We start from the raw sequence: 230,686 nt of genomic DNA, 5'->3' as shown, positions 1-230,686 counted from the left end.
CGACAACGCGTACAGTCTGGGCGCCCACTATGCGTACGGTCCGCTCTCTGTTGCGGCTGCGTACGACCAGATTAATCGTAACAACGGAGCCATGAACACGGCAGGCGCGACGAGCACGACTGATGGGAACTACCTGTCGGTGGGCGGCGACCAGCAAATCATCGGCGTCAGTGCCGCGTACACGTTCCCCAACAAGTCGTCGATCGGCGTCGTATGGAGCCATTCCGCTACCGACGAGCTCGGGAACGGGACCGGCGCCAGCCTGTACGGCAACTCCTACGCCCTCTCGGGCAACTCCTTGAAGTTCGACAACTTCGAGATCAACGGTCGTTATTTCGTGCGGCCCGATTTTTCGCTCGGTGCGGCCTACACGTACACCATGGCTTCGTATTCGGGCGGGACCTCTGGGGCTGTGGGCGGCACGCAGACCGCGACCAAAGGGGCCACGCCGCATTGGAATCAAGTTACGCTTCAGGCCGATTACCTGCTTTCGCGTAGCACCGACATCTACATGTCGGGGGTCTATCAACGCGTCAGCGGTGGCAATGGCATACAGGCATTTAACGCTGGCATCTACAACATGACGCAGGCGTCGGGTCCGACGCAGGTGGTCGCGGCAGTTGGCATGCGCCATCGGTTCTAACGCTTGAGCCAGACCTCAAGAACTTTGACCGCTCGAAAGGCGCCAATAGGTGTCTTTTGAGACTCGGTTGAGCGTCTGCCCGCATGCCGTGACGGTTATCTTCGAGTTTGTCGTTCGCGAACGGCTCAACGATCAACCACGTACTGTCCGGCTTCAGAGATTTGATCACGTGCGCCGCCGCGCCATTCGGGTCGCGCATGTCATGAAGACAGTCGAAGAACGCAACGAAATTATAGCCAGTGCCCGGATATTCCTTGGCCGTCGCGACCTCGAACCGAACGCGATCCGAAACCTGCGCCTCATGCGCCGCTTCGCGCGCTCGCTGGATCGACGATTCATCGTAGTCAAAACCGACGAACGTCGCCTTCGGATAAGCCTGCGCCATGAGTATCGTCGACGCACCGTGACCACATCCCACGACCGCCACCTGTCCACCTGCCTTCCGTTTTGCTTCCACGCCATCAAGGGCGGGAATCCATTCGCTTACGAGATTCACAGTGTAGCCGGGTCTGAAGAACCGCTCCGTGCCCTTGAACAGCGAGGGATAATGCTGGTGCCAGCCCACGCCGAGGCCCATACGGAACGCCGCTTCCAGTTTGGGAAGATCACGGAACATGGCTTCAGCGCAATCGCGGAAACCTGGGATGAACGCCGGACTCGTCTCGACGACAAAACACATTGCCATTTCGTTTTCAAACTGATATTTACCGGCGGCCGCATCGAAACGAATGAAGCCGGACGCTGCCTGCGCGGCCAGCCATTCACGCACGTAATTCCGTGAGGCCAGCGCGCTCGGCAACTTCGGTCGATGTCATCTATCCTTGTTCGGACATCGCCTTGTAAAGACAAAGATGGTCGCCCAATGCGATAAGCGGCGCTGAGGCGACCGCGCCGAATTCACCCACCATTCGTCCCATGTAGTCTTGCACCTTCTGCTCGTTACCTCCTGTTCAGCTTGGAAGAGATTGGCAAGCCCGTGCGAAAGACAGGAGTGGATTAATACATTGAGCTTTCGTGACGCTCGCCGGCCACGCGAAAGTATAGGCGTCACAGTGCATGCTGAAAGACACCAGGCCCGGACCGGCGAATGGCCTCGCCGCGGTGGTGGTAGCCACGATCGATGTTTCGAACGTCGAAATGTTCTGAATGCGCGCCCTCCACGTCAAGGTCGGATTATTCTCATACGACTACTTCCAAAAGGACTGCGTTTGCTGCCACACCGTAGCTAGGCACAGTCAGGACGCCGATGTTCCGATAACTTATCGAAAGTGATGATTCTGCCAACTCAAGTCCGCTCTTCCGATACAGCCATGACTACGGTTGCTCTTATCGCCTTTGCCGGCGTTCAATCCCTTGATATCGCAGGGCCCATGGATGTATTTTTCGAAGCCCATCGGTTCCTCCTGCCCGAGGCGCACTATAAGCTCGAGATGATTGGTGTCGAACAGGGGCCGCTTCGCTGCTCCACCTGAGCTGGTGAGGCATGAGTTCAGCGAGGATTTCAACACGTGGCTTCGTCGGTCTACGAGTCGCGCACGTAGATATGGTTCGATCTGCAGTGGTGCCTTTATTCTCGCACGCGCAGGACTGCTTGACGACAAGAAGGCCACGACTCACTGGAATTACGCAGACTCGTTGCAGCGACTCTGCCCCTCAACGAGGATCGAATCTGACCGCCTTTACGTTCAGGATGGCTTGCTTTATACATCGGCCGGAGTCACTGCGGGAGTAGATCTATCGCTGTACTTGCTGACACAGGAGAAAGGAAGCGAAGTCGCCCTGAATGTAGCGAGGCGTCTTTTTGTGTTTATGCAGCACGCAGGCGGTCAATCACAGTTCAGCCCGTATCTGACGCCGTACGTTGAGGAAAGCTCACCGGTGGCACAAGTACAGCAGTACGTTCTTGCAAACCTGACAAGCGAACTTTCAGTAAGCGTTCTCGCGCAGGTGGCCAACATGAGCGCCAGGAATTTCGCCCGGATATTTACACGCGATGCAAAGACCCCTCCTGCTGAGTTCGTTGAAAGTGCACGAGTGGACGCGGCGCGAGTGCTGCAAGAGAACACCACCACGCCGCTCAAGACAATTGCATACGAGTGCGGCTTTAACGATGCGCATCGTATGCGAAGCGTTTTCCAACGCCGACTTGGCGTCTCGCCGCGGCACTATCGTCTTAGCTTCTCTGCGCCACGGTTTGACCGGCAAGCTGCCTGCTTCGATGTCGAGACATCCGATGAAATTCGACGACATCGAAACATTCAAGTTAATTCGAGGCAAAACTTTCAGTTTGCCGCCGTGTATGGCGATCAGCGACGGCAATTTATAGCCGCGTGACCACGGAATGCTTGTGTCCAGCTGCCCCGATTTCTGGCACACCACCTGGAAGATTGCGACGTTATCGACCAAGAACGCGCGAGCTTTTGACGCGTCCGGGCATGCGTTTCGTGCCACTGAAGGATGAACATCAGCAGGCAACTCTGTGCCTGCATCGGACAAGGCAGCGTTTCGTTGACGAGCGGACCGCGATCTACAACCGAATGCGTGGCATGCTCTCCGAATTCAGCGTGGTGCTGCCGCAGAGCCCGGCGCGGTTTCGAAGAGAGATCCCGGCCCATCTGGATGCCTTGCCCGGTTGGGCGAGACGCTGCCCCCGCGATCTGTTCGAGCATGTCGGCATCATTGAGGACCGCTCGTGGATTACGACGGCGCGATTGGCGAAATCGTGCGCGACGACGAACGCAGCAGGCGACTCATGCAACTGCGCGGCATAGATCCGACCACCGCCAGCGCATTGCTTGCGAGCATTGGCGCCGGACACGACTCTAAAAACGGTCGCCAGGTGGCCGCATGGCTAGGCCTCACGCCGAGTCAGTACAGCAGCGGCGGTAAGGAACGCCTTGGCACCATCACGAAGACGGGGGACGCTTACCTGCGCAATCTGCTGGTACTCGGAGCTCGCTCCGTGATGGCGAGTCTGGGCGACAACCAGGACCATTTCAGCCACTGGGTGAAAAGTCTCATCGAGCGTCGCGGCTACCGACGGACAGCTGTCGCAATCGCCACCAAGAATGCGCGCATGGCCTGGGCGACGCTCTAGTACGAAGACTTCAAACACGAACCGGTGACTGCATGACCGAACATTCTGTCCAATAGGCGGGCCGCCCGGCACACTTGGTCCCAATTGGCCTGCTTATCGCAAGGCGCCCGCCCGACGCAGCGCGTCCGCCGCCTCGACGTTGTCGTGCGTCAGCGCCAGCTGCAGCAGCGACTGACCACGCCCGTCGACATGATTCGGGTCCGCACCATGCTTGACGAGCACCGGAATCAGCTCGAAGCGATTAAACAGTGTGGCGAAACCGAGCGCGGTCTCGCCGGCTCCGTTCGTCTGATCGATCGGGCAATGGGTGTCGGCGAGACGCCGCGCGATGGCGGACTTGCCTTTGAACAGGGAGCCCATCAGCGCCGTATTGCCATGACGATCGCCGAGGCAGGCGTTCGCGCCCGCCGAGAGCAGCAAATCGAGTGCGGCCGGCTGGTCATCGTAGGCCGCGAGGATCACGGCGGTATAGCCGTGACTCTCGGCCGCGTCAATTGGATAGCCCGCATCCAGCAATCCACGCAGAATATCGATGCGTCCGACGCGCGCCGCGTCGAACCAATCGTCGTCGTAGCGGCGCAGAGCCGCCGGATCGGCTTTCGCGTACGCCGGTTTGTCAGGCAAGTGCATGCAGCCGGCCACCGCGGCGAGCGCGGTGCAAGCCGCTACTAGGCGCATCGCGCGCAAAAGGAATATGGATCGCATGGTTGTGATTTCCCGGTGCTCCGCGCACGCCTGCCGTGCGCAAACGGCAGCGGGCGGCACGCGCCGCCCGCACGCCAGATCAGTTCCCGCTCAGCTTCGCAGCAAGCGATTGCACTTGCTGCACGTTCGCATGAACGGCTTGCGCAAGGCGAGTGCCGTAGTCGGCATCGGCCTTGTAGAAGTACGACAGCATCGCGTACTTGTTGTGGTCATTGGTGACCCGACCAAGATCGCCGGCCAGCGCCGTGACAAGATCGCCCTTGTCTTGTGCCGACAAGCTACGGTAGTAATCACCAGCCTGACTGAACAACATCTTTTTGTGGATGGCTTCCTGCTGCGTCGTTCCGTTGAGCTCCGTCCTCGAATACTTATATTGAGGATCCTGGGCGATTTCGTTCCTGGTCGAAGGCTCATAGTTGACTTCGCCTTTGCGGTCACCGATGTTCATCTTGCCATCCTGATTGTTGTTCACAACAGGAACGATCGGCCGGTTGATCGGCAAGTCCATATAGTTCGCGCCGAGGCGGTACATCTGCGTATCGGCGTACGCGAACAGACGGTCCTGCAGCATGCGGTCTTCCGACGCCTCGATACCCGGAACCAGCCGCGAGGGCGCAAACGCCGACTCCTCGGTCGACTCGAAGTAGTTGTCGGGCACACGATTCAATGTCATCGTGCCGACCTTACGCTCTGGCACGCCCTGCCACACCTTCGTGTCATCCAACGCGTCGTAGGCGAATTTGTTCAGGTCCTCTGGCTTCAACACCTGGATGTAGAGATCCCACTTCGGATCGTTGCCGGCCTTCAGCGCCCCGTAAAGGTCATTCGTCATCATGTTCCAGTCGCGGCCGATCGAGGTCGGGATATCCTGCGGCCGAATGCCGTGGACACCCTGTTCGCTCTTCCAGTGGAACTTCACGTAGTGCACTTCGCCCTTCGCATTGATGAACTTGAAGGCGTGGACGCCGAAGCCATCCATGTGGCGATATGAATCCGGCATGCCCGCATCCGTATAGAGCATCGTGAGCATGTTCGTCGCCTCGGGCGAATTCGCGAAGAAGTCGAACGCCAGATTTGGATCGCCCACGCCGGTGACCGCGTTCGGCTTGTTAGCATGGACGAAGTCGGGGAATTTGATGCCGTCCCGGATGAAGAAGACGGGCCAGTTGATGCCGACGATGTCCCAGTTGCCTTGCTGCGTGTAGAACTTCACCGCAAAGCCACGCGGGTCGCGCGCCTGTTCGGGCGATCCACGATAGCCCATCACTGTGGAAAAGCGCACGAACACCGGCGTCTTCGTTCCTGGCGCAAAGACCTTCGCTTTCGTCAGGTCAGAGATATCTGTAGTCGGAACGAATTCACCGAATGCGCCCGTGCCACGCGCGTGAACCACCCGCTCGGGAATGCGCTCGCGATCAAAGCGTTGCAGCTTCTCGATCAGCGCAGAGTCCTGCAAGAGCACCGGACCTTCAGGACCGGCCGTCTGCGAATTCTGGTTGTCGCCCACGGGTGCACCCGTATCGCGCGTCATGGTCGCTGCGTATAGCGGTGAAGCCACAGCCAACGATACGGCGACCGACAACGCCGCTTTTTTTAGCGATGCATAGCTTTTATTGATCACCATTTCAGACTTGCTTTTACGTTGATTCATTTCCACTCCAATTTGTATTCGCCGGGACAGGTCGCCATAGAAACAGCACCTCGTTATCATTACACGTCATTTCCAGAAATGATGCACATTGGAAATAAGCATCTCGTCGATAGGCTGCGTCAGTGAATCGTTCGTATCGGCGCAAATGAACTGTCATAGAGTGGAACACATGGGACTACCGATACTTGCGCGCTGACCACAACAGTCAAATACAGCAAGCGCAAAAACCGCGATGTCGAAACCCGTAAGAGCCGGCGCTATCTGTTGAGTCACCGCGCGCGGTCAACAGCACCGATGAGCCAGTTTGAATGCGCTCAGTGGCATTCCGGCACTGCGGGCATGCAATTGACTCGTTGCGCTCGGACAGACGGCGCATAACTTCAAATGTTCCGCAGGTCGAGCACTCGTAGTCATAGAATGGCATTCTCTATTTCCCATTAATTCGATGCACCGCCTCTAACTTCAGAGTCGGCGCGTTTCCCCAGACACCAAGTCCCACTTCATTTCAGCGCCGCGTGCATATCTAAACGTGACGATATCCACGACGCCCAAGCATTCCCAAGATCCAGTTTTCAGGAGTTGGGGAATGGAGAATTCATAACCTGATCATAGAAATTGCTATGCCTGTAGCCCCGGATGAAATGGGTGCAGATGTCTTCGTTGCAGGTATACACAGTCGATGCTGGCTTGTGCGAGAACCCGTCAAAAAACGCCTTTGCAATCTGTTCTTTGAAGTTAGTTCGAGGATACTGAGCGACAACCTTTTCGCGAACGTTAGCCGGGAAAGTTTCATACCCGACGCCGAGCGAATCGAGCGCCACGCCGTTGTAGAGAAGCTCTACTTCTATGGGCTTGTATGCCGCAATCCCTGGAGTCGTGTGCAAGGAAATTGCATCCCATGCGGTCTGGATACGCATGTTAGGCACCCCATGGTGCTCGAGAAACTGACGCACCGCATTCGCGCTATCAACCTCGAAGCGATCGCTCTCGCTGCTGAATTCTTTGAGGAGGCCCATATCGTGGAAAGCCGCACAAATAAACAGGAGTTCGACGTCAAATTTTTGCCCGGATTGGCGCCCCATCTCCTGAGCCCAGAAAAAGGCGCGATGCGAGTGATTGAACAGCAAAGGGGTGCTGAACTCGCGGAGCAGTCCCGTCGCTTCGCGAGTAAGCTTACTGTCCGGGACTCCGGGCTGTACGTATTGTGTCTGCAGCGAGGGAGTCGGTACGGGCAGGATCACCTTGGGACGTCTGAAGGTTGGTTCGACATCGGGCACCTGTCCGAATGCGCTCTGGCTTAGTTGGCTACCGACAGCCATTGTACCGGCAGCAGTCATAGAACTTCTGATAAAAAGACGACGGTCCATATATCTAACTCAAAAGAAAAAACCTATTCCAACGAAGTGGCGTAATCCAGCTTCACCAAGAGGTGCTTTCGGATTGCGCTCGATTGAATCTTCGCCACGATTGCGCACGCAGTTGCCCGCGTCGATTCAAGTTCACGCTTCCATGTATTGATCGACGGGTGCGAAATCAGATGCTAACGGCATGTGAAGTTAAAGAACAGGCTCGCCAGCGCCAATGACCGTATACAACGCCAATTCGGCAGAAATGAGATGCCGCTATCGTGACCCCGACGGATCATCGAATTCGGACTAGGCAATCGGTACCATTGACAGATTTTATGTGACGTCGCTTCTAAGGCACGTCATCAGGACGGCGCGAACTGCTGGAGCCGAGAATTTTTCACCCACTGAGTTAAGCGCATCAGATAGTTCGGCACGACGAAAGTTGTTATCGCGTCGGCGACGTTAGCATGCAGCGCTTCAAATCTCCCCTCGCGAAGGATCACGGCCCGCGCCTCGTGATCGAGAACGGATGAGACCTCTCCTTGCAGGTCCCCGCCGTCGTGGAAATGCGCCGAGATTGAGGGACGGACGTGTGCGGCTATAGCGATAGTGATCGGCTCCGAACTGGCCCGCGACACACAAACGGCCAAATACGACTGACAAGCTTGGGCTATCACCCGGACATGCCGTTGATCGCGAGTCTCGCTGAGGACGATTCGGCGCGCATCACTAGCGTGTGGCTCTGGAAGGTGCTGCAACGGTTCTTCGCCGAAGCAGCCGACCTCATCGAGGCAGACGGGTCCGGCGATTTTACAAAAACTGTGACAGGCGAGTCCGCACTGGATGCGCCACACGCACGCCACCTATGTACTTGCGCACGGTGCCGACCTGACCATCATGCACGCAACCTCCGTTATGCCGCGGAAGCGGTCAACCGTAGTACTCGTCTGGAAGTAGCATGTCCTCGAAGAACGCGCCGAAGCAGCCCTTTGGATCGCAAATATGAATCTCCAGAATCCATCGCCTCGCCGAAGGATTCGCATCAAAGACTTGACTTGACGGCGGACGCCGCGCGCATACTTGGCCTCTGGTCCGGGCGTTCAACGACTGGGCTTCCGCCGCGTTGTGTCCTGCCATGCACGGAGTCTGTCCGGAACCCTGACTCGTCCCAGAAGAAAGATGTCGGCATTCTCCTCGTGCGCCTGTCGGGCAATGGCCGGATACGTTTCGCGCTACAAGGTCTTTTGCGGCGTCAGGTTCAAATGCGCCTGTATCGCGCCAATTCACGCCACTGGCACGCAGAAAGACCAACTGGATCGCGACGAAGCCTGTCAGGCAGCAGCCAACCCAGAAATATCGACGCCAAACGTTTGCACAATCAGGATGAGATTGAGTACGAGAACTCCTGCGGTTCCGAGAACCGCTGCGGCGCTAACCAGGCGATTGTTTGCAAACGCTCCCATGATGTCGCGCCTGCCTGTAAAGATCGCCAAGGCAATCATCGGCACGGGAAGTGCGAAGCTCAGCACTACCTGACTATAGACCAGTGCTTCGGTGGCATTCACACCTGCGGCGACCACCACGAATGCCGGCACAATCGTCACGATACGACGCAGCCACACCGGAATACGAAAACCGACAAAGCCCTGCATGATCACTTGGCCCGCCATTGTTCCAACAACCGAACTGGAAACGCCGGAAGCAAGCAGCGAAACGAGGAAGACGCCAGCGGCACCGGCGCCGAGCAAGGGCGTCAGCGTGTGATAGGCGGTCTCAATTTCGGCTATGTCAGGATGCCCCACGTGAAATGCGGCGGACGCCATCACGATCATCGCCATATTGACGAGGCCCGCGAGCGTGAGGGCCATGACCACCTCACGATTCGAGAAGCGCAGCAGCTTACGGCGCCCCTCCTCGGTACGGGCTGGCGAGCGGTTCTGCGTCAGGCCGGAGTGCAGATAAATGGCGTGTGGCATGACCGTAGCGCCGAGAATACCCACTGCGGCTGTTAAAGCCTGGCTGGAGTGCAGCGTCGGCATGAAGGTTCCGCGTGCGACCGCGATCCACGACACATGAACCGTAAGAAGTTCAACGAAGTAGCACATTGCGATTGCCGCAACGAGCCCGCCGATGATCAACTCGATCGGACGGAATCCCTGCTTTTCAGCCAGCAATATCACGTAAGTGATCAGCCCTGTTACCACCATGCCACTGGTCAACGATAGATGGAACAATAGCGATAAACCTATTGCCCCTCCCATCAATTCCGCAAGATCCGTTGCCATCGCGGCGATTTCGCTAATGCCCCACATTGCATACACCACTGGCACCGGGAAATAATCCCGACATGTCTCGGCGAGATTCCGATTGGTCACAATTCCGAGTTTGGCCGAAAGCGCCTGGAACAGCATTGCAATGACGTTGGCAGCCAGGACAACCCACAGCAAAGAATAGCCGTGTTGCGCACCCGCCTGAAGGTTTGTGGCAAAGTTGCCGGGATCCATGTAAGCAATCGATGCCACGACCGCTGGACCGGCAAACAACAGTTTGTTGAAACCGCCGACCTTTCGGCCGGCCATCACTTCATTGATGGCGCTTGCCGTCCGATCCGACAGCCTTAGCGGGGCTTCTCCGGTAGCCATTATCAAATCCTCGTGGAAGCTCTAAGCAAATGAAGCGAAGAGGCTACTAATCCGAATCACACTCTAATAACCTCTTCGTTGCTTCTTTGGCGAAGAGGACATGGTTAGCCTGATACTCGGTAGACATTCACTACGTTAGCGCGCATGAGATGGATAAAGCTGTTGTCACGCGTAGCGGCGCAATCGGACGGCGAAATCATGCAGTGCCTGAATTCCACTTTGTTCCGCCCGATGACACCAATCCTCCAATTGCGCAACGAGTTGCTCACGCGAAGCATTGGATCTTTCCCACATAGCCGACAAGTCCTTTCGCAGCTCGAAAAAGGTGCGAAGTTTCTGACTATCGCGAATCAGCTCGGGCAACCGTTCACGCTGTTGTTCATCAAGGACAGCCTCCTCGCGATGAAACCATCTGCTTGCCTTCTTCAGCATTTGATATCGTTCCCGCGAGCCGGATACCTTCAGTATGGACAGTTCTTGACGGTAGGCCTGTTGTAGAGCCTTGCCGAACCGGGCCATCACTTCGTAGCGGTTTGCAAGTACCGCCTGCAAAGAATCGCTATCGAGAACCGATTTACGGTTCGCAAGACGAGGAACAGGAGCGACCTTCTTGATCGTCGCAAGTCGAAGAACTGCTAAAAGGCGGATGTACATCCATCCCATGTCGAACTCGTACCATTTGTTTGAGAGTTTCGCCGAAGTAGCGTATGTATGGTGATTGTTGTGAAGCTCTTCACCACCAATCAGAATGCCCAATGGGAAAATGTTCGTACTTGCGTCAGTCGAGTTAAAGTTCCGGTAGCCCGCCCAGTGTGCGAGTCCATTGACGACGCCTGCGGCCCAAAACGGAATCCACACCATTTGCACAGCCCAAACGCTCACTCCAACGATTCCGAATAGCGCGACATCAACTACCATCATGACGCTGATGCCGAGGATCGGATAGCGCGTGTAGACGTTTCGCTCAAGCCAGTCATCAGGAGCCCCATGGCTAAATCGCCGAATGGTCTCCTCATTCCTGGCTTCAGCACGATACAGTTCGGCTCCTTCCAGCAGAACCTTCAAAATCCCCCGCGTCTGAGGGCTATGAGGGTCTTCTTCAGTCTCACACTTCGCGTGATGCTTCCGATGGATGGCGATCCATTGTCCGGTCAACATACCTGTGGTTGTCCAGAGCCAAAAACGGAAAAAGTGACTGGCAATGGGATGCAATTCAAGTGATCGGTGAGCTTGATGTCTGTGTAGATAAATCGTAACGCTGATGATTGTGATATGGGTCATTACAAGCGTAAAGACAGCAATCCTTAACCACGAATAGGCAAGCGAACCATGGGAGGCGAACGTAAGCAGAGAATTCAACAAGGCAATGACCTTTATGACGAAAACAGGACCAGCCAACACGGCGCGATCTGCAACCACGAAGCGGAATGCGCTTCGTATTCCTGAAGTCTATTCTAATTCTAATTGATACACATTCTCATCGAATGGGACATATTATTTCCTAAAGATAAGAATGAAAATTAACTATCATCGGGTTGATTATTTTTGTTAGTACTTCAATCACAGTGCCGTTCAGTGAAGACGCCTTTGTCAGCTTACAGAACGAAAACATCGAGCAGATGGCGCGAAGGCCCCGCCACCAAGTTCGCCGACTCAATGCGCTTGCAGCCTCCTGCTGAGGATCCAATGAGGATCCAATGAGGATCAAAAAATCCTAGTTCGAGGCGCGCGGCCTCAGACATAAGATCTCGAGTCCACGGCGGATCCCAGACTAGTTCCACATGGACCTGCTTGACTCCTTCAAGTGAGCTGACTTGCTCTTCCACGAGGCCGGGAAACGTCTGCGTCACAGGACACGCCGGCGCAGTCAGAGTCATATCTATCGACACGCCCCTCAAGCCCGTCGGCCAGTAACCTATAAATGAGTCCGAGGTCATAGATGTTCACCGGAAGCGCAGGGTCGAACAACGATCGCAATGCCGCGACAACCCGATCTCTTAGATCTCCACTCTTAGCTTATTCCTGATATTGCATGACTATTTCTATATTCTGTAGAGATAGTTTCATCGACACTATGGAGTGCGGCAAAAAGCGTTCGCCAAGTTGCGTGGCACAATTTGACTCTTGCAGGAAATTCCCGAACACCTGCGAGTACGGTCAATTTTCCCAACTCAGATGGGCACTTCGCGCTTTCGGTCGGACTCGAAGACAGCACGCCGTGGAAATCTCGGGCTAACGCTTTCACTTCGTCGACCGTCTTTCATTTGATGATGTCGGTCATCATGGATGCCGATGCTGTTGTGATCGCACACCCCTCGCCACTGAATCCAACCTCTTTCACCACATCATTTTCCAGTCTTAACTCAAGCTTTACGTGGTCGCCACACAGCGGATTGTGGCCTTCAGCCGAATGGTCGGCTCCGGGAGCCTCATGGTAGTTGCGAGGCCGTCGATAGGCGGATACCTTGCACAGTTTCTCTCTGACCCTCGGGTCGTAGAATTACCGGATTGGCTGTGGGAGCCGATTTTGCATGGGATCGTGCAGCCGCTGCGTAGTCGGGCATCGGCGAAGAAGTATGAATCGGTCTGGCTGGCCGATGGCTCCCCGCTGCGCGTCTACACTGAGCAGCAAGCCTATGCGCTCGAATCATGGTTTCGCGAACGAGGGGAAGATATTCTCGTAGAGTATGCAATGCGCTACGGATCACCCTCCATCACTGACGCGTTTGCCCTGCTCCAGGTAAAGGGCGCGAAGCGGATCGTTCTTATGCCCATGTATCCGCAATTTGCTGCATCAACGACAGCGACGGCATTCGACGACGCTGCCCGGGCACTGACGAGGATTCGCAATCAACCGGAGATCCGGCTCGTCAAGCAATTCTATGACGATCCGAGGTACATCACGTCGCTTAGAAAACAAGTCGAGCAATTTTGGGCGCTTCACGGCCGACCGGACTTTGAGGCAGGTGACCCGCTCGTGCTCAGCTTTCATGGCCTTCCTGCGAGGTCGGCTGAACTTGGCGATCCCTATCACCAACAATGTCTCGAAACAGGCTTGCTTCTGCGTACGGCTCTCGCTCTAAATGAAAAGAACTGCCAGACCACGTTTCAGTCTCAATTTGGCTATCAGGAATGGCTACAGTCTCACACTGACGGCGTATTGGCAGGCCTTGGAACGATCGGGGCTGGCCGTGTTAATGTCTTTTGCCCCGGCTTCACCGCGGATTGCATTGAAACTATCGAAGAAATTGGCATGGAAGGACGGGACATATTCGTTAAGTACGGTGGTCTCGAGTTCCATCAGATCGATTGCGTAATGCATCGCCTAGCTTCATAGATTCCATCGGCGAAATTTGTCTTGAGAATCTTGCTGGATGGCGCCATCTCAGCACTTGAAAGAGAGATCACAAGGATTTTCCGAAAACTGCATGAGCCTAGCTACCTGGCACAGGGTGGGAGTCCGCCGGCATTGCGTCCAGGACCGGCTTGGTGTAACAGCTGCATAGCTCGTCTTGACGAACGGCCGGACGTATCAGGCACCGATCAGACGGGCTTCTCTTTCCATAGGCTGGAGCCGCGCGGCCCAGCGGTCTGTCATATTGCAGGCTCTTGTGACGACCAGTCGCGGTTTGAGCATCTGCAGGGATTCAGCCGGCGGGCTATGAGAAGCCTCTTCCGGTGTACAGCGTGTTCGCGACGATCGACCCCGTGAAGCTGAAAATCCGAATTGCGAGGTCGATTCCGAGAATGTCGATTTCGATGATGAACGCCCACGTTTTCAGGTTGGACATCCATCACAGTCTCCCGGTGGGATGCGTCGGGTCGATCGCAGTAGAAATCGTCAAGATCGCCGGGATACTGCCCAAGAGGAACATCAGCTGGCACGATGTCCGCTGCGAGAAAATAGATCATTACGTGAGCGCCACATTTCGAAATGGCAAATCCCTTTACCAAAGGGGCGCAATCTCTGCACGGTTTGGGAGAGTACCATTTCTTAATCACGCCCACTGCCTCAAGATGGGCAGCCTCCCCGTCGTGCCCATCTTTCCGGTTCTGGCTTGAACCATGCCCGACATGAAACGCTTCATTGCTTCATGGCCCGACCACGCACGCTTGTGGAACCTTAGTGGGTCCCATTCTTGATGAGAAAGGGTCTGCGGTCCTCGCCTTCAATCCAGCGCGGGGGGCGTCCCCTGCCATTCCAGGTCTTTCCAGTCCGAGGATCGCGATACTTCGGCAACAAAGTCGCTCTATTGCAGGTACTTCCAGCATTAGACTTGTTCACTACCACTCCTGCGTATGCAGTTTGCGACGTACAACCAGCGAATGAAAATCACTCACCTGTTGCACGTCCCTTTTTGCCAACTCCCATGTCGATTAATCAGTGCCGAGGTCGAATGCAGATTCTGGATTCGCTCCTGCCGGGTCAACTCGGTCTCCCGCACGGCGACATGGATGATGGCATCTTCGAAACGCCGGCACGCATCCAAATAGTAGAACGCGCCCGGCTCGAAAGCCAAATCGGTAACGAAACAACTCCGCCTGCCCGGTCGACTGGGCCGCGAGCTGACAATCGATACGACCGGGCAAGCATGGCTTGCCCTCTTGACCAGCGTACAGCCCTCAGCCCACCTGGAAAGGCAGAGCGGCTATGCCGACGCTCTTTCCATTGCAGCAATTGCCTTCGCCACACCCGCGCCGTACGCCGGATCCGCCATCGTGCAGTGTTCGATATGCAATTGCTGGACCGGCTTCGATACGCCGTTCAGCGCTCGCGCCGTGTTATCGAACAGCGTCTGCTGCTGCGCCGCCGTCATCTGGCGGAACAACGCCCCTGGCTGCGAGTAATAGTCGTCATCGACGCGATGATTCCAGTGATCCGCCGAGCCCTCAATCGACAAAGGCGGTTCGCGAAAATCGGGTTGCTCCTGCCATTCACCCCGCGTATTCGGCTCATACGGCGTGGCACCGCCCATATTGGCATCGACGCGCAGCAGACCGTCGCGATGGTAGCTATGAACGTACTTCGCTCCCCGCGGTGCATTCACCGGAACCTGATGGTAGTTGACACTCAGGCGATAGCGTTGCGCATCTCCGTACGAGAACAGCCGGCCTTGCAACATCTTGTCGGGCGAAAAGCTGATACCCGGCACCACGTTGGCAGGAGCAAAAGCGGCCTGTTCGACGTCGGCAAAATGATTGGCGGGATTGCGGTTCAACTCGACCACACCGACTTCGATGAGCGGGAAGTCACGCTTCGGCCAGACCTTCGTCAGATCGAACGGGTTGATCGGATAGCTACCCGCTTCCTTCTCCGGCATGACCTGCACGTACAGGGTCCAGCGCGGAAACTCCTGGCGTTCAATCGCTTCGTACAGGTCGCGATGATGCGTCTCGCGATCACGGCCGACGAGCGCTTCCGCTTCTGCGTCCGTGAGGTTTTCGATACCCTGCTGCGAACGGAAATGGAACTTCACCCAGAAGCGCTCGTTTGCGGCATTGATAAAGCTGAAGGTGTGGCTGCCGAATCCGTGCATGTGACGGAACGTCTTCGGAATACCGCGATCGCTCATGACGATCGTAACTTGATGCAACGCTTCCGGGAGTTGCGTCCAGAAGTCCCAGTTGCTCTCCGCGCTGCGCAAGCCGGTGCGCGGATCGCGCTTGATCGCATGGTTCAGGTCGGGGAACTTGAGCGGATCGCGCAGGAAAAACACCGGCGTGTTGTTGCCCACCAGATCCCAGTTGCCTTCTTCAGTGTAAAACTTCAACGCGAAGCCGCGAATGTCCCGCTCGGCGTCCGCCGCGCCGCGTTCACCCGCGACGGTCGAGAAGCGCGCGAACATCTCGGTCTTTTTGCCGATCTCCGAGAAGATCTTCGCGCGGGTGTACTGCGTGATGTCGTGGGTCACGGTGAAGGTGCCGAATGCACCAGAACCTTTCGCGTGCATGCGACGTTCAGGAATCACTTCCCGGTCGAAGTGGGCCAGTTTCTCGAGAAACCATACGTCCTCGAGCAGTGCCGGTCCGCGCGGACCGGCGGTCTTGATGTTCTGGTTGTCGACGACGGGTGCGCCAAAAACGGTAGTCAGCTTTTTCATGAAAGATCCTCTATCTGCGCAATTGGATGACGGTGGTGGTTCAGTTGTCCTGCACTGTCGCAGTGGTGTTGCAACCGCAGGCCGCATCGTGAGCGGCGTTGCTGTCGTCCCATGCGGAACCCAGGATGATTTGACAGAAGTTCAGCCGCCTGTACGACGGATCGCGCAGTTCGAGCACGTCCGCCTTGACGTTGCCGAAGGTAGTCTCTGGCTTCTTGATCGTTCCCTGCGCAAAGGCATCGATGATTCCGTTCTTGAACGTCTTCTCACGCGGATGCGCGGCCACCACCTGAATCCGTTGTTCGTCGCTGAACTCGTGGTAAGCCATGCCGAGCACGTCCATCTCGACTCCGGCGGTGACGAGCGCGACGACCGGCTTCAGATGTTCAGGCACGCCCGGTGTGGTATGCAGCGCAATCGACAACCACACCTGTTCGATGTCGTAGTCGTTCATGCCGTGCTGCGTCATGAAATCACGCGCGGCGTTGGCGCCATCCACTTCGAAACGGTAGCCTTCACTGCTATACGCCGGCATCAGGCCCATGTCGTGGAACATGGCGCCGAGGTACAGTAGTTCCGGGTCGTACTTAAGGCCCTTGCGTTCGCCGCTGAGGGCGCCGAACAGGAAAACCCGCCGCGAGTGGTTGTACAGCAGGTCGGTTTCGGTATCGCGTACCAGCTGGGTGGCCGCGCGTGCAATTGCGCTGTCGGGTATCTTGATGCCTGCAATGGTGGTGCTCATTTCCGGGTCTCTCAGTTGGCAAGTGAGTGGCGCACATGCTTGCTTACAAGCGTCGACAATCGTTATGGAATTGCTAATATCTTTCGCAACGATTGAGCTGGACATCCGCCTGGATACTCGTCCGTGAAAACGTACATTGCGGAGTGCGATACATCTAATCAACGCGTACCTGTCGGCATGTCAACGAGACCCAGTATTGGGCAAACGGCCAGTATGCGTCAACCAGCGCAACGCGCCGAATTCTGCCAAGCGTACCGGATATTCTGCCGTGCTCTTCGATGTAGTGGTGTCTGTTTAGTGGTCGAGCTATTTTGGACTGACGGATAGGTTCTTTCAGACGCAGGCCGGAGAGACCACCATCATCCACGTGGAATTTTTGCCGTCTTTCTTGCCTTCCGCCGCGCTGCTGCTGCGTAGATCAAATCGACGGGGCGGCGCAAACTTGGCTTCCCGGGAGATGCCGTCCCAGAGGTAGCCCGTTGCATGCCCATTGATGATGGCGTCGGGCGGTTGCTGTAGCGGGACCATTTGCTTGACGGGATTCATGGTCAGGATGTGCGGCATGCGCTGGTAATTGTTGACCGCATTTGCGGTCCACGCGGCTCTGGTGCAAATGAAATCGGCGAATCGGTTAGGATATCCGGCGATGAGCAAGCTGAAGAGTCTGGAGGAGTTGTTCGGCGGACGCCATTTTGATCGGGAGATCATCATCCTGTGTGTGTTCGCTGGTACCTGCGCTACAAGCTCAGCCTGCGCGATCTGGTCGAGATGATGGCCGAACGGGGTTTGTCGCTGGCTCACACGACGATCCTGCGCTGGGTGAGGCGTTTTACGCCCGAGTTCGTCAGACGCTGGAACCGCTTTGCTACACCTGCGGGTCGTTCGTGGCGTGTTGACTAGACCTACCTGAAGATTCGTGGCAGATGGGTCTCCCTGTACCGTGCGGTGGATCGGCCCGGCGAGACTGTGGACTTCATGCTCAGGGCGAGGCGCGACGTGGCTGCGGCCAAAGCCTTCTTCGACAAGGCCATCAGGCATCAGGGCCAGTCACCGGAGACCATCACGCTCGACGGCTATGCTGCCTCGCACCGCGCGGTGCGCGAGATGAAAACCGATGGCCTGCTGCCTGAAGACACGAAGGTCCGGTCGTCGAAATATCTGAACAACGTGATCGAGCAGGACCATCGCCACATCAAATCCAGAACGAATGTGATGCTCGGTTTCAAACGGTTCAGGGGCGCCGCGACCACGATTTCAGGCATCGAGCTGACGCATCGAATTCGCAAGGGCCAGTTCGATCTCGCGAAGCTCGGCCTCAAGGATGCCGCTGCGCCCGCCGTATGGAATGCTGTCCTGTCCACTCGATAAGGTATCCTGCCTATAGGAAACTTCTCAACCGGCTTACCCATTTGCACCAGAACCGTATTTTGCCGGCGCCCAAGGGTCGCGGAAATCCAGAAACGGACCGGCGATCGGCTTGACTCCCGCCGCCTTGAGGGCGGCGCGCGCCGCCTCCTTGTCATCGACAACGAGGCCGACATGCCGGCCGTCATCGGCGGGCTGTTTGCGTCCCGCCTGCAACGCGATGAATTGGTCGCCAAGATCGATAAAGGCCATCGTCTTGCGCGGCTGTGTCTGAAAATTCACTGCCAGATTGTTCAACGAATACTTTCCAGTTGCGTAGTGAACGATCGGCCGTCGACGTCGGTCAGCCGCAAAGTGACGCGCGTCTCTGGCGACACGTTGCTGTGAGGAACAGGTGGCAGCATGATCGTTGCGGCCGCACCCATCGGCGCACGAATGCCGTATGGACCTGCGGCAAACTGGTTGTAGGCGAAATCATTGGAGAACGCGCCCTTGGGCAACTTCGACAGAGCGGAAGCATCCCAGCGCTCGATGACCGTCAGGTCCGGGCCCAGCAATTCCGCTTCGACGACGTGCACCGGCGCTTCGGGCGTGCCCGCGTCCAGATACACGTGGAATCTGACCTGACCGTCCGCCAGCAATTTTCCGTCGCGCATCGTCAGGTGGTGAACGGTCGGGCTAACCGGGCCGCCGTGAAAGGGCGTCACCACGGAACCGCGGAAGTAACTGTAGGTGCCAACGTTGTACACCGCGACAAAGGCGAACAACGCCAACGCGAGGGTGCGAAACGCACGATCGCTCTGCGGTAGCGGCAGACTGCCGCCCATCCATTGAAACCAGGCCTTGCCGGAAAGCGCTGGCCTGATCCGAAGCAGCACGTTGTCTATCGAATACGCGCTGCCGCCGGCCAGCAACAAGGTCGTGCCCATTGCAAGATTGCAAGCGGCCATGGTCCACTCATCGATGCAGGTCGCTCCCTGCCAGCCGAACAGTGCCATCAGCACCACAGACAGCAACATGGAAACAAGCGCCCCCAGACGCGTGAGCAGCCCAACCATCAACATAAGGCCGAACACCAGTTCTACCGCGCTGAACACTAGTACGCCCACGTAAAGTACGTAGAAATGCTGGAGCATAAATGCGATCAGATGATCGAGTCCGAACAGTGCACCTGGCATCGCCGTCTGAAACTTGTAGGCCATCCAGTGCGGTGCATGCGGATCCAGTTTGCTCGGCCCATAGATGAAGCGTCGTGAGCCGCCGCCCCAATAGATGAACCCTTGTATGAAGCGTGTGACAGCCAGAGCGACACCGGCCAGGCGCCAGCTCCGAAGTGCGTCGTTACGCTGGGCACCGACAGTCGTCGCGTCTAGTGGGAGGGTTGCCATGTCAATGCATTTCCAGATACTTTGATGGAGACAGCTTACGGCGCGCACGCGCCGACGGGCGTACGGTGCCGACTTTCTACACAGGGTTGCGGGGTCCCTAGGGTGTCGAATCGAGGAACAGCGACATCGGCCGGTGTGCTGCCCCCGGTGCATCCCGCGCGATGTGTGGTCAGAGTGGCATTAGTGCATAACCAGCTTGCTGCAGGGTTGTCACGGTAGTCAGTGCGGACAATGACAGCGTTACTCTGGGGTCAATCCAGTCATACTCGAAGTGGTGTTCTGCCATCGCCTGGCCACACACCGCGATCGTGATACCGTCCTTCCTGAGTTCCGCAATCAACGGCAGATTGGGGTTAGGCACGCCGAACTGTGCACGGTAGTGCGCGTCGTCGAGCACCAGCGACGTGGCCGAGCCAGAAGCGACCGCGACGAATTTAAGCCTGCTCAACGGCACGCCCGACGCCACGTAGAGATTCACCGCGCGCGCCACGTGATCAAGCGCCGGACTCACCTCATTGGGGTTCTTGCCCCCCTGCGTTAACGAGAAGACCACCTTGTAGGTGTGACCCGGCTGCGGCTTGAAAGCACTGTTCGGCAGAAAGTGCATCTTGCCGTAGTCGTGAACGGTCGGCGTCGTCCAGAAGTCGGGTGAATCCATCGTGCCTGCATGGACGGACAATGAAGCGGCAGCGAGCGCTGCGGTAGCTACGAAAGTTTTGACTTTGTACATGGTTGATTGCGATTTCACTACGGGTGCACAAGGGTTGGAATCAGGGGTGGTAAAGCCCCTGTGCGAGGCGCCTGAACAAGCCCGAATCGACGCGCGGACCGGCGAAGATGGTCGTACGCTATCGAACCCGCTTGTCTTCGGCTCTCAATTGATTTAACTGGATTGAGCGCATTCGTCTATGCGGTTTGCGCCAAAATGTGGCCAACGAGAGTCATCCGCCTAGCCCAGCTTTCACCATCATCCCGAGCGCCACGCAGATCAACACGCCTCCGAAACCCACCTGCACGTGCTGCGCGGAGAGACGATGCGAAACCAGCCGCCCGGTCACCATGCCGACGGCCGTCGCCAGGCTGAACCACAGCGTCAGGTCGAGCGGCAATGGCGCGCCGTGCAGGACCGTCACAACGACACCGCCGCTGCCGACCAGCGCGATCACCATCAGCGACGTGGCGACAATGCCATGCATCGACACGTTGGTCAGCTTGCGCAGCATGGGCACGATGATGAAGCCGCCGCCCACCCCGAGCAGTCCCGTCATGAGGCCGGTCAATGCGCCGGTCGCCGCGAGTGCGGCTCCAGTCGTCCACGACCAGATCAGCCGCCCGGTGTTCGGGTTGATGTGGCCGACGCAAAACCGCGAGTCCGCGCTGTCCGGGCGTCCGCGCCGCAAAGCCTGTGATAACAGCCTTCCGGCCACCACCAGCATGACGGTCGCAAACAGCGCCAGGAGCACGCGCTGCGGCAACGCGTGGGCAACGCGCACGCCGAGCGAGGTCAGCGGCACACCCGCTGCGGCCATGAACAGCGCGGCGCGGTAGCGGACGAGCCGCTGCCGGAATGCTTCAAGCGCGCCGATCGCAGCGCTGCCCGCCACGGCAACCAGCGCAACCGGCGTCGCCTGCTGCATCGGCCAGCCCATGCCGGCTACCAACGCCGGAACGGCCAGTATGCCGCCGCCCGCGCCGGTCAGGCCGAGCACCGCGCCGACGATGGCGCCGAGAATAAGTGAAGTTAGCATGTCTGATCCGGGAGGTTGCGAGTAGCCGCTGCGTTAGCCCACGAGTTCAGGCTGCGCCATCCACTCGCGCCCCTTGAGCATCCCGTGCCAGTAAAGCGGCGGCAGGATGCGCTCCTTCAGCAGCCACGCGAGGCGCGACGGACGCTTGCCGTCGATCAGCCAGGTCGGCATGGACGGCGCGACCTTCCCGCCATAGAGGAATTCCGCCAGCACGATCTTGCCGCGTTCGACGGTCAGCGGGCATGATCCATAGCCGTCGTACGCCGCCTCACCCCGGACCTTGCCGAGGGCGGCAAGCACGTTGTGGGCGACGACGGGTGCCTGTTTGCGTGCGGCGGCAGCGGTTTTCGCGTTGGTGGTGTTCGCGACATCCCCGAGCGCGAAGACGTTTGAATGAGTCTTGTGGCGCAACGTAGCAGGGTTGACGTCGACCCAGCCCGCCTTGTCGACCAGCGGGCTGACGCGGATGAAGTCCGGTGCTTTCTGCGGCGGCACCACGTGGATCATGTCGAACTCGCGGGTCACCGATTCCACGCTGCCGTTCTCGAGCGTGCGCGTGAAAGTCGCCCTCTTGCCTGGGCCGTCTATCGCACTCAGGTTGAAGCCGAAGTTCAGCGCGATGTCGTAACGCCTGACGTACTCCATCAATGCCGGGACATAGTCGGCCACGCCGAACAACACCGCGCCGGCGTTGAAGAACTGAACATCGATCTGTTCGAGCCGGCCTGTACGCCGCCAGTGATCCGAGGACAGATACATCGCCTTCTGCGGCGCCCCGGCGCATTTGATCGGCATCGGTGGCTGCGTGAACAGCGCGCGGCCGCCCTTGAGTTCGCTCACGAGCTGCCAGGTGTAGGGAGCAAGATCGTAGCGATAGTTGGACGTCACGCCATTCTGGCCGAGTGCTTCAGACAACCCATCGATGGCATGCCAGTCGAGCTTGAGTCCCGGACAGACGATAAGCTGCCTGTAGCTCACTACCCTGCATCCTTCGAGTACGACCGCGTTGTTTTCTGGCTCGAACGCGGCCACCGCGGCCTTGATCCAGTGCACCTGGCGCGGCAGCACGGCGGCCATGTCGCGGACGGTCTTCTCGGGATCGAACACACCGGCTCCGACCATGGTCCAGCCTGGCTGGTAATAGTGAACGCCGGCCGGGTCGATGATGGCGATGTCGAGGTTGCGGTCGCGCGCGAGCAGGCTCGCGGCGGCCGCCACGCCGGCTGCGCCTGCGCCAACGATCACGATGTCGTGACTGGCCACTGCGACATTGACAGGCACCTTGCCGCCGTTGGCGATGCGCCGCGCCAGCGCGGACAGATCATAACCTGCTGCGCTGGCTGCGGCGACGATGTCTGGCAGCGTCCCGCGGGGCGCTTCGGACAATGCCCACAGCGTCGCGGCACGCATTCCGGTACGGCAATAGGCGAGCACTGGCTTCGGCAGCGCGCGCATCAATTCGCCGAACCGCGCAGCATCGGCGTCGCCGACCTTGCCGGACTCGATGGGCAGGTAATGAGCCTCGATACCCTGGTCGCGGGCCGCCGCCTCGATTTCGCTAAAGTTGGGCTGGTCGGCGCCTTCGCCGTCCGGGCGATTGCAGATGACGGCGCGAAAACCCGCCTGCGCGATCGCACGCACGTCTGATGCGGCAATCTGCTGCGATACCGCCAGTTCGGCCGTCAGTTTCTTGATGTCCATTTACTTTTCCTGTTGCTTCCAAGAATCACGTGCACCGCCTCAGATTGCGTTGAGGGGAATCTTGAGATACAGCACGCCGTTATCTTCCGGATCGGGCAGATGTCCGGCGCGCATGTTGACCTGTACTGACGGCAGCATCAGCACAGGCATGTTAAGTGTCGCGTCGCGCGCGGTGCGCATCGCCACGAAAGCTTCCTCGCCGATACCATTGCGGATATGGACGTTGTGTTCGCGTTCCTCGGCTACCGTGCTGACAAACTGCAAAGGCCGACCGCCGGGCTGGTAGTCGTGGCACATGTACAGCTTCGTGTCCGCCGGCAGGCTCAACACCTTGTTGATTGACCGGTACAGCGTACGGGCGTCGCCGCCGGGAAAGTCGCAGCGCGCGGTACCGTAGTCGGGCATGAACAGGGTGTCGCCGACAAAGGCAGCGGTATGCGCGCCGTCGCTGACCACATAGGTCATGCAGGCGGGCGTATGGCCCGGCGTGTGGATAGCGCGCGCCTGCAACGCTCCAACGGTGAACGTTTCGCCGTCGGAGAGCAGGTGATCGAACTGGCTGCCATCGTGCGCGAATCTCAAACCGGCGTTGAACAGCTTGCCGAACTCGTCTTGCACGCGGGTCACCTGCGCGCCAATCGCAATCTTTCCGCCGAGTCTTTCCTTGAGGTAGGGCGCGGCGGACAGATGGTCGGCGTGCACGTGGGTTTCGAGAAGCCACTGGACCTTCACGCCAAGCTCGTGGACACGAGAGATGAGCTTGTCGGCTGTCGTCGTGGAGGTGCGGCCTGACTTCGGGTCATAGTCGAGGACACTGTCGATCAGTGCACAGTCGCCGGTGCGGACATCCAGCAACAGGTAGCTGACCGTGCAGGTACCGGCGTCGAAGAAACCTTCGACCAGCATGGGGCTCGTGGTATTCAACTTCCTCTCCTCAAACGAATGGATTTTGCGAAACAGGACGGCCAATCAATACAAGAACCGTGCCACGTCGCTCGCAATTGATAAAAATTGGATAACCATTTGATTTGTATCAATGTTTCTATTCCATCGGGCGTCGCCACAGCTCGTGAAGCGGTCATCTGGGGTTGAAGGCTGCCATTTGAGGCAGTCAGGTGGCAGGGATGGCAGCTTTGGCAGCGTCGACGTATAGCGAGGTCTACTGGAGCCGCCGCCATGAAATCCCCTAAGCCGTTCATACCCATCACACCCGTCGTAAAGACCTCCGCCGGCTCGCCTCAAGCGCTGCATGTCGACGCCCTCGTGTCGTACCTGGAGCACGACGCTCAACCCATGATCGTGCTCGATCCCGAGTACCGCATCCTTGCTGCCAATACCGCTTATCAACGTCAGTTCGGCGTCGCCAGCCAGCCTCATGTGGGCCGCAAGTGCTATCAGGTCTCGCATCACTACGACGTGCCGTGCGACCAGGCGGGCGAGCACTGTCCAATGAAGCGGGCGTTTGAGCTCCGCGGCCCCGACCGCGTGCTCCACATTCATCACACACCTCGCGGGCCGGAGCATGTCGATGTCGAATTGCGGCCGATATTCAATTCGCAGCGGGAGGTGGTTGCGTATGTCGAGAGGCTCCCCACGGTACGCGGCGCATCCGCCAGTCCGAGCGCGGAAGGGCTGGTCGGTCGATCAGCGTCGTTCAGCGACATTCGGAAATCCGCACCTTGACGCCTGGCGTATGAAAAAATCCGAATCTTGAGGGCACCCCGTATCTATCGACCCGCATAAGAGCATCCATGCGATGCTCGATATCATTCGGGGCATGGGGCCGTTATACCGAATGTTGGGGATCGCGGCTGTTCATAACACCACCAAACCCAAATGGCGTAACGACGAGTAGCGCCCGTCGCTTGACCACGCCATCCCACAGCCCAATCTCTGGGAGATCATGGTTCGCGAATCGGAATGGCGCACGCTCTCGTCAGTCCTGCGGCCTCGTGCGGATCTTCACTACGCGGATGAGGATGTCTTCGCCATTTGTTCCTAACGGCGGGTTGGGTTCGTCACTTCCCGTATCCACTAGCCCTTCTGCATCCCCCAACCGCTTTTAAAGAAAGGGATGCACACGTCGAATTCGGCTTCGGGCCAATCGTCCAAAGGCACCCACTGCGGCGATCGCGAGCCTTTCCATAGTCGCCCATCGACAAGCCGACGGACGGTTCTTCTCCGACGTGATACCGACCGCAAACCGATCTGGGCACCGCGCAATTCCACTAGTGCTTTCTCCGAGCTACGGTGCTTCAAATTCGCCGGCGATCGCAGCACGCGCATGCGTGGCAGCGTGTCCATCCACTCCCGCGATCCGAAAATGCCGCGTAGGGTCGCGTGAGCGTCCAAGGTGCTCTCAAGGCGTGGGAAAAACACCGTAGCGCGCTCGTACGGGAAGATGAACTCCTGGAACATCAGCGTCGGCACCGCCAAACGGAAGGATCGACCTGCGTGCGCGACGGTCCTTCGAAGATCAGCTAGCCGCAACGCACCAGCAATGGAATCAAATACCTGTCAAGTTCTGGCGACGGTCCGTCAAACTCCGTATCGTCGTTGCAGCACATCCTTATCCAGCTAGGCTTTGCCGTTCAAAAGGTGCCGATCAGGTCGGTCCGATCGGCAGCTGCACGACATCCCGGTTGTGAACCTTTTCGAATACGGGCGCTTCCTGCATCCCTCCTTCGGCACCGATCTCGCCGTCATGAGCGTTCGGTGCGAAGCTGAGTTCGACCAGACGTTGGCGCCCGGCTTTCGCGTCGTCGACGCAGACTGCGGCATGGCCGTACCCGTCGTCATGCGTATAGGGTTCGGCGCGGGAGCGTCGATGCGTCGGCAAGATCCGTCTCGTCGTCGCCACCTGCGGATGCTAAAGTCCTCGCAGCCGCCGGCTTTCAACGAAAAGAAGGGGACCGTCATGGCAAACAGAACCTCCCTGCTCCAGCGCGCGGCAGCCGCCGCTGCTTTCTTTGTGCTGATCGCGAGCCATGTGGCCCGCGCCGAAGATAGCGTCGCGCCGGTTCATCCGGCCGCTCGCGATATTGCCCAGGAAGAGCGCAACCGCGCGCTAGTCGTGAACTTCTACGATGCGGTGTTCAACCGGCACGATCTCAGGACTGCTAGCACCGTACTCGCACCGGATTACATTCAGCACAATCCGCATATTTTCACCGGGTCCGCGCCGTTCATCAGCTTCTTTACCGAATACTTCAAGCATGCCCCCGATGCCCGTTCGACCATCGTGCGCAGTGCGACCGACGGCGATCTCGTCTTTCTGCATGTTCACTCGACCGGCAACCCGCAAGACCGCGGCAACGCCATCGTGGATATCTTCCGCGTCAAGCACGGCAAGATCGCTGAGCACTGGGATGTGGTTCAACCCGTGCCCGAGCAGTCAGCCAACGACAACACGATGTTCTAGTTGCTCCGGCGAAACACGCTGTCTGCCGCGGGTCTCGCCTCGCGACAGACAACGGCTCATGCTTACATCCGACTATGTTTCCCCAGTAATGGTGAGCGAGCATCCATGCAAAGAGCACGGCAATGAAGATCCAGTATTTCCTTGTGGCGGCCGCCGTCGGCATGATGACCGGCCCGGCATTCGACCGGCCACAGACGTCTGCGGAGATCACAAAAGAAACAGACAAGACCACCGTGACAGGAACGGCAACGGTCATTGCCACGGTCGTCGCCACGATGGACCCTCACGACCATGCTCATGCTCATGCTCATGCTCTTTGTGCAGTGCCAGTACTTCAGGGTTCCTAATATTCTCTACGTTCAAGAACGGTAGCATGCTCGGCCACTCAAGGGCCGTCACGGCCGAGAAGTCGGCGACGGCCAACAGTCTACGATCTTCAATGGCTCTTGTGGATCCGATAGCGGCCGGTCTTGACTTTCGGTAGGCTGACCGGGTTGGGTGCGGCCACAAAGGGGCATCGAATCTACAGTCGCCTCGACGCTCAAGCATCGCGTGTGCACCCGCAAACCGCCATTCGGCTCACGAATCCACCCGAAGCCTCGCAAAACGAACGCGGCCACCGCCGCACTCAAATTTTGAGTCGCGAGACCTTGGTTCCCGAGAGTGACACATCTCCCATCAGACCGGCATTGGTCAGCACGATCGCATTGACTGGTGCGGTTGCCGTTGTCGTATCGATCGCGCCGTTCGCACCGATCTTCAAGAGCGCGACTGACCCTTCTCCACCGACCGACCAGCCTTTGGAACGGCGAAAGCTGTTGAGCGCATCACGGGTCATGAACAGGAAGATAACGGCCTTCGATTGAGCCCCTGCCTGCATGCCAAATGACCCGGATACCGTGCTGTAGTAATCAACGGATCTCCCGCCTACGCGCAATGCGCCTTCGCCGTACTCGCCACCGGCGACGAAGCCAACCTTGATCACCGATGGGAACACGAGCACACCGTTCGCCTTGCCGACCAATTCCCGGGAACCCCTGACGTTCGCGTACAGCTTCGACAGGGTCCCATGGACCTTTGCATCGATCGCCCGCTGCTTCGAATCGTTGGACTCGTTGGCAATGGCATCGCTTACCGACCCCAGGGAGATGCATCTGCCCGGCGTCCGCATAGCTGAAGCGGCCGACCTTGAGATCAATGATGACCAGGCATCTCAACCGTCGATGGAAAAACACCAGATCGACCCTGAACCATGTGTCGTCGATTCTCAGGCGACGCTGCCGGCCGACGAAAGCGAAGTCGTCGCCAAGCTCCAGCAGGAAATCCGCCAGATGCTGGATCAGCGCTTCCTCAAGGTCCGACTCCGAGTACTCGTCCTTGATGTCGAGAAACTCGAGTACGAACGGGTCGCGAATTGCCTCCTCTGGCGTAAGAAGATCACCCGGCTGGACATCAGCGGCTTTCCTGAGCAGGGCCGCCTTGTTGCGCGACAGCGCCAGCCGCTCGTAAAGCTGGCTACCGATCTGGCGGTCAAGCTGGCGCACCGACCAGCCTTCGCGCAACGCCTCTGTTTCATAGCAAGACCTGAACTCGCGAGCCGCGCATCGCGCAGAGGACCGCACCAGACCCACTCCGGCCAGTCAGTCCCCTCCGAAGCAGCCGTTCAACGTTTGACATGAGTCGCGTACGTCCGCTGGTTCGCGACTCGCCGCTCGATGAAGAAGAAAAGAGATTGCCACTCCGCTTTTCCGAATAGTACGGACCTGGGCCCGTTGAATGCATGTCGGGCGGCAAGAGAGTCAGACGTCCCGCATTGTGACGAGCCCGGAGGATTTGCAAAAGGCATGTCTGATCGGCAGCCGGCCGAGTCCGGTCAGACGCCCCTCAGCGACGAATTTCGGTAGTCGGCACCTACCGCACCATCGCCCCCCGAGAAGTCACCGCGCTCGCGGGGCCACGCTTGCCACTCCGAACCGCCAGTTGGCACTTGAACGCTCATCCACCTCATGGACCGGCTGACAGCGCTGCCCGGGCTGGTGTCTAGCGCCGTTTGCCTGTACTGGAAACGCGAACAGCTCAACCTTTTCCGCGCCACGCCGTTATACGGTTCGAACGCAGCGTTGAGTTGGACAGACGCGACACTTGCTGGAGCGGCGAGTGGACAAGGACAGTTTCCTGCGAAACGCCACTCGCCGAACAGGCGAACGGCGCCGGGCACGCTTCGAAGACGCCCCCCTTCCCGATCGAAGAATCTTCCAGCCCATAGCGCGCGTACCAGCACGGCAAGGAAGGCAACCACAGAAACCATCAGTCGGTCCCCCTGTAAAGCCCACCAGGTTGTCAACGCTGTGAGCACGAGTCAAACCGCAATCCCCAATTCAGGTGCCACAGGAGGGCACGCTTCACGATCATGAAACGAATCTATGCCACGTTCCTCGCCGCACTGCTGATCGCTATGATTGCGCCGGAGTGCCAGGGACAGTACACCACCGACTGGGTGGCGAATACATCTGGGACCAACGTTACCCGCGTGGGTAGCGTTGCGCGCTCCATGTGGATAGCGCCCGAGGGTGTCATCTACACGGCTTCCATGTGGGACGAAAACGAGGGTGGTATCGCGATATACCAGAACGGCCAAAGCCTGGGGTCCTTAGGAGGTCACGGCGAGTTTCAGGGCAGCGCCATTACGGGAAATGCAACTTCAATCTTCGCTGCCTTGCAATTCAATGCCACATACGGCAGCGGCACGGTGGGGCGGTACGACCGAACCAGCCATACTCGCAATCTTCTCATCTCGGTCAGCGCGACAACGACTGAGCCGCGGGCTGATGTAATCACAGGACTCGCGACGTCGGGCTCGCTCCTGTATGCAAGCGACTTTCCTGGAAATCGCGTCCGCGTCTACACCACGGACGGCGTCTGGCGGCAGGATATCGCCGTCTCAGGCCCTGGCGCACTCGCAGTGGACAGCGCAGGCAACATCTGGGTTGCGCAGAAAAGTACGGGCGCGATCCTCGAGTTCAATCCGGCCGGCGTGCTCGTGAACACGATCCAGATGTCCGTCGCCTCTCGACCGTCCTCGCTGTATTTCGATTCGTCGACCGGATGTCTCATGATCGGCGACGAGGGCCCCGACATGAACATCAAGTCCTATAACATTTTGGGCATTCCATTTCTGGTCAGTACATTTGGCGTTCAGGGGGGATATCTCGACACCACGACCGGAATCAAAGGACAGGTTGGAGACAAGCGCTTCACCCGCGTCACTGGTATCGGCAAGGACACCGCAGGCAACCTCTATGTGCTCAACAACCCGTGGGGCGGAAGCTGGGATCTCGGCCGCGACGGCGGCACCGACATTCACTCCTACGACAGTTTTGGCCACCTGCAATGGAAGCTTCAGTCTCTCAACTTCGAGGGGGTCGCCGCTCCGGACCCGGGTACTGACGGCACGTACTTCTATGGCGGCACCAACATCTACAGCGGCACTGCGGGGGGAACCTTCGTAGCGAACACTGTCGATCCGATCGACTATCCATCCGATCCACGCATCAACATCAACGATCGCTCACGGGATGAGCACTTCGGTCAACTTGCCAATGTCGGCGCCAACCGGATCCTCGTGGCGTCGGGCCAGAATCCCGATACCTTCTACTTCTTCCACTTCAATGCGGCGAATGGTTACATCGCCATACCGGACGCCACGCTTCCAGGTACGGCGTTCAAGACGACAGCACCGGTCAGGGACGGATTCTGCCTTGACAGCAAAGGGGAAGTCTGGGCCGGTTTGGACAAGACGAATGCCATCTGGCACTATCCGCTGACCGGTTTCGATGCCAACGGTCAGCCGAGTTGGGGAGCAGGAATTGCCACGCCCATTCCGGGCACGATCATGCCATTGACGCGGATCATCTACCTGCCGGAAAGCGACACGATGATCCTGGCACAGGGAATCGTCGGGAGCACGGACTGGACGTCGATCGGAACGCGGATCGAGGTGTATCACGGCTGGCTCGCAGGCAACACGACCGCTCCCAATCCGGTGATCAACCTCACCAGCGCCAATCCCAAGTCGATCACGGCGGCCGGCAACTATCTCTTCGTCGGATATGTACACACCGTGCCCAACATCGATGCCTTCAATCTGACCACAGGCAGCCTGGACACCACGTTGATCAACAGCAATCCCAACACCGTGTACGTCGGCAATGACGTGGATTCGATGTACGGCCTTAGATCGTATCGTCGGTCGACCGGGGAGTACGTGATCACGAAGGATAACTACAATGGGACCAGCGTCATCATTTATCGCTGGACACCCTGATCAACAGTGCTCGTCGCGGCTACGCCTCGAGCACCTCCCGTCATGTCGACTCATTGACGTTGTTTCTTTCCACAGGCAGCGTTCGACCGGAAAAATTACGCCGGTCATACCTACTGCGCACATCAACTGCCGGAATTGGACTGACGATCATCCATAGTTGTCACCATTGTCCCAGAGGTGATGAGCGAGGCGGTTGTCCAGTTCGAGGAAGCAAAGCGGCGATAAGAAATTTAAAGCCTGAACTGCACCCCAAAAGTTGGACACCGATCCAACCTTTTGGGGTGTTTTTCATGACGAAGTACAGTGAGCAGTTAAAGCTGAAGCTGGTGAAGCAGTACGTGGCCGGTTCGGCTGGTGTCGAGGTACTTGCAAAGCGGTATGGAGTGAGTCGCTCGGTTTTACAGCTGTGGATTTCGGCCTACGAGCAACATGGACGGGACGGACTGCGCAAGAAATTCAGTCACTATGACGCGCAGTTCAGGATGTCGGTACTCATGCACATGTGGCAGAAGGATTTGCCATACCGGCAGGTGGCTGCGGTGTTCGACATCCGCAGTCCGGGCTGCATAGCGCAATGGGAACGCCGGTATCATGAAGGCGGTATCGACGCACTGGCGCCTCGTCCACGATGGCGCCGCAAAACCATGACCCAGCCAGTTCCTGAAAAGCCGACCGAAGACAGTGCGCCAGATAAGCGCACGCGTGAGCAGTTGCTCAAGGAAAACGAGTACCTGCGCGCGGAGGTGGCCTATCTAAAAAAGCTCGATGCCCTGCTTCAGGCAAAGAAGCAGGGCGTGCAGAAGAAAAAGCGCAAATAGTGCAGGAGCTCCGGCAGCACCACCCGATGCCCGCTTTGCTGAAGGCAGCGGGTCTGGCGCGCAGCACGTTCTATTACCAGTTGAGCGTGCCGGATGCCGGTGAGCGGCACAAGGACCTCAAAACCCGCATCAAGACTGTGTATGAACGCCACAAGGGCCGTTATGGCTACCGGCGCATCACGGCGGCGATCCGGCAGGCAGGCCCGAGCGTGAACCACAAGACGGTGCAACGTCTGATGGGAGAACTGAAACTGAAATCGCTGGTGCGCGCGAAGAAATACCGCTCATGGCGCGGCGAAGTCGGCCGTATTGCGCCGAACCTGTTAAACCGCGAGTTCAGCGCACAGCAGCCCAATCAGAAGTGGGTGACGGACGTGACGGAGTTCAACGTGCTGGGTCAGAAGCTGTATCTCTCGCCGATCATGGATCTGTATAACGGCGAGATCGTGGCTTATCAGATGAACACCCGACCGGTCTTCGATCTGGTCAGCAGCATGCTAAAAAAAGCGCTGGCAAAGCTTGGTCCCCAGGAGACCCCGCTGCTGCATTCAGACCAGGGCTGGCAGTACCAGATGCCTGCTTACCGGAGGCTGCTGGATCAACACGGCCTGACGCAGAGCATGTCGCGCAAGGCAAACTGCTACGACAATGCGGCAATGGAAAGCTTCTTTGGCACGCTCAAGGCGGAGTTCTTCCGGCTGAGCAGGTTTGAAAGTATCGACGAGTTGAAGGCTGGCATCAGACAATACATTCACTACTACAACCACAAACGCATCAAGCTCAAACTGAACGGGCTGAGTCCTGTGATGTACAGAACCCAGCCCGCTCAAACCTGAACTCAAACTGTCCAACTTTGCGGGGTCAGTTCAGCCCGGCCTGATCCGCTGGGCTTTTTCGTATCTACCGCCTGGCCATCCTTAACACTTCGTCGCCCCTGATCGTCTTATGCTTAACGGCTAACGAATCGGGGATCCCATGGCTTATCCATACGACTTGATCTGGTTTTGTCGCGATAAGAATCGAGGGACGAACGGGATGATAGTGCAAGCGTTTCAGTACCTTGGCCAACGCCCGGTCCAGCGTCTTCATCGATTCTCCCATCGGCGACTTTGTATCGCCGGAATTCTACCGTCCATCTCTTATTGCGACACATCCTTGGCGCTTATGTCAGCACCTGGCCGCCATCGACCACCAAGGTCTGGCCGGTGATCCAGCCCGCGTGCGAGCTGGCGAGAAACAGCACCGCGCTCGCGACCTCCGCGGGTGTCCCGAGCCGGCCGAACGGAACCGAACGCTGGATCCGCTCATACAACTCGGGATCGGAAGTCTTGCGCTGCTCCCACGCTCCACCGGGAAACTCGATCGAACCTGGCGCAACCGAGTTGACACGAATCCGATCCGGCGCGAGTGTCAATGCATGGGAAGCCGTGTAGTGCACGACCGCTGCCTTGATCGCCGCGTAAGACTGGGTGCGTGCCGACGGACGCAGCGCCGAGATGGACGTCACGTTGACGATCGCAGCGTTGGCCGACTGTCGCAGGAATGGAAGCGCGGCATGACCCGCGCGCACTGTTGCCATGAGGTCGACCTGGATGCCGGCCTCCCATCCGGCTTCGGTATCCCCGCCCCCGAAACCGGACGCGTTGTTGATCAAAATGTCGATACCGCCGAGCGCATTGCCGGCGCTCGCAATGTAAGCGGTGATCGCCTCGCCGTCAGCGAGATCGCAAGCTGCGGTATGGACCGGACGGTCATAGACGGACAACTCGGCCTCGACCGCTTTCAATCCTTCCAGGTTGCGCGCACAGACGGACACGGCGGCGCCTGCCTGCGCGAACCCGAGCGCGATGCTGCGGCCGATACCGCGCGAGCCCCCGGCGACGACGACGCGTTTACCGTTGAAATCGAAACTCATGTTTTTGCCTCCGGGACCGTCAGACCAGCACGTGACCACCGTCGACAACGATGACCTGCCCCGTGCTAAAGCCCTGCTGCATCAGGTAAAGATACGTTTGCGCGACGTCGCTCGCCTCCCCGACCCGCTGTACCGGCATCTTCCCGGCGATATGGTCGTACAGACCTTCGCGATCGGCTTCGCTCATGTTGTCCCACAGCGCGGTACGCAAGACGCCAGGCGCCACGGCATTCACACGCAGCGGCGCAAGCTCGACGGCCAGTGTCCGTGTGAGCGACTCGATGGCCCCGAGGATACTGGACGGGATCGTCCACGCAGGCAAGGGACGCGACGAAGCCACTCCGCTCGTCAGGGTGATGGAGCCGCCCGCACGAATGAGGGGAGCCGCATATTTGACGGCCTTGAGCGCACCCCAATAGCGTACCTCGAAGGCCCGCTGCGCGGCTTCGATGCTAAGCTCAGCGAGGGTTTGCAGCAACAATGATTCCCCGGCCGTGTAGACGAGGTGGTCTAGCGCACCGATGCGTGCGAAAAACGCGCGCACTTGCTCCTCGTCGGTAAAGTCGAGTGACTCGCCGCGCGTGCCTTGAGGCAGGCGCTCAAGCGCGGCCGCGACGCGCTCCGGCCTGCTCGAGGCGATGATCACTTCGGCTCCGGCATGCGCCGCGGCTTCGGCTACGGCAAAGCCAATTCCTGACGTGCCCCCGGCCACCACGACCCGGCTTTGTTGAAGAGTAATGCTGGTAGATTGATTGTTAACCATGCTTGAAGTTTCCGTGAGAGAGCGGTCCACGCGGTGGCGCCCAACGTAACGCAGCATGTGCTGCCGAACCACAGATCGATGCGCTACCGCGGTGGCGTCCGAGTGTACGAGATTTGCGGCAATCGCGTTGAAGGCGCCACGCGGAGAGTACATGTCTCGAGATCATCGCATTCGGTGGACCAGGATGACGTGAGCCTTGTCACCGCGACCGCGAAAGTCCACCGGCGCGCTTAGTCGTGTTGAGCTGGAGACTCGTCGAGGTGTCCAACGAGCCAATCACTCGGGCGATGGAACATGCTCAATCATCGAGTAGCGCATCGAGTATCGTCACGTCGAGCGGCTGTGCGACCAGCGGCGTCAGTTCGCGAACCAGTTCCTTGAAGTGCTCGGTGCGCTCGTGCTCGGCGAGCGCTGCGCGGCTTGCCCAGCGCTCGAAGAAGACGAAACGCTCGGCGCGATCGAGGTCGCGGTGCGGCGTATAGAGCAGGCAGCCCGTCTCGGCACGACTCGGCGCCACACAGCGCAATAGCGCCTGCTCGATCGCGTCAGCAGTACCCGGTTTACCTTGAACGACTGCGACTACACGAATTTCCGATGACATGCGGTGTTCTCCTTGGCAAAGGGGGACGAGTGTAGCGCCATATCGGCAACCATGCCCGATGTGCGAGCCTGTCACGAGGGTGGCACCCACGTCGGCTGCGTCGCGCAACAACGCGTTCTTTACAATCGAGTGTCAGCCTGCAGACCGGGGGGTTGTGACTTGCGTTTGAATCTGCCGTACTTTGTGGCCAACCCGGAGCGGGTGATAACCCACTGATCGCCCAAACTGAATCAACGCACTGAGAGCGGGTGACGCATGATGCGATTCGTTGAAGGCGATGACCGCACGCAGGTCGCACTGCTGCGCGAATGCGTCGCAACCGCTCCCGCAGCGTATCGATCACCATCGCGGGCAGCGCGTCGACCAGTTCTCCAGGAGCCCGCGCCGCATCGCTCCTGCAGTGCCGCCCAACGCGCTCGCCGAAGCCGCGCAACGCGTGGCAACCGGCGACATGCGACATGTGGTCGCTGCTGCCGGGTATCCGCGGGCAGTCGCTCCGCACTCGCTTTCCCCTGCCAGGTAGCTTGTGGGCCACAGAGACAGGCATCCCGACTCGCCCTCCGGGTTGCGCCATTGAGACGACCGGTCATACAATCCTCGGCATGAGCACTCGCCGTACAGAAAACTTTCCCGATAAACTGCTTGAAGCAGGGGTCACGCTATTCGCCGAAAAGGGCTTTCACGGCACTGGCGTGAAAGATATCGTCGAACGCGCCGGCGTACCCAAAGGTTCGTTCTACAACTACTTCGACAGCAAGGAAGCATTCGGTGCAGCGATCCTGCGCCACTATGCGGACTTACAGGCGGCCGAATGGCAGCAGTATTCGCGCGAAGCGGATTCACCCGACCCGCTGCTGGCGCTTCGCACGATCTATGAGCGGATCGTCGCTGACTACGAGGCATGCGACGACCGCTACGGATGCTTGCTGGGCAACTTCGCCGGTGAAATCGCGCAGTCGAGCGAGCTTTGCCGGACGACCGCGCGCCAGACAGTCGACGAATGGCGCGTAGGCTTTGCGGAGTACCTTCGCCGCGGCCAGAAATACGGCTCGGTGCGCGACGATCTGTCCGCAGATGCGCTGGCGGACTTCTTCTGGAACGCGTGGGAAGGCAGCCTGTTGCGCATGAAACTGGAAGACTCGATCGAACCGCTGAAAGCCTGCGTGCACCTGATGTTCGATCTGTTCTTCAGATCCGCCCGCTAAGGTCTCAAACCTCTTGATCGCCCTTGTGTCTCGACCTGTCGCATTCTTTCATCAAGTTTAAGACGACCGGTCATCTAAATTACAGGACAGACATTCCATGCAAAACTTTACGTTTCAAAACCCCACGAAGATTATTTTCGGCGAAGGCCAGATTGCCGCGCTCGACGCGAATGTGCCGCGCAACGCGCGCGTGCTGATCACGTGTGGCGGCGGCAGCATCAAGAGCAACGGTGTGCTCGCGCAAGTGCAGGCGGCGCTCGGCGAGCGTGCCTCGTTCGTATTCGAAGGTATCGAACCCAATCCTACCTACGAAACCTTGATGCAAGCCGTTACTGTCGCACGCGAGCGGAACATCGACTTCTTGCTGGCGGTGGGCGGCGGCTCGGTGATCGACGGGACGAAGTTCATCGCGGCGGCGATGAAGTTTGACGGCGAGCCGTGGGACATTCTGGCCAAGCAGGCCCCGGTGCGCGATGCGGTGCCGTTCGGCAGCGTGCTGACACTGCCAGCGACCGGTTCGGAAATGAACAATGGCAGCGTCATCAGCTACCGCGCGAAGGGCGACAAGCTGTTCTTCACGAGCGATGCGACCTATCCGCTCTTCTCGGTGCTCGATCCGACGACGACCTATTCGTTGCCGCAGCGGCAGATTGCCAACGGTGTGGTCGATGCGTTCGTTCATATCGTCGAGCAATACCTGACCTACCCGGTCGATGCAAAAGTGCAGGACCGTTTCGCCGAAGGCCTGCTGATCACGCTGACCGAAGTCGGCCCGCAAGCGCTTGCCGAGCCGCACAACTACGCGGTGCGCGCCAACCTGATGTGGACGGCGACGCTGGCGCTGAACGGGCTCATCGGCGCGGGCGTGCCGCAGGACTGGGCGACCCACATGCTCGGCCACGAGATCACCGCGTTGCACGGACTCGACCACGCGCAAACGCTCGCCATCGTGCTGCCGGCGATGCTGACAGTGCGCAAGGAACAGAAGCGCGGGAAGTTGCTGCAATACGCCGAGCGCGTCTGGAACATCACCGAGGGCAGCGAGGACGAACGCATCAACGCGGCGATCACGGCAACCCGCGTGTTCTTCGAGAGAATGACCGTCGGAACCCGCCTGCGCGACTACCAGATCGGCGGCGCTTCCATCGAAACGCTGATCGCGAAACTGACGGAGCACGGGATGACGGCACTTGGCGAGCACGGCGACGTCACGCCGGAAGTCAGCCGCAAGGTCTATCAGGTGGCCGTTTAAGCCAGAACCGGAGACAGTTCTACGATGAAGCTAACTCAATTCCTCCTGCTCGCATGCGCCGCCTTCGCCTCGGTTTCCGGCGCGGCGCTTGCGGACGACGGTACGCTCGCGCCGCGCCAGGCGCCCGCGAAGACCATTCCGGTGCCGACGGAAGTCAGCCCCCAATTGCAAAAGCTGATCGCGGCGCCACTGAACCCCGCCTGGAATGTCTTGTGGACGACGGGCGAGCAATGGAGAACGGCTGCCGACGCACAGGCCGCGAAGGTCATGCAAACGCTCCCGGCCATGCGCGAGCGTCTGGACGTGACGGTGCAGGCATCGACGATCAACGGCGTGAGGGTGCACATCGTGACGCCCAACCATATTCCGCCCGAACATCGCGACAAGGTGCTGGTTCATATCCATGGCGGCTGCTATGAGCTTTACCCTGGCGAGTCGGGCACGGGCGAGGCCATCATCATGGCGGGTCTTGGACACTACAAGGTCATTTCGGTCGACTACCGCATGCCGCCCGAGGCTTATTTCCCTGCGGCGCTCGACGACGTCGAGACTGTGTATAAGTCGGTGCTCCAGACGAACGACCCAAAGAATGTGGGCGTTTTCGGGACCTCGGCCGGCGGCGCGCTCGTGCTCGAACTGATGCTGCGCGCGAAGCAGGAAGGGCTGAAAATGCCGGGTGCGATCGCTCCCGGTACGCCGATGTCCGACCTGACGAAGACTGGCGACTCGTTCTACACGAACGAAAAGGTCGACAACGTCCTGGTGTCGCCCAATGGGTTCTGCCATGCCGCGGCAGAGGTCTACGCGCATGGTCATGATCTGAAGGACCCGCTGCTCTCACCCGTCTACGGAGACATGCATGGCTTTCCGCCGGCGATTCTGACCACGGGAACACGCGACTTGCTGCTCAGTAACACGGTCCGTGTGCACCAGAAGCTTCAGCAGTCAGGCGTCGATGCACAACTCGAGGTCTTCGACGGAATGTCGCACGCTCAGTACCAGATGGATGATCGCGTGCCCGAGGACAAAGCGGCATTCGCAGAAATCACTCAATTCTTCGACAAGCACCTCGGCCATTGATCATTGAGACGAGGCCCCGTTCTGGTTGATGCGACTGAAACCGCTGCGCAAACGCATGCCCTTCTGCGAGCACGGGCCGGTTTCGATATCAACCAGATCGCCGCCGAATATCACGCACTTCGTGCAAGCGTGCTTCGCTTGTGGATGGACGATGGCCAACCCGAAGCGCCTCATATGGAGGACGTCATTCGCTTCAACGAAGCGATCGATCAGGCACTCGCCGAATCGGTCGCACTTTTTCAGCGCGCAGGTCGTAACCTCCTGCTTGGCATGCTGGGGCACGACATGCGCAACCCTTTCCAGGCGATTCAGGTGACTGCATCGTATCTGGAATCGCTAACTGGCCGCTTGCAGCGGCGAAACGCTTTCTCCAGTACCGGCAACAGCTTGAGCGCCCAACGATCGACGGTCGAATGATCGACCGCGATCCCACGTTCGGCCATCTTGTTCAAGTCTTACGCTTCGCTGAGTTCGAAGTCCCGATGCGTAATTGCAGATTCAACCGGCGCAGGATGCGCATATCTTTTTCGCTACGCCGTTCCGGGCTTCTATGGCCGTGATGCTGTTTGCAAGCGCCTTGGCCAGAACGCTTCTGCCGACGGTCGCGAGCACGAGCGCAAGCACCCGTCCTTTCATGTTCTTGCCTTCGCGCACCACGACCGCGTCAAGCATGGTGAGACCGTCGGGCAGACGCGTGAAAGTGTAGATATGGCCGGACTGCCCTCCCCACACGTTGGAGTCGGTCGTCGTCATGACAACACGACAGGGATCGGACCAGTCGTAGTGCAGGCGTTCCCAGATGCCACTCGAGCCCTCCGTGACGTCGGCCATAGAGATACCACACTGATGTACTTTCATATACGCTTCGGCGCTATTGCTGAAGAGTTTCGAGCGGCCGGCCCCGAAGTCGGTGAGCCCGGCGACAAACTGTTCGGGCGTCGAAGAAGTCTTGTACTGAAAGCGGATCGTCGACATGGTGAGTTCCTTCGTTAAGGCCTTGTGTGTGCGTACGGTTGAACCAATGCGCCTAAGCAGACCGCGCATGCGCTGACGATGCGAGTGGCGTCGTGGCGGCGTCATTCGCATCGTCGACGTTAGCGCAACGTCCTGAAGCTCAAACGAATTTCTTCCGTGAAGGCTTGCGGCTGTTCCCAGGCCGCAAAATGCCCGCCTTTCGGAAGCCGGTTGTAGTGAATCAGTTTCGGATACGCCTTCTCCGCCCAACTCTGCGGCGCCGCGTAGATCTCATCGGGAAAAACACTCACGGCGACAGGAATACCAACGTGCTTCGGCGCAAAGAAGTTGAGCTTGTTTTCCCAATAGAGCCGTGCAGATGAAACGCCCGTGTTCGTCCACCAATAGAGCGTGACATTGTCGAGCACGTCGTCTCGCGTCAAGCCCTCGGTCTGACCGTCGAACACGCGCGCGATCATCGCCTGACTCGCGGCGTCGTGATCGAGCATCCAAGCAGCGAGCCCGATCGGCGAATCCTCGATTCCGTAAAGCGTCTGCGGACGGTTTGCCATTTCCTGCGCATAGCCAAGACCGTGTTTGTAGAAGTTGTCGAGTTGATCGAACGCATGCTTTTCATCGGGAGAGAGACCAGCCGGCGGTGGGTTGCCGTATTTGAGCGCATCGGCAATGTCGTCCGGTACGGTGGCGGGCATGTTGGTGTGAATGCCAAGCAGTCCTGGCGGCGCGATGATCGCCATCTGCTCCGTGACCGCATTGCCCCAGTCGCCGCCTTGAGCTACGTACCGTGTGTATCCGAGGCGTTGCATCAGGACGATCCACGCGCGTGCGATGCGTGCGGGATCCCAACCCGTTTCGGTCGGTTTGCCTGAAAAACCGTATCCCGGCAGCGACGGAATCACGATATCGAAAGCATCCGATGCATTCGCACCGTGCGCCGTTGGATTGGACAGCGGACCAATGATTTTCAACTGCTCGACGATCGATCCAGGCCATCCGTGCGTGACGATGATTGGCAACGCGTTCTGATGTTTCGAACGAACGTGTATGAAGTGGATGTCGAGCCCGTCAATTTCTGTGACGAACTGCGGTAACGCGTTCAGCCTCGCTTCGACCTTGCGCCAGTCATAGTGTGTCGACCAATACTGCGCAAGCTTTTGCATCGTCGCAAGCTGTACGCCTTGCGACGAATCGGTGACCGTCTCCCGTTCCGGCCATCGCGTCGATTTGATTCGTCTGCGTAAATCGACAAGTTGCGACTCCGGCACATGCACACGCAGTGCGCGAATTGCGGTCTTGTCGTCGCCTGCGGGTTGCGCGACATCCGTGACAGATTGACCTGTTTCCGCGAAAGCAAGCTGGCTCAATGAAGCCGAAGCAACCGACGCCGCCGCCGCACCAAGAAAACGCCGACGTGACGGCGTATGAGGATCGATATCGTTTAACACGCAAATTTCCTATAAACATTTAATATAACTAAACATATGACGGCGTTGCGTTCTAGGCGCCCGCCCGTAGCGTAGATATATTCGCCCGTTGAAAGACTCAAGCATTGCGAGCCGACGTTTAACGGGGCTTGCGTGACGAGCTACTGTCTCGCCGATACTATGGCCGGCGCTCAATACAATCAAATAATTGTCATGGATACATTAAAGCTGGTCTGCGCCGCAGCAACGGTCTGCGTAAAAACCGACCGGCAAGCGGCGACGCCTCAGTGGCCCTGAATCAAGCTCGCGTTCAACCCGAACAACCGCCACTCGGAAAGCGCGCACGTCTCGAACACGCCTTCGGTGTGGTACGGGTCCTTCCGTACCAGCGCCAACGCTTCGTCTTTTGACTGTGCCCGATAAATGAACAGCGCGCCCGCGTCGTCTGCGAAAGGACCCGCCATGATCAGCTCGCCGTTCGCCGTGATCGTCCGTGCATACGACCGGTGCGCTGGCCCTACGCGCTCGATGCGCGCGCGGTCGGAAACGTACTTCGCGTAATTAACATAGGTTCGCGCGGGGTGCACTCCCGAATCCAATGGCATAGCGCCAGATGCACGCGGTTCTTTGAGCGCGATACGCTGATCCGTCGCGACGAGCGCGGCAGCGAGCGACTCAACATTGCTGCTCCGCACGGTCCATCCCGACAGGCGATAGTCCGCAATCGCACTATTCAGCACGAACGGATCTCTTTGCGCCAACGTTTCGGCTTCCTCTTTCGACGCAACCTCATAAACCAGCAGCACACCGCGGGGCCGGCCGTCGTCGCCGAGCAACGGACCTCCCATCACCAGCCTGTCGTGCTCGCGAAGCGCATCCGCATAAGCCTGATGTTCGGCTCGGGACGCGTCCACCCTGCGGCGGTCCTGGACGTACGTGGCGTAGTTCACGACTTTCATCGAGCCTGCTCGCCCCGCTATAACCTCGGAAAGCGTGGGAAGTGGAGCCCCTTGCACGGCTGCGCCTCTGGAGGACGAGGATGCTGCCAGGGTCACCGGCATGTCGGCAAGCGCGAGGCTTGCGACGCCTGCGGCGGCGGATACGAGAAAACGTCGGCGTGACAGATCTTGTGACATGATATTGATCCGTAGGTCGATTTACGCCGTCTCCGATGCTTTCAACAGCACCGCCTTCACCGCCTTCAATATTTCATCGGACAACGAAGGATCGCTCTTGGCGACAGCACGGGCGACAGCCATCGCCCCGATTTCCGCTGCGACGATGGTCATCGCCAAGCGGCGCCGTTCGTCTCCGGGGATCGCTTCGTCCAGCACCGTCTCGAATGCGCTCGCCTTGTCCTGAAACCCTTTGGCAAACCGCGCGCTGATGCCCTTTCCATGCCGCCCGATTTCGCTCGCCGATGCTGTCATCGGGCAACCAACGCCGGGCTGGTCGCGTCTTAACGGCGAAAGCAGATAGTCGAGATATCCCGAGACGCTGTGCTTGCGCCGCGCCGCCTTTCCCCGGAACGCTTCGCGACTCAGCGCCAGGCCCTGCGAAAAAGCTTCCGTCGCCAGATCGTCCTTCGAGCGGAAATGCGCATACAGCGCCCCATGTGTCAGCCCGGCTTCGCGCGCGATTTCCGCGACACCCACGCCATCGATACCTCGTTCTCGAAACAGCCGGCTAGCCGTGGCCAGCAGCGCTTCGCGGTTTTCGTCCGATTGCTCGCGTTTCACATACACCACGATGATCTCCAGGAATGAGGACAGCAAATAAAGCTCAACGCTGCGCGAACGCTAGCAGCGGTTTGGCGTCGTGTGCAACGCTCTCGGCGGCCGCGAAGGCTTCGAGTGCGTGATCGACGTGGTAACAACGCGCTGCCGGCGGCTTCAAAGTACCCTCGGCCATGCAATCGAGAAGGTAGCGCAGCGCCTGGCCGCCTTCACTCACGCCCTTGCGTGCGAGCCACGAAAAGATGAGCCAGCCGCGCACCTCCGTACTCGAATAGATCAGCGCGGGGGCGAAAATCGGCATCTCGAAGGCCGCCGGGTCGCTCTGCCGGTGCGACGACAAGGCTCCATAGACCAGCAGGCGTCCATTCGGAGCAAGCTGGCGGGCGAGTGTAGCGCCCGTGCGGCCGGCGACGCAGTCGATCGCGTTCACGATGCCAGTACCGCCAGTGGCCTTCATTAGCTGCTCGGGCCAGTTTTCGTCGGCGGTGCATAGCACGACGTCACCGCCAAGCTCCTGAATCTCGGCGACCTGCTCTGCGCGACGCACGAGGTTGATGGTGCGGAATCCCTGCGCCTTCGCGATCTGCAGCACGAAACGACCGACCGTCGAGCCTGCCGCGCTCTGGACGAGCCAGTCACCGCGTCTGAGCTGATGCTCGCTCATCGTCATCGCCCATGCCGTCATTGGGTTGATGAGAGCCTGCGCGGCGTCTTCGTCGGAAATCGCCGCCGGCACAGGTATCGCCCGCTCAGCCGGACTGATGACCTGCTCTCTCCAGGTTCCGGGCACGTTCAGCAAAACGACGCGCTCTCCAATCCGCGTGCGTGGCACGTCGCTGCCCACGGCGTCGATGATCCCGACGCCCTCGGACCCGGGAGAAGCAGGCAGTTCGGGCTGACGCTGACGCGCGAAACGTCCCCGGATAACGTGCAGGTCGGACGGGTGCACGGGCGCCAGCAGCATCCTCACGCGGACTTCGGCTGGACCGGGCGTGGGCTCGGGCAAATCACGCCAGTGAACGACCTCCGACGGCTCGCCGTTGCGTTCGATGATCAGGGCCTTCATGTGCTTTCTCCTTCGCTCGAAGTGCGATGTGAGTCATGCCGCCGCGGGCGCGCCGCGATGCCGAGGCTACGGACTTACGCATAATTTCCAAACTTGATTATGATCACAATCAAACTTGCACGCAAGCCCCACGGCTTACCCCCTGGCGCAAGCGCGTGGCATCCTTGTCCGGATCCGCCGGCAACTCGCCGCGTTTGCGCATGAACTTCACCGGTCCGACCTCGTCGCACTGTTCAGCCACCCGGCCAGTGAACGTACCGAACGGGGCGCCGCCGTGCTGCACGCGATCACCCTGCCGACGGGACCTTCCGCGCGCCGCTCGGCGCCCGCACACTCGACGCGAACAACGACTACGAGGCCGTGCACGCGCGGCTCTCGCTGCATGAGGCGCCAACGACACAGCGCGCTTACCGCAAGGAGGCAGAGCGCCTGATGCTCTTGGCGATCGTCGAACGCGGCCGCGCGCTGTCGTCGCTGACAAGGCGACCGTGAGGACGTGCTCCAGCCGCACTTCGATTGACTGGTGAGGATTTTCGGGAGCACATGATCGAGGCGACCTGCCCGGGGCGCGTGGCGAACGTCATACCGTCGTCGCCAGCGGTATCAGCGTGTAACGGCAATGCGCGCAGTCCATGAACGCGCGGCCGCACTACCGTGCTCATCGAACGGCGCGCCTGGAAAGTGCCGCCTCCGCTGCAAAGCATGCAGTTGATTGGCACGGCTGCTACGTCGCGAATTGACGGTTAGTTGCGTAGTTGAAATAGGGTTAGCAACAACGTTGATCGTTAGCGCAGGTGTTGCATCAAGCGATCGTGATTAGCGCAGCCGCAGGTCGGGCTGTCCGAGATGCCCGAACCGTGGCCCAACCTATTCGCTCGAGGGGGAGCCGAGAACAGCCTTTAAAGGTCACGTGCACGAAGACTGCCGCAGGGCCTTCGCCTAGCTTCGGGGTGTTACTTTTCCCGAGCATCGAACTGGTGGAGGCTCAGTTTCAGCGAAACCAAATGCGGCGATTCCTACGGCCGTGAGGGAGGCCAACCTTGACCTTCCCAGTAACCGCGAAAGAGATTCCCTTTTTTGCTCTGTCTTGCTGAGTTCAGCAAAGATACACTCGCTCCACGTTTTCACCAATTGAGCCGCTGAGTTCGCCGCTCTGTCTTCACATACAAGTCAATTTGCGAAACTCGCAACTTCCGCTATAGAAGCGGTTTCTTCGCGTACCGTGTCGTCCGGAAAATTATTAACACTCTTCGCCTGGCCGAGTGAATATACAAAGTCAATATGTTAAGTAGTAGTACTACTAATGGAGGAGATATGAGAAAGGTATTTTGTGGACTTATCGCATTGACAGCGACCGCATACGCGAGCGCGCAGAGCAGCAACGTCACTCTGTACGGCATCGTAGATAACGGTCTTCAATACGAGACTGGATTACCTAAAGGCAATGTTTTTGGGGCGCAGAGCGGAGGATGGGCCCAGTCCCGTTTTGGTCTTAAAGGAGCCGAGGACCTGGGAGGCGGTACTGATGCGATCTTCCAGCTCGAGTCCCGCCTGAATACGCAAAACGGTACATTTTCGAACGGCAGCTTCTTCGAGGGCCAGGCCACGGTGGGTCTGCGTAATGAAACCTGGGGTCAGGTGAAGTTAGGCAATATGGGGTCAGCCGAAATCAGCCAGTATTCGGGGGATGTCGACCCCCAGGAGACCAAGAAGTACGCAATCGGGACGCTGGTGCGAGGCCGGATTTTCGCTCAAGCGGCCAACGGCATCGAATATCTATCTCCTAAAATTGCTGGCTTTACGCTGCAAGGCCAGTATGACCTGACAAACTCGACCACGTGGAACGCAGGCAACCCCGGCAGTGCGCCTGGTCAGTTGGGTTCGTCGAGCGGTCTAGGCAGTGCTCAGGGGCGTACTGATGGCATCAAACTGTCGTATCAGGTGGGCAGCCTTTATTGGCAGGCGACTTATGACGAGGTCCGCGACCCGAATGGACAGTTCAGCAACGTCTATCTTGCCTCCCGGTCAATTCTCACGGGCGCCACTTACGCAATCGGTCCTGTTCTGGTCGTACTCGGCTACCAGCATCTGAGCGCACCGGACGCATCAAATGCCGGGTATTTCGGCACGGCTACGGCTCCCGGACTTCCTGCCGGTACATCATTGCCGACCACTGTGAATCATGAATGGCTTGGTGCAATCTGGCAGACGACCTTAGCGCTCGCCGTAACAGGTGCCGTGTATCACGCAAACGCCAATCATGGCAACGGCAACGGGACACTGTACACGTTAGGCGCAAACTATTCATTGTCGAAGCGAACGCTCCTTTACACTGAACTAGCCTACCTTCACAACAGTTCAACCTCGAATCTCGGTTTGGACAGTGGGCTCTACGGACCTAACATCAATAACGACCCGGTCAATGGCAGTCCGACGAGTACCAATCCAAACTACGGAAGAAGTCAGTTCGGGGTTATTACCGGTATAGCCACCCGCTTTTGAAAGGACCAACGAAAGAGAGGTTCGAAGCTGCGCCGGTGGACCGAACCTCGGTTGATGTGCATGCAGAATCTTGCGCCGACTTTCGGCGTCAACACGGTCATCAACGAAACCGGCTCGCAATATGCTCCGGGATATTCTCCGGCGTGACCACGACAACTGACGACGATGGCGATACGGCCGACGCCGGCAAGAGTTTATGAAAATGCATGACGTTTTGGCATGCCGAGCGCATGTCCTGGCGAAGCTCATGATGTAGAATTGCGTGTATCTTTCCTTCTCGCAGAAGTCGGACATTATCCCTGTCCAAGTCATGTCCGATAAAGCGGACGGGGGACTGCTGCTTCGCTTCGATTGCCCTGATGATGGCATTGTTTCCGCCTCCCATAGAGTAAACCGCATCGATTTTATTGTGCGGTCTTATGACGTCAAGGACCCGCTCTTCAGTTAGTGAGTCAAGACCGTGCCCACCGCTGGCATCAATCACTGCGAGCTGCGGTTGACGAGCCCTCAATGCGCGCCGAAAGCTTATTTCACGTTCCTCCTCGCCGCGAAAGCGTTCGTCGCTCATCGTTATCAAAACGTTTCCCGGCCGCGTGCCCAGCCACTGTGTGATGAGATACGCCGCAGTGGCCCCGGCGACCCGATTGTCCAGCCCGGCATATGCAACGCGTCCTGACAATGGGATATCCGTGAATGTTGTGATGACAGGAATACCGTTCCGTTGCAACTCGCCTATCGCTTCTGCAATTTCGGGAACGTCGCGCGCCTTCAAAAACACTCCATGACTGCCCCGTCGCCCAATCGAATGAAGTGCCTCTAGGACTTCATGCGTCGTCATCGTCTCTCGCATGTGAAATCGCGGACGAAAGACGGCAGGATGTAGCGCGGGCAGCTCTGCTTCAAGCGCGCTCTTTATCTCGTCGGCAAACCGGGCCGGCGCTTCCACAACCACGTCAACAATTAACTTTCGCCCAGTGGTTGCCAGTTGTAGTTCCTGTTTCTCGAGCTCCCTGATGGCCTGCTCAACGCGCCTGCGGGTATGTTCCCTCACGTTGGCGCGACTATTTAATACCCGGTCGACCGTGGCGACGCCGAGCCCCGCCTGAAGCGCTATCTCTTTGATGAGAAAGCGATGAGCCATATCGCACCTCGACACTGATAGATTTTTGATGGATTAATGATACTCCAGAGGTGCCTACTACGACTATGCTTCGGAAGCAATGGAGGGAGACACAAAATCCGCGACAGGAAAAGCCGATCACGGCGATGCTACGGGCAGATTTGTCCAACAGTCAGGCATGAGAGACCGGGGTATCTGCATCGGTAGAGAGAATTCGCATCCTTGCATGCCATCGCTTATCCAGGGGTATTCCCTGCCACTGATAGATTTTTGATAGATGCCTGTTCTTGACTTGCTGAAGTCGCGGCTTTCTATTCGGAAGTGGCGAGGGTGTTCTGAAGTGCGTTTGTTGACAAGCTCCGCCTTGCCGACACCGAGAAAATGACCAAGGGTGGTGCATCGGGATGGACCAGTTCAAGGAACTACAGCTGTTCGTCGAAGTTGCCGAAACGAGAAGTATCAGCCGCGCTGCGGAAGTCACTGACCTATCTATTTCCGCGGCGAGTCGCTATCTGATTTCGCTGGAGAGTCGACTCGGCGTGCAGTTGGTGCGCAGGACAACACGGAACCTCTATCTCACCAACGCTGGCGCCGAGTTTCACCGGCGTTGCAAATCCATACTGGCGGATCTCGGTGAGGCTGAGTCGGTAGTCAAGGAAGCAACCGTGCGGCCAAGCGGCGTGCTTCGAGTGACGGCATCGCTTTCATTTTGCATGTTGCATATCGCACCCATGCTTCCAGAATTTACTGCGCGCTATCCAGAAATCACAGTCGATGTAATCGCAGCCAATCGCTACTACGACATCATCGAGAATGGCATCGATGTCGCCGTTCGCACGAAAGTTTTCGAGGCGGATAGCAACATCACGATACGACGACTTGCTTCAACGCGCCGAATCCTGGCCGCAGCTCCTTCATACATTGAAGCTAATGGCTCACCACGTTTTCCCGCCGAGTTGGGAAGGCACAGACTGCTGAACTACGGACTCGCCGACAATCCGCGCGAGCTTGCTTTTCAGCGATGTGGCGAATCGGTCGTCGTCAAGCTCAAGCCGCTACTTGAATCCAATGACGGCCAGATACTCAGAGTCGCCGCATTGGACGGCATGGGCATTCTCGTGCAGCCGAAGTACATCGTATATGACGACCTCAAGGCCGGACGCCTCATCCCGGTGTTGAACGACTGGGACCTGCCCAGACTCACGATGAACATTGCATTCCAGACCCGCACGCATATGCCTGTGAAGGTCCGTCTGTTCATCGATGCGCTCATCGAACGCTTCCAGCAGAACGAATACGAGCGGCACTGGACAGCGTAATCGGATAAGCGACCACAGCAGAACTCCGCCCGAGTTGAGTTTCCCACCAATCGCGAAAGACATTCCCTTTTCAGCTCTGTTTTGCCGGCTTCGACGAATATAGACTTGGTTCCAAGCTGTACGAAAACATTGACGGAGACGCCCCATGCAGCAACCAGCCACATCTGTTTCGCAATCGAAATTGCCCTATTTCGATGAAGCCTACTCTACGGACGTGGTAAACGCCCGTATGGGTGAGCAGATCGACGCGCGACTGCGGCAGGTCATGACAGTTCTGGTCAAGCATCTGCACGCAGCGGTCAAGGAAATCGAACCGACCCACGAAGAGTGGTTCACCGCCATCCGCTTCCTGACCGAGACAGGTCAAATGTGTACCGACTGGCGCCAAGAGTACATCCTCCTGTCTGACGTCCTCGGGGTTTCGATGCTGGTTGACGCAATCAACCACCGTCGTCCGAGCGGCGCCACGCCGAACACAATTCTCGGTCCCTTCTATGTCGCCAATGCACCCGAATATTCGAACGGCAAGAACATCTGCCTGGATGGAAAGGGCGAGCCCATGGTGGTCGAGGGGCGCGTGACAGACATCGAGGGGAATCCGATTCCGAACGCGAAGCTTGAGGTGTGGCAGACCAACGATGACGGCTTCTATGACGTACAGCAGAAAGGAATTCAACCTGACTCGAATCTGCGCGGCGTCTTCACGTCGGATGCCGAAGGCCGCTATTGGTTCAAGTCCGTGAAACCGCGCCACTATCCGATCCCCTCGGATGGTCCGGTCGGAAAACTCCTCGGTGCAATGGGTCGGCACCCCAACCGGGCTGCGCACCTGCACTTTATCGTGACTGCCCCGACGTTCGACCCGGTCATCACTCACATTTTTACGCCAGACTGCCCGTATCTGCCCGAAGACGCGGTCTTCGGCGTCAAGCGTGAACTCATCGCTGAATTCAACAAGATTGACGACCCGGAAGCGGCGAAGCGCGTCGGATTTTCATCGCCGTTTTGGTCTGTGTCGTGGGACTTTACTCTCGCGACGTCCAGCATGCCCATGCCGGCTGCATTGTAATCGCCCGGGCGCGCGAGAGCGTGCCGTCGAAAAAATTGACGACCTCACGAGACACAGGAGTACTACATATGAACGCAAAGAAAGAATTGCTGGCTGCATACTGGACCCTCGCTGGCGACGTCTATCCGTGTGCATCAAACGAAATCAGCCCTTTCCCGCTGCGAGACCGTTGTGAAGCAGCTATGCGTGCGGGCTGGAGCGGAGTTGGCCTCATTCTCGACGACCTCGAACACAGCGTCGAGAAGTACGGCGTCTCTGGCGTCAAGAGCATTCTGGAAGACACGGGCATGAAGTACTTTGAGCTCGAAATCCTCATGGACTGGTACTTCGATGGCGAAGAGCGTGCTACGTCGGACCGTTGCCGTCATCGCTTCATCGAGCTGGGCGGCGAGCTCGGAATGCGTAATCTAAAAATCGGTGCGAGCCCCTTCGATAAAAATCCGCCCGACTTCGCTCGCATGACCGACGAATTCGCGAAACTTTGCCAAGATGTGGCGACGGTTGGTGCAACGGTTGCAATCGAGTTCATGCCCTTCTCTCCCATTCGGAACGTCGAAGAGGCGTTGATCGTTGCGCAAGGCGCAAATCAGCCAAACGGTGGTCTGATGGTTGACCACTGGCACGTTGCCCGCGCCAAAACACCTTACAGCGAGGTCGCAAAGATCCCGGCGCGCTTCATCAAGGGTGTCGAGATGGACGACGTTGGAGCACAGGTGAAAGGTTCGTTGTTCGACGACTCGACCTTCAATCGCCAGCTTTGCGGTGATGGCGTGGGCGACTGCGTTGCCTTCGTCGATGCTCTTGAACAGGCGGGTTGCACGCTGCCGTACTACGGTGTCGAACTGATCTCTGAAGTGCATCGGAAATTCCCGCTCGACGAGATGGCAAAGCGCGCGTACGACACGACATTTGCACAGTTTTCGGCCAACCCCACAACCGCCGCCTAAAACTTCCAACCCTAAACGACAAAGCATTCCTGGAGACTCACATGATTCGAATCGCCGTACTTGGTGCAGGCCGCATTGGTCGCATTCACGCAAGCAACGTCGCCGCCAACCCGAACGCAAAACTGGTCGTAGTGGCGGACCCGGTTGAAAGCGCGGCACAGTCGCTGGCGACCAAGCTCGGCTGCGAAGCCTCGACGGACCCGGCTGGGGTGCTGGAGCGCAAGGACATCGACGCCGTGGTCATTGGCACGCCCACGGATACGCACATCACGTTCATGCTCGAAGCTGTCAAGCGCGGCAAGGCTGTGCTCTGCGAGAAACCCATCGATCTCGACATGGACAAATCGCTCGCCGCAGCGAACGCAGTTGAGCGCCAGGGCGGCCGCGTGATGCTCGCCTTCAATCGACGTTTCGACCCGACGTCACAGGCTTTCCGCAAAGCCATTGACGCGGGTGACGTTGGAGAAGTGCGTCAGGTCATCATCTCGAGTCGTGACCCAGGGATGCCTCCCCGCGACTACGTCGAGCACTCGGGCGGCATCTTCCGCGACATGGTGATCCACGATCTGGACATGGCTCGTTGGCTGCTGGGCGAGGAACCGGTCGAAGTGATGGCCATCGCCAGCCGCCTCGTCGATGAGTCATTGGAAAAGTTGACCGACTTCGACACGGTGATGGTTCAGCTACGCACTGCTTCGGGCAAACAATGCCATATCAACTGCTGTCGCGAAGCTGTCTACGGCTACGACCAGCGCATGGAAGTATCCGGTTCAAAGGGCATGCTGCTGCAAGAGAATCTTCGCCCTTCGACGATTCGTCGCTGGTCCAAGGATGTCACAGACGCGCGTGAACCGCTCCTCAACTTTTTCCTCGAGCGCTACGTTGAAGCGTACAAGGCTGAACTTGAAGCCTTCGTCGATGCACTGAACACAAAGTCCCCGCTGCCGACATCCGTGCAGGATGGGCTGAAGGCGCTGCGCCTGGCTGATGCGGCTCTCGAGTCCGCGCTGACGGGCAAAGCAGTCAAGGTGTAACCAGGAATCCGGAGGAGATAAGTCATGACGCGAAAGATTAGTCCCAATGAAACACTCGGCGTGGCATGCCTTGGCATCACTCACCCGCACACGTCCGGGCGGGTCAAGGCCATCCAGCGTCGCACCGACGCGAGAATGCTCGGTGCGTGGGATAAGAGCCCACTGCTTACGCCGTTCGTCGACGCGCTGGGTCTCGAAGCACGTTCCAAGGAAGACATCCTGGCCGACGAGAATGTTCATGTCGTGCTCGTCCATTCCAAGAGCGAGAAGATGGCCGATTTGACCATCGAGGCGCTTGAGACCGGCAAGGCTGTGTTGTGCGAAAAGCCGGCTGGCCGTAGTTCGACCGATGCGAAGCGCATCGTCGAGGCTGTGGAACGTACAGGCGGCCTCGTGCAGGTCGGCTACTGCTGGCGCTTCGCTCCTTCGGTTGATGCCATGCAGGCCGCGCTGAAGACTGGGCGTCTCGGGAAGGTTGTCCAGGTGCGCGCTCACGGCGGTTGTTCGCACGACGAAGCGGGCACCCCGCACATGACCCAGCCCGGCGACATCGGTGGCGCTGTCTTCGTGATCGGCTGCCACCTGATCGACCGTATTCTTCTGCACTTCGGTTTGCCGCGTTCTGTGAACGCCCGAATCACGAAGTTCCCGAACTTTCACGGAGACGAGTCGCGCGAGGACGCAGCGGGTGCGGTTCTGAATTACGAAGACAAGATTGTGACCGTCGACTTCATGTCTTGGGACGTTCTGCCGTGGACCGAGAGTTGGGACATCACGGCTTACGGAACAGAAGGCATCATGTCGTCCCGCTCGCTACCCGCGAGCTACAAGATCTATGACGCGGGCAAAGGCGAACATCCGGAGGGGTGGACCGAGTGGCAGGAAACCAGCTTCCCGGAGATCTGGGCGACCAAGAAGACCGAGTACTCGCCTGACATCGCTGAAATCGGCAATCCAGTGTACTTCGACCGCGAGTCGAACGCATTCGTCGGCGCATTGCGCAACGGCACGCCTTCGGTTGTGCCGGCCACGCAGGCGTACAACATCAGCCGTGTCATCGAGGCTATGTTCGCATCTTCCAAAGAAGCGGGTACAGAGGTCTTTATCGGTTAAGGATTTGAATGGCTGACGCCATGAGGCGTCGGCCGAGGATTCCGCACCTCATAAGCCGAAAACGCAAATACGCATTCCTAATCAGGAGACAAAGTCATGAAAGTTCTGAAGAGTGTTGTGGTAATTCTGCTGGCATCCGCCGCTTTCGCAGCAACGTCGAGTGCCGCCTTCGCACAGGACAAAGGCGTCGTCGGCATCTCACTGCCTGACAAGACCGAATCCCGCTGGATCACCGACGGAAAAAGCATGGTCGACGCGCTGAAGGCAAAGGGCTACTCGTCCGACCTCCAGTATGCAAACTACGACGTGCCGACCCAGGTGAACCAGGTCGAAAACATGCTCGCGAAGGGCGTCAAGGCGCTGGTCATTGCGCCCATCGACGGCAAGACGTTCTCTGACGCTTTGGCACTCGCCCATAAGAAGGGCATTAAGGTCATCTCGTATGACCGTCTTATCAGCCAGACGAAAGATGTCGACTACTACGCCACGTTCGACAACTACGGCGTAGGAGTCCTGCAAGCGCAAAGCATTGTCAGCGCCTGGCAGAAAGCAGGCAGCAAAACGCCGTTCAACATCGAGGTGTTCGGCGGGTCAAGCGATGACAACAACGCTCACATGGTCTACGCGGGTGGTATGTCGGTTCTTAAGCCGTACATCGACAGCGGGAAGTTCGTGATTCGGAGCAAGCAGGTTACCTTCGAAAAAGTCGCGACGCGTAACTGGGATGGAGCGACCGCCCAGGCCCGGATGGACAATTTGTTGAGCGCCTTCTATGGCAAGGACCATCTCGATGCGGTCTGGGCGCCGAACGACGCGCTGGCGATTGGCATCATCTCGTCTCTCAAAGGTGTGGGATACGGTTCCGGTCAGCAAGCAATGCCCATCATCACGGGACAGGACGCTGATGTTCAAAACGTGAAGAACATCGTTCGCGGTGACCAGACGTCGACGGTTTTCAAGGACACACGCAAGCTCGCCGGGGTCGCGGCCGACATGGTTGACGACGCGCTGACCGGCAAGCAGGTGCCTGTCAACGACACGAAGGGCTACAACAACGGTGCGAAGGTTGTTCCGACCTATCTCGTGAAACCTGTTCTGGTCGACAAGGCCAACTACCAGTCGGAACTGGTCACGAGCGGCTACTACACACAGGCTCAAATCAAGTAAGCCATCTGCCAGTCAGCGTGGCGGGGCTCCCGGTCGAACCCCGCCCACGCAGGTACGCCCCGTGCGTGACCAATCGGAGAAATTTGACCATGGATACCATTCTGGAGATGCGCGGAATTCAGAAAAGCTTTGGCCCCGTCAAAGCTCTGAATAACGTGAATATGAGGGTACGTCAGGGCGAGATTCACGCCATTTGTGGAGAAAATGGCGCAGGAAAATCGACCTTGATGAAAATACTCAGTGGCGTCTATCCGCACGGCTCGTACGGTGGCGAGGTCCTTTACGATGGGCAGCAGCGAGCCTTCGCCGATATTTCCGATAGCGAAGCGGTTGGAATCATCATCATCCACCAGGAGCTAGCTCTCGTACCCATGCTGTCGATTACCGAGAACATCTTTCTCGGCAACGAACAGTCGAAGCGTGGCGTCATCGATTGGCAAGTGTCGCGTGCCAAGGCCAGGAAACTGCTAGCGAAGGTTGGCCTCACCGACTCTCCCGACGCGGCGGTCGCCACGCTCGGGATTGGCAAACAGCAGCTCGTGGAGATTGCGAAGGCGCTTTCGAAAGAAGTTCGTCTTCTCATTCTTGACGAACCCACCGCCAGCCTGAACGAGAAAGACAGCGACACACTGCTCACGCTGCTGCTCGAGTTGAAGTCGAACGGCGTAACGTCAATCATCATCTCGCACAAGCTGAACGAAATCTCGCGTGTTGCGGACGGAATCACTGTGATTCGCGATGGCTCGACGGTCGATGTTCTCGACTGCAGCACTGAGACTGTGAGCGAAGACCGCATCATCAAAGCGATGGTGGGTCGGGAAATGTCTGACCGCTATCCGCCCCGTACGCCGAACATCGGCGACGTGATTTTCGAAATCAAGGATTGGCGTGTCCAGCATCCAACACAGCGTGACCGTGCCGTCCTCAAGGGCGTAAATCTGAAGGCGCGCAAGGGTGAAATCGTTGGTATCGCCGGCCTGATGGGTTCCGGGCGCACCGAGCTCGCCATGAGTGTCTTCGGTCGCACATATGGTCAGGGCATCTCCGGCCAAGTGCTAATGCACGGGAAACAGGTTGACACGGCATCGGTACAGAAGGCCATCAAAGCGGGCATCGCCTACGTCACCGAGGACCGAAAAGGCAATGGCCTGCTGCTCGACGACAACATCAAGCGAAACATTACGCTGGCCAACCTCTCAGGTGTGTCGAAGCTCGGTATCGTCGATGAACACGAGGAGATTACAGTTGCGACCGAGTTTCTCAAGAAGCTGCGAATCCGCGCGCAAGGCGTGACGCATGTAGTCGGAAATCTGTCAGGTGGGAATCAGCAAAAAGTCGTGATCAGCAAGTGGCTGTTTTCTGAACCCGAGGTGTTGATTCTCGACGAGCCGACGCGAGGCATCGACGTAGGAGCGAAGTACGAGATTTACAACATCATCAATCAGGCGGTTGCGGCGGGCAAATGTGTGGTCATGATTTCTTCGGAAATGCCTGAGCTGCTTGGAATGTGCGACCGCATCTATGTCATGAATGAAGGCCGGTTCGTCGGCGAGTTAACCGCAGAAGAAGCCTCGCAGGAAAGCATCATGCGGGCGATTATGCGAAATGGAGACATTCAAAATGCGTAAGGCACTCTCTCCGGTAGCCGCCGAAGGCGCCGAGGTCAAGAAAAGCGAAGTGTTCGGAATGGTCAAGCGTATCGGCAGCGAATATGGACTGCTCCTGTCGCTCGTAATCATCATGGCGTTTTTCCAGGTCGCGACGAAGGGCGTGTTGATGCAGCCACTCAACCTGACCAACCTGGTGCTGCAGAACAGCTATATCGTCATTATGGCGCTCGGTATGCTAATGGTGATTGTTTCAGGCCACATCGACCTGTCTGTCGGCTCGACGGCGGGGCTCGTGGGCGCGCTGGCAGCCGTATTGATGGTGCAGTATGAAGTCAACTACGTCTGGGCAACCATCATCTGTATCGCGGCCGGCGCGCTGATCGGCGCCGTGCAAGGATACTGGATTGCGTTCTGGCGGATGCCGTCGTTCATCGTTACGTTGGCTGGCATGCTGGTTTTCCGCGGCATGACGAACCTTGTGCTCCAGGGACAGTCGATCGGCCCCTTCCCTGAGGGGTTTGGTACGGTGAGCTCGGGGTTCATTCCGGATGTCTTCCACGGACAGGCGCTTCACATAACCTCCATCCTTCTCGGTGTTTTCGTCGGTGCGCTGTTCTTCGTGATTGAGCTTCGGCATCGTGCCGGTGCGGCAAAACATGGCGTCGAAAGCGGCTCGTTCATGATGTTCGTCGTCAAGAATGTGGTGCTTACGGCACTCATCGTCGGCTTCTGCTACCTGCTCGCATCCTATCGCGGCTTGCCAACGGTGCTGGTCATCATGGGTGTGCTGATTGGCGTGTACACGTTCCTGATGAATCGCACAACCATTGGACGCCGCATTTACGCAGTTGGCGGAAACGCGAAGGCCGCACGTCTGTCGGGTGTCAGCGTCCCGGCAGTGAGCTTCATGACGTTCGTCAACATGGGTGTCCTCGCCGCGCTCGCGGGTCTGATTTTCGCCGCACGGCTGAATAGCGGCACGCCGAAAGCAGGAACTGGATTCGAACTCGACGTCATCGCAGCCTGTTTCATTGGCGGTGCGTCCGCATCCGGCGGTGTCGGAAAGGTCGTTGGTGCTGTGGTGGGCGCCTTCATCATGGGCGTGATGAACAACGGCATGTCCATCATGGGTATCGGCGTGGACTATCAGCAGGTCATTAAGGGCATCGTTCTGCTCGCCGCTGTGTTCGTCGACGTCTACAACAAGAACAAGGCGTAACTCGCGCATGTGGCATCCGGCTTTGGAACTCAGCAAAGCCACACGGGTGGTGGTGGCCTTTGCCGACATGGATACTCGGGTCATGAGATTGGATCTCGAACATTTGACCTGGTCACAAGCAACATCAAAGGAAACAATATGGTCAAGCACATCGTGATGTGGAATGTTCGTGGCGATACGCCCGAGCAAAAGAAGGAATCTGCGATGCTCGTCAAGTCCGCGTTTGAGAGTCTGAGCGGAAAAATTCCCGGGCTTACCCGGCTCGAGGTAGGACTCGATGTAAGTGCGGTCGACTATGCTTGCGACGTCGTGTTGTACACGGAGTTTGAGACCCAGGCGTTGCTCGACGCATACGCGTCGCACCCAGAGCATCTGCGGGTCAAGGAAGTCGTCGGCGACATTCGTATCGCTCGTCATCAGGTCGATTACATCTAGGCGAGTAACACCGTTTGACGACACAGGAAACTACTTACATGTACGAGTTCACCTATACCACGCAGGCGGCGAGAGTTGTATTCGGTGCCGGAAGCATGAAACTGATTCAACAGGAAGTCGAGGCGTTGGGCGCACGGCGGGCATTAGTTCTTTGTACGCCGGAGCAGAAGGCCCAGGCGGAAGCTGTCTCGTCTTTGCTCGGTCCTTCCAGCGCCGGAGTCTTCGACGGCGCCCAGATGCACGTACCCATCGAGAATGCCCGCCGCGCGCGCGAGCACGCGAAGGAAGTGGGTGCGGACTGCGCGGTGGCAATAGGTGGCGGGTCTACGATTGGCCTCGGAAAAGCAATCGCGCTGGAATCGTCGTTGCCGATCATCGCAATACCGACGACCTATGCCGGGTCAGAGATGACGCCTATCTATGGGATTACCGAAAACGGCCTGAAGAGAACGGGTCGTGACGCGAAGGTCATTCCGAAGACGGTTCTGTACGACCCGGAGCTGACCACTGGTCTGCCGGTCAAGCTTTCGATTGTAAGTGGCCTGAACGCAATTGCCCACGCCGCAGAAGGGTTATACGCGAAAGACGGGAATCCTGTGATGTCGCTGATGGCGGAAGAAGGTATTCGCTCTCTTGCGAACGGTCTGCGGGGCGTGAAGAGGAACAGCAAGGACAAGGCGGCTCGTTGTGAGTGTCTCTATGGGGCCTGGTTGTGTGGGATGGTGTTAGGCAGCGTCGGCATGGCCCTGCATCACAAGCTTTGCCATACTTTGGGTGGAACGTTCAATCTGCCTCATGCCGAGACGCACGCAATCGTGCTGCCGCATGCGCTTGCGTATAACAGCATTGTCGCCGTTGAGGCCATGGAGCGTATTGCGAGGGCCTTGAACGTCGACTCCGCTCCTGATGGGCTCTATCGTTTAAACGAAGAACTCGGTGTGCCTCAGGGCCTTCGGGAGATTGGGCTGCGTGAAACCGACCTTGATCATGCGTGTGAGGTCACTCTGTCGAATCCGTACTGGAACCCTCGACCGATTGAAGGTGCGCCGCTTCGAGCATTGCTTCAGCGCGCCTGGGAGGGCACCAGTCCCGTCGCATAACCGTTGACAAATGCTATTCGCAGCTGTGTCCAATCCCACCGAGGGAACACAGCCCGCTCTGTTCAAATGCGGGCTCTTTTGTATCAACTTCGGCCTCCCCATGACTGCGCCTATGCTGGTGATGTTCTATCTTGCAGAAACCGGCAAGCCGGAAGTCATTGCCACTGCGCCAATCTTCCCTAACACGCCGACGAGTTTCGAGTCGCGCGTTTCATCTATGCCCGACGCAAACACGCACGCTGTCGGTTTTTGGACAGACTGCCTGCTGCTCGACGGAAGCCAATTAAACTGAGAGCCGAGAAGTGCGTGGCGGATTGCGCCTCGCATTAGTCTGCATGTCCTATCGGCGCCGCCCTATAACAAACCAAGCTACACAAGCTCACTGCGAACGCAGACGACCTGGAGCGAATTCGAGGAGAAAACGCCATGCTGCCGATTGGATCCCTGGCCGACGCTGCGGCCGAGCTTGCTGCCACCTTCCGAGGGCAGCTCCTGAAACCCATAGACGCCGGCTATGAGGATGCGAGAAGGGTCCACAACGGCCTGGTCGATAAGCGGCCCGCCTTGATCGCCAGGTGCCACGGCGTGGCCGACGTTGTCGGGGCCCTCGATCTCACCCGCAGGCTCGGCCTCGAGGTCGCAATTCGCGGCGGCGGCCACAACGTGGCGGGACGGGCGACGATTGATGGTGGCGTGATGGTCGATCTTTCGCCGATGAAGGGCATCCACGTCGATCGGGAGAGCAGAACAGTCTGGGCGCAAGGCGGCGTCACTTGGGGCGAGCTCAATCGCGAGACGCAGTTGCATGGCCTGGCCGTCACCGGGGGCGTGGTCTCGAGCACGGGCATTGCCGGACTTACCCTCGGCGGCGGGGTGGGCTGGCTGATGGGCAAATACGGCCTGGCACTCGATAATCTGCGGGCGGTGGAGCTCGTCACGGCTGACGGCAAGGTCTTGCAGGCGAGCAAGCACCAGGAGCCCGAGCTTTTCTGGGCTCTTCGCGGCGGCGGCGGAAACTTCGGGGTCGCCACGAGCTTAGAGTATGAACTCCACCCGGTTGGGCCGACCATTACGGGCGGCCCGATAGTCCACCCGATCGAACGCTCCCGCGCCCTGCTCGAATTCTTCCGCGACAGCACACGGTCGCTACCTGATGAGCACACACTGTTCGCATCGCTGACGCATGCGCCGGACGGGTCCGGCACAGAGGTGGCCGCCCTGGTCACCTGCCACTGCGGGCCGTTGGAAGACGCCGAAAGGGCCATGCGGCCGCTGAAGCAATTCGCGCTTCCCATCCTGGATGCCGTTGGGCCGATCCCCTACTCCCAGCTCAACAGCATGCTCGACGCCAAGTACCCGAAAGGCGCTCTCAACTACTGGAAGTCCAACTTCCTCACAGAGCTGAGCGACGCTGCGATTGACACCATGATTAGCTGCTTCGCGCGGTGCCCGACGACAATGGGCCAACTGCTCCTCGAACATTTCCACGGCGCGGTCACCCGGGTCAATGCTACCGATACGGCCTTCCCGCATCGCAGTGAAGGCTACAACTTCCTCGTGCTCGCTCAATGGATGCAGCCGGCGGAGACCGGCGCATGCGTCGCTTGGGCTCGCGAAACCTACGAAGAGATGCGACCTTTCTTTGCCGCCGGTCGCTATGTCAACTACCTGGACGACGACGAGACGGGCGAACCAATTGCAGCTGCATACGGTCCCAATTACCGACGGCTTCAGCAGATCAAGGCCAAATACGATCCGACGAACTTCTTCCGCATGAACCAGAACATCCGGCCGCTGGCCTGACGGGACCCAATTTCGGTCATCTACTGACAGGCGCGCAGCGGAGCGGCAAGAATCGGCCCGAAAGCATCCATTGATCGACACATGACGCTGTCTCTCGAAGTCGAAGCGCGACGAATGGCCGGTCTGGGTCGTTGAGCGGTTTCCGCCGCTTCGATAGGTGAAAGTCGGCATGCGGCGATCACCCGCTGCCTGCTCCCCTCACTGATGCACCTTCCGTTCAAACGCGCTTGCCCTGATAAGACGAGGGTTATCACGGCAGTTCAATAAGCACCCAGTGAAAACACCTTGCTGTGCGCGAGCCGAATCTATACGACGATCCCCTCAGGTTTCCATCGAGGAGGCCGCAAGCCTTTTGTTCACTCAATGCGCCGCAGCTGCTGCGTCGCTGGCGCCGGCCGACTTTCGCGGCTTCGTAATCCAGATCAACGGAATGATGATAATCATCACTATTGCCGAGCCGTAGAAAACATCGTTTAGCCCCATCACTGCGGCCTGCGTCTGCACTGTATGGTCGAACAGTGCATAGGATGCACCTTTTCCAAGACCGAGCAGCGAATGGTACATATCGAGTTGCTGGTTAAACATCGGGTTGGTCGGACTCGCTTGCTGCGTCAAAATTTCATGGTGAAAGATCGTGCGGTTGTTCCAGACCACGTTCGCTATCGAAGTGCCGATCCCACCGAAGAACATTCGCCCGAAGGTTGACAGCCCTGCCGCCGCTGGCACTTTTTCGGGTGGTTGCCCAGACAGGATGATCACCGTCAGCGGCGCAAAGAACAGTGCCATCGGAATGCCTTGCAGCAGGGTCGGCAGGATGATGTAGCCCTCGCTGATGTCCGTATAGAAGAACGAACGCATGTAGTAGACGATCGCAAAGCCGATGAACGCAAAGGTGCCGATAATGCGCGCATCGGATCGTGGCAGGATCTTGCCCATGATCGGCGCGCCGATCACCGCGAAAATGCCGAGCGGCGCCGTCGCGAGGCCGGCATCGACAGCACGATAGCCGAGATACTCCTGCATCCACTGCGGCAGCAGCACGAGTGTGCCGAAGAAGATCGCATACGCAACGGCAATCGAAACGGTGCCGCCCAGGAAGTTGCGCTGTTTGAATAGCGTGAGGTCGACAATTGGATTCTTGTCCGTCAACTCCCACACGATAAACAGCGCGAGACCCACCACCGCAACAATCGTGAGAATGACGATAGTGCTCGACGAGAACCAGTCGAGATCCTTGCCTTTATCCAGCATTACCTGCAACGCCGCTACCCATATGACCAGCAATAACAGCCCCACTTTGTCAACGGGGATTTTCTTCGACGGCGTATCGCGATGCCGATACAGCATCCACACCATCGCCGCCGCGAACAGGCCCACAGGGATGTTGATGTAGAAGATCCACGACCAGCTATAACTATCTGTGACCCAGCCGCCGAGTGCCGGTCCCACGATTGGTCCCGTCACGACGATCATCGAGAACAGCGAAAGCGCCAGCGATGATTTGTTCTTCGGCCACGAACTCAGCAGCAATGCTTGAGACATCGGAATCAGCGGGCCCGCTACCGCGCCTTGAAGGATCCGGGCGAAAAGCAGTATCGGCAGTGAAGGCGCGATGCCGCACAGCCATGACGCAATCACGAACAGCAGGATCGAGCCGACAAAAAGCCGCACCTGTCCAAGGCGCTGCGTGAGCCAGCCGGTCAATGGTATCGATACCGAGTTCGCTGCGGCGAACACGGTGATAACCCAGGTGCCCTCATCCACGGAGACGCCGAGATTGCCAGAAATGGTTGGAATCGCAACATTCGCGATCGACGAGTCGAGCACGGTCATGAAGCCGGCCAGGCCGACGACGAACGAGCCTATGGCAAGCTGCGCGCCCGTCAGCGGAGGATGATTCGTTTGTTTGGTGGTCATGGTGATCCAGACATGGTGATTGGCCTTCGAATACGGCGGAAGCGGGCATCGCATGCACGGTCGGGTGCAGGCGCGTCACTCGTTCGCTGCGATGATGTGGACAATCGCATCGTTCGCCTCGTCGCCGTACTTCGCGAACACGTCGGTCTTGTAGTTCGAACGGGGGTCGACGGTTGTCAGCGATGCTGCGTTGCTATCCTTCACGTCCACATTGACGTTCATCGACAGCCCCACGCGCAGCGGATTCTTTTCCAGTTCTCCGGGTGGAATTTCGATCCGCACAGGCAACCGCTGCACGACCTTGATCCAGTTACCCGTGGCATTCTGCGCAGGCAACAATGCCAACGCGGAACCCGTGCCCGGCGTAAAGCCAACGACCTTGCCGTGATACACGACCGACGAGCCATAGACGTCGGCCGTCAGTTCGACGGGTTGGCCCACGCGAATGTGCCGCAACTGCCATTCCTTGAAGTTCGCATCGACCCACACCTGGTTGAGCGGCACCACCGACATCAGCGGCGTCCCCGTGGCAACGCGCTGCCCGACCTGCACGCTGCGCTGTGCGACGTAACCCGTCACGGGCGCGGGCAACGTGGTGCGTGCATACGCGAGGTACGCATCGCGCACGTGAGCGGCGCTGGCCTGCACGTCGGGATGGTCTTTTATCGATGTATTGGCCGTCAGCGCGCGGTTCGCGCCGAGTTGCTGTTTCGCGGCGTCGAGGGCGGCCTGGGCCGACTTGACCGCGTCGCGTGCATGCGAGATTTCTTCATCCGAGACTGCGCCCGTCATGCCCGTGGCAAGCCGACGGCGCAGATCGTCCTGCGCCTTCGACAGATCCGATTGCCGTTCGGCGATATCCGCACGGTATTTGTCGTCGTTGACATAGAGGCCATGCACGCGGCGCACGGTCTGGCCCAGATTCGCTTCGGCCCGTTGCAGCGCGATGTGTGCATCGGCGGGATCGATCTGAACGACGGGCTCGCCTTCCTTCACGATCTGCGTGTTGTCCGCGTTGACGCCGATCACCGTTCCACCAATCTGCGGTGTGATCTGTACGACGTTGCCGTTCACGTAGGCATCGTCTGTTTCGACATGAAAGCGTGCAACGGTGTAGTAATACGCGCCGTACGCCGCGCCCGATGCCGCCAGCGTCGCGGCCAGCAACGCGAGCAGCAGCTTGCGTCTTCCAGCTTTTTTCGGCGGCTCGTTGACCGGTTGGGATTGAGGTGCATTCATCATTGAACTCCAGCGAGATTGGTTTGACGCCATCCTTCGTTCGAAGACAGCGGCTCGATGTATTAGTCGGTTGTCTTGACGTTCGAAGGTGCGGGAATGGGCGTATCGGTGTTCGATGCGAGGCCAGCTTGCGTCGCATCGAAGCCGCCGCCCATTGCCTTGATCAAACCTATTTGCTGATCACGGCGCGCCATCTGCAGATTGATCACGGACTGTTCGGCGGCGAGACGGTTGTCGTCTGCGTTCAGGACCTGCAACTGTTGGTTCAAACCGGATTTGTAGCGAACCAGCGCTAGTTGATAGGCCTTGGTCTGCGCGTCGAGTGCCTGTTGCGAATTGACCAATTGACGTTCGGTCGACTGGATCTGCGAGACTTGCGTGGCCACGTCCGACAGCGCGTTGATCAGCGTGTGGTTGTAGCTGGCCACGTCATAGTCGAAGTCCGCGTAGCGTTCCTTCAGTTGCGAGCGCAGCGCGCCGGCATCGAATATCGGCAAATGGATCGCCGGACCTGCCTGAATCTGGCGGCTCGATGCCGTTAGAAACCGTCCCCACCCGAATGCGTCGAGGCCCGCCGACAGCGAGAGATTGACATCCGGATAGAACTCGGCCTTTGCTTCCTTCACGTCGTGCATGTCCGCATCGACTTGCCAGTAGGCCGCGACGATGTCCGGCCGGCGCGAGATGAGATCTGCCGGCAGGTTATCGGGCAAGATAACAGCGGGACCCGCACCGAAGGAAGGATTCGCGATGGCGAGTCCGCGGTCCGGTCCCTCCCCGAGCAATGCGCCCAACTGGTAGCGAACCGTGGTGATCTGCCCGTCAAGATCGCTGACACTTGCGCGGCTGGTCGACGTTTCGCCGTACGCCGTCTGCTTTTCGACGTTCGTATCGAGACCGGCACTGACGCGCCCGTCCGTAATCCGCCCGATATCTTCGCGATTGCGCACTTCGCGGCTCTCGACATCGCGCAACGCGTAAAGCAGCGCGAGGTGGTTGTACGTGCTTGCGACCGACGCTGCAAGCGTGATGCGCACTTCCTCGGCTTCCGCCTCGGCGACCTTTTCCTGCGACACAGCCTTGCGAAGCCGATCGCGGTTCTTGCCCCACAGATCGAGATCCCACGACGCGCTCGCCAGAAGATTGTTTTCGCTCTGAGTGGAACCCGCATAGGGCGGCGGAACGATTGCATTGGCGGAATAGTGTTCGCGTGTCCACGAATAACTGCCGCTCACGTTCGGATAAAGCAGCGATTTCGCGCTGCCGACGTATGACGTCGCTTTCTCGATGCGGGCGCGCGCCTGATCGATGGTCGGGTTGTTCTTCAGCGCCTCGTCGATCAGCGTCGGCAGTTGCGGGTCGCCGAACTGCTGTGACCAGCCGAGCGAGGGCCATTGCCCGCCCTCGTCCGGCAAGCTCTGCTTCGTTTCGTAGCTCGCGGGCGACTGGATCTGCTTGTCGCTCTTGATACCGGCGTAGTTGACGCATCCCGCCAGGCTGAAGGCAGCCGCTGCGGCGGCCAGCAGCACCGCTGATTTGCCGGCGAGCGCCCCACCCCGCCTTTCATTTGAGCTGCGGTCCAAGGTCTTCATGTTCATTTTCGTGATCATGCTGAGACATCCGTTAAGAAAGTGCATATGCACATACTAGTGTCCGCGAGGGTGCTCATCAATGCGTGGGAATGCATCAGTTTGTTGCGTTGCCGTTATCAGGCGTTCGGCACGTCGCGGGTGATGCGAAACAGTTCATTCCTCAAATGCATGGCTTGCTGGCGGCCGAATACGACTTCGAAATCCGCTTGGGCCGCGCACCAGTGAGCAGTCGCTTGTTCGAGCCGTTCGTAGCCCTTTGCGGTGAGAATCAGGCGCAGACGCCGGCTGAGACGCTCCTCTGCGGGCGCCACCACCAGGCCATCGCGCAGCAGCGGCTTGAGGACGCGCACGATGGTTGTCCGGTCCATCACCAGTGCGTCGGCCAGTTGAACCATCGTTGCTTTGGGATTGCGATTCAGTATGCTCAGGATGCTGAACTGGCTCGGCGTGATACCGACCTTGGAAAGATGACGTTCATACAGCTTCGAGATGTGCCGCGCTGCCTGACGCACTGCAAAACAATCATCGGTTTCTGATGAAATCGGGTTCATTTCTTCTGGATAGTTTGCGAACACTCCACTTTTATGGTTTGGTGTCCATATCAATTAACATATGCTTGCCACCTCAATGGTGGAAACCTTGTTTCAGTTGCGATCCGATTTGAGCGAATGACGCCGCAACCGTGCAGCATTCTCGCCGCTGCGAAGGCCGGTGCCGAACGATTTCGTCGCCCAACTCGGTGCGCCCATCCACCCCGTTATCGTCCATCCAAGGGCGAGGTTGAGGAGAAGGACCCGCGCAGCTTCCTGCTTCATCCTGCGACGGGCAATCATGGAGGGCGTGAAATACATGGCCACACTGATCGAGACGACTATCAAAGACATGAATACGTGCATGTAACACCTGTTCTGATTGAGCTCTACTCGAAGAAGCACCAGTAGTGCATACACACAGAATAGCCAAAGCGCGCGTAGGAGGCGATGCCCGTTATGTTATTAGTCTGTTGCTTTCAGGCGCATCAACATGGTGGCGATGTCTGCCTCGTCAGGGCGCAACCGTTCGGTCGAAGAAGGCGGTGGCGTGATCGATAAACGCGCGCACTTTGGCGGGCAGAAGTGTCCGGTTGCTATATGCGAGGCGGATCTCGATGCCGTTGTCGATGAGTTCGAAATCAGCGAGCAGATGCACGAGCCTGCCGGAAGCCAGATCGCTCTCGATGAGTGTGATGGGCACGATTCCGATGCCGAAACCTCGCAACACCATTTCCCGGTTGAATGCGGGACTGTTCGATGACACATCGAACTGAAGAGGTATCGTCAGATCTTCATTTTCGATGTGAAAGCTGATACTGGGGCGTCGAAGCGACGCAGACATAGTCACGAAAAGATGATTGGTCAGTTCCGACGGGTGTCTCGGCGTAGACGTCCGCTGCAGATATTGCGGCGCCGCGACGATGACGACACGAATGCGCTCAAGTAGCCGCACCACGGCCGTCTCGCTGGTCAACATATTCGGCACGACAACGCCGAGATCGTATCCGTCGGCAACGAGGTCGATGGGGCGTTCGGTTAGCGTCACGTCCAGGGTGACTTTTGGGTGAGCCAGCTTGAATTCGGCAATCAAAGGAACGAGGCGCTCCATTGTCGCAGTCGTGTGGGCGACGAGGCGCAGTACGCCACCCGCCTCGCGCGTCCGGTTGCCGACATCCGCTTCGAGTGCGTCAAGCTCGTCGAGAATGCGCACGCAGCCTTCATAAAAACGCTCTGCGGCCTCAGTAAGCGACACCTGCCGCGTTGTCCGATGTAGTAGCCGGCATCCCACGCGCTCCTCCAAGCCCGATATGGCGCGCGATACCGCCGGCCGGGCCAGCCCATGAATATCTGCTGCCCGCGCGAAGCTCTTCAGTTCAACCACCGACCGGAAAATGCGCAAGCTTTCAACGTAGTCCATTTCGAAACCTCGCTGACGTGGCAGAAGTAATCGGCTCTCCGGTCGGGATATGCGCGACACGAACGGCGAACGGCGACCGTACCATCGTCGGGCAAAGTAACTTGTATGACGTCCTTGATGCATTGCATCAATTCGCTGAGAGGATCCGCCAATCTGGCCGGCTCCCCATGCCCAGCACTACTTGAATGCGCCCGGCGTCATCGCAATCGCAATCGGCGGCTGGTACAACAAGCGAATCGTACATGCAAAACGGGCGCTTTCGCGCACCGCCCGGGACGCAATGCGGCGTGACCTGAAGGCGCGGGGTCTGCCCGTCCGGCGCGCCCGCGGGATGCGCCCCCTTCATTTTCAAATTTAAGCTGAGGTTTTTCTCCGGAGACCATCAGCTCTCAGCGATGGGACTACCTATGAAAGGAGATGACCTCTTGCAGCAAGTCCCCGGCCAAAGTCGACGGTCAGTCGCTGCGCGGCGACTGAAGCTCACTCGTCGGACGTTCGCAAATCCGTGCCGGCGAATGTCGCCTCTATCTCTTGACGAATGAGTCTTCCAGACCCTCTACGGACATCGACAGTGCTCTGAGCGAACGGCTGCTTTCGGTAGCAAGCTCGACATTAAAGGTTCCGTGGCGTTTTTACCTTGCGTCATTTAGTCAGCGAATCGTGCAGTCTGACCAGATCCAGCGGCTGGACGCGGATGATCCCACGCCGTGGACTATCAATATCCGCGATAAGAGCCAGCGATAGCGCGACCGTCACGGGCAAGATCGTGATAAGCAGGCCTCTGCGCAGCTTCCCCTTGGTGCCGTAGCCCTGCACGACGCAAGCCAGCAGCGCGATGAGGATCATGAGAAACCAGGCGCCGAGCGGGATGTGATTAATCCGTGCGGCCTCGGAATAATCCTGCGAGTTCAGAACGTCGTTCATCCCTGCAACGACAAGTGCGCCAATAGGCGTGGGCTTGTCCTGCGCCACCTGCGTCGCGAGCCGCCACAACTCAGTTTGAAGATCCGCCGTATCGCGGTGAATGCGCTCGAGTTCCTGTCGGTCTCGCGTACGGAAATCGGCCAGTCTGAGTTCCGTGTAGCGGACTAATTCGGCCTTCATTTTCGCGCCGATCGCGGCATCGGCCAGATCAGCTCGCGCGTATTCCGTTCCTATCGCATTGGCTTCGCCCTCCTCCAGGTTCTTGCGCTGGTCATAGCGGCCCACGGCCATCGAAACGCTGAAGCCGACGAGTAGCGCCAGCAACGTGAGCGTGGCGGTCTGGACGATGTTGAAATCCTCGCGGGCGTCTTCCGGGAGTACGGCAACGCGGCGCAGCACATAGGCACCGAACGCTACCGCTCCGATGAAAAGCACAAGAAGCGTCACAAATAGAACAGCCGGATGAGAGACGAACGCTGCCATGCCATGTCTCCACTCAACGGTTGTCATTTCGACCGCACTGGAAGCGGGCCAAAGAACATTTTTTTGAACTTGTCGCGGCCAATGACCCGCACCCGTTCCGCGATCACGCAGTACATCAGAATCAGCGTAACGAGCAGGATCTGGACGGCCCAGAACCGTGGCCAGTTCATGTCAGCCCATAGCTGGTGGTTCGCGGCCACCAAACCGGGTGCCTCCTTCCAGTACTCGTAGATACGCTCCAGATAGTGGACGACAAGTGCGACTACTGCGTACATCAGTGTCTTCCATGCCACATTCCATACAAGCGGTTTATCGGGGAAGCGGTTGATGAAAGGTAACATGTCGGCGATCAGTACAGACTTGCCGAGCACGAGCGATGCAATCAGCACCGACGCGGAAACCGTCGGCGAAACGCCAGTGCCGCGGATCATCAGCGCGCGGATAAGAGCGACGATATGCAGAATGATGAAAAAATAGATGGTAGTCCTGCTGAAAGATTTGCGAGTTGCATGCTGTTCCCCTAAGTTCGTTCTGACCTCGAACGGGGCGGTATAGCTTTCAGGTTGAAAAAGCCTCGAACCAGAGTGACCCGGATTTCGTCCACTCTCCTGAGCGTCGCGAGGACTCGATAACACTGTCCTGGAACCCGAACGAATAGAAGCGGATCAACCGTTTTGCTGCGCTCGACAAGCCCGCTAACAAATGCGCGAAATAAGCTTATCGACGACGCACCTGTTCGGGTATTGGACCTTGGTCCTATACCCGGTAACGTGCCACACCGACCCACCTACAGGCGTTTTCCGACTGAAAGCGCGCGAAGGACGTCGCGCAGCAGCATGCTGAATCGGTGCTAGACTGGACTGGAGCCGGCATGCGGGATTTGATGTAGCCGGAAACACCAGTTTTGCGAGGCTTGGCTTGATCGCACAGCTCGCGCGTCGATCAAATGAATCCAAAGGGGGCACAAAATGTCCGAGATCCAGACTTTGGTGGAGAGACAGGCGGCGGGCCGTCATGCACGGCTGCGCGCAAAGCGCTCGCTACACTCAGCGATCGGCGATAGCGGGCGGGACCCCATCCAACTGCTTCGGGAGAACAGCGCGGGCCGCGTTGAAGCACTGATCCCGCTGCGCTATGGTCGCATGTCTGTTTCGCCATTCACGTTCTTTCGTGGCAGCGCAATCCTGCAAGCTCACGATCTTTCCGGCACGGCTCATTCCGGAATCACCTTTCCGGTTTGCGGCGACGCGCACCTGATGAACTTCGGCGGATTCGCGACGCCCGAGCGGCAACTGATCTTCGATCTGAACGATTTCGACGAAGTCGCAACCGGGCCATGGGAGTGGGACGTGAAACGGCTCGCCGCAAGCTTTGCCATTGCTGGCGAGCATATGGGCATCAGCCGGGGATCGATCGAGGATATCGTCTCGACGGCCGTGCACGAGTATCGCGACCGGATGAACAGCTATGCCAGTTGCAGCGCCCTCGAACTCTGGCATGAGATCGTCACGTTCGAACGAATGATCGAAGCTGCAGCGACCTCCGAAGGGCGCCGGCTGATCAACCGGGCAATGGAAAAGGCCGCCGGCCGCACGCATGACAGTATGCTGGCCAAGATGGCGGTGCTGCACGACGGCCGCTGGACCATTCAGGATGCGCCACCCGCGCTGTTCCACCCAACTGGCCCCAACTCGCTACTCGGCAAGAACCGGAAGTGGTCGGACACGGATGAGTGGAAGGGGAAACTCACCCACGCCTTTGACGGCTACCTTCAAACGCTTTCATCAGAACGACGTGAACTGCTCGGGCAGTTCGAGCTTCATGACATTGCGTTCAAGGTAGTCGGCGTGGGGAGCGTTGGCACCTTCTGCCTTGTCATGCTGTTCGTCGACAGTCTTGGCAAACCGCTCTTCCTCCAGGTCAAGGAAGCGCGTCCATCGGTCATTTCACGTTACTTCAAAGGCAACGGACCAGCTCACCAGGGTGAGCGCGTAGTGTCAGGGCAGCGCCTGCTGCAGGCCGCAAGCGACTCGTTTCTCGGCTGGACGACGGGTCCGGCAGGGCGCCAGTTCTACTTTCGCCAGTTGCGCGACATGAAGATCTCTGCCGAAGTCGAGCGCATGAGCAGCACGATCCTTCAGGGCTACGCACGCATCTGCGGATGGGGGTTGGCGCGTGCCCATGCGAAGGCAAGCGGTAAAGCCGTGGAGATCGCCGCCTATCTGGGCAACGGAAACCGCTTCGCGGACGCACTTACCCAGTACGCGCTTGCCTATGCGGTACAGAACCACAAAGACTACGACGCGTTCATTCGGGCCTGCCGGTCAGGCAAGCTCGAAGCAAGGAGTGACGAGGACATGGCGGCAGATTTCCGCGTTTGATGCGTTCGGACATGTTCCGCTGAGGGCTATCACCTCAGCCTGACCCGGGAGAGACTTGATGAACAATTCAGTCCGGCTGCTGGTCGCACTGAGTTGTCTGATCCTGTCTTCGGAAGTAACAGGACCAGCGTCCGTTACCGCTCAAACGATCGCGTCATCAAGCAGAGCCGAGTCGACGACCGCTACTGCCGCAACGCGAGTACCTGATCCGGCTGCTCGCCGGGACTCTGCCAATCAGGACATATCAGCCGCGCTGCGCGTTACCCCAACGGTCTCCGTTATGAACGGCCCGCTGCGGGTCGCCATTGCTTTAGTCGCACCCTTCGTGTTGCCGCACAACGCCATTCCGGAAGGATTCAGTGTCGATCTATGGAACGAGCTTGCACGCCGCATGCAGGTTGAATTCACGTGGGTCAAAGTTCCGTCACAGGCTCAATTGCTGCCCACCTTGCAACGTGGCGATGCCGACGTCGCGATAGCAGCGATCACCATAACCTCCAGACGGGAGAAGGCGGTGGACTTTTCGCTGCCGTATTTTGACTCCGGCTTGCAGATCATGGTGCACGCGCAGAACAACAGCACATTCATGAACACATTCTGGTCGGTTCCCTGGCTGGCCATTGTTCAGCTCCTGGTCATAGCGGTCGCTATTATTTATGTTCTTGCCAATGTGATCTGGCTGATTGAGCGAAGGCACGATCCCCACTTTCAGAAACCCTATTTCCGCGCGATCGGTGAAGGATTATGGATAACCATGCTGATCATTGCAACGGGTGAGCATGGCGAACGCGACGCACCGAATGTATGACCTGCTCTCACATATCGCACGGTGGGAGTAAGCGAACGTACCCAGCCGTCCGAGGAAATGTTCCAGCAATTTCTAGCGCGCCAGCGTGAAACCCCGAGACGGGTGTAGGGGTGCATTTGTCCTCGGCGCCGTCCCGGCGGCGATGAATGCTTGTTCTTCATTTGGACCGGTCGGGACCCGCATGCTGCCCGGCCACGCTATCTGCAGGCGGCCGACGCACCGGGCTTGAAGATCGCGAGGGTCGATCACACTCGCGACCCAGGATCCATAGCAGGTTGGCCGTCCACACACTGTACCTCCCCGGGTTGCGGATATCGCATCTTCTCCAAGGACATCCGAGTCGCAGGGGCATAAAACGTCGTGCAAATTTATCGAGCCGCCAAGCTCATTACGCTGGCGCAAACGATTGCGCAGCATTGCAAAAATCCACCACTCGGAAGATGCGGACTTGTAGGAGCGCAATACACCACAACCAATCAAAAAGGTTCGAGCTGCACCATGAAAGGGGAATCGAAATCATCATCGGCGGCGGCGCCGATCCCGCACAAGTCCGCGCGGCGCTGCTCGGCGGATTCGCCGACTCGACGATCCTTCGCCAGCACGCGGCAAGCATGATCGCGCGAGACTTTGTGCCGGGCGGTCCGGCCAAGTATCAGATCAAGGATACGAAGACCGCGCTCGGTTTTGCGCAGAGCTTGGGGCTGGAGTTGCCGGTGCTGGGGCTCGTCGATGGCCTCTTCACCGACATGGTCGAACATGGCGACGGCGAGCTGGACCACAGCGCACTGATTCTGGAACTGCGCAGGCGCAACGGCTTGCCGGTGTCATGACGCTGTGACGAACGGATCTTTTGATTCAACACGTGCCATGCGTCGTTCCACGCTATCTTCCCGGACGTTGGATAACCGCAATTGGCGATGAAGCAACCCCGTCAACAAGCGGCTGGGACACACGTCGCAGATGGCGCAGGCGATCCAGGCACAGCGCGATGACCGGCGTGCGTCGGGCTCACCGTCGCGGACCCATCAGGGCGAAGCGCCGCGGCCGAAGGAGCGCAAGGTCGGCACCCGCACGGCAGCGCGAGTTGACCGTGAGCAGTTGAATGAAGCGATTCTGGCAACTGCCGGAATGCGCGTTGGCTCGGTGTTCAAAACCCCTTCCAGATAGAGACTTCTGACAGCGGGTAGCCCCCCGCCGGGTGAAATTCACTCTTTCAGTTCACGACGATGACAATGAAAATTGGATAACCTAAATTCGCGTTCAGATTGTTACCGGTACCGCCCGACAGTGCTACTCGCGTGAATTGAACGGGCGAGATGGTCAATAAGTATGACCGTTGAAAGGCATCCAGTTCGATCAATAAAAATTGCAGGATGCCTTATCACGTGAATCCAGAAAGATCCCCTGCGCCCGGTGGTCGGAACGAAGCTCACGCCATATTGATGCATCCGCGAAGTGGCATGCGAGGCGACGACTTTACAAGACAGTGGCACATTCACATCGGAACAGATTATGAAATTAAAGCCTCTCTCACTCGCCGCCCTCGTTGTGGTTTCATCCGCAGCGCACGCCCAAAGCAGTGTCACCTTGTACGGCACGATCGACACGGCGGTCGCCTACTTTAGCAACCAGAAGGGAACGCACGGTTCGGGTGGAACGTTTCAGATGGCATCGGGTACGCTTACAGGCGATAACTGGGGTTTGAAAGGTAACGAAGACCTCGGTGGCGGCCTGTCCGCTATCTTCAATCTGCAAGCTGGATTTAACGTGAACAACGGCGAAGCCGGCCAGGGCGGGCGTATGTTCGGTCGTACCGCAATGGTTGGTCTTGCTGACAAGAGTTTCGGCACCGTCACCATGGGCCGCCAATACGACCCGCTTGTTGACCTGATCCAACCGCTGACAGAGGACGATACATACGGCTCGGCCTTTGCAACACCCGGCGACATGGATAACTACGACAACAGTTCCCGTGTCAACAACTCGATCAAATACACCAGCCCGACTTATGCCGGCCTGCAGGTGTCAGCCATGTATGCCTTCGGCGGCGAAGCCGGCGAAACTAGCGGCGGACAGACCTACGCGATTGCGGCGGCCTACAACCATGGCCCCTTCAATTTCGCTGCCGGTTATCTTCGCGCGAACAACGATGGTCCGCCCTCGACCTACGATGGCTTCACTTCGACCGGTCTCGACTCAATGGCCATCAACGGCGCGTTTATTTCTGCGACCACGCTGCAAATCATCCGCGCCGCCGGTACCTATGCAATCGGTCCGGTTACGTTGGGCGCTGCCTATAGCAACGTTGACTACGGCAACTACGCGGCTGCCCCAGGCTCGAACAACGGCACCAGGTTCAACACGGCGCAGGCGTTCGTTAACTACCGGCTGAACGCTGCCGTCGAACTCGGGGTCGGCTACAACTACACGAAGGGCAGCGGCAACAACGTCGACGCCAGCTACAACCAGGTCAGTCTTGGCGCGGACTACTCGTTGTCCAAGCGCACTGACCTGTATGCTCTGGCGGCCTATCAAAAGGCCTCGGGCAACACAATTGACGCGGAAACCGGTCAGGTGGTGGCCGCAACGGCGTCCGTTGCCGACTTTGGCAATGATGCCAGCACCAACAATCAGACAATGGTAATGCTTGGCATTCGCCACAACTTCTGATTCGTCTAACTGAGTCGTATCGACGAGCGACTCCCTTGCGGCCGCAGCACAAAGGGCCTTGGGGGAGTTGCAACTCTCAAGAAAACCACACCAGCGCGAGAATGCAGGTCGACCCGACCCATGCCTGATCGTCACGTGGCTCACAAAGGAAGCACTTCAGCCGGGCCGGTCGCGTCGGAACATTGATCGAGGAAACACCTGGAGAAGCCGGCCCAATGCCGGCGTGGATCTAGAAGGCGCTCTTTATAACGCCCCCGTCGGCCCGCAACGCAGCTCCCGTCGTGGCCGACGAAAGCGGACTGGCGATATAGGCTACGAGCGACGCGATTTCCTGCGGCGAACCAAATCGCTTGATGAGCGAAGTGGGACGGACCTTCTCGAAGAACTCCTTTTCGAACGCTTCAAACGATTTGCCATCAGCCTTTGCAAGGGTCTCGACGAATTCACCCACTCCCCGCGATTTCGTTGGCCCAGGCAGCACGCTATTGACTGTGATGCCCGTGCCGGCAACGGCTTCGGCGAGCCCGCGCGAGACCGCCAACTGCGCGGTTTTGGTCATCCCGTAGTGGATCATTTCAGCTGGAATCTGCACCCCGCTTTCGCTCGAAATGAAAATGATGCGCCCCCAGTTGGCCTGCCTCATCGCAGGCAAAAACAGGCGAGCGAGGCGTACCCCACTCAAGACATTGACGTCGAAGAACCGTTGCCAGTCCGCGTCGGGGATCTCTTCAAACGGCTTGGGCTCGAAGATGCCCAGGTTGTTGACCAGAATTTCCACGTCCGGATAGCGTCGCGCGAGTTCTTCTGCTGAAGCGGCCGCACTGAGATCGCCCGCAAAACCCTGCACGTCGCTGCCCGTCTCCGCTTTCAGCTGCGCGACCACGTCGTCCACAGATGACTGGGAGCGGCCGTTCACGATCACACGAGCGCCCTCCTGCGCCAACGTGCTGGCGATGGCCAGACCGATGCCGGCTGTGCTGCCGCTCACCAGTGCGAGTTTGCCTGTCAGATTCAGGTCCATGAGTGATTTCCTTTCAATGGATGAAGTAAAAATGGCGACATCGGGTTGAACGTCGGATGTCGCCAGCAGGTTCACGTCCGCGTGATCGATGCGCCACCATCGACCAGTGAGGCGGTGCCGGTCACGAAGGACGAATCGTCCGACGCGAGATACAGCACCGAACGCGCCAGTTCTTCTGGCTTTGCGACGCGCTTGAGCGCATGCAGCCCGGTCACGAACGCCTGCGATTCGCTGCTGTCGTTCATGCCGCGGTACATCTCCGTGTCCACAGCGCCCGGCAACACGGCGTTGACGCGCACGCCTTGCGCGCCGTACTCCGCAGCGAGTGCCTGCGTCAAACCAATCAGTCCGGCCTTGCTCGCCGCGTAGGCCGCAGTGCCGGGAAACGCGAACGAGTAACCGACGAACGTCGACGTGAAGATGATCGATCCACCACCTTGCTTCAGCATTTCGGGAATCTGGTGTTTCGCACCCAGGAAGGCACTCGTCAGATTGGTCGCCAGCGCGGTGTTCCAGCCTGCTTCTGAAATCCCGGTGCTCGGGCCCATCTCGCCCAGCGTACCGGCGTTGTTATAGGCAATGTCCAGACGGCCGAAGCGGCTCACTGCGAGTGCGACCAGCGCCTTCGCGAAGTCCTCCGATTGCACGTCGCCGGCCAGATACGCGGCTTCGCCGCCGTCGCTGACTATCTCCGCAGCGAGCGTTTTAAGTTCCGCCACGCGGCGCGCCGCAATGACCACCTTGGCGCCTTCTTTCGCGAAGAGCTTTGCCGTAGCGCGGCCAATTCCTGCACTGGCACCCGTCACGATGGCGACTTTTCCCGTCAAGCGTTGCATGTTCCATCTCCTGATTCATTGGTCGGCCCAGTGCCCTATGCCTTGGCCCGTGAAAACAATATAGGCTTCAGTCCTGATGGCGGAAAGGCCTAAAACATGGTCCCATTACTCAGTTTTTGTGAATGATAGGACGGTTGCATGGACCGCCTGCGCGCCTTCGAGGTTTTCGTGACGGTGGTGAGCCGTGGTGGCTTCGCGCGCGCAGCGGATGCGCTCGGCACGTCGCCCGCCAACGTGACCCGCTATGTGAATGAACTGGAAGCGCACCTGGGCACGCGTCTGCTGAATCGCACGTCACGCACGCTGTCTCTGACCGAGGGCGGCGAGACACTTTACGCCCGCTGCAAGTCCATCCTCGACGATGTCACCGAGACAGAGGGGCTTGTGTCATCCGCGTCGGTCGAACCACGCGGACGCCTGCGCATCAATGCGCCCGTGAACCTGATCGGGCATCGCTGCATCGGGTACACCTATGCGGCTACCGGCGATGAGTGGCATCTGATTCACGGTGGCGGCAAGACTCACACGGTGAAGGTCGACTGTCACATGCATACGAATAACGGCGATACGGCGCGCGCAGCAGCGCTCGCCGGGCAAGGCGTGATCTGGCAACCCACTTTCCTGATCGGCAGCGATCTACGTGCCGGCATGCTCGTTCACGTGCTGCCTGAGTACCACCTGCCTGAGATCGACATACTCGCCATGTACCCGAGCCGTCGACACCTGAGCGCCCGAGTGCGTGTAATGATCGATTTCCTGGTCGATGCGTTCGGCGGAGCGCCCCCATGGGATCGGGATGACGGAAATTGGACAGGTGTCACGCAGGGGACGAGTTGAAGGTGCGTCCAGAACATGCGCCATTGCCCACGATCCGGATTGTGTCTGGAAAGGCCAATGAACCTCCGAACACGGAATCCGCGAGAATGTCCGCTGCCTCGGTCATGCGGACGCTCAAATGTCCAGGCGAGCGTGTAGGCGAACGACGCTTCCTGGCCGCGTGCTGCCAGATGCAGTCGGCATACGCCCAACTCTGCAACAGGTGATTGCGTTCGCTCAGGCCACCCGAAGCGCCGTCCAGTCTGATCGCCGGCCGGATGTCTCAAGCGTCAACGATAGCCGTTATTTCGATAGCAAATGGAGGCCGACATGCCCGTGCAACGGGGAAATTCGGTATAGTTCGAAAGCGTGGGCATTTCGGTTGCCCCTTTCTGAAGGATGTCAATATGATTCCAATCGGTGTAGCAGCCACAGTACTCAGCGGCGTGAGCAGCGCCATCGGTTCCGGGCTGTCGAAGCTGACAGGCCAAAGCTCCACGAGTGAATCGAGCCAGCCCAGTTTTGCAGCACATCTGAAGGCGGCAACGTCACAGAGCAGTCCTGGCAAAAGCGTCCATCACCGTCACGCGCATGGCGCAGTAAGCGCATTGGCGAATTGGTCGCCATCGTCATCGCAATCCACCACCGGTTCCGGTACGACAGCGGTCGGCTCGGTTATCAATATCAGCGCCTGAAATACCGCCGCATACGGGTCGACCAACCCTAAACGAACCCGGTCCGACGTTGGTCACGCGGTACTGCGCAACGCCGGTTCATTCGCATTGGGCAGCAGTCACCCACTGGGGGCGGTCGCACTTTTCCGAAACGGTCATTCAAGTTGCTCTTTGACCACTCGCCTCGTTTGGCCATCAGTGACCTCCAGCAAGGCCAATCGGCCCTTACTGGCAACGCGCGAGATTCCACGCGATCTCTTGCACTACCGGGATGCTCGGGGCGCTTCGCAACAGCAAATCGGGAGGGCACCACGGATAAGGGAGCACGCGTGCCCATTCAAACATCGAGTCACTCAGTTCACTCGGTAGATTTCTCATCTCTTCGATCGTGATTTTAAGCCTTGAGATCATCCCAGAGTCATCTCGACAAAGCCATTCGTAGTTCCCGAAGCCTACGCGCACTGCACCCGAAAGCTTCTCCGTCATGCAAACGAGCCAATTGCAACGAAATGCGGTCGCGCCGTCAGGCGGAGTTTCCATGCAAAAGGTATAGATATTTTCATAGCGCTGAGCGAACTGACTTACCAAAACGGCCGATATGCCAGCCAGGCCTTTCATCGTCGTCGGAAATGTTATCTCGTCGGTTTTGACATCCATCAGGAGTTCCGAGTCAGCAGCGAATGCACGGGACATCAGATGCGGGCGGTTGCCATCCTTGGCAAGAATATAAGTCTCGATCAATTGGCGTAACGGCGTCATTTCGGGATCCCTGAAGCTAAGGTTTATCTCGCGACGAGTCTACGCGATGGTTTTTTGTGCGGCCAGTGATGACCCTATGTTGTGGAGGGAATGACCGCCTAGTACTGACAGCAATTGCTTAGCTAAGCGACTCTTCTCTTTGGCAATCGGTTGGCATCCTCGCTGTAATTTTTTTGATCACCGCGGTTTTCGGACAATCGGCCATCGATTGAAATAATCGAATTTTGTGCCTGCTGGACGCACACTGACGCAGTCCAGAGGTCGGATCTGGCAACGCGACCCAAACACCATAATGCAACCTCGACATCGATCTTTTCGCGCCCTATCGACAATTTAGGGGGCGATATCGAGTAGGCGTTGCAGAAGTTCGTGAGGCCCCGCCTGGCCTCGCGATGCAGTTTGTTGGAGAGTAATAGAACTCCCAGAACCAATATCGATCTGATAAAGATTCTGGGAGTTTCGGAGCGGTCGCCAATGAGCACGCCTGATTTCTTTCGTAGCCGTCTGGACGCGATGATTGACCTACGTCACCCGCTTGCCGTGTTGGCAATGAAGCCCAAGTAGGCATGGGGCGCGGCGGCCGCCGGAATAGCGCAGCGGGCTGCGCTCACTCAACCGGGGTGAGCCGCGACAAAGTTTTTGTACGTCGCGGTCTTTTGCGGAAAGACGAATAATCCAAAATTGGGCGCATCGCCGTCCGCTTGATAGAACGAAACGTGCTCGATGTTGTACTGGACGCGGTTGTTGTACATATCGGTCATCCACTGCTGCATGTAGGCCGATCCTGCCGCGTCGCTAGCCTCGGGGTTTGAGTTCCATTCGGTGATCATGATCGGCTTGCCATACGCCGTGGCAATGTACGCGATCAGGTTGCCGAAGCTCGTGGCGCCATCACCGCCAATGTTGAACATGCTTCCGTAGGATTGGTAGTTATGCCATGTGGTGATATCCCACCGCACAGGAGGATACCCGGTGCTGCCGTCGCTTTCGGTGCCGTTCCAAAGCATGTCGCTCGCGGCTATCTGCACTTCCGTGAAATTCACACCACAACGGAGCAGTGGATTGACCGAATGTACCCCGTCGATCATTCCACGAATAAGACCGCGCATCGCGGCCCAGTTTGCACCGTGCGTGTAGTCTCCGCGCTGATTGCCCGCCACCCCGCCGCCGCCAGGGCATATCTCCGGCTGCGAGATCATTTCATTTCCGCACTCGAAAACCGTTACGCCAGCCGGCGCAAGTGCATTGGCGGCGGCGGCGCCTAGACCGAAACCAGTCGAATAATTCTGCGCTTCGGACTGACCAAAATTGGTTTCAGGCGTGATACACGCCAACACCTTGAAAGTTGGGTCGATCGCTGCGATGCCAGTCGCGATGCTTGCAATCCGGCTAAGCACGCCAGGACTGGTGTCCTGTGTATCCAGTCGGATAACCTTGGCCCCAATCTGCTGAAGGTGAGAAGCCATCTGCTGGGGCGTCCACGTGTAATTCGGATGCATATTGATCCCGTAGAACGGCAAAGTTCCGGGCTGCGTTTGCGGCTGAGTCTGCGGCTGCGATGACGGGGAGGAGTGACGCCTTGTGCGAGCTTGGGCCACAGAAAGCCCCGCCGCCGCTGCAATAGCGGTGACAAATTGACGACGTTTCATTTATTGCCCTATGTAACCAACCGGCAGCGTCACACCCGCCGTGGCGACGGTAGCGTTGGCGCTAACGATGTATATGGATGATTCAGTGAGAGACAGGGTGATATGCCCGTTCGCGTACGGCGTCGCGACGCTGTTACCCATCATGTCGACGACTTGCACCGTGCTGGTGCCGGCGGTATCAACCGCTAGGCTGTAGCTGGTTGCGACCGTGGTCGAGAACGATGACGGGCCGACCCAAGACGATTGCTTGTGGAACCACAACGCAGATCCACGGTTCGCCGATACACGTTTCGCCCGAGCCACGGGACGTGCTCCATATAAGCGTTGCTGCCGACAAATATCCAGTTGTACATAGTATTCGACACGGTCATTCCTTCTGTGTGAGGCACTTTAGTACTGAAGACGGTCAGGCTGACAGCGCTGCGGACGACACTGGCAGCTGGCCAACATCGCGGTTTGCACTCGAAAGGGAAGGGCGGCGATCTGCTACAGAGGGTGTCCGCACTGCTGTCAGATGTACGTCAATCGCGATGACTGAAGTCTAGGCCGCGCAGGGGCGGAGAATCCATCGTACGGTGGGATATGGCGATACCTCGATAGCTTTACGGGCTTATACGGCTGTATAACTCCGTTCACGACGAGATCTGGCTGAGACTGCAGAACCGACGCCTACCACCTTTGTGACCGCGTCGCCTTCCCATGCGTAACCCCGATGCCGACCTGGCAGCGCGTTAGCGTTCGAGACGATCCACGCTGCGTCGAACGTGTCCGTGTCGATGGGTAGACTAACGTATAGCTATCCTTACTTTAGTTGCACACGGGTCGACCTTTGGTTCACTTGCGTCAGCCCTTCATCGAGCCCACACTCGTCATCATAGGAGCGGCTGTGCGCGACCGGATATCAGGTGGCGGAGACGCCGGCCGAATTCGAGCGCGTGATTGTCGACACCACGGTGCGAGAGAAGGCGATTGCGTATCCGATCGACAGCCGTCTGCTTGAGGTGGCGCGGGCCATCAAGCACGACCACGGTGTGCGTCGCTGCTGGCTCAAAGGGCAAACCGGCGACTCGCTGCATGCCGTGCTGCGCGCCACGGGCTACAACATGCGGTGGCTGTTGCGTGCGATTGTTCGCCTGGGTCTGGGGCCCATCTTTTTTGTCCTCGCCTTGGCTCCATTCGATCGTCAATGTCCTGCCGCATCCGCTGCTTGCGCACCGGGAACGCTTCCGGCGGCCTAACCTTTCCTGCTCCGACAAAATGCCCGATCGGCCTCGTGCGTCAAGCAACTGAATTTTGCAGGGCCGATTATCGAACGTCCCATTCTGGCCGATCAGTGCCGAACGCAGATGTCGCTGGTCGACCTCTGCGGCCACTCACCACCGACTCGCCGACTGGCCGTTCTTCGAGCCATTGCAGACGATCGCAGACTTCAGCCACACTCCCTGCGTAACCTGAAAACGTGGGTTCCGATGTGCAATCCACGCGTAAACGGAACAAACGCCGCACCATAACCACCATTGGTGCCAAGCGGACTCTCGATTCTAGGTAAGGCCGACACAGTGGAGAAAGATCGCGGCGAAATCACCGTGAAACGTCCTTTGGAGTCTCTCGTCGACAACAACGCTCGGCGCTTAGCGTCTAACAAATGACTCCGACAACCCGAGCTTTGCACTAGACTTCTATGGAAAACAGAAACTCATTTCGGTCGCGTTCGAGATCCGAATGGTAAGGTCGCAACCAAGCGGTTCCGTCGGAAGACATGATGATTAACACACGTTTCACAGAGCACTTTGGCATCAAGCATCCGATTATCTGTGCGCCAATGGCGTTCATCACTGGCGGGACGCTCGCGGCGGCTGTATGTCGCGCCGGAGGTCTGGGGATCGTTGGCGGAGGTTATGCTGGGACGCAGGGTTGGGACCTTGATTTGGATACCGAACTTTCTCGTGCGAAATTAGGTAAATTCGGCGTTGGATTTATCACCTGGGCTCTGGCGCGCGTGCCGGAGATGCTGACGAAAGCGTTACAACACTCACCATCATGCGTGTTCCTCTCATTTGGCGATCCTCGACCGTTTGCAGCAGAGATCCGCGACGCGGGCGCCGCGTTGATCTGCCAGGTGCAGTTCTTGTCGCAGATCGACGTGGCCCTGGAAGCTGGCGCCGCAGCGATCGTAGTACAGGGCACCGAGGCAGGGGGGCACGGAGGAAACCGTTCAACGTTTCCGTTTGTGCCGGAAGCTGCCGACTACTTGAAGCAACGCTCGCCTGAGACTTTGCTGGTTGCCGCCGGAGGCATAGTGGACGGGAGAGGACTGGCAGCAGCCCTGATGCTTGGTGCAGACGCGGTGGTGGTCGGGACGCGTCTGTGGGCATCGGCCGAAGCGCTCACCCCAAAGGCACATACTGACAAGGCCATCGGGGTGACCGGCGATTCGACCATCCGGACGAACGTGCTCGATGCGCTGCGAGGGTTTCCGTGGCCGAAAGAATACTCACTTCGCTTCCTGAAGAACAAGCTGGCCGACGAATGGGCTAACCGGGAAGCCGAGGCATTCTGCGTCTTTGGTACGCTGTCTGAGAGATACGCCCAGGCACGTGCGCAGAACGACCTGGATACGGTCGCAGTCATCTGCGGAGAGGCTGTGGGTCTGGTAAAAGACCGCCCGGATGCTGAATCAATCGTGCAATCGATGGCGGCACAGGCGGCCGATCTCCTCCGTAAAGGCAGCAGGCTCGAGTTCACCTCGCCGTCGTGATAATGGGCGAACCAACCTTGCTACCGGCTGACCGGCCGGCCCGCTTATCGATGCTTTGAGCAAGCAATTTCCGGCGTCCGAAAGCGGCCAGTCCTGGCGGTCCGCAGTGGTCGCGCCCGGTCGCACGGCAATCTGTGAATGCCTGAGCCAACGGCCGCAGATGGCGAGAACACGGTCCGACTGAGTGGGCAAGGTTGTGCGCCGTAGATCGTTCCGCCTCCGGCGCATGTCGGACCCTCAGCGGCCAGTCACGCTGCGCCCTCTCACTGGCAGAAAACTGACTGGTCCGTACGTTCAAGTGGCATTTTCGGGAACGACTATTCGACTTAGCCGCCGCTTGCCGGTCGCCACACCGGTGGCGACTTAAGCCAACAAGGTGCTGGCACCTCCGTCGTCATGGCGTTTCGCGTCCGCGGTCCGCGTGGGAGTCCGTCGTTTTGCGAGGAGAAAAGTTGAGCACACTTGGTGAGGAACTGGAAGCCTACTACCTCATCGATCGTCAACAAGAAAACGGTCGTAATGCCCTCAGAAAGAATGCTCACGCTCACAACAAGCCGTCGATTTGAGGCGCAACGGTCGATATCGGGGCAGCGCAGATAAAGTCACCGGAAGCGAATTCAAAGAGGCCCCTCGTTGGCGGGGCCTTGAGCTGCGAAATCACCGTGTTTCTGTTAGTACGTCACAGAAGCCCCACTGCCAGTAAAACTGTGCTGGGTAGGAGCGTCATTTGCATAGTCGGCAACGGCCTGGATGATGTTCACGATCTGTTGCGGCAACCTGCCGCCGCTGACGGCGGTCATTGCAGTGCGATCCATCTCAACGGCTACGGGGAGGTCTTTGATTGCCAGCGTGTTCATTTCGATTCTCCAAGGGGAAATCAGTCAGGAATGTCAGAGCTTGTTTTGAGGGTGTCGCCACTCCTCGATAAGGATCAAAGCAAAGTGCGCGCCAAACGGTGGCGCTGCCGTAAGCGATCGCACAACTAGCTGAAAATATTGGATTTAAATGGCGACGAGTGCGAACTGGTAGACAGACGTGCGCGCTGCGGTCGGTGGCTCGGATCCAACTGTCCGTCTGGCGCTGTGGGTTAGATCGCGACACATGCGGTCCGCCTACGTATCCCATGTTTGTACGATGTCCTCAAGGCCTAGCATCCGACCGAAGCCCGACGACAATGAATCTGTCGCGGACAGTCTCGCTTTCCTACTGGACTACTATGGCACCGAGCTGCTGTGGCCTACGATGGCGGATTTGCGCTCAGGCTCCTTCGTACCGGCGCTTTTGAAATCACTTTCCTTGACGAGAACCTGCCCGACATAAAAGGCAGCGCTGTCGCATGGTCGCAGAGGGAAACGCCATTCGCTCCGCGGCCTTCCTCGTTTCAATGACGGAAGACGCTGTCAGTCAGGGAGACATTGCCCGGCTCTTCGATGTCTCTTTGCAGAAGCGTTCTCCTGCGAGGCACTGATGCAGGTCATCGAAGACGCTCGCTGCAGCAGCAATGCGAATACTCGCCAAGCCGCCTAGACCAACTGTTGTCAACGGAAGCGCACACAATCCATAGTCGGAGGTTCAACGGCACGCATCTCTTCCGGGTCACGGAGCAAAGCGAGCGGCAGCTTTCAGCGCATTCCACGGCATGCTGCATTGCATGACGAACGTAACGAATTTGGTTGCGCGACCGGGTCTATCCCTTGCTGCCTGAGGTGTGTGCCAGAGATGTCTATCCGTAAAAGAACACGTGTACATTCCGAGCGGACGCGGCCGCATGAAAGGAGGAATTATGAGCCTCGATGGAAGGATCGCGATGGTGACCGGCGCGGCGACTGGCATCGGCGCTGCCCTATCGGAAGCGCTGAGTGCAAACGGTGCGCGTGTCATTGGCGTGGACATCACATGGGACGGCGCTGAGAAGACGGCCGGCGTCGAACAGGCTCAGTGCGATGTCGCCGACGCGGCGAGCGTCAGGACCTGCGTCGCCGACATCGAGGCACGCCATGGACCGGTCGACATCCTCGTCAACAACGCGGCGCTTGCTTCCGAACTGGCCCCGACCCCCTTCGAACAAATTTCGCCGGAGGAGTGGATGCGGGTAATGGCCGTCAACACGTTGGCGCCGTTTCTGTGCAGTCAGGCGGTCGTTCCGCGTATGCGAGAGAGAAAATGGGGCCGAGTAATCAATCTCACGTCCGCGACAATCTTTATCGGCATGCCGCCCATGCTGCACTACGTCGCCAGCAAGGGCGCGATCGCGATTATGACCCGGGGCCTTGCGCGTGAACTCGGACGCGATGGGATCACCGTCAACGCCATCGCGCCCGGTCTCACCATCACCAAAGGTATTCAGAGCAACGAAGCCTATTCCGACGAACTGATCGCGCAGGCCCTCGCCGCACAAAGCATCCCCATCCGCGAGCAGCCCGAAGATCTGGTTGGCGCCTGCCTTTACCTGGTCAGCGATGGCGCGAAGATGATGACAGGCCAGATTCTCACCGTGGACGGCGGCACGGCATTCCATTAGGTAAGCGAAAAGACTGAATGACCAACATCACGAGCTCGCTAGTGCGCGTGGGCATATCGTCCTTTGCTCGACAAACGACTTGATGACAGGCAACGCGCGCTGTTCAAAGAGCTTGCAGGCGCAGCTGGCCAAACGCGCGACTGGGACATTCTGACCGCCCTGCCTTGCGAAGTCGCAGGTCCCGCCGAGGCTCCACTTGATGGTCTGCGAGTTGCACGCAACGCTGCGTCGGAGAGGCTCACTGAATTCTGTTACGGCGAATCGCTTGGGCGGGTGGATGACATGGCCGGCGCCCGCCACGTTCGCTTTCCTTCAGACTAAATCATGGCTTCGGCGACCTGTGGGGACAACCCGATCGCGATATCGACGAGTCGCTTGGCAGTCGACCAAGACGGTATGGGGTCAGAATTTCTGACCGTGCCCGGGCACGTGCGTTGCAACCGCCACTCATACAGCGGCGACATGCCGAAGTGCAATCATGGAGGACACAATCATGCGACAAACCGTTTTAGGCGTGTTCGATAGTTACGACGAAGCGCGGTCGGCACAGCAAACCTTGAGCGAGGCCGGCGTCGCGCAAGCCGATATTGCCCTCTACACAATGTCAAACAGTGCGCCCGTCGAGAGCGGACCACGTATCTATTCACCGGGCGGCGGCGACCCACATCGTAACAAGCCGGTATTCGACCAGCTCGAGCAATTGTTTGCACGGCTCTTCAAGATTGGCGAGTATCCACCGGAGACGGAGGATTACAGGGAATTCATCCGCCGTGGTGGAACGATTGTCAGCGCCGACGTTTCGGAAATGCAGGCCGACCTGGCCCGCGATCTCATGCGCCGCGCGGGCGCGGCCGACATCAGAGAGCGCGCCGAAGGGTGGCGTGCCGGTTCCCGGGAGACAAGAATTTCAGAGCATGCCCTGAATCTGGGTGGCTCAACGGATGACGATTACTCAAAGCAATACGAGCCGTCGACCGGGCAACAATTCGACACATCGTCGCGACACGTGCCGCTTACGGACGCGGCCTATCCGACGGAAGACCGCGCCGTTGCGCGTGATGCGTCGTCGGTTCCGGCCGCGTCGAGGACATTTACCAACGACGACTCCGCTGCCGAAGCGCGTGTGATGCACGGCACTGCCTTTTCGTCCGGTCGGCCGGAAATGGTCGGTGGAATGCAGCAGGTAACAACACGTACAGAGGGGCTCGGATCGAGAGTACCTGTGGACGAGTTGCCGACGCAACCAGGCGCGCCCGTCACCGTACTCTCGGGTGCGCCTCATGATGCGGATGCCGCTCTAAAAACCGCCGCACCGTACACGCCCGACGGCAGCACGAGTGGGGCAAACACCAGGCCAACATCGGAGAAGGGCCTTACGGAAAATCCCGCTATTGCTGCCCCTCCCGACGACGCCTACGGCGACAATGAATTCCGCGAGGATTACGACACCAACTACGCGAATACTGGCGCCTCGTATGACGAGTATCGACGCGCCTACACGCACGGTGCCACGCTCGGACAGGATGAGCGGCACCGCGGCCGCGATTGGCAAGCAGTCGAATCGAGTGCGCGCGAGAACTGGGAGTCGCGCTATCCGGAGAGCGGGTGGGAGCGGTTCAAGGCGGCCGTACGGCACGGTTGGGACCGCGTTACAGGCGGCTGACACCGTTTGGCGGGCTTGGCACCCGCTGATCGGTTTCATGAGCGGCGTCATCATGGCGCCGCGCGGCTGTTGGGCACGACAATTGCTGTCGCCTCAAGACCCCACGAAGCGAATCAAGGACAGCAATGGACCACCATTACGTCGAAAATGAACTTTCGTATCTTGAGCGAATGCTGCCGCGCGTCGCGAACGGCCCCCTCCCGATGTCCTATTGGAGGGAACGCATAGAATCGTTGAGACCGCCGGCCGAAATCCGCAGCTTGGGCCTGCGTCTAATCGCGCTGAAGAAAAGAATGCGCGAAGTTGAAGCAATTGCGCGTACCTGAGTCGAATTCGCTCTTCATCGAGGCCGCTTCGGGCGACCGCAGACAGGATTTCGCTGAGTCAGGCAACCAGTACCTCGTGAACGGAACGCTGAAAGGCGCCCCCGTTCATCGGGCCACCGCCTGCCACGTGGATAGCATCCGCGATCATCGCGGCGCCCATCCCATGCCGAGGGGTCAGCATCGTTGCGTAGGCTTCCATGAATCGCTGTGCGGATCGTACGCCTCGGTCTGGCCGAAGACGCGTCGGGTGCCCTCACCGCCCATGCAGAAGAATCTGCCGCGCCACACCGCACCTCCATGTCCCGATCGCGGCGTGGGCATCGGCACACGCTCCTCCCAGCTATCCGTTTTCGCGTCGTAGCCGACATGCATGCCGGTGTTGAAATCGAAGGTATCCATGCGACCGCCTGCTACCAGGATCGTATCGGATAACAGCACCGCCGCCGCGTGATCACGCGGACCGGGGACGGCCGCCAGTGTATGCCAGGTGTCCGTCCGCGGATCGTACGCTTCGTGCCAACTTCGTGCCAATCCACGGAATTGTATCTCGACCGCCTATTGCGTGAATCAACCCGTTCGCCGCGACGACGGAAATGGCACCGCGCGAGCCCCGCGACAGAGGATGGATGGCATGCCAGCGATCGTCGGAGACGACATGGGCCTAACAGTCCGGCGTTGCGATGCGATTCTGTTCGATGAACCCGCCCATTGCATAGATCACCCCGTCCTGCGCGCCGACGCCGATTTAAAAATGCCTACTGCACGGCGTGCTTCACCGGCTTGCCGAAAGGTTTGGTCAGTCATGCTGACTATAGTTCGGGTCGCAACGTAGTCCGGCTGACAGGATCGACCTTTGCTCTATCGAGGACAGACCGGCCAATTCTCTCCAGGCAGCCGACGTTCCCGTCCCGGCCGCTACCCGCCGGCCTCGTGATCCCCACCACCGGGCAATGGACGCTTTGCCTTAGAAAGCCGGTCGGCACGGTAACAAGTCCGGCACGAAAAGTGCTCGGCAGAAAAGAAATGGGGCGGCAAATAGGCGCGTCCAGCATGACGACCGGGCCGTAACCATGAAAACAACCGAAGACAGGCAAATCGACCCCGAACTCGTTGTCGAAGATGAAGCTGAGCGGTCGTGGATGAAGCGACTCGGCCCCGGGCTCATAACCGGTGCGGCAGACGACGATCCAAGTGGAATTGCAACCTACACGCAAGCGGGCGCCCAGTTCGGGTTCGGACTTCTCTGGACAATGCTTCTCACCTACCCGCTCATGGTGGCAATCCAGTCAGTGAGCGCGCGTCTGGGACGGGTTACCGGGCGGGGCCTGGCGACAAACCTCCGTCGCCATTATCCCGCACCGATCCTCTATGCCGCCGTCCTTCTGCTGCTCATTGCAAACACGATCAATATCGCGGCCGACCTCGCGGCCATGGGTGCCGCTGCAAGGCTCGTGGTCGGCGGCCCCGTCCAGCTTTACGTTGTACTTTTCGGCACGACGTCTCTTTTATTGCAGGTGTTTATTACCTATGAGCGGTACGCGCGTTTCCTGAAATGGTTGACCCTTGCGCTTTTCGCCTATGTGGCGATGGTGTTTGTCATTCCGGTCGACTGGAAGGCAGTTGGCCTCGCCATCGTAGTACCACCCATCAAATTCTCGGGCGAATACCTGACGACTGTTGTCGCGGTTCTTGGGACGACGATCAGCCCATACCTGTTTTTCTGGCAGGCCTCGCAGGAGGTCGAAGAGATTCGATCGCAGCCTTCCCAGCAACCGCTCCTGCGTGCGCCGATGCAGGCAAGCGCTCAACTAAAGCGGATCAACATCGATACATGGGTCGGCATGGCAATGTCGAACCTCGTTGCGTTTTTCATCATGCTTTCCGCTGCGGCAACACTACACGCGCACCATGTCGAGGTGAAAACTACAGCCGATGCGGCCAGTGCGCTTAAGCCAATCGCCGGAGAAATGGCGTTTGCCCTGTTCAGTCTTGGAATCGTCGGGACGGGCCTGCTTGCATTGCCTGTTCTCGCGGGCTCAGCTGCCTACGCGGCGGCGGGTGCAATGAAATGGCGCAACAGTCTTGCGCTCCAGGTCAATCTGGCGAAGCAGTTCTATGCCGTGATTGCAGTGGCGACGCTCGGTGGCGTCGCCCTGACATTTGCCCACTTTGATCCAATCAAGGCGCTGTACTGGAGTGCTGTCATCAACGGGATCGCAGCCGTGCCCATCATGGCGCTTGTAATGTTGATGGCAGCGAGCCGCGAAGTGATGGGGAAGTTCGCCTTGAAAGGCCTTCTGTTGTGGATTGGATGGCTGGCAACGGCAGTGATGGGGCTGGCAGCAGTCGGCATGTTCTGGCCGACCTGAGGCAAAGGAGCCAGGTAGCCCCGTTGAGGTTCGGTAGAAAGCCAGGCTCCAGTCATGGTCGGCAACGCAGCGTGATTGCGTCCTGTAGTCGCATGCTACCGTCGGCCGCTGTTCTGACTTACGTTGCCCGAGAGACCTCGACAACAACCGTCCCTTGTACATGTCCTTTATCGAGTCTCGCGAGCGCGTCGGCCGTCGCATCGAACAGGTAGGTTTCCGCAACGACCACCCGTACCGCGCGCGCGTCGATCAGCGACGCGATCTCTGACAGTTGAGTGCCATCAGGCCGAGCGGTGTAACGCGCGGCGCGTGCGCCATGTGCGGCCGCCTCGGTCTGGGACGGCTCAGTGAGCGTCGAAATCAATGCGCCGCCCGCCGCCGCGACAGCCCAGGATCGGCGCTGCGTGTCACCGCCTATGAGATCGAAAACCAGATCCATGGAGGGCGCCGACGCTTCGAATCGTTGTGTGTGATAGTCGATCGCGTGGTCGGCGCCGAGCGCGCGGACGAATCCGACTGCGTCGCCGGACGCGGTGGCGAATACTTCGGCACCCTTTTCTTTAGCGAACTGCACGGCAAAATGTCCGACGCCGCCGGCGCCAGCATGAATCAGCACGCGTTCACCGGCTTGCAAGCCACCGTGATCGAAAAGTCCCTGCCGTGCGGTCAGTGCCGCCAGCGGCACGGCACCCGCCGCCACGGCGTCCATCTTCGCGGGCGGACGCGCGAGGTGGCATCGGCGTGGTGGGTGTTTTCGTAACCGAAGACCCGAAAGCCGAAGACAAGCTCGCGCAGAAAGGCCAACTCGCACTCGACTTCGGGCAGCTATGGATGAAAGGCCCGCACATCGCTACAGGGCAGGCCAACGCCAAGGCGTATAACTGGTATCGCTATCACCGGCTCTTCGGCAGCTTCCTGCGCCACCGGCTGCACGCCGGACAGCAGGAACGCGAGCGGCAATTGCACGCTGCGGCAGCGCGCTGGTACATCGACGCCGATCGTCCCGTCCCTGCAATCGACCATCTGCTGGACGCAGGGCAGCCTGACGAAGCACTCGTGCAGATCGCGCTGCATACGGGTGCCCTGCTGGCGACCGGGCGCATCAGAATGTTGATGCGCTGGCTCGACAGAATTCCCGATGACGCGCTTGCGTCCCACCCACGAACGGGCCTGACTTACGCCTGGGTGTTATTGCTCAACCGGCGCTATGCCGACGCGCTGAAGACGGTGCAGCGCATTCTGGCGAACCATGAGAGCACAACCGATCGCGACAACCTCGCCGTCGAGGCGGAAGCAGTCCGTTGCGTGCTGCTCGCGTTGACCGACCAGATCCACGAATGCCGCGAGACCGGATTGGCAATCCTCGACAGGTTGCCACCCGACGCCATCTTCGCGTACTGCAGCCTCGCCAACTCGCTCGTGTTCAGCCTGGTGAGCACCCATCGCTATGACGAGGCGCGCGCGGTGCTATCCCGCGCATTGCAGCGCACGCAGGATCATCCATTCCTCCTGATGCGTGCCGTCACCGAGACGCTCGAGGCCATCATCGATCTGGTGCAGGGGCGCCTTGGCACCGCGCTTGCCCGGCTCGAAACCGCCTCGGGGCGAAACTGGAGCGATTTGTACGGCGGCTTGTCCGGCGGTAAGACGAGCCTGGACATCTCACTTGCGCTCGTGCTTTACGAAACCAATTCGCTCGACGAAGCCGATCGCCTGGTGACCGGCGCGCTGCCCTACGCAAAAGGCAACAGTCCTCCGGATGCGCTGATTGTTTCGCATCTGGTCAGCGCGCGCATCGCTCATGTACGCGGCGACACCGAGCTCTGGCAGCGACGGCTCGTGGAACTGGAACAGCTTGGGCGTGATATCGGTTTGCCGCGGCTGAGGTGTTCCGCATGGCTGGAACGCGCCCGGGTCGCGACGCTGGAAGGCCGTTTCGACGCTGCCGCGCAGGCTTTACGCTCGGCGGTACTGCATGGGGAATGGGACAACCCCGATGTGTCTTTCCACGCCACCGACATCGACCTGCCTTTCATCGCGCAATGCCGGTTCGATATCGCGCGCGGCGAACATGCGCGGGCGGCGCAGGCGTTGCTCACGGCGATGGAACAGGCCACCGTCCGGCTGCGCCACCGGCGCATACTGAAACTGCGCGTGCTGCACGCTATGGCGCTTGCCGGCCTGGGGGAGAAAGAACAGTCGTACGCAGAACTGACGGAGGCATTGCACACGGCAAGCCAGGAGGGTTTCGTGCGCATGTTTATCGACGAAGGCGAGAAGCTTGGCGATCTGATCGGGCTGTGGGCCGCGCATTATCAAGGGCGGTTCGCTTCGCTTGGGATCGTGCCTGGCTTTGTCGAACGGTTGCTGGCGCAGTTCACCCCTAAACCGCTCGATATTGAAGAGCTAGCGATCGCGCAAGCGGCTGGCATGCGCGACACGGCCAACGCGCTGACCGCGCGTGAACTCGACGTGCTGCGCATGCTGTCGGCGGGACACCGCAACCGCATCATTGCGGAAAAGCTGTTCGTTTCCGAACTGACGATCAAATCGCACCTGCGCAAAATCAACGTCAAGCTTGGCGCGCAAAACCGGACCCAGGCCGTTGCGATAGGCCGCTCGCGTGGGTTGATCCAGTAACCGCGAAGCACGCCGGCTTACGACGCGGCATTAGCGTACGAGGCGTAAGCGGGCGTAACAACGAGGTGAGGTTTGGGCCGCCCCGCGCTGTCGCTATCTTAACGGCGCGCGGCTTGCTAGGGATGCGGTCCCATTCTTAGTGCGGCCGCCAGTCGCCATGTTCGCGTGCGCCGCTCCGGCCGGTAATCCGAGTGCCTGCCAATGGCCCACAGTCCCACCGTTGCGGCCACTTGAGAAACGGCGGAGAGTTGCCAGCCTCGCAAGCCGTGCACATAGAGCGGAAGCGTCGCCGACAGGTCGACAACCTGCATCGAACGCCTGCGGCAGGTAGAACCTCGCGAAGCTCCACTGCGTGCCCTCGGGATAGGCGGTCTGGTCGTAACCGTTCAAACAGGTGGCGACATCTTCGGCATTGCCGAATGCCATCGAAGGCGAGTTCTTCGACCATCAGGCGCGCGACGATCTGCGTCGTGCCGGCGATCTGCAGCGCGCTCTTCCGGGCGAGCAACTCCTGCTGACCAACGAGGAACGTGAACAGCTGATCTGCTGGCGGTCGAGTGCATCGTGTACGCGCAGCCGTTTCCGGATCCGCAGCGATAGCCGCATGCGTTTTCGCGGGGTTGGTGCCCGCGTTCGAATCATGATCGCCGACAGCTTCCGGCAGGTTTGAGAAGAACGGTCCTTCTGCGTGCCGCAGTGTGAGCCGCGCGGTCAACCTGGAAGGAAAGGGCTTGAGGGAACGTCTGCGCTGCATTTCATTTGACTGGTCCGAATGGACTCGCGAACGAATCTGTTGGTGGTGTGGCAACAAAGCCCGCGTTGATGGCGTTTTCCGGCACAACCGCAATCTCAAAGATCCATACGAACGGCGGTCCTTGTTTCGGATCACTTGAATTACTAAGCAAGGTCCGTTGCCCGGTCTGCGGGTCAATCCGGAAGAGCAAGGTTGGGTCAGCGGCCCTATTCGCCGGGTCACCGGCGCCGACGATTATTCCTCCCGTCCCCGCCTGCGCCAAGGCGATGCCGGAAAGGCGCCACCCCAGCGGTCCTTGCGCAGCATTGTCGAAATCGCTGAGGACAGTACGGTTCCCGGTATTGGGATCAATTCGCAGCAGTAGATTTTTGGGGACGGGCGCGATTGCCGACCCGTGCGAATTGACCAGGATCTGCCCGGAGGTCTCGATGGCAATGCCGGTTGAAGGTACCAGGCCGGTGGCACCCTGCGCCGGGTTGGTGAAATCGCTGAGCAGCGATCGTTGACCCCTAAGCGGATCGACCCGGTACATGTCCCCTACGTCCCGGCTGGGGCCGACGGGGATGAACCACGTGACGCTTGCGACGATCGCCCCGGTTTTCTCCAGCGCAAGGTCGGTAAAGTACGCGACACAACAGTTGAACACGTCGCCCTGAGCGGGGTTCGTGAGATCGCTGACCACAACGCGGGTGCCCGTCCGTGTATCTATGCGAACAATTGACCTCGGAGCACCACCGAATTGCGGTTGCGCCCAATTTGTCATGAGTCGTCCGGACGCATCCACTGTCGAGCCGAACACGTCTCCGCGAAATGCCCCGGTAGTGAAGTCGCTCACGAGGGTCCGGTTACCGGTACGCGGATCAACCGCGTAAATGCCGGTAGTCGCAGCGGTGACGTATATCTTCCCCCGTCCTATGGCGACACCCGCGAGAAGCGATCGGTCCACAGGCCCTTGTGACGGATCCAGAAAGTCACTGATGACAGTGCGGGCGCCGGTCTTGGGATCTACAAGAAACAGCTTGCTCGCACGAGCGTCGACAACCAGGATGTCGCCTCCATGGATAGTAGCTGCCTGGGCGACTTCGCCCGTCAGCAGAAGGGCGCACAGCACGCCGAGCCAAGCGCGAAGGAAGCGCTGACAAGAGACGCGACTTGCTGTTTTCCGACTTGAACCGGCAATGCAGTGGCTTAGGACCGAGGTCCACCTCGTCGAGTTTGCCATCACTATTCTCCTTTTGAAGCGTTTCGCGTGGAAGCCCAGGAGGTCGAACAACGTAAGGCGCACCTCTAGCGTATGAAACTGGCGGTCAATTGCAAAGTTGTGTCTGCTGCTGCACTGTCGGTGCCATAGCGGAAGACGTGTTCGCGCTGCGGCCCGCGACCAGGATCGAAAGGGCAGGTTACCGCGGATTCGACGCTGCGCCGGCAGTGCTATCTGAAGAGGCCGCCGCGCATTCGATGTCGCTTCCCGAAACGAGGGCGCTTCACACTCCGTCACCCTTTGGGTATAGAGATTGCTAGCAGACGATGACTCCTGTCAGACATCTACGTCGTCTAACTGATTGATGGAAACTCGCCAAGCCGGTTTGGTACGGTTCAAGCATGGGCGCATGGTTCGCGGCGTCCACTGACCGTTTCTCATCTTCTCCTGAACTGCGTGTCAATCGCTTCACCATCAGAACGCAGAGCCGTTTATGAACACACTGGCGAGTCAATCGGGCTTCTTCAGTCCACTCGGATTCTCAGGCCCCCCGCGCGTCACCCCCTGATTAACAGCCGGCGCGCTCGCACCGCGGTTATCCGGCGCCGTCTCGCGTCGTCCGGAGGCCGCGGACGCAGAGTGAGGCGCGTGGATTGCGCCAGGCATGCGTGATCGATCGCCACCCGGAGACGTCTGCGCGACGCTGGCGCCTCGCATCCCCGCCCCGGCGCGGGCCGTCCCTACACCACTCACCCCAGCCTCGCGGGCCGCGTCTGAGTTCTGCGCGGATCCGGTCGCTGCATAAGTCGACATCAGTGCCGCAGTTGCGAAGCATTTGAAGAGACCTTTCATTTTCGTCTCCATCCTTAGGTGCACGCCCCCGTCGGTGCGCGTGCGCGATAACCTGACGAGTTGCTGCTCACACACCGAAGGCTTCTAACATGAAGGTGGACGGAACTCCCGAAATCCAACTGAAGGGATCTGACGATCACCGAGGATAAAAGGCAGGCATCTCGACCAGAGACAACGCCTACTCACGTATTACGCCCTCCAGGGATTTGATGAAATTTGAATTACGGTACGTGTGTGTGCGTGCGGCGCAACAAAGATGCCCACTTGAGCACGCCTTCACCAGAAGATCGCCTCGCATTTTGAATCCGCGCCATGACGTGGCCTGCGCGAGACGGTCCACGTTATGCGCTTTTCGGCGGCAGTGCTTTCATGTTAGATCCACTGAACGACGGGACCAGCACTTTGTTACTTCCAACAAGATCGCAAGGAAAAGCTGACTTTGGAGAGCGCCGGCCTTACAAGTGCGTCAACGAATTACCCGGTTGGGCCCAACTTTTGCGCAGGATCTTTCACGCCGTCCCGCGGCCGAACCAGCGTTTGCGGCGAGGCGTGACTCGCGACATTCATGCCGACGCATTTTCCCCGTGCGGCCTGATCGCACTCACTTGAGGAGCAGACAATGGAAACGACGAAAGCAGAAGGAACGCTACGGGAGGTTGCTGGCGACGTGCAGCAAGCCGCCGGGGACCTGCTGGGCAATGCCGGTGCGCAAGTGAGCGGAACAGCGAAAGAGTTGAGTGGCAAAGCGCAGCAACTCTATGCCGATTTTGCGGATGTCGTGCGCGAGTCTACTGTGGCACGGCCGTTCGCAGCGCTGGCAATTGCCGCCGGCGTGGGCTTCATCCTTGGGGCTTTGCGCGCGCCCAATCGCTCCGGGCCCGACTACGACCGAAGCGACTCGAGAGATCGGGAATAAGGCTACTCGGGTTTGCCTTCGACGAGACCTGAAAGGTGTAGGCGACAAGCACCTGACAGGCCGCCACGGCGTTTCCGCAACAAGCCAGCCCCGAGGAGTACCGCGATGTCTATGCGTTCGAAAGTCACGAAGTGGCGAAACGTCGGCAGATTCTGCGTTGAACGAGCCACCGATTATGGCGAACTCATCGGCGTCGAACTTGAGGAGACCCGGAAACGTCTCGTCCGCGAGTTGAGCGCACTTGTTGCCCTGGCCGTCGCTGGCCTGTTCACACTTTCGTTTGTGTGCATTGCGATCATTGCGACGGCGTGGCGGACGCCTTACTTCCTTCCAGTGGTGTGGGGCGTCGCCGCGATGTGGCTGGTTGTTTCCATCGTCTCTCTACTCTTCGTCCGCTCCCAGAAACCGGGACGTTCGCTTCATGTTCTGCAGGGAGAACTCCGGACCGATCTCGACACGTTGAAGGAGGCGCTGAAATGACCCGCGCACCGACCAATAGGGGCGCCGAGACCGCCATTCTGCTGCGCATGGCGGAATCACGCACAGCGTTGCTAGCGGCGAATAGCACTCCGCCATCGGTCCCGGCCGCACATGGCCAGACAAAGTCCTCTGCTGCCAGCCTGATCGCTTCGCTGGCCAAGGCACCGCGCGTCACGCTGCTGTTGGCGTTGTGCGTCGGCACTATCGTCCTCGGGCCTCGCCGGACTATCGGAATAGTCAGCCGTTCGGGGATCACCGCGTGGCTAGGTGGCACCATCCGGAAAGTCATGCTCAGGTCCGTGTGAGTTGCATGCAAGGGACCGGGCGGTCAGGACGGTTAAGTCAGGTCGGAACTTTCGAACCGCAGCTGTGCCCGGCTTCATGCCAACGTTTCAAATTTCGCGACCGGGGCCTGACGAGGAAGGGCTCGACAAACGCTTCGTCGACGTCGATCTTGTCTCTACCGGGCAACCCCTCCTGTGCGGCCGGAAAAAGCAGGTTCGACGGAGGAAGGTAAATCGAGTCCATTCAGACTATGGCGTGCCGAACCGCCGACCGAATCGTCGAATTGGAGTCGCGCGGCGGACAGTAAATATCGTCGCGCGGTTGCGCAGGCCCTTACCGGGAATGCCCGTTGCTCGGCCGTTGTGCTCATGCGGGCCTCCCAGGCGACGCCCTGACCTCCGACTGACCGACGCAGGGAGTCCGGGCATCGCAGGAGTTGAGCTTCGTGACGGGTGAAGTGTACGGCGTGGCTGGCGGAAATCACCTGGCGTGATGAGCAGGAGAATGGCGGGCGCCTGGTCGGTATCTCCGACAGTAACCGGGACAGGCGGCGGCTCCTGGCCGATCCCGCGACATCACTGGACCGCCGTGGACCCAGTGCAAGGAGAACCATGTCTCTCGTCGGCGAACCGGAACGAAGCGCGGAGGCGCGCGACGAACTGCCCGCGCATTCGTGGGCTGCACATGTCGGCCCGGGACTTGTGTCGACCGCGACGGACAACGACCCGAGCGGCGTCGTGACATATTCGCTGGCGGGCGCGCAATTCGGATACGACATGCTCTGGACGTGCGCGCTCTCATATCCGTCGATGGTAGCGTTCCAGCTCGTCGCCGCGAGAATCGCCGCGCAGACGGGCAAGGGCCTGACGGTGAACATGCGTGAGCATTATTCCCGGCTACTGTTCTACCTCGCCGTCATGCGTTTTCTGGTCGCCAATATTTTCAACATCGCGGCCGATGTCGTCGCGATGGGCGTCGGCGCACAACTCCTATGGCGCGGGTCGATACCGTTGTTCGCCGCCGCGTTCGGCATCCTGTCGATGGCGCTCCAGTGGTTCGTGCCTTATGCGCGTTATGCGCGGATTCTGAAATGGCTTGCGGCGTGTCTATTTGCGTACGTCGGTGTGACCGTCATAAGCAATACGCCATGGCAGACGCTCGCTCTGCGCGCTGTCGTGCCGCGGATCACATGGAGCGTGGACTATTTCACGATGCTGCTCGCGGTGCTCGGTACGACGATCAGTCCATATCTGCTCTTTTCTCAGGCCGAACAGCAGATCGAAGAACAGCGCCCACAATCGCAATCACAACCACAAACGGGCGACCCCGCCCGCGATACGCACAGCCCGCATCTGAAAATAATGCGCCGCGACACGTTAATCAGAACGGTCCTCTCGAACGCGGTGGGTTTGTTCATCATGGCAGCGGCTGCGGCGACTTTGCATTCGACCGGACACGGTCTGAACAACTCCTACGATGCGGCGAACATACTGCGGCCGCTTGTCGGCGGGTACGCATCACATGTGCTGGGGATTGCGTTCATCGGTACTGCCCTGCTCGCGTTGCCTCCGCTCGCCGGGTCGGCCGCCAACGCGGCAGTGAGCGCGCGCGACCGGCGCGTCGGTAGGCAGCGCAACCGGCCCGTTGCGCGAGCGCTGCTCGTCGTGATGGCGCTCGGTGTGTCGATCGGCGTTGCGCTTACGCTCGTGCACGTCGAGCCGATAAGCGCGCTCTACTGGAGCGCCGTGCTCAATGGTTCGACAGCTACGCCCGTCATGGTAATGCTCGTGCTGCTGAGCATGAAGCGTTCGGCGGTAGGCGATCTTAGCGCGCATTGGACCTTGCGTGCGCTGTGCTGGCTCGCGACGATATTCGCGGGTGCGGCGCTGGTTGCACGGTTTGCGTGCGAGTGGCTTTCGTGAGCGATGCGGCCCTATCATCCTTCATCGCACCGGAGGAAAAGCGCCTACTGGTCGCACGCCCTTGCCCGGTGTCGCTACCGCTGCTTAAGCTCTATCCTGCCCCAGAAATTTTGCGCTCTCTTCTTCGGCTGCTCATGCGCCTCGCCGGCCGACGTTCAGCACAACGTGCCGTGTAGCAAATTAAGCGATCGCCACACAAAAACGTGAACACAGAGGGACTCGCATCTCGCTCCGTTGGCGTTTTTTCCTCTGACAAATGTGCAAGGCGTCAGTGTCGGAATTTCACGACACATTATTTCTTTTGCTTCGGTAACCGAAGGATATGGAGTTAACTTCAAGTTCCCACCAACAATGATTCTGCCGGGAGAAGTGAATGAAACGAATTGCACTGTCGACCTTCTCGCTTGCACTGCTCGGCGCTGCAGGCGCAGCACATGCACAGAGCAGCGTGACGTTGTATGGCCTGATCGATGAATCGATCCAGTATGTGTACCATGCGGACTCGGCGAACAACCACCTGTTTCAAACGTACGCCGGCAACCTGCAGGGCGACCGCTGGGGCTTGAAGGGCACGGAAGACCTTGGCGGTGGCCTGAAGGCCATCTTCCAGTTGGAAAACGGCTTTGACGTAAACACCGGCAAATTGAACCAGGGCGGTCGCCTGTTCGGCCGCCAGGCGTACGTCGGGCTGACGCAGGACCAGTACGGTACGGTCACGTTGGGTCGCCAATACGACCCGCTCGTCGACATGGTCCAGCCGCTGACGGCTGATAACTACTTCGGCAGCACGTTCACGACGCCGGGCGACGTCGACAATAACGACAACAGCTCCCGTACCAACAGCGCAATCAAGTACGTATCGCCGGTGTGGAGCGGCTTCCAGATCGAAGGCATGTATGCATTCGGCGGCGTCGCAGGCTCAACGGGCGCAGGCCAGACGTGGTCGGGCGCGGCAACGTACAGCGTCGGTCCGTTCAGCTTTGCAGCCGGCTACCTCCGCATGGAAAACGCCAACACTGCGGCTGGCCGCGTCAGCACGACCAACCCGTTGTCGCACTGGAGTTCCAGTGTAACGTCCGACGGTACCTTCGACTCGGCCATCAACGGCGCATACTCGTCGGCCAAGTCGGTCGACATCACGTCGACAGCAGCCCAGTACGTCACGGGTCCATTCACTTTCAACATCCGTTATAGCTTCGCGCAATACAAGCCGGACGGCTTCTCGCTCTTCCAGAACCAGGAGAAATTTCACGTCGCTGGCGGCTATGCGGGTTACCAGCTCACGCCTGCCATGCTGATCGGTTTGGGCTACATCTACACGCACGGAGCTGGCGACACGTCGGCTACGTACCACCAGGGTTCGCTGGGTGCGGACTACCTCCTGTCGAAGCGTACTGACCTGTACCTGATTGGCGCTTACCAGCACGCAAACGGGACGCAACGAGCGCTCGATGGTAGCCACGTCACAGCTGATGCTTCGGTTGGCTCCTACGGCTTAACGGCGGGATCCAGCTCGCAAGTGATCGTCAGCCTGGGTATCCGTCACAAGTTCTAACAGAAATGGATTGTATACGGCCAGTGACGTCTGGCCGTATCACGAAGCCAGCTCCGGGCGCGAGCCCGAAGCTTGGCTTTTTTCTGTCATCTTCTCGACGCCGCATGAGGGCGCGTCACCGTGCGCGATAACCGCCGTTCAAGATAAGACCTGTACAGACTTTCTAGCCATCCGATTCCAAAAGTCGCGTTTATCTCACGTATCCAGAGTACCTCTGTTTTGTACGTGGTTTGTGGGCATTTCGTCATCGCCAAACAACGGCGCCAGGCGAGGCGTGAACTCAGCCTCCTCCCGTACGAGACGCTGGGGTAATGCTTCCTTGAGAAATTCGACCCATGTCCTTACTTTCTTATCGAGAGAGGGGGGTGAAGAAAGAAGCACGTAGACATTGCGCGCCTGCATCCTGTACCTGGGCAGGACGTGCATTACCGTTCCAGCCTGCAATTTTTGCATTCCCACCCGCAGTGGCAATGGGCCGATACCAAGACCAGCCTCAATTGCATCAATGAGTACATCGCTCAGATCGCTACGAAGAACCATGTCACCGACCGAGCACGTTTCGTGGCCAGATGGCCCTTGAAACTGCCATTGCCCGGATGGCAAGTCGCCAGCATAATCAACGCACCGATGTTGTTTAAGGTCACAAAGTGCCTTCGGCACTCCGTATCGCGCCAGATAGACAGGTGCTGCACATAGGATTGAAGACATTGCGCCAAGACACTCGGAGAGTGTGCCGGGGCCGGGCGGTTCGGACGAGCAAAGTAGTACGACGTCGTAATGGCCGAGCAGCGCCTCCTGTACGTGCCGCAACAGTGTCACGCTCGCCGAAACCTGTGGGAATCGCTCCAGGTAGCTCGAAAGAAGCACTGATAGGTGAAATCGGTCAAAGCTGGTGGATACGCCGATCCTAAGGGTCCCGACTGGTTCGGCGCTCTCTTCGGATACCTCCGCCTCGCCCTCCGCCAACTGTTTCAGAATCACCTCGCAGTGCGAAAGATATCGCTGCCCTGCTTCAGTCAACGTCACGCGTCGGGTCGTCCTCTGCAACAGACGTACCTTCAAGTGCGTCTCAAGGTCTGCGATAGCACGTGAGACCTGAGATGTAACGAGGTTTAGTTCCTGCGCTGCCGTGGTAAAGCTGCCAACTGATGCAACTCGGGAAAAGGCACGTATGGCCTGCAACATATCCATGGGTCGCCTTCAATCTGTTCAGCCGTCTCAGTTCGTCAATCGTGAGAACCTGACCGGTCATTCCACCCGGCACGCTGCGGTCCTTTCTTTGGCAAGTCAGTACGTGCCTCAATAGTGTACTTTAGTTGAAAGGGTCGGCGGTTTCATTTTCCGCACCAGCAAGACACGTCGGATCACTTCACCCTCCCGCGGAAGACGCCCTCAGCCGGGATGCGAAGCCACCGCTGAGCGCCCGACCCACCTCCGTCTGTTTCCATCGTACGCTGAATGTAGCCTCCGCGGATCGCCTGAATAAACGCACGGTAATCCCATCGGTTTTGCGGGCCGTGCCGTGGATGGCGCAACTCGGGCTTTTCGGGTGGCACGACAAAATAGCCCTTGCGGCAGAAGTCGCGCCACGACATGTGATCGGACAGATCCGACGAGTCAAAGACCGGCTTGGCCCAGTCGAGCTCGCCGCATCCCTCGGTGAACACTCCCCCCAGGACCAATGGGTGCGCTGCAAGATCATGATGATGGCGATGCAGGGCTGGGGTAAGCCGGGGGTCAATTTCGGCTGTTTGGGAGTCGGTGTTCCCCATGACCTCCATTTCGATGGATCGCAGCCAGGTCCGGGCGGCGAAAGGTAACGTCCATGTCTTCAGGAGCATTCAAACCTCTCGATTCGCGCATTAACGACCTGTACGCGCTAGAACGTATAGGCGATGTTCAGGAAGACGTTAATGGGATTGATTCGCAGCGTCGAGCTGGAAACGATGTGCGTTCCAGTTGCGGTCGTCCCGTCCAGGGTAAGGTGAGTCTTTAGCGGAACGTAACCGACAGCGGTTCCGACAGACCAGTGTTTTGTAATCGCATAATTTGCCCCGATCTCGAATACCGGATTCCATGATGAACTGAGTGACGCGTGTGCCGAACCGCCCGGACCAAGGTTATCGGTTACGAATTGACTATTAGTTGTTCGAACCTGAGTGAACCACGTATAGTTCACTCCTAATCCGACGAACGGACGGAATTTTGACTGGGCTGCAAACAGGTGGTATCGAAGGACGATAGCGGGCGGGATCGGCCTCGTCGACCCGAGGTTCCCATACTTACTGAGCGTGCCCTCACCAACCAGGTTCACTGTGAGTGGCAGTCCAATCAGCGTGGCGACACCGATGTTGTCAGTGACGTAATACTCGGTGGTAATTCCCATCGTATCCGTGGAGCTTGCGTGCGCGCCGGTGCCGGAAAGTTGCTGATTCACCGCAATGCCGCCAACGCTTTCGACTGTAAGCGGCGTTGCATTGCCCTGTGGCGCAACGTGAAGCCATCCTGTCGACAGCGTTATGCTTCCTGCCGACTGCGCATTGGCATCGTCGACAAGCGCAGCCGAGCAGATGCAAGCCGCCATACCGATCGAACTGATTGCGCGTTTGTAATTCCTCATGTCTCTTCTCCTGTCGCTCTGTCTGGAAATTTTTATGAATCACTGGTGCCGCCGCCGCATCTACTCAATTGATTTTTTTCTTCCTTTCGTATAGCTACGCATGCCACATACTCCGATCGCCCTGAATCTAGTAAGCGTGCATGGCCAGGCGTTCCGCCTCAGGCGGGAACACGCACCATGTACCGTCGCGGTGCCGGAAGAAAAAGAATCCAAGCGGGCCTGTCGGTAGCAGTAGCTCGATACGCACGCACGGTCTCTGATTCGAACGTGCGCGGCTGAATCGGGTAACCCGAACCGGCGTCGAAGAAGTCGGTCCGAGCCATTTTTCAACCTGCGAACGCAAAGACCTTTCTGATGTAGCAACCATTCTCTTTTCCTCTAAACAATTAGGTGTTCTAACCTAAATCCACCGGCAAGCATTTTGAATCGCGGCATCGCGGCGCGTACGCCTGATTGACCTTTAATCCGGGCGCATGACCGAACGCGTCACTTTTGATGTCGTCGCTCGTCTCACGTTGGGCTGCCCTGCGCATCTGTCGCTGCCGGGTCCGTCCCCGTCGCCTGCTCCGTCTTTGGCTGTCTCACGGCGGCCGAGATCGAAAATGCGAACGGAAAGCGCCCGAGCGCGGAAGTGGCCAATGCTTCGAACGCAGGATCGCCAAGTTCGACGTGAAGCGAAATCCCGCGCGAGGTGTCATCGATGAGGCTGACGGTTGCATCCTCGACGCCAGCCTCGATGAGAGCCGACTCCAGCGCGTCGGCCGTTTCGCGCCGTTTCAGCGCCGGCTTGAAGATCTTGCCGACGCCCGTCAGCGGCATCGCATCTACGATCCGTATCCCCTTTGGCAACGCGGCGCGTTCATTGATCGCGTGACGCAGAAACTCGGCCAGTTCCGCTTCGGTTGCCGTTGTGCCCGGCTTTAGCTGCACATAGGCGACCGGCAACTCGCCCGCGTGCATATCCGGACGGCCTATAGCTGCGGCGATCTGGACTGCGGGATGGCGATGCAACGGTTCTTCGATTGCCGCGGGGTCGATGTTGTGTCCGCCCCGGATAATCAGTTCCTTCCTCCGGCCGGTCAGCCAGAAGTAGCCGTCGGGGTCACACCGTCCGAGGTCGCCGGTGTTAAGCCAGCGCCCGCCGTCACCACCCTCCATCCAGATGCCACAGTTCTGCTCCGGCCGGGTATAGCCAGCGAATACGTTGGGTCCGGAGATAACCAGCTGGCCGACCTCATCGGCAACGCAATCCCGCACATATCGACCGGTTTCGTCGACCACCACGGCTTTCATGGCCTGACCGGGCAGACGAAGACCAATCGAACCGACCCTGCGCTCGCCAAGCGGGGGATTAACGCTGCTAACGCAGGTGCCTTCCGTGAGGCCGTAGCCCTCAAGGATTCTGATTCCTGTGCGATCCTGGAAGGTGCGAAGCAATTCCACCGGCATGGGGGCGGCGCCACACAGTCCATATTCGAGCGAACTGATATCGCGCTCGCCAACCGGAACGTCCAGCAGCGATCCGTACAGTGTCGGGACACCGCTGAAGAAGTTGATGCGGTAATGTTCGACGATTTCCCAGAAGCGCTTGACAACGCCTTCGCCCCGATAACCTTGCGGTGTGCCGAGCACGACGTGGGCACCACGCGAGAACGCCAGCAGACCTGTCACCATCACGGCGTTGACGTGGAAAAGCGGCAACCCGCAAAAAATCGTCTTCCCCGGGCCAATGCTTTCGCCGAAGAATTGACCCGCGTTCCACGCATTGGCCACCTCATTGCCGTGCCGCCGAACCGCAATCTTCGGTAGTCCCGTGGTGCCGCCTGTGCAGAAGAAGGACGATACATCGTCGATGCTCGTTCGACGCGTGCTGCTGAGCGCCACCCCGGACTCTCCCGCGATGGCAGTGCCAAAATCGTGGATACCGACATGCGAAGGAACCGCACTATGAACGCCGCCGGGCCCATGCAGTTTTGAACACTCGCCACGTTGAAGCGCCCGGGCCGCTAATCCCTTTTCGCCCTGCATGCGGTCGGCCGGATTCACGAGCACCAGTTGCTCCAGGCAAGGGAGCTTGTGCAGCACGGCTTGCACCTTCTGCCAAAGGTCGGTTCCGGGAAACGGCGCCAGCGTTACGAGCACACTCGCCGCCGAGGCGTTGAGCAGTTCGCCGATGGCGTCACTCTCAAGCAGCGGATTGATCGCGCAGACAATCCCGGCGGCTTCCCCGCCCCAGATCACAAAGTGCGTTTCAGGGAGGTTGGGCAGAACGTATGCGACCACCGAGTCGCGCTGTACTCTCAGGCGCGCAAACATGTTCGCGGTGCGCGTGACATCGCGCACGAATTCGCTGTACGTCCAGCACTCAGCGTTCTGGTAGCCGTCTGCCGTTGCAAAGAACGAAAGTGCGGGCGCCGACGGATTGAGGGCCGCGCCCCGACAGATCATCTCGTAGGTGCTCGACGGGAGATCCGCTGGCTGCCCCTTCATTTCCATGGCAAGGACATCGCGTACGTTTGCGACGCCTGTCATGCTGCTTCTTCCACGACGACGTTACGCTGTACGCCCAGATTGATCGAGCGATCAGAGCTGGCGATATACGACTCCACGACGTCACCGACCCGCAGGTACTGTGGCCTCTCCTCCTGCATCTTCAGGAATAGACGCCATTTTTCCGCTTCAGGCAGCTGCGCCGCGGCGCGTTGCTTCTCGGGTGACGGAATGCTCAGTGCGCAGCCGGAAGGCGTGCCGGTCGCGAGCAGGTCCCCGGCGCGCAGGTCGTGTATGGCTGAGAGTTCCGTCAAGGTCTCTGCCGGACCATAGACCAGGCCCGACGTGGAGTCATTCTGCCGGACCGTTCCGTTTACCGTCAGCGTCAGCACGAGCTCCTTCAGCTTTGGAATATCCTGTTTCTCGAGAAGGCAAAGGTAAGGGCCGACAGGGCCAAACGTGCGATAGCTCTTGCCCTTGTAGAACTGCATTTGCGGAATCTGGATATCGCGCGCGGAATAGTCATTGACGATCACGGCGCCGGCGACGTACTCATGCAGATTCTCCTCGGTGACAGTTTCGCGGGACGAGATGTCGCGTTTGAGGACGAGGCCGAGTTCGATCTCGTAGTCGAGGAACTGCACCCCGTCTGGTTTAACCACGGGCGAGTCGGCCGGAACGATGCAGCTTGTCGCCTTCGTGAAAATCATGTTGAATTTCTTCACATCCGGGTCCATGCCGGATTCGATCATATGCTGGCGATAATTCGCGCCCTGGCAGACGAACTGCTGATTGGCGGTCACGGGTGACAACCATTGCACTTCCGATTCGCGAACCGTCGGGCCGCTCAGCACGAACAGCCGCTCGACCGGGTTAGCCTCGATCAACTCGGCGGTCGACCTGAATTCGCCGGGAATCGGCGTGATAGCGCCATTAGCGACCACGCCCCACTGGGCGCGGTCTTGATGCAAATAATGCAGAACGTGAAGTGCCATTTTTCGATCTCCGGATTCGATGGAAAGAGTTGGGTCAGGCGAAAAGCTTTGCCAGCGTCCTCAGCTTGCTCAGCGTCAGGTCGGGGCTGCGGCGCAGGTTCCTGAAGAGCGCCACGATGCTCGCAGGCGTGAATTTGGGCTTCGTGAAACTGCGCGGCATTGTCGGTCCCCATTGCGCCATGGCCTCACGGCTCACGCCATGGACACCGGTCGGCGCATCGGCCGTAAAGAGATCGCCATCGCAGTAGTGCTCGTGCTTGTCGCCCCATGCGTCCTGCCAGTAGTCGAAGATCTGGCTGCCCAGGATATGTCGTCCGATTCCCCACGCGTGCGTCCAGCCCTGCTCGCGCAGGACGCGCTGGCCCATGCCGACCGCGTCGGCGTCAACGACTTCGTAGGCGCTATGGCTGTAGGTGGGCAGGAAACCTTGTGCAAGCGCGAGCGTATGGTGATCGGCCGGCTTGTCACCAAGATCGAGCCGCATGAACGCGACAACGGGCGAGCCATCGGGAAGCACCTGCACATCGCTCGGGATAAACCCGAAATGCCGCGTGTACCATGCGCTGGTTTCCTGAAAGTCGGCGAGTTCAAGCACGACATGGCCGAGCCGGATAACTTCAGGCGCGTGCTCGGGCGGCCGCTGCGTCCCGTTAATGCGCACGGCTGCATCCACGGAGTTGAACGGCAATGGCGGCCGGTGGGATAGCGTCGCAGCTGGCGCGTGGCCCCATATTGCATCGACGCGGAACCCGGAAGGATCGGCCAGCCGTACGACATAGCCGCCGCCGGGCAAAGACGACCGTTCGGCCCCGGAGGCGCCAGGCACTTTTGCAAGTGCATCAAGATCGGCCCTGCTGTCGACCTGTAGCCCGAAACCAACGAACCGGGATTTCGGCGCCTTCCGGACGACGTAGCAGAAATGCGAAGCACCCGTTCCCCGCAGAAGCAATTGCGCTTCATCGCGCAATACAGTCTGTAGCCCGAAATCATTGAGAAACTGCTCGGCTTTCTCGAGGTCCGGCCGGTCGAATATCAGATAGGCTAATGCCGACGCTTTCGTGGTGGGATCAGGGTGACGGGCCGGCTGTGCAGTGGTGAGTTTCATGATGGATAAGAAATCAGGCGGTTCGAGTAGCGGTTTCGACTTCCGGTGTCCGCACACTCACGGGATTACCCAGCAAGGCGAGACTTTCGCGCACGATACGGTTTGCTTCGGTGGCCGGGCCGTCGTGGACGATCGTCTTGTCGGGCCGCACTACGGCAGCCCACCCGAGCGGCACCAGCCCGGGAAGAAAGACGCCGTCGAGGTCTTCCCAGCTGTCGCGCGCGGCAAGATGCAGCCGTTGCCCCCGATGGGCAATCTGGACAACGCCCCCTCCGGCACGCGCAAACGCTGCGGCCGTCGCGGGCTCGAGCGCAGGCGCCGCGTCCACGCCGAACCCGATCAGCGCGAGACCCTGCCCGAGCGCGTCGTCGCTCAGACGCGTGGTGCCATCCGAGCCTCTCACCCAGCCTTGCGCAATAACAGCACCACGAACAAGCTTCGCCGACGAGCGGCCCCGGACGAACAGTCCCCGGCGGAAAGCATTCTTCGGCTTGATCTGCAGTTCCTCGAATTGCGCGCGCAAGCGTGGCACGAGTCTCGACAGACGCATCAACCCGTGAGTCAATAAGGCGACGACGCCACTTCGGGGCATAACGAGCTTGCCCATGAACTTCGCGAGGTTGATCATCGCCTTCGCGTGGGGGCGCCGCTCCTGGTCATAGGTATCGAGAATCTCTGGATCGGCACGTCCTTGCACCACCCACGCGAGCTTCCAGCAAAGGTTGGCGGCGTCCCGAAGACCGGCTACCAACCCCTGCCCGACGAATGGGGGCGTGATGTGGGCCGCGTCGCCCGCGAGGAACACCCGGCCCTTGCTGAATGCATCGACAGCCCGCGCATGGAAGCGATACACGGCCTTGCGCTCGATGATCATGTCGTCCACATTGCCCCAGGGAGAAAGCAACTCCCGGATACGCGTCTCGGATTCCATTTCCTCGCGACGCTCGCCAGGCCGGAGCATGAATTCCCAGCGTTCACGGCCGCCAGGCGCGACCATATGCGGAATCGGCCGACGGTGATCGCAGATGAACTCGATGTGATCGATCGGACGCGGCACGTGGCGGGCATCGACGATCAGCCAGTCCTCGGCGAACGTCTTGCCCTTGAATTCCTGCCCGATGAGCTGACGTACCAATGAGCTCGCCCCGTCCGCGCCGACCAGATAGCGGGCGCGTACCAGATGAGTGCGCCCCTGGCCGAGATCTAAAGATGCGAGCACGTGATCCCGTTCCTCTGTGAAGCTCTTGAGCTCGACCCCCAACGCGATATGCGCACAGTCGTATGTCTCGAGCCGGGCGCGCAGACACCGCTCCAGGTCTGGCTGGTAGAAGGTGACGAGCTTCGGGTGGCCATCCAGACTGCCCAGCGAATTCACCCTGCCGAACAGGCCCAGCCTGGGCGACTTCATGCGGACGTACGGTATGGCAATTGTCTCGAAATCGCTCTCCGCAACGCCGGCAAGCTGAAGGATGCGCAGCGCTTCGTTATCGAGAGCGATCGCACGTGGCGCCATGAATACTTCAGTCGACCTGTCGATAACCATCACGTTCACGCCGTGTCGTGCCAACAGATTCGCGATCGTGGCACCCACCGGTCCGCAACCCACCAATAAAACATCCACGGCCGACGGAAATGCTCCGGTCGGCGCACGACCCTCGCCATGCCGGCTGCACGGCACGGAATCATCTTTTGCTGCTGTCTCCACAGTCACTCCGTCTGTTGTTTGCTAGACCGGCACTAGATGGCCGTTAATGACATTAAAGTCATAGTTGAGTGTTTTGTCAATATAGACGATAGCATCTATACTTCGGTATGGCCAAAACTGGACCGATCATGCCGAACACTTCAAATCGCCCGACAGCAAAGCGCCCTGCCCGCGGTGCGTCAGTCTCCCCGGCTGCCGTTCCCGAAGAACGCGAGCCGCGCGGTGCCCGTCGCAAGCGCGAGACGCGCGCCCGCCTGCTCGACGCTGCCCTGAGGCTGATGGCCGAAAAGGGCATGGAAGGCGTAGCCATCAACGAAATTACGGAGGCAGCCGACGTCGGCTTCGGCTCGTTCTACAACCACTTCGAGTCGAAGGAAGCCATCTACGCGACGCTTGTGGACAACGTGTTCGAGGAATTCGCCGACATGCTCGATCGCCTCGCCGGGGGCCTGTCCGACCCCGCAGAAGTGATCGCTGTCTCGGTGCGTCATACCCTGATGCGTGCGCGCCGCGATCCCGTATGGGGACGCTTCCTGATACGCGAAGGGTTTTCAGCGGGCATGCTGAGCCGCGGGCTGGGTCAGCGGTTGCTGCGGGATATTGGTAACGGTATTGCCGCCAAGCGCTTCGTGGTCGCTGATCCGTTCATCGGCTTTCTTTCGGTGGGCGGCACAGTGCTCGCGGCAGTTGCAGCCGAGCTGAATTTCGTCGCACCGGGCGCGCCGGCGGCGCAGCTGCTCGACGAACTTGGTTTCAGCGGAGAGCACTTCGCCGAGCGCACGGCAGCAATGCTTCTGCAGACACTCGGGCTCAAGCGCGCCGAAGCGGAGAAGATTGCAACGCGAGCGTTGCCGCTCGTCGAGGCGGAAGTGTCGCCCAATGGAGAGCGGCCCGGTTCATCGTGACGCTCTCCCCGACCTCACGGAGTCAAGGTCATTCTCTTGACGTCACGTGCGGCGGATCGGCCGGCAATTCGCCCATCGCCTGGAACAGTGCAGCGGTATCGCTCATGCGCTGGCTGCCGGCGCGTACCGCGCCAAGCTGTGCATTGAGAAATCGCTGCTCGCTGGCGTGTTGTGCCGTCGACGGCAGAGAACCCAGGCGGGCGCGCGACGCCGTTTCGTCGAATGCCGTGCGGGCTGCCTGTCTCGCTCTTTCGGTAGATGCCAGCGTCTGCGCGTCGTTGTCCAGTGCGGCCAGCGAATTCGCGACATCCTGAAATGCCGACAGAACCGTCGATTTGTAGTGCAGAACCGCTGCATCGTAGGTATCCATCGAGGCTCTGCGTTGCGCGAACAACGCCCCACCATGGAAGAGCGGCTGCGACAGGCTCGCACCGATTGCCCAAAGCCCGCCCGCGCCTGAGAGCACCGCAGGCCAGCTAAAGCCGCCACGACCCATCGAGCCCGTTAGTGACAGGCTCGGAAAAAGTTGCGCGGTTGCAGCCCCAACGTCGGCCGCGGCGGCCTTCACGGCGGCGTCGGCGGCCTGAATGTCGGGACGCGAACGCAGCAGGTCTGACGGCACAACGACGGGCACATGCTCGGGCAACGCCAGGCTGTCGAGGTCAGGAACGGTCGGTGCGTTATCGGGCGTCCGGCCCATCAATACCGCCAGCGCGTGGACCGCTGAGGCGCGTTGCTGGCGAATGGTCGGAAGACTCGCCGCGATCGAATCTGCGTCCTGCGTCGAGTTCAACGCCTGCACATGCGAAATAGACCCGAGCGCGTATCGTTGCTGATCCTCGTTTGCAGCTGCGCTCGCCACGGCGACGAGCCGTTCGGTGAGCGCGATCTGGCGATCGAGCGCCGCCACATTGATCGCCGTGGCGACGATGTTGGCGGCAAGCGCGCGCCGGGCCGCTTCCAGTTCATACGCCTGCACGTTTACGCGAGCGGCGCTCGCCGAGTTCGCGTAACGCGTCTGGCCGAAGAAGTCGAATGTGTAATGCGCCTGAATCTGCCCGGCGAAAAAGTTGTACTGCACCTGCTCAGGGCCGAGCCCCGGCACGACGGGTGAACGCGCGCGTTCAACCTGGGCGACACCGTCGACTGACGGCAGCGTGGATGAACCGACCTGCGCGCGCAGTTCCTCTTGCGCGGCCGCAAGCGTTCGCTGCGCACCTGCAAGCGTCGGGCTGTTGCGCAAGCCTTCGTCGACGAGTGCATCGAGCGCGTCGGACCGGTAAAGCCGCCACCATTGCGGCATCGATGTCGCGCCGAGATCGAACCGCTGCGCAACACCGCCTGCGGCAACAGTCGTCGAGGGCTGCGCCTGCGCGCCGTAGTGCCCGGGCGAAGGCATCACCGGGGGCTCGCCATTGGGACCGAACGAGCAGCCCGTCAATGCGAGCGCCGTAGCCACTGCGAGAACGGATGTCTTGTAGGCCAGCTTCATGATCAAATCTCCGTATGCTCGACGACAACCGGTTGCATCCCGCGCTCGTCGCGCCGGATCCTGAAGCAGGTCGCATAGAGCGCCGGCAGGAAGAAAATCGTCAGTCCCGTGGCAATCGTGATGCCACCCATCAGCGCGGTCGCCATCGGTCCGAAGAACGCTGAGCGCAGGAGTGGAATCAAGGCGAGCACGGCGGCGGCGGCCGTCAGCATGATCGGCCTGAAGCGTCTTACGGTTGCACCGATAATCGCGTCGAAACGCCCGTGCCCCGCCGCGATGTCCTGGTCGATCTGATCGACCAGGATCACGGAGTTGCGCATGATGATGCCGAACATGGCAATCACGCCGAGCAACGCGACGAAACCAAAGGGCTTGCCGAACAGGAGCAGCGCCGCCACGACGCCGATCAGCCCGAGCGGCGCTGTCAGCACGACGATAAACGTCCGCAGGAAACTCTTCAGCTGGATCATGAGCAGCGTCAGCACTGCGATGATCATGAGCGGCATCTCGGCGTTGATCGAGCTCTGGCCTTTCGCGCTTTCCTCGACCGAGCCGCCCACGTCTATCCGATAGCCGACCGGCAGCGTCGCTTTTTGCTCCACGAGTGCCTGCTCGATATCGCGGGTCACATCGATGCCCTGCGCGTTGCCGCGAATGTCGGCCTGCACGGTGATCGTCGGCTGGCGGTCGCGCTGCCAGATCACCCCATACTCGAGCGCGTCCCGAACATGTCCGAGGGAACCGAGCGGAACCGGGCCGTTCGGCGTCGGAATCGCGAGGCTCGTGAGCTGCGCTGGATCGACACGCTCGCTCTTCGGCGCGCGCAGATCGACGTTGATCAGCTTGTCCTGCTCACGGAACTGCGTGACCGTGTAACCGGAAAGCGTCATCGCCAGGAAGTTCGATACGTCCTCCGACGACACGCCAAGCTGGCGCGCCCGGTTCTGATCGATCTCGAACGAGATCGACCGTTCGGCCGGCTCGTCCCAGTCGAACTGGACATCGCGCGTGCGGGAATCAGCGCGGACCGTTCCGGCGACCTTTTCAGCAATCGAGCGCACGGTCGCAATATCGCTGCCGCTCACCCGGAACTTGATCGGGAATCCCACTGGCGGCCCGTTCTCGAGTCGCGCCACACGCGTGCGCACGCCGGAGAACTCTCGCCCAAGTTTGGCATCGAGCCAGTGCATCATCTCGTCGCGGTTTTCGACACTTTTGGCCGTGATCACGAACTGCGCAAAGTTTGGCTGCTGAAGCTGCTGGTCGAGCGGCAGGTAAAAGCGCGGTGCGCCGGTGCCCACATAGTCCACGAAGTGCTCGATCGCGGGCTGGCCGTCGAGCGCCTTTTCCAGGCGCTTGGCTTCACGCAGGGTCGCCTCGAACGAAGCGCCTTCCGGCAGCCGCAGGTCCACGAGCAGTTCCGGCCGCTCCGAGTTGGGGAAGAACTGCTGCGGCACGCGCGTGAAGGCCGCCATCGCGATCGCAAAGAGCACGGCAGTGACGCCAAGCACGGCCCAGCGGCGCTCGATACACCACGTGATCCAATCCGACAGGCGCCGGTAGAAGCCGGTGTTATAGACGTCATGTTCGTCATGAGCGCCGTCGCGCCAGTGGGCCTTGCGCTCCGGCAGCATGTGGTAGCCGAGTAACGGGACCAGCACGACAGCCGCGAACCACGAAACGATCAGCGCAATGGCGGACACTTCGAAAATCGAGCGCGTGTATTCGCCCGTACTCGATTTCGCGAGTGCGATCGGCAGAAAGCCCGATACCGTCACGAGCGTGCCGGTCAGCATCGGGAATGCGGTGCTCGAGTAGGCAAAGGCCGCCGCGCGCATGCGACTCCACCCCTGCTCGAGCTTCACGGCCATCGTTTCGACGGCGATGATCGCGTCGTCGACGAGCAGCCCCAACGCGAGCACGAGCGTACCAAGGGAGACCTGGTCCAGCCCGATATTGAACACATGCATGCACAGCGCTGTCACGGCGAGCACGATCGGAATCGAGATCACGACGACCATGCCGGTGCGCAGGCCGAGCGAAACGAGGCTCACGACCAGCACGATGGCGACCGCTTCGCCAACCGACCTGACGAACTCGTCCACCGAATGCTTGACCGCGTGGGGCATGCTCGCGACGGCAGCCAGCTTGAGCCCCGCCGGCAGGGCCGCCTGCAGTTCGGCGGCTTTCGCGTCGAGCGCCTTGCCGAGGCTGATCACGTCGCCGCCTTTTTGCATCGTCACGCCGATACCCAACACCGCTTGCCCCCCGACGCGCATCTGCGTGCCGGGAGGATCGTCGTAGCCGCGCGTGATTTTCGCGATGTCACCAAGCCGGAACGTGCGTTTGTTCACGGTGATGAGCGTGTCGGCGAGTGCCTGCACGTCCTTGAACGCGCCGCTCGGTCGCACGAACACCCGGTCGTCCGCCGTCGTAATGGTGCCAACGGGCGCAACGGTATTCTGTGCGTCGATTGCCTGGGCGAGCTGCTGCGGCGTGATAGAGAGCCCCGTCAGCTCCGCATTCGATATCTCGACGAAGATGTGCTGGTCCGGGTCGCCAAAGTAGTCGACCTTGGCGACGCCGGGCACGCGCAGCAGGACCGTGCGCAACTGATCCGCGTAGTCGTGTAGTTGCGCAGGCGTAAAGCCGTCGCCTTCAAGTGCGTAGATGTTCGTGTAGACGTCACCGAACTCGTCGTTAAAAAACGGTCCAACCGTCCCCTTGGGCAGCGTCGCGGCGATGTCGCCCACTTTCTTGCGCACCTGGTACCAGGTTTCGGGGACTTCCCTGACCGGGGCCGAGTCCTTCATGGCGAAGAAGATCATCGACTCGCCGGGCCGCGAGTAGCTCTTGATGTTGTCCACATACGGTGCCGCCTGCAACTGACGGCCGATCCGGTCCGTGATCTGTTCCTGCACCTCGCGGGCAGTCGCGCCCGGCCAGTAAGTTTTGACCACCATGGTCCGGAACGTGAACGGCGGGTCTTCCGACTGCGCAAGCTGCGTATAACCGATCACGCCGAACAGGGTTGCAAGCCCGATCAGAAAGATCACCAGCTGCTGGTGACGCAACGCCCACGCGGAGAGATTGAAGCCGCCTTCGCCATGTGCCTCGACGTCGGACGGGGTGACGGGCGCGCTGTCACGCGCGGTTTCATGGTCGCGTGCGTTCATGACGAAAAATCCTGCGGATGCAACGGGGCCACCACCTGCACGTGCTGGTTTGCGCTCACTGCGTGAACGCCCTGCATCACGACGCGGTCGCCGTCGTGGAGGCCGCCAGTGACGGCGACCGTGCGCTCGCCGTAGCGCGCGATGCTGACAGCGCGCAGCTCAAGGGTGTCGCTGCCGGCGCGCACCACCCACACAGCGGGGTCCTCGCCTTTGTGGAAAAGCGCGGTGACAGGCAGCGCGAACGGACGTGCCGCTGGCGCGTCGCCGACGGCATCGAACGTGACATTCGCCGTCATGCCGAGGCGAACTTCGGGGCTCGGCGCGGCCAGCGTGAGCTTCACGCGCCAGGTGCGGCTTTGCGGATCGGCTGCGGGCGACACCTCGCGCACGCGCGCCTCGAAGGTCTTACCCGGCAGCGCGGACAGGCTTACGCGCGCATTGCTGCCGACCGTCAATGCGCCAAGCGTCCGCTCGGGCGCGTCGCAGACAACATCCACGTCTCCCGTCCAGTCGAGGTGATAGACGGCTTGATCTGCCTGAACGTTCTGGCCGGTGTCGGCGTCCTCCGACGTGATGACGCCGTCGTGGTCTGCGGTGAGCGTGGCGTAGCGCAGGTGATCCGTGGCGAGGGCCATCTGGGCGAGCGCCGAATCGCGCTGCGCGAGGGCGGAAGCGTAGGCGTCCTGGGTCTGCTCCATCTGCGCCGTTGCGATCAGGTTTGCCTGCGCCTGAGCGCGGTCGCGATCGAGCTGCTGCTTGGCGTACACGAGACGATGTTCGGCGGCATCGAGCTGCGCTCGCGCGTTGGCCAGGTTATTGCGCAGATCTGTAGGGTCGAGCAGCGCAACGGTCTGTCCCGCCTTGACGGTATCGCCGATTCGCACCCGCCGCTCGGTGACCTTGCCTCCAACCCTGAACGAAAGAGGCGTGGAATATCGCGCCTGTATCTGAGCCGGCAATGAGGCGCTCGCCGTGCGCCCGTCGGGATGAACCGCGACAGCGACGACGGGCCTCGGCTCAGGAGCGACGGTTTCGCGCTGGTGGCAGGCCGCTAGCAGCATTGCGCCGCAAGCCACAATGAGAAGACGTCCCCGGAGGGATGGTCGTGCGACGGACGACAGGAAGGGGCGCGCAAGCGTCTGCGCGTTAAGACCGGAAAGTTTCACGATGTTCACAAGACAGGTGATGGTCCAGCAATAAGAAAGGGCGAGGCATCGGAAGACACGGTGTGTCTGGCAGCATGCTTCGCCAAATGCATTAGCGCTCGATCCGGCATGCCTGTAACTTAGTATTCCTACTCGCTGCGTCTGATACAACCGCTTGCAACTCTTCGTACTTCGTCATCGCATGCGGTCACTCGCACGAAACAGCCAGCGACCGAGCGTAAAACAGCTCCTCCCCCGGCCCGGCGCTGATGGATCTGGACGGCAGTGGCTGACTCCTCTCCGGCGCTGCAGCATCCTGTTCCGGGCACCGTCGCAACCAGATTCGTCTGTCCACGCCGTCACCAATCCGTTCGCGACAGTGACATTAAATCTATAAATGATGATATTGTCAACTATGACGTATAAATCTAAAATATGGCAATACAGAAAACTGGAGCCGCGATGCCTGATACCCCGAACTCCCGTGCGACCCGGCAGCGCACACAAAAGCTGCGAGCTCCGGCCGAGGCGACCGAAGGGCATCAGCCGCGCGGCACCCGCCGCAAGCGGGAGACTCGTACCCGGCTGCTCGACGCTGCGCTCAGGCTAATCGCCGAAAAAGGAATGGGTTCAGTCGCGATCACCGACATTACCGAGGCCGCCGACGTCGGTTTCGGCTCCTTCTACAACCACTTCGAGTCGAAGGAAGGAATCTTCGCCGCACTCGTCGAGTGGGTGTTCGAGGAGTTCGCTGATTCGCTTGACCGCCTGGCTAGCGGACTGTCCGACCCGGCCGAAGTGGTCGCAGTCTGTGTGCGTCATACGCTGATGCGCGCCCGCCGCGAGCCGGTGTGGGGACAACTCCTGATCCGCGAGGGTTTTTCGGTGCATGCGCTGAACTGGGGCCTGGGTCAGCGCATGCTGCGCGATAGTCAAAGAGGCATTTCCGCGAAACGCTTTGTCGTGCCGGACCACTTTCTGTGTCTCATTTCCGTGACGGGCATCATCTTCGCGGCGATCGCCGCTGAGTTGCACTCTTCCGCCTCCGTCGCACCAGCGGTCCAGCGGCAGAAGGCATCTGGACTCGGAGACCAGAACTTCGCGGAGCGCGCGGCAGTAGTCGTGCTACAGGCACTTGGACTGAAGCGTGCGGAGGCGGAGCGAATTGCGCAGTTGCCATTGCCCGCAGGTAAGCCGGAAACCAAGGCCTGTCGAGCAAAACCGCCTGTCCGCTGATCGAGTGGACAAATTCCAGCCTCAGGGTGCGGCTAGAGGGGTGGCAAGACGAGAAGCGAGGCAGCTGTGATCGGGAGAAACGGCGCCGACAACGAAGGAGTGGGGAGACGGCTGCCGGATCGCGTGTTGCCCCACGCCCTGGCCTCCTCGCCCAGTACTGCGGTGCTGTGAATATGAGTCAGCTACCGTAAAGCGCACTCGCGAGATAACGGCGGCGCAGTTCGCGCAGCCCCGTCGCCAGGATCGCGCTGGCCGGCAGCGCAAGTAGCACGCCAAAGAAGCCGAAGAACTGGCCGAAGGCCAGCAAGGCGAAAATCACCGCGAGCGGATGCAGGCCGATGCGTTCGCCAACGAGGCGTGGCGTGAGAATGAAGCTCTCGAGAATCTGGCCGACGGCGTACACGACGACCACCGCGCCGACACCATACCAGCTACCGAACTGCAGCAGCGCGGCTAAAAGCGCAAGCACAAGCCCGGTCGCAAATCCGATATACGGAATGAACACCGCAAGCCCGGTAAAAAGACCGACGGGTAGCGCGATTTCAAAGCCCGCGATCGTCAGTGCTATCGGATAGAACGCGGCGAGCACCCCCATCACGAGTACCTGGCCACGCAGGTATTGCGACAGCATTTGGTCTGTGTCTGTCATGAACTCCCGCGTTTTGCCCAGCCAGCGCCGCGGCACGAAGCTTTCCAGGCGAGCGAACGCCTCGTGTCTGTCATAGAGCAGATAGAACAGCACGAGCGGCACCAGCACGACGTTGCCAACGACAGTGATCATCACGTTGCCGCTCGTGCGCATGGACTGCCACACAGCCAACGCGACTGTCTGTTCGCTCGCTTTGAGATCCACCGCCACCATGTCGCGAACATTGCCCAAATCGAGCGAGTAGCTCAGGCCCAGGAAAGCCAGTTTGGGTTGCAACCACGTGTTGAGCTTCCCTACCAGGGAGGGAATCTGTCCGATCAGCTCAGGCCCCTCCTTCTGGATCACGGCAAGCACGAGTAGAACGAGCAGCGCAGCCATCAATCCGAACAACAACATCATCGCGAGCGCCGCGAGCCCGCGTGGCGCGCGATGACGAACCAGCCACTCGACCCCCGGCTGCAAAACATATGCGATGAGCCCACCAAGCAGGAAGGGTGCGAGGACGGGGCGCAAGATCCATAGCAAGACAGCGACCGTCAAGACTACAGCGCCCCATGAGAGGGCTTGGCGATTGTACAAAGTCATAAGCGCAAGGTGTGGGTGGCATTGGGATGTGGAACATTTCGAACTAACCGGTGCAGTTCGGTCCTGTTCGTCAGGGAACGCAAACGATCAAATGCGAGGCACTGCATCGTTGCCCCTCTCTTCCGCTGGAGAAACTTGCCGAGGCGGCAACGTCTTTCCAACAAACGTTCGCCCTTCAGGCCTGAAATTGAAGGATCACCATGCCACTTCGAGTTGGTCGCCCGACGTCACACTACCTTCCATCCATGATCGGAACCACTGCGGTCGTCGCGGTAGCAGACTCTTTCAGTCTCATGGGCAGCCGTGACCAGCCGGGCGTCGCATGCTCCCCCAGCTTCTAATTGACATTATTATCAGCTTTGCTCTCGATGTCAATTAATGCATGTGGACCGGACTCCGGCGTACCGAAGACCGATCTGGGAGAAGGAATCGAAGCGAGTTTTTCGTGGACATCATCCGCTATAAACCCGGACTGACTTTCCGTGCGGCCAGTACGTCATTCTGGCGGGCCGCCCATGTGAAGGAACGTTCCCACGCGCTGAATGCTTTCGGGATATGTCCGTCAGCCTTAATCGTGTGCTTGTTCAACCGGCGTCGCAAACCCGCCCGCTACAGGTGTCGATGAAATCCGATGCATTGAACACACGCCATCACGATGCGACTAGTTCTTCCGCTGGTTGCTCTTCGCCGCTGCGACCTTGCCGTCGTCCCGGCGCGGCGGTAGCGGTAAGCGCCCGATACAGGTCCGGTCGTAGTCTTTCGCATCACTACGCGACACTCGCAGCGACGCGAGCTAGCTTAAATGAGGACATGGCAGTGATAACAAGGGGAAAACGTTTGCGACGGGCCTTCTGGCGCGCCCACGTCACGCTTGTCTTTTTGGCAGGCTTTCCTTAATTACCAGGTGTAACGAAACTGACATAAAGACCCTTTAGCGTGCTGATTTCTCGTTCAACGGGTAGTCTCGAAATGCACCCCGCGCTTGCGCAGTTTCGTCGCCCGGGCGTCCCCGGAAGCCCGCGTTGCGCGGGCGATCTCTGCCAGGAAGTCCCAGTCATCGATGCGGCTGATTCAAACTCTTTGGCAATGGAGATCTTCTATTCGCGGCGCGACATGGTCAGTTTGGCCGTGGTGGAAGGTGACCGCCCCATCGGACTGATTAACCGCGATATTCTTCTGTCGGAAATGAGCAAACCGTTTCACCGGGAGCTTTACGACAAGAAAAGCTGTATCGCGTTCATGGACAAGGAGCCACTCATCGTTGACGCGGACATGAGCATCGAAGCGCTTACGTTCAAGACGGTTGAGGTGGGTAAAAAAGCGCTGTCCGACGGATTCATCGTGACACGACAGGGCCGATTCGTCGGACTTGCCAGCGGCTTTCAGCTATTGGGTGCCGTGGCTGAAATGCAGGCGGAAAAGAACCGCCAAATCATGCAGAGCATTGAATATGCGAGCGTGATCCAGCGAGCGATGCTGCGCGCTTCGCGCGACGCGCTGTCGTCCATGTTGCCGGATGCCGCGTTGGTATGGGAGCCGCGTGATGTGGTGGGTGGCGACTTTTATCACTTCGCTTCGTTTCCCGATGGATGGTTTGGCGCTGTAGCCGACTGTACTGGACATGGGGTGCCCGGTGCCTTCATGACACTACTTGCTTCGGCTTCACTGTCGCAGGCGCTTGAACGAATCGAGCCGCGCGACCCAGCCGCCCTTCTGGCAGCTGTCAATCGCAACGTCAAGGGGTTGCTGGGTCAGGTGCATGGAACAGGCGAGTCGCCGCAGTCGAACGACGGCCTCGACGCAGCCTTCTTCTGGTTCGACGCGGCACAGCGGCGACTGCATTTTTCCGGTGCACGCATCGCGCTGCACGTTTTGCGGCCGGATGCCGATCACTTTGAAAGCATTTCAGGCGAACGCATGGGTGTAGGGTATGTGGACAGTCTGGCGGACTATGCGTGGACGCTGAACACCATCGCGCTTCCGCAGGGTAGCCTCCTGTTCGTCTCGACAGACGGGCTTATCGATCAGATCGGCGGTCCGCGAAAAATTGCTTTTGGGAGGCGTCGGGCCCTCGATCTCATTATCGAGAACCGTGCGCAATCGCTATCCGTCATACGCGATGGCCTGCAGCGCGCGTTGGCCGGCTGGCAGGGCGCACAAGCGCGTCGCGATGACGTAACGCTATTTTTTGCTCGCGTTTAGGGTAGTTCATGAACATGTTTGAACTGTTAGATCAGGATGCCGCGTTCTTTGAACTCGCTCAGAGGCGCAACCTGCTTTTTTATCACAAGGGTTACTTCTCCCATAGCATAGTTGCGGCGATGAGCGAGGTCGTGAAACTGCAGCTGGAAGTTGCTGGGATCAGCGCACCAATCCGGCGTAAATTGTTTTCGTCTTTTATCGAACTCTCGCAGAATATCATTCATTACTCGTCGGATTCGCTCATCGAGGATGCCGGGAAGAGTGGCGCCATACGTGAAGGTGCGGTGTGCATCACCACCGACGGTGAGCATCACGTCATGTTGTGCGTGAATCCCATTGCGACGACGGCAGTGGACTATCTGCGCGAACGGCTTGAGCCGTTGTGCACCATGTCGCTTGAAGAAATCAAGCAGGCGTACAAATTATCGCTGCGCTCCGATACGCCGGAGGAAAGCAAGGGCGCGGGGCTTGGGTTCTTGACGATGGCCCGCGATGCGAGCGCTCCGCTGGAGTTCGCCTTTCATCCGCGTGTCGACGTCCCGGAAACCACGCTGTTTTGCCTCAAGACCATCATCTGACCACGGGACGAGTACGAGCCATGGATAATCTTTATATTGCGGCCACGACGACGTCGCCGGAAGTCGATTTTCAGTTCGACCAGGACGTGCTGACATTCAGGGGAGAGTCTTATCCCGAGAACGCGGCAGCGTTCTATGCGCCGGTGATCGAGCGGCTTCGCGCGTACCTCGCAAGCTGTCACGACGCGCTCGTTACGGTAGAGGTCACCCTGACTTACTTCAACAGTTCGAGCACGAAGATGCTGTTCAGCGTGTTTGACGCCTTGAATCAGGCGGCTTCATCCGGAAATCGCGTGCTGGTGAGATGGTACCGCGACGCCGAAGACGAAACGATTCTCGAATTCGGCGAGGAATTGCAAGCAGATTTCACGGCGATCCAGTTCACCGATTGCCCCGTTGCGACATAAGGAGGGCCACGGTGGTTTCCACTTCCTCTTCGGACGTATCTTCGCATGACGCTCCGGACCTGTTCCAGAACGAGAGCGATGCGCTCGAGAAGGCACGCGCGCTCCATGCGAATATCGAGGCCGACGCACAGCAATGTCGCCTGGCGCTAGCTGAGTTGATCGGACATTTCGAACGCCTGATGCGCGAAACGCGCCGCCTGATTGGACGTAGCGACCGGGCCGAGCGCGAGATGCATGCACTGACCCAACAGTTGCAATATCGCGCGACACACGATGCGCTGACCAATGTATTGAACCGCAGTGCCGTGATCGAACGGACGAGCAAGGTGTTGCGCGTCGATCGGGCAGTGATGATCTTGCTCGACATCGATGAGTTCAAGAAAGTAAATGACGATTTCGGACATCCTGTTGGCGACGCAGTGATACTCGGCATCGTCGAGTGCTTGCGGAGCATTGTCGGCAAACAGGGAGTCATTGGTCGCGTGGGCGGCGAAGAGTTTACCGTGCTGTTACCGGGGCATGATCTGGCCACCGCACTGCAGTTAGCGGAGAAAATGCGCGGGGCGATCGGCAGTCATGTTTTCGGTGCGCCTGTGAATCGTCGCATCACGGCTAGTTTCGGCGTCAGTGCCAATCCGGTTCGAACCGATTTCGATACTGCATACGGCCTGGCAGATTCCGCTTTGTATAAAGCGAAGCGAGGAGGACGGAATCGCGTGGAGTTTGCTGATCCGCAATTGGTTTCGTCTGCGATGCCGATCGGGGACTGAACGGCAACTTGTCGCTGTACGCGGTCGACTCGCTGGCGATCGAGTCGACCGGCGCCCTTGCATGCTTTAGGGCGGGTTTCAGCCTAACTGAAACCTCGTTCTTGTTTTCCATCAAATCTCCAATCTGAAAAATGAACGGGAACTCACGAGGTTTGCATGTGAGCCATTCAACCGATGCCGAGCAGGTACGCCCTATCTTCGGTCGATAACGAGTCAAGCCATTCGGTCTCGTGGCCTGGCTCCGGAAGCACGTTTCCGTATTCGACCATCTGCGAAGGAGGCAGCTCGGAAATGTAGGCCCAGACGTAGCGGCGCTCAGTGGCGGCCGCCGCCACGATCACGCTCACAATTGCGTCCAGCAAACTCCGCTTCTGATCCGGCGTCCGGCCAGCCCGTATATGCCCGTGGACGTATATATGGTCGGCCTTCAGCGGACTTCCGCCGAGAAAGTGATTGCCCTCGGCAATGTCCTGGAAGATAACCTGCGCAAAAAATCCGTGGGCGCCCGTTGCGTCGCTGTGAGATTCGGTGATACGTGACGCGATCCCCTGCTTCATCTGTTGGGTCAGGCGGTTCGCGGCTGCGGAAACGATATAGGTTGGCATGTTGAACTCCATTGAGCAGTGAATAAGAGGGATGCGAAGCAATGGCAGCATTCGGAAACGGGTTTGAGATTCAGTACCCTGCTCCGTTTGAAGCACCAGCCTCGTACGCTGATTTTGTTGCGGCGCTGGCGTGCTCCTGCGCAACCGAAGCGATGATCGAGACTGCGTCCAGAATCTGCGCACGAGAGATGTTGAGATAGGGAATTGCGCGGACGCCGTCCACGCCCGAAGGAAGAACGTATAGTCCTTTGGCGTGCAGCTTCTCCACGAATTCACCGGCGGCGATGGACGTGATGCCAAACCGGACAATGTTTGTTTCCACTGTCGCGACATCAAGCGAAATACCGGGCAGCCCGGCGATCCCGTTGGCCAGCAGCCTTGCGTGCTCGTGATCTTCTTTCAAACGCTCGCGATTGTGACGCAGGGCATAGAGCGCGCCGCCGGCTACGATCCCAGCCTGGCGGAATCCGCCTCCAATCTGTTGTTTGAAACGACGTGCGCGATCGATAAAGTCACGGGGGCCAGCGAGCGCCGACCCAATCGGTGCGCCCAACCCTTTAGAGAAGCATACGCTGACGGTATCGAAATGCTTCGCATATTCCCGTTCCGGGATTTGGGTCGCCGCCGTTGCGTGCCACAGACGCGCGCCGTCCAGGTGCAACGCGATTCCCTTTGACCGTGCGACATTGCAAACTTCGGCAAGCTGTTCAATCGGCCAGATTTTTCCCCCGCCGACGTTGTGAGTGTTCTCGAGGCAGAGTAGCTTCACAGGGGCTGGGATCGTACTTGGGAAGAACCGATGCGGGCGACCCAGCGCGTCGAGAACGTCCTGGGCCGTGAAGACGCCCCTGACGCCAGGAAGGAGACGCGGGAGTACGCCAGAGATCGCCGCGGATGCGCCGCCTTCGAGGATATAGACATGTGCATTCTGGTCAAACAACACCGCGTCGCCTGGTTCAGTATGAGCGCGGATGGCGACCTGATTCGTCATGGTGCCGGTGACCATGTACACGGCGTCTTCCTTGCCGAGAAGATCCGCGACTTCGCGCTCCAGCTCCTTGACGGTGGGATCATCGCCGTAGACGTCGTCCCCAACATCGGCTGAGGCCATGATGTGACGCATTTCCGCAGTCGGTTGGCTACGGGTGTCACTGCGCAGATCGATCATCTCGTCCTCCATCGCGGGGCATTGTGTATCTGCAGCGATCGCTACGTGCCGCAGCGGTTGACCTTTCAGCAAGAGATACCGGGCCGCCTCCACGCGCCGTTGGGCCAGGTACGCATGAGGCGCTACGCCGATTGCTTTCTTGAAGCCCCGAAGCAGATGGAAGGAGCTCATTCCCGCAGCCTGCGCGATGACGTCGAGGGACGGATTAGCAGCGACATGCCCGTCGATATACTTCCGAGCACGTTTCACTGCGCCCGGTGTCGATGGAGCCGCTGTGCCAGCTGGATTCGAACGTGAGGAAGTCGGGGGCCCCATTTATGACGATCTCCAGGTAACTCGACCGCACGTCGAAATGATCCGACGAACGCCGTCGTGCTCAACCAAGCGCCGCGCGCGTCCGCGAAACGGCAACTGGCCTCGCGCGCGTCCGGCGTTGCAGCAGGTACACCCCTCCAACAATAGCCGCCATTGCGAGCAGGTCCAACAGTCGCATCGGTTCGCGGCCGATCGACAGTCCCAGCAGCAAGGCAACGACAGGCGGGATATATGTCACGCTGGAGGCCGCGACTGCGCCGAGCCGCCCGACGATGAAGTAATACAGAATGTAGGCGACTCCGGTTCCGGTCAGCCCGAGACCCAGGACGAGCCCAAGCGCTGCACGCATATCACCCGTTACACGTGCCATGCCGTGGAAGTCTGTGACGCAGCTGATTACAACGAGCGCGAAGCCGATCTGCCACGTCGACAGGGCCAGCGGTGAGAGGTCGAGACCGGAAAGAAAGCGTCGCGCGTAGGCGAACGAGCAGCCGACGCTGAGCGAACCGGCGACCATATAGGACACCCCGAGCAGATTGACGCCTGCACCGTGCGCATCCCACGGTCTTGCGATCAGCAGCACGCCGACGAAGCCGCTTGCGATGCCGACGATCATCCGTGCGGTCGGACGCTCCTGCCGCAATAGCGCCCACGCGGCAACGAAAGAAAACAGCGGGATCGCTGCGCTCAGCATGCCGGCCACACTGGATAGCAGCAGTGCCGCCCCCTTCGCGAACGCGTAGTAGTAGAACACGGTGGCGAGAAGTGACATGACGCCGAAATGATGGGCATGGCGCAGATGGCGCCATTTCAGCTCACCCCTGCACAGCGCCAAGGCCAGGACAGGCAGGAAACCGAACAGCGTCCGGAGGAACACGATCTGGGCAGCCGATATTTCAACGCTTGCCCATTTCATGAACATGAAGTTGGTGCCCCAGATGAGGCCGAGCGCTGCGAAGGCGAAGTAGGCGGGGTTCATGGCGATGATCTCGATGGAATTTCGACTCTTGATTGTCTTCACTCCACAGATGCGCTACAAATGATTTAATCTCGTCGATGCAATATAAAAACTGCGCCATGCAACCCATTCCTCCAATGAAAGCCTTGGTGGCTCTCGAAGCCGCAATGCGATACGGCAGCTTTACTCTAGCCGCCGAGGAACTGAACGTGACGCCCGGCGCGGTGGGTCAACAGATCCAGAAGCTCGAAGACTGGCTCGGTGTCGCCCTCTTCATACGGCAGATACGACAGGTGACGCCGACTGCCGAAGGTCGTGCGTATTTTGCGCGGATCCAGCCGGCGTTACTGGAGATCATCCATGCCAGCCGCCGCCTGCGGGAACGTCACAGCAAGGGCGTTCGGCTGTCCATGCCGCCGAGCTTCGCCGCAAAGTGGTTTGCTCCGCGAATGGCAGACCTGCTGCAGACGCATCCGGGAATCGCATTGAGCCTCTCCACGTCAACCGCAATGGTCGATTTCGAAGTGGATGCCGTCGATCTCGCGGTCCGGCACTTCGACGGCGTCGACCCGCAACTCAAGGTGCAACTGCTTTGCACCGACGAGGCACGCGCATACTGCAGCCCGACATACGCGAAAAAGTGGAAATTGAAGCGGCCCGAAGATCTTCAATCCGCGACGCTGCTTCATAACACTCTGCATCCTCACTGGAGGGAGTGGTTGACACGCTTCGGCAGTCTAGTCGATGCGCAGATCGAGGCGATCAAAGGCATTGAATTCGACCAGTCTCTGATGGCGATCGAAGCCGCGGTGCGCGCACAAGGGGTGGTCCTGACAAGTTCCATCCTGGTGGAGGCCGAACTCGCTGAAGGGGCGCTCGTCGAACCGTTCGGCAAAGCGCTGTCGTTGCCGAACGGATACTATCTCGTATACCCCAATGCAGACGAGCTTCAACCGGATGTGAAATCGCTGAAAGCGTGGATGGTCGAGAAGATGGCTGCCAGAAGCGGCACCTTGAATTCCCCTTGAATTCGGGCACGCAACACATCGATGAATCGAAGCCAGCGCCCCGCGAATGGCTCTTTACACGGCGACAATGAACGCTCCCGATTTGAGGATCGCAATCGCTTTTGGCCAGACCACGCCATTTCTCACTTGTGCAGGCTATTTGGGTGGTTTACCGCGTCCTTCACACGCTGCTTCCAGTCATCCGGCATGAACGAAGTTTGCATATGAGCCACACGTCCGTCGACGGTCAGATGGCGCCGCGCGTCGTCGGTATCCCCGTGAACAAGGTGGCGAGACTCAGCGAACCGCACGTGCATTACCGCGGCGAGCGCCCGCTCGTAGGCGTCGGCATTGCCATCGGCATGCATTATCGCTGCAAGTGCCTTTGCAAATCCTGACGCGCATTCGACGGCCGCATTACTGGACATGGCACTTTGTGAAAACTCGCGCCGGACATCGGCTTTCAACGCCTGAATGGCTGCTGCCACTCTCTCGTATGCGTGAGCAGGCCTTTCGCCGTAAGCATGAAGGTCAGTTGCGTAAATCGTCCGAATATACGCAAGCACATTCCTGTTGCTTTCAACGCGTTCCGCGAGTGTCTTGATGTATGCGATTTCGACTGCGGGGATGTCACCGCCTGATCCACAGCAAGCGAGCACTCGCGAGGCACCCTGCATCGCCGATGCGAACCACGTGAAATCGCGGAAAAGGAGATGTCTCGCGGCGCAGTCAAGCGTGCTGTCAGGCGGCAATCCGAGTTCGTGAGCCACCGACAGACTCGTCTTCATCACGAGCAGGATGAGCTCGCTCCATTCGTCCCTATGGCGCCCTTGCATCGAACTCTCGTTCATTGCCGCCTCGCGTAGACGTTTCGCATGAGGTCATACTACGCGCGGGAAGCTTTCAGCGCCATTACGTGACAGATACCGCACCGTTCTTCGGACGGGATTCGCTCGGCCAATCAAGCTCATTCGCGCCGCCGTGGCCTGACGAATACACGGGCGCGCGTCTTCATAAGTTCCGTTAGCCCGTCAGGCTCACCAGCTTGCATCAAAGGGGCGATGCAACCCGCGAGACGATCTGCTGGCGTCGCCTTAGCGAGTCGGCGGACCGCTGCCGCACCAGCTCCACAATGGGTTGCGGCGCAGTGTCCGGGCCACCAGCGTCGAAGGGCGGAGCAGGTGCATATTCGAGTTCCAGCTGGACCGCCTGCGCCTCCTCTTTGCCGACGAGCTCGCTCGCCAACGTCAGGGCAAAATCGATCCCCGCAGTAATGCCTCCGCCAGTCACCAGATTGCCGTCGCGCACCACCCGTTCGCGCACCGGAATTGCGCCCAACGGACCGAGCAATTCGTGAAACGCCCAATGCGTCGTGGCCCGGCGTCCACGAAGCAGACCAGCCGCCCCGAGAACGAGCGCACCGGTACAGATGGACGTAACGAAGCGCGCGGTGCCTGCCTGTCGACGGATGAACTCGAGCGTCTGCGCGTCCTCCATCAGATCTCCAACTCCGGCTCCGCCGGGTATGCAGATCACGTCGAGCGGTGGGCAACTGTCGAAGGTGGTATCCGGAGTCAGCGTGAGCCCGCTGCTGGCCTTCAGCGGCGCGAGGTCTTTCCAGACGAGATGGACTGTCACGTCGGGTAGCGACGCAAAAACGTCGTGCGGTCCGGTCAGATCGAGCTGCTGCACTTTCGGGAACAGAAGAAAGCCGATATGAAGCGTCATTGCAGCACCTCGTTTCGTAAGTGGACCCGACTCGTAGGGGGTTCTGCAGGTCATGCGGATAACTGAGTCCCTTCATAGGTGTCCCCTGAAGGCTTCAGATCTAACCCTCGCAACCGGCAACCAGTAGCATGCGCCTATCCGAGTCATCGTGTGTCATCGCTTGCTATGCGGGTTTCACGCACGACCAAAGTGGAAAATCCGCACATCACATTTCGACATTCAGGCAATCCGAAGGGCCAGTGTGTGGGTGGGAAGCAAGCATTCACGACTGGAACCCAAGGTCGTTCGCTAAGATCCGAGGCTTGCATTGGCTAAAGTCGGCGTTTGGCCATTCAAATTGCGCATAGAAAACTGATTATGCCCAATACGCTAATTACTTATCAGTAGATGGAAATCAGTCTGGATAACTATCTTTCGGAGAAGCGAAAATGACCAGCACAACGTTGCTTACACCAACACACGTGTGGAATGAAAAAATCTACAGCAACGGATGGAAGCACCCGGGCCTCGGCACTGAGGATGTGACGGAAAAAGCCACGGGCGCAAAGCTCGGTACGATCGGCATCGCGTCCGCTCAGGACATCGCGGCCGCCGCCGCATCGGCACGGGAGGCGCAAAGGGCTTGGGCCAAACTGGTGGGGCCGCAGCGCGGCGATGTGCTAAGGGAGGCCGCCCGACTGGTGCTGGCGTATGCCGACGAGCTGACCGAGCAACTGATCCGCGAGACCGGTTCGATTCGCGCCAAAGCACAATGGGAGGTCCACGTCACCGCACGCGAGCTACTGGAAGCAGCTGCGCTTGGCAGCCAGCCACAAGGCATCCTCACCCAAACAATGGAGGCGGGTTTTCAGAGCATTGCCCGGCGTATTCCACTCGGCGTGATCGGCATCATTACGCCGTGGAACTCGCCCTTCATTCTCGGCGTGCGGGCGATCGCGCCGGCACTGGCGATGGGCAACGCCGTTTTGCTGAAGCCCGACGTGCAGTCGCCGATTATCGGCGGTGTGGCCTTTGCCCGGGTGCTTGAAGAAGCGGGCCTGCCCAAGGGATTGTTCCACGTCCTGCCGGGCGCTGCGCAGACCGGTGCCGCCCTGGTCAGAGAACCGCTCATCAATATGGTCAGCTTCACGGGTTCCAGCCGCGTCGGCCGCGAGGTTGGTTCGGTCGCCGGCGGACAGCTTAAGCGCGTCTCACTGGAACTCGGCGGCAACAACCCCTTCATCGTGCTCGACGATGCAGATATCGAGGCGGCAGCGAGCGCCGGCGCATGGGGCTCCTTCTTCCACCAAGGCCAGATCTGTCTCACCACCGGCCGTCACCTGGTACACGAGGATGTCGCTGAGGCCTACGTCGAAGCCCTGGTGAAAAAGGCCAAGGCGCTCGTCGTCGGCAATCCCCTCGACGCAAAGGTCCAGGTCGGGCCGATCATCAACGAACGCCAGGCCGCCAATGCAGAGCGGATCGTCTCGCAAACAGTGGCCGAAGGAGCGAAGCTTCTGACGGGTGGCTCACGCCATGGACTGTTCTTCGAGCCGACCGTTATCACCGGAGTGACAGCCGGCATGACGGCATTCGACGAGGAAATCTTCGGACCGGTGGCGGCCATCACGACCTTCCGCACCGACAAGGAAGCCATTGCACTGGCCAATGCGACCGAGTACGGCCTGTCGGCTGCGGTGGTTTCCCCCGACCTGGCGCGCGCCCAACGCGTCGCCGATGCGCTGCATTCCGGGGTGATCCACATCAACGATCAGACCGTCGTGCATGGGATTTATGGCCCGATCGGCGGCGTCGGCATTTCCGGCAACGGTTTCGGCCACGGCGCGTCCAGCAATGCCGACCAGTTCAGCGAGTGGCAATGGATCACGGTACGCTCGCAGCTACCTAGCTACCCGTTCTGATCCATGGCGACAGAGAAGTCGCACCTGCGGCTTTTCCGTGAACCGCGCCCATCAACTGGCGGAGTTCGCATGACCGACAACCACACTCCTCAATCATCATCCCGCCGGCAGTTCGTGAGCGTTGCTGCAGCGGCCGTGGGAACTGGTTCGCTGAGCCGCCTCACCTTCGCGGGCACCCCTCCTATAGTCGGCAAGATCACGGAACCCGCGAACGGCGACAAGTCCGCGATTCGCCCGTTCCGCGTTCACGTCCCCGAAGCGGGCGCACCCGGCATGCGTCCCTCCGAACTGTCGCTGATTGACCGGCCTCACGTGTCCCTCTCTATGCACGTCAAAAGCGCTATCCTCGATAGCTACAAGGCGTAGCCTGCCCGTTCTTCTGCTCATCACGTGGACTTCTGATCAATCGAAGCAAAGAGAACAATGGAGTGAGATGCGATGGCAAATCTGCTTGAATCGAATCCGGCTCCGGGCGCGCCTGGCAGTCCGCTGAGCTGGAGCCGCGCGGACAAAGACGCCATCGGCACGGCGTACTCCCTGTCGAGCCAGGTCTGGTACACGACAGCAGGCGGCATCCTTACGGAAATCTACTTCCCGGATGTCGACACCCCTCAGGTACGAGACTTCCAACTAATCATTACCGACGGCTCGACCTTCTTTCACGACGCGCAGAAGGACTTCGAGCATCGATGCGAATGGCCGGAGCCGCCCGCCCTGTCCTTCCGCCTCACCTCCCTGGCGAAAGGACAGCCCTACACCGTGGTGCAGGACGTGATCGCCGAAAAGGGTGCGGCCTGCGTGCTGGTTCGCACGACATTGCAGGGAGAACAGGATTTCCTCGACACGCTGCATGTCTATGCGTTGTTGACGCCTCACATGGCGGGATACGGCGCCGGGAACACCGCGCATCGCGTCAGCACCGCGAATGGCGATCGCCTGGTCGCGACGCGCGGTCATTATTGGCTGGCGCTGGGCGCCGACTGCGGCTTCGGCATGACCAGTTGCGGTTTCGTGGGAGTGAACGACGGCTGGACCGACATCATCGCCAACAAGCGCTTGCCCGTCTGGAACTACGACGCGGCGAAGGGCGGATACGTCGCCCTGACAGCAGAGATTAACCGCGCAGGGCAAAATCAATTCGTTCTGGCGCTGGCGTTCTGCGTCGACGAACCGACGCCGATTACGCAGAGCACGCCCAACAAGGCGCTGACCGCCATATCCGAGGCGCTGGCCTACCCGTTCGACGGACCCGCGGATCCATACAGTCATCGGCAAGCGTTCATCCAGGGCTGGAGCGACGCCGTTCGCGAGCCCTTCCATCCGGCGCCGAACATTACGGGCGATGGCAATGCGCTTTTCAACATGAGCCGCAACGCGTTGCTCGCACATGAGGACAAGACGGCCGACGGCGCGCTAGTGGCTTCGTTGAGCATCCCGTGGGGACAGACGGTCCGGGACCTGGCTGCCGGCTACCACATGGTCTGGCCGCGTGACATGTGCCAAAGCGCACTCGCGCTGCTGGCCTCGGGTGCGCAGGATGCGCCGCTGCGTGGGCTGATGTTTCTCGCGGCATCGCAATTGGCGGATGGCAGCTTTCCGCAAAAGTTTTTTATTGACGGTGAGCCGTGGCCCGGCAATGCCTCGCAGCTCGACGAATATTCCTTTCCAATCATCCTGGCCTACCACTTGAGCGAGGCCGGTCTGCTGCGTCAATTCGATCCCACCGGAATGGTGCTGGCCGCGGCAGGCGCATTGATCAGGAACGGCCCCATGACGCAGCAGGAGCGATGGGAAGAACTCGAAGGCTATTCACCTTCGACACTGGCAGCGAACGTCGCGGCGCTGGTCTGTGCGGCCGCGAAATGGGCGGACGCCAAAACCGCCCGGTTCCTGCTCGAATACGCGGACTTTCTGGAAGCGCATCTCGAGACATGGTGCGTCACCACGCAAGGCACACTGGTTCCGGACGTTGCGCAGCACTACATTCGAATCTTGCCGACGCACATCAATGGCGTCTTCAATTTTCCAGAAGATCCCAACACCGCCAAGGTAAGCGTCTGGCGGAACGAGTACGACGCAAACACCATCGTGGACGCAGGCTTTCTCGAACTGGTGCGCTATGGCATTCGCGCCGCGAATGATCCGATCATCGTCAACTCGATCAAGGTGGTCGATGCAGTAATCAGAAAAGATCTACCTCAGGGACCGGGCTTTCATCGATACAACCATGACGGTTACGGCCAGGGCAATCTCGGCGAGGACTGGTACGACGGCGCTCCCTTCGGGGTTGGGCGCCCCTGGCCGCTGCTTACTGGCGAACGCGGACATTATGAATTGGCCGCCGTTGGCGATTCCACACCCTACATCCGTGCTCTCGAGGCGTTCGCCGGAACGCGCGGCCTGCTTCCCGAGCAAGTGTGGGATCTGCCCGATCTGCCCAACACGCCCTTCGTGACTGGCGGCCCGACGGGCTCTGCCACGCCGCTCGCGTGGGCCCACGCCGAATACATCAAGCTCGTTCGCTCTGCTTCTGATGGTCGCGTTTTCGACCGCCTCAATGTCGTCGCTGACCGTTATCAGCCGCTGCCTAGCCAGGCGCCGCGCGGCCGCAGCGCCATCGAAATCTGGAACTTCAACCGCCCGCTGCCGTCGATTCCGGCCGCCACGACACTTCGGATCCCTTTGGCCGCGCCTTTCCGTCTGCGCTGGTCGATCGACGACTGGGCCACGTCGGAGGACAGCGAAGCCACTGCCACGGCGGTCGGCATCTACTACGTCGATCTGGTCACGCGAGCAGCCCAGGCCGGTTCGTCGCTTGCATTCACCTTCTTCTGGACCTCGAGTCAGACGTGGCAAGGGCAGAATTTTTCCGTCGCCCTCCAATCCTAGGCGACGAGTCGACAAAGGCAGACCATTGATGCATCCCATCGTACGAAGGATAGTGGAACACTCAATGGGGCATGGCGAATGGTCACTCCTCGCAATTTGACCGTTTGAATACCGCTGTCGTTGGGTCGATTGGCGTGCGGCCCCGGAAACACTAGACTTTGACACACCAGCTGAGCGATTTCGCCAAGCCGTTGCATCGACCGGTTGAATCCGCCGAGTGATCCGGTCATCCAGGACGGCTTCTCGGGGACAGCAGTTCGGCCTAAGCCGCCGCTCGCATGTCGACGCTGGCATGCCCGCTCACTGCATCACAGCGGTCGTTCGACAGCGGCAATCGCGAACGGTCGCTATAACATCAACGAATGCGTACTTTCGGCCGATTCTGTTGAAAAAGTCGGCGTCGATGCGGAATGTTAGGTATCCTGGAAGGCATCAAACGACGGGAGTGAATCGTCATGATGGGTCGACTGGATAGCGGGCAGGACAAGCTTTTCTACTCGTTCAACCTCGACCACCACGTCCCGCAATCACACCTGCTGAGAGGCATCGATCGCTTCCTTGATCTGCGAGATCTGCGCCAGCACCTCGCACCGTACTACAGCCCAATGGGTCGTCCATCGATTGACCCGGAGCTCATGATTCGCATGTTGATCGTGGGTTACTGCTTTGGCGTCCGGTCCGAGCGACGTCTGTGTGAAGAGGTGCATCTGAACCTCGCATACCGGTGGTTCTGCCGCATGGGTCTGGAGGACGCCGTACCGGAACACTCGACGTTCTCAAAGAACCGTCACGGGCGCTTTCGCGATAGCGACCTGTTGCGTCACGTGTTTGAAACTGTGCTGAGTCGCTGCATGGCCGAGGGGCTTGTCAAGGGTGAGGGATTCGCAATCGATGCAAGCATTATCAAGGCAGACGCGAGTCCTGCGAATGGCGTGTCGGGAACAGAACCTATCGACTGGGGACGTGCTGACGGACACAGTCGCGCTGTGCGGGAATATATTGAAGCGCTTGAGCAAACCAATCCAATAGCAGCAGATACATCTGAACCAGCAGCGTCTTTGACGCCTCCAAAAAAGATATCCCTGACCGATCCTGCCGCGCGATGGACGGCCGCTCCGGGCGGCCCTGCGTTCTTTGCCTACTCGACGAATTATCTGATTGACCTGCAGGCAGGGATCATTATGGATGTTGAGGCGACGCCGGCAAATCGCGCACAGGAAGTTGAATCAACCAGAACAATGATTGATCGTGTTGAATGGACGTCAACGGGAGCTGACGCCTCGCAAGCTGGTAGGTGACACCGCATACGGCACAGCAGCGCTGCCTGGCTGGATGGTTGAAGAGAAGCAGATTGAACCGCACGTCTCTGTCTGGGATAAAACCACCCGCAAGGACAATACGTTCTCCCGCAGCGAATTCATCTGGAATGAACAGACCAACGAGTATCGATGTCCTTCAGGGTATGCGTTACGCAGCGACTGGCGTCCACTGAAAAATCCCCGTACGCACATCACGAGAGCCGACACCATCGTGTATCGTGCGAGCGAAAAGAATTGCAACCGCTGTGCGATGAAGAGTCAATGCTGTCCAAATATGTCGTTTCGCAAAATCACGCGCAGCATCCATGAAGCCGCCCGCGACGAGGCTCGACGAATCGCGACAACCCCCGAATACAAGCAGTCTCGCCGACAGCGTAAGAAGGTGGAAATGCTCTTTGCCCACCTCAAGCGCATCCTCAAGCTGGATCGTCTGCGGTTGAGAGGTCCAAGTGGTGCCCATGATGAATTTCTGATGGCAGCAACCGCGCAAAATCTGCGAAGAATGGCCAAGTGGCTCATGCCAGCAAGCAAGCAGATGAAGCAGGCAGTTCCATGACGGGCAAGGGAGATCCCTGCTAGGTTCAAGCTCGCAGCTTCGCCGATCGCCACAACGCGAAAACGTGTTGCCAACTCCTACATCCCCAACCAGAACACGACTTTTTCAACAGAATCGGCCGAACCCGGTCCGACGCAGCGGGCCGTTAACCGGATGCCTAGCGCGGTGGCGCTCCATCAACGTCGACGGCGACCGATCCGATCGGCCTGATCTCGCCACTATATAGCTATCGCCCCCGCGATACCCCGCGGTCGCGCGCGAGAGCACGGGCCTCGTCGTCGGGCCCGTGGACGGTTGCGTGAGAGGTCACCCCGGCCGCTGTTACGGATGCGGACTCGAGTCGGCGGCTCCTGCCTCTTAGCGCGAGCTCCCCGGATGGAAGCTTCGAATCAGAAGCGGTGACGTAGGCCGACGGTGGCCTCGATCTGATTCGATGTCGACGCGGGGGAACTCACACCGTTGATCCAGGCGACACCCAGCGGATTGCCAGCGCGCGCGCTCACGCTCTGATAGGTGCTTTGGATATAGACGTCGGTGCGCTTCGACAAGGAGTAGTTCGCGAGCGCGCTTACCTGATTCCAGTGCGGAGCGCCGCCACCGGCATTTCCACCGGCGCGCGAGTAGGTGTACGCGGCCGCCAACATAACGGCCGGCGTCAGCGCATACCGGATGTTTCCTTCATAGTTCTGGAAGTGGGTGTTGAAGCCGGTCAGGAACAGTTCGGTCAGGTTCGTCTGCGTATAGACGAAGCCCGCGACCAACGGACCGAACGCATAGTTGAGGCCACCGCCCCACGTCTGCTGGCGGCTCGCGAGTGCACCGAGCGGCACCGCAGTCGGTGTCAGAAGGCCCGAGAGAGAGGCTCCAAGCGTATCGGTGACTGCCCCGTTCGCATTAAGCTGTGCCGGGGTTCGGGCCGAGTTGTTTAGGTGCAGATACCCGGCGCCGAAGTTCAACGGCCCCCACATGTACGACATGCCGACGCTGTACGCACGATTGTTCGCGAACCCACCGGCCTGGTTTGAAAAGCCGTACAAGGCACCCAGTTTGAAGCCCGCGAAATCCGGACTTTGATACTTGACCGAGTTGTTGATTTGGAACGAATCGTTCAGGTTGTCGACGTCGAAGGGATGAGCGAAGTGAGTCCCGCCATACTGTGTCCCGGTCAACGAGAGCGGCGCCAGGAAGTCAACCATGCCGTCGGTTTGACGTCCCAGGGTCAGCGAGCCAAAGTCACGGCTGGATACGCCAACGTAGGCCAAGCGGTTGAATATCCGATTGGCAGACGACAACTGACCATTGTTCAGGTTGAAGCCGTTTTCGAGAGTGAAAATCGCCTGCAAGCCTCCGCCGAGATCTTCCGCTCCGCGCAGACCCCAGCGACTGTACTGGACGCCACCGCTGGTCATCTGCCAGTTGCTGTGACCACCCGCTCCAGTGCCGGTGATCTGGTTGTTGGTGTAAGTGAGGCCTGCGTCGATCAGGCCATACAGTGTCACGTTGCTTTGTGCATGCGCCGAACCTGCCAAGGTTGCCAGCGCCGCGCCGGCTATGAGCGATTTCTTCATTCGCAACTCCCGGGTAGAACGTTACAGGTTGTGATCCAATGCTTCACGCAACCCCGTAATAGCGTCCTCTCTGCGGAGATGGCTACTGCCATCCACGATAATGCCAACTCGCGAGCGGAGCTATTGCGTGCAAATTTCTGTCGCGCAATAGCAACGGTTGTAGGCTGCATTTTTTGTGCAGTCGCGCGGTTGACGCAGCACGGACAAAAATGCCGCCGCTGCACAGCGCGGGAACTAAACGATTAGTTAAACTAAACCATTCGTTCGAAAGAGCGCCCGGTTTAAATCATACTTCCACGCCCCAACATGTACGCAGCCAGCGCAAAGCCACGGCAAAACAGAGTCGGCGTTGATATATGGGTTAATTGTATAAAACATGGAATGCCCGACATATGTCGTCAGAGAGTTGCATATCAGTTTAGTGACGACTTCGAGGGGCGCGGATATGCAGATACGGCTGTCCGTACCTAACCAGCCGTTCAACGCGCAGCTACCACAGCCGTTTCAGGTAACCCGCGGACATTGACCCGGAAACAGACTTCGCCTGGCACCTCGAAATCTTTCGTCGGTGCGCGCGGCCGCACTGACTCACCATGGGTTGCGCCAGCTCGATCGCTGTATGATTGCCGGCATCCCGCGCGACGATCAGTCAGCAAGGACCGGGCCGAGGTGCGCTTCGCCCCCGCTGAGCCGGACGGTCACCGCGCGGCGTTGCGCGACTGCGGTTTCGCGCACGAGGCCGAGGAGATCAAGGCTGCCGTCGATGGCATCTGCATTGCGGATTTCCCTGACGAGATGGTCGCGGCTCTGAAGATGTCGATCCGAATGGCTTAGGCAGCCAGATTGCGCGAGGCATTGCTGATTTGTGGAGGCAGAAGATATGTCCCAGTCTAGTCCTCTACAGTGGTCCAGACGGTCCGCTCTTGTTAACTATGCAGCTGCAGTTCTGTCGGTTGTTGCGGCGCTCGTCGCGGCGCTGCTACTAGAACCTCACATGCACGGTAGTGCGTTCGTATCGCTGTCTCTATGCACGATCATGTTTAGTGCCTGGTTCGGTGGCCTCGGCCCGGGTTTGTTCGCGACTGCACTTTCCGTTGCGGGATTCACTTATTATTTTGTCCCGCCGATCGGTTCGTTCTCGGTTGCGCCTACGGACTTGCCGCGCATCGTCCTGCTTGCGGTGACAGCCCTGTTTGTGGTGTGGCTGAACGTCGCGCGAAGAGGTGCTGAAAGCGCTTTGCGGCGGAGCGAGGCCTATTTGGCGGAAGCTCAACGACTAAGTCATACGGGCAGCTTTGGTTGGAGGATAGCTAGCGGCAATATTGTCTGGTCGAAGGAGACATATCGGATATTTGGAGTGGACGAAACGGTCAAGCCGACGATCGACCTCATCCTCCAACGTGTTCACCCGGATGACCGAGAACTTGTACTGTATGAAATTGATCGTGCGGCACTTGGCGAACCATCCTACTACTACGAACACCGTCTTCTGATGCCGGATGGAGCGATCAAACACCTGACCGTCCGGACCCATCGCGTGAAATACGAATCGGGCGAACAGGAACTCGTTGGTGCGCTGATGGACGTCACGGCAACCAGGGAAGCGCAAGAGGCGTTGTACACGGCACGGGCGGAACTCGCCCGCGTCGCTCGTGTAACAGCCCTTGGACACATGAGTGCCTCGATTGCGCATGAAGTGAATCAGCCCCTCGCTTCCATTGCCACTGCCGCCGCAGCTGGCTTGCGCTGGCTGACCCGCGAGGTTCCGGAACTGGACGAGGCGCGCGCCTGCGTGAATCACATTGTCGAAGAAGCCAATCGGGCGGGCGAAGTGATCCGGAGCGTTCGCGATCTTGCCGGGCGGGCCGATCCGGAGCTGATCTCACTCGACATCAACGAGGTCACCGACGAGGCGGTCGCGCTTGTAAAGCAGGAGGCGCTCCGATATGGGGTGACAGTGCAACTGCAACTTGCGTCTGGATTGCCCTTGGTGCGTGGCGACCGGATCCAGTTGCAACAAGTGATCGTCAACCTCGCAATCAATGGTGTCCAAGCCATGGCGACAGTCACCGATCGCGCGCGTGTGCTAACCATCCGAACCGAACAGCGCGATTCCGACCAGGTGCTCGTGGCCGTACAGGACGTCGGCATCGGCATGGAGCCCGACGGTCTGGACCGGCTTTTCAGCGCGTTTTACACGACGAAGCCAGATGGTATGGGTATGGGACTCTCCATCTGTCGTTCGATCATTGAAGCCCACGGAGGACGGGTGTGGGCGTCCCGCAATATTGGCTCGGGAATGACATTTCAATTTACAGTTTCGGCGTATCGGTAGCGTTGCCGCATCTAAAGGCGGCTTTCCTCGAGAGAGCGGTCGATCGCAAATCGATTGCGATCGACGGTTCCTGGCCGAAGAACGAAACCGCTCGCGCGGTCGGCTCAGTCGACCCCAAGGCATCACTCGGAGATGCGTTCTGTGTGGCTGCAATGCGGTCTGAAGCTGCCGCTCGCCCTGCTAAGCCGACCATAGGCAACTGGTCGGACGTTGCCTGCTATCATTTCGACGTGCGGTCTCAGCCACGCGGCAAAGTACTTGCGGTGTGGGAAAATCGACTGCGTTGACTAGTCTAAGGGTGGACGCTATGGACCCTTCATATATCAACCTGACGAACCCAATTGTCGCTGACGATTCAACGTTGTGGTTTTCGGCGTGTGGCTTTGGCTGGGGATATTGCGCCTTTGAACTCCGACACGAGATCATTTGCGAATACCTCGGAGCGGCAGACGACAGTCACAATAAGTTAATGCTCGCGTTTCAGTTGGGAAGAAAAAGGCTAGCGGAAGTGGTGGAACACAAGGTACCGTCACCGAGCGGAAAGCGAATCGAAATTACTGGCGACGATCTTTGATCGGATGCGGGCCGCCGGTCGTAAAGTATGAAATGGGTCGCGCCGGTACCGCGTTTATCTTGATCGAACGACATTGCTGCCCGTGATCGGCTGGACCCGACCCACCAGGGTCCTTTGGCTCCCCATCTGAGAACGGTCGAATCGCCCCCTTCGCGGACGTTCGCAAGCCCAATCTTGAAGCGGGGCGGCAAGTTCAAATTACATCTTGTTCAAATTTACCAAAGGCGGCTCGCTCAAGCGGCTCCCATTTGAAGGCCTGCCCAACCGTGACCTGCCCCCCTTCGAGAAGGACGATCGAAACAAGGCGTGTCCCTCCAATACGCAGTCGTCTGCAAGCTGTCTGAGCGGATCCATGTACCCGAACTGGTGCACGTTCCATTCCACGTGCTCGTGGGAAAAATCTGTTTTGTGCAGCGCGCAGAGATGCGCAAGCAATAACCGGTGATAGCCAAACTCGACATGCGCAAAGATTAGGCCGCTCGCTTTGTGGTAGAGAAAATCGCCGGTCGCCCCCGAACGCACGTCGTCTAATGCGTCCGCAAGCTGCTCCGCATAGTCGAAGCGGATATGGCGCCAGAGATAGCGCTGAAGCCCCTTCTCTACGGCCGGCTGCGGCCTCTCCGTGAAAACCGACAAAAGCAAATGCATAAGCTGGGGGATGTCACCCATCAGGTATCGCATACGCCATCCTTGAGGTGGGATTCGCCGAGGCGTTAGTCTAACGACCTAGTTAGACAATTGCCTTTCGAAGCGCACCAAGTTTCCTGGCAAAACGATTCAGCGTCGCCAGCGATTCCAGCATCGGACGGTCGCGGGGTGTTCGTGGATTGGCTAAAGCTGGCCGAATTGGGGAATACGAAGTCGGCTAATCATCGAGGGATTCACGCGACAGCCGAACTTCCGTAGGCTACCCACTGCTGCCGGTCGAGCCAAAGTCGAGCAGTCACTTGGTGCGCTAGACCGCGGAGGGCGGAGCCGGGCAATGCATCGACTATGGAAGGTAGATCGCGACTCAGGAGGAGAACGGCAGCTTTACTTTCGCCTCGCAGTTACTCGTTCTGAATGACCTTTCCTGTGGCATTCCCGTAGGACAACAATTCTCGGCAAACTTCCTGGCGAGAACGGATCCGCGCACGCCCCGTTGCTCAATAGAAAACACCGCCCTTTTGCCCGCCCCGAAAACCATGGCCTAATCCACCGCGCCGGGCTGGCCTTTGTTACATCTGCGTTCTCGCGCCTGTGCACCGCTACGACGCACCGTCCTCCGCGTTCTTCGTTATCGGGCGTTGGTGAGTAGTCAACTATCTTCCGTTTGATCGGACGATGCGGGTGCCGCATACCACTGTTCCCGCGGTACAACCTTCGGTACGTCGGGGTCGCCCTCGTACGCAGGAGTCATGATCTGCACGCCGTACTCGTTGAAGACATCGAGGATGTGCCGATGCAGGTCCGCATAGATCTGGGCGATCACATGCGTGTCACGGATATAGACATTCAGTTCGTAAGTGACCGCAAAATCCCCCAGCTTGATTAGTAGGATGAACGGCTGTGGCTCCCTTAGCACCCCCGAAGTTCGCTCTGCGGCCACGCGCAGCATCGCCTCTACCTGTCGCCAGGGGGTCTCGTACCTGATTCCGACCGAGGTATGGAGGATCAATCCTCGGGTGCCGGCCATGGAGCTAAAGTTTGTTACGTCGCCGTTCAGGATCTGGGAATTGGGAATCGTGACCTCTTCATTCTTGACCGTCCGCAGATGGGTCACCTGGAGGCGGATGGCGATCACCTCGCCAGTCACGTCCCCCACCCTCACCCGGTCGCCAACCTTGAACACCCTTCGATAAGTCATCAGGTAGCCGGCAATGAGATTGGAGATCGCTGTCGAGGAGCCGAGCGAAAGCACCAGGCCGATGAAGATCGAAATCCCTTTGAAAGCGGCTGACTCGGAGCCAGGGATGTACGGGTACGCGACGACAAGTGCGAAAGCCAGGATCAAGACCCGGACAAGCCTGTAGGTGGGGAGGGCCCATTCCGGCTCGAATTGGGCAAAGGTGACGCGCTTCTGCGCCACCGCGTCGAAAAAGCGCCGGATCCGGCGCAGGACGAACTGGGACAGATAGTAGATGATGGCCAGGATGAGAATATCCGGGATACTGGCACCCATGGATTTCCCCATATGTTCGACCGCGCCAGCGGCGAGGTCGAACAGGCCGTTGGAGATGGAGCGGGTCCAGGGAAAGAGCGCAAGTACGTAATGCAAGTAGCCATACACTGACACAGTGATGGTCGCGACGCCAACAGCAAGCATCAGGCCATGAAATGCCTTCCAGATAGTTTCGGAACCGAGGATCTCAAAAGACTGGATGCCGATGTCGTGGACACGACTCTTCAGACGTCGGGAGAGCGCTTTGTCCAACCACCGGTCGAGCACGAGCAGAACGGTGATCACCAGCGCAAGCAGGGCCGTGGCTCCAGCGGCATACAGCCCCGCCTTGAGCAGAGCGTCGCTTCTCCGGGACTGCCGGTATTCGTCGATGGCCCGACGGATTCGCATCAGATGCAATGTGGCGAGGTGGTCGCGACTCGTGTGTTCCAATTGGGCATCCGCTTCGCTCACGATCATTAGCGTAGCTTGCCCGGCCATGATCACCGTGACGTTCTCCACAACCTCGGCGCTCAACCCGTCGCTCGGGAATGAGGGGTCCGCCGCTACCTTTTCGATTCTTCTCCTGATGGCCTCGGCGCGTTGCTCGGCGGGAAAGGACGATACCCCTCGAACTCTGAACAGGAGCTGACCGTCGATCTCGACCGGGGCCGTGTCCAGCACCGATTCAAGGAGAGGGGCCGTTTCCGGGCGCACCTCCTCACTTGCAGCCTGAAGCGGAGCGGCCAGCATCATGAACAACACCGCGAGGACGGGAATTCTGAGAGTCATTGTTCCCTCTCCTGCCAATAGAGACCGTCATCGTGCCACCGTACAAGGCGTCCGCACGGCCGATCTTGCCGGAAGAACAACGCGCCGATGTTCGCGCTGCTCATGACGCGAAAAAGGTCGTTCGCCGAGCAGTTGAGACAATTTCATACGAATCATTGTTTCGGCAAACGAAGGCGGACACTTAATTGTTTCCGAAAGGATATCGCCAGTGGAATTCAATCTCGGCAGACCGCGGTGGCAATACGACCCTAACCTTGGTCCCACTCACAGGAAATGGCAAGAATGGCTCAGTGCGCTAACGCACAGACCGTAGACCAAATGCAAGTGGCTCACGACGTACATTCACCCAGGAGCATTGATGGGTTTATTCACGAGAACGCACAACGATGTCTTGGAGCGTCGAAGGGCTTGGCTGGAGTTTCTCGCCGGCGAGGAACGTCTTGTGTAGGCCCTATCAAGGGATCTTAGCGGCAGACAGCCGACCCGCGTGCGTCCGCTCTCCGGGTAGAACCGTCAGTTGAATGACCGTCGGAGCATGAAGGCGAACGACTGCAGTTGGCCGATTCTGTTGAAAAAGTCGTGTTCTGGTTGGGGATGTAGGAGTTGGCAACACGTTTTCGCGTTGTGGCGATCGGCGAAGCTGCGAGCTTGAACCTAGCAGGGATCTCCCTTGCCCGTCATGGAACTGCCTGCTTCATCTGCTTGCTTGCTGGCATGAGCCACTTGGCCATTCTTCGCAGATTTTGCGCGGTTGCTGCCATCAGAAATTCATCATGGGCACCACTTGGACCTCTCAACCGCAGACGATCCAGCTTGAGGATGCGCTTGAGGTGGGCAAAGAGCATTTCCACCTTCTTACGCTGTCGGCGAGACTGCTTGTATTCGGGGGTTGTCGCGATTCGTCGAGCCTCGTCGCGGGCGGCTTCATGGATGCTGCGCGTGATTTTGCGAAACGACATATTTGGACAGCATTGACTCTTCATCGCACAGCGGTTGCAATTCTTTTCGCTCGCACGATACACGATGGTGTCGGCTCTCGTGATGTGCGTACGGGGATTTTTCAGTGGACGCCAGTCGCTGCGTAACGCATACCCTGAAGGACATCGATACTCGTTGGTCTGTTCATTCCAGATGAATTCGCTGCGGGAGAACGTATTGTCCTTGCGGGTGGTTTTATCCCAGACAGAGACGTGCGGTTCAATCTGCTTCTCTTCAACCATCCAGCCAGGCAGCGCTGCTGTGCCGTATGCGGTGTCACCTACCAGCTTGCGAGGCGTCAGCTCCCGTTGACGTCCAACACGATCAATCATTGTTCTGGTTGATTCAACTTCCTGTGCGCGATTTGCCGGCGTCGCCTCAACATCCATAATGATCCCTGCCTGCAGGTCAATCAGATAATTCGTCGAGTAGGCAAAGAACGCAGGGCCGCCCGGAGCGGCCGTCCATCGCGCGGCAGGATCGGTCAGGGATATCTTTTTTGGAGGCGTCAAAGACGCTGCTGGTTCAGATGTATCTGCTGCTATTGGATTGGTTTGCTCAAGCGCTTCAATATATTCCCGCACAGCGCGACTGTGTCCGTCAGCACGTCCCCAGTCGATAGGTTCTGTTCCCGACACGCCATTCGCAGGACTCGCGTCTGCCTTGATAATGCTTGCATCGATTGCGAATCCCTCACCCTTGACAAGCCCCTCGGCCATGCAGCGACTCAGCACAGTTTCAAACACGTGACGCAACAGGTCGCTATCGCGAAAGCGCCCGTGACGGTTCTTTGAGAACGTCGAGTGTTCCGGTACGGCGTCCTCCAGACCCATGCGGCAGAACCACCGGTATGCGAGGTTCAGATGCACCTCTTCACACAGACGTCGCTCGGACCGGACGCCAAAGCAGTAACCCACGATCAACATGCGAATCATGAGCTCCGGGTCAATCGATGGACGACCCATTGGGCTGTAGTACGGTGCGAGGTGCTGGCGCAGATCTCGCAGATCAAGGAAGCGATCGATGCCTCTCAGCAGGTGTGATTGCGGGACGTGGTGGTCGAGGTTGAACGAGTAGAAAAGCTTGTCCTGCCCGCTATCCAGTCGACCCATCATGACGATTCACTCCCGTCGTTTGATGCCTTCCAGGATACCTAACATTCCGCATCGACGCCGACTTTTTCAACAGAATCGGCCATATAGGGTCGTTCGGGCTGCACGACCTAATGGCCGCTTCTTGGCGAACCGGGGACCTCGGTGGATACTCAACTGGGTCGCTTTTTACAGACGAATTCCCGGGCTTGCTTGGTCTTCGAGGGTGTCGGCTCGGATCTGGCTTCCGAAGACGGAGGCCACGCATAGGCGCACCGACGGGGGACAAGACTGGACGGGTTGAGGCGGACGGCATTTATCGGACGCCTCCTTAATTCGAGCCCCGGTGCGCGCGTTGTGCATGTGGCTGACGCACCTGATTGTCGTACCATGCAGCGGCAGCAAGCCCGGTCATGGTCAGGTCGTTGGGGGTGAAATTCGGCAGTGAATCGCACGCCGCGCGGATTGCCGCGAGTTCTCCCGATTCGGCCGCCTCGGCGGCGTTCAATAGCAGACCCAACGCGCCGTGCCGATCAAGCAGTGCCTGTCGGATATCGAGGTGAATGGGTAGCCTCGGCACGATGTCCTCGATCGCCCTGGCGGACAGCACATGAATCAACGAAAACACCCCCGTGATGAACGCGGTATCGGCAAACCGTTCGTCGCCGGGTCGCATCCGGCCGGCGGCAAGTTCCATGAATCGCGCGCGGGTGCCACACAGCTGCGCCAAGGGATCGGAGCGCAACCCGCGGACATGACCGTCTGCGAACAGGAGCAACTGCGCCCAGCGCGTTATTTGCCGCATGCCCACTATCATGATAGCTTCGCGCAGTGACGAAATCGTCCGGGCAAGCCCAAACGCGCTGGAATTGAGCAGACGCAACAGTTGAATGACGAGGGTCGGACTCAACTTGAGTTCGGCTTCTAGTTCGACGATCTCTGGGTCGCCGCTCAGCAGCACCAGCAAGCGAAGCAGCGCACCACGTGATGGCGCGGCGCGCCGCGAGGTCAGCACCTGCGGCTTCGCAAAGTAGTAGCCCTGAAACAGTTCGAAGCCGGCGCGCATGGCGGCGTCATGGTCGCCCGGTGTTTCGACTTTCTCGGCGATCGACACTTTTCTGTGCTGCTTAACGACGCCGAGCAGTTCCTCGATGCGTTCGCGCGGGCATTCGAGAAAGTCGATCTTGACGATATCAACGCACGGCAGAAACTCGAGCAGGCGTCGGGACACCTGAGAAACATCATCCAGTGCGAGCCGGAAGCCCGCTCGCCGCAGTTCGCGGCAGCGCTTGAAGAGTGCCTCGTCGAATGTCACCGTTTCGAGAATTTCGAGTACGACGCGCTCAGGCGGCAACAGCTCGACGATTTCGGACATCAGCACCGTCCGGTCAACGTTCACGTAGCCGGTGTGATTGCCTAGCACAGCGCGGGAGCCCATGTCGCCGATCAGTCTCACGATGACCTGCGCGGTAGCAACCGCGTCATCCGTGAATTGGGCGGAATTGGCGGCCCCACAGCGGAACAGCAGTTCGAACGCGTTCAACGCTCCGCTGCGATCGAGAATCGGCTGCCGCCCGAGATAGACCAATTCCGGCGTGGCGGCTTTGCTGTTCGACACCGGTCGACGGTCGGTGGGGGCGGGCGAGGGTTGGCTTGCCTTCAACTTTGAACGCTTCCCTTTCTGTTGAGGTTCGGTCGCTGCCAATCGGGCAGGCGCCGCGCCTTGTGCGATTGCAGTTACTCACTGCTGAGGTCCTGGCGACAGCATGAAATCCCACACCGTGACATCGATCCGCAGGCACCACGCAATTGTGCGGCTTAAAGCTATTGACGCTGGCCCACTCCTGATCGAGTGCGGCAAGAATGGTATTGGTGAGTTCAAGCAGTGCCGAGTGATACGCCGCGGGCACGAGCAGATCGTCCTTCAACGACAGGGCATTTCAATGCCCTGCCCAATGACCGGGTTACCTCGACGCGCTGCAACGTCGTGAGGTGGCAAGACTTGATGCGGGCGGCTGCCTAAAAACTGTTCCATTCGTCGGCCTGGGCGGTTTGCGCCGTCCGAACGGGCGGCTGCGGTGCAAACTGCTTTGGAGCTGGCCTGGCTTGCGCCCTGGCGCGCGCCAGAGCCGCCGGGCGCGTCTGCGCGTCGCTCTCCGTGCCTGCGTCGTGCGAAACGACCAGCCTGAACATCGAAACAGCGGCTTTCAAATCGCTCGCCTGCGACTCGAGCGCACCCGCTGCGGCCGCCGCCTGTTCGACTAGGGCCGCGTTCTGCTGCGTGACTTCGTCCATCTGCGTGACGGCCTGATTGATCTGGCCGATGCCCTTACTCTGTTCCTGCGAAGCGGCGGTGATTTCACCCATGATGTCGGTCACGCGTTGGATCTCGCGGGTGATTTCGTGCATCTTCGTTCCGGCTTCCTGTACATGACTGGCGCCTGTCCGGACCCGCTCGACGGACTCGTGGATCAGTTCCTTGATCTCCTTGGCTGCCGCCGAGGAGCGCTGCGCCAGGGAACGGACTTCGGAGGCCACCACCGCAAAGCCCCGTCCCTGCTCACCCGCCCGCGCTGCCTCAACAGCAGCATTCAGCGCGAGGATATTGGTCTGGAAGGCGATACCCTCGATGATGCCGACAATATTGGCTATCTTGTCCGAGCTGGCGTTGATGCCCTCCATGGTTTCCACCACGCGTGACACCGCGACACCGCCCTGTTCCGCCACCTGGGCGGCCTGAGCAGCAAGCTGGTTGGCCTGACTGGCATTATCGGCATTCTGGGTAACGGTCGAGGTCAGCTGCTCCATGCTGGAGGCCGTTTCCTCGAGCGAGGCGGCCTGTTCTTCGGTGCGTTGCGAGAGGTCCTGGTTGCCCGCCGCGATCTGGTGAGTAGCGGTGGCAATCGAGTCGGCCGAAATCTTGATCGTACCGACCGTGTGCGTGAGCTGCTCCTGCATGCGCTTCATCGAAAACAGCAGACTGGAACGGTCGCGTGGCGCTACCTTCACCAACGCAGTCAGATCATTGTCGGCAATCCGGTTGGCAATTTCGGCCGCATAAGATGGTTCTCCGCCCAGTGAGTTCACGATGCCACGGTTGAGTATCACTACGACAGCCGATAAGACCGCAGCCAGTACCACCAGGATGCCGAGGCTCTGATACAGCGACGAGCGGAAAGCCGCATCGAGGTCGTCAACGTAGAGCCCCGTCGTGAGAATCCAGTCCCACGGCTGATAGGCCACGTTGTAGGCGATTTTCGGGAAGGCTTCGGTCGCTCCCGGCTTTGCAGCGGCATATGCGGTAAAGCCCTTGCCGTCGCGCTTGATGACAGCGACCATATCTCTGTAGAGGTAAACGCCGTTCGGATCCTTAAACTCGCTGACGTCCTTCTCATTCATCTCCGCCTTCGTCGGATGCATCAGCACCTTCGGCTGCGAATTGACGATCATGAAATAGCCGTTCTCGCCGTACCTCATGTTCCGGATGCGGTCCATTGCACGCTTCTGGGCCTCGGCCAGCGGCATGGAACCAGCCGCCGCGTCTTTGCCGGAGGTCTTGACGACACTCAGGGCGATCTCCGATGCGTGTACCAGATCAGCCTTGCGCTCGTCTAACCGCGTTTCTCTCGTCTGGTAGGCGTTATAGACCGATATTCCAGCGAGACACAGCAAACTTAGGATAAGCGGCATCCAGAGCTTCTGGACAAAAGACAGTTTCATATCTATCGAACCCTTCCATTGAGCATGTCACTAACAGGCGAATTGCATTCAAAATCCATAATGCAATCGTACTGTTGATATCGGCCGGGGTTCGCACAACTTGAGCGGGAAGTGAAGCCGTTACCGAGGCGATCTCGTCCTTGAGGTCTAGCGTTCGGCTATGGGTGTCACCCTGATTGACGCAACTGAGTGCGACGTACTTTTTTGCCCGGTCTTGTGCATTGCCGTGTGGCATTCTTCTTCGCGATGAAAAGTCTGTCTGAGGGACCGCTACCGGGGGCGGCTTACCGACGTTCACCCGACATTCGCTCCCATCACGCGACAGGCCCTTCTGGGTCGAGTGCGGAAATCGGTGCAGGCCGACGATCGCGGAGCCCGGCCAGATCAGCACTTGCGAACTCGGCCATTAGCGCCCGTTGCTCGACCCCAGAGTAGTCGCGACGTGGAAAAAGCCGATTGCACACAGGCACGGGCTGATCCATAAGCGAACGCCTATGATGTTTCAAGGAATGTCTAACTATCGTGAAAGTACGTGCGGCCCTATGCTTGCTTCTTGCAGTCAGAAGGTCTGGGGCGGCGTGATGAGGCGCGCCACTACCGCGTTATGCACTCTGGTAGCGCTGCGAGTGCACCGGCAATAAGGAGACGACGCGGTCTGCGCCGCGTATCAATGTAAATGACGACTACCATTATTTTTTCCCACGCTGCGTGTCTGGATCATCGCCCGGGCCCTGACCATCCGGAATCGCCGGAACGTCTAAAGGTCGTGTTGCGCGCGTTGCAGTCGCCGGAATTTGCGGCGCTGGAATGGCGCGATGCGCCGATGGGCACACTCGATCAGGTGCAATTGATCCATGACCAGGCCTTCGTCGATGAGGTCGCGGAGATCGCTCCGCAGCGGGGTTATGTGCCGCTTGATGCGGGCGACACGGTGATGTCGCCAGGCTCCTGGGAAGCCGTGATGCGCTGCGTCGGCGCGGCTTGTGCCGGCGTCGATGCGGTGATCAACGCGCAGGCGCGCAACGCGTTTTGCGCCACGCGTCCGTGTGGTCACCACGCCGAGCCAGCGAGGGCAATGGGTTTTTGCATTTTCAATCAGGCTGCAATCGCTGCGGCTTACGCTCATGAAGTACACAAGCTGGAGCGCGTCGCGGTCGTCGACTTCGACGTCCATCACGGCAACGGCACCCAGGCAGCATTTTTCAACCGCCCGGAGCTGTTTTACGCCTCCAGCCACCAGTCGCCTTTGTATCCCGGTACGGGCGCCGCATCGGAGACCGGCGTGAACCACAACATTGTCAATGTCCCGTTGCCCCGTGGATGTGATTCGGCACTCTTCCGTGCACGGATCGAGTCCGACATGTTGCCGGCGGTACGCCAGTTCAGCCCCCAACTCATCGTCATTTCGGCAGGCTTCGACGCGCATCGCCTGGACCCGCTCGCAAGCCTGAACCTCGAGGACAGCGATTTTCGTTGGATTACCAGTGAGTTGATGCGTATTGCCGATGCGACGTGCGAGGGGCGCATCGTTTCGATTCTGGAAGGGGGTTATAGCCCGGAGGCCCTGGCCACTGGCACGATGGCACATGTCCGTGCCTTAATGAATGTTGAGGTCGACCGATCAGACTCACAGGTTACGGGGTCTACGCAGTGACTTCCGGCCGTGACCGGCCAAAAAGGGACAGTCGGCCTTTCGCTACGGATGGCCGGACTGCACTCGACAGCGGGCGGTAGTGAGTAGAAGATCCATCGTGCCCATTGTCACAAGCAACCGCTTCTCCGGGGACCAGTGGTGACAGAAGCGCTGTCAGTTGCAGCCGTGGCTGTTCGCGGTCCGGTAACAGGTGGTCCCGCCGGGGCCGTGGGCCACGCCTTTGCCATTCATCGTCTTCGCCTCGCCGCCGCGATTGCTCTGGGTCGTCCGCGCCCCATTCTGGTTCGTTTGGGACGTCCAGGCCGTGCCGGTGTTCCGGTTATAGCCGCCCGCCGTCTGCCCGTTGCCGCACACGGTTTCACCGCGCGAGTTCGTCGCGCATTCCGCGAATGCGTTTGAGGTCACCATTAAGCACGCCAATATCACCAAAGTCTTCATGACTTTCTCCTAAAGGGCGCACCAGAAGATGACCTGTTCGTGTCGACAGAATCCTGATCGGAGCATCGGCCCATCCGGCGCAATCCGCCGACTCTCAGTATGGGTCTCTTAGCGTTGCTTACGGCATAGCCGCAGGTCAAGGATCCTGCCATCTGCGATACGATGGCCTACCGTTGCATAGCCATGGAACGCCCCGATGATCCCCGCCGTACGCATCTGATCGCGGCTACTGACAATGAGCCGTCTTACGTTGAACTGCGCGCTACGCCACGCCAGTGCCGTCGGACTCCTGCTATCGGCAGGCACTGCGTCTGCGCAAGAGCTGGAGCCGCGAACCTACTCAGCGGCTCCAGCCGGCACCAATTTCGTCGTGTTCAGCTATACGTATCTTACGGGCAATGTTCTGACGGATCCCTCGCTGCCCGTCACTAACGTTCAGGCCCGGATCAACGCCTTCTCGGCCGGTTATGAGCACACGTTCGGGCTTGCGGGTCACACCGCATCGATAGCGTTCGCAATCCCGTATACCCGCGGCAATCTCAGCGGCAACGTGATAGACGCTCCCACCGAAGTTCACCGGGCCGGCATGGGCGATCTGCGCACTCGCTTTGCTTTCAATCTCATGGGCAGTCCGGCGCTGTCTCCCGAGGATTTCGCGCGCCGTGCCCCCAGCAGCTCGATAGGCCTTAGCTTGACGATGTCTGCCCCGACCGGGCAATACGTTCCATCCCGACTCGTCAACGTAGGCACAAACCGGTGGGCTTTCAAGCCAGAGGTCGGCCTCTCGCAGCCTGTCGGGAACTGGTTCTTCGAGGCCACTGCTGGCACATGGATTTTCACCACCAACAACAATTTCTTCCGTGGAAACAAGCGTAGTCAGGATCCGCTATGGACGTTCCAGTTGCATGGCGGATACGGCTTCGGCCCGGGGTTCTGGATCGCCGCCGACATAGGCTATGCCGACGGTGGCGGTTCCAGTCTGAACGGCGTTCCTGATCGAGACCGGCAGTCCAATTTGCGCTACGGACTTACCTTCTCGGTGCCCCTCGCTCGCAGTTGGTCTTCCAAACTCGCATTGTCGAATGGCTTCATCACGCGGGCAGGCGGCAATTACAAGGAGATTTCCCTCACGCTGCAATACCACTGGTTTGATCGCTGACTTCGAGCCTCGTGTGCGGCTTCACGATTGCTGTATCTAGTTACCGGCAAAGCCGGTTGACGAAGCTCATGATCGGATTTCGCGGTCCACCAATAGAGGCGGGGGAAAAAGCGAGAGCTAGCTTTTCCCGTTGCGGCGAGTCCTGCGCGGATGCGTTACTGATTGACATAGGTCAATCCGCTTCCTAACCTTCGGGATAACTTACGTGACGAGAAGTCCGAGCTGACAATTGTTACGCCCTAGCCCGATTCGCGCACGACGCAAAGGTCAACTGCGGTTAAACGATGGAACGAACAAGCGGAGGAAACTATGCGTAAGCGGATTACCTCAGCGACTGCGGTCGCGGTCATGCTCCTCGCCGGATGCGCGAGCAACAGCAATATGCCGACCCAGACCGAATACTCGGGCTTTATGCCGAACTACTCCGACCTAACGCAAGCGACTGATCCCGACGGGGAAACGTTTTTACGGTACATCAACCCCAAGCTCAACCCGGCTAACTATAGCGCAATTATCGTTGATCCCGTTGTGTTCTATCCCAAGGCCGAACCGACAGCGCAAGTGAGCCAAGCGACGCTCGACCAGATACGCGGCTACGGCACCACCTGCCTGAGACAGGCGATCGCATCTAGAGTCCGGGTCGTGGACGCACCGGGACCGGGGGTGGTCAAGCTGCAGGTAGCCTTAACCGGAGTAGCAAGCACAGCGGCGGGTCTCAAGCCATATCAGTACGTGCCGCAAGCCTTCGTCATCTCAATGGCGATTAATGCGGTGGAGGGTGCGCCGCAGCAATCGAAGCTGCTGGTCGAGGCAATTGGCACCGACAGCGTCTCCGGGGAGATTCTGTCAAAAGTCATACGCACGCATACCGGCGAGCGTCTGGCGCGTGTTGCATCGAATGAGCCCGTGGTTACGTTCGATTCTGTCAAGCCCATCATGGACCAGTGGTGCGACGCCGTTTCCAAGTCTGTAGCGCAATACGTGAAGCCTCGATAGTCGACGAGGAGCAATCTGACCCTTCCTATTTCTCTATGATGGCCGGGCCGCGCCTGACGCAATCATCAGTCGGCGAACGCAGTCAAACGTGTGTTTCTGGCGAGCGGAGCATGTCAACGTTTACACACCCGTAGGGAAGTGTCTGTGCCGAAGCAATATTGTCAAGCTATCCTGACGAACGGAGGCCAAATCATGATCAATCACGTCATCTGGTTTGCGATGGCGCCCGCGTTGCTGTTCGCGAATGTCGCCTCCGCCCAACAATACCCGATGCTCGACGCCGTCGCGAACCGGATCGTGCAAAAGTACCAGCAATCGAGCTGCCAGCAGTTGGCCCAAGAACGCGCAGCGAAGAAAGGTACGCCCCCTTCGCAGGGCGAGCAGAAAGTGATCTTGGCGATGCGCAATGATCCGCAGATGCGCGGCGAGTTCATTAACAGGGTGGCGGCGCCGATCGCCAACAAGATGTTTGAATACGGGATGATTCCGTGATCGCCCCCGCCTCGGGCGTGGCTGTCGGTGCCGAGGCTGAAGCAGCGGCAGCCTCCGCCAATGCGCAAGCGATCGCCACGAAATTCATACCATGCCGACTATGTGGCCGGCGCGACAGCCGCCCCTGCATTCGCCGGCCCCGGTCAGGTCGAAATTTGCGATGGGCGCAATATAGGCGCCGCTGCCCGATGGCTGTATCACGCCCCGCGCGGTTCACGGCGGCACCCGTTAATCGGGCGGCAATTCGTGGTTCAAATGCTTCCTATAGTGCCGACGCAGACGTGAGGAAGGACTAGGGGCGCGAGGGTGCGCACCGCGACGCGAGCAAAACAGCACCCTGCCTGTTTCGTACAGCAGTCGCTGCACCGCCGCCGAGCAGGGACGAAGGGTTGAACACGATGCACCATCTGAACGTCGCGTTGATAGTATTTGCCTGTGTCTTCTGCAGCGCACTGCTCGGTTTGTATTTGCGCACCCGGCTGCCGGAGCACCATCTGAGTGACGACTCGATTGGTGTCGTCAAACTGGCCACCGGCTTGATCGCCACGATGGCCGCGTTGGTGCTCGGCTTGCTGATCTCGTCGGCGAAAAGCTCATTCGATACGGTGAACGCCGAAGTAACACACGAAGCCGCCAATGTCATCCTGCTCGATCGCGTGCTCGCCCGGTATGGGCCGGAAACACAGGAGATCCGTGGGTTGCTGAAGCAAACCGTCACCACAGGGCTGCAGCAAGTCGCGTCAGGCGACCCGTCGCAACTGGCAAGGATGCACAGCCCCGAAGCGCTCAAGCGCGGGGAATATCTCGAGCGCAAACTGGAGGAACTTTCGCCGCAGAACGACTTGCAGCGACGGCTGCAGGCACGCGCGATCGCGATGACCGACAACGCGGTGGCCGTGCGCGAACTTGGGCTGCTACAAGCGACGGGCTCGACCCCAACGCCGCTGTTGATCACCCTCGTGTTGTGGCTGTGCATTATATTCGGAGCGTTTGGCCTGTTCACGCCCCCGAATGCGACGGTCACCATCGCGTTGCTTCTGGGCGCACTATCCACCTCCGGCGCCATCTTCCTGATTCTGGAAATGAATACACCGCTCGATGGGTTGGTCACAGTCTCGCTGTCGCCGATGCGCGAGGCACTTGACGTTCTCGGCCAATAGCGGCGAGAGGCACAGGAAAGATCACGGGGTTAAACAGCGAACAACGGCCTCATTCGATAACGACCCGGCTTCCCGGTCTGATGTAATGCTTCTTCATGCTGCGAAGCTGAAGCAAACAGTTTTCTGGTCATCAGACGCGGGCTGACGTTGTCTACCTGCTAACAGAGAGCGGAGGCCTGACGATCACCATCCCGTGAAGGTCCGAACTCGGCGCAGCTTCAGACACTCGTGAACGCTAGTTGAAGGGCTGCAGTGGGTCGGGAGTGTGAATTCGCTGATGCAGGAAGCTGCCGTCTGGCTGCTCGATGCCGCCGCCGTCAGCGATCCGCCACATTGCTGACGTAGAACCCAGCCCGCCCCAATGTCCGCAATGGCCGAGTCACCTCCATAGGGTATCCGGCAGGTTCCGGGGTGGACAAAGCCGTTTGAACGACGGCCTTGTGGAAGGGGCGAGCGGCAGCAATTGGCCGACGCTGTTGAAAAGTCGGCGACAGTCTACATCTCGAGGTTCTCATGGGTCGCTTTACCCTTAACCGAGGCCCGCAAACGGCTTGTAGAGCGTTCTGAGAGGTCGATTTTCTGGCCGGCGGCGGGCTAACCAACTGCCGCGACTTTTTCAACAGCGTCGGCCGTCCGCAGTCGCTCATGGGCCACGGAGTCTCACGATCCTCGGTTGAAGCGAGGACTTGAATGCCCTTCGCTATGAGACCGCTCTCCTTAGCAATGCCATCTCATCACGGATGACCGGCCGTGCGATTTGTGAAAACGCGGTGACGAGGCGCGCCTGTGCCTGATACGGCGGATAGAGCAAGGCAATCTCGTTCGGTATGTCGAGCGTGAACGGTCGAATCTCGATTCCACCACTCAGGAACTCATCTCTTGCGGCGAGCGGGTTGACGAGGCTGACTCCCATACCCGCGCGCACCATCGCACATACCGACGAACCGAGGCTCGCCTCGGCGACGATCTGTCTCGACACATGCTCGGCTGCGAATACATCGTCGATGGCGGAGCGCAGAAGGCTTTCACCGGTCGGCGCGATGAAACGCTGATTGGCAAAGTGCGCCGGATTGAGCTTGCGCAAGCGGCACAACGGGTGATCTTTCGGCAGGACGGCCACACAGCGCAGCGTCGCGATCGATTCGACGCGAAGGCCAGGCGCCTCGCCCGTGAGAAGCGCAAGCCCGGTGTCGCAAAACCCTGAGCGTACCCAGTCCTTCACGGACACGGCGTTACCCGAATGAATCGACACCAGGACGTCGGGATGCGCGGCGTGAAACTGCGCGACGATTTTCACTAGCAGGTCGCCAGCGAGCCGAGGCATTGCCGCAACGCTCAAGCGCGCCGCGCTGAACGAGCGGATATTTGCAGCGACCGATTCGAGTTCGGCGAGACCCGCAAAAGTCCGCTCGACCTCCCGATGAAAACGCAACCCGTCCTGCGTCGGACTGAGTCGGCTGCCGTTGCGCTCGAAGAGCGGAAACTGCGTGATCGCCTCCAGTTGCGAGACGAGTCGGCTGACCTGCGGCTGCGACGTATGCATTGCCCGCGCCGCGGTCGTCATCGAATTCGTCGACATGACGGCGCGAAACGCCTCGATATGACGTACACCGAGCTTGAGGTTTGGCATATCAAATCTGAATTGAACGATGCGATACAAGTATTGGACTTTAGCATAATGGTGACCCATATTGAGAACGCCGCCTGGCCCAGGCGCCGCGCTTCCAATGACAAACCAGGCAGCTCGCAGCGGCGAGCGCAACGACTTCTGACGAAAACCAAGAACATGAATGCACTTTCGATGTTTAAAACCGCCGGGCTGCTTGCCACCGCAATCGCGGGAATCGGTCTGACGTCCGCCGCGCACGCCGATACACCGAGCCGCCTCGATCGCATCAAGCAAACCGGCACGCTGTCGGTGGGCTATCCCACCAGTTCGCTGCCCTTTGCGTATCTGGACAACGCGCATCAGCCGGTCGGTTACTCGGTGGAAATCTGTCAGCGCATCGCGGACCATCTGAAGAAGGATCTTGCGCTGCCCGAGATAAAGATCCGCTACGTACCGGTGACCTCGGCGACACGTCTGCCGCTGTTGCAAAACGGTACGATCGATCTCGAATGCGGCAACACCACTAACACGGTCGAGCGCCACAAGCTCGTGTCGTTTTCGCCCACGACCTTCGTGACGAAAGTCGTGTTGATGGCGCGCAAGGACAGCAACCTCGACGTGAACAGCCCCGCCGCGTTCGCGGGCAAAACGGTGACGAGCCTTGCCGGCGGCCTCGATCTGCAGATCATCCAGCAGATCAGCAACCAGCAGCATCTGAACATTTCCGTATTACCGGTCAACGATACCGCGGCGTCGTTCATCGCCGTCAAGACCGGCCGTGCCATGGCGGTATCGACCGACGACGGCCTTGCGTACGCACTCGTCGCCACCTCCGGCGCGCCGCAGGACTACACGATCGGCACGAAGGCGATGCTGCTTGCGCCGTACGGCATCGTCGAGCCGAAAGACGATGCGCGCTTCAAGCAGGCCGTCGACAACGCCGTGCTCGATCTGATGAAGACAAAGCAGATCGTCCCGCTCTACGAGAAGTGGTTCAACTCGCCGGTGCCGCCCGCAGGCGTGAACCTCAAGTACCCGATGAGCGCGGAGCTGAAGCATGCAATCGAGCACCCATCGGACTCGGGCGATCCCGCGGCCTATACCGTGAATCCGTAAGGCAGACATGCGCCGCTATCTGAGCGGCGCATTATCATCACGATCCTGAACCGCCATGAACTACCAGTGGAGTTGGACCAGTTTTAACGACCTGTCGCCCGATGGGCTGCACTCCTATCTGCAGACGCTTCTGATCGGCGCGGGTTGGACCATGGCGTTGTCTGTCTGCGCTTACATGTTCGCGTTGCTGCTCGGTTCGGCGATAGGCGTGATGCGCACGGTCGAATCAAAAACAGCGCGCGCAGCGGCCGCAACCTACGTCGAAGTGTTCCGCAATGTGCCGTTGCTGGTGCAGATGTTCCTGTGGTATTTCGTGCTGCCCGAGTTGCTGCCCAAGGCGCTCGGCACGGCGATCAAGCAGATGCCGCAGCCGTGGAACCAGTTTTTTCCGGCGCTCCTGTGCCTCGGCTTCTATGAGACGGCGCGCATCGCGGAAACGCTGCGTTCCGGCATTCGCGCGTTGCGCGCGGGGCAGCGGCAGGCCGCGTTCGCGCTCGGTCTCACCGGCTTCCAGGCCTACCGTTTCGTGATCCTGCCGCAGGCCTTTCGGGTCGTCGTACCGCCGCTCACGTCGGAATTCATGAGCATGATCAAGGGTTCGTCGGTGGCGATGACGATCGGTCTGATTGAACTCACTGGCGCGGCACGTTCGATGCAGGAGTTCAGCTTTCATATCTTCGAGGCGTTCAGCGCCGCCACCCTTATCTACTTCGTGATCAACACGAGTGTTGTGTACGGACTGATGCTCTTCGAGCGTAGGGTTGCAACACCTGCTGCCCGTTCGCGCACGGCGTCCAGCGCGCTTGCGATCACCGAAGTCGAACAGTCATAGGAACTGTGATGCCGCCATCGGGTATGCATGAAATCGTCGCGGCGCTGCCGTATCTGTTCAAAACCGGCATGACCTTCTCGCTCACACTGACCGCGTTCGCGGCAGTGTTCGGCCTGGTCCTCGGCACGCTGCTCGCCATCTGTCGCATGTCGTCGTCGAAGCTGATATCGGTACCCGCCACGCTGTACGTAAATGGCATGCGCTCGGTGCCGCTGCTGCTGGTTATCTTCTGGTTTTATTTTCTCGCGCCTTATGTGGGCGCATGGCTGACGCACTCGCCGACACCCATCGAAGTCGGCGCATATCGCTCCGCCGTCATCACGTTCACATTGTTCGAGTCGGCTTACTTCTGCGAAATCATGCGTGCCGGTATCGCATCGATATCGAAAGGGCAGATGCAGGCAGCGCTCGCGCTCGGCCTCACGCAGCGCCAGACGATGCTCACGGTGATCCTGCCGCAGGCGTTGCGCAATATGACACCGGCCTTGCTGACGCGCGTCATCACGCTCTTTCAGGACACGTCGTTGGTGTACGTGCTGTCGATGACGGATTTCTTCGGCGCCGCGTCCGAGATCGCGTCGCGTGACGGCAGCACAGTGCAGATGTATCTGTTCGTCGCCGCTGTCTACTTCGTAATCTGCTTCAGCGCGTCGCGTCTCGTCAAACGCTTTGACGCCGCGCGGCATGCGCATTGATCAGTCAGGATGAACTCATGATTCAGATAGAGAACGTTAGCAAATGGTATGGCGCGTTTCGCGTGCCGAGCGATTGCAGCACGCAGGTCGCGCGCGGCGAGGTCGTCGTCGTGTGCGGCCCTTCGGGTTCCGGCAAGTCGACGCTCATCAAGACCGTGAACGGTCTGGAGGCCGTGCAGCAAGGCGCTATCCGCATCGACGGAATGAACGTGACTGGCCCGCGAGCGGATCTGCGCAAGATCCGCTCGCGGGCTGGCATGGTGTTTCAGGGGTTCGAACTGTTTCCGCATCTGAGCGTACTCGACAACCTGAACCTTGCGCAGACACGCGTGCTCAAACGCAGCCGCGATGCAGCGCGAAAGCGCGGGATGGAGCTTCTGGAACGCGTCGGACTCGCCGCGCATCGCGATAAGTATCCGGGCGCGCTGTCCGGCGGCCAGCAGCAGCGCGTCGCCATTGCGCGCGCGCTCGCGATGGATCCGGGCGTCATGCTGTTCGACGAACCAACCTCCGCGCTCGATCCCGAGATGGTCAACGAAGTGCTCGACGTGATGACCGATCTCGCACGCGAAGGCATGACGATGATGGTCGTCACGCACGAAATGGGTTTTGCGCAACGCGTCGCGAATCGCGTCGTCTTCATGGACGGCGGCCGTATTGTCGAGGATTGCCCGAAAGACGACTTCTTCGGCAGCACGTCAGGACGCAGCGAGCGCTCGCGTCATTTCCTGTCGAAGATCCTTCACCACTAGCCTCGATATAAAACCGATATGCAGGACTTTCCCGTTTTCGATTCCCGCTACGCGCGTCACGCCCGCCTGACCGATCTGCGCAGCGACACCGTCACCCGCCCGACCGAGGCCATGTACGAGCGGATGCGCGAGGCACCCGTCGGCGATGACGGCCTTGATGGCGACCCGTCGGTACGGCAACTCGAAGCTGCCGTCGCGACGATGCTCGGCAAGGAGGCCGGCCTCTACGTGCCGAGCTGCACGATGGCGAATCTGCTCGCGGTGCTCGCGCATACGCAGCGGCATCAGCAAGTCGTGCTGGAAGCGAATGCGCATATGTTCACGACGGAACGCGGCGGCTCGCTGCTCGCCGGACTTGCCTACACCCCCGTCGAAGGCAACGCGGGCGCGATGGATCTGGACCGGCTTGCAACGGCGATCAGTCCGGGGGCCTACCGGATCGGCGTCGGACTGATCGCGATGGAGACCTCGCACAACAATGCCGGTGGTGCTGTCCTGCCGCTCGATCATATGCAGGCTGTTCATGCGCTTGCGCAGCGCGCAGGCGTGCCGGTCCATATCGACGGCGCGCGTCTGATGAATGCCGCGGCGACGTTGGGTATTCCGGCGGCCGCACTCGCGCAGCACGCGGAATCGGCGTCGTTGTGTCTGTCGAAGGGATTGAGCGCGCCGGTCGGCGCGGTGCTCGCTGCGAGCGATAAGGCGATTGCGGTTGCGCGCTCATATCGCAAGGTGCTGGGCGGCACGCAACGGCAAGCGGGCATCATGGCGGCGGCCGGGCTCGAGGCGCTGCACACGATGAGCGCGCGACTCTCCGAGGACCACGTGAAGGCGCGCGCACTGAGCGAAAGCTTGAACGCGATTGGCGCGCCGCTCGCGGCCAATGCACCCGATACCAACATCGTGCAGGTGCAAATCGGCGGCACGGGCATGACGAGCCATCAATGGGTCGATGCGCTGAGCGAGCACGGCGTGTTGACGCGTCCGTGGGGCAACGCGATGCTTCGTTGCGTCACGCATCGCCATATTGGCGACGACGACATCGCGCATGCCACCGAAGCCTTCATGCAGGTTCTCCAGCAGCGCGTTCTCGCATGAGCCACGCGTTCGCGAACGCGTGCGACGCACACATCCACATCTTCGATCCGCGTTTCAAGGAGACGCTCGCCGCCGACGACATGTCGTCCATTCCGGCAACCGTCGACGATTACCGGCGGGCGCAGCCGCATTTCGGCACGTCGCGCACGGTCGTCGTCACGCCACGCAACTATGACGTCGACAATGCGGTCACGCTGGATGCGATCCGCCAGCTCGGCCACGATCGCGCACGCGGTATCGCGACCGTGCGGCCCGATGTTACCGATGCGCAGCTCGAAGCACTGCACGCGGGCGGGATCCGCGGCATCCGCTTCACGCTCTATACGCCGGATCATGCGCCGACCCGCTTCGACATGGTCGAGGCGCTGGCGCACCGGGTGCATGCACTCGGCTGGCATTTGCAACTGCATTGGACCGCAGCGCAGATCGTGGAACATCGCACGTTGCTCGACCGTTTGCCGACTGCGTTCGTTTTCGATCATTTTGCGCGCTTACCGCTTCGCGACGCATTGGCGCATCCTGCATGCGGCCTCGTGACCGAATGGCTAAGAGCGGGCCGTGCGTGGCTGAAACTGTCGGCGCCGTACCTCGACTCGCTGGTGGGAGCCGCTAACGGATATCAGGATGTCGACGTCCTCGCGCAGTACTGGATCAGTGTCGCGCCGGACCGACTCGTGTGGGGCAGTGACTGGCCGCATACGTCAATGCTGCCGACGCCAGCGCCTCAGGCAAGCGCGGCGACGCAGGCTGCGTGGATGGCATCGCCAATAATCAGGCGGCAGATCCTGGTCGAGAATCCGGAAAAGCTATTTGGTTTTGTGTAGTCGTACCTGGATTTGCGCGAGGATGTCGCACACAACAAAGCACAGTAAAACGGGCCACGTCTGAACCAACAGAACCTGACCGAATACGGATAGCCTGATGCCGAGATAGATCGGGTTGCGCGACATGGCAAAAGGGCCGGAAGTGACTAGCTCTGTGCGCACCTGATCATCGACGCCCATGCGCCAGGATGCACCCATGTGCCGATTGCGCCGCGACCACCCAGATCAGCGCGACGAAAAGGCACGCTACGACGCACCAGCGAATTGTCTGGACGGCGACAAGCCCTTTGATGATCATTGGGCCGGGATCGCCAGTGGTCCGCGCGAACATTCCGATCCCAACAGCGCTACAGTTCCGGCCGCATTGTGCCGCCCTGCGGTCCCCTCCTTCGAGGCATTCCGACAGTGAAGCGTTATCAGTGTGCACTCCTTCCGAGCGATTTCGAAAGATGGCTGACAAGCTGGAATTCGAGGCGGATAGTGTTTTTCGCCCGACCTACGGACCGGTATCTAGCGAACTCGACTCCGCGGACGCTAGTTAGAGTCCGATAAGCCAGGTCATGCTGCTGCCACCGATCCATGGTCACCAGCGGTCATCTTTCGCTCAACGGCACACCCAGCCGCGTTGTATCGCCAGTCCCCGCGGAAAGAACCAACCGGCCGCGTTGCTTTTACATTACTCCTTCGTCCCGGGCAACGAAAACCGACCGATAACCTCCCGCAGCGCCGTCGCCTGGTCTTTCAACGACTGTCCCGCAGCAGCGGCCTCTTCGACAAGTGCAGCGTTCTGCTGGGTAACCTTGTCGATCTGACTCACGGCCACGTTCACCTGCTGAATTCCCTCGCTTTGTTCCTGCGACGCGTGGCTGATTTCCCGCAGAATGTCATTGACTTGCCGGACCGCACGCTCGATCTCCCCCATCGTGGACCCGGCTGTGGAGACCTGGCCGACCCCTTGCTGGATGGTGGACGCAGATGCCTCGATCAACTGCTTGATCTCTTTGGCAGCCGTCGCCGACCGCTGGGCGAGGCTGCGGACCTCGGAGGCAACGACGGCAAACCCGCGGCCCTGTTCGCCCGCCCGTGCCGCTTCCACTGCAGCGTTCAACGCAAGGATGTTGGTCTGGAATGCGATACCGTCTATGACGGCGGTGATCTCGTTGATCTTTTTCGAACTCGCCGTGATTGCATCCATGGTCCGAACCACTTCGCTGATCACGCTGCTGCCGCGCATTGCGATTCCCGCCGCGTCGTTTGCAAGATTGGCTGCAAACGTGGCACTCTCGGCATTGCCCCTGACATTCTCCGTCATCTGGTTCATGCTCGCCGCGGTCTCGAGCAACGCCGAGGCCTGCTGCTCAGTCCTTCGCGACAGATCGCCGTTTCCCGCTGCGATCTCCGAGGTGCCGAGCGCAATATTCTCGGCACTCGTGCGCACGCCCACCAGGGCGGTCACCAGACCATCATGCATTTTGTGCAATGCGTACATGAGGCTGCGAGAGTCACCGTCGGCGACCGGCACGTGAACCGCAAGGTCCCCCAGGGCGACGCGGTGAGCGGTTTCTACCGCGAATTCGATCTGCCCTCCGATCGACCGCCGAGCGCTTCTCAGCGCAAGCGCCATAACCAACGTAGCGAGGCTGCCCAACACGACGATGCCGGCGATCCACCGCAACGCGCAGTCAACTACCGTATCCCGGATATCGTCCATATACGCACCGGTGAACAAATTCCAGTCCCAGTCCCTGAAGCGTCGGGCGTAAGCGAGCTTCTCGATGGGGGTGGCACCACCGGGTTTCGGCCAGTAGTAGCTCACGAAGCCGCCTTGCGGGTTGCCGGCCGCGTCGATGAGATCTGAGTAAAAGCGTTTGCCATTGGAATCGGTCATCGCCGCCATGCTTTTGCCCGTGATTTCCGGCTTGAGGGGGTTGATGACGATGAGGGCCTGGGAATCGCACACTGTGATATATCCGTCCTTCCCATATCGCAACGATGCAAGCACCGCGATAGCTTGTTGCTTCGCTTCGGCCTCGCTCATCGCGTGCCGCGCGGCAGCATCGTGAAAACGACCGATCGCGCTCATCGCCTGATCGATCAGTGCGGAGAGCTGCCGTTGCCGCTCGGCCAGAATTGCCTCGCGTGTCTGCCAGATGCCCGCGACCGCGATGGACAACAGCCCGATCCATAGAACGACGATCGTCGACGCAAGTTTTTGATTAAGGGTGAGCTTTCTTCGCTCACCGACCGAAGGAGTCCGCATGTTGGTTGGTCCGTTCTTATTCTGCCGTTATCTCGCCAGCAGGTCTTGACGCCTGCTGATGCCAATTGGGATAACGGCCGATTGCGGACTGTCTTGATAGTTGCCGAAGCCTGTGCGGTGGCGCGATCCCACATCTGCCAATCTGTCCTGTTCTGCCAAACCCGGCCCCGGCACGCGCAGTTGCGGACATGGCTTGCGATTGACACTGGTCAATTATGTGTAATAGCATTTGTTCCATCCAACGAATTGCAGTTCTATCAGATAGAACCAAAAGAAAAGTCCCATGGCCCGCAGCAGTGAGAACGCACGCACGCCGCAAGGCGTGACACCCAGCGGCATTGACGTGCTCGATCGCGCGGCGTCGATCCTCTTCGCATTTCGCCTTGACGACGAACCCCTTACGCTCACGCAGCTTTCGGAGCGAACGGGCCTCTACAAGAGCACGTTGTCGAGACTCGCGCAGGCGCTCTGTCACCACAGTTTCCTGACCCGGCTGGAAGACGGCCGCTACTGGATTGGCTCGTCCGCGCTGCATTTGAGTGCCGTCTACCAGGCCGGCTTCGATCTGCGCGACATCCTGCTGCCCGCCATGAAAGAGCTGAGCGCGGTGTCGGGCGAGGCAGTCTCTTTTCACGTCCGAGAGCGCGATCATCGCGTGTGCTTATATCGTATTGCGTCGCGCCATTCGATCCGGGCGGAGGTCCAACAGGGCGACGTGCAGCCACTCGACCGCGGCGCGGGCGGGCGCGTGCTGCTCGCGTTCTCGGGCAAGCGCGGTGAACCCTACGACGGGATCCGTGCGCGCTGCGTGTATTTATCGATTGGCGAACGCGATCCAGAGACGGCCGGTATTTCCGCGCCAGTGTTTCGCGTCGGGCAGGAACTGGTGGGTGCGCTCGGCATCGTGGGACCGGCCGCGCGCATGGGCATCGAAGAAATGGAGCGGTATCGTCCGTCGCTGCTGCAGTTCGCGGCGCGCGTGACAGCGGCGTTGGGCGGCGATGCTGCGCCCTTGCTGGCTGCCGCGGCCATGAGCGCGGAGCCACGCGCAGGAACGGCCGGTCGAACGACGCGCGTCCGGCATCAATCAAAAGATAAACGATCTTTGCCATCCGGCAAGGCGGGGGAGAAAAAGCATGTTTAAGTGGTACACGGAGTTGACGAAGTCCGAGAAGCGCACCTATTGGGCGTGCTTTAGCGGCTGGGGACTCGATGCGATGGACACGCAGATGTACGCGCTCGCGATCCCAACCTTGATCGCGCTGTGGGGCATGACGCGTGGTCAGGCGGGTGTGCTCGGTACGACCGTGTTGATCATGGCGTCCCTCGGCGGCTGGGTCGCGGGCGTTCTCGCGGATCGCTACGGCCGCGTGCGCGTGCTGCAGATCACGATCTTATGGTTTTCAGCGTTCACGGTGCTGTCCGCGTTCACGAACTCGTTCTGGCAACTGATGCTCACGCGCGGCCTACAAGGCCTCGGCTTCGGTGGTGAGTGGGCCGTGGGCGCGGTGCTGATCAGCGAGACGATCCGTCCGCAGGTGCGCGGCCGCGCGGTAGGCTCGCTGCAGGCAGGCTGGGCGATCGGCTACGGCGCGGCCGTGCTGCTGTCGACACTGCTTTTCAGCTCACTCGAATCGTCGCTCGCCTGGCGCGTGCTGTTCGCGATTGGTCTCCTGCCGACGCTGCTCGTGCTGTGGATTCGACGCAATGTCGAGGAAGCGCCGCTGTTCGCACAAGAGCGCCGCGAACACGCCGCCGAACGTCCGGGCATCTGGGCGGTGTTCGACGGCCCGATGCGTGCCACCACGCTCAAGGCGATCCTGCTGACGTTCGGCATCTACGGCGGCAACTACGTGATGATCACGTGGTTGCCCGCGTATCTGAAACTCGCGCTGCACCTGTCGATCACGAACGTCGGCGGCTATCTGGCGATCAACATTCTCGGTTCGTTCGCCGGCGCGTTCCTCAACGGCTGGATGGCGGACCGCTTTGGGCGACGCCGTACCTTTATCGTGATCGCGTGTCTGCAGGCCATCGCGGTTGCGATCTACACGCTCGCGCCGATCACTCTGCCGGTCACGCTCATGCTCGGCTTCGTGCTCGGCACGCTGCAGTCGGGCACGGCTGCGGGCACCGGCGCCTACATCGCCGAACTGTTCCCGACGCGCATCCGTGCCTCTGCCCAAGGGCTGTGCGGCAACGCGGGCCGTGCGATCGGCGCGGTCATGCCGACGATGGTCGGCGTACTGAGCGCGAAGCTCGAACTCGGGGCGGCGATGGGATTGTGCGCGTGCGTCTCGTATCTGCTCGTCGTCACGGCCGCGCTGCTGCTGCCCGAAACGCGGGGGCGGGTGCTAACGGACGTCACCGGGTCTGCCGATCCGGAGGCCGGGAGCACGATCCCCGAAATGCGCGCTGATAACGCATTGCCTCGTTGAAGACTGCGGGCCGTAGCGTTGCGGTTCGCGTTAGCCAGCGATTTCGCAACGCAGCCCGCTATCGCGGCAGATCAGTCGGCGCGCGACGGTTCTTCCTCCACCGCGCCGAATACGAATCCAGGAGCAATTAGATGATCATCGACATACACGGTCACTACACAACCGCCCCCAAGGCGCTGGAGACCTGGCGCAACCGCCAGATTGCCGCGATCGGCCATTCATCGGATATGCCCAAGGCGTCCGGGCTGCACATCGGCGACGACGAACTGCGCGAGTCGATCGAAACCAACCAGCTGCGCCTCATGCGCGAGCGCGGCCTGGATCTCACCGTGTTTAGCCCGCGCGCGAGTTTCATGGCACACCACATCGGCGACTTCAGCGTGTCGAGCACGTGGGCCGCAATCTGCAATGAGCTTTGCTACCGTGTGAGCCAGCTCTTTCCCGAGCAGTTTATTCCGGCAGCGATGCTGCCACAGAGCCCCGGTGTGGATGTCGGCACCTGCATCCCCGAACTCGTGAAGTGCGTCGAGCAGTACGGCAACGTCGCGATCAATCTGAATCCCGATCCTTCAGGCGGCCACTGGACGAGCCCACCGCTCTCGGACCGCTACTGGTACCCGATCTACGAGAAGATGGTCGAGTACGACATCCCTGCGATGATCCATGTGAGCACGAGCTGCAACGCGTGCTTCCACACTACCGGCGCGCATTACCTGAACGCGGACACGACGGCATTCATGCAATGCCTCACATCGGACCTGTTCCGTGATTTTCCAACGCTGCGCTTCGTGATACCGCACGGCGGCGGTGCGGTGCCGTATCACTGGGGACGCTTCCGCGGCCTTGCGCAGGAAATGAAGAAGCCGCCATTGCAGGAGCATCTGCTCAACAACATCTTCTTCGACACCTGCGTCTACCACCAACCCGGCATCGACCTGCTCACGCGCGTGATTCCCGTGGATAACATCATGTTCGCGAGCGAGATGATCGGCGCGGTGCGCGGCATCGATCCCGAGACAGGCCACTATTTCGACGATACGAAGCGCTACGTCGAAGCTGCGGACATGAACCCGGAACAGCGCTACAAAATCTACGAAGGCAACGCGCGGCGCGTCTATCCAAGGCTGCACAGCACCCTCCAGGCACAAGGACGTTGAATATGTACGAAATGGGAGTCGTTTATCGCAACATCACGCGCGCGGACAGCCGCATTGCGGATGGTCTCGGCGCGCTCGGCAGCGCGACCGTCCATGAGGCCATGGGCCGAACGGGCCTCCTCAAGCCGTACATGCGGCCTATCTACACTAGCGCACATGCATGGGGCACGGCGGTCACGGTGTTGCTGCATCCCGGCGACAACTGGATGCTGCACGTCGCTGCCGAGCAGATCCAGCCCGGCGACGTGGTTGTCGCCGCGGTCACGGCCGACTGCACCGACGGCTATTTCGGCGACCTGCTCGCGACGAGCTTCCAGGCCCGCGGCGCGCGTGCGCTCATCATCGACGCCGGTGTGCGCGACGTGAGCGTGCTCGCCGAGATGGGCTTCCCTGTCTGGAGCAAGGCAATTTCGTCGAAAGGGACGATCAAGGCGACGCTCGGTTCGGTCAACATCCCCGTCGTTTGCGCGGGCGCGCTCGTGACGCCCGGTGACGTGATCGTTGCCGACCAGGATGGCGTGGCCGTAGTCCCCTCCGCAAAGGGGCTGGAGACGCTCGAAAAAGCTAGCGCACGCGAGGCAAACGAAGCTCAAAAGCGTGCGAAGCTCGCGTCAGGCGTGCTCGGTCTCGACATGTACCAGATGCGCGAGCCTCTGAAGGAACTCGGCCTGCGCTACATCGACTGACGAAGTCGGCACGGCCAGAGTTAACAGCGGAGTACTTAACCGGATTTTCCTAATCCGGTCTGCGGTTTCAATCGCGCCGAGGTATCGCTGAACGCTTTCCTCAATCTTCCGAGGCCATCGACGACGAGTGCGAAGTCGATAAAGGGGACGAACGTGACGTCCGTTTGTCGAATCGGGATACGCTCAACTGCGGTTGGTGCGAACACGCCCTTCTATGGGGAGCTGAAAGTCAAGCCCGGTTCTAAACATTCTGTTATGCGAAGTAAACCTCCTTGTCCGGTCTCTACGGCCGGCCTGCGCGGTCACCTACCATGACCAGGCGCAGGCCGGCCGTAGAGACCGTTGCGTAAAGGACGGTACCGAAGCTCATCGCGTACACCTTGTTGCAGCCTTGGCATGTCAATGTCATTCAGGTCAGGGTGTCTGTTGACCGGTCAGTGCCGGGTCGACCTTCTATCCGTGCCGGCCTGACAGGCCGGTCACCTCATGCCGCATGCGCGAAGCGCTGGCGCTACCCTGTTACCGACGCGCCCCATCTAGGGAAACGGCCACCCGCAATGGGTAGCCCGAGCGTGTTCCGGGCGCGTTGACCTTTACATGCTGTTGCTGCATCCGATGTCATTCAGTGATTCAGGCCCTCACGGTGTTGACGTCGCGCGGTTTGAGTAGCGCACCGGCGGGGATCTCGCCGTGCTCGAGATAACGCCACAGGGCGATCGCCAGACGGCGTGCGAGCGCGACGATACCGATGCGCCGCATCCGCTTGCCGGTACCGGCAAAGCGCTCGTTGAACCAGTGGCTGAGCTGGCTGCCGGGCTGCAGGCGCAGCCAGCTCCAGGCGAGCTCGACCATCAGCCAGCGACATCGCCGGTTGCCCGCCTTGCTGATACCGAGTTCAACCTCGCTGGTGCCGCTGGCGTACGGCGTGGGCGTCAGGCCCAGACAGCCGGCCACTTCGCGGCGGTTGCGAAACTGCCGCCAGCCGAACAGTTCCCTGACGAGCGTCCACGCGCTGCCGGCACCGATGCCGGCAAGCTGTGCGAGCAGCGCCATGCCGGGATGTGCGCCGCTGCGCACCTGCCGCTCCTGCTGCACTTCGAGCAGACGGATCTGCTTGTGCACCAGCACGAGCCGCTCACATTCGCGGTCAATCTCGGCGCGCAGACCGGGCGCCAGCAACTCGCGCTGACGGGTCCACCAGTGCGTCCAGATGCGGCCGCCGACAGACCGGACCCGAAGGTTGTGCAGTACCAGCAGGGAGCGGATCCGGTTGGTGTGTGCGGTCTGCTCTTTGCGCAGGCGTTCGAGCTCGCGGTGCAGGCGCCGGTCGTCCTCCTGCTCGGGCGTGGGAATGCGTGCCACCGCCCACACGCGCCGCTCGCCCGCGTAATAGCGCATGAGCATCGACAGCAGCTTGTCGCTGTCAAGCCGGTCTGTCTTGGCGCGACGCGCACGGCGGTTCACCTCGATGCTGGCCGAATCCACCACGAGATTGACGATGCCCTGTTCAGCCAGCCAGCGGTGCAGCCAGAAACCGTCGCGGCCTGCTTCATAACAGCTGTAGACGGGTGCGTCGGCGCCGAGATGGCAACGCGCCCTGGCGTTGGCGATGGCGGTGAGAACCGCGGCGGTATCGCCGGCGGCGACCGTACAGCGGCTGGGCGCGCGCTGGCCATCACCGAGTGAGAGCTTCCAGTTCTTCTCGCCCAGTTCAAAAGCCATGTACAGGCGGCCACCTGCCGTCGTATTCTGCCCACGGAGGGCTGTGTCAGGCGTATCCATTTGCGTGCTCCTTCGGAGAAAACGAGTGTGCAAGTCCCGTTTTACTCCAGTCGGGCTTTCTGTCGCTGCCCTCCCACATAGCATCTAGTCCGCAACCGGCATTGGCATGTTCGAGACATCGACCGTGACTTGCGCCAGAAGTCGGTCCGCGTCCTTGTTCTTCAGGCGCAGTGCGCCGGCAGCGACAGCCTTCGCTCGCACGTCGAGGCGAATCCAGTAGTACGGCGCACCCTTCGGCGTGAAGGTGCCGTCGGCCGCGCGTGCGGGGATCCATGAGGCGGGATCAAGTCCAATTTGCAAGGCCATTGCAAACAGCGCATCGGGCGTCGGATCGTCCGAAAACAGCCGGCAATGTTGGGCTTGCTGACCGCGAGCGCTCCAGGCGCCGCTTCTCAATTCGTCTACGTAAATCATGATGATAGGCTAACGTAATATAGGTTTTGCGAGCGTCGGACTCACGCGGCCAACGCTCACCAAAATGCGGGCAAGCTCGATGTGCGCTTCACCTGCTTCTTCCGCGACCACTCGCTTGCATCCGGATTGTTGAAGCAAGCCGCCGCAGAATCGTTGTCGTTCACCCGAAGGTCATGCCAAAGCGGTATTTGCCCAGGCGATGGTGAGAGTTTGGCGGACCTTCAACTGCGTCCTTGCCCATCGTAGCAAAAGATTGCTCACTCGATGAGAATCCGAACGGGCGAATTCGGCGCACTCAACGTTGCTCTGTTCGTCGATTGCGTGTCGACTGAGGGAGTCGACTGTGCAAACGCGGATGCTGCCGTCAAGTTCCGGCAAATGCCATTGCGCTCGCCAAGTATTTCATTTGCAATATCCGCAAGTGCGCAGAGTGTACGACCGATTCCTCGAGCGGTGGCTGTTTGCAGATCGGTCAAGCGAAAGCGTAGCCGCTTGCGCCTGGCGGGTCGATTGTGAAATCGTGAAAATAAATTCATCTCGAGGAACTCATCCTACGGCCACTGGCTTTATCCGGGATATCGGAGCGGCGTCAGTGCATCTGGGTACTGGTCTCCTATCATCCCAACAGTCTTGTCCCGCTGCTCTCGGGCGCATGAGCCGATCAGCCGTGTTCAAGCAACGCCCCCTATTCGCGGCGCAGCCTTTGTTTTGTGCGACGGCAAGCCCTTCGACATTAGCCTGCGAATGCCCCACGTTCGACCGCTTTTTGACGATCAAGGCACGCATGAAGATTTTTTCATTGTGACCACAAGATGGTGTTATGCCCCGTGAAGATACGCTGACACCGCAATGTGATGCGGCAGTCGGATTCAAAACAGACACAGGGTACTCATGATTTCGGCGCCCATGCTCGTGATGCTCGCCAGAACGCGGCGCTGGTCGAAGAGGCGTCCACGGCCGCTCGCACAGGGCTTTCTGTTTGCGAGACCAGAGCGCGCCAAAGAGTTCGCACAAGCCTATGCGACGTCCACCGGGTGTCCTGCTTCACGTGCGCCCCAGTGGCAGGGTTCCTTGGCGACGTCAATGCGTTGATCCCAGCTTGCCGGCGGGCGTATTCAACATCGTTACGGGGCGCGGTGAAAAGGTCGGCGACCAGATCAGCTCACACACCCGGATGTCGCGAAACTGTCGTTCACCGGCTCCATGGCAGTCGGCAAGACGATTCTGCGTGCCGGAGCCGATACGTTGAAACGCGCGACGCGAGAACTCGGCGGCAAGTCGTCGGTGTTCGTGCTCGACGATACGAACTTCGACCACGTGGGCGTGAGCGGCGCAATGTCGCCACCAGGCCAACAGATACCGCTCGAAGTTGGCTAAAAGCCATCCACCTTTTTCCAAATGCCTGCGGGGTTGCGTGTCACGACTAGCGCTGGTGCGTCATCCCTCATTTATTGATGGTGTTTGACCAACTGGCACAATGATTGCGATATGTTGGGCGAGCAAGCCAAACTGCTCAAACCAACCTAAACGTGCTTTCCAGGAAAGTTGCCATGACTACCCTCGCAATCCAGGACCTATCCAAGGTCGAGACGTTGGATCGTCAAACCATGAAGAACGTACACGGCGGAATTATCGGCGCCTGTGCACCCGGCCCACAGGCCCAAGCCGGCATGACGGTGAGCGATTACGTTCAAGGGCTTTCGCAGTATCTCGGTAACATCGGGCGTCAGAACGGTCTGAACTGCGACGGCTCCGCCGGGCCGCCACCCTAGAGCAGCATGGAGTAGATGCCCTGGACAGTTCAAGAAGCCGCTGGGGCATTGTCGCGTCTGACGGGGGAAACCGCACATGTTTAGTCATGCGTAGATATTCGACATAAAAAGCAGGCGCCGCGCTCATGGTGCGGGCGGGCGCACGCCAGATGTCCTGATCATCGCAGCCACGAATCACCTCGAGCGATTTGACGCTGCCGCTCTTCGCTCGGGCAGGCTCTGGACCGATATGATCCTTTGAGACGGCATGAACAAACACGCCGTCCCTCGCCAAGGCCGGTGGACGAAGTGGACACCGTCGCATTCATGCACGCGCCCGCGGGTGCAGGCCATTGGCCGTCCGACTGAGCGGGGGTCTAGCCCGCAGTTCGGCGGCAGTGCCACGCCGCTGGCCACCTCAAACGGGAGGACCGTGTCTCGGGTTCACTCGCCGTGAAGGGACGTCACTTACTTTTCAGTCCGTCTCGCCAGGCAATCGCTTCGAGTTCGACCCGGACTGCGTCCTCAACGGCAACTACGGGATCCGCCCGAAATTCAAACGCAGGGAATGTCGAGCAAACTTTGTGAACCGTCAACGGATCGTCGCAGTCAACCAACATGTGCCCACCCCACTCTCCCACACGCACCACGAAAAACTCGATCTTGAAGTTCTCAGGTGCCTTCCACTGACTGAATACATCAAGGATTCGCTTCTGGGCATTCTCGTACTCTATAGGCGAACCTTGTGTGCGTTCGAACCAGCTAATCACGTATTTCATTGCCATCCTCCTTTTAAACATTGATGTCGCCGGAACGCTTACCGTTTTGGACGGGCTAGCGAATCAGCAAGCAACAACTGGAGCAGCGGCGACGAATGCCCATTGCTTTTGGCCCTTCTTATGCACCGCTTCAAAGCGGTCAGTGAGGGTCTTTTTACGTGTTCAGAAGCGGACGCCAACGTACGACGACGACCAGCGATGGCGGCCCCGGATCGTGCTTCAAAAGACGACCGCGTTGGTCCGATCGCCACCAGATTAGCTTAGCTCATCGCCAAAGGAATTCGATGGAAATGTAACTGCGAGTGCCGGTTCGTGGCCGGAACCCTGTCCCGATGCCGAACTGCCCGAGTTGCCCGATTTCCGCCCCAACGACGGCGTTATGTGCGAAGCTGACGCTCAGTTGTGGCCGAACTCAATCCCCTAACCCATCGCCACCCCCGCCTGGAGCAGCGCGATGCAAGCACATCCTTTGCGTCTCTTTCCTGGCGACGATCTGCGTGTCGCCCTAGAAGATGTGCTTCGTCAGGTCAAGTTGCAAGCGGCCTTCGTGATCCAGGGCATCGGGAGCCTCAGCGTTGCCCAATTGAGATTTGCCGGGGCCGAGGATCCGACTGAGCTGCGCGACGATCTGGAAATCCTGACGCTCGCCGGATCCATATCACCTGATGGAGCGCATCTGCACATGTCGGTCGCCGACCCGCGCGGTCGAGTGTTCGGTGGTCATGTGGGACGCGGTTGCACGGTGCGTACAACTGCGGAAATATTGCTGGCTCTTCTTCCCGAACATCGCTTCTCCCGGGAGCGCGACTTAAGTTCAGGATTCATGGAACTGGTGATACGAAATGAACCACCCGCGGAATAGGCTGGATGTGTACGTCCGTACTGCGCTAACGACTGAGACGTTTTCACCGCCGTACTTTGCGCTTCCAAGGTGGTGAAAGCCGCTGATCTTGAGGTCCTTGAAGTTATGCGGTGGATCCGTCCGGTTGTGAGCATCATCGGGACGGCCGGTTTCCTGGGTACACCATCCACTTGTCGGAGCGGTCGATCACACGATCATCGTGGTTGCGAGCTTCGAGATAACAAAATCGTAATCTGCCTGCCTGCTCAGCGTCATGAAGAGCCCTCAATAATGACTCGCCGCTTGGAATGGCGGTCCAGAAGCGAGCTCTTACAGACGAAACCGGCTCACACATGTGCGGCTCTAGAAGGTTAAGTCTGCCCGTGTCGTAATGACAGGAGATAACGATGGTGCCCGTAAATCCGATCGCATCTGCTCTGCAGCAGATGCAAGTAATGGCGACTGAGGCGACGAATGCGCAGTCGCCAGACTCTTCGGCGTTAGTTTCGCCCGCGACCGGCCCCGTTAGCTTCTCGGAGCTACTCCAACAGTCGCTCGCGAAGGTCAGCGCCAGTCAGGCGTCGGCAAATGGTGAGATGCAGGCATTCGAAGTGGGCGCACCGAACGTCTCGCTCAATGATGCGATGATCGACGGGGCGAAGGCCGGCATCATGTTTCAGGAATCACTCCAGATCCGTAATAGACTCGTAAGCGCCTACACCGACATCATGCAGACGCAGTTGTAGCGAAACATCACGCTGCAACTCGCTGAACGCATACTCACGGCCGCTGTCCGTGGTTTGCTATGCATTGTCGACGTCACAATCCTGCGTCATCTTTCTCGTCGGCCCCGGCCACACAAGTCTGGTTCCGTCCTCGCCGCTTCGCCGCATATAGCGCTCTATCCGCGGCTGCAACCAGGTTAAGGCTGTCGCCAACACTGTCCGGTTGTTGTGCCGCCACTCCGCAACTGACCGTGACAATACCCGCGGGGGACGCGACATGTGGAATCTGGAGACTTTCAACGGTCTGCCGGATGCGCTCGGAAACTACGCGCGCTCCGTCCGGGTCGGTTTCCTTCAGAATCAATGCAAACTCGTCCCCACCGTAGCGCGCGACTATGTCTCCAGGACGTTTCGCCGAGGATGCAATAGCTTGCGCTATCGCGCGCATACATTCATCGCCAGCCTGGTGACCGTATCGGTCGTTGTAGCTCTTGTATCCGTCGATATCGACCATGACAATCCCGACAAAACTGCGACCTTCTGCCCAGAACTCCGGCTGCGCTTGAAGTGCCATTTCGCGGTCGAAGTACCGACGGTTAAAAACGCCGGTCAGTCCGTCCCGGAAGGCAAACGCATGTAATTGACTTCGCTCATCTGCGAGGCGTTGCTCTGCCGCCCAGCGCTCCGTAATGTCGTGCGCTGTCGCCGTGAGCGCGTGGGGGCTTGCCGCGAAACCTTTCGATGACAGGGCGAAGGTACATTCCATCCACACGACCTGGCCATCCATGCGCCGGAAGCGAATCACCTGGGAAGCCCTGGACGCACCCATCGCCATGCTCTTGATTGCTGCAGCAAGGGCATCGCGGTCGTCGGACAGAACCAGGTCCGGGAGCTGCAAACCAACAAGGTTTTCAGGGGCAATTCCTATCACGGCCGTAGCGCGTGGTGAAACGTACGTGAGCCTGCCATCGGGCGCCATGCTCATGACGATATCGGTCGCGTTCTCTGCCAGTATCCGGTATCGCTGCTCGAGGTCGCGGAACATTGCAAGAAGGCGGCAACGCCCCATCTGCGTAGCGCTGATAGGTAAAGCAATGCCCATCGCCGCGACGAGAAAAAATTGGAGCGCAAAGACGCGGGTGGCCAAGTCCCCATACGGAAACGTCCAGAGCGGTCCCGACCCGCGAACGGTAAACGACACCGCAATCCCCAGGCACAGGAGCAACCCCACCATCAAGCCTGCCATTTCTGCCTGAAGCGCCAGTAGCACGATGGGCGGGAGCGCCCAGTACAACAGCGGAAAGTGATTTTGCCCGAATACGCCCGTCGTGATGACGCAAACCAGGAGCAGGAGGCACCCCGTCCTTCGCCGACGCTCGACACGCAGCAGTTGGGTCACCTCGCCGGTCCAGAAGACGATGGCGACGGGCGTCAATATCGCAAGGCTCAAGGCATCCGAGAGGACCCATTTGCAAAAGTTTTGCAGCAGATGGCCGACTAACTGTCCGTGCAGCATGGACGTCACAAGCAGTCCGGATACAACCGGCGCGAGCAACACAGCACCGGCCATGAATTTCACGAGAGGCTTCGGAGAAAAAAATTCGACGACCGTTGAGACAGGCGGGGCGAATGCCAGCGCCACCAGCACCTCAAGGAGGTTGGCGCACAAATATGAAACGGACACAAATAAACGTTCACCAACCAGCAGGCTGGCGCTTAGATAGCCCAGCATGCCCCCGGCAAATGCCCAGCATCGCAGTCTGTGCGGTACTACTATCATTTGCGCAAGGAGGGCGGCATTGGTCAACCAGATTGGACCGATTTCTCCGGCCGTCACCTTGAGCGCCCTGCTGACAAGGCTCGTCACCGTCGTCACCGCCAATGCGAGCACCATGGCCCGGACAGCGTTGTCCCAGCCTGGTGACAGCATTGCTTCGATCAGTGCGCTCAACCGGGTAGGCGGCTTCTCGGATGGCTGTCCCAATTGTCTTCTCTCAGGTTCTTGTTATTGCGAACTCGGGCGGACGCCCTCCGTGAATCGCGTCGTTCATTCGGGCTATCGTGAAAGAAGCACCGACATGCAACTACAAGTCGACCTCAAATTGTCCGCGGCCACCGTTGGTGCGACGGTTCCATCAATCCAGTGCTTGCCGTTGATTCCGTATCGGCGGAAATCTGTTCGGGAAACTTCCACGTTTACCCGCAGTAGCTGCTTTCGGTTCAACGCAGTAAGTGCGCCTCGACAGCGCATGCTCGTGCGTCACCTCACACCCAATGGCTTACCCGGATACTGAGCGGAATATCCCAAGCATGCACACCAGCGTAGGGAGTTGCTGCAGATGTGCAAGACATTCGCCAGGCTGACTCGGACAGAAACTTCACATGCTGTGAACTGGCGTTCCCAGCGGCTTGCCGCGACGACCGTTGTTGCGAGTACCCGTTATGCGGATAACCCGGGCAGAAAGGCAGCCTTGGAAACAGTCGTCGATAGCCATTGTGCCCAAGCGCGAGGAGTTTTCTGATTGACCGAAAAGCGATAATCAGACATTCGTGATGGGAAGAGATTCAAAGACGGTTCATGTTCGCGTGGTGCGAATCAACGCAGCCTGGTCTCGGTAACACACTTCAACTCACAAGCTCAAGCTGCATTTTCCAAGGCGACACGAAGTACACCCAAGCCTCGTCAATGTACGGGCTGTTCGTCTTGTATTCGGGAGCGCCCGACACCTTAAGTCCGTGACCCCCCAGATACGCAACCGGCGCCTCGATATCGTCCACGAAGAAAGCCAGATGGTGTCCGCAATTACTCGCATGCTAAAGAGCCGGGGTCACCGACCATGACGAGCGCGGCGGTCCGGTTGGCGTTGCACAGAAAAAAGGCGCGAGAAGCCGATTGCCCGGCGTCACGCGCCCACCCGGTACCACTACTGCAATTGACCTATCGAACGAGGAACCCGTATGTCAACGGGTCTCGTTCGTGCCGTGCGGGTCGTAAATCACGATGGGGCATTGCACGCACGCTGCATGCGCATGTTGGGCATACCATCGGCAGGTGCCTCGAATACCACATTTAGGCATTCCGTCCTCGGGCTCGGAAAGAACCGCCGGGGCAGCGACAATAGCATCGACAAGTCCACAACGATGACCCGTCCACTGCGCGCATGCTCCACCCATGCACGGCCCGAGGAATCGGATGCGATTTTCAAGCGGAATACCATTCGCACGAAGACCGCTCAGCAGCGTATCGCTCACCGGGATTTTTGGGCTGATATACGCGACGGTCCCATTTTCCATCACGGCCCCAAGGACGGCTGATGCCGCTTCGGCCGGCGCGCTTGGACAGGTGCCTAGTGGACCGAGGCCGACATCGCCTTCGACCGCATTGGCACTGCACCCTGAAGGGGACGCCATCTCAGCCCCCGCCACCTAGCTCCTGGTCCGCAGCCTTTTGAAGCTTTTCTGCTAGTTCACCCAAAAATATTCTGCCGCCGTTCAAGAGAATGTTCGACCAAACAGGTCCCTTTACCGGCGCGGGCCCCTCGCCGACCAAGGCTGTGAGGAGCGCAACATTCATCTGCGCCGAAGCATGAGCGACCTGCCCTTTTTCCAATGCCGCGCCGGAAACGGTGATTTTAAATTCGGTGGACTTCATGAGTCGCTCCGCGAGTGATTGCAGTTATTCGAACTTGCACCGGGATTCGTGAGCACGCGTGGCTGCTTTGTCACTGAGTTCATGGAACGTGCGTAACGCCGATAGCTTCGTGCTGGGTCGAAGTACGATTGAGAATAGGCAGAACGCAGACAAATGCAAGAGACAAGAAAGCAAACCGTTAAGGAAGTTGCCACCCGGCCCAGTATCGAGACAGTGCTAGTTAAACGCTACAAACGATATCTTCGCGGACCACGAACGGGGTTTGCCGCCTATCGCCGCGACTTCCCGGTCACCATCCGAATTTCGCTTCGACGCCCACATAGTCCGCGTTGCGCGCCCCTAAAGCGCGGATCGAATCGCCGACTTCGAAATGCACCGCTTCCAGCGCGAAGGCGACGTTCGGGCTGACGAGCCAGTCGGCGCGGATCTGCGCATACATTCCCGTCCAACGCGTCCCCTTCCCTGCCGTGCCGGGCACCACGGCCGAGCCCTGGCCGTAGATCGCATCGGCCGTCGTCGCGCGCCACTGGAAACCGAGCGCCGTGAGCAGCGTGACCTTGGGCGACACCTTGAACGTGATGGACGGCTTCACGTGTATCAGATTGCTATAGCCCGTGTATCCGGCAAGCGTGAAGTAGTAGCCGTTCGGAAACAGCGGATTGAAGGTTTCCACGCGTCCATCGCCCGGATGCCGGTCGCCCGATGCGCCATCCACTTGCAAGCCCAATCGCGGCGAGCCCGCCACCGACGCGAACGTATAGCCGCCCAGCAACCCGAACGCCCAAGCGCCGATGGTGTCCTTGCCGACGTGCCCCGTCTGCACCATCGTTTCGGCATCCCAATCGAATGGGACAGCCTTGCCCGCGTAACGCACGTCGAACACATCGCGATGCTCGGTGCCTGCCGCGTCGAGAAAGCGCGCGTTGTCGCGGGTGTAGCGCGACCAGTACGCGGACAGATCGCCCGGCCCCGTGCTCGCGCGTTCGACGCGCACGCCGCTAAACGTGAGATGCCGGTTCGACACATCGTCGAACACGGTGACGTCGCGATACTGCACGGGTTGCGTCATATAGCCGATAAAGCGCCACTTGTCGATTTCATAGTCGGCCCACAACGCGTCGAATGCCTGACGCACGTTCGGCCCATCGCGCACCGAGACGAACCGCTGCAAGTCGAACGCCATTTCCTGGCGGCCGACGCGCGTCTTGAACGTGCCGCCGCCGACGCCATAGACGAACGCGACGAACGCCTGCTCGATATCGAGCGGATTCTTGTCGACAGGCGACACCGAATCCTTGCCGAAGGCCCGCGCGTCTTCGAACTGAAAGAAGGCCTGCACATGTTGCCCGATGCGAGCGTCGGCATGCACTTCGGCGCGCTGGATCACGTAGCTGTCGGGCCGCGCGCTGCCGAGTCCGAAAAGCGGCGTGTTGTTCAGTTCGAAGCGCTCACGCAGGTTCGCACCGAGCGACAGATACGTCGACGGATCAGTGCTCGTCGGCATGTACTTGAGGGCATCGAACGGCTCGCGCGGCACGCACGGATTCGCCAGCACCGACCAGTCTTCCTGCCAGCGGTTGAACGACAGCGACGACGGCCGCTTCGCAGTGCATTGAGGCACGGCGACCGCGTCTGCCGTGTTGTCGGCGGCGTATGCGTTCGCGCCGTCCATCAATCCGCACACGGCGAGCGTCGCGCAAGCGGCCGCCTTCGACGTGGCGCGCCGCATCGCGCATTTCACCGACCGTCGCACCGTCACTTCGTCAGTTCGTGAATTTCGGCGACATAGCCACCGGGAAACTCGACCATCGCGGTGCGCCCTTCGACCGTGCGGCTCGCCGGCGACAGCAGTTGTACGCCGACTCCCTGCGCCTTGGCGAGCGTCGCATCGAGATCGGCGACCTGATAGCCCGTCACCTCGTGTCCGAACGGATACGGCAGCTTGCCATCGGTCGCGAACACGAGCATGTTGCCGAAGCCGGAGGTAATGCGCACGCGCCGGATCGTGTCGCCGGACCGGCCGATTTCGACGCCATCCGCATGACGATTGTCGGACACGACCTTGCCGTGCGAGAAGCGCAGGAAGCGCCTGATGAAGTTGTCCGCGGATTGCGCGGACACATAGACGCGATTGTCCGGCACTGTTTCGAGCGGACCATATGACGGCGCTTTCGTGTGCCAGTACAACTGCATGTTCAGGCCGCCCGGCCACTGGATGATTGCGTCCTTGCCGATCGGATCGTCGAACGTCTCGACGACCACGTCCGCACCCGCGGCGCGCGCGGCACGCACGGCCTTGTCCATGTCGGTCACGAGATAGCCGGTGCGTTCGCTGCCGAACGGATACGGTATGGGCGTCTGGAACGCGAACACCGACAACATGCCGACAGGCGTCTGCACATACTGCGAAGCGGTTTTGCTCGGCGTCGGCGTCACCGTGAACACCGCGCGCGGCGAAGCCTTGCCGCCGAACGTCGCGACAAAGCTGTCGACGAAGGCGTCGATGTCCTGGCTCGCCACATAAACGTGCGTCGTGTCGTACTGCGGGCCAACCGACACGACAAGCATGCTCTTGCCCGCGTTCTGATGATCGGCCTCGGCGAATGCCGGCGAGCCGGCCAGCGCCATGCCGAGCGCCGCGATCGACACCACGGCGGCCCGCAACAATCGAACCATCTTGACGGTACTCATAAAAACACTCCTTGCTGGTGATGGATGCCGCGCCTCGCGCGGCGCAGTCAGATTCCGGCTTGCGGCGCGCCCGTCTTGCGCGCCTGCACGGCGAAACACGCGTCCGTGCCTATTGATCGTCGCTGCATAACGAAGTCGGCTTGCTGCTCGCGACGGGCGGGGCGCTTTGGGATTGCGCATCGGGTGTGCGGATCTGCGCCCGCACGAACGGAATCGCATGCTCGCCAATGACAATGCCGAGCAGCCCCGCGAGCGCGATCAGCGGCGGCGCGGGCGATTGCACGCGCACGAGGTAATACAGCAGGCCGACCACGAGGCCCGCGCCTAATGCAATCAGATATGACATGTTTCACTCCTCACATGCCGTGCGGGCCTGCGCTTGCCCGCGCGCGTGCGGCCACACTGCGATCCGGTAGCGTCCCGCGCCGCCAATCACGATCGTTCCGAACATGATCAGCAGCATCCACGCGAATTGCCCCTGGTCCAGCGTCCATTCGCGATGCACGAGACCCAGCGCGATCACGCAGACCAGCATGATCGGCAACGCTGCGAGCCGCGTCGCGATGCCCGCGATCATCAGCAGCGGGCACACGACCTCCGCGAAGATCGCACAGCCTAGCGTTAGCGTCCTGCCGAAATGCAACGGGTCTTCGATTGCCTGGAGCTGGCTCGCGTAGTGGATCGCCTTTGGCAGTCCATGCACGAGCAGCACGAGCACACTCGCGGTGACACGCAGAAACAGCAGCGCGGCGTCGGGGGCGGAAAAACGGTTCATGACCTGCCTGGCGCCTAGAACGTGAAGCAACTGCACCCGAGCGCTCCCCAGAACGTGTTCGCATCGCCGGCGGGCACGTTGCTGCGCCACGCCCATGCATGCGCATGACGATGCACGCCGCACAGGTTCACGCAGGCGTCGTTGCACGACTGCTGCAGCGGCGCCGTGGGACGATAGCGCGCATAGCCGCCGTACTCCGCGACGGGCGACCACGCCGGGCTGACGGGCAGCGCGGGCGGGCCGAACGTTTCGAACTCGTCGGCGGCGTAGACGACGCGTCCGTTGACCACCGTGAGCACCGAACTCAGATGCTTGATGGCGTCTTCGCCGATCGTGAAATAGTCGTCCGAGAGCACTGCGAAATCGGCAAGCTGGCCGGGTACGAGAGCGCCCTTCCTCGTCTCGTCGTTCGAGAACCATGCGCTGCCGACCGTATATCGGCGCAGCGCTTCCATGCGGTCCAGCCGGTCGTGCGCCGCGTACATCTGCGTGCCGCCCACCGTGCGTCCCGAAACGAGCCAATACAGCGAAACGAACGGATTGAAACTCGCGACACGCGTCGCGTCAGTCCCCGCGCCGACGGGTAGCCCCGCCGCGAGCATCTTCCGGATGGGCGGCGTGTGCGCTACTGCTTCGACGCCATAGCGTTCGATAAAGTATTCGCCCTGATAGGCCATCCGGTGCTGCACGGCGATACCGCCGCCCAACGCCGCAATGCGTTCGATATTGCGCGTCGAAATCGTTTCGCAGTGGTCGAAGAACCAGCGCAGGCCGTCGAAAGGCGTGTCTTTGTTCACGCGCTCAAATACGTTGAGAAAACGGTCGATCGATTCGTCGTACGTTGCATGCAGCCGGAACGGCCAGCGGTTTTGCACCAGCAGCCGTACGACTGCTTCGAGTTCGCTTTCCATCGCGCCCGGCAGGTCGGGGCGCGGCTCCAGAAAATCTTCGAAGTCCGCGGCGGAGAACACCAGCATTTCGCCCGCACCGTTCATTTTCAGAAAGTCGTCACCGTCGCCGGGCTTGGTGAGTTTGACCCACTTCGCGAAGTCTTCGATTTCCTTCTTTGCGTTCTGCGTGAACAGGTTGTACGCGATGCGCACCGTCAGTTCGTTGCGCTTAGCGAGTTCCATGATGACCGCGTAGTCGTCGGGATACGACTGATAGCCGCCGCCCGCATCGATAGCGCTCGTTACGCCCAGACGATTCAGCTCGCGCATGAACTGGCGCGACGAGTTCAGTTGATCGTCGAACGGGAGCTTCGGTCCTTTGGCAAGCGTCGCATACAGTAGCCCCGCGTTCGGGCGCGCGATCAGCATGCCCGTGGGATTGCCGCGGCGGTCGCGCTGGATTTCGCCGCCGGGTGGATTCGGCGTGTCGCGGTCATAGCCGACGGCACGCAGCGCCGCCGCATTGAGCAGTGCGCTGTCGTAGAGGTGCAGGATGAAGACGGGCGTATCGGGCGCGATCGCGTTGATCTCTTCGAGCGTCGGCCCGCGCTTCTCCGCGAACTGGAATTCATTCCATCCGCCGATTACGCGCACCCATTGCGGCGCGGGCGTACGCGCGACCTGCGCGCGCAGCATGTCGAGTGCATCGCGCAGCGACGGCACGCCATCCCAGCGCAGTTCGAGATTGAAATTCAAACCGCCGCGAATGACATGCAGATGCGAATCGTTGAGACCGGGAATGACCGTGCGTCCCTTCAGGTCGATGCGGCGCGTGGAATCGCTCGCCCACTGCATCATGTCGTGGTCGTTGCCGCTCGCGACGATCTCGCCTTGCGCGATGGCAAGCGCCGTCACGAACGAACGCCTGTCGTCCTGCGTCGCAATCTTGCCGTTGTAGATCACCAGCTCCGCAATGCGGGCCGGCGGAATGGGTGCGGTCATCGTCGCTCTCCGTGGTGTTGGGTCAGGCGCGTTTCACGGGCGACGACAGCAGCGTCGCCCGTGACGTAGGGCAAGGACTACATGGGGAGATCAGGGCCGATCAGCGCGCCTCGCTCGCGTGGCCGCCGAGAATCTGCTTCGCGTAACGCACGCCAATGCCATACGAGGTGTGCGCCTTGAAAATCTCCATGCAGCCTTCGTACGTTTCACCGCGCGCCCAATCGCGTTGCAGTTCGCACATGAACTGCACCGACGTCAGCGGCACCGCGCCCGCCTGCACGACGCGCTGCACGGCACGTTCATGGGCTTCTCCAGTGATGTCGCCGCAGGCGTCCGTCGGCACGTAGATTTCGAAGCCTTCGGCCAGCATCTGCACGGTCGGGAAGGCGACGCACACTTCTGTCCACAAGCCCGCGATCACGATTTTCTTGCGGCCCGTCGCCTTGATCGCGTCACGAAAGTTCTTGTCTTCCCACGAGTTCATCGACGTGCGGTCGATCGGCTTGATCTCCGGAAACACCGACTGCACTTCCGGCAGCAACTGGCCGCTGAAAGAGTCGGCGGCGACTGTCGTCAGAACGGTCGGCACCTTGAAGAGCTTCGCGCTCTTCGCGAGGATCTGGATGTTGTGCAGGATGGTGGTGCGCTCGTGCGAGTGCGTGCCGAAGAACATCTGCGGCTGATGGTCGATAAGCGCGAGCGCGCATGTGTCGGGCGTCAACAGTTCATAGGCCATGAGTAGCTCCAATTCACGAGAATGCGAGGGACCCGCACGGTTGCACGAAGGCAACCGTGTCAGTGTCCGGTTAGTGGATGAGTTCAGTGACGTTGTATCGGCAAGGCAGACGCGAACGGCTTGCCCCACAGCTTGAGCGCGAATTTCACAATCCGCACTGGCACGTCGACAGCATATGACGTTGTACGAGATCGGGACATTGCATGTTTATGTAATCCGAGGCACGTCCAGATGCGTGGCCTCATTGCTCACCAGGCGTCGAGCGTCACCCGCTTCGCTGGGGCTGCTTCCAGATTCATGTAATAGACACCTTGTGTCGCGCGTACTACTGTCAAAGCGTAGGAGTAGCGCTGATGGTAGCGTCGCGGTCAGAGGAGAGCGAGATGGGTGCCGGCGAGAAGTGCTTGCGAACGCTGGTCAGCAAGTGGTTTGGATCTTCCGCGGTGGCGACGCTACGCGTGATGGAGTTCAGTCGCACAGGAACGGATCGAAGGCGTTACGTGCGCATCGGCGCGGCGCGTGCGGATGAAAGTTTGACGATCGTTTTCTTCCGGCACGATGACGGTTCGTGGAACGTGTTCCCGGCAAAGGCGGACGGGCCCGTAATGCGTGCTTACCCGCTTGCGGCGTGAGCGATGGGTCGACAAAGATGCCGGCAATGTTCAAGTCAGCGCGGCGCCGGATCTCACTGGCGAATTTTGAGGTGGAGGCGTCACGGACTGACCGTTAGTTGCGTATCTGAGTTCCATCAAAGGCGCAGAGGTGAGCCTTTACAGGGGGATCTCGCCACTGTCTGGGACGTGATCGCGTGAGCCCGCGGCTCTTCAGCAAGCGAGTCCGGACAGTCAGTGCATTCAGCTGCCCAGTCGCGCACAGTGAGACTAGAACCTATGCCGGATTCCGATCCGAGCGACCGCTTGATGATGATTCTAAGAAGGCGGCAAATCGGCAATGTTCGCGACCGCCGCTTGCCCGGTCGAGTCGTTTCCGCTAACCGTCTGCCACTCGCCTGAAATATAGACATCGGGGCGTTTGGACAGCGTGTGATTCACACCAGCGGAGATCTGATCGTATTTAGCTTCCCCAATGGTTTGAGTCACCGCGTTCCCTTTCGGGAAGTTAAAGGCCGCTCCAACCGACCAATCCGGGCAATCAGGTATTGCAGGCTGACTTCCGCATCGTTGAAATCCGCGCGGCTCCAACTAAGCGCGGTGATGTTCGAATAGCGAATGCCACCATAGTCAGTACGAGCTCGTCTGCAATCCTTCAGAACTGTCAAGAACAAGCCGGCCGGCGACTAAACGCATGCGTATCGTCGCCGGTCGAACGAACTCGCACAGCGCGCTAGGGTCACGAGAAAGCAATGGCCGGCAAGACTGCCCCAACGCGCGAGCGGGGGTTACCGTGCGGAAGGCATAGTGGTTCTGCAGCCCATCCAATGTGGCCTACAGTGTGTCGTAGCCGACGAACAACTGGCACACGGCCTGCGCGTCGACACAGGCATGGAGCCGGTCGCGGAAGTGATGGTCGCAAAAGCGCTGCGCTACGTCAGCCAGCAGATGCAGATGCGTGGTATTGGCCCATTCCGGGACCAATAGCACGACCATGTCGGCCACAGGGTTTCCGTCGGGCGCATCAAAGGGAATGGGTGTCGCCGGACGAACATACAAAGCCATGGCCCCACGTAAACCCCTGATTTGACTGTGTGGAACGGCAACCCCTTGGCCCAGCCCGGTTGAGCCTAACGCTTCGCGCGCTTCAAGTCCCGCGGTCACGGTCGCCGCTGGCAGCCCGAAACGTTGTTCACAGAAGCGGCCAAGCTCTACGAAAAGCGAGTCACGGTCAGCCACGTCGAGACCGAGCAGGACATGATCACGAGACAGGAGTTGCGCAATAGTGCGCTTTGCACCTGCCATTTCGTCCGGTTGAACGACCGAGCCGGCATACGGAGGGGACGCTGGGTTGATCAAATCCCGCCAGGCGTCGGTGGGGGTGTCCGGGACTTCAAGCAATTGCCCTAGTTCGGCGGTCGGCGCCAGATGGACGACCCGCTGGATCGCATCGCTCATTGCGTCCCTGGGCAGATAGAGCGAAAGCCGCATGCGGTCCGTTCCGGGCAGCGGTGCGAGGCGAATGGTCCACGGTTGACCGGCGCAATCGCGGATCAGAGCCTGACGTAATGGAGTGGCGTGTTGGGCGTCGAGGGTGACGTGCATCATCACATTGCGGCCCGGCACGGCACGCGACCGTCGGTGGACAGGAGGGGTCTTGCCAGATGTGAGGAGAGCCCGCAGGCCCGCCAGTGGATGCGTCATATCGCCCCCTTTCAGTTGCTTATTTTAAGGTTACCCAGATCGACGTCAAGTTTGCGTAAAAATCGCCAGTTCAACGGACTGTCGTCTGTAAATAACTCAACAGCGAATGACTTTCTTTCGAGCATCAAATGGCACTTTTCAAGTCCGCAATCTGACCGTCGAGCGACTTGTTGAATCAGTAATCATCAACCGATCTGTCTGCGTCGATTCCCCATGGCGGAGTGGCGAAATATTTTGGAATAGATCGCCGCGACGAACGTTTATGCACGGAGGATCCAGTGCATCAAAGGCTAGCGCAAGGTTAGCGGCTCGCGGTCGTCCGTTCGCCGGACATCGCAGTGGAGACACGCCGGTGCCGGGGCGCCATTCTGTCCATCAAAGGAGAACGTTCAAATGAAACTTCACCAACGAGCGGTACATACAGTTGCCTTAGGTTTGACGGTAGCAACGCTCGCGGCATGCGGCGGTAACGACAACAACAGCAACAACAGTACGATGGCCCCGCAGTTCAAATCCACGATTCTCGTGTCCGACGGCAGCGTCAGCGCACCGCACACCGACGCGAACCTGAAGAACGGCTGGGGGATCGCGTTCAATCCGACCGGGCCGGTATGGGTATCGGATAACAACACGAAGAAGTCGACTCTCTATGACGGCAACGGCGTAGTGCAATCACTCGTGGTCACCATCCCGCCGAATGCTGCGGGTCAAGCCGCGGGACCGACCGGCATCGTATTCAACGGGAGCACCGATTTCCAGATCAGCGCCAACGGCGGTGCAATGTCCAACGCGCTCTTCATCTGGGCGACGGACGCCGGCACCATCGCTGGCTGGTCACCAAAGGTCTTGCCGACCCAGGCTGTCACGGTGCATGACGATGGCGCGGGCGGCGCCGTGTACAAAGGCCTTGCAATCGGCGTGAACGCCGGCGCGAACCTGCTTTACGCGGCCGACTTCCACAACAAGAAGGTTGATGTGTTCGACAAGTCATTCAACAAGGTTCAGCTCGCCGGCAGTTTCAGCGACCCGAGTCTGCCCGCTGGCCTGTCGCCGTTCGGCATCGCGGCAATCGGCGGCACCGTCTACGTGGCGTACGCCGTGCTCGGACCCGATGGCCACACGCAGATGAACGGCCCGGGCAACGGCGTCGTCGATGCGTTCGATAGCGCGGGTAACTTCGTCAAGCGCATCGCGACCGGCAACACGCTGAATTCGCCGTGGGGCTTGGCGCTCGCGCCGGCGAATTTCGGCGCGGCCAGCAACGACCTGTTGGTGGGCAACTTCGGCGACGGCACGATCGACGCGTTCAATCCGAGCAGCGGTGCATTCGTTGGTGCGCTTACGCAGAGCGATGGAACCGTCTTCAAGCAGCCAGGTATCTGGGGAATCTCGTTCGGCAACAACGTGGATAGTCAGCCGCTCAACACGTTGTTCTTCGCGGCAGGTCCGACACCCACGAGTGGCGTATATGGTCGCCTTGATTTAATGCCGTGATGGACGAACGATTTGATGATGAAGCAAGAACTGAATCCTGCTGTGAGGAAGTGCTCAAGCAGCTGCATTACGTATAGGCTCAATACCAGTGCGACCACCGTTCACGAACCGACGCTGCATGCGCTGGACGCGATGACCTTCGTCCTCGGACACTTCGCTTCCATCGCGGCTTCGTCGGCGGTTCGGCGGCCCACTCTCCAGTCGTACCGTTTCCGAAGACGGGCGGTCCGTGCGGCCGATGCATTGGGGCCTATAGTACGCAGTGACGCTTACCGGAGCCCATTCTGATGAAAAGCAAAACAGGACTTCTGCTTGCCACACTGTTGGTCATGATGCAGTCCGCTCACGCGGCGGATCTGATCGTTCTTTCAGCGGCAGCGATGAAAGGCGCACTGGAGAACCTGCCCGAACAATATCTGGCCGCAACGGGTGATCACGTGCGCCTCGTTTACGGCACGGCGGGACAGGTGCGTGACCGGGCAGTATCGGGCCAGGCGTTCGATCTCGTCATAGTTCCATCCGAGCCCCTCGCCAAACTGACCGAGCGCCATCTTGTTGAAAAGGGTTCACAGGTAGATATCGCGCGCGTGCGGCTCGGAGTCGCGGTCAAAGCTGGTGCCGCGTTGCCCGGGATCAATGACGACCAGGCGTTCACGAAAGTGCTGCTCGATGCCCCTTCGATCGGTATGGCCGACCCTGCCACCGGCGCTACCTCGGGCATCTATCTGGCCCGGCTGATTGACCGTCTGGGCGTTGGCGGCACGGTGGGTCTCAAGGTCAAATATTATCCGGAAGGGCAAACCGCCATGGAAGCGATGGCACGAGGCGAGGTGTCCCTCGGATTGGGACAGATCAGCGAAATCAAGCCCGTGCATGGTGTCACCCTCGTCGGGCCAATCCCGGAAGATTTGCAACTCGTGACGACCTACGCAGCGGGAATAGGTACAAAGAGCGAGCGTCCGGACGCAGCGAAAAAGCTCCTTTCCTATCTCACCGGACCGACAGTGCAAACGTCTTTGAAGGCGAACGGATTCGACCTCGTCTTACCGGCCAATTGATTCATCGCGTGCCGCGGCACACGCCATGATAGAGACAAACGCGCGAACCGGGACAATACACTTCGTACGCGTCTCAAACTCGGCACGCACGGTATCCCGGTTCCGTGATCAGGAGCACCAGCAGGCGCTCACGGTGTTTGCAACGTCCCGTCCTTCAACCGGGTCTGAGTCCACGTCGTGACGTTATTCACGCACGGATATTTCGCCGCCTCGGTTTCGTCGATGTCCACGCCCAGACCGGGCTTGTCGTTGGCATATACGTAGCCGTCGCGGAACTCGGGCAGACCCGCGAATACGTCCAGCAATGCCGCGCGCGGTCCCTTCAGTTCCTGGATCACGAAGTTGGGCGGTTCGGTACCGGACCATTCCTGCACACCGAAATTTCGCGAGGCCAGATCGATGTGGATGTTTGCCGCGTGCGCCATCGGCGACATATCGCCTGGTCCGTGCCACGCCGTCCTGACGCCGAACTGCTCGGCGAATATCTGCAGCTTTCGCCCCGCCGTGATGCCGCCGATCTGGCTCAGGTGCACGCGGATATAGTCCACCAGGCGCTCGGTGATGAGAAAGCGCCATTCGTAGGGGTTATTGAAGAGCTCGCCTTGTGCGAGCGGCGTGGTTGTCTTCGCGCGCAACTGGCGCATCCATTCGCCGTCCTCGAGCGGGATTGCGTCTTCGAGAAAGAACAGATCGTACTGTTCCAGTTCACATGCGAAGCGGATTGCTTCAACGGGTTTCAGGCGTTCGTGCACGTCGTGGCATAGCGCGACGTCAAAACCGATCTTGCTGCGGATGCCGTCGAACAGCTTGAGCGTTTCGCGCATATACCTCCTGCTGTCAAGATACACGCCGTCCGCCGAACCTGAAGGCGCACTCGACGGCGCCCTGCCGTAAGCGCCTCCGCCATAGCCACCGCTCTGACAGCGAATATGCGCGATGCCCTGCTCGCGATACTTCTGGATGTTCTCGCACAGCTCGTTGAGGTCGCGGCCATCGGCATGCCGGTAGATCGGCACGCCTTCACGGCATTTGCCGCCGAACAACTGATACAACGGCATATTCGCCAGTTTGCCCTTGATGTCCCACAACGCCATGTCGACCCCGGAGATCGCGTTGTTCTCGATCGGTCCGTTGCGCCAGTACGCGTTCTGATGCATCAGTTGCCAGATTTCCTCGATCGCCTCGGCATCGCGTCCGATCAGCAGCGGCCGCAGATATTCTTCGATGAGACATTTGACCGCCACATGTCGGTACGCGAAGGTCGCGCAGCCGAGGCCGACCAGACCCGGCTGGTTGGTCTCCACCTTCACGACGATCAGGTTGATGCCTTCCGGCGCGGTCAGGATGACCTTTACATCGGTAATCAGGGTTGCCATTTTCAGCCTGCTAAAAAGCGAATCGGGGAAAACAAAACTGCTCGGGTGCAGCTTTACGTGCGATGCAGCGACAGCTGCGCTTCACGCTTGCTGCGCTGATCGGAATGCGCGGGCACGGTCATCATCAGGATGACGGAGAGCAGCAAGCCGCCCGCCATGAAGATGTACGAAGCCGCCGGGCTGCCGGTCGCGCCGTTCAGATAACCCACCACCCACGAACCCGCGAATGCGCCCAATGCGCCGCATGCGTTGATCAGACCGATCGCGCCGCCCAGCACGTTGCTCGGAATCAGCTCGGGCACCAGCGCGAAGAACGGGCCATACGGCGCGTACATGCTTGCGCCAGCCACCACCAGCAGCGCAAACGAGATCCAGAAATGCGAACCGCCGATCAGGTACGAAGCGACGAACGCAACGGTTCCGACAAGCAGCAGTGGCCACACGAAAAGTTTGCGGTTGTGCGTCTTGTCCGAAAGCCACGAGGCCAGCAGCATCAGAACGATAGCCGCGAGATACGGCACCGCGGCAAGCCAGCCGACCGAAACGATATCGATTGTCGACGCCGCCTTGAGAATCGACGGCAGCCACATGATGAAGCCGTACACGCCGATGCTCCACAGCGCATGAATCGCGCAGAACTTCATCACGATCGACGAACGGAACGCCGCCTTGTAGTCGCGCACCGGGGCAATGTCGGCCTGCTCGGCTTTGAGGCGTGCCGTGAGTTCGGTCTTTTCGGCGTCGCTCATCCACGGCGCGTCGGCCGGGCGATCTTTCACCGTGAACCACCACACCACCGCCCAGATCAGCGCAGGCGCACCTTCGAACACGAACATCTCGCGCCAGCCGAAGCTGCGCACCAGATAGCCCGACACCACCGACATCCACAGCACCGTCACCGGATTGCCGAGAATCAGGAACGTGTTGGCGCGGGAGCGTTCGGTGCGCGTGAACCAGCGGCTGATGTACATCAGCATCGACGGCATCACGGCGGCTTCCACCACGCCGAGCGTGAAACGCAACATCATCAGCATCGGAATGTTGCTCACCATGCCGGTTGCGGCGGCACACAGTCCCCACAGGATCAGGCTGAAGAAGATCAGCTTCTTGACGCTGTTGCGCTGCGCGTAGATCGCGCCGGGCACCTGGAACAGGCAATAGCCGAGAAAGAACAGCGAGCCGATCAGCGAGGACGTGCCGTGCGTGATGCCGAGGTCCCTGTCAATCCCGGCCGCCGCGGCAAAGCCGTAGTTCGCGCGGTCGAGATAGGCGAGGCTGTATGTGATGAAGATGATGGGCATCAGATACCACCATCTCTGGGTTGCTACGGGCTTGACGCTTTCCATGATGTCTCCGGATCGGTACGGCGCATACAACGGTTGACTGCGCGCGAGTCGTTTTCTTGTTTTGCTGTACTCGCGCGGACCTGCATTCAAGACTGCTTCAAAGTACGGCCAGCCAGCCGCCGTCCACGTAAATGATCTGACCGTTCACATAGCTCGACGCGGGCGACGCGAGGTAGACCGCCGTTCCGACGAGTTCTTCCGGCTTGCCCCAGCGTTGCGAGGGGTTGCTGCTCCTTACCCATGCGTCGAAGGCTGCGTTTTCGATTAGCGGCTTGTTCATGTCGGTCAGGATGTAACCCGGCCCGATCGCGTTCGCCTGGATGTTCGAGACCGCCCACTCGGCGCTCATTGCGCGGGTCAGCATCTTGATGCCACCCTTCGCCGCCGTGTATGCGCCAACCGTCGCGCGGCCCGCTTCGCTGGTGAGCGAACCTATGTTGATGATCTTGCCGCCCGTGCCGCGCTCGATCATGCGGCGCGCGGCCTGCTTGGCGACAATGAACGCGCTTGTCAGATTGGTGTCGATCACGCGCTGCCAGTCGCTTAGTTCGAGGTCAACGAGCGGCTTGCGGAACTGGATGCCCGCGTTATTCACGACGATGTCGATCTGCACGCCGTCGTTGTCCCACTGCGCGAAAGCCTCGGCGACGGCCGCTTCGTCGGTGACGTCGAAAGCTCGGCCCTGCGCCTTGTAGCCCTTGCCGGCGAGTTTGCTGACGGATTCGGCGACCGTATCGGCCCGCGTGCCGTTGAGCACGACGCTTGCGCCCGCCGCCGCCAATCCCTCGGCCAGGGCGTAGCCAATACCGCGTGCCGAGCCGGTGACAAGCGCCGTGCGGCCGCTCAAATCGAATAGATGGGTCATGCTGAATCCTCAGTGTGTTTCAGGAGAAGGCGCGAGTGCGCCCCTCGCGACGGATCGACACGTCGCGTTGCAAGTGACTTTGGTTCGCTATCGGCGTGACAGGACTGCGTCAGGTCGGTTTATCGTTGGCGGTGGCGTTCAATGCGGCGCGATCCTCGAAATCCTGCTCGGCGCGTTTGATCAGCGTCAGCACCGCCTGTTCGGCCGCGTCCGGATCGCCCTGCTCGACCGCGACGCATAACGCCTCGTGCATCGGCAGCGAACGGGCCGGGCCGCCGGCAATTTCAGAACTGAGTTCGAAGCTCGTACGCAGGATCGCCGAGAGCGCGTTCTGCATCTGCTGGACGAACTGGTTGTGACATGCCGTGAGAATGGCGCCGTGAAACGCCAGGTCGGCGGGAACGTATTCGCCGTGGCCGGCCACTGCGCGCTCCATCGCCTTGAAGGCTCGCCGCACGGCGACGCGGTCTTCCGGCGTCGCGCGTTTCGCGGCGAGCCTGGCCGCGTTCGGCTCGATGATCAGCCGCAACTCCATCAGATCTTCGATGAGTCCCGGTTCGATCGTGCCGGCGCGCGCGCGCCAGGTGATCACATCGGGATCGAACAGTTGCCATTGCGAGCGCGGCAGCACGATCGTGCCGTAGCGGCGGCGCACCTGCAGCATGCCCTTGGCCGAGAGAGACTTCATCGTCTCGCGGATCGTGATGCGGCTCACCTGCATCTGTTCGGCGAGTACGGGCTCGGCGGGCAGGATGTCGCCGGGCATGAATTTGCCTGAGCAGATTTGCTCGCCCATCTGATTCAGGACCTGTCTATGTAGCGTCGCCACCGTTCACTCTCTAGGTCATACGTATGATGTAGAAGATAGACGTGGAGAGGCGTCGGCGCAACCAGGGTTGACCCCGTGGAGCAGCGCCGTACATCGAATGGATCGGTAGTTCCTCGGCGGCGCTAGTGGCAATACAAATCGTTGTCGGCATTGAACATGTCGAACGCGAGCCGAGTCGCCTGGTCGTGGCGCACCGTCGACAACCAGCGCTCACGCCGCCAGTCACCCACGGTACGTTCGATGAAGACGGCACTCACGACGTCGCCACCGCGCGATGCAATGAACGCGGATGCGGGCGCAACGCGGTCCGGCAATTCACGGTAATAGGCCCAGTCCGGCTGTTCGAGCAAAGCACGGATCACGTACTCGTCGTCGACGAGCGCTGCGCATTCGCCCGCCTGGAAAGCGAGCAATGCATCGAGTGGACGGTCGAAACTCTGCAATGTCGCCTGCCCCCGTTGCGCGGCGCGCGCGGCGAAGAGACTTCGCCGCGATGCGCAGATGGAGCGGTTCTTCAGGTCGCTCCACGCATGAACGTTGCCGTGCCGCAAGACGAGCCCCGAGCGGGCGTCGATCATCTCCGCCGCGACCAGCGCCGTGATGCTGTAAGCGCTGGCCAGCCGGATGCCCGTGAGTATTTGGGGCAGCGCGGCGGGCAGCACCACCTTCGTGAAGATGAATCCCTGGGACGCGCCCATCGAACGCGCGCAGTCGATGAAGACTCGTTCGACCTGCTTCACGCCTGAAATCGTATTGAGCAGCACGGGCCAGAAAGCAGCCCACACGATGATGGCGATCTTCGACGACTCACCGATCCCGAGGAACAGCATGAACACCGGAAAGAGCGCAAAAGCAGAGACCTGCCGGAGCAGTTGATGAAGCGGATCGATGATGCGGCAATCAATCCAACAAAATTTGCTTAGGTTAGCTGTCAGTATTCGAATGGCGTCGCCGGACTTTGCCGACACGAACGTCCGCCAACAATTCGCCGCCTTGCGCCGGTTCGATGGTGCGAAGAGAACGGCAGCCGCCCTATACTGTCGTTGAAACGCCTGTGCAACGGAAGCCCACCCACTTCCTCCCGTTCGCGATGCCACATCCGTTAAGCCTGCCTCTCTTTTATACAGTCCTCGCCGTTTGCGCCGCGACGACAATCTGCTCTGCTCGCGCGCAGGCACTCGGCCCGTCGCCCGACCGCCTCTCCGCGAGCGGCATCCATCATGCAAAGCACACGGAAGATGGCTTCGAAAACAACGATGGTCCGCTCGCGCGCGCCTCGGTCTGGAAGTGGCGCTGGAATCGGCTGATTCATCGTCTGCCGCCGCCGCCCGAGAATGGCTACGCGTTTCCCACCGATCACCCGGATGTCGAATGGCTCAAGGCAAATCGCAGCGAAAATACGATGACGTGGATCGGCCACGCGACCGCGCTGCTGCAGATCGACGGCGCCAACATCCTGACCGACCCCATGTTTTCCGAACGCGCGTCACCGTTCTCCTTCATCGGGCCGAAGCGGCGCGTGGCTCCCGGTCTGACGCTCGCCGAACTGCCGCATATCGACGTCGTGCTGATCTCACACAGCCACTACGACCACCTGGACGCGCAAAGCGTTCAGGCATTGAACGGTCAGCCGGGCGGCCCGCCTCTCTTTCTGGTGCCGCTCGGCATCAAGGAGTGGCTGGCAAAAAAAGGCATCACCAACGCGCAGGAACTGGACTGGGGCGACCGCACGCAAGCGTCGGGGCTCGACTTCTGGTTCGTGCCCGCGACGCACTGGTCCGCGCGCAGCCTCACCGATCGAAACGAGACGCTATGGGGCGGCTGGGTCCTGAAGACACCGCCGCGCGCAGCGCATCCGTTCTCGCTGTATTTCGCGGGCGACACCGGCTACTCCGGCGATTTCAGGCGGATCGGCGCGGCGTTCGGCTGCTTCGACCTCGCGCTGATTCCGATCGGCGCGTATGCGCCGCGCTGGTTCATGGGCCCGCAGCACGTCGACCCGCAACGGGCTGTGCAAATTTTCCGGGACGTGCACGCAAAAAAAGCGATCGGCATTCACTGGGGAACGTTCGAACTCGCCGACGAGCCACTCGACGAACCGCCGAACAAGCTCGCCGCAGCCACGCGTGAAGCCGGCCTGCCCGCCGAAGCATTCACGGTGCTGCACCATGGACAGATGATCCAGCTCGACGATCCGAGCGAGCCTGGCAATTCATCCGGTACACGCGACGCATGTGCGCGATAGCCGTGCGTTAATCTTGCGCGCAGGCCGCGCGCTAATCACACACGCTGCACGCAGCTGGTCCGCGTTACGACGATTGCGACCGCGATCGTCCGAGAGCCGACATTTCTATCGCCGAGATGCGTGAGCGCCCATCCGCGAGCTCGCCGGCATGGTGGTCATGTTATCGAACGATGCCGCGTCGAATACGGCGTCGTGATTGCGCCAATCAGTCCCTGGACTTGAGCGGTACAGTTTTCAACTTGCGTTGATCTGTCCTGGACGCACACTGTTGCGTCCAGGTTGCGTCAAGGCTGATTGCATATACTTGAGGTATCAACCGCCGTAACAACTTTGTATCGGACGAAACTCTATCCGATCTTGTCCTTAAGCGACGCATGACTTTGGGCGCGAACTCATTTGGATCAACAGTTCCAGGCCAGCGAACCCCGTCGCAACGCGTTGCCGATTGACAGACGAAGCGTACTTCTCCAGGCGCTTCCGGCAGAGTCATGGCTGCCACAAGGCGAATTCCGACCGGAATATCAAGGCATTCAAGCCATTCGAATCGACACCAGCCCATCACCTATCAACCTGATTCTCGGAGAGTAGATCATGACTGAATCAAGCACCAAAAGGATCGCGCTCGTTACCGGCGCGGGCAGCGGTATTGGCCGAGCCGCTGCGACGGCGCTTCTCGCCGACGGCTTCAGCGTCGTGCTTGCTGGCCGCCGTGCCGAGCCCCTCGCGGAGCTCGTCGAGACTGCAAAGGCCGCGGGCCAGGAAGCACTGGCAGTCGTGACCGACGTTCGTGATGCAGCAAGTGTTGATGCCCTCTTTGACACCATCGACCGCACCTACGGCAGACTCGACGTTCTGTTCAACAATGCGGGAGTCAATGCGCCCGCCGTGCCGATGGACGAGCTACCCGTTGAAACCTGGACGAATCTCATCAATACCAACGTGACCGGTGTTTTCCTGTGTGCGCGCGCTGCTTTCGGATTGATGAGAAAGCAATCGCCGCAGGGCGGCCGGATTATCAACAACGGGTCGATCTCGGCACATACGCCACGCCCCTTCACTTCGCCCTACACGGCTAGCAAGCACGCAGTGCTTGGCCTCACGAAGAGTATCGCGCTCGATGGCCGCGAGTTCAACATCGTCTGCAGTCAGATCGACATTGGCAATGCGCTAACGGAATTGTCCGAGCGCATGACGCGCGGCGTACTTCAGGCAAACGGAACGATGGCAGCGGAACCCATGATCGATGTGAAACATGTCGCAGAAGCGGTCCGTTACATCGCCAGCCTGCCCTTGAGCGCCAACGTTCTGAACATGACGGTTATGGCCAGCAATATGCCATTTGTGGGGCGCGGGTAGGGCCCTGCTGCGGGCGGGCGCAGCGATGCGCCATCTCAGGCTGCCGCGAAGCGAGCCTCATCTTTGAATACCCCTTGAAAACGCCTCGATCTGAGGCGTTCGAGATCCTGTCGCACATCGGAATTCCGTTTTCCGCCCATCTCTTTGTCAAGCCGCCAGTCCGTCGTCATTGCGTTGATCGTCGCCAGCGCCTATATCACGACTCTTGCCCCACTACTCTCCAAAGGAAACGCACGGGCATGGCGACCGGCGTCCGCCTCATGCCGCCGCTCTTATGGCCGCGCTGGGACCGCCTGTCCCGCCTCGGCGTCGCGATTAGGCAGTGCGTTTGCGCCGTGTCGGCGGGAGCGTCCATTCACCGCCCTCCTCCACGTGTTCCGTCAGCTTGTTGATGCAGTCAAAAAGCACTCGCTTTTCCTCCGCTGACAAAACGGACATAAGTTGCTCGTCGAAGATCTTGCCGATCCGATCGCACTTGCGGACAATTGCCTTGCCTTTCCTGGTCAAGTTCAGGTTGATGACACGTGCGTCCGTCGTGCCGGTAGAGCGTGTGAGCAAGCCGCGATTAGCCAGCGTGGTGACCAGCTTCGAAACCAGCGTCTTTTCAAGGTACGTCAGCTCAATCAGCGGGCCGAGCGAAATGCCCGGCTGCATATCGATGAAACGCAGTACGCGCAGGTCGCGCAGGGTTACGTCACATTCGGCTTCGTAAAGGCCGGACGCCACACCCTTGGCCAACTCGCTCAGTACATCGAGGCGGAAGTTCAAATGCTCCAGTCTTGGATACGGCGCCTTCGACATGCTGTTCTCCCATTCAGCTATTCTGATTCAGTTGCACACTGCAATTTTTAAAGTTTACGCGTTCCGTGCACAAAACGTACCGTCGTATGGAAACTCCCATGCGTGCAGGCAAGCCGGGGGCTTGCCAAACGGCACGAGCGTACCGCAATGCGCACGAATGGGGCAAGCACGCACGATGCCAATGCGGCGAGCGGACGGATGCTGATTAACCCGTCGTCCCTTCGTCAACCGCCTCGGGCCCTCGACGTGGCCAATTGCATTACGAACGCCTGGATGCACGGGCAAACCACGCGCGGCGCATCGGCTTGAGTGCGGCGATCGCGAGCACGGCGGTGCAACTATCCAATGCGATTGCCGTGCCGAACACCGCGTCCCAACCGCCCGTATGCTCGTGGAGTAGCGCCGCCACCGGTCCGCCCAGGATCGAACCGATACCTTGCGCATAAGACAGGCATGCGTAGTTGACGATCGCATGCTTGCCGCCAAACGTGTCCGTAAGCGTCGAAGGGAAAAGCGAAAAAATCTCCCCCCAGCCGAGAAAAACGACGCCCGACAGCAGCACGAACAACAACGGGTCGTGCCGCGACGTGAGCCACAAGGTCATCGCTATCGCTTCCATCCCGAACGCGATCAGCATCGTATGCTCGCGGCCGATCAGATCGGAGATCCATCCAAACATAGGCCGCGTCACGCCGTTCGCCACGCGATCGATCGTCAACGCAAGCGGCAGCGCGGCGAGACCGAACACGGTGACCCCCGCCATGCCGAAATCTCGCGTGAAGACTGCCATTTGTGAGGTCACCATCAGGCCGGAGGTCGCCATCATCGACATCATCACAAACATCAGCCAGAACAGCGGAGTGCGCAGCATATTGCCGGGCCGCGTGTCGGGTACGGCCGCGGCGGCTCTCTGCGGCCGCCAGTCAGCCATATAGCCGGGAGGCGGCAGCCTCATGCCGAGGGCGGCAAGTATGCCGACCACGCCAAGGATCACACCATAGACGACCAGCGTATGCTGATAGCCGTACCGGGCGATACTATTGGTGATCGGAAATGTGGTGAGCATCGCGCCCATGCCGAAGCCTGCCATCACCACGCCGATTGCAAAACCGCGACGGTCTGGGAACCAGCGTGCCATCAGCCCGATCGTGCCGACCACGACAATGCCAACGCCGATTCCCCCGAGAACGCCATAGCAGAGATAAACGGACAGCAGAGATTCCGCGCGGCTCGTCAGTACCCAGCTAAGTCCCGTGATCGCGCCACCCGCGGAGAGCAACCAGCGCGGCCCAAAGCGCTCAATCAGATAGCCCTCGAGCGGCGACAGAAACGTCTGGCAAACAATGAGGATGGAAAAAGTGACCTGCAGACCCGGCAGCGACACACCGAGCTGGGCGGTCAACGGGCGCGTCAGCAAAGTCCAGATGTATTGGGGATTGGACGCGACCATCGCGCACACGAGGCCGCACAATAATTGCCACCAGCGGCTGTGTAGCGAAAGGACAAGCGGCGCGCGGGTGCGGGCGCCGAAATTCTGGGTGCTCATGCTTGAACTCCGTACGAATAAGTGACACGAAATGACTCAGGCAGCGTGCTTGCCCGAAGGCCTGACGCGACGCTCCTGGACAGCGCGCTCAGTACATCGAAACGTAAGTTCAGATGACCCAGCCGTGAAAACGGCACCTTTCGACGATCCGTCAGTGCGTCCGCATCACGTCGATATAGTTGCAATTTCCAATAATTTGCATTTACATGTGCTTTCAATTTGCACGAAGTGTGCCATGTCCCAATAACCCTCTGTTCATGGACAAATCAGGCGTTTTTCATACCGCGATGAAAGCGCGGCCATGCGCAAAAACCATGCGCGGTGCGCGAGAAAGGTGCACTGCGCGAGGCGAGATCACCGTTGCACCGATTCCGGGCCCAACGTTGGCAGTCGTCGAGCCCGTGCGGCTGCGACGATCCAAAGGAACGTTTCCAATGCGAAGATGCAATCCGCCGAAAACACCCGACGCCGTTCGCCGCGATGCGCAGTATGTCGTTCCCGACGCTTACCGATGATGAAGAACGCCGCCGGTTCGTGTGAACCGTCCTTGATGCGTTAGCGGTCTGAGAGCCGCGCCGGTTGCTGCATCAGGCAGCACGCCATGCGTGCGAAATGGCCCGCTTCGAATGCATGCGGAGAGAGTCGTGCGATCTGGGATCAGGGCTCGTTGAGCCGGATGATTGCCATGCCGGGGACGCCTGTGACGTTCCAACCGACATGGGCAGTCGCACGCGCATCTGCTTCAGCGATTTCCGCAATGTTTTTCGACAGCATCGGCGCAGGGGTCTGCAATGCCGATGAAAGACTGCACGAGAAACACGAGACGCCGCAGCAGCATGTCCAGCACGTTAGTCCTCAAGAAGCCCGGTAATTGCAGCGGAAATAAACGCGGCATCGTCCAGATTGGCTGTCGGCAACCCGGCGCGATGGCCCCATATCGACGAAATGGGAAGGAGCCTGGCGTTTTGCATTTGCTCGACTTCGAGACGATTGTCTTCCACCTGAAAATACAGATCGGTTTCGCTAGGCATGATCAGCGCCTTTGCCGTAATTGCTTTCAACGCCGCGTGAAAATCGCCGTTATATTTGGAGTTGGCCGCGATGTTCGCATGCTGCCACGTCCACAGGTGAGCCAGCAGATTGTTGCCATCGCGCTTGAGGAAATTCGCTTCCCACGACATCACGAGAAAATCTTCGAGCGAGGAAAACCCGGCCTGCCGCCACACCTCGTCACGATAAAACGTCTGCGACATCGCCATGGCGGCGTAGTTGCGGCCCATGGCCCGCAGACCGCGCTCGGGACGCTGGACGAATGTGCCGTTTTGAAAAGCGGGATCCGTCGTCAGGGTCGCACGCACACCCTCGATGAACACCTGATTGTGCGGCGAGGTTTTTGCCGCGCCGCAGAGCACGACGAGGCGCCTGACCATCTCCGGATACATTGCCGCCCATTGATACGCCTGCAAGCCGCCCATCGACCATCCGCACGCCAACTGCAATACGTGGATGCCGAGTTCTTGCGTCAGGAGCCGATGTTGAATCGCGACGTTGTCAGCGATCGTAAAATTCGGCCAGCGGCTTCCGCTAAAGGGCTCGATTGCGTTGCTGGGCGAGGACGACAGTCCATTGCCGAACAGGTTCGGAATCACGACAAAGTACTTGTCGGTGTCTAGCGCCTTGCCCGGACCGACCATCCACTCGATGTCATAGTGATGCGCGGAAAATGACGTCATGTACAGAATGGCATTCGATTTTTCTGCGTTCAACTTTCCGTAGGTTTGATAGGCGAGCTTGGCATCTCTGAACGTGATACCAGATTGCAACACCACGTTTCCGGCATTGAATACAAAATAGTCCTGCATGGGTCGGGATCCCTCTTGGTGAAATGTGATGAGCGGATAACTGAAAAAGTCAGACAGAAGGTATCGACGCGCGACTCAGCCCCGTGCGTCGATTGCATCCTGGCGGAAGTGCCGAGATGTGCCTGCGACAGGCTGATCTCCGACTTCACGGTGCCGTATTAATTGCAACTTGCAACAATTGCAGTTCACATGCTTATAGGCACGAAGCGTGCCATTATGCGGTAAATCCAATGCGTATGGGCAGGTCACGTTCTAACATGAGCGCGCGGCCAGATCGAACTGGCCAAGCGCTGAATCGAGCGCACCCTCGCAGCGGCTTTTCGGCGCCGCACGTTTGCGTTTCGCCCAGAGACGGTGCGCAATCAATTTTGCCGTGCCCGATGCACCGTCCTTGCGCGCATCTGCACAATTCCTGAACATGCAGGGCGCCCACTGCCGCCTGAAAGTAGGCGATTCTTACATGTACATTGTGTTTTCGCTTCATGGCACGTTTTGTGCAAACTAAATCAACGTGGACATTTCAATTGTTGCACTTTGCATCTATATTTCGCCGACAACCGGCAAAGCCGACAACTGAATGGCCCTCCAGGACATGCGTTTCACAAGCCTCAGCCAGCCGTGTACTGACAATACGCGAAGTGAACACGTAAGCGAAACGCAATGTGATTCAGGTTCGGCACTGAGGACCAGCATGCCAGTACAAGTAGCGTTGCGAAGCAGCGAAATGACCCATTCGTCTCCCTCTCCCAGTATCCGCGAAATCCGTGACGCGATCCGCGCGGGAACGCGCACCGTCGAGCAGACCGTGCAACACGCGTTCGACGCCGCGCAACGGCTGCAGCCGGAGTTGCAAGCGTTCATCCATCTGCCGACGTCGCCGATCGTCAATCGTGCCGATCGCGACGCGCCGCTCGCGGGCGTCCCTGTCGGCATAAAAGACCTGATCGACACGGCTGATATGCCCACCGCGTATGGATCGCCGGCCTACGAAGGGCGCAGGCCCGACAAGGACGCATGGGTGGTTGCCCGGTTGCGCGAAGCCGGCGCCACGATACTCGGCAAAACGGTCACCACCGAGTTCGCCTGGCGTCAGCCCGGCGCCACGACCAACCCGTGGAATAGCGATCACACGCCAGGCGGCTCGTCGAGCGGCTCCGCTGCCGCCGTTGCGGCAGGCATCGTGCCACTCGCGCTCGGCACGCAGACGTTCGGCTCCGTCATCCGTCCCGCCGCGTATTGCGGCGTGGTCGGGGTAAAGCCGAGTTACGGAACGATTGCGCGGACCGGCGTGTTGCCGTTGTCAGGGTCGCTCGATCACCTTGGCGTTTTCACCACCAATGTTGCTGACGCAGTTCACGCGCTATCCATTCTCGCGGGTAGCGACGCGGACGATCCCCACACGTCGCATCACAGTCACCACGGGAAAGTCGCTGGCGATGCTGCAAACCGGCCGCCACGCATCGGCGTGTTGCGCGAGCAGATTGGTGGACCGATCGACAAAGCGCAGCAGCATGTGCTGAATCAACTTGCCTTACGTTTGCGTGCTGACGGCGCGGAAATCGTCGCTGCCGACCTGCCCGCCGAAGTGGCCGACGCTGCGCGGCATGCTTCGATCCTGCTCGCGGTTGAAGCAGCATTGACACACGGCGAACTGGTGGACCGTTCGCCAGCTCTTGTCAGCGCACCGCTCACGGCTCTCGTCGAAGAAGGCCGCGCATTGCCCGCGACCGAGTACGCGAAAGCCAAGGCATTGCAGATAAAGATGGCGCTGCGCTTCGACCGCTGGCTCACCGAAGTGGCGGGACTGGACGCGCTGCTGGTCGCGCCGGCATCGGGCGAGGCCCCTCGCGGGCTCGACTATACGGGCGATGCGGCGTTCTGCACGCCCTGGACCTTCCTCGGCGTGCCGGCGGTGACGTTACCGGTCGGCTTCGGTCCGGAGGGACTGCCGCTTGGCGTGCAACTGGTCGGTGCAAGTCAGCACGATGCCGCGTTGCTATCGCTTGCGGAATGGGTTGAAGGTAGAACCGGCTGGAACATGGCGGTTGCTTCTCGCTGATGCCAGCTTCGTTGTGTGCAGCAAGTATCACGTGATCATGCGAACCCGTAGCGGCTGAGCGGGCAGCAATGATCGATTGATTTTCGAGGAAATATGTCAGCAGAATTTTTAAACCCTGTGCGGGGCATCCGCGGGATGGCAGTCACACCCCATGCGCTGGCGTCGCAAAGCGCGCTCGCGATCCTGCGCGACGGAGGCAATGCCGTCGAAGCGATGATTGCCGCCGCGGCGACCATCGCAGCGGTGTATCCGCATATGAACAGCATCGGCGGCGACGGCTTCTGGTTGATTTCGCGGCCGGGCGAAGAGCCCATCGGCATCGAGGCGTGCGGAGCGGCGGCATCGGCGGCGACAATCGACGCCTACCGCGCACGCGGCCTGCAATCCATCCCGTTTCGCGGCCCGCTCGCGGCCAATACGGTAGCCGGAACAGTATCGGGCTGGTCGCTGGCGCATCGCTGGTCGACCGACACACTCGGCGGCAAGCTTCCGGTTGCGCGCCTGCTGGAAGATGCCATCGCCTACGCGCGAGATGGCATTCCGGTCACGCGCAGCCAGTCCCAGTGCGTCGAACTCAAGCGGCACGAGCTCGAATCAGTCGCGGGGTTCGCCGAGACGTTTCTGACGAGCGACAACCCGCTGGGCGTGCCGGCCGTCGGCGAGCGCTTCAGGCAGCCCCGCCTCGCCGCGACGCTCGAGCGTCTCGCGCACGCGGGTCTCGACGACTTCTACCATGGCGACCTAGCGCGCAGCATCGCGGCCGACCTGCGTGCGCTCGAGAGTCCACTGTCGCTGGAGGATCTCGAACAGCATCGCGCACGGCTGCGCACGCCGCTGGCACTCACGCATTCGCTCGGTACGATCTACAACATGCCGCCGCCCACGCAAGGGCTTGTATCGCTGCAGATTCTGGGTGTGCTCGACCGTGTCCTGCGCGACGATATGGATCCGCTCGGGCCGGAGTACGTCCATGCGTGCGTGGAGGCGACCAAGCTCGCCTTCGCCATACGCGACAAGCACATTACCGACCCGGACCACATGGACGTCGATCCGCAAGCGCTGCTTGCACCGCACGTGCTCGACGCGATGGCCGACCAGATTTCGATGTCCACGGCAGCGCCCTGGGGACGCGGTCTCGGACCAGCCGACACAGTGTGGCTCGGCGTGATCGACGCCGATGGCGTGGCCGTCAGCTTTATCCAGAGCATCTACCACGAGTTCGGCAGCGGCCTCGTGCTTCCGGATTCAGGTATCAACTGGCAAAACCGCGGCTGCAGCTTCTCGCTCGATCCCTCTGCGCGCAATCCGCTTACGCCGGGACGACGGCCATTTCACACGCTGAACCCGGCGCTCGCGCGCTTCGCCGATGGACGCACGATGGTGTACGGAAACATGGGCGGCGACGGCCAGCCGCAATCGCAAAGCGCCGTGTTCTCGCGGATCGCGCACTTCGGCTGGAATCCGCAAGCCGCCATCGATGCGCCTCGCTGGCTGCTGGGCCGGACCTGGGGGCAAACCAATGAGTCACTCAAGCTGGAGGCGCGGTTTCCCGTCGACACATTCAATGCGTTGCGTCGTCTCGGCCATGACGTCGAGCAGATGCGGCCATACGACGAAGCGATGGGCCACGCCGGTGCGATCGTGCGGCACGGCAACGGATCTCTGGAAGCAGGCTATGACCCGCGCAGCGATGGCGCCGCGGCTGGCTGGTAGGCACGCCTGCTAAACGGCGGGCGGCCCGCGCCGCCCGCGCCCTTTTGAATCGACGAGCCGCAAGCGTTCGCGCCGACGGCAAGGACGGCGCACGTCCGCCCATTTGCCGATACTTCAATCCGAACGGAGAAATCTATTGAACACCCGCACGCAATCACTGAAAAGCGTCGCCTCGCCCGTCGCGCAAACAGCCGCGCATACCCGCTGGATCCAGCTCGGACTCGGCCTCGTTTGCATGATGACGATCTCGAGTCCCCAATACGTATGGACTCTGATGACGAAGCCGCTCATGGCCAAGCTCGGCATCGCTCTGCCGGAACTGCAAGTCACTTTCTCACTGCTGGTACTGCTGCAGGCGTTCTTCTCACCGTTCCAGGGTGCGCTGATTGATCGTTTCGGGCCGCGCCTGCTGATCTCGATCGGTACGTTGCTGGCTGGCGTGAGCTGGGTGCTGGCTTCTTATGCGCACAGTACGTCGATGCTGTACCTCACGTATGGCTGCGTCGGCGGTCTCGGCACCGGCATCGTGTATGTCGGCGTGGTGGGTTTCGTCGTTCGCTGGTTTCCCGATCGACGCGGTTTCGCCGCCGGTGTAGCGGCCGCGGGCTACGGCATGGGCGCCATTGTCACGACCTTTCCGATCTCCGCATCGCTGGCCACGCACGGCGTCGAATCCACGCTGTGGCTGTATGGGATCATCTTCGCGGCGGTCGGCCTGCTCGCCTCGCAGGGCCTGCGAGAACCGCCCGCGACAGCCAGTTTCGGCTCGGCCGTATCTCGCACGGCGGTCTCGACGCGCGACTTCCGCCCGTCCGAGATGCTCAAGACACCGCTGTTCTGGCTGATGTTCTTGATGATGACGATGATGTCCACTTCGGGTCTCATGGTCACTTCGCAGATGGCAAGCTTCGCCACCGACTTCGGCGTCAGCAAGGTACTGGTCTTCGGGCTCGCCGCGTTGCCGCTGGCACTGACGATCGACCGTTTCACGAACGGTTTGACCCGTCCGTTGTTCGGCTGGATATCGGATCGCCTGGGGCGCGAAAACACGATGTGTTTTGCATTCGCGCTGGAAGGTGTGGCAATGGCGCTCTGGCTGCTGACGCGCGACAACGCGGTCCTGTTCGTGCTGCTGTCCGGCGTGGTGTTCTTCGGCTGGGGTGAGATTTTTTCGCTGTTCCCTTCGACCCTGACCGACACGTTCGGTACTCGCTTTGCCACCGCGAACTATGGCTGGCTTTACATCTCGTTCGGGATTGGCTCGATCTTCGGCGGCCCGCTGGCCGCGCTGCTGCATCAGCAGACCGGCAGCTGGTCGCCGGTGTTCGGATGCGCGATCGCGCTCGATCTGAGCACCGCCGTGCTGGCGATGTTCGTGTTGAAGCCGGTGCGCGCGCGTTTTGTCGGAGCACAAGGATAACAAGTCTATTCGCGGGCAACCTGCCTTCTACAGGCAAGGCATGTCACAACACCTGAAAGCGCATGACCGCTCGTTCTCGCATCGGTCATGACATCAATGACAAGGGTCGCCATTAAGGCGGCCCTTGTGTCTTCAGCAATGCCGTACGGAACAAAAAACCGCGCCCGATACGAGCACGCATGATCAGCAATTTTTATCGACTGCCCGGGTCACTTTCGATTATCACCACTCAGAGCGTCGCACCTATACTCAATTTTTCCAGCGTCACGAAGTGAGCCCCCTGCAGCGTGGCAGGTGACCGGTTCATCTATCGCCGACGCGCAACGCGCCGGCCATGTCCGTGACGTTCAGACAGCGAATCAGGAGAGACAGGCATGAGCAGAGCACCCGCAGCCGTCGTGGCGTATGCCCAGCCGAAGACATCGGTTCGCTGGAAGATTTTTCTCATCATGTTGCTGCTCGTCACAGTCAACTACATCGATCGTGCATCCCTGTCCGTCGCGATGCCCATGATCGCAAGCGAGTTCACGCTGACGCCGGTCATGCAAGGCCTCATCATGAGTTCGTTCTTCTGGTCGTACACGCTGATGCAGATTCCGGGCGGTATGGCAGTCGACCGCTTCAAGCCGCGTCTGGTCCTCGCGCTGTGCACTCTTCTCTGGGGCGCCTTCCAGGGTCTTGGCGCATTGACGACCAACGCGATGTCCCTGCTCGCTACAAGGCTCGGACTCGGTGTGGCGGAAGCGCCCGTGGCCTCGGCGGGAGGTGCGCTCAATGCGATGTGGCTCACACAGCATGAACGGGTCCGCGGCGCATCGCTGATGGACGGCGGCTCGCCACTCGGTGCAGCGCTGGGATCGGTGCTGATCACCTGGCTGATCGTGGTCGCGCACTCATGGCGCACAGCGTTCGCGATCGCCGGCGTCGGCACGGTTCTGTGCGGCATCGGCGCGTGGTACTACATCAAGAATCAACCGCGCGATCACGCCGGGGTCAATGAAGCAGAAGCGGAGCATATCGAGCGGGCCCGGCGCAAGGAAGATGAAAAGGAAGCCGATAACCTGTCAGGCAATACGCTCGATTTCTTCCGCTATCGCTCAGTGTTACTGATGTTCGTCGGCTTCATGTGTTGCACGACGCTTTACTACGGCCTGTTGACGTGGATGCCCACCTATCTGCAGAAAGTGCAGGGCTTTAACCTTCAACAGATGGGCGGCGCCAGCTTCGTGATTTTCTTCTGTGGCTTCATCGGCGAACTCTCCGGGGCCTATGTCGCCGACAAGTGGCTCGCCAGCGGCGCCGCGCCGAACCGCGTCATGCGCACTTTCTTCGGTATCGCCGGCGTGGTTGCCACGATTGCGGTGTTTTCGGTGGCGCATGCGACGAGTCCCACGATGGTCGTGATCCTGCTGTCCATCACGCTCTTCTTTCTGCGCTGGGGCGGTCTGTACTGGTCGATCCCCGCCATGCTCGCCTCGCGCAACAAGGTGGGCGTGCTCGGCGGTCTGCTCAACTTCGGCGGGAATATCGGCGGCATGGTGATTCCGATCGCGATCGGCGCGATCGTTCAATTCACGGGCTCCTATTTCCTCGCGCTGATGTGTTTCGCCGCAATGGGCGTCGGCCTGCTGCTCTGTTCGATCGGAATCGATTATGAAACGAAGATTCCGGTCTGAGCCGTCGCCGCGCCTCGCATGAACAACGTTGCTACTGAGATCGGGAAAATGGGAATAGCAAAAGTCGAAGACATCATTGGTCAAACCGTCCGGCGCGACATTGGCCGCATGAAACGGTTCGTTGAAGGTCAGCTGGAAGCAGCCGCGCGTTCGATCATGAATACGCCGAATGCCCACGTCGGTATCGTGACTGGCTTCTTCATCCGCAATGCCGTCCCGCCCTCGCCGGAAACCGACGGGCTCGGCGGCATGGCCCACCTGGCCGCCGCACTGTCGAACTTCGGCATACCGGTGACGGTGATCTCGGACGCGCCATGCTGCAAGGCGGTCTGGGCGGTTACCACGGAATTGCCGAAAGACGTGGCCTTCGAGATCACCTCGGTGAGCGCGGCATCGGTCAAATCGCTCAGAGCCCGGCTAAGCGAGGCTGAACGTCCGATCACGCATATGATCGCAATCGAGCGGGTATCGCCCGCGAGCGACGGCAAGCCGCACCGCGAGTACGGCGCGGACATGTCCGACGATACGGCTCCGCTGCATCTTCTGTTCGAGGATCCCGAATGGCCGCGCCCGTGGGTCACGATCGGCATCGGCGACGGCGGCAATGAAATCGGCATGGGTGTGCTGCCCCAGGAAATCGTCCACGACGACATTCCCAACGGCCCGTTGATCAGCGCAGCGATTCCCGCGGACTATCTGATCGTTTCCAGCGTTTCGAACTGGGGCGGCTGGGGACTGGTATCCGCGATGGCGATGGTCGCGCCGCGCGACGCGGCGGCGCGGCTGCTCGTCGATTTCACGCCAGAGCGCGACCGGGCGTATCTCACCGCGGCCGTCGACGTCGGTCAGGCGGTTGACGATAGCCGCATCGACCGCCCCGCTACGCCGAAGATGAGCGTCGACCGGCTGTCGTGGGAACAGCATGCGCAAGTGCTGAGTCAGCTCAGAGCTCACGTCGACGGCTACCTCGCAGCACCGTCGCACTCGTGAGCGCGACGCCCTTTTCCTCTCTTAACCCACCAACCATGTCCGACCTTTCGAGTACCACTCTTAAACGTGCGCCGTCGTGGGCCGCCAGCTTGCCAGAAGAATTGCAGACACCGTGTTTCATCGTATCCGAGCGCGGCATCGTTGATAACCTGCATGCGACCGCCCGTGCGTGTGGAGGGGTGGGACGGCTCATGCCGCACGTGAAGACGCATCGCGCCGGATGGATCGTCAAGAGACTGATTCGTGAGGGCGTCACCGCCTTCAAGGCCGCTACCGTGGCGGAAGTCGCGATGGTGCTCGAGGCCGGCGCGAAACGCGTCGTCTGGGCGTATCCGACCGTCAACCCTGCTCATATCCGTACCGTGCTCTCGCTTGCGCACGCTCATCCCGACGCGCGGGTCGAAGCGCTCGTCGATTCGGCGGCAGGCGTAGCCGCGTGGCGTCTCGCGACGAATGGCGCGCAGTTGCCCAATCTCGCGCTGCTTGTCGATCTGGACGCCGGCATGGGCAGAACCGGTGCGCCGATAGCCATGGCAACGCTGCAATTGGCCCGTGAACTGGCCGCGATCGGCCGCTTTGGCGGATGGCATCTCTACGACGGCCATATCCATGATCTCGACAATGCCACACGCCGCGCGCGGGTGGCCGCCATCGTGGAACAAGTAGCGGCGCTGACGCGCGCCGCCGATGCAGAGGGACTGTCGACAAAGCTCATCGCCGGGGGCAGCTACACGTTCGATCTATGGCCGCGCACACTCGTCGATTTCGTGTCCGCGGGCAGTTGGACCTATTCAAGCGCTCAACACGACCTGGACTTGCCCGCGCTCGGCTGGACGCCGAGCGCCTATGTACTGGCAACGGTGATTTCACGCACCAGCACGACCGCCACGCTCGATGCGGGTTCGAAGGCGATCTCGCCGGACAAGCCGCTGGCCGAGCGCTTTCGCTGGGACGGCAAGATCGTCATGATGAGCGAAGAGCACGTCGTGGTCGAAAACACCGATCTGGCTGTCGGCGACCGGGTGATGCTAATGCCGCGCCACGCTTGCACAACTGCTTATCTCTACCCCAGCGCGCTGGTGCTTAACACGGAAGGGTCGTGGGAAGTGCGTGAGCAACTTGGGAGCCGTCGATAGGCCGCAAGGGCACGCGGCGGTCGGGGGTCGCTTGAAGCGATACAACGCAACGCGGCCACGCACGTCATGCGGCAAGTCGGAAAACACCAGATCACGACAAAGGGAAATAGATGAACGACAGTGACACGCCCCACGCATTGCGTAGCGTCAATCCAGCCGACTTCAAACAAGGCGGGCACTACTCTTCCGCGATGATCGCGGGCGACTTCGTCTTCCTGTCCGGCCAGACGCCGCGTGACGCCGACCGGAAGGTGATCGGCGACTCCATTGAAGAGCAGACCCGTGCAACGCTCGCCAATGTCGAGCGGGTGCTGGCCGCCGCCGGCGCGAGACTGGAGGATGTCGTCAAGGTCACGGTCTATCTGACCGACTTGACGCTTTTTAGCCGCTTCAACGCGCTCTACGCAAACTGTTTTGCCCAGCATAAGCCGGCGCGAACCACCGTCGAAGCCGGTCTGCAAGGTGTGCTCGTAGAGATCGACGTGGTTGCCTACATCGGCAAGCGCTGAACCAGGCAGCGCGGCTTTTAGCACGCATGCCCGCTAAAAGCCGTAAAGCCTCGCAGGATTCTCGACGAGGATTCGATGCCGCGTCGATTCATCGGGTATCCACAGCGCCAGATCATCCAGCAAGTGGGCAGCATCCGGCTTGTTGTCTGCCGCTTGCGTCGGATGAGGCCAGTCCGATCCCCACAGCATCCTGTCCGCGGCAAGCTGGGCAAACCTGAACGCGACCCTACCGGCGTCGGCGTAGACCGGCGCTCCGCTTTGCGACGCGAGATAAGGACCGCTCAACTTGACCCAGGTACGGCCGCCGGCCAACAGCGCCTCCACCATGCCGAACGCGGCATGCTCCGTGCCGCCCGGTTGCGGGATCTGCCCCATATGATCGATCACGAGCGGCGAGGACAGACTCGCAAGCAACTGCCGGTGCTCGAGTAGCTGCGCAGCGGTGGCATTGACCTGAATGTGCCAGCCGAGCGGTTCGATCCGCTTCGAGAGCGGCTCCATCATCGATACCGTCACGCCGACCAGGTATTCGAGGTTAAAGCGCAGCCCGCGTACGCCCATATCGTGAAGACCGGCCAGCTCACCATCCGTCACGGTGACGGGCACGGTTGCAATACCGCGCGCGGTCTTTCCGAACTGCGATAAGGCATCGAGCAGGCAACGGTTGTCGGTTCCATACGTAGACGGTTGAACGACGACATGTCGCTCGATGCCGAGCCTGCGCTGCAGCGCGCGGTAGTCGGCGACCGTTGCGTCGGGCGGCTGCAATTGCGCTGACGGATCGACTGGATAGCGCGCATCGTAGATATGGTGATGACTATCGGTCGCCTTCGGCGGAACCGGAAAGCCCGGCTGCCCGGCTCCGCCCGATCGCACACTGTGCTCATGTCGGTTGTGCATGTTCAAGTGCCCATTCGACGACATCGCGATGTGTCGCGAACCAGACTCCCGGCAACGACTGCGCGTGCCGGATGATTTCTTCCAGAATCCATATCCTCGACCGGTAGCCGGTGACGTGCGGATGCATCGTCAACTGGAAGATGCCACCCTCGGCATAGGCCGCGTCGAACTCACGGCGAAAGATATCGTAGACGTCGGCCGGCGACGTGTAAGGCCGCACCGCCTCGAAGCGATTCATGATCAGATACGCGCCGTCGTCGCGAATCCACTCGACCGGCAGTTCGACGAGACCGCTCGGCACACCGGCCTCCAGCAGCTCATAGCAGTCGACGTCGGCCATCAGCGACGAGTCATAGCGCAACCCCATCTCGCGCGCGATGGAAAGCGTATGCGGGCTGAAATCCCATGACGGCGTGCGCATGCCCACCGGACGCTGCCCGGTGATGGTCTCGAGCGTGTCCGCCGAGCGTAGCAACAGATCGCGTTCCGCCTCATGCGGGAGCACCGAGTTCAGTTCATGAATCCAGCCGTGCAGGCCGATTTCATGGCCGTCGCCGATGATGCGGCGCGCCTCTTCCGGATGCAAAAGCGCAGTGACCGCGGGTACGAAGAAGCTGGCCGGCACGGCATATTTGCGCAGCACGTCGAGAATGCGCGGCATGCCCGCCCGGCTACCATACTGTCCCCAGCTGAGCCGGCCGATCGACTTTCCGCCCTCGCGCAATTCACTGGTTTCGTGGTCGCAATCGAAAGACAGCGCCACCGCGCAGCGCGCTCCATCGGGCCAGCCATTGGGGCGAAGCGCGCGTCCCGCGCGTACCTGGTCGACCAGCTTGCGCCAATGGGGTTCGGGCCATTGCCAAGGCTGGTTATGCGAGTCATCTGGGTTCATCAAAACGTCCTTACTGACGGTTGTTGGTTTAAGACTGGAAAGCGCTCGGGAAATTCAAGTCGATCGGCGAGTCACCCGTAGCGGATGGTTGTCGAGCAGTGCGGCGCCCGCCACGACGTCCAGATCCACCCCGCGTCTCGCCGACCTCATACAGGCAACTTCTTCTCATAGTCGATGCCGAGCGAGCAGAGCAGCAAGCCGACGCCGGTCGCCGCAAAGAACATCATGGCGAGAAAATACGAACCGGTCGCCTGGACAATCCCGCCGACCAGAATCGGCGCGCCAATGCCGCCCACCGCCGCTCCCAGGTTCAGAAAACCACCTAGCGCGCCGACCTTGTTGCGCGTGGCAAGCAAAGGCGGAATGCACCAGTACAGATTGCCCCAGCGCAAGAAGAAAACCGTACACGAGAGCAGCACGACGACCAGCGTCGCGCTGGACAGATAAGCCACCGAGAACACCGAGATGGTGGCGATCACGCCGGCCGCGCCGAAAATCGTACGTAACACCGTGTTCGGCCTGCCGCCGGCCGCCAGCCACTTATCGGCAATCCACGCGCCGACGAGTTCACCGGCAAAGCCGGAAAAGTAAATGATGAAGCTCGACCCACCCATTTGACGGATATCGAGGCCGTGCTCCTTGATCAGATAGCTCGGCATCCAGGTGAGCAATCCGTTGAACAACGTGTTGCAGCACATGAAGCCGAAGAACATGAACAGGAAAGAGCGGTACTTCAGAAAGTCGATTGCGCGTCCGGAGGCGTTGGCCGGCTCGCGCTCCAGTTCTTCCTCGTGCGAACGCTCGATGAACGACGCTTCGTCTTCGTTGACTGCCGGATGCTCGCGCGGATGATTACGGATAAAGACCCAGGCCAAGGCGCCGGCCAGCGTCGTGGCGACACCCGCGACCAGAAACGCTAGCCGCCACGAGCCCAATAGGCCGATCAACGCCGAGATCAGCAGCGATCCCACCGCGGCGCCGAGTGGCGCGCCGCCGTCCATTAGCGACGCGCCCCTTGTGCGTTCGTTGCGCGTCAGCCAGAGCGCATTGAGCTTACCGCCGGCGGGCGCGATCGACGCCTCCGCGAACCCGAGACCGAGGCGCATGAGCAGCAGTGAAACAGCGTTCGTGCAGAATCCCGCGCCGGCCTGGAAGCCTCCCCAGACCAGCGTCGCAACGGTGATCACGATGCGCGGCTTGAAGCGGTCGACCAGCAGGCCCGCCGGAATCTGCATGATCGTGTACGACCAGAAGAACGAACTCAGAATCAGGCCTTGCACCACCGGCGAGAGCGAGAACTCCTTCGAGATCAGGGGCATCGCGACCGACAGTGAAGCGCGGTCCACATAGTTGATCGTGATCAGCACGAGCAGGAACCAGAAGATCCTCCATCGAACCGATGATTTACGGCTGTGCGCCAGCGCTGCCATTCTCGTGTTCATGTTCACTTCCCCGCTTCAGTAGTGGTTGCCGCTCGAGCGGCGCTGTCAAAATCTCATGCGTAGGGCAGCACGCGCGACCCATTGCGTCGTCGTGCTCGATTCCGATCCCGGGAAACCCTGATAGATATCCGCGTTCGCTCCGCCGGCAGCCTTCTGATATGCCGCGTTCAGGTAGACGTCGGTGCGTTTGGAGAGGGCGTAGTCCGCCAGCAGGTTGATCTGGTTGTACTTGGGTTTGGCGCCGTTGTAGTCCACCTTGCCTTCCGTGAAGGTATAGCCGGCGCCCAGAGTCGTCGCTGGCGTCACGTGGTATTGCCCCCAGATCTCATAGTTGCTGAAGGTGACCGTGTTACCTGCCACGCCGCTCGCGTCCTCGAACCTCGTGTTGGTGTACGCCAGGGTGATCCGCGCCGGCCCGATGTCGTACGCACCGCCCACGCCGATGTTCTGCATGTTGCCCGGATTGCCGACATAGCCGAACGCGCCTTCGCCGTTCGACACGCCCGGTATGGCGTTCGGCTTGAAACCGCCGTCCACGAACTGTTGCGCGGGGTCGGTGGCGTAAAAGTATGCGGCGCCAAGGTACAGCGGACCATTGCGATAATTCGCACCGGCGGCGATCGTGCTCTTCTGGCGGAAGTCGCCGGCGACGCCGCCAAATGCGTACATCGCTTCGGCCGTCAGGCCTGCCCAGGTCGGCGTGACATACTTCACCGAGTTGTTCACGCGAAAAGCGTTGTCCGTGTTGTCGATATCGCTCGGGTGCGAGAACAGGCCGCCCCATTGGCCGTTGGAAGTGGTCGGCCCGATCATGTCGACAATCGGGTCATACTGGCGGCCGAAGGTCAGCGTCCCCCAGCGCTGGTTCGTCAGGCCGACGTAGGCTTGACGGCCGAATTGCAGACCGCCCTGCCCGAGCGTGCCCGTAGAAAGATTGAAGCCGTTTTCCAACTGGAAGATCGCCTTCGTGCCGCCGCCGAGATCCTCGCTGCCTTTCAAACCCCATCTGCTGCCGCCCTCGACCCCGCTTTGCAAGGCCCATTGACTATGGCCGCCGGAGTTGCTGACGTAGGTCAGACCCTCATCGATCATCCCGTACAACGTGACGCTGCTTTGCGCAAATGCCGGCATGGCAAAAGCGTTCGAGAGTGCGAGCGCGAGCAGTGACTTCCTTATCATAAGGATTCCCAATTCATCGTCAGAGGATTCATATGCCGATCTTGTGATAAGCCGCGCACCATTTCGTATCTCGAGACCGGAAAGTGTTAGATTGCGCGCGGGGCAATCAGAGCCTACGGACTGTCTGGCTGCAAGTGACCAGCGATGCACCACACTTCGGTGTCAATAGAGAGGCAACCAGAGAGTGCACCGAGTATACGAATGCAATTTTTCCGGGAGATAATCAAAGTTAGCGAGACCATCTGATAGAAACCTTCGATCATGCGTATTTCTCTGCAGCAAATTGAAACCTTTTACTGGGTGGCGCGGTTAGGAGGATTTCATGCGGCGGCGCGGCATCAACATCTGACGCAGCCGACCATATCGGCACGCATCCAGGAGTTCGAAGAACATCTCGGCGTGCAGCTCTTCACGCGCAGCCGGACGCGCTCCGAACTCACGCTCGCCGGCCGCGATGCGCTCGCCAATGCGGAACAGGTGCTGAAGCTCGCCGAGAAACTCGAACAGATCGCGAAGCGCACCGATCCCATGTACGGGCTGCTACGTCTCGGCGCGATCGAGTCCATCGCCCACGCCGGGCTGGCAGATCTGCTGACGCAACTCAAGACGCGCTATCCGCACATGAAAATCGAACTTACGATCGATGTGGGTGTCGCGCTCGGACGCAAGCTCGGTGCGCACGAACTCGACATTGCGATACTGAACGATTCCACCGATGCGCCCCACGTGGTCGAGACCGCCATCGGCTACACGGATCTGCACTGGGTGGCGTCGCCGCAACTCGTGCCCAACAACAAGATCGCGCCTCACGATCTTGCGTCGGTGCCGATCATCACCGTCTCACAACCCTCATCGAATCATTCGCTGGTAATGAACTGGTTTCGCAGCGCCGGTTGCAATCCGGACAACATCAGCTCATGCAATTCCCTGTCGATGATGTCGCGGCTGGTTGCGGCCGGACATGCGGCAGCCGTGTTGTCGCCCGCGATAATGCGCGCGGAGATCGATTCCGGCCTGATTCACGTGCTCAACACTGAACGGCCAATCACGCAGCAAGGGTTCTTTGTCGCCTATCAGGAAGAGTGTCTTAGTGGCGCGGATACCATCGTGGAGCTGGCCAAAGAGGTGCTCACGCGCAGTCGCGTGCTTATTCCGGGGTAGTCGGCGGGAGGGCGTGGGGCTATCTTGCGCCGTACAGCGCAAGATAGCCGTAAGGCGTGTTCATCAGGACAGGGAGCGGTCGAGCGCCGGCAGACGTCGGCCGGTCTGAGCGTCGAACAGGTGTATGGCCTCCGGGAGCGGAGCGATGCACAGGCGCTCTCCCGGTCGCGCGAGAACGCGTTCGCGAAACTCGCAGACGATCTCGTCGCTGCCGTAACGCACATTCACCTGCGTGGCCGACCCGGTCGTCTCGACGACCACGACTTCGGTCGGCGTGCCGTCCGCTGTGGTGACGAAATGCTCGGGACGAATTCCGAGGATCACCGGTCTTGAACGGTCCGCCGTGAGTTGGCGGCCGAGGCGCACCGTCAAGCCGCTATCGGAACGGAACACGGTTTCCTTGTCGCCATCGACAAGCGCGCCCCGCAGGAAGTTCATGGCCGGCGAGCCGATGAACCCTGCCACAAACACGTTGCGCGGCTGATCGTACACTTCGAGCGGCGCACCCACCTGTTCGACGACACCGTCGCGCATCACCACGATCCTGTCGGCCAGCGTCATCGCCTCGACCTGATCGTGAGTGACGTAGACGGTCGTCGTCCGCAAGCGTTGATGAAGCTGCTTGATCTCGGTGCGCATGGCGACGCGCAGTTTGGCATCGAGGTTCGACAGCGGCTCGTCGAACAGGAAGACTTGCGGATCGCGCACGATCGCCCGCCCCATCGCGACGCGCTGGCGTTGCCCGCCCGAGAGCTGGCGAGGATAGCGTCCAAGGAGCGGACCGAGGGCGAGAATCTCGGCGGCACGCCCGACGCGCTGCTCGATTTCCGCCTTCGGTACGTTGCTGATCTTGAGCGAGAACCCCATGTTCTGCCCAACCGTCATGTGCGGGTAAAGCGCGTAGTTCTGGAACACCATTGCCATGTCGCGGTTCTTGGGCGACACGTCGTTCACTACCTGCCCCGCCACGCGGATCTGTCCCGCCGTGATGTCCTCGAGGCCCGCAATCATCCGCAGCAGTGTCGACTTGCCGCAGCCGGAAGGACCCACGAGCACCGCAAATTCTCCATCCGGGATATCCACGCTGATATCTTGAATGACGGAGTGAGAGCCGTAGGACTTTTTGACGTTGTGAATGCTGAGGTTTGCCAAAGCGATGACTCCAGGAATGGGGACTTGAATGGCGGGACGCTCGCGTCAAGGCATCAGCAGACCGCCGTTGACCTCGACGACCTGGCCGGTCACGTAGCCGCTCAACTGATCCGAGCACAGGTAAAGGAAGGTTCCGACGCAGTCCTCCGGATCGCCGATGCGCGCCATCGGGATCTGCGTCGTGGTGGCCTTCAGTTGTTCGGGCGAGGTGACGCGGTCCTGCAAGTCAGTCTTGATCACGCCGGGCGAGACGACGTTCACCCTGATGCCTTCCGGCGCGAGTTCCTTTGCGATCGAACGCGAAAACGTCGACATGAACGCCTTCGAGCCGGCATACACCGCCGAGCCCGCGCCGCCGCCGGTGCGTGCCGCGACGGAGCTGACGTTGATGATATTGCCGCCGCTCGCCTGACTGCGAAACTGGCGCACGGCCGCGCGACATGCGGCGAACACAGGCCGCACGTTGATCGCCATATGGCGCTCGAAGAGCTCGTCGGGAAAATCTGCGATGCTGACGCGCGAGATCTGGTCGCCGGCGTTGTTGATCAACACGTCCAGCCGCCCGAAGGTCTCGACGGTTTCGCGAATCAGCCGCTCGGGGGTGTCGTGCAGCGCGATGTCGCCTTCCACGAGGCGGGCGATGCCGCCATGCTGCTCGATGTCGGCGACCACGGCCTCGGCTTGCGCGCGCCCGCTGCGGTAATGAACCATCACTTTCGCGCCACGCGCGCCGAGGCCGCGTGCCACCGCCGCGCCGATCCCGCGGCTCGCACCGGTCACCAGGCAGACCTTGCCCGCGATTTCATTCAGAATCATCTACATTCTCCGTGGTTCAGACTGTGGTCCGGCCGACGACCGGTTGATCGACGCGTGCGGCGAGCAGGAAAGGCAACGCAACGTCATGAAATGCGTCCGGCTGTTCGAGTTGCGGCGTATGGCCTGCGTCCTCGATGACGGCCAACGCAGCACCTGCAATCCTTGCCCGCATCTGCGCTCCATGCTCGGGCGTGCGCGCGCGGTCGTGCCGACCCTGGATGATCAGCGTCGGCACCCGGATGGAGGCGAGCTGATCGAGCGTGTTATTCGATGCATTGGAGCGTGCTGCTTCGATGGCGGCGGCTTGCGCCGCGCTCAGCGCGATACGGCGAAACCTCGCCAGATCAGAAGCCGATGGAGGACGGAGGAAGAACCCGTTCACGATTGGCTCGACCGCGGCTTCATCCCAGGGCGCGGCCGCCATGGCATCGGCCTTCGCGAGCGCCACGGCGGGGTCGGCTGCCATCGCGCCGGTCGCGACCAGCAGCAGGCGCGTGACGCGCTCCGGGTAGCGCAAGACGAACTGCTGCGCAACGACGCCTCCCATCGATCCGCCGATCAACGTGATGCGGGACAGGCCGCGTGCATCGAGCAGACGCGCGACCGAGTCCGCCAGCGCGGCCATCGTGTAGGGACCGGGTTCGGCCGCCGACGCGCCGAAGCCCGGCAGATCCGGCGCGAGACAAGCAATGCCGGCGGCGGCGAGCCGCGCGGCGGTTGGCTCCCAGTACGCCGACGACTGACAGAACCCGTGCAGGAAAACGGCAGTGGGATCAGCGCCGTCGCGCTCAAGTGTGAAATCGCTCATTAACTCGCTTCCTTCTTCAGTTGTTGCGCTTTTTGCGCCGAGGCGGTCAATGCCGCGATCGGCGTGATCTGCCGCATCAACACAGCCTGAATCTGCTGCTGCGTAAAGCGGTCCCATTCGGTGTACCAGGTCGTGGCGATGTTCTCGCGTGTGCGGGCATTCGCCATTTGCTGCTGGATGATCGCCGGCTCGTAGCCCAACTGTTTCTGCGAGGCCGCGATCTGTGGATCACTGTCGAGCGGCTTGAACGGATACCCTACGCCGTACTTGAGATACCACGTCTGGGCGGACGAGTACTGGCCCTTGGCATCCTTGCCGCCAAGGAAATACATCAGACGCCAGGCCGCGTCGCGCGCTTTGGTCTGCGAACTCATGGCATACAGGCGCGCCCAACCCATCGGTCCTTTGCCGACATCCTTCACGGCTGGAAAGCGCGTCATGCGGATGTTGCCGGCGCGCTTGCTGTACTGCGGATTGTTGGAGCGAGGAAAGACGTTTCCGACATTGGACGTGAAGATGCCCTGGCCACTCAGGAAGGCGTCGCGCACCTGGGTATCGTCGAGTTCGAGGCCACGCGGATCGAGGATCTGCCAGCTATGCATCGCATCGACCATCCATTGCAGCACCGTCAGCGCGGTCTTGTCTTCATTGGGAAACACGGGGTCCATCGCGGGATTGAACAGATGGCCGCCGGAGGCGAGCACCATGGACCAGAATTCGCTCAGCCCGTCCACGTTCGTTTTATAGCCCTTCAGGATCGGGTACTGGGCGAGGCCTGCTTTCTTGACCTCCAGCGCCGCGTTCTTGAGCTGATCGAGCGTCACCGGCGCCGCTTTGACACCCGCCTTGTCGAGCGCGGCGCGATCGTAGATATAGACGTAGATGTCGCCGTAGTATGGCGTGCCGTATTGTTTGCCCTTGTAGAAAAGCGCCTGACGGTCGAAAGGAAAGATGTCGCGATTCAATTCGTCGAGCTTCGGCAAGCCGTCGATCGGCTGCAGCCAGCCCGCGTCGACCCATGCGCCCAGGTCCGTGTCACGTACGTAGAACGTGTCCGGCTGGGAGCCGGCATTGAACAGGGCGATCATCTTCTCGCTGTACAACTGCATGTCGAGTGGCGAGTAGTTCACCTTGATGCCCGGATTCTCGGCCATGAACTGCTGCAGCCGCTGTTCGACCACCTGCGGCTCGAACGCCCAGCCCGCGAATCGCACCGAAACTTCGGCTGCGCGCGCCGGGGACATCAGCCCGAAGCCGCCGAGCGCCGCACCCGTGCCAGCGAGCGCGGACATCGTCAGAAACCGGCGGCGGGACAACGCATGATAGGAATCTTCACTGGACGACATCGTGGTCCTCCTTGAGGCCATGAGATTGCATTGAACGGATTGCCATAGTCAGTCCTTCACCGCACCGCTTGTCAGTCCCTGGACGATCAGCCGCTGGAACAGAAATGCCAGCGCCAGAGGCGGGATGATGGCCAGGACGCCGCCCGTCGCCATCAGCGTCCGTTGGGTCGTCACGTCGGTGGCGAAGCCCGCGACGACTACCGGCAAGGTTTTCGACGCCGTCGTGCTCGTCAGGATCACGGCGAACAGGTAGTCGTTCCACGCGGTCATGAACGCAAACATGGCCGAAGAAACGAGTCCGGGCATGGCGACGGGCAGCAGCACCTTGACGAGCATCTGAAACCAGCTGCATCCGTCCATCAGCGCGGCTTCTTCGAGCGAGCGCGGGATAGTCTGAAAGTAGTTCTTCAGCAGCCAGATCGTGAACGGCAGCGTGAAGGTCACATAGGTGATGACCAGCGCGGACAGGTGGTCCAGCATACCGAGATTCTTGAGCGTCAGATAAAGCGGCACGATCAGCGCGATACCCGGGACCATGCGCGAGCCGAGATAAACACCGAGCAGCGCGCCTTGCCCACGAAAACGCAGGCGAGCGAGGCTGTAGCCCGCGAGCGTGCCGAGCACCAGGTTGACTGCGGCCGTACCGAGCGCGGCGATCAGCGAGTTCAGCATGCCCGGAAGCATTTCCTCGGCAGCACGGCCGCCGACGATCGCGCTCGTTCCCGACGGATGAAAGAACATCTTGTAGTGCTCGAGCGTCGGATGGCGGGGAATCCACTGCGTCGGCACTGTCAGGGCGTCACGTTCATGCATGAAACTCGTCAGCAGCAGCCAGCAGAACGGCGCGAGGATGTAGACCGCGACGGCAATCCCCGCCACGATCAGGAACACCGTGCGCCGCGATTGGCGACCGGCAGGTGTGACCAGCGAGTTGAGAAGAGCGCTCATGCTTCAAAGTCCCCACGTCCGTACAGCACTCGGAAATAGGCCAGGGCGAGCCCCAGCGTAATCAGGCTTACCAGCCAGGCGTAGGCATTGCCGTGGCCGAAATCGAGGTTGTCGAAAGTGGTGAGGTAGGTCTGCCAGGTGAGCGTGGTAGTGGCCGTGCCGGGGCCGCCCGCTGTCAGCACATAAATGATGTCGAAGGCCCGGAGCGCGGACATCGTCTGCAGGATCAATACGACGAGCAGCGACTGCGAAAGCCACGGCAACGTGATGTAGCGGAACAGCTGGAACCTGCTGGCGCCGTCCATGCCTGCCGCCTCGTACAGCTCCGCGGGAATGCGCTGCAGCGCCGAGAGCAGCAGGATCACGGCGAGCGGCAACAGACTCCAGACTTCCGAGAACACGAGCGCGAGCAAGGCCGAGGTGGGAGTGGACAGCCAGCCGCGATACTGGTCGATCAAGCCAAGGCTGACCAGCAGGCCGTTGAGCGCGCCCACCTTGGCGTCATAGATCCATTGCCACATCAGGCCGTTCACCACGGGCGGAATAGCCCAAGGTAGCAGGACCAGCGTGCGCACCAGCGCGCGGCCGGGAAACTCGCGGTTCAGCAGCAGCGCGATCAGGATGCCGAACACCACCACCAACAGGACCACCAGCACCGTGTACACGGCGGTGATCCGCAGGGCGGCCCAGAACTCGGACGACTGCAGTATGTCGCTGTAGTTCGACAGGCCGACGAACTTGAAAGCCCGCGGACGCTGGAGGTTGTAGCGGTGCAGGCTGATCCACGCCGAGTAGGCTATCGGAAACGCCGAAAGCAGGACGATCGCGAGGAGCGCCGGTGTGTTGAGCAGCCAGGCGAATGCGCGGCGATCGTAGCCGATACGTTTGCTGCGCACGCGCTGGTTGCCGGACGATAACGACAGTGATGGTCTCATGAGCGGTTCCCGAGACGCAGGAACCTGCCGGCCCGAATGCCGGTTGGACCCTGTGCGTGGTAAGTCATCGAGCCGCTCACCATGACACTGTCGATGCCGGCGGCCGGCGTGGTCGGCTGCGCATAGGTGGCGCGGTCAATCACGAAATCCGGATCGAACACGACGAGGTCCGCGTGCTTGCCGACCGCGATCTCGCCGCGATCCAGCAGATTGAAACGGCGTGCGGACAGGCCGGTCATGCGGCGCACGGCTTCCTCCAGCGGGAACAAACCCAGTTCACGAGCGTAATGGCCTAGCACGCGCGGAAAGGTCCCCCACAGGCGTGGGTGCGGATGACGATCGTGCGGCAGGCCGTCTGAGCCGATCATCGTCGCCTCGTATTGCAGGACGCGGCGCACGTCGTCCTCACGCATCTGGAAGTAACTCGCGCCGCCCGGCTGTAGACGCTCGCAAGCTTCTTTCTGGCTGCATTGCCACTCCTGCGCGATGTCGGCGAGCGAGCGCCCGCTCATTTCAGGGTAAGGCTCCGACCACGTCACCATGATTTCGATGATGCCGTCCACCAGGTCCGGGCGCAGAATCGTCGAGCCGGCGATGTAGGGGTACGCATCGAGGCCGATCGGCTGCGTGCGCCGCGCGGCGTCGATATGTGCGAGTGTTTCGACGGAGCGTCCCCAGTTGGTCGGCCCCGCGCACTTGTGATGTGAGATCACCACGGGCAGAGCGGCATCTCGCGCGGCCGTGAACGCTTCGTCCAGTGAGGCGATCACGTCCTCGGCTTCGTTGCGGATGTGCGCGGTATAAACGCCTCCGGCTTCGGCGGCGATACGCGCCAGCATGGTGACCTCGGCAACGTCCGCCGCCGCGTTCGTGTCGTAGAAAAGGCCCGTGCTGAGCCCGGTCGCACCGGCGGCCATCGCTTCGCGCATCAACTCCGCCATCCTCGCCTGCTCCGCGCGCGTCGCGGCGCGGTAGGGGTCGTCCATGGTCGCGACGCGCAATGTCGAGTGGCCAACGAGGGCCGCGACATTCACCGCCGGGCGTGCAGCGTCGACGGCTTGCGCGTAGGCCTGCATCGTTGGAAAGACGTGCTTGCCGGAGCCGCCCAGCAAAGTCAGCGGCGGCGGCACGTTCGAATGCACGAGCGGCGCGAGACTGATCCCGCAATTGCCCACCACGACGGTCGTCACGCCCTGGCTTATCTTGGACAGCATCTGCGGCGCCGACAGGACGGATTCGTCGTCGTGCGTGTGCACGTCGATAAAGCCGGGCGCGACGATGCGCCCGGACGCGTCGATGCATGCCGCCCCGCGCGGCCCGAGGTCCGTGCCGATTTCACTGATGCGGCCGTTTTCGACGCGCACGTCGGCGCGAAAACGGGATGCCCCACTACCATCGATCACGAAGCCGCCCTGAAACAGCCAATGCGTGGAGCCGTGCGCTGCCGGTGTTCCGTTCATAGGTCCAATTTCGCCAAGGCAAATGTTGCTGTGGATAAGATGTAAGTAAATTTCATTCTCAAGGCTCGGTATCGTCGCTATGCGCTGCCAGAAAAGAACCCCATCCGTTCCGCCGGCCGCCCGGCGTTTCAATGGACTCAGCGCGAAACGCACTGCAACGTCGCCGTTTACGGCATAAAATCAATTTGTAGTCCTATTGAAATGGAAGATTGCCGTATCGGTCAGCCATCACCGTCCCTGTATTGCGATACCTCTTGATGTAACTAAATTTCAGAACCAAGCGTAATGCTTTGGTCCTTTGATGTCAAAAAGAAAAAAAGTAAATTTTGGGTGGGCGCTGCCCAATCACGGCGGACGCTGCGCCAGGGCCATTCCGCCGGGTAGATGCATCTAGTCGTCACCGAGCGCGTCGCGCTCCGCTTCCGACCAAGCGCGCTGCAACGCCGGGTGGACGTCGCTATCGACGCCCCTCTCGCGCAGCACGGACCGGACTCGCTTGAGCCGCTCAAGCGCCGATGGGCCGAGTCGCAAGCCAACCCCGACCATCAGGACCTCGATGAGTATCTGTCCGGCGAGGTACGCCTCCGTGCCCACGCGCGCAGCGGCGTCCTCGGGCACGATCATTCCGATTGGAATGCTGCACTGCTTCGCAAGCGGTGTGTCGGGCCGGGTAATGCCGATCACCGTCGCGCCCTGTTCGCGCGCGAGTGCTACCGCCTCCAGCAGGGTCGGCATACGTCCGACGTGTGAGATCGCGAGCACGACATCCCGAGGCGACAGCGCTGCTGCCGAGATGACCTGCATATGCGGATCGAAATAAGCGTTCGATGTGAGACCCAAGCGCGCGAAGCGCGACTGCGCGTCGTTGGCGAGAAAAGTCGACACGCTGCCCACGCTATAACAGTCGATCCGGTTAGCCGCGGCGAGCTTCTCGATGGCGTGACTGATCGTGTCGGCATCGAGCTGGCTCTCGAGACTGGTCAGCACGGCGGCGGCTCCGTAAAGGATTTTGTGGACGAGGCTCGCTACGTCATCCTTGGCGTTGACCGCTCGATGAAGGTACGGTGTGCCTACCGCCAGGCTCTGCGCAAGCTGCAGCTTGAAGTCGCTCAATCCTTCGAAGCCCACGGCGCGGCAGAATCGGACGACAGTGGGCGCGCTGACGCCAGCGCGGTGCGCAATCTCCGCGACATTGGCTCGCACCGACCACTCCGGCTCGGCGAGTATCGCTTTTCCCACCTGTTGCTGCGCATCAGGCAGAGAGTCTGAAATCGCCCGGATTCTCGCCAGAGTGTCGGTCGTGGAGTGAGGTACTACCTGCAGGTTATCCATGCTTCAATTCGCTGATTTTGTGCGCACGCCTGTCCCCGCACGCAGTTTTGCCGGCAACGTTTTTTGCACTAACCAGTGTAAACAAATTTCACGTGAACGCGCAGGAATAGTTTGGCGTCAGCTTCATGAGGGGCTGCAACCGTGAGTTGCGACGTTGGGAGAAACTCCATTACACGATGTCGTGCATCGGACTTGCCAGCGCAGGTCGCCAGATGGGCATTCTTGCCGTGGCTGTCCGGGAAATCTGAGGCGGGCATTGCCGCCGGTGCGAACGCGGCCGCACGTGTTGTGTGCTGGGTCCGAGCATGCTGCGCGATACGCTTCAGCCGCACAATTGCGTCGTCGGAGTCAGCGAGGATCTGAGCCTCCGCCCGGCCTTACGAATCACCGACGCGTCGTCGCTCCGCGCGCCACGGTCCGTGCGCCCCCGCTCTGCGTCTTTCCATAAGGCAACATGCCGCGCATCGGCGACCTAGGCGTTGCGAGGCCGCGCCGTCGTGCCACGCACGATCAGGTCGGTCGGCACGATGTACTGCGAACTCACGGGCCGTCCTTCGATCCGTGCGAGCAGATACTCGGCGCTGCGCGCGCCGATTTCATCAGCGGCGAGCCGCATGGTCGTTAGCGGCGGTGACGTGAAGCTGGAAAATTCGATGTCGTTGATGCCCGCGATCGACAGGTCGCCCGGCACGTCGATACCCGACTCGCGCGCCTCGGCCAGCGCGCCGATTGCAAGCAGATCGGTGCCGCAAATGACGGCCGTGGGACGCTCTGGGCCGTTCATCAGCGCCTTCATCGCCATCTGCCCTTCAATGATCTTGTGCGGCATCTCAATCAGATGCTCGTGGCGTAACTGCAGTCCGCGCGATTGCAGCGCCGCGCGCACGCCGATGATGCGATCAGCCGCACGGTCGCTGTGCTGCGTCATTTGCGTAATCATGCCGAAGCGCGTGTGCCCGAGATCGAGCAGATAATCGGCGAGGCGGCGGCCGACCGCCACGTTGTCGAAGCCGACATACGGATAGTGGTGATCGACTGTCCAGCCATTGACAAGCGGAATCTGTTCCTTTTCGATCAGCTCGTAGAGCGCGGGCGAGTGGCTGCGGCCCACGAGCATCAACCCGGCGATGCCGTCCGCGATCAAGGCGCGGACCTGCTTCAGTTCGTCTTCCTGGTCGTAGTACGAGCATCCGAGCAGCAACGTGTAGCCGGCCTCCCCGATGCGCTTTTGCAGCGCGAACACGCCGATCGCGAAGTTCTGGTTTTCCAGCGACGGGATCACCGCGCCGATCGTTTTCGAGCGCTGCGATGCCAGCGCACGCGCCGCGGCGTGCGGTGTGTAGCCGAGTTCCTGGGCGATGTCGCGTACGCGGTTCTGCAGTTCAGCCGCTACCTTTGCGTTGCCGTTCAACACGCGCGAAACGGTCGCAGTCGATACCCCTGCCGCGCGCGCGACATCTATCACGGAAATCGCATTCGATTTGCGACGCGGCGCTCTTTTCTTTGCCTCGTTGGTCAACTTGCACCCTGCCCGATCTCGAGGCGCACGATCGCGCCTTCCCTTTGCGGCATACTATAACGCGGCACCTTGAGAAATGGCCACCGCTGGGCGCGGGCCTTCGCCTGCCCTGTGCGGTTAGCGTCCGCGTCCGGCGCACGAGTCAGTCGAAGTCGCCGGAACGAGCGCTTCACGTCCATCTCACATCCGCTTCTTGGCCGTGAACTGCACACCGTACCGTCGTGCGTTATTCTCCGGCGCGTAATCCCGCTGCCGTACGGTTTGTCCTTGCGCGCATTGCCCAACACACCGGGCACGATCACGAAGTGGTCGTCGGGATAACCGATGCAGCGTTGCGTCAGTTGCATCATGTCGTGGTCGCCAAGCGATATGAAGAGGTGACGCGGCGCCGTCGGCATATTGCCGGGATGAACCCGGTCGATCCGCATGCATGCGACCGTTATGATGTGTCTGTTACGCGTTCAGCCAGCCGGCCGCGTTGGCGATCAACCGATCGTGTCGATGAAATCCCACCGCGTGATTCAAGCTCGTGAACACCGCGCGTTTGACACCACGTGCGCAGACGGGAGTCAGCCACACGCGCCAGTTAGCGCTCATCAAGCGCGCAGTTTAAGTAATCGCTTTCTCTACCACTCGAAATTTCCGTCGAAATTTAATCAAAGCCCAAATTTCTGCCGCAGTTTACGGGGAAACCCCGAGAACTTCAAGAGAAAGCGCTTACTTGATTCGCCTATACTGTGCTTCCGAACGGCCACACCCGCGACCGCCGCAAGGCACTGATCGCCCCACGAATGCGCGCGGCGGGGTCATGTGTACCGAGTACGACGGCAGTGTCACCATTGCTCATGTATTAGTGGGAAGGGAAACGACCGAACTGACCGAACTCGCCGCACGGTCATTCATCTGCTCCCGGTCCAGGTTCGGGCAGGGTCCAGGTTCGGGCAGGGTCCAGCCCGTCAAGCGGGCCGCCCTGCGTGAGCACCATAAAACAGTTGAAGCGAGCCTCAGACATGGCATTCACCATCGTACCGATCCGCTGCGGCGATATCGTCAACCATGAGCGATCGTGCTTTTTGTACCGCAAGAACTGCGGTTCCGCGCGCCTGCATGCGCCGTGTATTGCGTGGTTGCTGCGCAGCGCTAGCCATACGATCGTCGTCGATGCTGGACCGGGTTCCCGCTCGCGCGCACCGCAGTGCTACACCGAGACAGATGCCGGAATCGACGACCTGCTGCAATACGGACTGGCGCGCGAAGGCGTCGACCCGGCTTCCGTCGAACTGGTCATTCTCACGCATCTGCATAACGACCATGTCGGCGGCGCGCGGTTGTTCACGAACGCGCGCTTTCACGTCCAGGAAGCGGAGTTGAAAGAGGCGGTCTGGCCGGTGCCGTTCCAACGTCCGATCTACGAAACCAACCAGCGCGGCCACACTCCACCGTGGGTGGACATTCTCGACCGGATGGACGTGGCGTTCGGTGACGCCGACGTGGTGCCCGGCGTCCGCGTGTTGCGCCTGCCGGGGCATACGGCGGGCTCACAGGGTGTGCTGGTCGACACGCAGGCAGGACCGTATCTCATCGCGGGCGACCTGATTCCGCTCTACGAAAACTGGCCGGAAGACGGCAGCGAGCCGATCCCGAACGGCAACCACACGGACCTGCGCGCATACGACGAAAGCTTCCGCCGCATCGCAGCGCTTGGAGCAACAGTGCTGCCAGCCCATGAGCCACGGGTTTTCGATCGCAAGGTGTATCCTCCACCGCCGATCCGGTAAGCGGCCGATATTTCCACGGAAACAGGCGATCAGGCCTAGACGGTTTCGGCTGCCGCAGATGATGATTCCGCCCATCATCGGCTTCATGGATCGTATCAACGCCAGGTTTGCCATGCCGAGGCAGCGAGTTTGCGCGACCTCGGCCGGCCTTCGATCGCGACCGGATGGCTATCGGCCCGACCCTGTGCATTCACGATCCATCGCGTCGTTGCGGGCAATACGCAGCGAACGTACTCACAGCGTCATCGATCGTTTAGGTGCCCGACTGCTTGAGACATTCCCTGCTCATCAAACGCAGGGCTGCACGGGCCCAGCCCTTTAGCAGGCCTGAAGCACGTTGATGACGCGGCTCACGAGCAACGGACGAGTATTGCGTCCATATTCGGCCATATGCGCGGAGGCCGCATGCGCCTTCAACGCTTCCGCGCTTTCCCAACGTTCGATTACAGCAAAGGTGTCCGTGCCGAGCGGTGTCTGAATCGTCCCGAAGTCCGGCACGTCGACTACGGCCTCGTAGCTGATACACCCCTCTTCCGCCAGCACCGCCGGACGGTTCTTGTTGAAGAGCGCCAGCACGGCTTCGCGTTGACCGGGCTGGGCAGTGATCGTTGCAATAACATGAATCATCGGGATTTTTTCCTTTCCTGTTTCGGCGCCGATCGCCGCACGAAATCATAGCCGCATCTGGACACGCTTGCTGACGGAGCCTCACCGCGCGGTTTCGGTCGGCCTCCTCACGCGGCTTGTCAGCGAATCATGCGCCGCGCGGCACGCACGCACCGCGGATGCTGATGCGGGCCGTCCGGCAAATCGATAGAGGCTGAAAGGCCTCGCGTTGCCGATGGCCTTGCAGAACGCTATGAATTCCGCGCACGTACCCGTGCAGCTTTTCTAATTTCACCGGCGACGTACGAACTGAACGTATTGGCAACGTCTGGCAGATTCAGAATGTTGGCCTCAGTGACATTCGCCGGCTTGAGCATTTGACGCTCAATAGCACGCAGTCCCATTGTGCTCGACGCGACAAACTTGCGAACGAGGTCCTCCCGTGTCTTCTTGTCCGCTGTGTCGAAGAATTCGCGCGCCAGGCGAATCTCCTCCTGCCGCCGTTTATCCGCTGCCGCGTTAGCTGCCGCCAGGCTGGCCTCGACTGCCTTTTGCCTGTCGGACCTGGCTCCCTGCTCGCCGGTCGCCGCCTCGACGATCTGAGCCTGAATCAACTCAACCTGCCTGTCGGCATCGGATACGCGATAGTTGTCTGAGAGAGCCCTCATCAAGTAGGCGGATGCTCTTTTTACCTTGATACCCTGCCTGATTGTCCACCGGGTGTAATCGATGGCTTGTTGAATACGCTCGTCTGTCCAGACGACCCTGTTCTCGGCGATTTTTTCAAACTGTTTTTCAGACAGTCCGAATTCATCCTGGAGCATCTTGAAAAGCACGACCGAGTTGAGCATGGCCGCTTTGGATGCCAACGCCCCTTCTTTACGTTTGAGCCGGAAGCGTATCTGGTCTTTCTTTCGCGAGCCGGGCGTTCCGGCACGGGTCTCATACGACAGCTCGATGTCGGACAGTTCATTGATCTGGTTGACGGCTGGCTCGAGATAATCGCGCTTGAAGTATTTGAACTCAGCGTTGTTTGCCCATGACTTACCGGGCAAGTTCCGAACGAGGTCGAGTGACAGCCAGTCCGTTAGCCCGTTGGGAACGGATGGCAAGACATGGTCGTAAATGCCTCGGGCATAGATGAGCGTAAATCTCGAGGTGACTAGCAGGCTAGTCCAGTACGAGTTCTCAGGGTCCTTGATGAGGCGTTGCAGCTCGATCGGCACCCGGAAGCGAATCCGGCCATTTCTGACGCTGACCCGGCCGATCAACTCGAGCCAGTCCCCGTCTTCATTCTGGACGACCAGGTCCTCATCCGCATCGTCATCACCGGCGCTGCCCTCTTCGCCGGGTTCGAGAGGCTCCTCCAGCATCCTTCCTTTCGAATCTACGGACACTACGGGCGCACTCATCACTTCGAGCATGGAAGATTTGACGCTGCGGATGACGCTGGAAAAATGCTTCTTGTTCCTGCTGTCATAGCGCATCAGCCATTTAAAAAAGCTGAGCGTCACGTCGTAGGTTTCCTGAATTTCAGGATCCTGCGCGACGATGAAGTAAGCGGCATCGACAAAACGTCTTGCGGACAGTCCTAAACCGATAATGCGTGCGAAGACCCGGTTCTTTTGATAACCGATATCTTTATCCGGACTTGTCTCGTCGATGGACCGTTGCGCCGGCGCCATCTCCACGAATAGGTCCAGTGCAAATTGGAGAGGGGTGACCCGTCGGTCGACGCTACTGGACATGCCTGTTCCCTGGAAATTTCAGCAGACTCTAGGCATACGAAGGTGAGAAGTCAACAAGAAAGTCTCACCTTTGCCGCCGGGGCGATCCGCATGCACATCATCTCTCACCTTTGGCACACCATCTCTCACCACTCGTACGAAGTTCGGACCCCCGGCCTGCGATGGCATGGGGTTTCAGCCGGTTATCCACAGGTATCGTGGCAAAATCTCTCACCTTCGGCGAAACGCATCTTTAGCTCTCACCTCGGCAAGCTATAAATCTCCCCTTCCGCCCCCAGATATCTCACCCGAGGTGCACATTTTCTCTCACCTTTGGCACATTGGGTCTCACCTCTCAGGTGATAACTGTTTGATAACAAAGGAATGGTGTTTCGCTTGTGGGTTTGTTAGTTCGTTTTTTTATAAAAACAACCAACCAACCGCAGCTAACGTCAGCGGCTAACTTTACGCAAAGTCGATCACGAAGGTCCGACCTGTTGCGGAACCCCAAGAGGCTCCGCAGTCGTTGGCTCAAGACAGTGACGCCAAGTGCCCTGTCGTGCTTTACGGGGGTGCGGGGACGAAGCGGCACTTTTCGAATGGGGTGATGTTAGGCGGTGTCGCACTCCATGTATTCGGCATTGCGTCAGTGATTTTCCTGGTTCCTTCCCGCAAAGGTGAGAGATTGTGTGCAGCGTCTACCGCTAGCCGATGCACGCAGCGTCGTCGGCCCACTTCACTCGCGCCGCGACTATCGTCTGACGGTCTGGTCGCTGCGGTTGAAGTTGATGAAATCGTAGAGGTGAGGGATTTTGTGCATGCTGGCGCACCATCGACATTTGGGATCAGCGCCAATGCACACTATCTCTC

The 230,686-nt window shown here is 59.8% G+C and carries 191 protein-coding genes and 18 pseudogenes (1 of these 209 cut by a window edge); 93 read left to right on the top strand and 116 right to left on the bottom strand.

Annotated features, from left to right (window positions below; genetic code table 11):
• Positions 1-643 carry the 3' portion of a porin gene (locus tag RI103_RS33825; protein WP_310819161.1) on the top strand. Its footprint begins 599 nt before the window's first position, so only the last 643 of its 1,242 coding nucleotides appear in the window; the start codon falls outside the window, past its left edge; the stop codon is at positions 641-643.
• Here RI103_RS33825 and RI103_RS33820 read toward each other — a convergent pair.
• On the bottom strand, positions 561-1,412 hold the full coding sequence (locus RI103_RS33820; protein ID WP_310819160.1) for a class I SAM-dependent methyltransferase: 852 nt from the start codon (positions 1,410-1,412) through the stop codon (positions 561-563). The two genes, RI103_RS33825 and RI103_RS33820, sit on opposite strands and share 83 nt — an antisense overlap.
• A gap of 541 nt (positions 1,413-1,953) precedes the next feature.
• On the opposite strand from RI103_RS33820, the pseudogene RI103_RS33810 reads away from it, so the two are divergent.
• Together RI103_RS33810 and RI103_RS33805 are read left to right on the top strand one after the other, a co-directional pair.
• Positions 1,954-2,833, top strand: a pseudogene (locus tag RI103_RS33810) (GlxA family transcriptional regulator); the annotation flags it as partial.
• Between the two features lie 224 nt (positions 2,834-3,057).
• Positions 3,058-3,740 (top strand): annotated as a pseudogene (locus RI103_RS33805) (IS110 family transposase); the annotation flags it as partial.
• Positions 3,741-3,833: 93 nt separating this feature from the next.
• Here RI103_RS33805 and RI103_RS33800 read toward each other — a convergent pair.
• From RI103_RS33800 to RI103_RS33785, 4 genes are all read right to left on the bottom strand, one after another.
• Positions 3,834-4,445, bottom strand: coding sequence for an ankyrin repeat domain-containing protein (locus tag RI103_RS33800; protein ID WP_310819157.1), 612 nt, complete (start codon positions 4,443-4,445; stop codon positions 3,834-3,836).
• A gap of 79 nt (positions 4,446-4,524) precedes the next feature.
• A complete protein-coding gene (locus tag RI103_RS33795; protein WP_409077065.1) occupies positions 4,525-5,976 on the bottom strand; it encodes a catalase in 1,452 nt (483 codons plus the stop codon).
• A gap of 325 nt (positions 5,977-6,301) precedes the next feature.
• Positions 6,302-6,472 carry a zinc ribbon domain-containing protein gene (locus RI103_RS33790; protein ID WP_409077064.1) on the bottom strand — a complete coding sequence of 57 codons (171 nt, stop codon included), beginning with the start codon at positions 6,470-6,472 and terminating at the stop codon, positions 6,302-6,304.
• Between the two features lie 196 nt (positions 6,473-6,668).
• Positions 6,669-7,463, bottom strand: coding sequence for an HD domain-containing protein (locus RI103_RS33785; RefSeq protein WP_310819155.1), 795 nt, complete (start codon positions 7,461-7,463; stop codon positions 6,669-6,671).
• Between the two features lie 659 nt (positions 7,464-8,122).
• On the opposite strand from RI103_RS33785, the pseudogene RI103_RS33780 reads away from it, so the two are divergent.
• A pseudogene (locus RI103_RS33780) lies at positions 8,123-8,339 on the top strand (integrase); the annotation flags it as partial.
• Positions 8,340-8,496: 157 nt separating this feature from the next.
• Here the strand turns inward: RI103_RS33780 and RI103_RS33770 are convergent.
• From RI103_RS33770 to RI103_RS33750, 5 genes and pseudogenes are all read right to left on the bottom strand, one after another.
• Positions 8,497-8,728, bottom strand: a pseudogene (locus RI103_RS33770) (IS630 family transposase); the annotation flags it as partial.
• Between the two features lie 48 nt (positions 8,729-8,776).
• On the bottom strand, positions 8,777-10,087 hold the full coding sequence (locus RI103_RS33765; protein ID WP_310819154.1) for an Nramp family divalent metal transporter: 1,311 nt from the start codon (positions 10,085-10,087) through the stop codon (positions 8,777-8,779).
• Between the two features lie 165 nt (positions 10,088-10,252).
• A complete protein-coding gene (locus RI103_RS33760; RefSeq protein ID WP_310819361.1) occupies positions 10,253-11,449 on the bottom strand; it encodes a fatty acid desaturase in 1,197 nt (398 codons plus the stop codon).
• A 350-nt stretch (positions 11,450-11,799) separates the two neighbouring features.
• Positions 11,800-12,094: pseudogene (locus RI103_RS33755) on the bottom strand (iron-sulfur cluster assembly protein); the annotation flags it as partial.
• A 253-nt stretch (positions 12,095-12,347) separates the two neighbouring features.
• Complete coding sequence (locus RI103_RS33750; RefSeq protein WP_310819360.1) at positions 12,348-12,560, bottom strand: iron-sulfur cluster assembly scaffold protein; 213 nt, start codon at positions 12,558-12,560, stop codon at positions 12,348-12,350.
• On the opposite strand from RI103_RS33750, the gene hemH reads away from it, so the two are divergent.
• The gene (gene hemH, locus RI103_RS33745) at positions 12,498-13,424 is read left to right on the top strand and encodes a ferrochelatase (RefSeq protein ID WP_310819359.1); all 927 of its coding nucleotides are present in this window, start codon (positions 12,498-12,500) and stop codon (positions 13,422-13,424) included. The genes RI103_RS33750 and hemH overlap by 63 nt on opposite strands.
• 322 nt (positions 13,425-13,746) lie before the next feature.
• On the opposite strand, the gene RI103_RS33740 is transcribed toward hemH, so the two are convergent.
• The 5 genes and pseudogenes from RI103_RS33740 to RI103_RS39775 form a co-directional block, all read right to left on the bottom strand.
• A complete protein-coding gene (locus RI103_RS33740) occupies positions 13,747-13,878 on the bottom strand; it encodes a hypothetical protein (RefSeq protein ID WP_310819153.1) in 132 nt (43 codons plus the stop codon).
• 332 nt (positions 13,879-14,210) lie between these two features.
• A pseudogene (locus RI103_RS33735) lies at positions 14,211-14,357 on the bottom strand (H-NS family nucleoid-associated regulatory protein); the annotation flags it as partial.
• A 379-nt stretch (positions 14,358-14,736) separates the two neighbouring features.
• Positions 14,737-16,188, bottom strand: coding sequence for a catalase (locus tag RI103_RS33730; RefSeq protein ID WP_310819152.1), 1,452 nt, complete (start codon positions 16,186-16,188; stop codon positions 14,737-14,739).
• Between the two features lie 40 nt (positions 16,189-16,228).
• The gene (locus tag RI103_RS33725; protein ID WP_310819151.1) at positions 16,229-16,930 is read right to left on the bottom strand and encodes an HD domain-containing protein; all 702 of its coding nucleotides are present in this window, start codon (positions 16,928-16,930) and stop codon (positions 16,229-16,231) included.
• 333 nt (positions 16,931-17,263) lie between these two features.
• On the bottom strand, positions 17,264-17,731 hold the full coding sequence (locus RI103_RS39775) for a hypothetical protein (protein ID WP_409077074.1): 468 nt from the start codon (positions 17,729-17,731) through the stop codon (positions 17,264-17,266).
• On the opposite strand from RI103_RS39775, the pseudogene RI103_RS33720 reads away from it, so the two are divergent.
• Positions 17,645-18,298, top strand: a pseudogene (locus tag RI103_RS33720) (IS6 family transposase). The gene RI103_RS39775 and the pseudogene RI103_RS33720 overlap by 87 nt on opposite strands.
• A 33-nt stretch (positions 18,299-18,331) precedes the next feature.
• Here RI103_RS33720 and RI103_RS33715 read toward each other — a convergent pair.
• From RI103_RS33715 to RI103_RS33690, 6 genes are all read right to left on the bottom strand, one after another.
• Complete coding sequence (locus RI103_RS33715; RefSeq protein WP_310819150.1) at positions 18,332-18,547, bottom strand: hypothetical protein; 216 nt, start codon at positions 18,545-18,547, stop codon at positions 18,332-18,334.
• Between the two features lie 41 nt (positions 18,548-18,588).
• Positions 18,589-19,731, bottom strand: a complete 1,143-nt coding sequence (locus RI103_RS33710) for a TQO small subunit DoxD (RefSeq protein WP_310819149.1) — start codon at positions 19,729-19,731, stop codon at positions 18,589-18,591.
• Between the two features lie 121 nt (positions 19,732-19,852).
• Positions 19,853-20,413, bottom strand: a complete 561-nt coding sequence (locus tag RI103_RS33705) for a DsrE family protein (protein ID WP_310819148.1) — start codon at positions 20,411-20,413, stop codon at positions 19,853-19,855.
• Between the two features lie 211 nt (positions 20,414-20,624).
• Positions 20,625-21,431, bottom strand: coding sequence for a sulfite exporter TauE/SafE family protein (locus tag RI103_RS33700; RefSeq protein WP_310819147.1), 807 nt, complete (start codon positions 21,429-21,431; stop codon positions 20,625-20,627).
• Positions 21,432-21,464: 33 nt separating this feature from the next.
• Entirely contained in the window at positions 21,465-23,132 is a 1,668-nt protein-coding gene (locus RI103_RS33695) for a TIGR01244 family sulfur transferase (RefSeq protein ID WP_310819146.1), read from the bottom strand.
• Positions 23,133-23,171: 39 nt separating this feature from the next.
• Positions 23,172-24,038: an MBL fold metallo-hydrolase gene (locus RI103_RS33690; RefSeq protein WP_310819145.1), complete on the bottom strand. Its 867-nt coding sequence runs from the start codon at positions 24,036-24,038 to the stop codon at positions 23,172-23,174.
• A gap of 270 nt (positions 24,039-24,308) precedes the next feature.
• On the opposite strand from RI103_RS33690, the pseudogene RI103_RS33685 reads away from it, so the two are divergent.
• From RI103_RS33685 to RI103_RS33675, 3 genes and pseudogenes are all read left to right on the top strand, one after another.
• Positions 24,309-24,791: pseudogene (locus RI103_RS33685) on the top strand (PAS domain-containing protein); the annotation flags it as partial.
• Positions 24,792-25,776: 985 nt separating this feature from the next.
• A complete protein-coding gene (locus RI103_RS39770; RefSeq protein WP_409077054.1) occupies positions 25,777-26,553 on the top strand; it encodes a nuclear transport factor 2 family protein in 777 nt (258 codons plus the stop codon).
• A 122-nt stretch (positions 26,554-26,675) separates the two neighbouring features.
• Positions 26,676-26,900, top strand: a complete 225-nt coding sequence (locus tag RI103_RS33675; protein ID WP_310819144.1) for a hypothetical protein — start codon at positions 26,676-26,678, stop codon at positions 26,898-26,900.
• 281 nt (positions 26,901-27,181) lie between these two features.
• On the opposite strand, the gene RI103_RS33670 is transcribed toward RI103_RS33675, so the two are convergent.
• Both RI103_RS33670 and RI103_RS33665 read right to left on the bottom strand, forming a co-directional pair.
• Positions 27,182-27,724 (bottom strand): YSC84-related protein, encoded by a 543-nt coding sequence (locus RI103_RS33670; protein ID WP_409077053.1) that lies wholly within the window; start codon positions 27,722-27,724, stop codon positions 27,182-27,184.
• Positions 27,699-28,139 (bottom strand): annotated as a pseudogene (locus tag RI103_RS33665) (PDDEXK nuclease domain-containing protein); the annotation flags it as partial. The pseudogene RI103_RS33665 and the gene RI103_RS33670, both read right to left, overlap by 26 nt.
• Positions 28,140-28,963: 824 nt before the next feature.
• On the opposite strand from RI103_RS33665, the gene RI103_RS33660 reads away from it, so the two are divergent.
• Positions 28,964-30,877: an SMP-30/gluconolactonase/LRE family protein gene (locus RI103_RS33660; RefSeq protein WP_310819143.1), complete on the top strand. Its 1,914-nt coding sequence runs from the start codon at positions 28,964-28,966 to the stop codon at positions 30,875-30,877.
• Between the two features lie 290 nt (positions 30,878-31,167).
• Positions 31,168-32,531 (top strand): IS3 family transposase gene (locus RI103_RS33655; protein WP_310812641.1). Its coding sequence is split into 2 segments (ribosomal slippage): positions 31,168-31,630 and positions 31,630-32,531, totalling 1,365 coding nucleotides; the frame shifts between segments, so codons are not numbered across the junction.
• A gap of 326 nt (positions 32,532-32,857) precedes the next feature.
• Here the strand turns inward: RI103_RS33655 and RI103_RS33650 are convergent.
• From RI103_RS33650 to RI103_RS33640, 3 genes are all read right to left on the bottom strand, one after another.
• A complete protein-coding gene (locus RI103_RS33650; protein ID WP_310819142.1) occupies positions 32,858-33,610 on the bottom strand; it encodes an SDR family oxidoreductase in 753 nt (250 codons plus the stop codon).
• 19 nt (positions 33,611-33,629) lie between these two features.
• Positions 33,630-34,373: an SDR family oxidoreductase gene (locus RI103_RS33645; protein WP_310819141.1), complete on the bottom strand. Its 744-nt coding sequence runs from the start codon at positions 34,371-34,373 to the stop codon at positions 33,630-33,632.
• Positions 34,374-34,671: 298 nt separating this feature from the next.
• The gene (locus RI103_RS33640) at positions 34,672-34,974 is read right to left on the bottom strand and encodes a putative quinol monooxygenase (RefSeq protein ID WP_310819140.1); all 303 of its coding nucleotides are present in this window, start codon (positions 34,972-34,974) and stop codon (positions 34,672-34,674) included.
• 458 nt (positions 34,975-35,432) lie between these two features.
• On the opposite strand from RI103_RS33640, the gene RI103_RS33635 reads away from it, so the two are divergent.
• From RI103_RS33635 to RI103_RS39765, 4 genes and pseudogenes are all read left to right on the top strand, one after another.
• Complete coding sequence (locus RI103_RS33635; RefSeq protein WP_310819139.1) at positions 35,433-36,179, top strand: TetR family transcriptional regulator; 747 nt, start codon at positions 35,433-35,435, stop codon at positions 36,177-36,179.
• A gap of 97 nt (positions 36,180-36,276) precedes the next feature.
• A complete protein-coding gene (yqhD, locus tag RI103_RS33630) occupies positions 36,277-37,431 on the top strand; it encodes an alcohol dehydrogenase (RefSeq protein WP_310819138.1) in 1,155 nt (384 codons plus the stop codon).
• 24 nt (positions 37,432-37,455) lie between these two features.
• On the top strand, positions 37,456-38,511 hold the full coding sequence (locus tag RI103_RS33625) for an alpha/beta hydrolase (protein ID WP_409077052.1): 1,056 nt from the start codon (positions 37,456-37,458) through the stop codon (positions 38,509-38,511).
• Positions 38,512-38,850: pseudogene (locus RI103_RS39765) on the top strand (sensor histidine kinase); the annotation flags it as partial.
• Here RI103_RS39765 and RI103_RS33620 read toward each other — a convergent pair.
• The 6 genes and pseudogenes from RI103_RS33620 to RI103_RS33595 all read right to left on the bottom strand — a co-directional run.
• A pseudogene (locus RI103_RS33620) lies at positions 38,841-38,954 on the bottom strand (IS6 family transposase); the annotation flags it as partial. The pseudogenes RI103_RS39765 and RI103_RS33620 overlap by 10 nt on opposite strands.
• A 55-nt stretch (positions 38,955-39,009) precedes the next feature.
• Complete coding sequence (locus RI103_RS33615; RefSeq protein ID WP_310819137.1) at positions 39,010-39,486, bottom strand: hypothetical protein; 477 nt, start codon at positions 39,484-39,486, stop codon at positions 39,010-39,012.
• 119 nt (positions 39,487-39,605) lie between these two features.
• Positions 39,606-40,931: an epoxide hydrolase gene (locus RI103_RS33610; protein WP_310819136.1), complete on the bottom strand. Its 1,326-nt coding sequence runs from the start codon at positions 40,929-40,931 to the stop codon at positions 39,606-39,608.
• Between the two features lie 263 nt (positions 40,932-41,194).
• Positions 41,195-41,971 (bottom strand): YciI family protein, encoded by a 777-nt coding sequence (locus tag RI103_RS33605; RefSeq protein WP_310819135.1) that lies wholly within the window; start codon positions 41,969-41,971, stop codon positions 41,195-41,197.
• Between the two features lie 96 nt (positions 41,972-42,067).
• Entirely contained in the window at positions 42,068-42,685 is a 618-nt protein-coding gene (locus RI103_RS33600; RefSeq protein WP_310819134.1) for a helix-turn-helix domain-containing protein, read from the bottom strand.
• A 7-nt stretch (positions 42,686-42,692) separates the two neighbouring features.
• Positions 42,693-43,712: a zinc-dependent alcohol dehydrogenase family protein gene (locus RI103_RS33595; protein ID WP_310819133.1), complete on the bottom strand. Its 1,020-nt coding sequence runs from the start codon at positions 43,710-43,712 to the stop codon at positions 42,693-42,695.
• 294 nt (positions 43,713-44,006) lie between these two features.
• Between RI103_RS33595 and RI103_RS33590 the strand changes: the two are divergent.
• A pseudogene (locus RI103_RS33590) lies at positions 44,007-44,192 on the top strand (integrase); the annotation flags it as partial.
• Positions 44,193-45,026: 834 nt separating this feature from the next.
• Positions 45,027-46,214 (top strand): porin, encoded by a 1,188-nt coding sequence (locus RI103_RS33585; RefSeq protein ID WP_310819132.1) that lies wholly within the window; start codon positions 45,027-45,029, stop codon positions 46,212-46,214.
• A gap of 100 nt (positions 46,215-46,314) precedes the next feature.
• On the opposite strand, the gene RI103_RS33580 is transcribed toward RI103_RS33585, so the two are convergent.
• Positions 46,315-47,355, bottom strand: a complete 1,041-nt coding sequence (locus RI103_RS33580) for a LacI family DNA-binding transcriptional regulator (RefSeq protein ID WP_310819131.1) — start codon at positions 47,353-47,355, stop codon at positions 46,315-46,317.
• Between the two features lie 383 nt (positions 47,356-47,738).
• Between RI103_RS33580 and RI103_RS33575 the strand changes: the two genes are divergently transcribed.
• The 12 genes from RI103_RS33575 to RI103_RS33520 all read left to right on the top strand — a co-directional run bounded on the left by RI103_RS33575 (position 47,739) and on the right by RI103_RS33520 (position 60,150).
• Positions 47,739-48,653 carry a LysR family transcriptional regulator gene (locus tag RI103_RS33575; RefSeq protein WP_310819130.1) on the top strand — a complete coding sequence of 305 codons (915 nt, stop codon included), beginning with the start codon at positions 47,739-47,741 and terminating at the stop codon, positions 48,651-48,653.
• Positions 48,654-48,882: 229 nt separating this feature from the next.
• Positions 48,883-49,722 (top strand): intradiol ring-cleavage dioxygenase, encoded by an 840-nt coding sequence (locus tag RI103_RS33570; RefSeq protein ID WP_409077063.1) that lies wholly within the window; start codon positions 48,883-48,885, stop codon positions 49,720-49,722.
• Between the two features lie 68 nt (positions 49,723-49,790).
• Positions 49,791-50,669, top strand: coding sequence for a TIM barrel protein (locus RI103_RS33565; protein ID WP_310819128.1), 879 nt, complete (start codon positions 49,791-49,793; stop codon positions 50,667-50,669).
• Positions 50,670-50,710: 41 nt separating this feature from the next.
• A complete protein-coding gene (gene iolG / locus RI103_RS33560; protein WP_310819127.1) occupies positions 50,711-51,703 on the top strand; it encodes an inositol 2-dehydrogenase in 993 nt (330 codons plus the stop codon).
• A 24-nt stretch (positions 51,704-51,727) separates the two neighbouring features.
• Positions 51,728-52,816 carry a Gfo/Idh/MocA family oxidoreductase gene (locus tag RI103_RS33555; RefSeq protein ID WP_310819126.1) on the top strand — a complete coding sequence of 363 codons (1,089 nt, stop codon included), beginning with the start codon at positions 51,728-51,730 and terminating at the stop codon, positions 52,814-52,816.
• A gap of 96 nt (positions 52,817-52,912) precedes the next feature.
• Positions 52,913-53,983 carry a multiple monosaccharide ABC transporter substrate-binding protein gene (gene chvE / locus RI103_RS33550; RefSeq protein ID WP_310819125.1) on the top strand — a complete coding sequence of 357 codons (1,071 nt, stop codon included), beginning with the start codon at positions 52,913-52,915 and terminating at the stop codon, positions 53,981-53,983.
• Between the two features lie 89 nt (positions 53,984-54,072).
• Positions 54,073-55,611 carry a multiple monosaccharide ABC transporter ATP-binding protein gene (mmsA, locus tag RI103_RS33545; protein WP_310819124.1) on the top strand — a complete coding sequence of 513 codons (1,539 nt, stop codon included), beginning with the start codon at positions 54,073-54,075 and terminating at the stop codon, positions 55,609-55,611.
• Positions 55,589-56,812 carry a multiple monosaccharide ABC transporter permease gene (gene mmsB / locus RI103_RS33540; RefSeq protein WP_409077051.1) on the top strand — a complete coding sequence of 408 codons (1,224 nt, stop codon included), beginning with the start codon at positions 55,589-55,591 and terminating at the stop codon, positions 56,810-56,812. The genes mmsA and mmsB overlap by 23 nt, the downstream gene beginning before the upstream one ends.
• A 138-nt stretch (positions 56,813-56,950) precedes the next feature.
• Complete coding sequence (locus RI103_RS33535) at positions 56,951-57,247, top strand: Dabb family protein (RefSeq protein WP_310819123.1); 297 nt, start codon at positions 56,951-56,953, stop codon at positions 57,245-57,247.
• 38 nt (positions 57,248-57,285) lie between these two features.
• On the top strand, positions 57,286-58,347 hold the full coding sequence (locus RI103_RS33530; protein ID WP_310819122.1) for a maleylacetate reductase: 1,062 nt from the start codon (positions 57,286-57,288) through the stop codon (positions 58,345-58,347).
• Positions 58,348-58,459: 112 nt separating this feature from the next.
• Positions 58,460-58,639 (top strand): hypothetical protein, encoded by a 180-nt coding sequence (locus tag RI103_RS33525; RefSeq protein ID WP_310819121.1) that lies wholly within the window; start codon positions 58,460-58,462, stop codon positions 58,637-58,639.
• Between the two features lie 134 nt (positions 58,640-58,773).
• On the top strand, positions 58,774-60,150 hold the full coding sequence (locus RI103_RS33520; protein ID WP_310819120.1) for an FAD-binding oxidoreductase: 1,377 nt from the start codon (positions 58,774-58,776) through the stop codon (positions 60,148-60,150).
• Positions 60,151-60,510: 360 nt separating this feature from the next.
• Here the strand turns inward: RI103_RS33520 and RI103_RS33515 are convergent, their stop codons facing one another.
• From RI103_RS33515 to RI103_RS33480, 8 genes are all read right to left on the bottom strand, one after another.
• The gene (locus RI103_RS33515; RefSeq protein WP_310819119.1) at positions 60,511-62,067 is read right to left on the bottom strand and encodes a DHA2 family efflux MFS transporter permease subunit; all 1,557 of its coding nucleotides are present in this window, start codon (positions 62,065-62,067) and stop codon (positions 60,511-60,513) included.
• A 75-nt stretch (positions 62,068-62,142) separates the two neighbouring features.
• A complete protein-coding gene (locus tag RI103_RS33510; RefSeq protein ID WP_310819356.1) occupies positions 62,143-63,306 on the bottom strand; it encodes an HlyD family efflux transporter periplasmic adaptor subunit in 1,164 nt (387 codons plus the stop codon).
• Between the two features lie 62 nt (positions 63,307-63,368).
• Positions 63,369-64,898: an efflux transporter outer membrane subunit gene (locus tag RI103_RS33505; protein ID WP_310819118.1), complete on the bottom strand. Its 1,530-nt coding sequence runs from the start codon at positions 64,896-64,898 to the stop codon at positions 63,369-63,371.
• A gap of 116 nt (positions 64,899-65,014) precedes the next feature.
• Positions 65,015-65,449: a MarR family winged helix-turn-helix transcriptional regulator gene (locus RI103_RS33500; RefSeq protein WP_310819355.1), complete on the bottom strand. Its 435-nt coding sequence runs from the start codon at positions 65,447-65,449 to the stop codon at positions 65,015-65,017.
• A 93-nt stretch (positions 65,450-65,542) separates the two neighbouring features.
• The gene (locus RI103_RS33495) at positions 65,543-65,782 is read right to left on the bottom strand and encodes a superinfection immunity protein (RefSeq protein WP_310819117.1); all 240 of its coding nucleotides are present in this window, start codon (positions 65,780-65,782) and stop codon (positions 65,543-65,545) included.
• A 160-nt stretch (positions 65,783-65,942) separates the two neighbouring features.
• Positions 65,943-66,848 carry a LysR family transcriptional regulator gene (locus RI103_RS33490; protein ID WP_310819116.1) on the bottom strand — a complete coding sequence of 302 codons (906 nt, stop codon included), beginning with the start codon at positions 66,846-66,848 and terminating at the stop codon, positions 65,943-65,945.
• A gap of 642 nt (positions 66,849-67,490) precedes the next feature.
• Positions 67,491-68,255: a hypothetical protein gene (locus RI103_RS33485; protein ID WP_310819115.1), complete on the bottom strand. Its 765-nt coding sequence runs from the start codon at positions 68,253-68,255 to the stop codon at positions 67,491-67,493.
• Between the two features lie 23 nt (positions 68,256-68,278).
• Positions 68,279-68,686 carry a hypothetical protein gene (locus tag RI103_RS33480; protein WP_310819114.1) on the bottom strand — a complete coding sequence of 136 codons (408 nt, stop codon included), beginning with the start codon at positions 68,684-68,686 and terminating at the stop codon, positions 68,279-68,281.
• A 537-nt stretch (positions 68,687-69,223) separates the two neighbouring features.
• Here RI103_RS33480 and RI103_RS33475 point away from each other — a divergent pair.
• The 4 genes from RI103_RS33475 to RI103_RS33460 all read left to right on the top strand — a co-directional run bounded on the left by RI103_RS33475 (position 69,224) and on the right by RI103_RS33460 (position 74,114).
• The gene (locus RI103_RS33475) at positions 69,224-70,636 is read left to right on the top strand and encodes a DUF2252 domain-containing protein (protein ID WP_310819113.1); all 1,413 of its coding nucleotides are present in this window, start codon (positions 69,224-69,226) and stop codon (positions 70,634-70,636) included.
• Positions 70,637-70,694: 58 nt separating this feature from the next.
• Entirely contained in the window at positions 70,695-71,444 is a 750-nt protein-coding gene (locus RI103_RS33470; protein WP_310819112.1) for a transporter substrate-binding domain-containing protein, read from the top strand.
• 416 nt (positions 71,445-71,860) lie between these two features.
• Positions 71,861-72,274: an NAD-binding protein gene (locus tag RI103_RS33465; protein WP_310819111.1), complete on the top strand. Its 414-nt coding sequence runs from the start codon at positions 71,861-71,863 to the stop codon at positions 72,272-72,274.
• A gap of 682 nt (positions 72,275-72,956) precedes the next feature.
• Complete coding sequence (locus RI103_RS33460; protein WP_310819110.1) at positions 72,957-74,114, top strand: porin; 1,158 nt, start codon at positions 72,957-72,959, stop codon at positions 74,112-74,114.
• 229 nt (positions 74,115-74,343) lie between these two features.
• Here RI103_RS33460 and RI103_RS33455 read toward each other — a convergent pair whose 3' ends face one another.
• Positions 74,344-75,135, bottom strand: a complete 792-nt coding sequence (locus RI103_RS33455) for an SDR family oxidoreductase (protein WP_310819109.1) — start codon at positions 75,133-75,135, stop codon at positions 74,344-74,346.
• 71 nt (positions 75,136-75,206) lie between these two features.
• Positions 75,207-75,971: an SDR family oxidoreductase gene (locus RI103_RS33450; RefSeq protein WP_310819108.1), complete on the bottom strand. Its 765-nt coding sequence runs from the start codon at positions 75,969-75,971 to the stop codon at positions 75,207-75,209.
• A gap of 138 nt (positions 75,972-76,109) precedes the next feature.
• Between RI103_RS33450 and RI103_RS33445 the strand changes: the two genes are divergently transcribed.
• Complete coding sequence (locus RI103_RS33445; RefSeq protein WP_310819107.1) at positions 76,110-76,808, top strand: LysR family transcriptional regulator; 699 nt, start codon at positions 76,110-76,112, stop codon at positions 76,806-76,808.
• A gap of 386 nt (positions 76,809-77,194) precedes the next feature.
• Positions 77,195-77,482, top strand: a complete 288-nt coding sequence (locus RI103_RS33440) for a hypothetical protein (protein WP_310819106.1) — start codon at positions 77,195-77,197, stop codon at positions 77,480-77,482.
• A 204-nt stretch (positions 77,483-77,686) separates the two neighbouring features.
• Here the strand turns inward: RI103_RS33440 and RI103_RS33435 are convergent, their stop codons facing one another.
• The 3 genes from RI103_RS33435 to RI103_RS33425 form a co-directional block, all read right to left on the bottom strand.
• A complete protein-coding gene (locus tag RI103_RS33435) occupies positions 77,687-78,220 on the bottom strand; it encodes a hypothetical protein (protein WP_310819105.1) in 534 nt (177 codons plus the stop codon).
• Between the two features lie 611 nt (positions 78,221-78,831).
• Positions 78,832-79,869: a hypothetical protein gene (locus RI103_RS33430; protein WP_310819104.1), complete on the bottom strand. Its 1,038-nt coding sequence runs from the start codon at positions 79,867-79,869 to the stop codon at positions 78,832-78,834.
• Entirely contained in the window at positions 79,870-80,172 is a 303-nt protein-coding gene (locus RI103_RS33425) for a hypothetical protein (protein ID WP_310819103.1), read from the bottom strand. It abuts the gene before it with no gap.
• 710 nt (positions 80,173-80,882) lie between these two features.
• On the opposite strand from RI103_RS33425, the pseudogene RI103_RS39760 reads away from it, so the two are divergent.
• The 3 genes and pseudogenes from RI103_RS39760 to RI103_RS33410 form a co-directional block, all read left to right on the top strand.
• Positions 80,883-81,023, top strand: a pseudogene (locus RI103_RS39760) (IS5/IS1182 family transposase); the annotation flags it as partial.
• A gap of 599 nt (positions 81,024-81,622) precedes the next feature.
• Positions 81,623-81,766 (top strand): annotated as a pseudogene (locus RI103_RS33415) (nitronate monooxygenase); the annotation flags it as partial.
• A gap of 111 nt (positions 81,767-81,877) precedes the next feature.
• A complete protein-coding gene (locus tag RI103_RS33410) occupies positions 81,878-82,627 on the top strand; it encodes a nitronate monooxygenase (RefSeq protein ID WP_310819354.1) in 750 nt (249 codons plus the stop codon).
• 671 nt (positions 82,628-83,298) lie between these two features.
• Here the strand turns inward: RI103_RS33410 and RI103_RS33405 are convergent.
• Complete coding sequence (locus RI103_RS33405; protein ID WP_310819102.1) at positions 83,299-83,484, bottom strand: hypothetical protein; 186 nt, start codon at positions 83,482-83,484, stop codon at positions 83,299-83,301.
• A 926-nt stretch (positions 83,485-84,410) separates the two neighbouring features.
• On the opposite strand from RI103_RS33405, the gene RI103_RS33400 reads away from it, so the two are divergent.
• From RI103_RS33400 to RI103_RS33385, 3 genes are all read left to right on the top strand, one after another.
• Positions 84,411-85,148 carry an SDR family oxidoreductase gene (locus RI103_RS33400; RefSeq protein ID WP_310819101.1) on the top strand — a complete coding sequence of 246 codons (738 nt, stop codon included), beginning with the start codon at positions 84,411-84,413 and terminating at the stop codon, positions 85,146-85,148.
• Positions 85,149-85,641: 493 nt separating this feature from the next.
• Positions 85,642-86,811, top strand: a complete 1,170-nt coding sequence (locus RI103_RS33390; RefSeq protein ID WP_310819100.1) for a hypothetical protein — start codon at positions 85,642-85,644, stop codon at positions 86,809-86,811.
• Between the two features lie 125 nt (positions 86,812-86,936).
• The gene (locus RI103_RS33385; RefSeq protein ID WP_310819099.1) at positions 86,937-87,137 is read left to right on the top strand and encodes a hypothetical protein; all 201 of its coding nucleotides are present in this window, start codon (positions 86,937-86,939) and stop codon (positions 87,135-87,137) included.
• A gap of 174 nt (positions 87,138-87,311) precedes the next feature.
• Here RI103_RS33385 and RI103_RS33380 read toward each other — a convergent pair whose 3' ends face one another.
• A complete protein-coding gene (locus RI103_RS33380; protein ID WP_310819098.1) occupies positions 87,312-87,536 on the bottom strand; it encodes a hypothetical protein in 225 nt (74 codons plus the stop codon).
• Positions 87,537-88,276: 740 nt separating this feature from the next.
• Here RI103_RS33380 and RI103_RS33375 point away from each other — a divergent pair.
• The gene (locus tag RI103_RS33375; RefSeq protein ID WP_310819353.1) at positions 88,277-89,506 is read left to right on the top strand and encodes an Nramp family divalent metal transporter; all 1,230 of its coding nucleotides are present in this window, start codon (positions 88,277-88,279) and stop codon (positions 89,504-89,506) included.
• A 118-nt stretch (positions 89,507-89,624) separates the two neighbouring features.
• Here the strand turns inward: RI103_RS33375 and RI103_RS33370 are convergent, their stop codons facing one another.
• On the bottom strand, positions 89,625-90,080 hold the full coding sequence (locus RI103_RS33370; RefSeq protein WP_310819352.1) for a zinc-binding dehydrogenase: 456 nt from the start codon (positions 90,078-90,080) through the stop codon (positions 89,625-89,627).
• Between RI103_RS33370 and RI103_RS33365 the strand changes: the two genes are divergently transcribed.
• Complete coding sequence (locus RI103_RS33365) at positions 89,991-90,266, top strand: hypothetical protein (RefSeq protein ID WP_310819401.1); 276 nt, start codon at positions 89,991-89,993, stop codon at positions 90,264-90,266. The genes RI103_RS33370 and RI103_RS33365 overlap by 90 nt on opposite strands.
• A gap of 65 nt (positions 90,267-90,331) precedes the next feature.
• Here RI103_RS33365 and RI103_RS33360 read toward each other — a convergent pair whose 3' ends face one another.
• On the bottom strand, positions 90,332-90,580 hold the full coding sequence (locus RI103_RS33360; protein ID WP_310819097.1) for a hypothetical protein: 249 nt from the start codon (positions 90,578-90,580) through the stop codon (positions 90,332-90,334).
• Here RI103_RS33360 and RI103_RS33355 point away from each other — a divergent pair.
• The gene (locus RI103_RS33355; protein WP_310819096.1) at positions 90,563-92,146 is read left to right on the top strand and encodes a LuxR C-terminal-related transcriptional regulator; all 1,584 of its coding nucleotides are present in this window, start codon (positions 90,563-90,565) and stop codon (positions 92,144-92,146) included. The genes RI103_RS33360 and RI103_RS33355 overlap by 18 nt on opposite strands.
• A gap of 273 nt (positions 92,147-92,419) precedes the next feature.
• Here the strand turns inward: RI103_RS33355 and RI103_RS33350 are convergent.
• Positions 92,420-92,900, bottom strand: a pseudogene (locus RI103_RS33350) (hypothetical protein); the annotation flags it as partial.
• A gap of 1 nt (position 92,901) precedes the next feature.
• Positions 92,902-94,122 (bottom strand): hypothetical protein, encoded by a 1,221-nt coding sequence (locus tag RI103_RS33345; protein ID WP_310819095.1) that lies wholly within the window; start codon positions 94,120-94,122, stop codon positions 92,902-92,904.
• A 1,450-nt stretch (positions 94,123-95,572) separates the two neighbouring features.
• Between RI103_RS33345 and RI103_RS33340 the strand changes: the two genes are divergently transcribed.
• The 4 genes from RI103_RS33340 (at position 95,573) to RI103_RS33325 (ending at position 100,111) form a co-directional block, all read left to right on the top strand.
• Positions 95,573-95,869, top strand: a complete 297-nt coding sequence (locus tag RI103_RS33340) for a CsbD family protein (RefSeq protein WP_310819094.1) — start codon at positions 95,573-95,575, stop codon at positions 95,867-95,869.
• Between the two features lie 105 nt (positions 95,870-95,974).
• The gene (locus RI103_RS33335) at positions 95,975-96,349 is read left to right on the top strand and encodes a phage holin family protein (RefSeq protein ID WP_310819093.1); all 375 of its coding nucleotides are present in this window, start codon (positions 95,975-95,977) and stop codon (positions 96,347-96,349) included.
• Positions 96,350-97,245: 896 nt separating this feature from the next.
• Entirely contained in the window at positions 97,246-98,556 is a 1,311-nt protein-coding gene (locus RI103_RS33330) for a divalent metal cation transporter (protein ID WP_310819092.1), read from the top strand.
• Between the two features lie 373 nt (positions 98,557-98,929).
• A complete protein-coding gene (locus RI103_RS33325; protein ID WP_310819091.1) occupies positions 98,930-100,111 on the top strand; it encodes a porin in 1,182 nt (393 codons plus the stop codon).
• 195 nt (positions 100,112-100,306) lie between these two features.
• Here RI103_RS33325 and RI103_RS33320 read toward each other — a convergent pair whose 3' ends face one another.
• The 7 genes from RI103_RS33320 to RI103_RS33290 all read right to left on the bottom strand — a co-directional run bounded on the left by RI103_RS33320 (position 100,307) and on the right by RI103_RS33290 (position 108,999).
• Complete coding sequence (locus RI103_RS33320) at positions 100,307-101,302, bottom strand: LysR family transcriptional regulator (protein ID WP_310819090.1); 996 nt, start codon at positions 101,300-101,302, stop codon at positions 100,307-100,309.
• A gap of 173 nt (positions 101,303-101,475) precedes the next feature.
• Positions 101,476-101,952 (bottom strand): hypothetical protein, encoded by a 477-nt coding sequence (locus RI103_RS33315; protein WP_310819400.1) that lies wholly within the window; start codon positions 101,950-101,952, stop codon positions 101,476-101,478.
• Positions 101,953-101,990: 38 nt separating this feature from the next.
• Positions 101,991-102,731, bottom strand: a complete 741-nt coding sequence (locus RI103_RS33310) for an OmpW family outer membrane protein (protein ID WP_310819089.1) — start codon at positions 102,729-102,731, stop codon at positions 101,991-101,993.
• A 510-nt stretch (positions 102,732-103,241) separates the two neighbouring features.
• Positions 103,242-105,263: an acyl-CoA synthetase gene (locus RI103_RS33305; protein WP_310819088.1), complete on the bottom strand. Its 2,022-nt coding sequence runs from the start codon at positions 105,261-105,263 to the stop codon at positions 103,242-103,244.
• The gene (locus RI103_RS33300) at positions 105,260-106,216 is read right to left on the bottom strand and encodes a fumarylacetoacetate hydrolase family protein (protein WP_310819087.1); all 957 of its coding nucleotides are present in this window, start codon (positions 106,214-106,216) and stop codon (positions 105,260-105,262) included. The genes RI103_RS33305 and RI103_RS33300 overlap by 4 nt, the downstream gene beginning before the upstream one ends.
• A gap of 34 nt (positions 106,217-106,250) precedes the next feature.
• Complete coding sequence (locus RI103_RS33295) at positions 106,251-107,321, bottom strand: VOC family protein (protein ID WP_310819086.1); 1,071 nt, start codon at positions 107,319-107,321, stop codon at positions 106,251-106,253.
• Positions 107,322-107,334: 13 nt separating this feature from the next.
• Positions 107,335-108,999, bottom strand: coding sequence for a bifunctional 3-(3-hydroxy-phenyl)propionate/3-hydroxycinnamic acid hydroxylase (locus RI103_RS33290; RefSeq protein ID WP_310819351.1), 1,665 nt, complete (start codon positions 108,997-108,999; stop codon positions 107,335-107,337).
• A 155-nt stretch (positions 109,000-109,154) separates the two neighbouring features.
• Between RI103_RS33290 and RI103_RS33285 the strand changes: the two genes are divergently transcribed.
• Positions 109,155-109,931 (top strand): TetR/AcrR family transcriptional regulator, encoded by a 777-nt coding sequence (locus RI103_RS33285; RefSeq protein ID WP_310819350.1) that lies wholly within the window; start codon positions 109,155-109,157, stop codon positions 109,929-109,931.
• Between the two features lie 28 nt (positions 109,932-109,959).
• Here the strand turns inward: RI103_RS33285 and RI103_RS33280 are convergent, their stop codons facing one another.
• From RI103_RS33280 to RI103_RS33270, 3 genes are read right to left on the bottom strand one after another with little or no spacing between them, the layout of a single operon-like run.
• Positions 109,960-111,423: an efflux transporter outer membrane subunit gene (locus RI103_RS33280; RefSeq protein ID WP_310819085.1), complete on the bottom strand. Its 1,464-nt coding sequence runs from the start codon at positions 111,421-111,423 to the stop codon at positions 109,960-109,962.
• Between the two features lie 2 nt (positions 111,424-111,425).
• The gene (locus RI103_RS33275) at positions 111,426-114,599 is read right to left on the bottom strand and encodes an efflux RND transporter permease subunit (protein ID WP_310819084.1); all 3,174 of its coding nucleotides are present in this window, start codon (positions 114,597-114,599) and stop codon (positions 111,426-111,428) included.
• Complete coding sequence (locus RI103_RS33270; RefSeq protein WP_310819083.1) at positions 114,596-115,660, bottom strand: efflux RND transporter periplasmic adaptor subunit; 1,065 nt, start codon at positions 115,658-115,660, stop codon at positions 114,596-114,598. Before RI103_RS33270 ends, RI103_RS33275 begins: the two co-directional genes overlap by 4 nt.
• Before the next feature lie 546 nt (positions 115,661-116,206).
• On the opposite strand from RI103_RS33270, the gene RI103_RS33265 reads away from it, so the two are divergent.
• Positions 116,207-116,980 (top strand): TetR/AcrR family transcriptional regulator, encoded by a 774-nt coding sequence (locus RI103_RS33265; RefSeq protein ID WP_310819082.1) that lies wholly within the window; start codon positions 116,207-116,209, stop codon positions 116,978-116,980.
• A gap of 178 nt (positions 116,981-117,158) precedes the next feature.
• Here the strand turns inward: RI103_RS33265 and RI103_RS33260 are convergent, their stop codons facing one another.
• Positions 117,159-118,214 carry an AI-2E family transporter gene (locus RI103_RS33260; RefSeq protein WP_310819081.1) on the bottom strand — a complete coding sequence of 352 codons (1,056 nt, stop codon included), beginning with the start codon at positions 118,212-118,214 and terminating at the stop codon, positions 117,159-117,161.
• 1,086 nt (positions 118,215-119,300) lie between these two features.
• Between RI103_RS33260 and RI103_RS33255 the strand changes: the two genes are divergently transcribed.
• From RI103_RS33255 to RI103_RS33240, 4 genes are read left to right on the top strand one after another with little or no spacing between them, the layout of a single operon-like run.
• Entirely contained in the window at positions 119,301-120,416 is a 1,116-nt protein-coding gene (locus RI103_RS33255; protein WP_310819349.1) for a SpoIIE family protein phosphatase, read from the top strand.
• Positions 120,417-120,430: 14 nt separating this feature from the next.
• On the top strand, positions 120,431-120,994 hold the full coding sequence (locus RI103_RS33250) for a SiaB family protein kinase (protein ID WP_310819348.1): 564 nt from the start codon (positions 120,431-120,433) through the stop codon (positions 120,992-120,994).
• Positions 120,995-121,014: 20 nt separating this feature from the next.
• The gene (locus RI103_RS33245) at positions 121,015-121,401 is read left to right on the top strand and encodes a DUF1987 domain-containing protein (protein ID WP_310819080.1); all 387 of its coding nucleotides are present in this window, start codon (positions 121,015-121,017) and stop codon (positions 121,399-121,401) included.
• A gap of 11 nt (positions 121,402-121,412) precedes the next feature.
• A complete protein-coding gene (locus tag RI103_RS33240; protein WP_310819079.1) occupies positions 121,413-122,171 on the top strand; it encodes a GGDEF domain-containing protein in 759 nt (252 codons plus the stop codon).
• Between the two features lie 167 nt (positions 122,172-122,338).
• Here the strand turns inward: RI103_RS33240 and RI103_RS33235 are convergent, their stop codons facing one another.
• The 3 genes from RI103_RS33235 to RI103_RS33225 all read right to left on the bottom strand — a co-directional run bounded on the left by RI103_RS33235 (position 122,339) and on the right by RI103_RS33225 (position 125,238).
• Positions 122,339-122,776, bottom strand: a complete 438-nt coding sequence (locus RI103_RS33235) for a tautomerase family protein (RefSeq protein ID WP_310819078.1) — start codon at positions 122,774-122,776, stop codon at positions 122,339-122,341.
• A gap of 70 nt (positions 122,777-122,846) precedes the next feature.
• The gene (locus RI103_RS33230; RefSeq protein WP_310819077.1) at positions 122,847-124,259 is read right to left on the bottom strand and encodes a GntG family PLP-dependent aldolase; all 1,413 of its coding nucleotides are present in this window, start codon (positions 124,257-124,259) and stop codon (positions 122,847-122,849) included.
• A gap of 61 nt (positions 124,260-124,320) precedes the next feature.
• Positions 124,321-125,238: a DMT family transporter gene (locus tag RI103_RS33225; protein WP_310819347.1), complete on the bottom strand. Its 918-nt coding sequence runs from the start codon at positions 125,236-125,238 to the stop codon at positions 124,321-124,323.
• Between the two features lie 98 nt (positions 125,239-125,336).
• On the opposite strand from RI103_RS33225, the gene RI103_RS33220 reads away from it, so the two are divergent.
• Positions 125,337-126,245: a LysR substrate-binding domain-containing protein gene (locus RI103_RS33220; RefSeq protein WP_310819346.1), complete on the top strand. Its 909-nt coding sequence runs from the start codon at positions 125,337-125,339 to the stop codon at positions 126,243-126,245.
• A 122-nt stretch (positions 126,246-126,367) separates the two neighbouring features.
• Here the strand turns inward: RI103_RS33220 and RI103_RS33215 are convergent, their stop codons facing one another.
• Both RI103_RS33215 and RI103_RS33210 read right to left on the bottom strand, forming a co-directional pair.
• Positions 126,368-127,075 carry a hypothetical protein gene (locus tag RI103_RS33215; protein ID WP_310819076.1) on the bottom strand — a complete coding sequence of 236 codons (708 nt, stop codon included), beginning with the start codon at positions 127,073-127,075 and terminating at the stop codon, positions 126,368-126,370.
• Between the two features lie 199 nt (positions 127,076-127,274).
• Entirely contained in the window at positions 127,275-127,952 is a 678-nt protein-coding gene (locus tag RI103_RS33210; protein WP_310819075.1) for a DJ-1/PfpI family protein, read from the bottom strand.
• 428 nt (positions 127,953-128,380) lie between these two features.
• On the opposite strand from RI103_RS33210, the gene RI103_RS33205 reads away from it, so the two are divergent.
• The 4 genes and pseudogenes from RI103_RS33205 to RI103_RS33190 all read left to right on the top strand — a co-directional run bounded on the left by RI103_RS33205 (position 128,381) and on the right by RI103_RS33190 (position 134,617).
• Positions 128,381-129,853 carry an aldehyde dehydrogenase family protein gene (locus RI103_RS33205; RefSeq protein ID WP_310819074.1) on the top strand — a complete coding sequence of 491 codons (1,473 nt, stop codon included), beginning with the start codon at positions 128,381-128,383 and terminating at the stop codon, positions 129,851-129,853.
• 69 nt (positions 129,854-129,922) lie between these two features.
• Positions 129,923-130,219 (top strand): hypothetical protein, encoded by a 297-nt coding sequence (locus RI103_RS33200; RefSeq protein ID WP_310819073.1) that lies wholly within the window; start codon positions 129,923-129,925, stop codon positions 130,217-130,219.
• Positions 130,220-130,291: 72 nt separating this feature from the next.
• Positions 130,292-132,742, top strand: a complete 2,451-nt coding sequence (locus tag RI103_RS33195; RefSeq protein WP_310819072.1) for a glycoside hydrolase family 15 protein — start codon at positions 130,292-130,294, stop codon at positions 132,740-132,742.
• A gap of 455 nt (positions 132,743-133,197) precedes the next feature.
• Positions 133,198-134,617 (top strand): annotated as a pseudogene (locus tag RI103_RS33190) (IS1182 family transposase).
• A 389-nt stretch (positions 134,618-135,006) separates the two neighbouring features.
• Here the strand turns inward: RI103_RS33190 and RI103_RS33185 are convergent.
• Positions 135,007-136,185, bottom strand: coding sequence for a porin (locus RI103_RS33185; RefSeq protein ID WP_310819071.1), 1,179 nt, complete (start codon positions 136,183-136,185; stop codon positions 135,007-135,009).
• 669 nt (positions 136,186-136,854) lie between these two features.
• On the opposite strand from RI103_RS33185, the gene RI103_RS33180 reads away from it, so the two are divergent.
• Together RI103_RS33180 and RI103_RS33175 are read left to right on the top strand one after the other, a co-directional pair.
• Entirely contained in the window at positions 136,855-137,019 is a 165-nt protein-coding gene (locus RI103_RS33180; protein ID WP_310819070.1) for a hypothetical protein, read from the top strand.
• A 46-nt stretch (positions 137,020-137,065) separates the two neighbouring features.
• Positions 137,066-138,520, top strand: coding sequence for an ATP-binding protein (locus RI103_RS33175; RefSeq protein WP_310819069.1), 1,455 nt, complete (start codon positions 137,066-137,068; stop codon positions 138,518-138,520).
• 772 nt (positions 138,521-139,292) lie between these two features.
• Here the strand turns inward: RI103_RS33175 and RI103_RS33170 are convergent.
• The 5 genes from RI103_RS33170 to RI103_RS33150 all read right to left on the bottom strand — a co-directional run bounded on the left by RI103_RS33170 (position 139,293) and on the right by RI103_RS33150 (position 147,815).
• Complete coding sequence (locus RI103_RS33170) at positions 139,293-139,775, bottom strand: hypothetical protein (protein WP_310819068.1); 483 nt, start codon at positions 139,773-139,775, stop codon at positions 139,293-139,295.
• Between the two features lie 616 nt (positions 139,776-140,391).
• Positions 140,392-142,026 (bottom strand): mechanosensitive ion channel family protein, encoded by a 1,635-nt coding sequence (locus tag RI103_RS33165; RefSeq protein ID WP_310819067.1) that lies wholly within the window; start codon positions 142,024-142,026, stop codon positions 140,392-140,394.
• 677 nt (positions 142,027-142,703) lie between these two features.
• The gene (locus RI103_RS33160) at positions 142,704-144,119 is read right to left on the bottom strand and encodes an IS1182 family transposase (protein ID WP_310812887.1); all 1,416 of its coding nucleotides are present in this window, start codon (positions 144,117-144,119) and stop codon (positions 142,704-142,706) included.
• A 307-nt stretch (positions 144,120-144,426) separates the two neighbouring features.
• Positions 144,427-145,470 carry an EAL domain-containing protein gene (locus RI103_RS33155; RefSeq protein WP_310819345.1) on the bottom strand — a complete coding sequence of 348 codons (1,044 nt, stop codon included), beginning with the start codon at positions 145,468-145,470 and terminating at the stop codon, positions 144,427-144,429.
• Positions 145,471-146,114: 644 nt separating this feature from the next.
• Entirely contained in the window at positions 146,115-147,815 is a 1,701-nt protein-coding gene (locus tag RI103_RS33150; RefSeq protein WP_310819066.1) for a methyl-accepting chemotaxis protein, read from the bottom strand.
• A gap of 676 nt (positions 147,816-148,491) precedes the next feature.
• On the opposite strand from RI103_RS33150, the gene RI103_RS33145 reads away from it, so the two are divergent.
• Complete coding sequence (locus RI103_RS33145) at positions 148,492-149,469, top strand: histone deacetylase family protein (protein ID WP_310819065.1); 978 nt, start codon at positions 148,492-148,494, stop codon at positions 149,467-149,469.
• A gap of 153 nt (positions 149,470-149,622) precedes the next feature.
• Here the strand turns inward: RI103_RS33145 and RI103_RS33140 are convergent, their stop codons facing one another.
• Positions 149,623-149,907, bottom strand: a complete 285-nt coding sequence (locus RI103_RS33140) for a hypothetical protein (protein WP_310819064.1) — start codon at positions 149,905-149,907, stop codon at positions 149,623-149,625.
• 235 nt (positions 149,908-150,142) lie between these two features.
• Between RI103_RS33140 and RI103_RS33135 the strand changes: the two genes are divergently transcribed.
• The 4 genes from RI103_RS33135 to RI103_RS33120 all read left to right on the top strand — a co-directional run bounded on the left by RI103_RS33135 (position 150,143) and on the right by RI103_RS33120 (position 153,714).
• Complete coding sequence (locus RI103_RS33135) at positions 150,143-151,066, top strand: transporter (protein ID WP_310819063.1); 924 nt, start codon at positions 150,143-150,145, stop codon at positions 151,064-151,066.
• A 309-nt stretch (positions 151,067-151,375) separates the two neighbouring features.
• Positions 151,376-152,062 (top strand): DUF3313 domain-containing protein, encoded by a 687-nt coding sequence (locus RI103_RS33130; protein WP_310819062.1) that lies wholly within the window; start codon positions 151,376-151,378, stop codon positions 152,060-152,062.
• Positions 152,063-152,254: 192 nt separating this feature from the next.
• The gene (locus RI103_RS33125; protein WP_310819061.1) at positions 152,255-152,554 is read left to right on the top strand and encodes a hypothetical protein; all 300 of its coding nucleotides are present in this window, start codon (positions 152,255-152,257) and stop codon (positions 152,552-152,554) included.
• A gap of 398 nt (positions 152,555-152,952) precedes the next feature.
• The gene (locus RI103_RS33120) at positions 152,953-153,714 is read left to right on the top strand and encodes a hypothetical protein (RefSeq protein ID WP_310819344.1); all 762 of its coding nucleotides are present in this window, start codon (positions 152,953-152,955) and stop codon (positions 153,712-153,714) included.
• 700 nt (positions 153,715-154,414) lie between these two features.
• Here the strand turns inward: RI103_RS33120 and RI103_RS33115 are convergent.
• The gene (locus RI103_RS33115; RefSeq protein WP_310819060.1) at positions 154,415-155,344 is read right to left on the bottom strand and encodes a LysR substrate-binding domain-containing protein; all 930 of its coding nucleotides are present in this window, start codon (positions 155,342-155,344) and stop codon (positions 154,415-154,417) included.
• Positions 155,345-155,515: 171 nt separating this feature from the next.
• Here RI103_RS33115 and RI103_RS33110 point away from each other — a divergent pair, with 171 nt between their 5' ends.
• Genes RI103_RS33110 through RI103_RS33085 form a run of 6 tightly spaced genes read left to right on the top strand, consistent with a single transcriptional unit; the run spans position 155,516 to position 160,640 of the window.
• Positions 155,516-156,439 (top strand): amino acid ABC transporter substrate-binding protein, encoded by a 924-nt coding sequence (locus RI103_RS33110; RefSeq protein ID WP_310819059.1) that lies wholly within the window; start codon positions 155,516-155,518, stop codon positions 156,437-156,439.
• A 55-nt stretch (positions 156,440-156,494) separates the two neighbouring features.
• Positions 156,495-157,271, top strand: coding sequence for an amino acid ABC transporter permease (locus RI103_RS33105; protein ID WP_310819058.1), 777 nt, complete (start codon positions 156,495-156,497; stop codon positions 157,269-157,271).
• Positions 157,272-157,279: 8 nt separating this feature from the next.
• Positions 157,280-157,966: an amino acid ABC transporter permease gene (locus tag RI103_RS33100; protein ID WP_310819057.1), complete on the top strand. Its 687-nt coding sequence runs from the start codon at positions 157,280-157,282 to the stop codon at positions 157,964-157,966.
• 17 nt (positions 157,967-157,983) lie between these two features.
• The gene (locus RI103_RS33095) at positions 157,984-158,718 is read left to right on the top strand and encodes an amino acid ABC transporter ATP-binding protein (protein WP_310819056.1); all 735 of its coding nucleotides are present in this window, start codon (positions 157,984-157,986) and stop codon (positions 158,716-158,718) included.
• Between the two features lie 18 nt (positions 158,719-158,736).
• Positions 158,737-159,816 carry a GntG family PLP-dependent aldolase gene (locus tag RI103_RS33090; protein WP_310819055.1) on the top strand — a complete coding sequence of 360 codons (1,080 nt, stop codon included), beginning with the start codon at positions 158,737-158,739 and terminating at the stop codon, positions 159,814-159,816.
• A complete protein-coding gene (locus RI103_RS33085) occupies positions 159,813-160,640 on the top strand; it encodes an amidohydrolase family protein (RefSeq protein ID WP_310819054.1) in 828 nt (275 codons plus the stop codon). The genes RI103_RS33090 and RI103_RS33085 overlap by 4 nt, the downstream gene beginning before the upstream one ends.
• Here RI103_RS33085 and RI103_RS33080 read toward each other — a convergent pair.
• Positions 160,623-160,820, bottom strand: coding sequence for a methyltransferase (locus RI103_RS33080; protein ID WP_310819343.1), 198 nt, complete (start codon positions 160,818-160,820; stop codon positions 160,623-160,625). The two genes, RI103_RS33085 and RI103_RS33080, sit on opposite strands and share 18 nt — an antisense overlap.
• Positions 160,821-161,316: 496 nt before the next feature.
• Positions 161,317-162,900: a methyl-accepting chemotaxis protein gene (locus RI103_RS33075; protein WP_310819053.1), complete on the bottom strand. Its 1,584-nt coding sequence runs from the start codon at positions 162,898-162,900 to the stop codon at positions 161,317-161,319.
• 283 nt (positions 162,901-163,183) lie between these two features.
• On the opposite strand from RI103_RS33075, the gene RI103_RS33070 reads away from it, so the two are divergent.
• From RI103_RS33070 to ligK, 4 genes are all read left to right on the top strand, one after another.
• Positions 163,184-164,044 carry an IclR family transcriptional regulator gene (locus RI103_RS33070; RefSeq protein WP_310819052.1) on the top strand — a complete coding sequence of 287 codons (861 nt, stop codon included), beginning with the start codon at positions 163,184-163,186 and terminating at the stop codon, positions 164,042-164,044.
• Positions 164,037-165,338 (top strand): MFS transporter, encoded by a 1,302-nt coding sequence (locus tag RI103_RS33065; protein WP_310819051.1) that lies wholly within the window; start codon positions 164,037-164,039, stop codon positions 165,336-165,338. Before RI103_RS33070 ends, RI103_RS33065 begins: the two co-directional genes overlap by 8 nt.
• Positions 165,339-165,469: 131 nt before the next feature.
• Positions 165,470-166,495 (top strand): amidohydrolase family protein, encoded by a 1,026-nt coding sequence (locus RI103_RS33060; RefSeq protein WP_310819050.1) that lies wholly within the window; start codon positions 165,470-165,472, stop codon positions 166,493-166,495.
• A 2-nt stretch (positions 166,496-166,497) separates the two neighbouring features.
• Positions 166,498-167,181, top strand: coding sequence for a 4-carboxy-4-hydroxy-2-oxoadipate aldolase/oxaloacetate decarboxylase (gene ligK / locus RI103_RS33055; RefSeq protein WP_310819049.1), 684 nt, complete (start codon positions 166,498-166,500; stop codon positions 167,179-167,181).
• 630 nt (positions 167,182-167,811) lie between these two features.
• Here ligK and RI103_RS33050 read toward each other — a convergent pair.
• Both RI103_RS33050 and RI103_RS33045 read right to left on the bottom strand, forming a co-directional pair.
• Positions 167,812-168,963, bottom strand: a complete 1,152-nt coding sequence (locus tag RI103_RS33050) for an IS110 family transposase (RefSeq protein ID WP_310815546.1) — start codon at positions 168,961-168,963, stop codon at positions 167,812-167,814.
• Positions 168,964-169,047: 84 nt separating this feature from the next.
• Positions 169,048-169,377: a DUF4031 domain-containing protein gene (locus RI103_RS33045; RefSeq protein ID WP_310819048.1), complete on the bottom strand. Its 330-nt coding sequence runs from the start codon at positions 169,375-169,377 to the stop codon at positions 169,048-169,050.
• Between the two features lie 1,090 nt (positions 169,378-170,467).
• Here RI103_RS33045 and RI103_RS33040 point away from each other — a divergent pair.
• A pseudogene (locus RI103_RS33040) lies at positions 170,468-170,691 on the top strand (aldehyde dehydrogenase family protein); the annotation flags it as partial.
• Between the two features lie 236 nt (positions 170,692-170,927).
• The gene (locus RI103_RS33035; protein ID WP_310819047.1) at positions 170,928-171,149 is read left to right on the top strand and encodes a hypothetical protein; all 222 of its coding nucleotides are present in this window, start codon (positions 170,928-170,930) and stop codon (positions 171,147-171,149) included.
• Positions 171,150-171,592: 443 nt separating this feature from the next.
• Here RI103_RS33035 and RI103_RS33030 read toward each other — a convergent pair whose 3' ends face one another.
• Positions 171,593-171,907, bottom strand: coding sequence for a DUF3303 family protein (locus RI103_RS33030; RefSeq protein WP_310819046.1), 315 nt, complete (start codon positions 171,905-171,907; stop codon positions 171,593-171,595).
• 454 nt (positions 171,908-172,361) lie between these two features.
• Here RI103_RS33030 and RI103_RS33025 point away from each other — a divergent pair, with 454 nt between their 5' ends.
• Positions 172,362-172,769 carry a DNA-binding protein gene (locus RI103_RS33025; RefSeq protein WP_310819045.1) on the top strand — a complete coding sequence of 136 codons (408 nt, stop codon included), beginning with the start codon at positions 172,362-172,364 and terminating at the stop codon, positions 172,767-172,769.
• A 386-nt stretch (positions 172,770-173,155) separates the two neighbouring features.
• A complete protein-coding gene (gene fliE / locus RI103_RS33020; RefSeq protein WP_310819044.1) occupies positions 173,156-173,494 on the top strand; it encodes a flagellar hook-basal body complex protein FliE in 339 nt (112 codons plus the stop codon).
• A gap of 73 nt (positions 173,495-173,567) precedes the next feature.
• Here fliE and RI103_RS33015 read toward each other — a convergent pair whose 3' ends face one another.
• From RI103_RS33015 to RI103_RS32965, 11 genes are all read right to left on the bottom strand, one after another.
• The gene (locus RI103_RS33015; RefSeq protein WP_310819043.1) at positions 173,568-175,424 is read right to left on the bottom strand and encodes a diguanylate cyclase; all 1,857 of its coding nucleotides are present in this window, start codon (positions 175,422-175,424) and stop codon (positions 173,568-173,570) included.
• A 1,010-nt stretch (positions 175,425-176,434) separates the two neighbouring features.
• Positions 176,435-176,884 (bottom strand): hypothetical protein, encoded by a 450-nt coding sequence (locus tag RI103_RS33010; RefSeq protein WP_310819042.1) that lies wholly within the window; start codon positions 176,882-176,884, stop codon positions 176,435-176,437.
• Position 176,885: 1 nt separating this feature from the next.
• Complete coding sequence (locus tag RI103_RS33005; protein WP_310819041.1) at positions 176,886-177,125, bottom strand: hypothetical protein; 240 nt, start codon at positions 177,123-177,125, stop codon at positions 176,886-176,888.
• Between the two features lie 289 nt (positions 177,126-177,414).
• The gene (locus tag RI103_RS33000; RefSeq protein ID WP_409077062.1) at positions 177,415-178,854 is read right to left on the bottom strand and encodes an alginate export family protein; all 1,440 of its coding nucleotides are present in this window, start codon (positions 178,852-178,854) and stop codon (positions 177,415-177,417) included.
• A gap of 26 nt (positions 178,855-178,880) precedes the next feature.
• Entirely contained in the window at positions 178,881-179,816 is a 936-nt protein-coding gene (locus tag RI103_RS32995; protein WP_310819040.1) for a glyoxalase, read from the bottom strand.
• A gap of 109 nt (positions 179,817-179,925) precedes the next feature.
• Entirely contained in the window at positions 179,926-180,162 is a 237-nt protein-coding gene (locus tag RI103_RS32990; RefSeq protein ID WP_310819039.1) for a DUF1427 family protein, read from the bottom strand.
• A 3-nt stretch (positions 180,163-180,165) separates the two neighbouring features.
• Positions 180,166-180,591, bottom strand: a complete 426-nt coding sequence (locus RI103_RS32985; RefSeq protein WP_310819038.1) for a DoxX family protein — start codon at positions 180,589-180,591, stop codon at positions 180,166-180,168.
• Positions 180,592-180,605: 14 nt separating this feature from the next.
• Positions 180,606-182,483 carry an amidohydrolase gene (locus RI103_RS32980; protein ID WP_310819037.1) on the bottom strand — a complete coding sequence of 626 codons (1,878 nt, stop codon included), beginning with the start codon at positions 182,481-182,483 and terminating at the stop codon, positions 180,606-180,608.
• 100 nt (positions 182,484-182,583) lie between these two features.
• Positions 182,584-183,219, bottom strand: coding sequence for a hydrolase (locus RI103_RS32975; RefSeq protein WP_310819036.1), 636 nt, complete (start codon positions 183,217-183,219; stop codon positions 182,584-182,586).
• Between the two features lie 929 nt (positions 183,220-184,148).
• Positions 184,149-184,319, bottom strand: a complete 171-nt coding sequence (locus RI103_RS32970; protein ID WP_310819035.1) for a hypothetical protein — start codon at positions 184,317-184,319, stop codon at positions 184,149-184,151.
• A gap of 345 nt (positions 184,320-184,664) precedes the next feature.
• On the bottom strand, positions 184,665-185,534 hold the full coding sequence (locus RI103_RS32965) for a PTS sugar transporter subunit IIA (RefSeq protein ID WP_310819034.1): 870 nt from the start codon (positions 185,532-185,534) through the stop codon (positions 184,665-184,667).
• A 393-nt stretch (positions 185,535-185,927) separates the two neighbouring features.
• Here RI103_RS32965 and RI103_RS32960 point away from each other — a divergent pair, with 393 nt between their 5' ends.
• Positions 185,928-187,028 (top strand): TIGR03118 family protein, encoded by a 1,101-nt coding sequence (locus RI103_RS32960; protein ID WP_310819033.1) that lies wholly within the window; start codon positions 185,928-185,930, stop codon positions 187,026-187,028.
• 287 nt (positions 187,029-187,315) lie between these two features.
• Entirely contained in the window at positions 187,316-188,086 is a 771-nt protein-coding gene (locus tag RI103_RS32955; RefSeq protein WP_310819032.1) for a substrate-binding domain-containing protein, read from the top strand.
• 128 nt (positions 188,087-188,214) lie between these two features.
• Here RI103_RS32955 and RI103_RS32950 read toward each other — a convergent pair whose 3' ends face one another.
• The 5 genes and pseudogenes from RI103_RS32950 to RI103_RS32930 all read right to left on the bottom strand — a co-directional run.
• Positions 188,215-189,462, bottom strand: a complete 1,248-nt coding sequence (locus RI103_RS32950; RefSeq protein WP_310819031.1) for an enolase C-terminal domain-like protein — start codon at positions 189,460-189,462, stop codon at positions 188,215-188,217.
• A 53-nt stretch (positions 189,463-189,515) separates the two neighbouring features.
• A complete protein-coding gene (locus RI103_RS32945; RefSeq protein WP_310819030.1) occupies positions 189,516-190,808 on the bottom strand; it encodes an MFS transporter in 1,293 nt (430 codons plus the stop codon).
• Between the two features lie 97 nt (positions 190,809-190,905).
• Positions 190,906-191,673, bottom strand: a complete 768-nt coding sequence (locus RI103_RS32940) for an SDR family oxidoreductase (protein ID WP_310819029.1) — start codon at positions 191,671-191,673, stop codon at positions 190,906-190,908.
• A 109-nt stretch (positions 191,674-191,782) separates the two neighbouring features.
• A complete protein-coding gene (locus RI103_RS32935; RefSeq protein ID WP_310819028.1) occupies positions 191,783-192,502 on the bottom strand; it encodes a FadR/GntR family transcriptional regulator in 720 nt (239 codons plus the stop codon).
• Positions 192,503-192,624: 122 nt separating this feature from the next.
• Positions 192,625-193,392: pseudogene (locus tag RI103_RS32930) on the bottom strand (ABC transporter permease subunit); the annotation flags it as partial.
• 200 nt (positions 193,393-193,592) lie between these two features.
• On the opposite strand from RI103_RS32930, the gene RI103_RS32925 reads away from it, so the two are divergent.
• Together RI103_RS32925 and RI103_RS32920 are read left to right on the top strand one after the other, a co-directional pair.
• Positions 193,593-194,747 carry an MBL fold metallo-hydrolase gene (locus RI103_RS32925; RefSeq protein ID WP_310819027.1) on the top strand — a complete coding sequence of 385 codons (1,155 nt, stop codon included), beginning with the start codon at positions 193,593-193,595 and terminating at the stop codon, positions 194,745-194,747.
• A 591-nt stretch (positions 194,748-195,338) separates the two neighbouring features.
• Complete coding sequence (locus RI103_RS32920) at positions 195,339-196,103, top strand: SDR family oxidoreductase (protein WP_310819026.1); 765 nt, start codon at positions 195,339-195,341, stop codon at positions 196,101-196,103.
• Positions 196,104-196,418: 315 nt separating this feature from the next.
• On the opposite strand, the gene RI103_RS32915 is transcribed toward RI103_RS32920, so the two are convergent.
• The 3 genes from RI103_RS32915 to RI103_RS32905 form a co-directional block, all read right to left on the bottom strand.
• The gene (locus RI103_RS32915; RefSeq protein WP_310819025.1) at positions 196,419-196,904 is read right to left on the bottom strand and encodes a MarR family transcriptional regulator; all 486 of its coding nucleotides are present in this window, start codon (positions 196,902-196,904) and stop codon (positions 196,419-196,421) included.
• 259 nt (positions 196,905-197,163) lie between these two features.
• Positions 197,164-198,450: an oxalate/formate MFS antiporter gene (oxlT, locus tag RI103_RS32910; RefSeq protein WP_310819024.1), complete on the bottom strand. Its 1,287-nt coding sequence runs from the start codon at positions 198,448-198,450 to the stop codon at positions 197,164-197,166.
• An 848-nt stretch (positions 198,451-199,298) separates the two neighbouring features.
• Positions 199,299-200,312, bottom strand: a complete 1,014-nt coding sequence (locus tag RI103_RS32905) for an alpha/beta fold hydrolase (protein WP_310819023.1) — start codon at positions 200,310-200,312, stop codon at positions 199,299-199,301.
• Positions 200,313-201,036: 724 nt separating this feature from the next.
• Here RI103_RS32905 and RI103_RS32900 point away from each other — a divergent pair.
• The 7 genes from RI103_RS32900 (at position 201,037) to RI103_RS32870 (ending at position 209,815) form a co-directional block, all read left to right on the top strand.
• Positions 201,037-202,371 carry an amidase gene (locus RI103_RS32900; RefSeq protein WP_310819022.1) on the top strand — a complete coding sequence of 445 codons (1,335 nt, stop codon included), beginning with the start codon at positions 201,037-201,039 and terminating at the stop codon, positions 202,369-202,371.
• Positions 202,372-202,506: 135 nt separating this feature from the next.
• Positions 202,507-204,084, top strand: a complete 1,578-nt coding sequence (locus tag RI103_RS32895) for a gamma-glutamyltransferase family protein (RefSeq protein WP_310819021.1) — start codon at positions 202,507-202,509, stop codon at positions 204,082-204,084.
• Positions 204,085-204,220: 136 nt separating this feature from the next.
• On the top strand, positions 204,221-205,504 hold the full coding sequence (gene oxlT / locus RI103_RS32890) for an oxalate/formate MFS antiporter (RefSeq protein ID WP_310819020.1): 1,284 nt from the start codon (positions 204,221-204,223) through the stop codon (positions 205,502-205,504).
• A gap of 374 nt (positions 205,505-205,878) precedes the next feature.
• On the top strand, positions 205,879-207,180 hold the full coding sequence (locus RI103_RS32885) for an MFS transporter (RefSeq protein WP_310819019.1): 1,302 nt from the start codon (positions 205,879-205,881) through the stop codon (positions 207,178-207,180).
• Between the two features lie 48 nt (positions 207,181-207,228).
• Complete coding sequence (locus tag RI103_RS32880; RefSeq protein WP_310819018.1) at positions 207,229-208,170, top strand: glutamate cyclase domain-containing protein; 942 nt, start codon at positions 207,229-207,231, stop codon at positions 208,168-208,170.
• Positions 208,171-208,205: 35 nt separating this feature from the next.
• Positions 208,206-209,306 (top strand): alanine racemase, encoded by a 1,101-nt coding sequence (locus RI103_RS32875; protein WP_310819017.1) that lies wholly within the window; start codon positions 208,206-208,208, stop codon positions 209,304-209,306.
• 110 nt (positions 209,307-209,416) lie between these two features.
• Entirely contained in the window at positions 209,417-209,815 is a 399-nt protein-coding gene (locus RI103_RS32870) for a RidA family protein (protein ID WP_310819016.1), read from the top strand.
• A gap of 33 nt (positions 209,816-209,848) precedes the next feature.
• Here RI103_RS32870 and RI103_RS32865 read toward each other — a convergent pair whose 3' ends face one another.
• The 4 genes from RI103_RS32865 to RI103_RS32850 all read right to left on the bottom strand — a co-directional run bounded on the left by RI103_RS32865 (position 209,849) and on the right by RI103_RS32850 (position 214,228).
• Positions 209,849-210,691 (bottom strand): amidohydrolase family protein, encoded by an 843-nt coding sequence (locus RI103_RS32865; protein ID WP_310819015.1) that lies wholly within the window; start codon positions 210,689-210,691, stop codon positions 209,849-209,851.
• A 7-nt stretch (positions 210,692-210,698) separates the two neighbouring features.
• Positions 210,699-211,607 carry a polysaccharide deacetylase gene (locus tag RI103_RS32860; RefSeq protein WP_310819014.1) on the bottom strand — a complete coding sequence of 303 codons (909 nt, stop codon included), beginning with the start codon at positions 211,605-211,607 and terminating at the stop codon, positions 210,699-210,701.
• 146 nt (positions 211,608-211,753) lie between these two features.
• Positions 211,754-213,049 carry an MFS transporter gene (locus RI103_RS32855; RefSeq protein ID WP_310819013.1) on the bottom strand — a complete coding sequence of 432 codons (1,296 nt, stop codon included), beginning with the start codon at positions 213,047-213,049 and terminating at the stop codon, positions 211,754-211,756.
• Between the two features lie 45 nt (positions 213,050-213,094).
• Positions 213,095-214,228, bottom strand: a complete 1,134-nt coding sequence (locus RI103_RS32850; RefSeq protein ID WP_310819012.1) for a porin — start codon at positions 214,226-214,228, stop codon at positions 213,095-213,097.
• Positions 214,229-214,489: 261 nt separating this feature from the next.
• On the opposite strand from RI103_RS32850, the gene RI103_RS32845 reads away from it, so the two are divergent.
• Positions 214,490-215,389, top strand: a complete 900-nt coding sequence (locus RI103_RS32845) for a LysR family transcriptional regulator (protein WP_310819011.1) — start codon at positions 214,490-214,492, stop codon at positions 215,387-215,389.
• Between the two features lie 63 nt (positions 215,390-215,452).
• Here RI103_RS32845 and RI103_RS32840 read toward each other — a convergent pair whose 3' ends face one another.
• The 10 genes from RI103_RS32840 to RI103_RS32795 all read right to left on the bottom strand — a co-directional run bounded on the left by RI103_RS32840 (position 215,453) and on the right by RI103_RS32795 (position 226,133).
• Positions 215,453-216,541, bottom strand: coding sequence for a sn-glycerol-3-phosphate ABC transporter ATP-binding protein UgpC (locus RI103_RS32840; RefSeq protein WP_310819010.1), 1,089 nt, complete (start codon positions 216,539-216,541; stop codon positions 215,453-215,455).
• 45 nt (positions 216,542-216,586) lie between these two features.
• The gene (locus tag RI103_RS32835) at positions 216,587-217,351 is read right to left on the bottom strand and encodes a glucose 1-dehydrogenase (protein ID WP_310819341.1); all 765 of its coding nucleotides are present in this window, start codon (positions 217,349-217,351) and stop codon (positions 216,587-216,589) included.
• A gap of 22 nt (positions 217,352-217,373) precedes the next feature.
• Complete coding sequence (locus RI103_RS32830) at positions 217,374-218,165, bottom strand: alpha/beta hydrolase (RefSeq protein WP_310819009.1); 792 nt, start codon at positions 218,163-218,165, stop codon at positions 217,374-217,376.
• On the bottom strand, positions 218,165-219,511 hold the full coding sequence (locus tag RI103_RS32825) for an extracellular solute-binding protein (protein ID WP_310819008.1): 1,347 nt from the start codon (positions 219,509-219,511) through the stop codon (positions 218,165-218,167). The genes RI103_RS32830 and RI103_RS32825 overlap by 1 nt, the downstream gene beginning before the upstream one ends.
• Positions 219,512-219,559: 48 nt before the next feature.
• Positions 219,560-220,459: a carbohydrate ABC transporter permease gene (locus RI103_RS32820; protein WP_310819007.1), complete on the bottom strand. Its 900-nt coding sequence runs from the start codon at positions 220,457-220,459 to the stop codon at positions 219,560-219,562.
• Positions 220,456-221,355: a sugar ABC transporter permease gene (locus RI103_RS32815; protein ID WP_310819006.1), complete on the bottom strand. Its 900-nt coding sequence runs from the start codon at positions 221,353-221,355 to the stop codon at positions 220,456-220,458. The genes RI103_RS32820 and RI103_RS32815 overlap by 4 nt, the downstream gene beginning before the upstream one ends.
• Positions 221,356-221,390: 35 nt before the next feature.
• Positions 221,391-222,854, bottom strand: a complete 1,464-nt coding sequence (locus RI103_RS32810; RefSeq protein ID WP_310819005.1) for a D-aminoacylase — start codon at positions 222,852-222,854, stop codon at positions 221,391-221,393.
• Between the two features lie 390 nt (positions 222,855-223,244).
• Positions 223,245-224,186 carry an SIS domain-containing protein gene (locus tag RI103_RS32805; RefSeq protein WP_310819004.1) on the bottom strand — a complete coding sequence of 314 codons (942 nt, stop codon included), beginning with the start codon at positions 224,184-224,186 and terminating at the stop codon, positions 223,245-223,247.
• Between the two features lie 472 nt (positions 224,187-224,658).
• Positions 224,659-225,651, bottom strand: a complete 993-nt coding sequence (locus RI103_RS32800; RefSeq protein ID WP_310819003.1) for a LacI family DNA-binding transcriptional regulator — start codon at positions 225,649-225,651, stop codon at positions 224,659-224,661.
• Positions 225,652-225,701: 50 nt separating this feature from the next.
• Positions 225,702-226,133 carry a hypothetical protein gene (locus tag RI103_RS32795; protein ID WP_310819002.1) on the bottom strand — a complete coding sequence of 144 codons (432 nt, stop codon included), beginning with the start codon at positions 226,131-226,133 and terminating at the stop codon, positions 225,702-225,704.
• 582 nt (positions 226,134-226,715) lie between these two features.
• Here RI103_RS32795 and RI103_RS32790 point away from each other — a divergent pair.
• Complete coding sequence (locus RI103_RS32790; RefSeq protein ID WP_310819001.1) at positions 226,716-227,483, top strand: N-acyl homoserine lactonase family protein; 768 nt, start codon at positions 226,716-226,718, stop codon at positions 227,481-227,483.
• A 318-nt stretch (positions 227,484-227,801) separates the two neighbouring features.
• Here RI103_RS32790 and RI103_RS32785 read toward each other — a convergent pair whose 3' ends face one another.
• Positions 227,802-228,110, bottom strand: coding sequence for a putative quinol monooxygenase (locus RI103_RS32785; RefSeq protein ID WP_310819000.1), 309 nt, complete (start codon positions 228,108-228,110; stop codon positions 227,802-227,804).
• Positions 228,111-228,340: 230 nt separating this feature from the next.
• Positions 228,341-229,837 (bottom strand): replication initiation protein, encoded by a 1,497-nt coding sequence (locus RI103_RS32780; RefSeq protein ID WP_310818999.1) that lies wholly within the window; start codon positions 229,835-229,837, stop codon positions 228,341-228,343.
• Positions 229,838-230,686: the final 849 nt, after the last annotated feature.

It is taken from the genome of Paraburkholderia sp. FT54 (genome assembly GCF_031585635.1).
Classification (GTDB): Bacteria; Pseudomonadota; Gammaproteobacteria; order Burkholderiales; family Burkholderiaceae; genus Paraburkholderia.
Note: the sequence above shows the minus strand (reverse complement) of the source record. Positions and strands in the feature narration are given on the sequence as shown.

Coding starts and splice junctions, on each gene's coding strand:
- RI103_RS33800 (WP_310819157.1), bottom strand. CDS start 4,445: ATGCGATCCATATTCCTTTTGCGCGCGATGCGCCTAGTAGCGGCTTGC.
- RI103_RS33795 (WP_409077065.1), bottom strand. CDS start 5,976: ATGACGCGCGATACGGGTGCACCCGTGGGCGACAACCAGAATTCGCAG.
- RI103_RS33790 (WP_409077064.1), bottom strand. CDS start 6,472: ATGCGCCGTCTGTCCGAGCGCAACGAGTCAATTGCATGCCCGCAGTGC.
- RI103_RS33785 (WP_310819155.1), bottom strand. CDS start 7,463: ATGGACCGTCGTCTTTTTATCAGAAGTTCTATGACTGCTGCCGGTACA.
- RI103_RS33765 (WP_310819154.1), bottom strand. CDS start 10,087: ATGGCTACCGGAGAAGCCCCGCTAAGGCTGTCGGATCGGACGGCAAGC.
- hemH (WP_310819359.1), top strand. CDS start 12,498: ATGGTCGGCTCCGGGAGCCTCATGGTAGTTGCGAGGCCGTCGATAGGC.
- RI103_RS33740 (WP_310819153.1), bottom strand. CDS start 13,878: ATGTCCAACCTGAAAACGTGGGCGTTCATCATCGAAATCGACATTCTC.
- RI103_RS33730 (WP_310819152.1), bottom strand. CDS start 16,188: ATGAAAAAGCTGACTACCGTTTTTGGCGCACCCGTCGTCGACAACCAG.
- RI103_RS33725 (WP_310819151.1), bottom strand. CDS start 16,930: ATGAGCACCACCATTGCAGGCATCAAGATACCCGACAGCGCAATTGCA.
- RI103_RS33715 (WP_310819150.1), bottom strand. CDS start 18,547: ATGGCCTTTATCGATCTTGGCGACCAATTCATCGCGTTGCAGGCGGGA.
- RI103_RS33705 (WP_310819148.1), bottom strand. CDS start 20,413: ATGTACAAAGTCAAAACTTTCGTAGCTACCGCAGCGCTCGCTGCCGCT.
- RI103_RS33700 (WP_310819147.1), bottom strand. CDS start 21,431: ATGCTAACTTCACTTATTCTCGGCGCCATCGTCGGCGCGGTGCTCGGC.
- RI103_RS33695 (WP_310819146.1), bottom strand. CDS start 23,132: ATGGACATCAAGAAACTGACGGCCGAACTGGCGGTATCGCAGCAGATT.
- RI103_RS33690 (WP_310819145.1), bottom strand. CDS start 24,038: ATGCTGGTCGAAGGTTTCTTCGACGCCGGTACCTGCACGGTCAGCTAC.
- RI103_RS33675 (WP_310819144.1), top strand. CDS start 26,676: ATGAAGATCCAGTATTTCCTTGTGGCGGCCGCCGTCGGCATGATGACC.
- RI103_RS33670 (WP_409077053.1), bottom strand. CDS start 27,724: ATGCGGACGCCGGGCAGATGCATCTCCCTGGGGTCGGTAAGCGATGCC.
- RI103_RS33660 (WP_310819143.1), top strand. CDS start 28,964: ATGAAACGAATCTATGCCACGTTCCTCGCCGCACTGCTGATCGCTATG.
- RI103_RS33650 (WP_310819142.1), bottom strand. CDS start 33,610: ATGAGTTTCGATTTCAACGGTAAACGCGTCGTCGTCGCCGGGGGCTCG.
- RI103_RS33645 (WP_310819141.1), bottom strand. CDS start 34,373: ATGGTTAACAATCAATCTACCAGCATTACTCTTCAACAAAGCCGGGTC.
- RI103_RS33640 (WP_310819140.1), bottom strand. CDS start 34,974: ATGTCATCGGAAATTCGTGTAGTCGCAGTCGTTCAAGGTAAACCGGGT.
- RI103_RS33635 (WP_310819139.1), top strand. CDS start 35,433: ATGTGGTCGCTGCTGCCGGGTATCCGCGGGCAGTCGCTCCGCACTCGC.
- yqhD (WP_310819138.1), top strand. CDS start 36,277: ATGCAAAACTTTACGTTTCAAAACCCCACGAAGATTATTTTCGGCGAA.
- RI103_RS33625 (WP_409077052.1), top strand. CDS start 37,456: ATGAAGCTAACTCAATTCCTCCTGCTCGCATGCGCCGCCTTCGCCTCG.
- RI103_RS33615 (WP_310819137.1), bottom strand. CDS start 39,486: ATGTCGACGATCCGCTTTCAGTACAAGACTTCTTCGACGCCCGAACAG.
- RI103_RS33605 (WP_310819135.1), bottom strand. CDS start 41,971: ATGCCGGTGACCCTGGCAGCATCCTCGTCCTCCAGAGGCGCAGCCGTG.
- RI103_RS33595 (WP_310819133.1), bottom strand. CDS start 43,712: ATGAAGGCCCTGATCATCGAACGCAACGGCGAGCCGTCGGAGGTCGTT.
- RI103_RS33585 (WP_310819132.1), top strand. CDS start 45,027: ATGAGAAAGGTATTTTGTGGACTTATCGCATTGACAGCGACCGCATAC.
- RI103_RS33580 (WP_310819131.1), bottom strand. CDS start 47,355: ATGGCTCATCGCTTTCTCATCAAAGAGATAGCGCTTCAGGCGGGGCTC.
- RI103_RS33575 (WP_310819130.1), top strand. CDS start 47,739: ATGGACCAGTTCAAGGAACTACAGCTGTTCGTCGAAGTTGCCGAAACG.
- RI103_RS33570 (WP_409077063.1), top strand. CDS start 48,883: ATGGGTGAGCAGATCGACGCGCGACTGCGGCAGGTCATGACAGTTCTG.
- RI103_RS33565 (WP_310819128.1), top strand. CDS start 49,791: ATGAACGCAAAGAAAGAATTGCTGGCTGCATACTGGACCCTCGCTGGC.
- iolG (WP_310819127.1), top strand. CDS start 50,711: ATGATTCGAATCGCCGTACTTGGTGCAGGCCGCATTGGTCGCATTCAC.
- RI103_RS33555 (WP_310819126.1), top strand. CDS start 51,728: ATGACGCGAAAGATTAGTCCCAATGAAACACTCGGCGTGGCATGCCTT.
- chvE (WP_310819125.1), top strand. CDS start 52,913: ATGAAAGTTCTGAAGAGTGTTGTGGTAATTCTGCTGGCATCCGCCGCT.
- mmsA (WP_310819124.1), top strand. CDS start 54,073: ATGGATACCATTCTGGAGATGCGCGGAATTCAGAAAAGCTTTGGCCCC.
- mmsB (WP_409077051.1), top strand. CDS start 55,589: ATGGAGACATTCAAAATGCGTAAGGCACTCTCTCCGGTAGCCGCCGAA.
- RI103_RS33535 (WP_310819123.1), top strand. CDS start 56,951: ATGGTCAAGCACATCGTGATGTGGAATGTTCGTGGCGATACGCCCGAG.
- RI103_RS33530 (WP_310819122.1), top strand. CDS start 57,286: ATGTACGAGTTCACCTATACCACGCAGGCGGCGAGAGTTGTATTCGGT.
- RI103_RS33525 (WP_310819121.1), top strand. CDS start 58,460: ATGCTGGTGATGTTCTATCTTGCAGAAACCGGCAAGCCGGAAGTCATT.
- RI103_RS33520 (WP_310819120.1), top strand. CDS start 58,774: ATGCTGCCGATTGGATCCCTGGCCGACGCTGCGGCCGAGCTTGCTGCC.
- RI103_RS33515 (WP_310819119.1), bottom strand. CDS start 62,067: ATGACCACCAAACAAACGAATCATCCTCCGCTGACGGGCGCGCAGCTT.
- RI103_RS33510 (WP_310819356.1), bottom strand. CDS start 63,306: ATGAATGCACCTCAATCCCAACCGGTCAACGAGCCGCCGAAAAAAGCT.
- RI103_RS33505 (WP_310819118.1), bottom strand. CDS start 64,898: ATGAAGACCTTGGACCGCAGCTCAAATGAAAGGCGGGGTGGGGCGCTC.
- RI103_RS33500 (WP_310819355.1), bottom strand. CDS start 65,449: ATGAACCCGATTTCATCAGAAACCGATGATTGTTTTGCAGTGCGTCAG.
- RI103_RS33495 (WP_310819117.1), bottom strand. CDS start 65,782: ATGTCTTTGATAGTCGTCTCGATCAGTGTGGCCATGTATTTCACGCCC.
- RI103_RS33490 (WP_310819116.1), bottom strand. CDS start 66,848: ATGGACTACGTTGAAAGCTTGCGCATTTTCCGGTCGGTGGTTGAACTG.
- RI103_RS33485 (WP_310819115.1), bottom strand. CDS start 68,255: ATGGCAGCGTTCGTCTCTCATCCGGCTGTTCTATTTGTGACGCTTCTT.
- RI103_RS33480 (WP_310819114.1), bottom strand. CDS start 68,686: ATGATCCGCGGCACTGGCGTTTCGCCGACGGTTTCCGCGTCGGTGCTG.
- RI103_RS33475 (WP_310819113.1), top strand. CDS start 69,224: ATGTCCGAGATCCAGACTTTGGTGGAGAGACAGGCGGCGGGCCGTCAT.
- RI103_RS33470 (WP_310819112.1), top strand. CDS start 70,695: ATGAACAATTCAGTCCGGCTGCTGGTCGCACTGAGTTGTCTGATCCTG.
- RI103_RS33460 (WP_310819110.1), top strand. CDS start 72,957: ATGAAATTAAAGCCTCTCTCACTCGCCGCCCTCGTTGTGGTTTCATCC.
- RI103_RS33455 (WP_310819109.1), bottom strand. CDS start 75,135: ATGGACCTGAATCTGACAGGCAAACTCGCACTGGTGAGCGGCAGCACA.
- RI103_RS33450 (WP_310819108.1), bottom strand. CDS start 75,971: ATGCAACGCTTGACGGGAAAAGTCGCCATCGTGACGGGTGCCAGTGCA.
- RI103_RS33445 (WP_310819107.1), top strand. CDS start 76,110: ATGGACCGCCTGCGCGCCTTCGAGGTTTTCGTGACGGTGGTGAGCCGT.
- RI103_RS33440 (WP_310819106.1), top strand. CDS start 77,195: ATGATTCCAATCGGTGTAGCAGCCACAGTACTCAGCGGCGTGAGCAGC.
- RI103_RS33435 (WP_310819105.1), bottom strand. CDS start 78,220: ATGACGCCGTTACGCCAATTGATCGAGACTTATATTCTTGCCAAGGAT.
- RI103_RS33430 (WP_310819104.1), bottom strand. CDS start 79,869: ATGAAACGTCGTCAATTTGTCACCGCTATTGCAGCGGCGGCGGGGCTT.
- RI103_RS33410 (WP_310819354.1), top strand. CDS start 81,878: ATGCTGACGAAAGCGTTACAACACTCACCATCATGCGTGTTCCTCTCA.
- RI103_RS33405 (WP_310819102.1), bottom strand. CDS start 83,484: ATGAACACGCTGGCAATCAAAGACCTCCCCGTAGCCGTTGAGATGGAT.
- RI103_RS33400 (WP_310819101.1), top strand. CDS start 84,411: ATGAGCCTCGATGGAAGGATCGCGATGGTGACCGGCGCGGCGACTGGC.
- RI103_RS33390 (WP_310819100.1), top strand. CDS start 85,642: ATGCGACAAACCGTTTTAGGCGTGTTCGATAGTTACGACGAAGCGCGG.
- RI103_RS33385 (WP_310819099.1), top strand. CDS start 86,937: ATGGACCACCATTACGTCGAAAATGAACTTTCGTATCTTGAGCGAATG.
- RI103_RS33380 (WP_310819098.1), bottom strand. CDS start 87,536: ATGGATACCTTCGATTTCAACACCGGCATGCATGTCGGCTACGACGCG.
- RI103_RS33375 (WP_310819353.1), top strand. CDS start 88,277: ATGAAGCGACTCGGCCCCGGGCTCATAACCGGTGCGGCAGACGACGAT.
- RI103_RS33360 (WP_310819097.1), bottom strand. CDS start 90,580: ATGCAGCGCGATCTGCACGAGTGCTTCGTCAGGCTGCCCTGCGTCCAG.
- RI103_RS33345 (WP_310819095.1), bottom strand. CDS start 94,122: ATGGCAAACTCGACGAGGTGGACCTCGGTCCTAAGCCACTGCATTGCC.
- RI103_RS33340 (WP_310819094.1), top strand. CDS start 95,573: ATGGAAACGACGAAAGCAGAAGGAACGCTACGGGAGGTTGCTGGCGAC.
- RI103_RS33335 (WP_310819093.1), top strand. CDS start 95,975: ATGTCTATGCGTTCGAAAGTCACGAAGTGGCGAAACGTCGGCAGATTC.
- RI103_RS33330 (WP_310819092.1), top strand. CDS start 97,246: ATGTCTCTCGTCGGCGAACCGGAACGAAGCGCGGAGGCGCGCGACGAA.
- RI103_RS33325 (WP_310819091.1), top strand. CDS start 98,930: ATGAAACGAATTGCACTGTCGACCTTCTCGCTTGCACTGCTCGGCGCT.
- RI103_RS33320 (WP_310819090.1), bottom strand. CDS start 101,302: ATGGATATGTTGCAGGCCATACGTGCCTTTTCCCGAGTTGCATCAGTT.
- RI103_RS33315 (WP_310819400.1), bottom strand. CDS start 101,952: ATGCTCCTGAAGACATGGACGTTACCTTTCGCCGCCCGGACCTGGCTG.
- RI103_RS33310 (WP_310819089.1), bottom strand. CDS start 102,731: ATGAGGAATTACAAACGCGCAATCAGTTCGATCGGTATGGCGGCTTGC.
- RI103_RS33305 (WP_310819088.1), bottom strand. CDS start 105,263: ATGACAGGCGTCGCAAACGTACGCGATGTCCTTGCCATGGAAATGAAG.
- RI103_RS33300 (WP_310819087.1), bottom strand. CDS start 106,216: ATGGCACTTCACGTTCTGCATTATTTGCATCAAGACCGCGCCCAGTGG.
- RI103_RS33295 (WP_310819086.1), bottom strand. CDS start 107,321: ATGAAACTCACCACTGCACAGCCGGCCCGTCACCCTGATCCCACCACG.
- RI103_RS33285 (WP_310819350.1), top strand. CDS start 109,155: ATGCCGAACACTTCAAATCGCCCGACAGCAAAGCGCCCTGCCCGCGGT.
- RI103_RS33280 (WP_310819085.1), bottom strand. CDS start 111,423: ATGAAGCTGGCCTACAAGACATCCGTTCTCGCAGTGGCTACGGCGCTC.
- RI103_RS33275 (WP_310819084.1), bottom strand. CDS start 114,599: ATGAACGCACGCGACCATGAAACCGCGCGTGACAGCGCGCCCGTCACC.
- RI103_RS33270 (WP_310819083.1), bottom strand. CDS start 115,660: ATGCTGCTAGCGGCCTGCCACCAGCGCGAAACCGTCGCTCCTGAGCCG.
- RI103_RS33265 (WP_310819082.1), top strand. CDS start 116,207: ATGCCTGATACCCCGAACTCCCGTGCGACCCGGCAGCGCACACAAAAG.
- RI103_RS33260 (WP_310819081.1), bottom strand. CDS start 118,214: ATGACTTTGTACAATCGCCAAGCCCTCTCATGGGGCGCTGTAGTCTTG.
- RI103_RS33255 (WP_310819349.1), top strand. CDS start 119,301: ATGGAGATCTTCTATTCGCGGCGCGACATGGTCAGTTTGGCCGTGGTG.
- RI103_RS33250 (WP_310819348.1), top strand. CDS start 120,431: ATGTTTGAACTGTTAGATCAGGATGCCGCGTTCTTTGAACTCGCTCAG.
- RI103_RS33245 (WP_310819080.1), top strand. CDS start 121,015: ATGGATAATCTTTATATTGCGGCCACGACGACGTCGCCGGAAGTCGAT.
- RI103_RS33235 (WP_310819078.1), bottom strand. CDS start 122,776: ATGCCAACCTATATCGTTTCCGCAGCCGCGAACCGCCTGACCCAACAG.
- RI103_RS33230 (WP_310819077.1), bottom strand. CDS start 124,259: ATGGGGCCCCCGACTTCCTCACGTTCGAATCCAGCTGGCACAGCGGCT.
- RI103_RS33225 (WP_310819347.1), bottom strand. CDS start 125,238: ATGAACCCCGCCTACTTCGCCTTCGCAGCGCTCGGCCTCATCTGGGGC.
- RI103_RS33220 (WP_310819346.1), top strand. CDS start 125,337: ATGCAACCCATTCCTCCAATGAAAGCCTTGGTGGCTCTCGAAGCCGCA.
- RI103_RS33215 (WP_310819076.1), bottom strand. CDS start 127,075: ATGAACGAGAGTTCGATGCAAGGGCGCCATAGGGACGAATGGAGCGAG.
- RI103_RS33210 (WP_310819075.1), bottom strand. CDS start 127,952: ATGACGCTTCATATCGGCTTTCTTCTGTTCCCGAAAGTGCAGCAGCTC.
- RI103_RS33205 (WP_310819074.1), top strand. CDS start 128,381: ATGACCAGCACAACGTTGCTTACACCAACACACGTGTGGAATGAAAAA.
- RI103_RS33200 (WP_310819073.1), top strand. CDS start 129,923: ATGACCGACAACCACACTCCTCAATCATCATCCCGCCGGCAGTTCGTG.
- RI103_RS33195 (WP_310819072.1), top strand. CDS start 130,292: ATGGCAAATCTGCTTGAATCGAATCCGGCTCCGGGCGCGCCTGGCAGT.
- RI103_RS33185 (WP_310819071.1), bottom strand. CDS start 136,185: ATGAAGAAATCGCTCATAGCCGGCGCGGCGCTGGCAACCTTGGCAGGT.
- RI103_RS33175 (WP_310819069.1), top strand. CDS start 137,066: ATGTCCCAGTCTAGTCCTCTACAGTGGTCCAGACGGTCCGCTCTTGTT.
- RI103_RS33170 (WP_310819068.1), bottom strand. CDS start 139,775: ATGCGATACCTGATGGGTGACATCCCCCAGCTTATGCATTTGCTTTTG.
- RI103_RS33165 (WP_310819067.1), bottom strand. CDS start 142,026: ATGACTCTCAGAATTCCCGTCCTCGCGGTGTTGTTCATGATGCTGGCC.
- RI103_RS33160 (WP_310812887.1), bottom strand. CDS start 144,119: ATGATGGGTCGACTGGATAGCGGGCAGGACAAGCTTTTCTACTCGTTC.
- RI103_RS33155 (WP_310819345.1), bottom strand. CDS start 145,470: ATGTCCGAAATCGTCGAGCTGTTGCCGCCTGAGCGCGTCGTACTCGAA.
- RI103_RS33150 (WP_310819066.1), bottom strand. CDS start 147,815: ATGAAACTGTCTTTTGTCCAGAAGCTCTGGATGCCGCTTATCCTAAGT.
- RI103_RS33145 (WP_310819065.1), top strand. CDS start 148,492: ATGACGACTACCATTATTTTTTCCCACGCTGCGTGTCTGGATCATCGC.
- RI103_RS33140 (WP_310819064.1), bottom strand. CDS start 149,907: ATGAAGACTTTGGTGATATTGGCGTGCTTAATGGTGACCTCAAACGCA.
- RI103_RS33135 (WP_310819063.1), top strand. CDS start 150,143: ATGAGCCGTCTTACGTTGAACTGCGCGCTACGCCACGCCAGTGCCGTC.
- RI103_RS33130 (WP_310819062.1), top strand. CDS start 151,376: ATGCGTAAGCGGATTACCTCAGCGACTGCGGTCGCGGTCATGCTCCTC.
- RI103_RS33125 (WP_310819061.1), top strand. CDS start 152,255: ATGATCAATCACGTCATCTGGTTTGCGATGGCGCCCGCGTTGCTGTTC.
- RI103_RS33120 (WP_310819344.1), top strand. CDS start 152,953: ATGCACCATCTGAACGTCGCGTTGATAGTATTTGCCTGTGTCTTCTGC.
- RI103_RS33115 (WP_310819060.1), bottom strand. CDS start 155,344: ATGCCAAACCTCAAGCTCGGTGTACGTCATATCGAGGCGTTTCGCGCC.
- RI103_RS33110 (WP_310819059.1), top strand. CDS start 155,516: ATGTTTAAAACCGCCGGGCTGCTTGCCACCGCAATCGCGGGAATCGGT.
- RI103_RS33105 (WP_310819058.1), top strand. CDS start 156,495: ATGAACTACCAGTGGAGTTGGACCAGTTTTAACGACCTGTCGCCCGAT.
- RI103_RS33100 (WP_310819057.1), top strand. CDS start 157,280: ATGCCGCCATCGGGTATGCATGAAATCGTCGCGGCGCTGCCGTATCTG.
- RI103_RS33095 (WP_310819056.1), top strand. CDS start 157,984: ATGATTCAGATAGAGAACGTTAGCAAATGGTATGGCGCGTTTCGCGTG.
- RI103_RS33090 (WP_310819055.1), top strand. CDS start 158,737: ATGCAGGACTTTCCCGTTTTCGATTCCCGCTACGCGCGTCACGCCCGC.
- RI103_RS33085 (WP_310819054.1), top strand. CDS start 159,813: ATGAGCCACGCGTTCGCGAACGCGTGCGACGCACACATCCACATCTTC.
- RI103_RS33080 (WP_310819343.1), bottom strand. CDS start 160,820: ATGGGCGTCGATGATCAGGTGCGCACAGAGCTAGTCACTTCCGGCCCT.
- RI103_RS33075 (WP_310819053.1), bottom strand. CDS start 162,900: ATGCGGACTCCTTCGGTCGGTGAGCGAAGAAAGCTCACCCTTAATCAA.
- RI103_RS33070 (WP_310819052.1), top strand. CDS start 163,184: ATGGCCCGCAGCAGTGAGAACGCACGCACGCCGCAAGGCGTGACACCC.
- RI103_RS33065 (WP_310819051.1), top strand. CDS start 164,037: ATGTTTAAGTGGTACACGGAGTTGACGAAGTCCGAGAAGCGCACCTAT.
- RI103_RS33060 (WP_310819050.1), top strand. CDS start 165,470: ATGATCATCGACATACACGGTCACTACACAACCGCCCCCAAGGCGCTG.
- ligK (WP_310819049.1), top strand. CDS start 166,498: ATGTACGAAATGGGAGTCGTTTATCGCAACATCACGCGCGCGGACAGC.
- RI103_RS33050 (WP_310815546.1), bottom strand. CDS start 168,963: ATGGATACGCCTGACACAGCCCTCCGTGGGCAGAATACGACGGCAGGT.
- RI103_RS33045 (WP_310819048.1), bottom strand. CDS start 169,377: ATGATTTACGTAGACGAATTGAGAAGCGGCGCCTGGAGCGCTCGCGGT.
- RI103_RS33035 (WP_310819047.1), top strand. CDS start 170,928: ATGACTACCCTCGCAATCCAGGACCTATCCAAGGTCGAGACGTTGGAT.
- RI103_RS33030 (WP_310819046.1), bottom strand. CDS start 171,907: ATGAAATACGTGATTAGCTGGTTCGAACGCACACAAGGTTCGCCTATA.
- RI103_RS33025 (WP_310819045.1), top strand. CDS start 172,362: ATGCAAGCACATCCTTTGCGTCTCTTTCCTGGCGACGATCTGCGTGTC.
- fliE (WP_310819044.1), top strand. CDS start 173,156: ATGGTGCCCGTAAATCCGATCGCATCTGCTCTGCAGCAGATGCAAGTA.
- RI103_RS33010 (WP_310819042.1), bottom strand. CDS start 176,884: ATGGCGTCCCCTTCAGGGTGCAGTGCCAATGCGGTCGAAGGCGATGTC.
- RI103_RS33005 (WP_310819041.1), bottom strand. CDS start 177,125: ATGAAGTCCACCGAATTTAAAATCACCGTTTCCGGCGCGGCATTGGAA.
- RI103_RS33000 (WP_409077062.1), bottom strand. CDS start 178,854: ATGCGGCGCGCCACGTCGAAGGCGGCCGCTTGCGCGACGCTCGCCGTG.
- RI103_RS32995 (WP_310819040.1), bottom strand. CDS start 179,816: ATGAGTACCGTCAAGATGGTTCGATTGTTGCGGGCCGCCGTGGTGTCG.
- RI103_RS32990 (WP_310819039.1), bottom strand. CDS start 180,162: ATGTCATATCTGATTGCATTAGGCGCGGGCCTCGTGGTCGGCCTGCTG.
- RI103_RS32985 (WP_310819038.1), bottom strand. CDS start 180,591: ATGAACCGTTTTTCCGCCCCCGACGCCGCGCTGCTGTTTCTGCGTGTC.
- RI103_RS32980 (WP_310819037.1), bottom strand. CDS start 182,483: ATGACCGCACCCATTCCGCCGGCCCGCATTGCGGAGCTGGTGATCTAC.
- RI103_RS32975 (WP_310819036.1), bottom strand. CDS start 183,219: ATGGCCTATGAACTGTTGACGCCCGACACATGCGCGCTCGCGCTTATC.
- RI103_RS32965 (WP_310819034.1), bottom strand. CDS start 185,534: ATGACGCATCCACTGGCGGGCCTGCGGGCTCTCCTCACATCTGGCAAG.
- RI103_RS32960 (WP_310819033.1), top strand. CDS start 185,928: ATGAAACTTCACCAACGAGCGGTACATACAGTTGCCTTAGGTTTGACG.
- RI103_RS32955 (WP_310819032.1), top strand. CDS start 187,316: ATGAAAAGCAAAACAGGACTTCTGCTTGCCACACTGTTGGTCATGATG.
- RI103_RS32950 (WP_310819031.1), bottom strand. CDS start 189,462: ATGGCAACCCTGATTACCGATGTAAAGGTCATCCTGACCGCGCCGGAA.
- RI103_RS32945 (WP_310819030.1), bottom strand. CDS start 190,808: ATGGAAAGCGTCAAGCCCGTAGCAACCCAGAGATGGTGGTATCTGATG.
- RI103_RS32940 (WP_310819029.1), bottom strand. CDS start 191,673: ATGACCCATCTATTCGATTTGAGCGGCCGCACGGCGCTTGTCACCGGC.
- RI103_RS32925 (WP_310819027.1), top strand. CDS start 193,593: ATGCCACATCCGTTAAGCCTGCCTCTCTTTTATACAGTCCTCGCCGTT.
- RI103_RS32920 (WP_310819026.1), top strand. CDS start 195,339: ATGACTGAATCAAGCACCAAAAGGATCGCGCTCGTTACCGGCGCGGGC.
- RI103_RS32915 (WP_310819025.1), bottom strand. CDS start 196,904: ATGTCGAAGGCGCCGTATCCAAGACTGGAGCATTTGAACTTCCGCCTC.
- oxlT (WP_310819024.1), bottom strand. CDS start 198,450: ATGAGCACCCAGAATTTCGGCGCCCGCACCCGCGCGCCGCTTGTCCTT.
- RI103_RS32905 (WP_310819023.1), bottom strand. CDS start 200,312: ATGCAGGACTATTTTGTATTCAATGCCGGAAACGTGGTGTTGCAATCT.
- RI103_RS32900 (WP_310819022.1), top strand. CDS start 201,037: ATGACCCATTCGTCTCCCTCTCCCAGTATCCGCGAAATCCGTGACGCG.
- RI103_RS32895 (WP_310819021.1), top strand. CDS start 202,507: ATGGCAGTCACACCCCATGCGCTGGCGTCGCAAAGCGCGCTCGCGATC.
- RI103_RS32885 (WP_310819019.1), top strand. CDS start 205,879: ATGAGCAGAGCACCCGCAGCCGTCGTGGCGTATGCCCAGCCGAAGACA.
- RI103_RS32880 (WP_310819018.1), top strand. CDS start 207,229: ATGGGAATAGCAAAAGTCGAAGACATCATTGGTCAAACCGTCCGGCGC.
- RI103_RS32875 (WP_310819017.1), top strand. CDS start 208,206: ATGTCCGACCTTTCGAGTACCACTCTTAAACGTGCGCCGTCGTGGGCC.
- RI103_RS32870 (WP_310819016.1), top strand. CDS start 209,417: ATGAACGACAGTGACACGCCCCACGCATTGCGTAGCGTCAATCCAGCC.
- RI103_RS32860 (WP_310819014.1), bottom strand. CDS start 211,607: ATGAACCCAGATGACTCGCATAACCAGCCTTGGCAATGGCCCGAACCC.
- RI103_RS32855 (WP_310819013.1), bottom strand. CDS start 213,049: ATGAACACGAGAATGGCAGCGCTGGCGCACAGCCGTAAATCATCGGTT.
- RI103_RS32850 (WP_310819012.1), bottom strand. CDS start 214,228: ATGATAAGGAAGTCACTGCTCGCGCTCGCACTCTCGAACGCTTTTGCC.
- RI103_RS32845 (WP_310819011.1), top strand. CDS start 214,490: ATGCGTATTTCTCTGCAGCAAATTGAAACCTTTTACTGGGTGGCGCGG.
- RI103_RS32830 (WP_310819009.1), bottom strand. CDS start 218,165: ATGAGCGATTTCACACTTGAGCGCGACGGCGCTGATCCCACTGCCGTT.
- RI103_RS32825 (WP_310819008.1), bottom strand. CDS start 219,511: ATGTCGTCCAGTGAAGATTCCTATCATGCGTTGTCCCGCCGCCGGTTT.
- RI103_RS32820 (WP_310819007.1), bottom strand. CDS start 220,459: ATGAGCGCTCTTCTCAACTCGCTGGTCACACCTGCCGGTCGCCAATCG.
- RI103_RS32810 (WP_310819005.1), bottom strand. CDS start 222,854: ATGAACGGAACACCGGCAGCGCACGGCTCCACGCATTGGCTGTTTCAG.
- RI103_RS32805 (WP_310819004.1), bottom strand. CDS start 224,186: ATGGATAACCTGCAGGTAGTACCTCACTCCACGACCGACACTCTGGCG.
- RI103_RS32795 (WP_310819002.1), bottom strand. CDS start 226,133: ATGCGGATCGACCGGGTTCATCCCGGCAATATGCCGACGGCGCCGCGT.
- RI103_RS32790 (WP_310819001.1), top strand. CDS start 226,716: ATGGCATTCACCATCGTACCGATCCGCTGCGGCGATATCGTCAACCAT.
- RI103_RS32785 (WP_310819000.1), bottom strand. CDS start 228,110: ATGATTCATGTTATTGCAACGATCACTGCCCAGCCCGGTCAACGCGAA.
- RI103_RS32780 (WP_310818999.1), bottom strand. CDS start 229,837: ATGTCCAGTAGCGTCGACCGACGGGTCACCCCTCTCCAATTTGCACTG.